The 230686-nt window shown below is 53.1% G+C and carries 205 protein-coding genes, 6 tRNA genes, 2 pseudogenes and 1 riboswitch (1 of these 214 only partly in view); of the genes and pseudogenes, 117 read left to right on the top strand and 96 right to left on the bottom strand.

What is annotated here, in order from left to right; all coding sequences use genetic code 11:
* The 7 genes from FDX22_RS10590 to ybfF form a co-directional block, all read right to left on the bottom strand.
* A protein-coding gene (locus FDX22_RS10590; RefSeq protein ID WP_115259080.1) for a PTS sugar transporter subunit IIA crosses the window boundary here: on the bottom strand, positions 1 to 170 show its 5' end (the start). It extends 253 nt beyond the left edge of the window; only the first 170 of its 423 coding nucleotides appear in the window; the start codon lies at positions 168 to 170; its stop codon lies beyond the left edge, outside the window.
* 156 nt (positions 171 to 326) lie between these two features.
* The gene (locus tag FDX22_RS10585) at positions 327 to 3047 is read right to left on the bottom strand and encodes a sigma 54-interacting transcriptional regulator (RefSeq protein ID WP_146717164.1); all 2721 of its coding nucleotides are present in this window, start codon (positions 3045 to 3047) and stop codon (positions 327 to 329) included.
* 276 nt (positions 3048 to 3323) lie between these two features.
* The gene (gene fur / locus FDX22_RS10580; RefSeq protein WP_117342236.1) at positions 3324 to 3776 is read right to left on the bottom strand and encodes a ferric iron uptake transcriptional regulator; all 453 of its coding nucleotides are present in this window, start codon (positions 3774 to 3776) and stop codon (positions 3324 to 3326) included.
* A complete protein-coding gene (locus FDX22_RS10575; protein WP_117342237.1) occupies positions 3769 to 3855 on the bottom strand; it encodes a ryhB-regulated fur leader peptide in 87 nt (28 codons plus the stop codon). The genes fur and FDX22_RS10575 overlap by 8 nt, the downstream gene beginning before the upstream one ends.
* Positions 3856 to 4065: 210 nt before the next feature.
* Positions 4066 to 4596, bottom strand: coding sequence for a flavodoxin FldA (gene fldA, locus FDX22_RS10570; RefSeq protein ID WP_167456047.1), 531 nt, complete (start codon positions 4594 to 4596; stop codon positions 4066 to 4068).
* Between the two features lie 280 nt (positions 4597 to 4876).
* Positions 4877 to 5164 (bottom strand): LexA regulated protein, encoded by a 288-nt coding sequence (gene ybfE / locus FDX22_RS10565; protein WP_096757867.1) that lies wholly within the window; start codon positions 5162 to 5164, stop codon positions 4877 to 4879.
* A 128-nt stretch (positions 5165 to 5292) separates the two neighbouring features.
* Complete coding sequence (gene ybfF, locus FDX22_RS10560; protein ID WP_146717163.1) at positions 5293 to 6066, bottom strand: esterase; 774 nt, start codon at positions 6064 to 6066, stop codon at positions 5293 to 5295.
* Between the two features lie 195 nt (positions 6067 to 6261).
* On the opposite strand from ybfF, the gene seqA reads away from it, so the two are divergent.
* Positions 6262 to 6804, top strand: a complete 543-nt coding sequence (gene seqA / locus FDX22_RS10555; RefSeq protein ID WP_096757864.1) for a replication initiation negative regulator SeqA — start codon at positions 6262 to 6264, stop codon at positions 6802 to 6804.
* 24 nt (positions 6805 to 6828) lie between these two features.
* Positions 6829 to 8469, top strand: a complete 1641-nt coding sequence (pgm, locus tag FDX22_RS10550; protein WP_146717162.1) for a phosphoglucomutase (alpha-D-glucose-1,6-bisphosphate-dependent) — start codon at positions 6829 to 6831, stop codon at positions 8467 to 8469.
* A 98-nt stretch (positions 8470 to 8567) separates the two neighbouring features.
* Here the strand turns inward: pgm and kdpE are convergent, their stop codons facing one another.
* From kdpE to kdpF, 6 genes are read right to left on the bottom strand one after another with little or no spacing between them, the layout of a single operon-like run.
* A complete protein-coding gene (kdpE, locus tag FDX22_RS10545) occupies positions 8568 to 9245 on the bottom strand; it encodes a two-component system response regulator KdpE (RefSeq protein WP_146717161.1) in 678 nt (225 codons plus the stop codon).
* Positions 9242 to 11926, bottom strand: a complete 2685-nt coding sequence (kdpD, locus tag FDX22_RS10540; protein ID WP_117342240.1) for a two-component system sensor histidine kinase KdpD — start codon at positions 11924 to 11926, stop codon at positions 9242 to 9244. Before kdpD ends, kdpE begins: the two co-directional genes overlap by 4 nt.
* A gap of 10 nt (positions 11927 to 11936) precedes the next feature.
* On the bottom strand, positions 11937 to 12503 hold the full coding sequence (gene kdpC / locus FDX22_RS10535) for a potassium-transporting ATPase subunit KdpC (protein WP_146717160.1): 567 nt from the start codon (positions 12501 to 12503) through the stop codon (positions 11937 to 11939).
* Positions 12504 to 12511: 8 nt separating this feature from the next.
* Entirely contained in the window at positions 12512 to 14560 is a 2049-nt protein-coding gene (kdpB, locus tag FDX22_RS10530; RefSeq protein WP_115259068.1) for a potassium-transporting ATPase subunit KdpB, read from the bottom strand.
* A gap of 20 nt (positions 14561 to 14580) precedes the next feature.
* A complete protein-coding gene (gene kdpA, locus FDX22_RS10525) occupies positions 14581 to 16260 on the bottom strand; it encodes a potassium-transporting ATPase subunit KdpA (protein ID WP_137362424.1) in 1680 nt (559 codons plus the stop codon).
* Complete coding sequence (gene kdpF, locus FDX22_RS10520) at positions 16260 to 16349, bottom strand: K(+)-transporting ATPase subunit F (RefSeq protein WP_008456132.1); 90 nt, start codon at positions 16347 to 16349, stop codon at positions 16260 to 16262. The genes kdpA and kdpF overlap by 1 nt, the downstream gene beginning before the upstream one ends.
* 307 nt (positions 16350 to 16656) lie before the next feature.
* Here kdpF and FDX22_RS10515 point away from each other — a divergent pair, with 307 nt between their 5' ends.
* From FDX22_RS10515 to FDX22_RS10500, 4 genes and pseudogenes are all read left to right on the top strand, one after another.
* Positions 16657 to 16863 carry a YbfA family protein gene (locus FDX22_RS10515; RefSeq protein ID WP_096757857.1) on the top strand — a complete coding sequence of 69 codons (207 nt, stop codon included), beginning with the start codon at positions 16657 to 16659 and terminating at the stop codon, positions 16861 to 16863.
* Between the two features lie 96 nt (positions 16864 to 16959).
* Positions 16960 to 17529 (top strand): DUF1722 domain-containing protein, encoded by a 570-nt coding sequence (locus FDX22_RS10510; RefSeq protein ID WP_146717159.1) that lies wholly within the window; start codon positions 16960 to 16962, stop codon positions 17527 to 17529.
* 18 nt (positions 17530 to 17547) lie between these two features.
* The gene (gene phrB / locus FDX22_RS10505; RefSeq protein ID WP_146717158.1) at positions 17548 to 18966 is read left to right on the top strand and encodes a deoxyribodipyrimidine photo-lyase; all 1419 of its coding nucleotides are present in this window, start codon (positions 17548 to 17550) and stop codon (positions 18964 to 18966) included.
* Positions 18967 to 19127: 161 nt separating this feature from the next.
* Positions 19128 to 20055: pseudogene (locus FDX22_RS10500) on the top strand (Rpn family recombination-promoting nuclease/putative transposase).
* A gap of 52 nt (positions 20056 to 20107) precedes the next feature.
* Here the strand turns inward: FDX22_RS10500 and dtpD are convergent.
* Positions 20108 to 21589, bottom strand: coding sequence for a dipeptide permease DtpD (gene dtpD / locus FDX22_RS10495; protein WP_146717157.1), 1482 nt, complete (start codon positions 21587 to 21589; stop codon positions 20108 to 20110).
* A gap of 288 nt (positions 21590 to 21877) precedes the next feature.
* On the opposite strand from dtpD, the gene ybgI reads away from it, so the two are divergent.
* The 9 genes from ybgI (at position 21878) to FDX22_RS10450 (ending at position 28815) form a co-directional block, all read left to right on the top strand.
* Positions 21878 to 22621, top strand: a complete 744-nt coding sequence (ybgI, locus tag FDX22_RS10490; protein WP_096759449.1) for a radiation resistance protein YbgI — start codon at positions 21878 to 21880, stop codon at positions 22619 to 22621.
* Positions 22622 to 22650: 29 nt separating this feature from the next.
* Positions 22651 to 23307, top strand: a complete 657-nt coding sequence (gene pxpB, locus FDX22_RS10485; protein WP_137362420.1) for a 5-oxoprolinase subunit PxpB — start codon at positions 22651 to 22653, stop codon at positions 23305 to 23307.
* Positions 23301 to 24233, top strand: coding sequence for a 5-oxoprolinase subunit PxpC (gene pxpC, locus FDX22_RS10480; RefSeq protein WP_115259062.1), 933 nt, complete (start codon positions 23301 to 23303; stop codon positions 24231 to 24233). Before pxpB ends, pxpC begins: the two co-directional genes overlap by 7 nt.
* Complete coding sequence (gene pxpA / locus FDX22_RS10475; RefSeq protein ID WP_117342246.1) at positions 24223 to 24957, top strand: 5-oxoprolinase subunit PxpA; 735 nt, start codon at positions 24223 to 24225, stop codon at positions 24955 to 24957. Before pxpC ends, pxpA begins: the two co-directional genes overlap by 11 nt.
* 180 nt (positions 24958 to 25137) lie before the next feature.
* Complete coding sequence (locus tag FDX22_RS10470; protein ID WP_146717156.1) at positions 25138 to 25860, top strand: DUF969 domain-containing protein; 723 nt, start codon at positions 25138 to 25140, stop codon at positions 25858 to 25860.
* Entirely contained in the window at positions 25857 to 26852 is a 996-nt protein-coding gene (locus tag FDX22_RS10465; RefSeq protein ID WP_096757849.1) for a DUF979 domain-containing protein, read from the top strand. Before FDX22_RS10470 ends, FDX22_RS10465 begins: the two co-directional genes overlap by 4 nt.
* Before the next feature lie 9 nt (positions 26853 to 26861).
* The gene (gene pcp, locus FDX22_RS10460) at positions 26862 to 27506 is read left to right on the top strand and encodes a pyroglutamyl-peptidase I (protein WP_135912384.1); all 645 of its coding nucleotides are present in this window, start codon (positions 26862 to 26864) and stop codon (positions 27504 to 27506) included.
* 14 nt (positions 27507 to 27520) lie between these two features.
* Positions 27521 to 28312 carry an endonuclease VIII gene (nei, locus tag FDX22_RS10455; RefSeq protein WP_146717155.1) on the top strand — a complete coding sequence of 264 codons (792 nt, stop codon included), beginning with the start codon at positions 27521 to 27523 and terminating at the stop codon, positions 28310 to 28312.
* 86 nt (positions 28313 to 28398) lie between these two features.
* Positions 28399 to 28815 carry a hypothetical protein gene (locus FDX22_RS10450; protein WP_115259053.1) on the top strand — a complete coding sequence of 139 codons (417 nt, stop codon included), beginning with the start codon at positions 28399 to 28401 and terminating at the stop codon, positions 28813 to 28815.
* Between the two features lie 9 nt (positions 28816 to 28824).
* Here FDX22_RS10450 and FDX22_RS10445 read toward each other — a convergent pair whose 3' ends face one another.
* Positions 28825 to 29874, bottom strand: coding sequence for an AbrB family transcriptional regulator (locus FDX22_RS10445; RefSeq protein ID WP_115259052.1), 1050 nt, complete (start codon positions 29872 to 29874; stop codon positions 28825 to 28827).
* Positions 29875 to 30048: 174 nt separating this feature from the next.
* On the bottom strand, positions 30049 to 31332 hold the full coding sequence (locus FDX22_RS10440) for a citrate synthase (protein WP_115259051.1): 1284 nt from the start codon (positions 31330 to 31332) through the stop codon (positions 30049 to 30051).
* A gap of 694 nt (positions 31333 to 32026) precedes the next feature.
* Here FDX22_RS10440 and sdhC point away from each other — a divergent pair.
* From sdhC to FDX22_RS10395, 9 genes are all read left to right on the top strand, one after another.
* A complete protein-coding gene (gene sdhC / locus FDX22_RS10435) occupies positions 32027 to 32431 on the top strand; it encodes a succinate dehydrogenase cytochrome b556 subunit (RefSeq protein WP_161959010.1) in 405 nt (134 codons plus the stop codon).
* Positions 32425 to 32772, top strand: a complete 348-nt coding sequence (gene sdhD, locus FDX22_RS10430) for a succinate dehydrogenase membrane anchor subunit (RefSeq protein WP_115259050.1) — start codon at positions 32425 to 32427, stop codon at positions 32770 to 32772. The genes sdhC and sdhD overlap by 7 nt, the downstream gene beginning before the upstream one ends.
* Positions 32772 to 34538, top strand: a complete 1767-nt coding sequence (gene sdhA / locus FDX22_RS10425) for a succinate dehydrogenase flavoprotein subunit (RefSeq protein ID WP_115259049.1) — start codon at positions 32772 to 32774, stop codon at positions 34536 to 34538. Before sdhD ends, sdhA begins: the two co-directional genes overlap by 1 nt.
* 15 nt (positions 34539 to 34553) lie before the next feature.
* Entirely contained in the window at positions 34554 to 35270 is a 717-nt protein-coding gene (gene sdhB / locus FDX22_RS10420; RefSeq protein ID WP_115259048.1) for a succinate dehydrogenase iron-sulfur subunit SdhB, read from the top strand.
* A gap of 385 nt (positions 35271 to 35655) precedes the next feature.
* Positions 35656 to 38457, top strand: coding sequence for a 2-oxoglutarate dehydrogenase E1 component (gene sucA / locus FDX22_RS10415; RefSeq protein WP_117342253.1), 2802 nt, complete (start codon positions 35656 to 35658; stop codon positions 38455 to 38457).
* A 14-nt stretch (positions 38458 to 38471) separates the two neighbouring features.
* Positions 38472 to 39695 carry a 2-oxoglutarate dehydrogenase complex dihydrolipoyllysine-residue succinyltransferase gene (gene odhB, locus FDX22_RS10410; RefSeq protein WP_117342254.1) on the top strand — a complete coding sequence of 408 codons (1224 nt, stop codon included), beginning with the start codon at positions 38472 to 38474 and terminating at the stop codon, positions 39693 to 39695.
* 91 nt (positions 39696 to 39786) lie between these two features.
* Positions 39787 to 40953 (top strand): ADP-forming succinate--CoA ligase subunit beta, encoded by a 1167-nt coding sequence (sucC, locus tag FDX22_RS10405; RefSeq protein WP_096757838.1) that lies wholly within the window; start codon positions 39787 to 39789, stop codon positions 40951 to 40953.
* Complete coding sequence (gene sucD, locus FDX22_RS10400; protein WP_115259045.1) at positions 40953 to 41822, top strand: succinate--CoA ligase subunit alpha; 870 nt, start codon at positions 40953 to 40955, stop codon at positions 41820 to 41822. The genes sucC and sucD overlap by 1 nt, the downstream gene beginning before the upstream one ends.
* Positions 41823 to 42048: 226 nt before the next feature.
* Positions 42049 to 42942: a PocR ligand-binding domain-containing protein gene (locus FDX22_RS10395; RefSeq protein WP_146717154.1), complete on the top strand. Its 894-nt coding sequence runs from the start codon at positions 42049 to 42051 to the stop codon at positions 42940 to 42942.
* Here FDX22_RS10395 and cobA read toward each other — a convergent pair.
* On the bottom strand, positions 42921 to 43709 hold the full coding sequence (cobA, locus tag FDX22_RS10390) for a uroporphyrinogen-III C-methyltransferase (protein ID WP_146717153.1): 789 nt from the start codon (positions 43707 to 43709) through the stop codon (positions 42921 to 42923). The two genes, FDX22_RS10395 and cobA, sit on opposite strands and share 22 nt — an antisense overlap.
* Positions 43710 to 44114: 405 nt before the next feature.
* Here cobA and FDX22_RS10385 point away from each other — a divergent pair, with 405 nt between their 5' ends.
* Complete coding sequence (locus FDX22_RS10385; RefSeq protein WP_117342257.1) at positions 44115 to 45017, top strand: LysR substrate-binding domain-containing protein; 903 nt, start codon at positions 44115 to 44117, stop codon at positions 45015 to 45017.
* Between the two features lie 42 nt (positions 45018 to 45059).
* On the opposite strand, the gene cobO is transcribed toward FDX22_RS10385, so the two are convergent.
* From cobO to glmS, 10 genes are all read right to left on the bottom strand, one after another.
* Positions 45060 to 45662: a cob(I)yrinic acid a,c-diamide adenosyltransferase gene (cobO, locus tag FDX22_RS10380; RefSeq protein ID WP_137362413.1), complete on the bottom strand. Its 603-nt coding sequence runs from the start codon at positions 45660 to 45662 to the stop codon at positions 45060 to 45062.
* 9 nt (positions 45663 to 45671) lie between these two features.
* The gene (locus tag FDX22_RS10375) at positions 45672 to 47324 is read right to left on the bottom strand and encodes a class I fumarate hydratase (RefSeq protein WP_146717152.1); all 1653 of its coding nucleotides are present in this window, start codon (positions 47322 to 47324) and stop codon (positions 45672 to 45674) included.
* Between the two features lie 123 nt (positions 47325 to 47447).
* Positions 47448 to 48449 carry a glutaminase A gene (gene glsA, locus FDX22_RS10370; RefSeq protein ID WP_115259039.1) on the bottom strand — a complete coding sequence of 334 codons (1002 nt, stop codon included), beginning with the start codon at positions 48447 to 48449 and terminating at the stop codon, positions 47448 to 47450.
* A gap of 154 nt (positions 48450 to 48603) precedes the next feature.
* Positions 48604 to 49908 (bottom strand): dicarboxylate/amino acid:cation symporter, encoded by a 1305-nt coding sequence (locus FDX22_RS10365; protein ID WP_117342260.1) that lies wholly within the window; start codon positions 49906 to 49908, stop codon positions 48604 to 48606.
* Positions 49909 to 50076: 168 nt separating this feature from the next.
* Positions 50077 to 50394 carry a DUF4387 domain-containing protein gene (locus FDX22_RS10360; protein ID WP_115259037.1) on the bottom strand — a complete coding sequence of 106 codons (318 nt, stop codon included), beginning with the start codon at positions 50392 to 50394 and terminating at the stop codon, positions 50077 to 50079.
* Entirely contained in the window at positions 50391 to 51761 is a 1371-nt protein-coding gene (locus tag FDX22_RS10355; protein WP_096757828.1) for an acyclic terpene utilization AtuA family protein, read from the bottom strand. Before FDX22_RS10355 ends, FDX22_RS10360 begins: the two co-directional genes overlap by 4 nt.
* A 3-nt stretch (positions 51762 to 51764) precedes the next feature.
* Positions 51765 to 53006, bottom strand: coding sequence for a methylaspartate ammonia-lyase (locus FDX22_RS10350; RefSeq protein WP_146717151.1), 1242 nt, complete (start codon positions 53004 to 53006; stop codon positions 51765 to 51767).
* Entirely contained in the window at positions 53006 to 54451 is a 1446-nt protein-coding gene (locus FDX22_RS10345; RefSeq protein ID WP_096757826.1) for a methylaspartate mutase subunit E, read from the bottom strand. The genes FDX22_RS10350 and FDX22_RS10345 overlap by 1 nt, the downstream gene beginning before the upstream one ends.
* Positions 54452 to 54469: 18 nt before the next feature.
* Positions 54470 to 55858: a methylaspartate mutase accessory protein GlmL gene (gene glmL, locus FDX22_RS10340; protein WP_115259035.1), complete on the bottom strand. Its 1389-nt coding sequence runs from the start codon at positions 55856 to 55858 to the stop codon at positions 54470 to 54472.
* A complete protein-coding gene (gene glmS, locus FDX22_RS10335) occupies positions 55858 to 56307 on the bottom strand; it encodes a methylaspartate mutase subunit S (RefSeq protein WP_096757824.1) in 450 nt (149 codons plus the stop codon). Before glmS ends, glmL begins: the two co-directional genes overlap by 1 nt.
* Before the next feature lie 1225 nt (positions 56308 to 57532).
* Here glmS and cydA point away from each other — a divergent pair.
* The 18 genes from cydA to pnuC all read left to right on the top strand — a co-directional run bounded on the left by cydA (position 57533) and on the right by pnuC (position 69347).
* The gene (gene cydA / locus FDX22_RS10330) at positions 57533 to 59101 is read left to right on the top strand and encodes a cytochrome ubiquinol oxidase subunit I (RefSeq protein ID WP_096757823.1); all 1569 of its coding nucleotides are present in this window, start codon (positions 57533 to 57535) and stop codon (positions 59099 to 59101) included.
* Between the two features lie 15 nt (positions 59102 to 59116).
* On the top strand, positions 59117 to 60256 hold the full coding sequence (gene cydB / locus FDX22_RS10325; protein WP_115259034.1) for a cytochrome d ubiquinol oxidase subunit II: 1140 nt from the start codon (positions 59117 to 59119) through the stop codon (positions 60254 to 60256).
* Positions 60257 to 60270: 14 nt separating this feature from the next.
* Complete coding sequence (gene cydX, locus FDX22_RS10320) at positions 60271 to 60384, top strand: cytochrome bd-I oxidase subunit CydX (RefSeq protein ID WP_096757821.1); 114 nt, start codon at positions 60271 to 60273, stop codon at positions 60382 to 60384.
* A complete protein-coding gene (gene ybgE / locus FDX22_RS10315; protein ID WP_096757820.1) occupies positions 60384 to 60677 on the top strand; it encodes a cyd operon protein YbgE in 294 nt (97 codons plus the stop codon). The genes cydX and ybgE overlap by 1 nt, the downstream gene beginning before the upstream one ends.
* A gap of 275 nt (positions 60678 to 60952) precedes the next feature.
* Positions 60953 to 61357, top strand: a complete 405-nt coding sequence (gene ybgC / locus FDX22_RS10310) for a tol-pal system-associated acyl-CoA thioesterase (RefSeq protein ID WP_045441116.1) — start codon at positions 60953 to 60955, stop codon at positions 61355 to 61357.
* Positions 61354 to 62046 carry a Tol-Pal system protein TolQ gene (gene tolQ, locus FDX22_RS10305; protein WP_096757819.1) on the top strand — a complete coding sequence of 231 codons (693 nt, stop codon included), beginning with the start codon at positions 61354 to 61356 and terminating at the stop codon, positions 62044 to 62046. The genes ybgC and tolQ overlap by 4 nt, the downstream gene beginning before the upstream one ends.
* 3 nt (positions 62047 to 62049) lie before the next feature.
* A complete protein-coding gene (tolR, locus tag FDX22_RS10300) occupies positions 62050 to 62478 on the top strand; it encodes a colicin uptake protein TolR (RefSeq protein WP_146717150.1) in 429 nt (142 codons plus the stop codon).
* A gap of 64 nt (positions 62479 to 62542) precedes the next feature.
* Positions 62543 to 63829: a cell envelope integrity protein TolA gene (gene tolA, locus FDX22_RS10295; RefSeq protein WP_146717149.1), complete on the top strand. Its 1287-nt coding sequence runs from the start codon at positions 62543 to 62545 to the stop codon at positions 63827 to 63829.
* 128 nt (positions 63830 to 63957) lie between these two features.
* On the top strand, positions 63958 to 65250 hold the full coding sequence (gene tolB / locus FDX22_RS10290) for a Tol-Pal system beta propeller repeat protein TolB (protein WP_096757817.1): 1293 nt from the start codon (positions 63958 to 63960) through the stop codon (positions 65248 to 65250).
* A 34-nt stretch (positions 65251 to 65284) separates the two neighbouring features.
* The gene (pal, locus tag FDX22_RS10285) at positions 65285 to 65803 is read left to right on the top strand and encodes a peptidoglycan-associated lipoprotein Pal (protein WP_006685431.1); all 519 of its coding nucleotides are present in this window, start codon (positions 65285 to 65287) and stop codon (positions 65801 to 65803) included.
* A 9-nt stretch (positions 65804 to 65812) separates the two neighbouring features.
* Entirely contained in the window at positions 65813 to 66589 is a 777-nt protein-coding gene (gene cpoB / locus FDX22_RS10280) for a cell division protein CpoB (protein ID WP_146717148.1), read from the top strand.
* Positions 66590 to 66754: 165 nt separating this feature from the next.
* Positions 66755 to 66830: transfer RNA gene (locus FDX22_RS10275), tRNA-Lys, on the top strand.
* 35 nt (positions 66831 to 66865) lie between these two features.
* Positions 66866 to 66941, top strand: a tRNA-Val gene (locus tag FDX22_RS10270).
* A gap of 3 nt (positions 66942 to 66944) precedes the next feature.
* Positions 66945 to 67020: transfer RNA gene (locus FDX22_RS10265), tRNA-Lys, on the top strand.
* Between the two features lie 49 nt (positions 67021 to 67069).
* Positions 67070 to 67145, top strand: a tRNA-Lys gene (locus FDX22_RS10260).
* 47 nt (positions 67146 to 67192) lie between these two features.
* A tRNA-Lys gene (locus tag FDX22_RS10255) sits at positions 67193 to 67268 on the top strand.
* 290 nt (positions 67269 to 67558) lie between these two features.
* Complete coding sequence (gene nadA / locus FDX22_RS10250) at positions 67559 to 68602, top strand: quinolinate synthase NadA (protein WP_115259032.1); 1044 nt, start codon at positions 67559 to 67561, stop codon at positions 68600 to 68602.
* 25 nt (positions 68603 to 68627) lie between these two features.
* Complete coding sequence (pnuC, locus tag FDX22_RS10245; RefSeq protein ID WP_117341646.1) at positions 68628 to 69347, top strand: nicotinamide riboside transporter PnuC; 720 nt, start codon at positions 68628 to 68630, stop codon at positions 69345 to 69347.
* On the opposite strand, the gene zitB is transcribed toward pnuC, so the two are convergent.
* Positions 69344 to 70285 carry a CDF family zinc transporter ZitB gene (zitB, locus tag FDX22_RS10240; protein ID WP_115259031.1) on the bottom strand — a complete coding sequence of 314 codons (942 nt, stop codon included), beginning with the start codon at positions 70283 to 70285 and terminating at the stop codon, positions 69344 to 69346. The genes pnuC and zitB overlap by 4 nt on opposite strands.
* A 113-nt stretch (positions 70286 to 70398) precedes the next feature.
* Positions 70399 to 70773: a YbgS-like family protein gene (locus FDX22_RS10235; RefSeq protein WP_096757812.1), complete on the bottom strand. Its 375-nt coding sequence runs from the start codon at positions 70771 to 70773 to the stop codon at positions 70399 to 70401.
* 317 nt (positions 70774 to 71090) lie between these two features.
* Here FDX22_RS10235 and aroG point away from each other — a divergent pair, with 317 nt between their 5' ends.
* Entirely contained in the window at positions 71091 to 72143 is a 1053-nt protein-coding gene (gene aroG / locus FDX22_RS10230; RefSeq protein WP_115259029.1) for a 3-deoxy-7-phosphoheptulonate synthase AroG, read from the top strand.
* 118 nt (positions 72144 to 72261) lie between these two features.
* On the opposite strand, the gene gpmA is transcribed toward aroG, so the two are convergent.
* The 7 genes from gpmA to modE all read right to left on the bottom strand — a co-directional run bounded on the left by gpmA (position 72262) and on the right by modE (position 80786).
* Positions 72262 to 73014 carry a 2,3-diphosphoglycerate-dependent phosphoglycerate mutase gene (gene gpmA, locus FDX22_RS10225; RefSeq protein ID WP_096757810.1) on the bottom strand — a complete coding sequence of 251 codons (753 nt, stop codon included), beginning with the start codon at positions 73012 to 73014 and terminating at the stop codon, positions 72262 to 72264.
* A 222-nt stretch (positions 73015 to 73236) separates the two neighbouring features.
* Positions 73237 to 74277 carry a galactose-1-epimerase gene (gene galM, locus FDX22_RS10220; RefSeq protein ID WP_146717147.1) on the bottom strand — a complete coding sequence of 347 codons (1041 nt, stop codon included), beginning with the start codon at positions 74275 to 74277 and terminating at the stop codon, positions 73237 to 73239.
* Entirely contained in the window at positions 74271 to 75419 is a 1149-nt protein-coding gene (gene galK / locus FDX22_RS10215; protein WP_146717146.1) for a galactokinase, read from the bottom strand. The genes galM and galK overlap by 7 nt, the downstream gene beginning before the upstream one ends.
* 3 nt (positions 75420 to 75422) lie before the next feature.
* Complete coding sequence (galT, locus tag FDX22_RS10210) at positions 75423 to 76469, bottom strand: galactose-1-phosphate uridylyltransferase (RefSeq protein WP_135912373.1); 1047 nt, start codon at positions 76467 to 76469, stop codon at positions 75423 to 75425.
* A 9-nt stretch (positions 76470 to 76478) separates the two neighbouring features.
* Positions 76479 to 77495, bottom strand: a complete 1017-nt coding sequence (gene galE / locus FDX22_RS10205; RefSeq protein ID WP_096757802.1) for a UDP-glucose 4-epimerase GalE — start codon at positions 77493 to 77495, stop codon at positions 76479 to 76481.
* Between the two features lie 962 nt (positions 77496 to 78457).
* The gene (gene modF, locus FDX22_RS10200) at positions 78458 to 79930 is read right to left on the bottom strand and encodes a molybdate ABC transporter ATP-binding protein ModF (RefSeq protein WP_146717145.1); all 1473 of its coding nucleotides are present in this window, start codon (positions 79928 to 79930) and stop codon (positions 78458 to 78460) included.
* 67 nt (positions 79931 to 79997) lie between these two features.
* Positions 79998 to 80786, bottom strand: a complete 789-nt coding sequence (gene modE, locus FDX22_RS10195) for a molybdenum-dependent transcriptional regulator (protein WP_096757798.1) — start codon at positions 80784 to 80786, stop codon at positions 79998 to 80000.
* A gap of 129 nt (positions 80787 to 80915) precedes the next feature.
* Between modE and FDX22_RS10190 the strand changes: the two genes are divergently transcribed.
* From FDX22_RS10190 to modC, 4 genes are all read left to right on the top strand, one after another.
* A complete protein-coding gene (locus FDX22_RS10190; protein ID WP_085047482.1) occupies positions 80916 to 81065 on the top strand; it encodes an AcrZ family multidrug efflux pump-associated protein in 150 nt (49 codons plus the stop codon).
* A gap of 199 nt (positions 81066 to 81264) precedes the next feature.
* The gene (gene modA / locus FDX22_RS10185; RefSeq protein WP_146717144.1) at positions 81265 to 82038 is read left to right on the top strand and encodes a molybdate ABC transporter substrate-binding protein; all 774 of its coding nucleotides are present in this window, start codon (positions 81265 to 81267) and stop codon (positions 82036 to 82038) included.
* Positions 82038 to 82727: a molybdate ABC transporter permease subunit gene (gene modB / locus FDX22_RS10180; RefSeq protein ID WP_117341655.1), complete on the top strand. Its 690-nt coding sequence runs from the start codon at positions 82038 to 82040 to the stop codon at positions 82725 to 82727. The genes modA and modB overlap by 1 nt, the downstream gene beginning before the upstream one ends.
* A 2-nt stretch (positions 82728 to 82729) precedes the next feature.
* The gene (gene modC, locus FDX22_RS10175) at positions 82730 to 83788 is read left to right on the top strand and encodes a molybdenum ABC transporter ATP-binding protein ModC (RefSeq protein ID WP_115259020.1); all 1059 of its coding nucleotides are present in this window, start codon (positions 82730 to 82732) and stop codon (positions 83786 to 83788) included.
* On the opposite strand, the gene FDX22_RS10170 is transcribed toward modC, so the two are convergent.
* On the bottom strand, positions 83789 to 84607 hold the full coding sequence (locus FDX22_RS10170; protein ID WP_115259019.1) for a pyridoxal phosphatase: 819 nt from the start codon (positions 84605 to 84607) through the stop codon (positions 83789 to 83791).
* Between the two features lie 166 nt (positions 84608 to 84773).
* On the opposite strand from FDX22_RS10170, the gene pgl reads away from it, so the two are divergent.
* A complete protein-coding gene (gene pgl, locus FDX22_RS10165) occupies positions 84774 to 85769 on the top strand; it encodes a 6-phosphogluconolactonase (RefSeq protein WP_115259018.1) in 996 nt (331 codons plus the stop codon).
* A gap of 65 nt (positions 85770 to 85834) precedes the next feature.
* Here pgl and FDX22_RS10160 read toward each other — a convergent pair whose 3' ends face one another.
* Complete coding sequence (locus FDX22_RS10160; protein ID WP_115259017.1) at positions 85835 to 86779, bottom strand: LysR family transcriptional regulator; 945 nt, start codon at positions 86777 to 86779, stop codon at positions 85835 to 85837.
* 179 nt (positions 86780 to 86958) lie between these two features.
* On the opposite strand from FDX22_RS10160, the gene FDX22_RS10155 reads away from it, so the two are divergent.
* The 3 genes from FDX22_RS10155 (at position 86959) to FDX22_RS10145 (ending at position 91884) form a co-directional block, all read left to right on the top strand.
* Positions 86959 to 88014, top strand: coding sequence for a 4-oxalomesaconate tautomerase (locus FDX22_RS10155; protein WP_146717143.1), 1056 nt, complete (start codon positions 86959 to 86961; stop codon positions 88012 to 88014).
* A gap of 80 nt (positions 88015 to 88094) precedes the next feature.
* Positions 88095 to 89528: an anion permease gene (locus tag FDX22_RS10150; protein ID WP_117341659.1), complete on the top strand. Its 1434-nt coding sequence runs from the start codon at positions 88095 to 88097 to the stop codon at positions 89526 to 89528.
* A gap of 91 nt (positions 89529 to 89619) precedes the next feature.
* Complete coding sequence (locus FDX22_RS10145; RefSeq protein ID WP_146717142.1) at positions 89620 to 91884, top strand: hydratase; 2265 nt, start codon at positions 89620 to 89622, stop codon at positions 91882 to 91884.
* Between the two features lie 93 nt (positions 91885 to 91977).
* On the opposite strand, the gene FDX22_RS10140 is transcribed toward FDX22_RS10145, so the two are convergent.
* Positions 91978 to 93261, bottom strand: coding sequence for a putative acyl-CoA thioester hydrolase (locus FDX22_RS10140; RefSeq protein WP_115259975.1), 1284 nt, complete (start codon positions 93259 to 93261; stop codon positions 91978 to 91980).
* A 223-nt stretch (positions 93262 to 93484) separates the two neighbouring features.
* Between FDX22_RS10140 and hutI the strand changes: the two genes are divergently transcribed.
* The 5 genes from hutI (at position 93485) to hutH (ending at position 99856) form a co-directional block, all read left to right on the top strand.
* Entirely contained in the window at positions 93485 to 94708 is a 1224-nt protein-coding gene (gene hutI / locus FDX22_RS10135) for an imidazolonepropionase (protein ID WP_146717141.1), read from the top strand.
* Positions 94705 to 95646, top strand: coding sequence for a formimidoylglutamase (hutG, locus tag FDX22_RS10130; protein ID WP_115259012.1), 942 nt, complete (start codon positions 94705 to 94707; stop codon positions 95644 to 95646). Before hutI ends, hutG begins: the two co-directional genes overlap by 4 nt.
* 65 nt (positions 95647 to 95711) lie before the next feature.
* Positions 95712 to 96437 (top strand): histidine utilization repressor, encoded by a 726-nt coding sequence (locus FDX22_RS10125; protein ID WP_096757790.1) that lies wholly within the window; start codon positions 95712 to 95714, stop codon positions 96435 to 96437.
* 211 nt (positions 96438 to 96648) lie between these two features.
* The gene (gene hutU / locus FDX22_RS10120) at positions 96649 to 98334 is read left to right on the top strand and encodes a urocanate hydratase (protein WP_096757789.1); all 1686 of its coding nucleotides are present in this window, start codon (positions 96649 to 96651) and stop codon (positions 98332 to 98334) included.
* Position 98335: 1 nt separating this feature from the next.
* Positions 98336 to 99856, top strand: a complete 1521-nt coding sequence (gene hutH / locus FDX22_RS10115) for a histidine ammonia-lyase (RefSeq protein WP_146717140.1) — start codon at positions 98336 to 98338, stop codon at positions 99854 to 99856.
* A gap of 92 nt (positions 99857 to 99948) precedes the next feature.
* Here hutH and FDX22_RS10110 read toward each other — a convergent pair whose 3' ends face one another.
* Together FDX22_RS10110 and bioA are read right to left on the bottom strand one after the other, a co-directional pair.
* A complete protein-coding gene (locus FDX22_RS10110) occupies positions 99949 to 100425 on the bottom strand; it encodes a kinase inhibitor (protein ID WP_146717139.1) in 477 nt (158 codons plus the stop codon).
* A gap of 57 nt (positions 100426 to 100482) precedes the next feature.
* The gene (gene bioA, locus FDX22_RS10105; RefSeq protein WP_115259009.1) at positions 100483 to 101772 is read right to left on the bottom strand and encodes an adenosylmethionine--8-amino-7-oxononanoate transaminase; all 1290 of its coding nucleotides are present in this window, start codon (positions 101770 to 101772) and stop codon (positions 100483 to 100485) included.
* A gap of 76 nt (positions 101773 to 101848) precedes the next feature.
* Between bioA and bioB the strand changes: the two genes are divergently transcribed.
* From bioB to bioD, 4 genes are read left to right on the top strand one after another with little or no spacing between them, the layout of a single operon-like run.
* Positions 101849 to 102889, top strand: a complete 1041-nt coding sequence (gene bioB / locus FDX22_RS10100; RefSeq protein ID WP_096757785.1) for a biotin synthase BioB — start codon at positions 101849 to 101851, stop codon at positions 102887 to 102889.
* Complete coding sequence (bioF, locus tag FDX22_RS10095) at positions 102886 to 104040, top strand: 8-amino-7-oxononanoate synthase (protein ID WP_146717138.1); 1155 nt, start codon at positions 102886 to 102888, stop codon at positions 104038 to 104040. Before bioB ends, bioF begins: the two co-directional genes overlap by 4 nt.
* Positions 104027 to 104782 carry a malonyl-ACP O-methyltransferase BioC gene (gene bioC / locus FDX22_RS10090; RefSeq protein ID WP_146717137.1) on the top strand — a complete coding sequence of 252 codons (756 nt, stop codon included), beginning with the start codon at positions 104027 to 104029 and terminating at the stop codon, positions 104780 to 104782. Before bioF ends, bioC begins: the two co-directional genes overlap by 14 nt.
* Positions 104775 to 105455 (top strand): dethiobiotin synthase, encoded by a 681-nt coding sequence (gene bioD / locus FDX22_RS10085; RefSeq protein ID WP_146717136.1) that lies wholly within the window; start codon positions 104775 to 104777, stop codon positions 105453 to 105455. The genes bioC and bioD overlap by 8 nt, the downstream gene beginning before the upstream one ends.
* Here the strand turns inward: bioD and FDX22_RS10080 are convergent.
* Positions 105452 to 105676, bottom strand: a complete 225-nt coding sequence (locus FDX22_RS10080; protein WP_146717135.1) for a hypothetical protein — start codon at positions 105674 to 105676, stop codon at positions 105452 to 105454. The genes bioD and FDX22_RS10080 overlap by 4 nt on opposite strands.
* 410 nt (positions 105677 to 106086) lie before the next feature.
* Here FDX22_RS10080 and uvrB point away from each other — a divergent pair, with 410 nt between their 5' ends.
* Positions 106087 to 108108, top strand: coding sequence for an excinuclease ABC subunit UvrB (uvrB, locus tag FDX22_RS10070; RefSeq protein WP_115259005.1), 2022 nt, complete (start codon positions 106087 to 106089; stop codon positions 108106 to 108108).
* A gap of 159 nt (positions 108109 to 108267) precedes the next feature.
* Here the strand turns inward: uvrB and yvcK are convergent, their stop codons facing one another.
* Complete coding sequence (gene yvcK, locus FDX22_RS10065; RefSeq protein WP_146717134.1) at positions 108268 to 109176, bottom strand: uridine diphosphate-N-acetylglucosamine-binding protein YvcK; 909 nt, start codon at positions 109174 to 109176, stop codon at positions 108268 to 108270.
* 480 nt (positions 109177 to 109656) lie between these two features.
* Positions 109657 to 109802: riboswitch (molybdenum cofactor riboswitch) on the top strand.
* On the opposite strand from yvcK, the gene moaA reads away from it, so the two are divergent.
* The 6 genes from moaA (at position 109790) to FDX22_RS10030 (ending at position 113237) form a co-directional block, all read left to right on the top strand.
* Positions 109790 to 110779, top strand: coding sequence for a GTP 3',8-cyclase MoaA (gene moaA / locus FDX22_RS10055; RefSeq protein ID WP_096757779.1), 990 nt, complete (start codon positions 109790 to 109792; stop codon positions 110777 to 110779). (Overlaps the previous riboswitch by 13 nt.)
* Positions 110780 to 110798: 19 nt before the next feature.
* Entirely contained in the window at positions 110799 to 111311 is a 513-nt protein-coding gene (gene moaB / locus FDX22_RS10050) for a molybdenum cofactor biosynthesis protein B (protein WP_096757778.1), read from the top strand.
* A gap of 2 nt (positions 111312 to 111313) precedes the next feature.
* Positions 111314 to 111799, top strand: coding sequence for a cyclic pyranopterin monophosphate synthase MoaC (gene moaC / locus FDX22_RS10045; RefSeq protein ID WP_096757777.1), 486 nt, complete (start codon positions 111314 to 111316; stop codon positions 111797 to 111799).
* A complete protein-coding gene (moaD, locus tag FDX22_RS10040; protein WP_096757776.1) occupies positions 111792 to 112037 on the top strand; it encodes a molybdopterin synthase sulfur carrier subunit in 246 nt (81 codons plus the stop codon). Before moaC ends, moaD begins: the two co-directional genes overlap by 8 nt.
* A 1-nt stretch (position 112038) precedes the next feature.
* Positions 112039 to 112491 (top strand): molybdopterin synthase catalytic subunit MoaE, encoded by a 453-nt coding sequence (gene moaE, locus FDX22_RS10035; RefSeq protein WP_115259002.1) that lies wholly within the window; start codon positions 112039 to 112041, stop codon positions 112489 to 112491.
* A 41-nt stretch (positions 112492 to 112532) separates the two neighbouring features.
* Positions 112533 to 113237: a Bax inhibitor-1/YccA family protein gene (locus tag FDX22_RS10030; protein WP_096757774.1), complete on the top strand. Its 705-nt coding sequence runs from the start codon at positions 112533 to 112535 to the stop codon at positions 113235 to 113237.
* Positions 113238 to 113285: 48 nt separating this feature from the next.
* Here the strand turns inward: FDX22_RS10030 and FDX22_RS10025 are convergent, their stop codons facing one another.
* Genes FDX22_RS10025 through FDX22_RS10015 form a run of 3 tightly spaced genes read right to left on the bottom strand, consistent with a single transcriptional unit; the run spans position 113286 to position 116247 of the window.
* A complete protein-coding gene (locus FDX22_RS10025) occupies positions 113286 to 114248 on the bottom strand; it encodes a YbhN family protein (RefSeq protein ID WP_096757773.1) in 963 nt (320 codons plus the stop codon).
* The gene (gene clsB, locus FDX22_RS10020; RefSeq protein ID WP_096757772.1) at positions 114248 to 115489 is read right to left on the bottom strand and encodes a cardiolipin synthase ClsB; all 1242 of its coding nucleotides are present in this window, start codon (positions 115487 to 115489) and stop codon (positions 114248 to 114250) included. Before clsB ends, FDX22_RS10025 begins: the two co-directional genes overlap by 1 nt.
* Positions 115486 to 116247 (bottom strand): endonuclease/exonuclease/phosphatase family protein, encoded by a 762-nt coding sequence (locus tag FDX22_RS10015; protein WP_146717132.1) that lies wholly within the window; start codon positions 116245 to 116247, stop codon positions 115486 to 115488. Before FDX22_RS10015 ends, clsB begins: the two co-directional genes overlap by 4 nt.
* A 130-nt stretch (positions 116248 to 116377) precedes the next feature.
* Here FDX22_RS10015 and FDX22_RS10010 point away from each other — a divergent pair, with 130 nt between their 5' ends.
* A complete protein-coding gene (locus FDX22_RS10010; protein WP_115258999.1) occupies positions 116378 to 116788 on the top strand; it encodes a YbhQ family protein in 411 nt (136 codons plus the stop codon).
* Here FDX22_RS10010 and FDX22_RS10005 read toward each other — a convergent pair.
* Genes FDX22_RS10005 through cecR form a run of 5 tightly spaced genes read right to left on the bottom strand, consistent with a single transcriptional unit; the run spans position 116750 to position 122391 of the window.
* Positions 116750 to 117856, bottom strand: a complete 1107-nt coding sequence (locus FDX22_RS10005) for an ABC transporter permease (protein WP_096757769.1) — start codon at positions 117854 to 117856, stop codon at positions 116750 to 116752. The two genes, FDX22_RS10010 and FDX22_RS10005, sit on opposite strands and share 39 nt — an antisense overlap.
* A 10-nt stretch (positions 117857 to 117866) precedes the next feature.
* Complete coding sequence (locus FDX22_RS10000) at positions 117867 to 119000, bottom strand: ABC transporter permease (RefSeq protein WP_115258998.1); 1134 nt, start codon at positions 118998 to 119000, stop codon at positions 117867 to 117869.
* Positions 118993 to 120729, bottom strand: a complete 1737-nt coding sequence (locus FDX22_RS09995; protein WP_117341670.1) for an ATP-binding cassette domain-containing protein — start codon at positions 120727 to 120729, stop codon at positions 118993 to 118995. Before FDX22_RS09995 ends, FDX22_RS10000 begins: the two co-directional genes overlap by 8 nt.
* Positions 120722 to 121717: a secretion protein HlyD gene (gene hlyD / locus FDX22_RS09990; RefSeq protein ID WP_096757766.1), complete on the bottom strand. Its 996-nt coding sequence runs from the start codon at positions 121715 to 121717 to the stop codon at positions 120722 to 120724. Before hlyD ends, FDX22_RS09995 begins: the two co-directional genes overlap by 8 nt.
* Positions 121714 to 122391, bottom strand: a complete 678-nt coding sequence (gene cecR / locus FDX22_RS09985) for a transcriptional regulator CecR (protein WP_146717131.1) — start codon at positions 122389 to 122391, stop codon at positions 121714 to 121716. Before cecR ends, hlyD begins: the two co-directional genes overlap by 4 nt.
* Before the next feature lie 229 nt (positions 122392 to 122620).
* Here cecR and rhlE point away from each other — a divergent pair, with 229 nt between their 5' ends.
* The 4 genes from rhlE (at position 122621) to FDX22_RS09965 (ending at position 128479) form a co-directional block, all read left to right on the top strand.
* Entirely contained in the window at positions 122621 to 123967 is a 1347-nt protein-coding gene (gene rhlE / locus FDX22_RS09980) for an ATP-dependent RNA helicase RhlE (RefSeq protein WP_096757764.1), read from the top strand.
* 95 nt (positions 123968 to 124062) lie between these two features.
* Positions 124063 to 126213: an ATP-dependent DNA helicase DinG gene (dinG, locus tag FDX22_RS09975; protein WP_096757763.1), complete on the top strand. Its 2151-nt coding sequence runs from the start codon at positions 124063 to 124065 to the stop codon at positions 126211 to 126213.
* A 29-nt stretch (positions 126214 to 126242) separates the two neighbouring features.
* Positions 126243 to 127211: a DNA-binding protein YbiB gene (gene ybiB / locus FDX22_RS09970; RefSeq protein ID WP_117341672.1), complete on the top strand. Its 969-nt coding sequence runs from the start codon at positions 126243 to 126245 to the stop codon at positions 127209 to 127211.
* Positions 127212 to 127393: 182 nt separating this feature from the next.
* Positions 127394 to 128479 (top strand): malate/lactate/ureidoglycolate dehydrogenase, encoded by a 1086-nt coding sequence (locus FDX22_RS09965; protein WP_146717130.1) that lies wholly within the window; start codon positions 127394 to 127396, stop codon positions 128477 to 128479.
* Between the two features lie 94 nt (positions 128480 to 128573).
* Here FDX22_RS09965 and ybiJ read toward each other — a convergent pair whose 3' ends face one another.
* The 5 genes from ybiJ to mcbA form a co-directional block, all read right to left on the bottom strand.
* Positions 128574 to 128834, bottom strand: a complete 261-nt coding sequence (ybiJ, locus tag FDX22_RS09960) for a DUF1471 family protein YbiJ (protein ID WP_096757760.1) — start codon at positions 128832 to 128834, stop codon at positions 128574 to 128576.
* Between the two features lie 300 nt (positions 128835 to 129134).
* Complete coding sequence (locus FDX22_RS09955) at positions 129135 to 129401, bottom strand: DksA/TraR family C4-type zinc finger protein (RefSeq protein ID WP_115258991.1); 267 nt, start codon at positions 129399 to 129401, stop codon at positions 129135 to 129137.
* 76 nt (positions 129402 to 129477) lie between these two features.
* Positions 129478 to 130155: a PKHD-type hydroxylase YbiX gene (gene ybiX / locus FDX22_RS09950; protein ID WP_146717129.1), complete on the bottom strand. Its 678-nt coding sequence runs from the start codon at positions 130153 to 130155 to the stop codon at positions 129478 to 129480.
* Between the two features lie 43 nt (positions 130156 to 130198).
* On the bottom strand, positions 130199 to 132484 hold the full coding sequence (locus FDX22_RS09945; RefSeq protein WP_146717128.1) for a catecholate siderophore receptor Fiu: 2286 nt from the start codon (positions 132482 to 132484) through the stop codon (positions 130199 to 130201).
* A 288-nt stretch (positions 132485 to 132772) separates the two neighbouring features.
* Positions 132773 to 133033 carry a DUF1471 family periplasmic protein McbA gene (mcbA, locus tag FDX22_RS09940; RefSeq protein ID WP_096757757.1) on the bottom strand — a complete coding sequence of 87 codons (261 nt, stop codon included), beginning with the start codon at positions 133031 to 133033 and terminating at the stop codon, positions 132773 to 132775.
* Positions 133034 to 133244: 211 nt separating this feature from the next.
* Here mcbA and rlmF point away from each other — a divergent pair, with 211 nt between their 5' ends.
* Positions 133245 to 134171, top strand: a complete 927-nt coding sequence (gene rlmF, locus FDX22_RS09935) for a 23S rRNA (adenine(1618)-N(6))-methyltransferase RlmF (RefSeq protein WP_096757756.1) — start codon at positions 133245 to 133247, stop codon at positions 134169 to 134171.
* On the opposite strand, the gene ybiO is transcribed toward rlmF, so the two are convergent.
* From ybiO to rhtA, 6 genes are all read right to left on the bottom strand, one after another.
* A complete protein-coding gene (gene ybiO, locus FDX22_RS09930) occupies positions 134168 to 136402 on the bottom strand; it encodes a mechanosensitive channel protein (protein WP_117341676.1) in 2235 nt (744 codons plus the stop codon). The genes rlmF and ybiO overlap by 4 nt on opposite strands.
* A gap of 118 nt (positions 136403 to 136520) precedes the next feature.
* Positions 136521 to 137243, bottom strand: coding sequence for a glutamine ABC transporter ATP-binding protein GlnQ (glnQ, locus tag FDX22_RS09925; RefSeq protein WP_115258988.1), 723 nt, complete (start codon positions 137241 to 137243; stop codon positions 136521 to 136523).
* Complete coding sequence (gene glnP / locus FDX22_RS09920) at positions 137240 to 137899, bottom strand: glutamine ABC transporter permease GlnP (RefSeq protein WP_096757753.1); 660 nt, start codon at positions 137897 to 137899, stop codon at positions 137240 to 137242. Before glnP ends, glnQ begins: the two co-directional genes overlap by 4 nt.
* Positions 137900 to 138036: 137 nt before the next feature.
* Positions 138037 to 138783 (bottom strand): glutamine ABC transporter substrate-binding protein GlnH, encoded by a 747-nt coding sequence (glnH, locus tag FDX22_RS09915; RefSeq protein WP_096757752.1) that lies wholly within the window; start codon positions 138781 to 138783, stop codon positions 138037 to 138039.
* 365 nt (positions 138784 to 139148) lie between these two features.
* Positions 139149 to 139652, bottom strand: coding sequence for a DNA starvation/stationary phase protection protein Dps (dps, locus tag FDX22_RS09910; protein WP_096757751.1), 504 nt, complete (start codon positions 139650 to 139652; stop codon positions 139149 to 139151).
* Between the two features lie 305 nt (positions 139653 to 139957).
* Positions 139958 to 140845 carry a threonine/homoserine exporter RhtA gene (rhtA, locus tag FDX22_RS09905; protein ID WP_146717127.1) on the bottom strand — a complete coding sequence of 296 codons (888 nt, stop codon included), beginning with the start codon at positions 140843 to 140845 and terminating at the stop codon, positions 139958 to 139960.
* A 343-nt stretch (positions 140846 to 141188) separates the two neighbouring features.
* On the opposite strand from rhtA, the gene ompX reads away from it, so the two are divergent.
* Positions 141189 to 141704, top strand: coding sequence for an outer membrane protein OmpX (ompX, locus tag FDX22_RS09900; protein ID WP_096757749.1), 516 nt, complete (start codon positions 141189 to 141191; stop codon positions 141702 to 141704).
* Between the two features lie 64 nt (positions 141705 to 141768).
* Here ompX and FDX22_RS09895 read toward each other — a convergent pair whose 3' ends face one another.
* Together FDX22_RS09895 and mntS are read right to left on the bottom strand one after the other, a co-directional pair.
* The gene (locus FDX22_RS09895; protein ID WP_137362404.1) at positions 141769 to 143355 is read right to left on the bottom strand and encodes a phosphoethanolamine transferase; all 1587 of its coding nucleotides are present in this window, start codon (positions 143353 to 143355) and stop codon (positions 141769 to 141771) included.
* A 277-nt stretch (positions 143356 to 143632) separates the two neighbouring features.
* Positions 143633 to 143761: a manganase accumulation protein MntS gene (gene mntS, locus FDX22_RS09890; RefSeq protein ID WP_096757748.1), complete on the bottom strand. Its 129-nt coding sequence runs from the start codon at positions 143759 to 143761 to the stop codon at positions 143633 to 143635.
* Positions 143762 to 143947: 186 nt separating this feature from the next.
* On the opposite strand from mntS, the gene mntR reads away from it, so the two are divergent.
* Together mntR and FDX22_RS09880 are read left to right on the top strand one after the other, a co-directional pair.
* Positions 143948 to 144421: a manganese-binding transcriptional regulator MntR gene (gene mntR / locus FDX22_RS09885; RefSeq protein WP_096757747.1), complete on the top strand. Its 474-nt coding sequence runs from the start codon at positions 143948 to 143950 to the stop codon at positions 144419 to 144421.
* The gene (locus FDX22_RS09880; RefSeq protein ID WP_146717126.1) at positions 144418 to 145527 is read left to right on the top strand and encodes an anion transporter; all 1110 of its coding nucleotides are present in this window, start codon (positions 144418 to 144420) and stop codon (positions 145525 to 145527) included. Before mntR ends, FDX22_RS09880 begins: the two co-directional genes overlap by 4 nt.
* Positions 145528 to 145617: 90 nt before the next feature.
* On the opposite strand, the gene ldtB is transcribed toward FDX22_RS09880, so the two are convergent.
* Positions 145618 to 146538 carry a L,D-transpeptidase gene (gene ldtB, locus FDX22_RS09875; RefSeq protein ID WP_115258985.1) on the bottom strand — a complete coding sequence of 307 codons (921 nt, stop codon included), beginning with the start codon at positions 146536 to 146538 and terminating at the stop codon, positions 145618 to 145620.
* A gap of 226 nt (positions 146539 to 146764) precedes the next feature.
* On the opposite strand from ldtB, the gene FDX22_RS09870 reads away from it, so the two are divergent.
* Together FDX22_RS09870 and FDX22_RS09865 are read left to right on the top strand one after the other, a co-directional pair.
* Positions 146765 to 148357, top strand: coding sequence for an ABC-F family ATPase (locus FDX22_RS09870; protein ID WP_115258984.1), 1593 nt, complete (start codon positions 146765 to 146767; stop codon positions 148355 to 148357).
* A gap of 167 nt (positions 148358 to 148524) precedes the next feature.
* Positions 148525 to 149379: a hypothetical protein gene (locus FDX22_RS09865; RefSeq protein WP_255432840.1), complete on the top strand. Its 855-nt coding sequence runs from the start codon at positions 148525 to 148527 to the stop codon at positions 149377 to 149379.
* A gap of 69 nt (positions 149380 to 149448) precedes the next feature.
* On the opposite strand, the gene FDX22_RS09860 is transcribed toward FDX22_RS09865, so the two are convergent.
* Positions 149449 to 150711, bottom strand: a complete 1263-nt coding sequence (locus tag FDX22_RS09860; RefSeq protein ID WP_146717125.1) for a DUF1479 domain-containing protein — start codon at positions 150709 to 150711, stop codon at positions 149449 to 149451.
* A gap of 270 nt (positions 150712 to 150981) precedes the next feature.
* Here FDX22_RS09860 and FDX22_RS09855 point away from each other — a divergent pair, with 270 nt between their 5' ends.
* A complete protein-coding gene (locus tag FDX22_RS09855) occupies positions 150982 to 152913 on the top strand; it encodes a M48 family metalloprotease (RefSeq protein WP_146717124.1) in 1932 nt (643 codons plus the stop codon).
* 39 nt (positions 152914 to 152952) lie between these two features.
* Here the strand turns inward: FDX22_RS09855 and FDX22_RS09850 are convergent, their stop codons facing one another.
* From FDX22_RS09850 to FDX22_RS09840, 3 genes are all read right to left on the bottom strand, one after another.
* Complete coding sequence (locus FDX22_RS09850) at positions 152953 to 153768, bottom strand: Cof-type HAD-IIB family hydrolase (protein ID WP_117341682.1); 816 nt, start codon at positions 153766 to 153768, stop codon at positions 152953 to 152955.
* A gap of 200 nt (positions 153769 to 153968) precedes the next feature.
* Positions 153969 to 156401, bottom strand: coding sequence for a formate C-acetyltransferase/glycerol dehydratase family glycyl radical enzyme (locus FDX22_RS09845; protein ID WP_115258980.1), 2433 nt, complete (start codon positions 156399 to 156401; stop codon positions 153969 to 153971).
* A gap of 5 nt (positions 156402 to 156406) precedes the next feature.
* Positions 156407 to 157306, bottom strand: a complete 900-nt coding sequence (locus FDX22_RS09840) for a glycyl-radical enzyme activating protein (RefSeq protein WP_146717123.1) — start codon at positions 157304 to 157306, stop codon at positions 156407 to 156409.
* A 132-nt stretch (positions 157307 to 157438) separates the two neighbouring features.
* On the opposite strand from FDX22_RS09840, the gene fsa reads away from it, so the two are divergent.
* On the top strand, positions 157439 to 158101 hold the full coding sequence (fsa, locus tag FDX22_RS09835) for a fructose-6-phosphate aldolase (protein ID WP_117341685.1): 663 nt from the start codon (positions 157439 to 157441) through the stop codon (positions 158099 to 158101).
* A gap of 86 nt (positions 158102 to 158187) precedes the next feature.
* Here the strand turns inward: fsa and moeB are convergent, their stop codons facing one another.
* The gene (moeB, locus tag FDX22_RS09830; RefSeq protein ID WP_096757738.1) at positions 158188 to 158937 is read right to left on the bottom strand and encodes a molybdopterin-synthase adenylyltransferase MoeB; all 750 of its coding nucleotides are present in this window, start codon (positions 158935 to 158937) and stop codon (positions 158188 to 158190) included.
* The gene (gene moeA / locus FDX22_RS09825; RefSeq protein ID WP_135912342.1) at positions 158937 to 160172 is read right to left on the bottom strand and encodes a molybdopterin molybdotransferase MoeA; all 1236 of its coding nucleotides are present in this window, start codon (positions 160170 to 160172) and stop codon (positions 158937 to 158939) included. Before moeA ends, moeB begins: the two co-directional genes overlap by 1 nt.
* Before the next feature lie 201 nt (positions 160173 to 160373).
* Here moeA and iaaA point away from each other — a divergent pair, with 201 nt between their 5' ends.
* Genes iaaA through gsiD form a run of 5 tightly spaced genes read left to right on the top strand, consistent with a single transcriptional unit; the run spans position 160374 to position 166641 of the window.
* Positions 160374 to 161339, top strand: coding sequence for a beta-aspartyl-peptidase (gene iaaA, locus FDX22_RS09820; protein WP_146717122.1), 966 nt, complete (start codon positions 160374 to 160376; stop codon positions 161337 to 161339).
* Positions 161326 to 163197, top strand: coding sequence for a glutathione ABC transporter ATP-binding protein GsiA (gene gsiA / locus FDX22_RS09815; RefSeq protein ID WP_146717121.1), 1872 nt, complete (start codon positions 161326 to 161328; stop codon positions 163195 to 163197). The genes iaaA and gsiA overlap by 14 nt, the downstream gene beginning before the upstream one ends.
* Positions 163198 to 163220: 23 nt before the next feature.
* Positions 163221 to 164759 carry a glutathione ABC transporter substrate-binding protein GsiB gene (gsiB, locus tag FDX22_RS09810; RefSeq protein WP_096757733.1) on the top strand — a complete coding sequence of 513 codons (1539 nt, stop codon included), beginning with the start codon at positions 163221 to 163223 and terminating at the stop codon, positions 164757 to 164759.
* Positions 164760 to 164806: 47 nt separating this feature from the next.
* Positions 164807 to 165727 (top strand): glutathione ABC transporter permease GsiC, encoded by a 921-nt coding sequence (gsiC, locus tag FDX22_RS09805; protein ID WP_096757732.1) that lies wholly within the window; start codon positions 164807 to 164809, stop codon positions 165725 to 165727.
* A gap of 2 nt (positions 165728 to 165729) precedes the next feature.
* On the top strand, positions 165730 to 166641 hold the full coding sequence (gsiD, locus tag FDX22_RS09800; protein WP_096757731.1) for a glutathione ABC transporter permease GsiD: 912 nt from the start codon (positions 165730 to 165732) through the stop codon (positions 166639 to 166641).
* Positions 166642 to 166700: 59 nt separating this feature from the next.
* On the opposite strand, the gene rimO is transcribed toward gsiD, so the two are convergent.
* On the bottom strand, positions 166701 to 168008 hold the full coding sequence (gene rimO / locus FDX22_RS09795; protein WP_146717120.1) for a 30S ribosomal protein S12 methylthiotransferase RimO: 1308 nt from the start codon (positions 168006 to 168008) through the stop codon (positions 166701 to 166703).
* A 471-nt stretch (positions 168009 to 168479) separates the two neighbouring features.
* Here rimO and glgP point away from each other — a divergent pair, with 471 nt between their 5' ends.
* Complete coding sequence (gene glgP / locus FDX22_RS09785; protein WP_146717119.1) at positions 168480 to 170930, top strand: glycogen phosphorylase; 2451 nt, start codon at positions 168480 to 168482, stop codon at positions 170928 to 170930.
* A gap of 32 nt (positions 170931 to 170962) precedes the next feature.
* On the opposite strand, the gene FDX22_RS09780 is transcribed toward glgP, so the two are convergent.
* Positions 170963 to 171889 (bottom strand): LysR family transcriptional regulator, encoded by a 927-nt coding sequence (locus FDX22_RS09780; protein WP_115258971.1) that lies wholly within the window; start codon positions 171887 to 171889, stop codon positions 170963 to 170965.
* Positions 171890 to 172096: 207 nt separating this feature from the next.
* On the opposite strand from FDX22_RS09780, the gene bssR reads away from it, so the two are divergent.
* The gene (gene bssR / locus FDX22_RS09775; RefSeq protein WP_096757726.1) at positions 172097 to 172483 is read left to right on the top strand and encodes a biofilm formation regulator BssR; all 387 of its coding nucleotides are present in this window, start codon (positions 172097 to 172099) and stop codon (positions 172481 to 172483) included.
* 102 nt (positions 172484 to 172585) lie between these two features.
* Positions 172586 to 173698: a PQQ-dependent sugar dehydrogenase gene (locus FDX22_RS09770; protein ID WP_146717118.1), complete on the top strand. Its 1113-nt coding sequence runs from the start codon at positions 172586 to 172588 to the stop codon at positions 173696 to 173698.
* Positions 173699 to 173714: 16 nt separating this feature from the next.
* On the opposite strand, the gene FDX22_RS09765 is transcribed toward FDX22_RS09770, so the two are convergent.
* The gene (locus FDX22_RS09765) at positions 173715 to 174341 is read right to left on the bottom strand and encodes a glutathione S-transferase family protein (protein ID WP_146717117.1); all 627 of its coding nucleotides are present in this window, start codon (positions 174339 to 174341) and stop codon (positions 173715 to 173717) included.
* A 318-nt stretch (positions 174342 to 174659) separates the two neighbouring features.
* On the opposite strand from FDX22_RS09765, the gene dacC reads away from it, so the two are divergent.
* Positions 174660 to 175862: a serine-type D-Ala-D-Ala carboxypeptidase gene (gene dacC, locus FDX22_RS09760; RefSeq protein ID WP_115259972.1), complete on the top strand. Its 1203-nt coding sequence runs from the start codon at positions 174660 to 174662 to the stop codon at positions 175860 to 175862.
* A 45-nt stretch (positions 175863 to 175907) separates the two neighbouring features.
* Here the strand turns inward: dacC and deoR are convergent, their stop codons facing one another.
* Entirely contained in the window at positions 175908 to 176666 is a 759-nt protein-coding gene (gene deoR / locus FDX22_RS09755) for a DNA-binding transcriptional repressor DeoR (protein ID WP_115258969.1), read from the bottom strand.
* A 66-nt stretch (positions 176667 to 176732) separates the two neighbouring features.
* Positions 176733 to 177341, bottom strand: coding sequence for an undecaprenyl-diphosphate phosphatase (gene ybjG / locus FDX22_RS09750; RefSeq protein ID WP_146717116.1), 609 nt, complete (start codon positions 177339 to 177341; stop codon positions 176733 to 176735).
* Between the two features lie 297 nt (positions 177342 to 177638).
* On the opposite strand from ybjG, the gene FDX22_RS09745 reads away from it, so the two are divergent.
* Complete coding sequence (locus tag FDX22_RS09745; protein ID WP_096757721.1) at positions 177639 to 178871, top strand: MFS transporter; 1233 nt, start codon at positions 177639 to 177641, stop codon at positions 178869 to 178871.
* A 500-nt stretch (positions 178872 to 179371) separates the two neighbouring features.
* Here FDX22_RS09745 and FDX22_RS09735 read toward each other — a convergent pair whose 3' ends face one another.
* The 3 genes from FDX22_RS09735 to FDX22_RS09725 all read right to left on the bottom strand — a co-directional run bounded on the left by FDX22_RS09735 (position 179372) and on the right by FDX22_RS09725 (position 181773).
* Positions 179372 to 179641, bottom strand: coding sequence for a hypothetical protein (locus FDX22_RS09735; protein WP_370317147.1), 270 nt, complete (start codon positions 179639 to 179641; stop codon positions 179372 to 179374).
* Between the two features lie 108 nt (positions 179642 to 179749).
* Positions 179750 to 180565, bottom strand: a complete 816-nt coding sequence (locus FDX22_RS09730) for a Cof-type HAD-IIB family hydrolase (RefSeq protein ID WP_146717114.1) — start codon at positions 180563 to 180565, stop codon at positions 179750 to 179752.
* Positions 180565 to 181773, bottom strand: coding sequence for an MFS transporter (locus FDX22_RS09725; RefSeq protein WP_146717113.1), 1209 nt, complete (start codon positions 181771 to 181773; stop codon positions 180565 to 180567). Before FDX22_RS09725 ends, FDX22_RS09730 begins: the two co-directional genes overlap by 1 nt.
* An 85-nt stretch (positions 181774 to 181858) precedes the next feature.
* Here FDX22_RS09725 and FDX22_RS09720 point away from each other — a divergent pair, with 85 nt between their 5' ends.
* Positions 181859 to 182401: a TetR/AcrR family transcriptional regulator gene (locus tag FDX22_RS09720; protein WP_115258965.1), complete on the top strand. Its 543-nt coding sequence runs from the start codon at positions 181859 to 181861 to the stop codon at positions 182399 to 182401.
* A 15-nt stretch (positions 182402 to 182416) separates the two neighbouring features.
* Here the strand turns inward: FDX22_RS09720 and FDX22_RS09715 are convergent, their stop codons facing one another.
* Positions 182417 to 183214: an SDR family NAD(P)-dependent oxidoreductase gene (locus tag FDX22_RS09715; protein WP_146717112.1), complete on the bottom strand. Its 798-nt coding sequence runs from the start codon at positions 183212 to 183214 to the stop codon at positions 182417 to 182419.
* A gap of 250 nt (positions 183215 to 183464) precedes the next feature.
* Positions 183465 to 185150, bottom strand: a complete 1686-nt coding sequence (locus FDX22_RS09710; RefSeq protein ID WP_096757714.1) for an aspartate:alanine antiporter — start codon at positions 185148 to 185150, stop codon at positions 183465 to 183467.
* A gap of 267 nt (positions 185151 to 185417) precedes the next feature.
* Between FDX22_RS09710 and FDX22_RS09705 the strand changes: the two genes are divergently transcribed.
* Positions 185418 to 185798, top strand: coding sequence for an inner membrane protein YbjM (locus FDX22_RS09705; protein ID WP_096759440.1), 381 nt, complete (start codon positions 185418 to 185420; stop codon positions 185796 to 185798).
* Between the two features lie 34 nt (positions 185799 to 185832).
* Here the strand turns inward: FDX22_RS09705 and FDX22_RS09700 are convergent, their stop codons facing one another.
* Positions 185833 to 186096 carry a GrxA family glutaredoxin gene (locus tag FDX22_RS09700; RefSeq protein WP_096757713.1) on the bottom strand — a complete coding sequence of 88 codons (264 nt, stop codon included), beginning with the start codon at positions 186094 to 186096 and terminating at the stop codon, positions 185833 to 185835.
* Between the two features lie 172 nt (positions 186097 to 186268).
* On the opposite strand from FDX22_RS09700, the gene FDX22_RS09695 reads away from it, so the two are divergent.
* The 10 genes from FDX22_RS09695 to rlmC all read left to right on the top strand — a co-directional run bounded on the left by FDX22_RS09695 (position 186269) and on the right by rlmC (position 195128).
* Positions 186269 to 186559 carry a DUF1418 family protein gene (locus FDX22_RS09695; protein WP_096757712.1) on the top strand — a complete coding sequence of 97 codons (291 nt, stop codon included), beginning with the start codon at positions 186269 to 186271 and terminating at the stop codon, positions 186557 to 186559.
* Entirely contained in the window at positions 186543 to 187265 is a 723-nt protein-coding gene (gene nfsA / locus FDX22_RS09690; RefSeq protein ID WP_135912336.1) for a nitroreductase NfsA, read from the top strand. Before FDX22_RS09695 ends, nfsA begins: the two co-directional genes overlap by 17 nt.
* A 59-nt stretch (positions 187266 to 187324) precedes the next feature.
* Entirely contained in the window at positions 187325 to 188227 is a 903-nt protein-coding gene (rimK, locus tag FDX22_RS09685) for a 30S ribosomal protein S6--L-glutamate ligase (RefSeq protein WP_117341700.1), read from the top strand.
* A 90-nt stretch (positions 188228 to 188317) separates the two neighbouring features.
* Entirely contained in the window at positions 188318 to 188794 is a 477-nt protein-coding gene (locus FDX22_RS09680) for a YbjN domain-containing protein (protein WP_096757709.1), read from the top strand.
* 431 nt (positions 188795 to 189225) lie between these two features.
* Positions 189226 to 190338 (top strand): spermidine/putrescine ABC transporter substrate-binding protein PotF, encoded by a 1113-nt coding sequence (gene potF, locus FDX22_RS09675; protein ID WP_096757708.1) that lies wholly within the window; start codon positions 189226 to 189228, stop codon positions 190336 to 190338.
* 137 nt (positions 190339 to 190475) lie between these two features.
* A complete protein-coding gene (potG, locus tag FDX22_RS09670) occupies positions 190476 to 191609 on the top strand; it encodes a putrescine ABC transporter ATP-binding subunit PotG (RefSeq protein WP_096757707.1) in 1134 nt (377 codons plus the stop codon).
* 9 nt (positions 191610 to 191618) lie between these two features.
* Positions 191619 to 192572, top strand: a complete 954-nt coding sequence (gene potH / locus FDX22_RS09665; protein ID WP_146717111.1) for a putrescine ABC transporter permease PotH — start codon at positions 191619 to 191621, stop codon at positions 192570 to 192572.
* Positions 192569 to 193414, top strand: a complete 846-nt coding sequence (potI, locus tag FDX22_RS09660; RefSeq protein ID WP_096757705.1) for a putrescine ABC transporter permease PotI — start codon at positions 192569 to 192571, stop codon at positions 193412 to 193414. The genes potH and potI overlap by 4 nt, the downstream gene beginning before the upstream one ends.
* Positions 193415 to 193450: 36 nt before the next feature.
* A complete protein-coding gene (locus FDX22_RS09655) occupies positions 193451 to 193960 on the top strand; it encodes a YbjO family protein (RefSeq protein WP_096757704.1) in 510 nt (169 codons plus the stop codon).
* 40 nt (positions 193961 to 194000) lie between these two features.
* On the top strand, positions 194001 to 195128 hold the full coding sequence (rlmC, locus tag FDX22_RS09650) for a 23S rRNA (uracil(747)-C(5))-methyltransferase RlmC (protein WP_146717110.1): 1128 nt from the start codon (positions 194001 to 194003) through the stop codon (positions 195126 to 195128).
* Between the two features lie 137 nt (positions 195129 to 195265).
* Here rlmC and FDX22_RS09645 read toward each other — a convergent pair.
* From FDX22_RS09645 to FDX22_RS09635, 3 genes are all read right to left on the bottom strand, one after another.
* Positions 195266 to 195353: transfer RNA gene (locus tag FDX22_RS09645), tRNA-Ser, on the bottom strand.
* A gap of 148 nt (positions 195354 to 195501) precedes the next feature.
* Positions 195502 to 196179 (bottom strand): isochorismatase family protein, encoded by a 678-nt coding sequence (locus FDX22_RS09640; protein WP_137362364.1) that lies wholly within the window; start codon positions 196177 to 196179, stop codon positions 195502 to 195504.
* Positions 196180 to 196195: 16 nt separating this feature from the next.
* Positions 196196 to 197056, bottom strand: coding sequence for a pirin family protein (locus FDX22_RS09635; protein ID WP_146717109.1), 861 nt, complete (start codon positions 197054 to 197056; stop codon positions 196196 to 196198).
* Between the two features lie 108 nt (positions 197057 to 197164).
* On the opposite strand from FDX22_RS09635, the gene FDX22_RS09630 reads away from it, so the two are divergent.
* Entirely contained in the window at positions 197165 to 198076 is a 912-nt protein-coding gene (locus FDX22_RS09630) for a LysR family transcriptional regulator (RefSeq protein WP_146717108.1), read from the top strand.
* A 78-nt stretch (positions 198077 to 198154) separates the two neighbouring features.
* Here FDX22_RS09630 and infA read toward each other — a convergent pair whose 3' ends face one another.
* From infA to trxB, 6 genes and pseudogenes are all read right to left on the bottom strand, one after another.
* Positions 198155 to 198373: a translation initiation factor IF-1 gene (infA, locus tag FDX22_RS09625; protein WP_002211347.1), complete on the bottom strand. Its 219-nt coding sequence runs from the start codon at positions 198371 to 198373 to the stop codon at positions 198155 to 198157.
* Positions 198301 to 198658: pseudogene (locus FDX22_RS09620) on the bottom strand (hypothetical protein). Before FDX22_RS09620 ends, infA begins: the two are co-directional and overlap by 73 nt.
* The gene (aat, locus tag FDX22_RS09615) at positions 198659 to 199363 is read right to left on the bottom strand and encodes a leucyl/phenylalanyl-tRNA--protein transferase (RefSeq protein WP_096757699.1); all 705 of its coding nucleotides are present in this window, start codon (positions 199361 to 199363) and stop codon (positions 198659 to 198661) included.
* Between the two features lie 43 nt (positions 199364 to 199406).
* Positions 199407 to 201128 (bottom strand): cysteine/glutathione ABC transporter ATP-binding protein/permease CydC, encoded by a 1722-nt coding sequence (gene cydC, locus FDX22_RS09610; protein ID WP_146717107.1) that lies wholly within the window; start codon positions 201126 to 201128, stop codon positions 199407 to 199409.
* A complete protein-coding gene (cydD, locus tag FDX22_RS09605) occupies positions 201129 to 202895 on the bottom strand; it encodes a cysteine/glutathione ABC transporter permease/ATP-binding protein CydD (protein ID WP_137362367.1) in 1767 nt (588 codons plus the stop codon).
* Positions 202896 to 203009: 114 nt separating this feature from the next.
* The gene (gene trxB, locus FDX22_RS09600) at positions 203010 to 203978 is read right to left on the bottom strand and encodes a thioredoxin-disulfide reductase (protein WP_096757696.1); all 969 of its coding nucleotides are present in this window, start codon (positions 203976 to 203978) and stop codon (positions 203010 to 203012) included.
* A gap of 583 nt (positions 203979 to 204561) precedes the next feature.
* Here trxB and lrp point away from each other — a divergent pair.
* The 10 genes from lrp (at position 204562) to FDX22_RS09550 (ending at position 219891) form a co-directional block, all read left to right on the top strand.
* Positions 204562 to 205056 (top strand): leucine-responsive transcriptional regulator Lrp, encoded by a 495-nt coding sequence (lrp, locus tag FDX22_RS09595; RefSeq protein WP_000228473.1) that lies wholly within the window; start codon positions 204562 to 204564, stop codon positions 205054 to 205056.
* Between the two features lie 134 nt (positions 205057 to 205190).
* Complete coding sequence (gene ftsK / locus FDX22_RS09590) at positions 205191 to 209198, top strand: DNA translocase FtsK (protein WP_146717106.1); 4008 nt, start codon at positions 205191 to 205193, stop codon at positions 209196 to 209198.
* Between the two features lie 111 nt (positions 209199 to 209309).
* Positions 209310 to 209921: an outer membrane lipoprotein chaperone LolA gene (gene lolA, locus FDX22_RS09585; protein WP_096757694.1), complete on the top strand. Its 612-nt coding sequence runs from the start codon at positions 209310 to 209312 to the stop codon at positions 209919 to 209921.
* A gap of 10 nt (positions 209922 to 209931) precedes the next feature.
* Positions 209932 to 211275, top strand: a complete 1344-nt coding sequence (gene rarA / locus FDX22_RS09580; protein WP_096757693.1) for a replication-associated recombination protein RarA — start codon at positions 209932 to 209934, stop codon at positions 211273 to 211275.
* A gap of 92 nt (positions 211276 to 211367) precedes the next feature.
* Complete coding sequence (gene serS / locus FDX22_RS09575; RefSeq protein WP_096757692.1) at positions 211368 to 212660, top strand: serine--tRNA ligase; 1293 nt, start codon at positions 211368 to 211370, stop codon at positions 212658 to 212660.
* Between the two features lie 229 nt (positions 212661 to 212889).
* Positions 212890 to 215334 carry a dimethylsulfoxide reductase subunit A gene (gene dmsA, locus FDX22_RS09570; protein ID WP_117341707.1) on the top strand — a complete coding sequence of 815 codons (2445 nt, stop codon included), beginning with the start codon at positions 212890 to 212892 and terminating at the stop codon, positions 215332 to 215334.
* A gap of 10 nt (positions 215335 to 215344) precedes the next feature.
* Positions 215345 to 215962, top strand: coding sequence for a dimethylsulfoxide reductase iron-sulfur subunit DmsB (dmsB, locus tag FDX22_RS09565; RefSeq protein WP_096757690.1), 618 nt, complete (start codon positions 215345 to 215347; stop codon positions 215960 to 215962).
* Between the two features lies 1 nt (position 215963).
* Positions 215964 to 216827, top strand: a complete 864-nt coding sequence (locus FDX22_RS09560; protein ID WP_115258946.1) for a dimethyl sulfoxide reductase anchor subunit family protein — start codon at positions 215964 to 215966, stop codon at positions 216825 to 216827.
* 280 nt (positions 216828 to 217107) lie between these two features.
* Complete coding sequence (locus FDX22_RS09555; protein ID WP_096757688.1) at positions 217108 to 218256, top strand: MFS transporter; 1149 nt, start codon at positions 217108 to 217110, stop codon at positions 218254 to 218256.
* Between the two features lie 213 nt (positions 218257 to 218469).
* A complete protein-coding gene (locus tag FDX22_RS09550; RefSeq protein WP_096757687.1) occupies positions 218470 to 219891 on the top strand; it encodes an APC family permease in 1422 nt (473 codons plus the stop codon).
* Positions 219892 to 219939: 48 nt separating this feature from the next.
* On the opposite strand, the gene FDX22_RS09545 is transcribed toward FDX22_RS09550, so the two are convergent.
* From FDX22_RS09545 to ycaO, 5 genes are all read right to left on the bottom strand, one after another.
* Positions 219940 to 220731: a hypothetical protein gene (locus tag FDX22_RS09545; protein ID WP_186805290.1), complete on the bottom strand. Its 792-nt coding sequence runs from the start codon at positions 220729 to 220731 to the stop codon at positions 219940 to 219942.
* A gap of 97 nt (positions 220732 to 220828) precedes the next feature.
* Positions 220829 to 221569, bottom strand: a complete 741-nt coding sequence (gene pflA, locus FDX22_RS09540; RefSeq protein ID WP_096757686.1) for a pyruvate formate lyase 1-activating protein — start codon at positions 221567 to 221569, stop codon at positions 220829 to 220831.
* 190 nt (positions 221570 to 221759) lie between these two features.
* Positions 221760 to 224042, bottom strand: a complete 2283-nt coding sequence (pflB, locus tag FDX22_RS09535; RefSeq protein ID WP_096757685.1) for a formate C-acetyltransferase — start codon at positions 224040 to 224042, stop codon at positions 221760 to 221762.
* A gap of 59 nt (positions 224043 to 224101) precedes the next feature.
* The gene (gene focA, locus FDX22_RS09530) at positions 224102 to 224959 is read right to left on the bottom strand and encodes a formate transporter FocA (RefSeq protein ID WP_135322512.1); all 858 of its coding nucleotides are present in this window, start codon (positions 224957 to 224959) and stop codon (positions 224102 to 224104) included.
* Between the two features lie 404 nt (positions 224960 to 225363).
* On the bottom strand, positions 225364 to 227124 hold the full coding sequence (gene ycaO / locus FDX22_RS09525) for a 30S ribosomal protein S12 methylthiotransferase accessory factor YcaO (protein ID WP_115258945.1): 1761 nt from the start codon (positions 227122 to 227124) through the stop codon (positions 225364 to 225366).
* Positions 227125 to 227259: 135 nt separating this feature from the next.
* On the opposite strand from ycaO, the gene FDX22_RS09520 reads away from it, so the two are divergent.
* From FDX22_RS09520 to aroA, 3 genes are all read left to right on the top strand, one after another.
* Entirely contained in the window at positions 227260 to 227952 is a 693-nt protein-coding gene (locus tag FDX22_RS09520) for a DUF421 domain-containing protein (RefSeq protein ID WP_117341710.1), read from the top strand.
* 214 nt (positions 227953 to 228166) lie between these two features.
* The gene (gene serC, locus FDX22_RS09515) at positions 228167 to 229255 is read left to right on the top strand and encodes a 3-phosphoserine/phosphohydroxythreonine transaminase (protein ID WP_137362371.1); all 1089 of its coding nucleotides are present in this window, start codon (positions 228167 to 228169) and stop codon (positions 229253 to 229255) included.
* Between the two features lie 70 nt (positions 229256 to 229325).
* A complete protein-coding gene (aroA, locus tag FDX22_RS09510; RefSeq protein ID WP_146717105.1) occupies positions 229326 to 230609 on the top strand; it encodes a 3-phosphoshikimate 1-carboxyvinyltransferase in 1284 nt (427 codons plus the stop codon).
* Positions 230610 to 230686 lie beyond the last annotated feature (77 nt).

The following is a 230686-nucleotide window of genomic DNA, read 5'->3' as shown; positions in this document are numbered from 1 at the left end:
TGGCTGCCCAACGTGCTCATGAATTTTTGTACGCTGAGTTTGATATCAGGCACATCCTCGGTGTAGGCACACAGCGTGGAAATATCTTCATTTTTACCCACGACCATTTCCAGTGAATCCCTGATTCCATCAGCAAATCTGCCATGACTGGCGAACAAAAACTTACGCATACCGCTCCATGCTCCACAATGAGTGACGACACTACAGGTGTCGCCATAAATGATGAGACTGAATTGAGATAGCAGGAATCATGCCAGCTAATGTCAAAGCGGAAGGAGGTGAGAGGGAGGGGGTTAATCCATCATTATGATTTTAAAGGATTAATTTTATTTTATGATATCGTAAATATAGCCGATTTCGCTGAACGGAATGGTGACACTATAGGTATCTTCTATGACACTAAAGGCATCCTGAATCATGCACAGTGTTTCTTTATCACTTTGACTAAGCGTCTGCTGTGCCGGGTAGTTCTCAAGAGGAATCTGACGAATCAAACGTTCCAGCATGCAGCTGGCATGGACATACAGGTTAATCTTCGTCTCATTGGCTAAGCGTTTTTTGAGTAATCTTTCGAGAGTACTGATACAGATATCAAGGTGCTCAAGGATTTTTCCGGTATCCAGAATCGTCAACTGAGCGATGACCCGTTTGAGCGAAAAGTTATGTACCAATCTGTCGTTGATGGTCTGAATCATATCGGTATCAGCAATGCCCTGGAAAACCGTTTCCAGGCGAACATCACCCCGGCCGCTGATCAGGTCATCCAATGAAATATAGGGAATAAAGGGGATATCCGGATTAGCTGTTCCGACAACAGCAATAATGTCATAGAACTGAGACAGTGACTGGCGGGAGGACTCTGAAAGCAGTAGCTGGTGGTCATAGGCGATAACATCCACCCCTGCTTCTTTCGGAATACTGTCTTCCAGCAATGTCTGTATTCGCTGCGCCGTACCCATTCCGGTATAGCAGCTGGTAATGATTACTGGACGTTTGACCTGCTCTGAATAGATGATTTTACTGTCATTCTTTTGGTAAGAGGTGACGTTCTCAACAATGCTTTCCAGCGGAGCGTTATCTAATAATAACTCACCGACGTGTAGCGCCATTGCCGTGGAGACATTATTAATAATGGCGACAGGGAAATGGATGCTTTTATTGAACTCAGAGTAAATATCCGTTAACGACCCCATATCTACCAGAATGACCAGCCCATTGGACATATCATTATCATTAATGTACTGCAGTATATTACTGGCGATATCTTTGATGGCCGTGTCGATAGGCATATCGAAGGAGGCAAAAAGGGTTTCACCCAACATGCGGTTCACGACATTGGCAATACTGCTGGCCGTTGCATAGCCATGTGCCAGAATGACCGCTTTGGTTCGTGGTGCAACGGTCACCATCTTCATACTTTTCAAATATAGCGTGAAGAAAACGTCATCTTCCTGGGTAATCTTGAGATCAAATCGCTGGGCGATCTGTGTTGATAACATACTCGAAATCAGGTTCTCTTCTGCCAAATGTTGGCTAATATACTGATGTAAATTTTTGAGCGTTTTTTTATGCGCCAGGATGCCGTCATTACCCTGCTTATTTTTAGTGAATAAATACCATGCTAAGCCGTACAGTCGATTACCGTTAAATTGGACCGAATGTTTGCTTTCTATCTGCTGAACAATATCCTGGATAGTATTGAGATGTGAATAAATGGCCGGGTGATCGTTTTGTGCCGTTGGGTTAAATATGATCTTATCGAACAGCGTATCGATTTCACGAGAGACTTCTGGGAGCAGTACATTTTCGCTATTTTGCTGAAACAGGCTGAAGATCTTATCCCAGAATTCACTAATAAAATGGTTCAACGGTACTACAGGGAGAACCAATTGCTGTAGCGTCATCGAAGGGGTAAATACGACAGCGGTTCCTACAACCTGGTGATTAATTTGCACACCATGCGGCATAAAGCTGTCTGGTAGATCGTCTAAGTGTAAAGAGAGGCACTGATCTGCTTGAGACTTTGCAAAACGCGTGGCACTCAGGCAGGTGATGGTATTTTTTAATTCACCGATATTTCCGCTGTAGATGTGTCGTTTTAAGACGTTCAGCACCTGTGGGGACAGTTTGATATTGCGCTTGAGCAGTTTCGACTCATGCAGGAAAAAGGCATAAATAAACTGGATTTTTTCCGCTTCACCGCGCTGTTCCAACGAAGGAATGGCAATATTCAGCGGGATACGACGTATAAACGTTTCCAGAAAATACTCTTTGGGCGAGACGGTTGTGGCGAAAACCAGTCTGACCTGAGCGCTGATTTCTTTTTCGCTTTCCCCCATGCGACGAAAACGCCCGGTATCCATAAAGGTGAATAACTTTTCCTGACCCTCCGGATGTAAGCGGTGGATCTCATCCAGAAATAGCACCCCTCCATCGGCTTTTTGCAGAAGTCCTTCGCTGGTTTTATCTGCCCCTGTAAATGCACCTTTGATATAGCCAAAGAGGTGACTCGAAAGTAATTCAGGGTTGTTGGCATATTGAGCACAATTGAACGCAATAAATGGCGCGGTGGGGGGCAGGATTTTCTTCTCCACAGCTCGCTGCCAGGATAATTGTGCCAGCATGCTCTTACCGCTGCCGGTCGGGCCATACAGCATTACTGACAGACCGTGAGGGGGATAACAGATCGCGGTATTCAATTTTTCTATAACGGGGACTAAACTTCCCTGGGAACCGATCAATCCGGCAAACGTGTCTTGTTGTTTATATTGATGCTTTTTTAGCTCAGCGGCGCCTGAGAAGACGGACTGACTGACACGAAAAAACTGTTCTTCAAAAACGGCTTTGTGCAGAAAATAGACGGGCCGGGTATTCAGTTTTATGACCAGATTATCGTCAATGAGCTGATTCAGATAGTGGCTGATGGTATTACGCTTCACATTGAAGTGTTCTGCCATCGTTTGGGCCGTATGAAAGTCGTCCAGCGAGTCAAAAGAAAAATGACGGGTCTCTTCTGCCAAAAATGCAAAGATCTCTTCTTTTAACACCGTGAGCCTCTTAACTGTTCCATGCGGGTTCTAACGTCTGGTGCGCATATAAAAGTAACAAAAATAAAATGTTGTGGGACATCATGGCTCATTTGGAGTTTTTGAGTCATCACGTTTTCTACGCGTGTTATTTTGATTTAGCCGCGGGGGAGGTTATCACATTTTGCGGATAGTCGGCGGATGGTTGGCGGTGATTGTGACTATTTCGTACTTAAATTTTACTGATACGTTAATCCCCGGCTCAACGTTGAGCGGGGGACTGACGTGATTCAAAACTTATTTTGCAACACCGTCGTGCGCATGCTCATCTTCGCGGCAATCGCCTTCAGCGCAGTGGCCGTAAAGATAGAGGCTATGATTCGTTAAACGAATACCATGTTTAGTGGCAATCTCACGCTGGCGCGCTTCGATAGAGTCATCGCTGAATTCGACCACTTTGCCACAGTCGAGGCAAATCAGGTGATCGTGATGATGCTGTTGAGTCAGTTCGAAGACGGATTTGCCCCCTTCGAAATTATGGCGGGTCACGATACCGGCATCATCAAACTGGTTCAGTACGCGATACACGGTCGCCAGACCAATCTCTTCACCCATATCGATCAGGCGTTTATATAAGTCTTCCGCACTGACGTGATGGTTATCCGGTCCCTGAAGAACTTCCAGAATTTTTAAACGAGGAAGCGTTACTTTCAGGCCAGCCTTCTTTAATGCGGTATTGTTGTCAGTCATGCGGAATCTGTCCTGTAGCTAAACGGTTCACTTCATTAAAAGAAGTGACAGAAAATGCACTTGAGATAATGCGTATCATTATAGAACTGCCACGCCTAAATGAAAACTGCAAGCCTCTGGCAAATATTGTTAATCAAAACGTGGTATCGCCAACAAACACACTGTGCAATACCCGATTGGCATCCAGCCATTGTACAGGGTCAGGCGAGAAAGTTACAAATTTGTAGCAATTATTTTGATTGGTTTTATCTATTGATGCGGCACAGATGAAGATCTGCGCCGCACGAAATTAGGCGTTAATAATCTCGTCGAGATGCAGTTCTGCTGAAATCTGCTTAACCCATTTTTCAACGCGTTCTGCGGTCAGTTCAGGCTGGCGATCTTCATCGATAGCCAGGCCGACAAAGTGGTCGTCGTCAGCCAAACCTTTGGATGCTTCAAAGTGGTAACCCGCCGTTGGCCAGTGACCGACGATGGTTGCGCCGCGCGGTTCGATGATGTCGCGAATCGTGCCTAACGCATCGCAGAAATATTCTGCGTAATCTTCCTGATCGCCACAGCCAAACAAAGCAACCAGTTTACCGTTAAAATCAATGTCTTCGAGGGTCGGGAAGAAGTCGTCCCAGTCACACTGCGCTTCGCCGTAGTACCAGGTCGGGATGCCGAGCAGCAGAATGTCATACCCTTCCAGGTCTTCTTTGCTGCTTTTTGCAATGTCATGTACATCGGCAACGTCTTTACCAAGCTGTTTTTGAATCATTTTTGCGATGTTTTCGGTATTACCGGTGTCGCTGCCGAAAAAGATGCCAGTGATTGCCATGAGTAAAATAACCTCTTGAAACTTATTGAAATGGTGGTGGCGCATTGCCCACGGATAAGGGCAATCATAGCAGAACAGTCAGGCATGCGGAAACAGCAAACACGCTGGACTGCACTCTGTGCTACACGATTTATGATTTATACCCGTCATACTTCAAGCTGCATGTGCGTTGGCTTTCCTCGCTCACCCCAGTCACGTACTTATGTACACTCCTGGAGATTCGCTGCGTCGCCGCCTTGATGCAACTCGAATTATTTAGGGTATAGAGCAGAATTTCAGACTATGCCTGACCACGCAATGTGGCGAGTTGGATCATCAGCATTTCTTCAATGAGTTCACTGCGGCTCATATTACGCGCATCAGCCAGCTCATTCAGCGCGTCAACGGCGTCGGCGTTCAGTTTCAGTTCGACACGCTTAAGCCCACGAACTTTGTCGCGTTTAAGCTGATTACGTTTGTTAATACGTAACTGTTCATCACGCGAAAGCGGATTGGTTTTGGGTCGTCCCGGGCGACGCTCCTGCGCGAACAGATCTAATGTCGTACGGTCCGTTTGTTCTTTGGCCATGATCTTGGTGACTTCGGGGAAACAATCAGCCAGGCGTCTGCCCGGATGGATAGCGCGCCATCATACATCAGCAGGGGAGGCGCGCCAACGCCCACGCACGTAATCGCGCGCGGACGCTGAGTTTTTAATCAGTTAGCCTGTTCTGTCAGATAACGACGGATGGCGCGCAGCACGGCTTCGGGTTTTTCTGCATGCACCCAATGGCCCGCGCCGGCAATAACATGTGCCCGTGCCTGGGGAAATTGCGCCAGCAATGGGGCTCGATACGCTTCAGTAACGTACGGTGAGTTCCCCCCAGGGATGAACAGCGCCGGGTGATCCCAGGCCGGAATGGTTTCCCAGCCGACAATATGCGGATACTGATCCCACAATACCGGGACGTTAAAGCGCCATTCACCGTCTATAAATGATTTCAGCAGAAACTGGATCACGCCTTCTTCTTTAAGATGTTGGCGCATCACGCTAGCCGCCTGCTGGCGCGACGCGGCTTCTGCATCCGTCACCGCATTAATCGCCGCAAATATCTCATCGTGACGGCGGACCTGGTAATCAACCGGGGCAATATCGATAGCCACCAGCTTATCGATACGTTCCGGTGCCAGGGCGGTTAGCGCCATCACGGCTTTGCCCCCCATTGAATGGCCAATAAAGGTGGCTTTTTCTATCTGTTGGGCATCCAACGTATCCAGTAGATCTTGCGCCATCGCCGGGTAGTTCATCTCCGAAGAACGGGGTGAGAGGCCATGATTTCGCATATCAACCTGGATGATATTGTGATCGACAACCAGAGAGCGGGCCAGTATGCCCAGATTGTCCAGGCTGCCAAACAGCCCGTGCACCAGGACGATGGGAGAATTATTGTGCAGGTTTTGTGCAGATTGCGCTCGGATATTCAATTTCATGGCAAAGTTCTTTTTTTCACGCTAGCGGGTTAGGGTATCATGTTGACCATTCTGCCACACGGCTGCAACAACTACGGTTACTCCGAGTTTTTCCGGCCATCGGGCTTGACGCTATCCGCTGTTGGGATTTGCCTTTACACTACGCGTGTACAGTCCCAACAACTTGTATTCAGCTAAACACCGCACTGGATTAAGATGAAAACGATTGAAGTTGATGATGAACTCTATAGCTATATTGCCAGCCATACCAAGCATATCGGCGAGAGCGCATCCGACATTTTACGGCGTATGTTGAAGTTTTCCGCTGCATCACAGCCTGCCACGCCGGTGGTGAAAGACGTCCGCGCCGTGCAACCTGTCGTGGAAGCCAAGCCGGTTAACCCTGTAAAAGACAAAGTGCGCGCCATGCGTGAACTGCTGCTTTCCGATGAATATGCGGAACAGAAAAAAGCAGTGAATCGCTTTATGCTGGTGCTGTCTACACTCTATTCACTGGATCAACACGCGTTTGCCGAGGCAACAGAATCGTTGCATGGTCGCACGCGCGTCTATTTTGCAGCGGATGAACAGACGCTGCTGAAAAATGGTAATCAAACCAAGCCGAAACACGTGCCAGGCACGCCGTATTGGGTGATCACCAACACGAATACCGGCCGTAAATGCAGCATGGTTGAACACATCATGCAGTCAATGCAATTCCCTGCGGAATTGATTGAAAAGGTTTGCGGAACAATTTAATCCTTGCATTAGAAGGACCAGGCAATGGCAATCCACAATCGTGCAGGTCAACCTGCACAACAGAGTGATTTGATTAACGTCGCCCAACTGACGGCACAGTACTATGTACTGAAACCAGAAGCAGGGAATGCAGAGCACGCCGTTAAGTTCGGTACGTCCGGGCATCGCGGCAGTGCAGGTCGTCACAGTTTTAACGAACCGCACATTCTGGCTATCGCTCAAGCGATTGCTGAAGAACGTGCGAAAAACGGAATTACTGGCCCTTGTTATGTGGGCAAGGACACTCACGCGCTGTCTGAACCGGCATTTATCTCTGTACTGGAAGTGCTGGCGGCAAACGGTGTTGATGTCATCGTGCAGGAAAATAACGGCTATACGCCAACGCCCGCCGTGTCTAACGCTATCCTGGTCCACAACAAAAAAGGCGGCCCGTTGGCTGACGGTATTGTGATCACACCGTCCCATAACCCGCCGGAAGATGGCGGGATTAAATACAACCCGCCAAACGGTGGTCCGGCAGATACTAACGTCACTAAAGTGGTGGAAGACAGGGCCAATGCACTACTGGCCGATGACCTTAACGGCGTGAAACGTATTTCACTGGATGCGGCGCTGGCGTCGGGTCACGTGAAAGAACAGGATCTGGTGCAACCGTTCGTTGAAGGATTGGCAGACATCGTCGATATGGCCGCGATCCAGAAAGCGGGCCTGACGCTGGGTGTTGATCCGCTGGGTGGCTCCGGTATCGAATACTGGAAGCGTATTGCTGAGCACTACAAACTGAATCTGACCATCGTTAACGATCAGGTTGATCAGACCTTCCGCTTTATGCATCTCGACAAAGATGGCGCCATCCGTATGGACTGCTCTTCTGAGTGTGCCATGGCGGGTCTGTTGGCGCTGCGTGATAAGTTCGATCTGGCGTTTGCCAACGATCCGGACTACGACCGTCACGGCATTGTTACCCCGGCTGGGTTGATGAACCCGAACCATTATCTGGCGGTGGCAATCAACTACCTGTTCCAGCATCGTCCGCAGTGGGGCAAAGAGGTTGCTGTCGGTAAAACGCTGGTGTCCTCCGCGATGATTGACCGCGTGGTGAATGACCTGGGTCGCAAGCTGGTGGAAGTGCCGGTTGGCTTTAAATGGTTCGTTGACGGTCTGTTTGACGGCAGCTTTGGCTTTGGCGGTGAAGAGAGCGCGGGCGCGTCATTCCTGCGTTTCGACGGTACGCCATGGTCGACGGACAAAGACGGGATCATCATGTGCCTGCTGGCGGCGGAAATTACCGCGGTTACCGGTAAAAATCCGCAGGAACACTATAATGAACTGGCCGCGCGCTTTGGTGCGCCAAGCTACAACCGTTTACAGGCTCCCGCGACGTCTGCGCAGAAAGCAGCGCTGTCTAAACTGTCTCCGGAAATGGTTAGCGCCAGTACGCTTGCCGGTGACCCGATCACTGCACGTCTGACCGCTGCACCAGGTAACGGTGCCTCCATTGGCGGTCTGAAGGTGATGACCGACAACGGCTGGTTTGCCGCACGCCCGTCCGGCACCGAGGACGCCTACAAAATTTACTGTGAAAGCTTCCTCGGCGCTGAGCATCGCCAGCAGATTGAGAAAGAAGCGGTTGAGATTGTCAGCGAAGTGCTGAAAAACGCATAAGGCGTAGACCGGATGACGATGCTCGCGTCGCCATCCGGCATGAATTATAAAAGCCGGATAGCTTATATGCTGATCCGGCTTTTTTATTCAGCATCTGTTCACGGCATAAACCGATAACCAATCCCGGTTTCGGTAATAAAGTGACGTGGACGGGCCGGGTCCAGCTCGAGCTTCTGGCGCAAGTGCCCCATATAGATTCGCAGGTAGTGGCTGTGCTCGACGGCATTGGGTCCCCATACCTGGTTTAACAACTGGCGTTGGGTGAGCACTTTACCCGCGTTGTTCAGCAGGACCGCCAGCAGGCGAAACTCAATCGGCGTCAGATGTAGTTCCTCTTCACCACGGTGTACCAGCCGCGCGGCAATATCCACTTTAATGTTTGAGAATTGAACCACCGGTTCGGGCGTTTGCCCGGTTGCGTGGCGGCGTAAGGCCACGCGTAAACGCGCCTGCAGCTCGCCAATACCAAACGGTTTGCTGAGATAATCATCGGCGCCGGCGTCCAGCGCGGCGATTTTGTCGCTCTCCTCACTGCGGGCAGAAAGCACAATCACCGGGATGGCACTCCATTGTCGCAGGTCGCGAATAAAATCGATGCCGTCACCGTCCGGCAGGCCGAGATCGAGAATGATGAGATCGGGTTTTCGCGTGGCCGCTTCCAGCAGGCCACGTTGCAGCGTTTCTGCTTCGTAAACGCGCAGGCCATCGGCTTCCAGCGCGGTGCGCAGAAAGCGGCGAATGGCCTGTTCATCTTCAACAATCAGTACGTTTGTCACATATCCTCATGAAAATCTTCAAGTTCAGGGGGCGTTTCCTGCGGGAGTGTAACACGGAAGCATGCACCACCCTGCGGTCGATTGTGGGCGGTAATCGTCCCGCCGTGTACGTTCACAATCGCCTGACAAATAGCCAGTCCCAGCCCTACGCCCGGTACAGAGGATTCTTTGTTTCCCCGGGAGAACTTGTCGAAAATAGCGTGTTCCTGGCCCGCTGGAATGCCGGGGCCATTATCCCATACATCCAGAAACAGATGCTCACCTTCTACCTGCGCATCAATGCCGATTTGCGCCTGTGGACCTGCGTACTTAATGGCGTTTTCCAGCAGGTTAATCAGCACCCGTTCAAACAGTGGACCGTCAACGTGAATCAGCGTCAACGGCGCCGGAAGCGACAGATTAATCGGCGCGGCTAAGCCAGGTTCCAGCATTTGCAGGGCGCTACCTACTACTTCTTCCAGCGTTAACCACTCCTTCTTAAGATTAAAGCCGCCAGATTGGATCCGCGCCATATCCAGCAAATTATTGACCAGCCGGGTGGTATTGAGCACGTGCTGGCGAATTTCGCTGGCCTGGCGGGCATGGGGAGAACCTTCGCTGGCGAGGTCCAGTGTTAAAATCTCTGCCTGACCGAACAGCACCGTGAGTGGCGTGCGTAAATCATGGGAGAGGGCCGCCAGCAGGGCATTGCGGATGCTCTCTCGTTCGCTGGCCAATCGCGCCAGTTCTTCGCTGGCGGTCAGCGTCAGGCGTTCGAGCGCACTGGCAACCAGCAGGGTAAAGGTTTCCAGCAGACGCTGCTGCTCCGGGATCATCAACTGACGCAGGTTTCCCGGCTCCACTACCAGCAGCCCGTGCGTTTTGTCAGCGCTTTTCAGCGGCAAGATTTGATACGGCACGCCGGGGAGGGTATCGGTGCCGGCACCTGCCGGTTGTCCTTTATCAAAACTCCATTGGGCAATGGCGTCATCCCACGGCGTCATGCCCTGCTGCTCTGTCAGCGGTGCCAGCTTTCCGTGCTCATCCGGCAATAACACCTGGCTGCGGGCCTGAAAGGTGGAGGCGATAAACTGTTCGCTGGTGGTGGCGATATCTTTCTGGCTACGTCCCACGGCCAGCGCTTTGGACATCTCATACAGATGACGCGTTCGCTGCTCCCGATAACGCGCGACCCGCGCCTGATAGCGCACGCCTGCGGTCAGATTCCCAATAACCAGACCAACCGTTAACATGACCGCAAAAGTGAGCAGATACTGGACGTCTGAGACGGCAAGCGTCCCGCGTGGCGCAATAAAGAACAGATCGAAGCTGGCGACGTTGATCATGGTCGCCACTACCGAGGGCCAACGACCATAAAACAGGGCGATAACCACCACGCCTAACAGATAGAGCATCACCAGATTGGCGGCATCAAAAGTAACCAGCCATTGCATGGCAATCAGCGTGGTGATGGCGCACAGCGCGGCGGCCACCACACAGCCCTGAATTTGTACCCGCCATTTATCCTTAAAGGTGCGGGTATCCATGGTTTGGGCTGCTGCGCGTGGTGGAGGCTCGTCCAACGCGACAATCATCAGATCGAGATCCGGGGCACGATGAGCCAGCTTGTCGGCAAAGGAATCGCTGCGCCACCAGCGGCGCGTGGTTGGCCGTCCCAGCACAATTTTTCCCAGGTTATGCTCCCGGGCGTAGCGAATCACCGCCTTGTCTTCGGCGGGATCGGAAAGGGTGGCGGTTTCCGCACCCAGTTCCTGTGCCAGCCGTAGCGCGCTTAAGATCGCACGGCGCTGTTTTTCCGGGAGCTGATGCAGCGCCGGGGTTTCGACATACACCGCGTGCCACACGCTGCCAAGGCGAGCAGCCAGACGTGCGGCGGCGCGTACCAGCTTTTCACTGCCGGTATTGTGTCCAATACACAGCAAAATAGCGTCGCGGGTGTGCCAGACTTTTTCCTCACCCGGTCGTCCTCGCCAAGCGCGCATTTGATCGTCTACTCGATCGGCGGTACGGCGTAGGGCCAGTTCGCGCAGGGCGATTAAATTACCTTTGCGAAAGAAATGTTCGATTGCCCGTTCCGCCTGACCGGCGATGTAGACCTTGCCTTCGTTGAGGCGCTGGCGTAAGTCGTCAGGCGGCAGATCGACCAGCACCACATCATCGGCGGCATCGAAAAAGGGATCGGGGACGGTTTCACGCACCTGAATACCGGTCACGCCGCTGACCACGTCGTTCAGGCTTTCCAGATGCTGCACGTTAACGGTAGTAAAGACATCAATGCCCGCTTCCAGCAGCTCTTCAATGTCCTGCCAGCGGCGGGGATGGCGCGAGCCTGGCGCATTACTGTGCGCCAGTTCGTCCATTAATATCAGCGCCGGGCGGCGGGCGAGGGCCGCATCAAGATCGAACTCGCTGATGCGTCGCCCGCGGTGAGTCTGACGTTTTAACGGCAGTACGGCGAGACCGTCCAGCAGCGCGGCGGTCTCTTTGCGTCCGTGGGTTTCCACCACACCGATCAACACATCCAGGCCTTGCGCCCGCAGCCGCTGGGCCTCTGCCAGCATGGCCCAGGTTTTACCCACGCCGGCACAGGCACCGAAGAAAATTTTCAGTTTTCCACGATGCGGGGCGGTCGTTTGTTCCAGTAAACGGTCCGGATCGGGGCGTAAGGGTTCGCTATGCATGTCCTTTGTCTCAGTGCTTATCCAGCGCTAAATTAAGTTCCACCAGGTTCACCACCGGTTGACCGATAAAACTGACCAGCGGCTGTTGCGTGTATTGTGCAACCAACTGCGTAACCTCTTCAACGCTGAGGTTGCGCGCATGTGCCACGCGTGGAATCTGCCAGGCAACGGCCTCTGGCGTCAGGTTATTATCCAGCCCGCTGGCGGATGCGGTTACTAACTCCACAGGAACGACAGGGCTGGCCTGCGGGTTGGCGGCACGCAGCGCGGCGATCCGGCTTTGTAGTTGCTTATCCAGCTCCGGGTTGCTGGCGGCCAGATTACTGCCACCCGAACCCATTGGATTATAGGGTATTTCCGCCGTTGCTGACGGGCGTCCCTGAAAATATCCGGCGGCGGTAAAGTGTTGCCCGATGCGTTCAGAACCGCGGATCGTCTGACCTTCGCGGATGAGCGACCCGTTGGCCTGATGGGGAAACCACCACTGCCCCAGTGCGGTGGTCAACAGCGGGTAGACCCCGCCGGTAATAAGCATCAGGAAAAATAATGTTGATAATGCAGGACGTAATCCACTCATCTGAAACCTCACACCAGACCCAGCAGGGTCAGCAGTAAATCAATCACTTTAATGCCGATAAATGGCACGACCAGGCCGCCGAGGCCGTAAATCCACAGATTGCGGCGTAACATGGCGGAGGCGGACAACGGTTTGTAGCTCACCCCTTTCAGTGCCAGTGGGATCAGAAAGACAATCACCAGCGCATTGAAGATAACCGCGCTGAGGATTGCCGAATCCGGCGAATGCAGACGCATCACGTTAAGCGCGTTGAGCTGCGGATAGGTGGCGGCAAACGCCGCCGGAATAATGGCAAAATATTTGGCGACGTCGTTGGCAATACTGAAGGTGGTCAGTGAACCGCGCGTCATCAGCATCTGTTTGCCAATGTGGACCACTTCGATAAGCTTGGTGGGGTTAGAATCAAGGTCCACCATGTTGCCCGCTTCTTTAGCCGCCTGGGTCCCGGAGTTCATGGCGACCGCAACATCTGCCTGCGCCAGTGCGGGGGCGTCGTTCGTACCGTCACCGGTCATTGCCACCAGACGGCCTTCCGCCTGGTACTGACGAATCAGCGCCAGCTTAGCTTCCGGTGTGGCTTCGGCTAAAAAGTCGTCCACCCCGGCCTCCGCTGCAATCGCGGCGGCAGTCAGACGGTTATCGCCGGTAATCATCACCGTTTTGATACCCATTTTGCGTAGCTGGGCAAACCGTTCTTTGATCCCGCCTTTGACGATATCTTTTAGGGCAATGACGCCCAGAACGCGCGAACCTTCGACAACCACCAGCGGCGTCGCGCCAAGACGGGCAACGTTTTCCACTTTCTGTTCGACATCCGCAGGGAAGTGTCCGCCGTTGGCCTCAACGTGACGACGAATGGCGTCGACCGAGCCTTTACGGATCATGCGGTTGTCGATGTTAATGCCGCTCATCCGGCTTTGCGCGGTGAACGGCACAAACGTGGCGTGCAGCGATTGCACATCGCGTATGCGCAGATTAAAGCGCTGTTTTGCCAGAATCACGATGCTGCGACCTTCCGGCGTTTCATCCGCCAGTGATGAAAGCTGTGCCGCGTCGGCCAGCGTTTTTTCGTCGACACCGTGGGCGGGAATAAAATCTGATGCCTGACGGTTACCCAGCGTAATGGTGCCGGTTTTATCCAGCAACAGTACGTCGACGTCACCTGCTGCTTCGACCGCCCGCCCGCTGGTGGCGATCACGTTCGCGCCGAGCATTCGGCTCATACCGGCCACGCCAATCGCCGAGAGTAGCCCACCAATAGTTGTCGGGATCAGGCACACCAGCAGGGCAACCAGCACCGTGACGCTAACTGCACTGCCGCCCCAGGCAGAGAACGGCCACAGGGTGGCGGTTGCCAGTAAAAAGACGATGGTCAGGGCTATCAGCAGGATTGTCAGCGCGATTTCGTTGGGCGTCTTACGCCGCTGGGCGCCTTCAACCATGGCGATCATCCGGTCGAGGAAGGTTTCACCAGGGTTCACGCTGCATTCGATAACCAGCCAGTCGGAAAGAATGCGGGTCCCGCCGGTTACGGAAGCAAAATCACCGCCGGACTCACGGATAACCGGCGCAGATTCCCCGGTAATGGCGCTTTCGTCCACCGATGCGCCGCCTTCAATCACCTCGCCGTCGCAGGGAATAATATCGCCTGCTTCTACCAGCACGATATCGCCTTTGCGTAGTTCCTCTGCGGGAACATGATCCATTTCTGCACCGTATTTCGGTTCACGCAATTTGCGGGCAAACGCCGTCTTCTTAACGCCTTTCAGGCTGTTGGCCTGAGCTTTACTGCGTCCTTCCGCCAGCGCTTCGGCAAAATTGGCGAAAAGGACGGTGACCCACAGCCAGAGGCTTATCGCACCGGTAAACAGAGGATTGCCTGTCATGTGCCCGGTTGCCATTGCAACGGTTAACAAGGTTGTCAGCAGGCTGCCCAGCCAGACGATAAACATCACCGGGTTGCGCCACTGAGTATGTGGGCTTAACTTTTTGACTGCGTCCATCAGCGCGTGTGCGACCAGAGACGGTTCGAACAGTGCCAGTTGTTTGCGACTCATAACAATGTGCTCCGCATCGCTCAACGTAAAGAGAGGTATTCTGCGACCGGGCCAAGCGCCAGTGCAGGAATAAAGGTGAGGGCGCCAACCAGTAACACCGTACCGATCAACAACCCGACAAACAGTGGGCCGTGAGTGGGGAGCGTCCCCTGGCTTGCCGGTTGGCTCTTTTTAGCCACCAGCGAACCGGCAATTGCCATCACCGGAATAATGACCCCGAAGCGGCCGAAGAACATGCACAACGCCAGCAGGCAGTTCCAGAAGGGGCTGTTAGCGCTTAACCCGGCAAAGGCGCTGCCGTTGTTGTTGGCGGCAGATGACACGGCGTACAGTACTTCGCTGAAACCATGCGGGCCGGGGTTGAGCATGGCGCTGCGTCCGGCGTCGCTCATCATGGCTATCGCTGTACCGAGCAGCACCAGCGCAGGCGTCACCAGAATCGCCAGCGCGGTCATTTTCATTTCCCGCACGTCGATTTTCTTACCCAGATATTCCGGCGTGCGCCCGATCATCAGTCCGGCGATAAACACCGCCAGCAGGACGAACAGCAGCATGCCGTACAAACCGGAGCCCACGCCGCCGAACACCACTTCGCCAATCTGCATCAACCACATCGGTACCATCCCGCCCAGTGCGGTGAAGGAGTCGTGCATCGCGATGACCGCCCCACAGGAGGCCGCCGTTGTGACGACCGCGAACAGACTGCTGACCAGTACGCCAAAGCGGCTCTCTTTCCCTTCCATATTGAGACTGCTGTCTGCGCCAAATGCCAGCAGATGCGGGTTTCCTTGAACTTCCGCCCACATCACAATCGCCACGCAGATGACAAAAATCAGCGACATGGCCCACAGTAAGGTGCGTCCCTGACGGCGATCGCCTACGACGTCGCCAAAGGCAAAGCACAGGGCGGCAGGAATGCAAAAGACAGCCAACATCTGTACCATATTGGTCAAGGCGGTTGGGTTTTCAAACGGATGCGATGAGTTAGCATTAAAGAAGCCGCCGCCGTTGGTACCGAGCATTTTAATGGCCTCTTGTGAGGCAACCGGTCCCATTGGTAACAGCTGTTTTACGCCTTCAAGGGTAGTAAATGACTGATAGGGCAGCAGGTTTTGCAGCGCGCCTTGCTGAATAAAGAACAGGGCGATAAGCAGAGAAAGAGGGAGCAGGATCCACAGCGTAATGCGCACCAGATCCACCCACGCATTGCCCAGGGTATTCATACTCTGGCGCGTAAAGGCGCGGATTAGGGCAAAAATCACCGCAATACCGGTCGCCGCAGACAGGAAGTTCTGCACGGTTAAGCCAGCCATCTGACTAAAGTAGCTTAAGGTGGTTTCGCCACTGTAAGACTGCCAGTTGGTATTGGTGACAAAGCTCACGGCGGTATTCAGCGCAAGATGCCATGACAGCCCCGGTAGCTGCTGAGGATTCAGTGGTAACAAGTTTTGCGCCATCAGCAGGGAAAACAGCACCAGCAGACCCAGGATATTGAGCATCAGGATCGCCAGCAGGTACTGTTTCCAGTTCATCTCATGTTGTGAAACGCCTAACCCGCGCCAGAGAATACGCTCAACACCGGTTACGCCCGGAAGGGGGATGTTGGTGATGAGTCGTGCCAGCACGGCACCCAGCGGTCTGGCGATGACAAATAACACCAGTAAGAAACTGGCGATGAGTAAAAATCCTTGTGCCGCCATCAGAACGCCTCCGCCTTAATCAGGGCATACACCAGATAACCGAGTAATAAAAAAACCAGCACAATGCCAGTTATCACGCCTGCACTCACGGTGCACCTCCTGTGACATCAATGTGATAACCAGAGCGTAGGTTTTTGGTTGCAAAGATTTCGCAAAAATTGGCGGGTGGGGTGTAAAAAAAGTATAAAAATGGCAAAGACCGTTATTTAACTAATGATTAGTATTAATTTAACTTTTATGTAACCTAATTACAGTTTCAGGCTAAACGGAGCATCAATAGATAAAAATAAGTGGTCGGATGAGTAGCAAAATTACACACAAGGCGGTATTATTTTCATCAGTTAACCAAATTTATTTTCCGGTGCTATTCACCGAACAGATATAGGGGAGAGGATTATGGACTTGTATAAAGAATATCCAGCGCACATTGTCTTATTACGCCGTACTTTCGCCGTCGTGGCGGGCGTGCTGGCGCTGCCGGTCATGCTGTTCTGGAAAGACCGTGCCCGTTTTTACAGCTACCTGCACCGCGTCTGGTCGAAAACCAGTGATAAACCGGTGTGGATGGATCAGGCTGAAAAAGCGACCTGCGATTTCTATTAAGTCATCGTAATTGCTAAAAAAACCGCCAACAGCAATGTGGCGGTTTTTTTATGCACGGACGTCTACACTTACCCGAATAACGGATAAGGAGTCGTGATGAGCAAGAGAATTCCTGTGGGTATCCGCACCTGTGTTACGGCACCTGCGGTTGGTTGTTCTGCCAGAGAAGTCTGCCCGTTCGACGACAGTACCCTGGTGCGTATTTATGCGTTGCATGAACTGTATAAGCTTCGCCAGCGGGGGCTAACGCGCGGAGCGTTGATTGACTATCACACCCGCTACAAACTGATCCTGCTGGCGCATTCCCAGCCAGAGTATCGTGAACTTGGCCCCTTCGTTGCGGCCATCCACGAATGGCAAAGTCTTGAGGCGTTTTTTAATGAGTACCGCTTACGACTGACGCATTTGCTGTTCAATAATGCAACCCGACGTAATCACACCAATGTCCTGATGCACGTTCAGGGTTATTTCCGCAATCAACTCGATCTGCATCAACGTCAGGAACTGACCTCGATAATCGATAGCTATCGACGTGAAGCGCAGTCACTGCTTGCACCGTTAATGCTCATCAAACACTATATGGCCGAGCACCCGAACACCTGGCTGTCCGGGCAACGTTATTTTGAACTCTGGCCGGCAATTCTGGATTTGCGCGGCAAAAATTAATTTATCTGCGGGAGTTTTATGACCACGCATCTGGTCTGGTTTCGGCGTGATTTGCGCCTGCATGACAATCTTGCTCTTGCGGCGGCGTGTCGGGATCGTTCAGCCCGGGTGCTGGTGCTATATATCTCCACCCCAGAACAATGGGCGGCGCATGATATGTCTGCGCGTCAGGCGGCGTTTATCAGCGTGCAGTTGAATGCGCTACATGCGGCGTTGGCAGAAAAAGGGATCCCGCTGCTGTTTCATGAAGTTGCCGATTTTGCTGCCAGCGTGGAGACAGTAAAACGTGTTTGCGCACAGCATGACGTCAGCCGACTGTTTTATAACTATCAGTATGAAATCAACGAACGGCAGCGTGATGCAAGGGTCGAGAAGCAGTTGCCTGACGTCGTGTGCGAAGGCTTTGACGACAGTGTGATCTTACCCCCGGGCGCGGTTATGACCGGCAATCATGAAATGTATAAAGTCTTTACGCCGTTTAAAAATGCCTGGCTGAAGCGAATTAAAGACGGCATTCCGGAATGTGTTAGCGCGCCAATGGTGCGGGATAGTGGGGCGCTCACCGCGCCGTTAACGCCACTCACGCTGAATTATCCGCAGCAGGATTTTGATGCAGCACTTTTCCCGGCGCAAGAAAAACGGGCTATCGCGCAGTTACGCCAGTTTTGTCAGCAGGCCGCGAGCGACTATGAGCAACAGCGTGATTACCCGGCCATTGAAGGCACCAGTCGCTTGTCTGCGAGTCTGGCCACGGGCGGGTTGTCGCCGCGTCAATGCCTGAACCGTCTGTTAGTCGAACAGCCGAAGGCGCTAGAGGGCGGTGCCGGGAGCGTTTGGCTAAATGAACTAATCTGGCGTGAATTTTACCGACATTTAATGACCAGGTATCCGGCGCTGTGTCGGTATCAACCGTTTATTCGCTGGACTGACCGCGTGCAATGGCAGAACAACGCGGCGCATCTTCAGGCGTGGCAGACGGGAAATACGGGATACCCCATTGTTGATGCCGCGATGCGCCAGCTTAACACTACCGGCTGGATGCATAACCGTTTACGCATGATCACCGCCAGCTTCCTGGTAAAAGATCTGCTGATTGACTGGCGTAAAGGGGAGCAGTACTTCATGTCGCAACTGATCGACGGCGACCTGGCGGCCAATAATGGTGGCTGGCAGTGGGCTGCGTCTACCGGAACCGATGCTGCACCGTATTTCCGCATTTTTAACCCTACAACTCAGGGGGAGAAATTCGACCGCGACGGTGAGTTTATCCGCCGGTGGGTTCCTGAGTTGCACGAGGTACCTGGTAAAGCAATCCACGACCCGTGGACGTGGGCAGAAAAAGCGCAGGTTACCCTCGATTATCCCCGTCCGATTGTAGATCATAAACAGGCCAGGTTAGCGACGCTGGCGGCCTACGAGGCGGCACGCAAGGGGTGAGCGTGGGGTTTATTTCTGCGTACTGCCTTCCGGTAGCATGAATGCGTTGCTGCCGGGCGCATTTAGAATTGGAGCGTGTACGCAAGGCTGTGAATGCCTGGATGCACGCGTCACGCTCGGGCAGTAAAGTCCCGTCATCTTCTTTCAGGTGACGGAACACGATGACAACGCCAGCGACGTCCACACCGCATTATGCGGTATTCAAAACATTTTTACGCCATCCCGAAACAGCGCGCGATTTCCTCGACATTCACCTTCCGGCTTCTCTGCGGACGCTTTGCGATTTATCCACGCTGAAACTGGAGTCAGAGAGCTTTATCGACGCAGATTTACGTTCCCGCTACTCCGATGTGCTCTGGTCTTTACACACACGCGAAGGCGATGGTTATGTTTATGTTGTTATAGAGCATCAGAGTTCAGCCGATCCGCATATGGCTTTTCGTCTGCTGCGTTATGCGATGGCAGCTATGCAGCGCCATCTGGACGCCGGGTACAAGGAATTACCGCTGGTTATTCCGATGTTGTTTTATCATGGCTGTCGAAGCCCGTACCCGTATTCACTATGCTGGCTGGATGCGTTCGCCGATCCCGTGGCGGCAAAGCAACTTTATGCCAGCGCATTTCCGCTGGTGGATATAACGGTTGTGCCAGATGACGACATCATGGCTCACAGGCGAATGGCGTTGCTGGAACTGATGCAAAAGCATATCCGTCAGCGGGATTTGATGGGGGCTGGTAGAGCAACTGAGCACACTGCTACTAACAGGTTGCACTAATGACACGCAGCTACAGGCGATGTTTAATTACATTCTGCAATCCGGCGATGAATCTCGTTTCACTGAATTTATGCAAGAGATGACGCAACGGATCCCCCAACACAAGGAGAGGCTGATGACTATTGCGGAGCGGTTACGGTTAGATGGAGTACAGGAAGGACTGCAACAAGGGCTGCAATAAGGACTACAGCAAGGTAAGCAAGAAGCCGCGTTGCGTATTGCGCTAACCATGCTGGCACAAGGAATAGATCGCGAAATGGTATTACTGATTACCGGTTTGGCTGAAGAGGATTTGGCAGCGAATAATGCGTAACCGTCTGATAAAAAACAGGCCCGACTCATATGACATCATCGGGCCTGTTAACTCAGGACTCTAGCGCCAGCGCGCGTTTTTTAAATTTAAGTGACTGGTACAGCCAAATCAGCAGCACCAGCGCCACGCAGGCCAACGCACCCCAGGTAATTTCGCTAAAGACGTCAATATACGCGTTGATGGAATAGTTGATGGCCCCGGAGGCATCAAACGCGCCTTGTGACGTCTGGTCGGCAATCACCCCCGCCAGATAGTTGGCAATAGCGCCGGACAGCAGCATATAGATTCCGGTTAACACGCCTGTGACGCCAGGGATCTCAATGCGCGTAATCTGCGACATGGCGACCGGGTCGATAAACAGTTCGGCAAATCCCATTACCGCCAGCCCCAACACCATCAGCGGCATCGAGGAGTGGCCGTAAGCGGCGGACCAGCGGGCGCTTAAGGTCAGAATACAGAATCCGGCGCTCATCAACCCCAGGCCGAGGGCAAATTTTCCCCAGATGCGCACGGTACGATTACCACTGACGCTTTCTTTGACTACCCAGGCCAGCACGATGCCGCACAGCATCACGGCAAAGGCGTTAACCGACTGGAACATGGCGGTAGGAATGGAATATCCCAGAATATCGCGATTCACAAAGCGGTCGATATACAGGCTGATGGAGCTGCCGCCTTGCTGTGCAAAGGCCCAGAATAACAGACTGAAGAACGTTAGCGTGACGATAAGCCCCAGTTCTTTGCGCTGCTTTTGCGTTTGTGCCTGACGGTAAATTTTAGCCAGAACGGCCAGACCAATGACGGTGGCGACGATTAGCGCATATACGGACCACTCTTTCCAGAACAGAACGGTAATTAGCAGCGGTGCGGCGACCAGCAGCACTAACAGCCAGGCCCAGTTTGGCAGAACAAACGTTCTGGCACACAGGACCGTTTTGTTGACGCCGGTTGTATGGGTGAAATGCCGGTTGCCGCACAAGAAAATCACCAGTCCTGCCAGCATACCAATTGCGGCCAGCGCGAAGCCCATCGCCCAGCTGTATTCTTCCTGCACATAGCCACAGGCAATGGGGGCGATAATCGAACCGATATTTCCGGCGGCGTAGAGCAGTGAGAACCCGCCGTCGCGGCGCGGATCGTCGTTGTGATACAGCTCACCCAGCAGGCAGCTAATGTTGGATTTAAACAGACCGTAGCCGCAGACAATGATCGCCAAAGATAAATATAGGAACGCTGGCGCCATTTCACTGGCACCCAGTACCAGATGTCCAACCGCCATTAACAATGCGCCAATCATCACCGCCATACGGTTACCAAGGACCTTATCCGCCAGGTATCCGCCAAGAATAGGCGTGACATACACCAGCGAACAGTAAGCGCTGAACAACGCGTACGCATGAGTATCGTTGTACTTGAGTTGGTTGGTGAGATACAGGATCAGCAGGGCGCGCATGCCGTAAAAACTGAAGTATTCCCAAATTTGCAGCGCGACGACGTAATAAATTGCGCGTGGCTGAGATGCGTGTTTATTCATTCTATTCTCGAAGTAAATGCCTCACGCCAGGATGAACGTACTGCGTGAGCGTGTTTCCTTGAAGTTATAACTTTGATACAGATCTGATTATTTTTGCAATATGCTGTCTGATTGCATAAATATACATGAATAAAATCACGTAGTGGTAAGCAATTTACGTTCAAACGGCGAGTGAGTGCTTCTTGATGTGTCAGTGAAATGGTTATCGACGAATGGAGGCGGGGACGCTATTTTACATAAGCAGTATTACTGATTGGACAGGCAGAAATTATGACAACGAGGGCGATGATGAAAAACACCGAGCTGGAACAACTGATCAACGACAAACTGAACAGTGCCGCGATTAGCGACTATGCGCCGAATGGTTTGCAGGTTGAGGGCAAAGAGACGGTGCATAAAATCGTGACCGGCGTGACCGCAAGCCAGGCATTGCTGGATGAGGCTGTGCGCCTGGGCGCTGATGCGGTCATCGTTCATCACGGTTACTTCTGGAAAGGCGAATCTCCGGTAATTCGTGGCATGAAGCGCCATCGTCTGAAAACGCTGCTGGAAAATGACATCAACCTGTATGGCTGGCACCTGCCGTTGGATGCTCACCCGGAGCTGGGTAACAACGCACAGCTGGCGGCGCTGTTGGGCATTACCGTGATGGGTGAAATTGAGCCGTTGGTACCGTGGGGTGAACTTGCCATGCCGGTGCCGGGGCTAGAATTTGCCTCGTGGATTGAGGCGCGTTTAGGGCGTAAACCATTGTGGTGTGGCGATAGCGGGCCGGAAAAAATTCAGCGCGTTGCCTGGTGCACCGGGGGAGGGCAGAGCTTCATTGATAGCGCGGCCCGTTTTGGTGTTGATGCATTTATTACCGGCGAAGTCTCAGAACAAACTATTCACTCAGCCCGTGAGCAGGGGCTGCATTTCTATGCCGCCGGACACCATGCCACCGAACGCGGCGGTATCCGGGCGTTAAGTGAATGGCTGAATGAAAATACCGAGCTGGATGTATCGTTTATCGATATTCCTAACCCCGCCTAATGAATCAGGTTGTAAAAAGAGGGACGAAAGTGCAGCGAGCGCGTTGTTATCTGTTAGGTGAAACTGCGGTGGTTCTGGAACTGGAACCCCCCATTACGCTGGCGACCCAGAAACGCATTTGGGGTTTGGCTCAGCGCCTGGTTGATGCCCCGAATGTGCTTGAAGTGATCCCGGGTATGAACAATATCACGGTGACGCTGCGTAATCCGCAAACCCTGGCGCTGGATGCCATTGAACGTCTGCAACGCTGGTGGGAGGAGAGTGAAGCACTGGAGCCGGAGTCGCGTTTTATTGAAATTCCGGTGACCTACGGCGGAAAGCAGGGACCGGATCTGGCCGATGTCGCACAACACAGTGGATTAAGCGAAAAGCAGGTCGTTGAATTGCATGCTTCTGTTGACTATGTGGTCTGGTTTTTAGGCTTTCAGCCAGGGTTCCCCTATCTCGGGAGCTTACCGGAACAACTGCATACTCCACGACGTGCGGAACCGCGTCTGATTGTTCCAGCAGGTTCGGTCGGTATCGGCGGCTCACAAACCGGTATCTATCCGCTCGCCACACCGGGGGGATGGCAGCTGATAGGGCATACCGCCATTAAGTTGTTTGATCCCCGCCGGGATGAACCCATCCTGTTACGACCAGGAGATACCGTGCGCTTTGTACCGCAGAAGGAGGGAGTATGTTAACTATCATTCGTGCCGGTATGTACACCTCCGTCCAGGACGGCGGTCGTCACGGTTTTCGCCAGTCAGGAATCAGCCACTGTGGGGCGCTGGATAAGCCCGCATTGAACGTTGCCAACCTGCTGGTGGGCAACGATGCAAATGCCGCTGCGCTGGAGATAACGCTCGGCCAGTTGGTTGTGGAGTTTGACGCAGATAGCTGGTTTGCCTTGACCGGCGCGGGGTGTGATGCACATTTAGACGGTAACCCGGTGTGGAGCGGATGGCGACTGCCGGTGAAGGCTGGACAACGCCTGACGCTAAAACGTCCGCAACATGGCATGCGCAGTTATTTGGCAATAGCGGGTGGCATTGATGTTCCCGAGGTCATGGGTTCGTGCAGCACCGACCTCAAAGTCGGCATCGGTGGTCTGGAAGGGCGTCTGTTACGCGATGGCGACAGGCTGGCGGTGGGCGTTTCCACGCGACGGTTCAGCGGACCGCAGGGGGTAAAACAGCTCATGTGGGGGAACCGCATTCGTGCGTTACCCGGACCTGAGTATCATGAGTTTGATGAAGCTTCGCAGGCGTCATTCTGGCGTTCGCCATGGCAACTCAGCCCGCAGAGTAACCGCATGGGGTATCGCCTGCAGGGACAACCGCTAACGCGCACTACCGATCGAGAACTGTTGTCGCACGGTCTGCTTCCCGGCGTGGTGCAGGTGCCGCATAACGGCCAGCCTATTGTGCTGATGAACGACGCCCAGACCACGGGGGGCTATCCACGCATCGCCTGTATCATTGAGGCGGATATGTACCATCTGGCACAAATTCCCCTCGGCCAGCCAATTCATTTTGTTCAGTGCTCGCTGGAGGAAGCGCTAAAGGCGCGTCACGACCAGCAGCGTTATCTGGAACAATTAACATGGCGACTTAACGATGAAAATTGATCTGAATGCAGACCTCGGTGAAGGCTGCGCAAATGACGCCGCGCTGCTGCAACTGGTGTCTTCTGCCAACATTGCCTGCGGATTTCACGCCGGCGATGCGCAAACCATGCTGGCAAGCGTGCGTGAAGCGTTAAAAAATGACGTAGCAGTGGGGGCGCATCCCAGTTTTCCGGATCGGGAAAACTTCGGCCGTAGCGCCATGACCCTGCCCGTCGACACGGTTTACGCCCAGACGCTGTATCAAATCGGTGCGCTGGCGGCGATAACCCGGGCGGAAGGTGGCGTGATGCGCCACGTCAAACCGCACGGCATGTTGTACAACCAGGCCGCCAGGGATCCACAGTTAGCCGATGCCATCGCCAGGGCGGTACATGCCTGCGATCCGTCGCTGGTGCTGGTGGGGCTGGCGGGTAGCGAACTGATTCGGGCCGGCGAGCATTATGGTCTGCAGACGCGTCAGGAGGTGTTTGCCGATCGCGGCTATCAGGCGGATGGCAGTCTGGTTCCGCGTAGTCAGCCGGGGGCGCTGATTGAAGACGAAGAGCAGGCGTTGGCGCAAACCTTACAAATGGTGCGGTCCGGGAGAGTAAAAAGCCAAACCGGAGAATGGGCCAACGTCACGGCACAGACGGTCTGTATTCATGGTGATGGTGAGCACGCACTCGCTTTTGCCCGCCGTTTGCGCAGCGCGTTTAATGCATGCAATATTGAAATTAGCGCATAAGATTTACCATACAAAACAATAATATATTACACAACAACATAAACTCTAAGTAATTCGAGTTGCAGGAAGATGACCAGTGAGTGAGTTCCCAGGCGCTTACAGAAGTAAGTGACTGGGGTGAACGAAGGCAGTCAACGCACCTGCAGCTTGAAGTATGACGAGTTTTAACAGGAATGAATTATGGAAGAGGTAATTTCTCTTTGGCCATTGACGGGGATCGCCGTCATCGTGGTCGGATTTCTTTTACGTTTTAACCCGGTATTGGTGGTTATCATTGCCGGGATCGTCACCGGGTTGGCGGCGCGTATGCCGATCGCCACTATCCTCGAAAAACTGGGTGAAGGTTTTCTCAACACCCGCAACCTGCCGTTTATCTTATTGATTCCACTGGCGGTCATCGGCCTGCTGGAGCGCCATGGCCTGAAAGAACGCGCCCAGGCGTGGATCGCGAAAATCCGTAGCGCCACCAGCGGCCGTTTGCTGATTGTCTATCTGTTTATTCGTGAAGCGACCGCCGCGCTGGGACTAACCAGTCTGGGGGGGCATCCGCAAATGGTGCGTCCGCTGCTGGCGCCGATGGCAGAAGGGGCCGCTGAGAAAAATCACGGTGAACTGCCAGGCTCTGTACGCTATCGCCTGCGTGCGATGTCAGCGGCGACCGATAACGTTGGGCTGTTTTTCGGCGAAGATATCTTTGTTGCCTTTGGGGCAATCATCTTCATGCACAACTTTATGCTGGAGTCCGGCGGGATCCAGACCGAGCCGTTGCACATTGCCCTGTGGGGGATCCCAACGGCGATTTGTGCCTTCCTGATCCACGGTGCGCGCTTGTGGCGGCTGGATAGCTATCTGCAACGAGAAGTCGCGAAAGCGAATGCCGCAGCGAAAGGAGAGGCGAAATGAATTTTCAGCAAAGCTATCTCTACTGGCTGGCGGGTGCGGTCTTGTTGATTGTGGCCGTGATGTCCTGGCAGGACAAAGCGAACCCCCGGCGTTTAACCACCGGTCTGTTCTGGGGCGTGTATGGTCTACTGTTTTTGCTGGGTGACTGGACCTATTCACTGTTTGGCGATAAACGTACGGTGCATATCGCGGTGGGTATCGCGGTGGTCGTACTGGCGCTGATCGCCGGTTTTGGCGGCGTGAAGCTCGGCAGCTACCATCAACGTACGCAACAACAGCGTGAAGAAAGCGCCAGTCGACTGGGCAACCGGCTGTTTTTCCCGGCGCTGGCGATCCCGGTGGTCACTGTTGTCGGCGTGCTGATGTTCAATCATATTCCGGGTTTACAGAATGCGCTGTTTGGGCCGGGGAATCACGCCACGCTGGTGACGCTATTTTCAATGACCGCCGGTTCGCTGATTGGTCTGGCAATGGCGGTTAAAATGACCCATGAGCGGGCACATCAGCCGATTCAGGAAGCGCGTCGTCTGCTGGACTCCATCGGCTGGGCGTTCATTCTGCCGCAAATTCTTGCCACGCTCGGACTGCTGTTTACGGCGGCGGGCGTCGGCAGCGGCATTTCGTATCTGACGCAGGAATATCTGGCGGTGGACAGCCGCTTTATTGCGGTGGCGGTGTATACCATCGGTATGGCGTTGCTGACCATGATTATGGGTAACGCTTTCGCCGCCTTCCCGATTGTTACCGCCGGGATTGGGATTCCAATTCTCGTCTTGCAGCACGGTGGCAATCCGGCGGTGATGGCGGCAATTGGTATGTTCTCCGGGTATTGCGGAACGCTGATGACGCCGATGGCGGCAAACTTTAACATCGTGCCAGCGGCGCTGCTGGAGCTGCCGGATAAAAACGCGGTGATTAAAGCGCAGGTGCCGACCGGCATCCTGCTGTTGCTGGTGAATGTGTTCCTGATGTATTTCCTGATGTTCCTGTAAGGAGGAAGGATGAAAACGGTATTAATCACCGGATTTGAACCCTTTGGCGGCGAGACAGTTAACCCTTCCTGGGAAGTGGTCTCGGGGCTCGACAATGCTATTATCGCTGGATGCCGCGTCGTGGCGCGCCAACTGCCGTGCGTATTTGGCGAATCTCTGGCAGTGCTCAATAGTGCGATTGATACGCTGTCACCGTCGCTGGTGCTGGCGGTCGGTCAGGCCGGAGGTCGTACAGACATCACCGTTGAACGCGTTGCCATCAACGTGGACGATGCGCGTATTGCGGATAACCGTGGCCAGCAACCGGTAGATGAACCGATTGTGGCCGATGGCCCGGCGGCGTGGTTCAGCACACTGCCGATCAAAGCCATGGTGGCGGCCATGCGCAGCGCTGGTATTCCGGCATCGGTTTCGCAAACCGCAGGTACCTTCGTCTGTAACCACGTGATGTATGGGCTGCTGCACAAACTGCGAGATACGCCGACGGTGAAGGGGGGATTCATTCATATCCCTTATCTTCCACAGCAGGCCGCAGCCCATCCCGGTGCGCCAAGTATGGCGAGTGATACGGTGCGTCGCGCGCTGGAAATTGCCATCGTCACGGCGTTACAGGTGGAGCGCGATATCGCCGTGACGGGCGGTGCAACACATTAACAAAGGACAGTATTATGCCTGAAGGCCCGGAGATCCGCCGCGCGGCGGATACCCTGGAGGCGGCAGTCAAAGGCAAACCGTTGGCGGATGTCTGGTTTGCCTTTGAGCAGTTAAAACCGTATCAATCTCAACTGATTGGGCAGCGTATTACCCAGCTCGAAACGCGGGGTAAAGCCTTACTCACCCATTTTTCCAATGGTCTGACGTTATATAGCCATAATCAACTGTACGGCGTCTGGCGGGTAGTGGACACGGGGAATATCCCGGAGACTACCCGCGTGTTGCGCGTCAGGTTGCAAACCGCCGATAAAACTATCCTGCTCTATAGCGCGTCGGATATCGAAATACTGACGCCAGAACAGCTCACTACCCACCCCTTCCTGCAGCGGGTAGGGCCGGACGTGCTGGATCTGCACTTAACACCCGCTGAAGTCAAAACGCGTCTGCTGTCACCGCGTTTTCGCAATCGGCAGTTTTCCGGCCTGCTGCTGGATCAGGCGTTTCTCGCGGGATTGGGTAACTACCTGCGGGTAGAGATCCTCTGGCAGGTTGGGCTGACGGGGCAACATAAAGCGTCGCAGCTGAGCGAACAACAGTTGGACGCGCTGGCGCAGGCGCTGCTCGATATTCCGCGTTTATCCTATAACACTCGTGGACTGGCTGATGAGAATAAGCATCACGGGGCGCTGTTTCGCTTTAAAGTCTTTCACCGCGACGGTGAAGCCTGCGAGCGATGCGGCGGGATTATTGAAAAAACGATGCTGTCGTCAAGACCATTTTACTGGTGTCCGGGTTGTCAGAAATAACATAACATGACGCGGTCCCGGTGATGCAGAGGGATATGTCGAATAAGGTCACCTGAATCTCTCAAGGTGATGAGCAGGAGTGGAATATGGATGTTAATCGTTATTTTTGTACCGCCTTACTTATCGCAACAGCCGGTTTCTTTGCCGCGTCGGCCAGTGCTGCTGAATCGGTAGCCCCTCAATGTGAGTCCGGGCCGCGGGATATGGAATATATTTATGAACACGGAGCCCAGACTCGTTGTTTTTATCCTGCCATGACGCTGGAAGAAACGTATCAGGCACTGAGAAAAGCACGGTCGGACCGTCAAAACCTGACACCCACGTTGACCCCAGGTAAGGATCGTAAAATAGAAAATCTTGGGGATACGGATCTCGTGGAATATGTCTGGAAAGGCAAAAACAATCTGCATATTACGCAGAATTTTCCGGGTGGTATGACCGAGTTTATGTTTACCGTGGATAAATCCGGAACGACCGTGACGGAGATTGGGCACCCGGATTAACGCCCCGCGTTAAGACGGCGGTTTTCTCAGCGCATGTGCCGAGATAAAGCGGGCGATGGCCGGCCCGGTGAGCAAAATGCTGAACAGCCGCAGGGTTTGCATCGCCATGATCAGCGCCATATCGGCGTGGCTCCCTGCGGCAATCACTGCGACGGAGTCCACGCCACCAGGACTGGTCGCCAGATAAGCGGTGAGAAAATCTATTTGCATGTAATGCGCCAGTCCCCAGGCCATAGCGGCGCAAATCGCCATCAGTGAAAAAATGGACAACAGGATCTGTGGCAACGGGCGCAGCGCCATAAAAAAAATCTGCTTGTCAAAACCGAGACCAATTTGCCAACCGATGGCCATATAGGCTATCGCCAGCAGCCATTCCGGCAGTTCAATCACCATCACGCCGCCTGCGTTCAGCAGCGCGCCAGCCAGCATCGGCAGCAGCATCACGCCTGAAGGTATACGCAGTAAGCGTCCGGCAGTACCAGCCACCACGGCCAGCAACAGGGTGCTGAACAAATTGCTGCTCAGCGGCGGAAACCAGACCATTTGCTCGCTGACCGCTTGCGCCCGATCGCCCATTACCAGTCGGGTGACCAGTGCCGCAGCGCCAACCACCAATAGCACGCGCAGATACTGCATAAACGCCACCAGACGGATATCGGCGCCATATTCCTGGGCCATCGCAACCATTGCCGCCGCACCGCCGGGTGAAGATCCCCACGCGCCGGTATTGCCCGGCAGCTTACTGTAGCGAACCAACAGCCAGCCTATTGCGGTGCTGGAGATAAGGGTCGCCAGCAGGATGGCAATCACCACCGGCCAGTGTGCCGCCAGCGTTGTAAAAATGGAGCCGGTGAGGTTTTGCGCAATCATGCAGCCGAGAATGGCCTGTGCAGCAAGAAAGGTACAGCGAGGCGGGTGCAGGGCAATGCCACGCAAACTGAACAATATGCCAACGATCATTGAACCGAGCAGTAGCGGTCCCGGGAGATGGATAAACAGAAAGAGCAGGGAAAGAAGTAATGACAGCACAAACAATGCGGCCCACTGCAAAACAGGCATCCCATGCTCCTGAGTATAATTAAGTAACACTCAGTAAATCATAGAGAAAGCTGGATGAAAACAACGGGAGTCAAGAAAAAGAAAGAATGTGCCGGGCATAGCAAGATGCGGATTATCCGGCCTACGGAAATAAAAACGTAGGCCGGATAAGCGATAGCGCCATCCGGCAGAGAATTAGCGCTTAATATCAGCCTTAAAGTCGCGCTTGTCGTAGCCGGTGTACAGCTGACGAGGACGGGCGATTTTCATGCCGTCGGTGTGCATTTCGTTCCAGTGAGCAATCCAGCCAACGGTACGCGCCATGGCAAAGATCACGGTGAACATGGAAGACGGAATGCCCATCGCTTTCAGAATGATACCGGAGTAGAAGTCGACGTTCGGGTACAGTTTCTTCTCGATGAAGTACGGGTCGTTCAGCGCGATGTGCTCAAGCTCCATCGCCACTTCCAGCAGATCATCTTTAGTGCCCAGTTCTTTTAGCACTTCATGGCAGGTTTCACGCATCACGGTGGCGCGCGGGTCATAGTTTTTGTAAACACGGTGACCAAAGCCCATCAGGCGGAAAGAGTCATTTTTGTCTTTCGCGCGGCGCACAAATTCTGGAATGTGTTTAACCGAGCTGATTTCTTCCAGCATCTTCAGTGCAGCTTCGTTTGCGCCGCCGTGTGCCGGTCCCCACAGGGAAGCAATACCGGCAGCGATACAGGCAAACGGGTTAGCGCCGGAAGAGCCCGCGGTACGTACGGTAGAGGTTGAGGCGTTCTGTTCGTGGTCGGCGTGCAGGATCAGAATACGGTCCATTGCGCGTTCCAGGATCGGATTCACTTCATATTTTTCGCACGGCGTGGAGAACATCATGTTCAGGAAGTTACCGGCGTAAGACAGGTCATTGCGCGGGTAAACAAACGGCTGGCCGATGGAGTATTTGTAGCACATTGCGGCCATGGTCGGCATTTTGGACAGCAGACGGAAGGCGGCAATTTCACGATGGCGCGGATTATTCACGTCCAGAGAATCGTGGTAGAACGCAGCCAGCGCCCCGGTGACACCGCACATCACGGCCATCGGGTGGGAGTCGCGGCGGAAACCGTGGAACAGACGGGTGATCTGCTCGTGGATCATGGTATGGCGAGTGACCGTGGTTTTGAACTCGTCGTACTCTTCCTGCGTCGGTTTTTCACCGTACAGCAGGATATAACACACTTCCAGATAGTTAGATTCGGTTGCCAACTGGTCAATCGGGAAGCCGCGATGCAGCAAAATACCTTCGTCACCGTCGATGAACGTAATTTTGGATTCGCAGGATGCGGTAGAGGTGAAACCTGGGTCAAAAGTAAACATGCCTTTTGAGCCAAGGCTACGAATATCAATAACGTCCTGACCGAGCGTGCCTTTTAGCACATCCAGTTCAATAGCAGTATCACCGTTTAGAGTGAGTTTTGCTTTAGTATCAGCCATTTACGGTCTCCTTAGCGCCTTATTGCTTAAGACTACTCAGGTGAGATCTGTTTCAACTCATCAATTAACCGTTACCACTTTGTTATTCGGCTCGCCGCTCTGCGAAGAGGAGAAAACCAGGGTACAGAGCAATGGGCGCTTGCAGGTAAATCAGTTAACTCATGGTGAATTAGCAACAAATCAACAACTTAGCAATCCGAATTATTAAACCTGTCTACACTAATAACTGTCCTGAATTCATTGGTCAACCTTTCCACACTGTTACATAACTTACTCATCGGTGAAAGAGTGACCCCATAACTTTTACGCATTATATGCTTTTTCTGGTGTCGTTTGTAACAAGTTTGTTTAATGATTGTCAAATCAGATGATTAAAAATTAAAATAATGTTGTTATCGTGACCTATGTCACTGTTCGGGATAAAACCCGACAAACTATATGTAGGTTAATTGTAATGATTTTGTGAACGTCCTATACTGCCGCCAGGTCTCCGGAATACCCTGCAATCCCGAGCCAACCAGCGTTGTAACGTGTCGTTTTAGCAACTGGAAGCAGTGTTTTATATGACGCGTAGTTATAGTAAGGACGCTGTCTGACCCGCACGCAGACCGGAGGAAGGAAATCCCGTCGTCTTTCAGGCAACAGGAGTCTTCATCTTCTGTACCCGAAGTCTAAAGGGAATAATAAGAACAGCATGTGGGCGTTATTCATGATAAGAAATGTGAAAAAACAAAGACCTGTCAATCTGGATCTGCAAACGATTCGGTTCCCAATCACGGCGATAGCGTCCATTCTCCATCGCGTATCTGGAGTGATCACCTTCGTGGCGGTCGGGATACTGTTGTGGTTATTGGGTACCAGCCTTTCCTCCCCTGAAGGTTTCCTCGCGGCGTCTTCCATTATGAATAACTTCTTTGTGGAGTTAATTCTGTGGGGAATTCTGATAGCGCTGGCCTACCACGCCGTCATGGGCATTCGCCATCTGTTGATGGATTTTGGCTACATCGAAGAAACCCTCGAAGCAGGGACGCGTTCTGCCAAAATTTCTTTTGTTATCATTGTCGTGCTTTCACTTCTCGCAGGAGTCCTCGTATGGTAAGCAACGCCTCCGCATTAGGACGCAACGGCGTACATGACTTCATTCTGGTCCGTGCTACCGCTATCGTTCTGACGTTATACATCATCTATATGGTCGGCTTCTTCGCCACCAGTGGCACGCTGACCTGGGAAATCTGGACCGGTTTCTTCTCATCGGCATTCACCAAAGTCTTCACCCTGCTGGCACTGTTTTCTATCTTGATTCATGCCTGGATTGGCATGTGGCAGGTGTTGACCGACTACGTTAAACCACTGGCCGTGCGCCTGATTCTGCAACTGGCGATTGTCGTTGCACTGGTGGTTTACGTCATTTATGGATTCGTTGTGGTGTGGGGTGTGTAATGAAACTGCCAGTCAGAGAATTTGATGCTGTTGTGATTGGTGCCGGTGGCGCAGGTATGCGCGCGGCGCTGCAAATTTCCCAGAGCGGCCAGACCTGTGCGCTGCTCTCCAAAGTGTTCCCAACCCGTTCCCATACCGTTTCCGCGCAGGGTGGCATCACCGTTGCGCTCGGTAATACCCATGAAGATAACTGGGAATGGCACATGTACGACACCGTTAAAGGGTCGGATTACATTGGTGACCAGGACGCGATTGAATATATGTGTAAGACCGGCCCGGAAGCGATTCTGGAACTGGACCATATGGGCCTGCCGTTCTCGCGTCTTGACGATGGCACTATCTATCAACGTCCGTTTGGTGGCCAGTCGAAAAACTTCGGCGGCGAGCAGGCGGCACGTACTGCGGCGGCTGCTGACCGTACCGGTCATGCGCTGTTGCACACGCTGTATCAGCAGAACCTGAAAAACCATACCACCATTTTCTCTGAGTGGTACGCGCTGGATCTGGTGAAAAATGCCGATGGCGCAGTGGTCGGTTGTACCGCGCTGTGTATCGAAACCGGTGAAGTGGTTTACTTCAAAGCCCGCGCCACCGTGCTAGCGACCGGCGGCGCAGGCCGTATTTACCAGTCCACCACCAACGCGCATATCAATACCGGTGACGGCGTTGGCATGGCAATCCGTGCCGGTGTACCGGTGCAGGATATGGAAATGTGGCAGTTCCACCCAACCGGTATCGCCGGGGCAGGGGTTCTGGTCACTGAAGGTTGCCGTGGTGAAGGCGGTTACCTGCTGAACAAACACGGTGAGCGCTTTATGGAGCGTTATGCCCCGAATGCGAAAGACCTGGCGGGTCGTGACGTGGTGGCGCGTTCTATCATGATCGAAATCCGTGAAGGTCGTGGCTGTGACGGTCCATGGGGCCCACACGCCAAGCTGAAACTCGACCATCTGGGTAAAGAGGTTCTTGAGTCCCGTCTGCCGGGCATCCTTGAACTCTCCCGTACCTTTGCTCACGTTGACCCGGTGAAAGAACCTATTCCGGTTATCCCAACCTGCCACTACATGATGGGCGGCGTGCCGACCAAAGTGACCGGCCAGGCGCTGACCGTGAACGAGCAGGGCGAAGACGTAGTGATTCCTGGGCTGTTTGCGGTGGGCGAAATCGCCTGCGTATCGGTTCACGGCGCCAACCGTCTGGGCGGCAACTCGCTGCTGGATCTGGTGGTGTTCGGTCGTGCGGTGGGTCTGCATCTGCAGGAATCTATCGCCGAGCAGGGTGACCTTCGCGATGCAACAGAAGACGAGATTGATGCTTCTCTGGAACGACTGAACCGCTGGAACGGCAACCGTGACGGCGAAGATCCTGTGGTCATCCGTAAAGCGCTGCAGGAATGTATGCAGCATAACTTCTCGGTATTCCGTGAAGGTGACGCGATGGCGAAGGGTCTTGAAGAGCTGAAGGTGATTCGTGAGCGCCTGAAAAATGCCCGTCTGGATGATACCTCCAGCGAGTTCAACACCCAGCGCGTTGAGTGTCTGGAGTTGGATAACCTGATGGAAACTGCTTACGCCACGGCGGTGTCTGCAAACTTCCGTACCGAAAGCCGTGGCGCGCATAGCCGCTTCGACTTCCCGGAACGTGACGATGAAAACTGGCTGTGCCATTCCCTGTACCTGCCAGAATCGGAATCCATGACACGACGTCAGGTCAACATGGAACCGAAACTGCGCCCGGCATTCCCGCCGAAGATTCGTACTTATTAATGCGGAGACAGGACAATGAAACTCGAGTTTTCAGTTTATCGTTATAACCCGGACGTAGACGATGCTCCGCATATGCAGGATTACACCCTGGAAGCGGAAGAAGGTCGCGACATGATGCTGCTGGATGCGTTGATGCAGCTGAAGGAAAAAGACCCGTCACTGTCGTTCCGTCGCTCTTGCCGTGAAGGCGTTTGTGGCTCCGACGGCCTGAACATGAACGGCAAAAATGGTCTGGCCTGTATCACACCTATTTCTGCGCTGAATCAGCCGGGCAAGAAAATTGTCATCCGCCCGTTGCCGGGTTTACCGGTGGTGCGCGATTTGGTGGTAGACATGGGGCAATTCTACGCACAGTATGAGAAGATTAAACCTTACTTGTTGAATAATGGGAAAAATCCACCGGCTCGTGAGCATTTACAAATGCCTGAGCAGCGTGAGAAGCTCGATGGGCTGTATGAATGTATTTTATGTGCATGCTGCTCAACGTCCTGCCCGTCATTCTGGTGGAATCCGGACAAGTTTGTTGGCCCGGCGGGTCTGCTGGCTGCGTATCGCTTCCTGATTGATAGTCGCGATACCGAGACCGACAGTCGCCTGGAAGGTTTAAGTGACGCTTTCAGCGTATTCCGCTGCCATAGCATCATGAACTGCGTCAGTGTATGTCCTAAGGGGCTGAACCCGACGCGCGCTATCGGCCATATTAAGTCGATGCTGCTGAAGCGTAGTGCATAAGTCGTTGTTGCCGGATGGCGACGTAAACGTCTTATCAGGCCTACAGGTACAATCCCGTAGGCCTGATAAGTGAAGCGCCATCAGGCAAATCGTTAATGCAGGAAACCTCTAAAAACTGCCTCTTATCTCTGACAGTTTTTAAAGGTTCCTTCGCGAGCCAAACAAAAAGAGCTCGCAAGTGAACCCCGGCACGCATACGCGTATGCGTGGTAGTATCCACGGCGAAATACTCGTCATAGTTCAGGTTGCATGTGCGTTGGCTGCACTTGCTCACCCCGGTCACTTACTGGCTGTAAGCTCCCAGGGATTCGCAAGCTTGCCGCCTTCCTGAAACGTGAACTATTTAGAGTATTAAATAAGCAGAAAAGATGCTTAAGGGATCACGATGCAGAACAGCGCTTTGAAAGCCTGGTTGGACTCTTCTTACCTCTCTGGTTCGAACCAGAGTTGGATAGAACAGCTCTATGAAGACTTCTTAACCGACCCTGACTCGGTAGATGCTAACTGGCGTTCGACGTTCCAGCAGTTACCTGGTACCGGAGTCAAACCGGATCAACTCCATTCAAAAACGCGTGATTATTTCCGTCGTCAGGCGTTGGCTACCCCACGTTACTCTTCTTCTATTTCCGACCCTGATGCCAATGTGAAGCAGGTTAAAGTCCTGCAGCTCATCAACGCATACCGTTTCCGCGGCCATCAGCATGCGAATCTCGATCCGCTGGGACTGTGGCAGCAAGAAAACGTGGCCGATCTGGATCCGTCTTTCCACGATCTGACCGAAGCCGATCTTCAGGAAAGCTTTAACGTCGGTTCTTTTGCCGGTGGCAAAGATACGATGAAGCTGGGCGAGTTACTGGAAGCACTGAAGCAAACTTACTGCGGCCCGATTGGCGCCGAGTACATGCACATCACCAGCACCGAAGAGAAACGCTGGCTTCAACAGCGTATCGAATCCGGTCGCGCGGCGTTCAGTGGCGAAGAGAAAAAACGTTTCCTCAGTGAACTGACTGCAGCAGAAGGTCTGGAGCGCTACCTGGGGGCCAAGTTCCCGGGTGCTAAACGCTTCTCGCTGGAAGGTGGTGATGCGTTAATTCCGATGCTCAAAGAGATGATTCGCCATGCCGGCAACAGCGGCACGCGTGAAGTGGTTCTGGGCATGGCGCACCGTGGTCGTTTGAACGTGCTGGTGAACGTGCTGGGTAAACGTCCACAAGAACTGTTCGACGAATTTGCGGGCAAACATAAAGAACACCTCGGTACCGGTGACGTGAAGTACCACATGGGCTTCTCATCGGATATCGAAACCGAAGGCGGTCTGGTTCACCTGGCGCTGGCGTTTAACCCGTCGCACCTGGAAATCGTCAGCCCGGTGGTTATCGGTTCCGTTCGTGCGCGTCTGGACAGACTGGATGAGCCGAGCAGCAATAAAGTTCTGCCGATCACCATTCATGGTGACGCAGCGGTAACCGGGCAGGGCGTGGTTCAGGAAACCCTGAACATGTCGAAAGCGCGCGGCTACGAAGTCGGCGGCACCGTTCGTATCGTTATCAACAACCAGGTCGGATTCACCACCTCTAACCCACTGGATGCGCGTTCCACGCCGTATTGCACCGACATTGGTAAGATGGTGATGGCGCCGATTTTCCACGTCAATGCGGATGACCCGGAAGCGGTCGCTTTCGTGACGCGTCTGGCGCTGGATTTCCGTAATACCTTTAAACGCGATGTGTTCATTGATCTGGTGTGCTACCGCCGTCACGGCCATAACGAAGCCGACGAGCCGAGCGCAACCCAGCCGCTGATGTATCAGAAAATCAAAAAACACCCGACGCCGCGCAAAATCTACGCTGACAAACTGGAAACCGATAAAGTTGTTACGCTGGAAGACGCGACCGAAATGGTCAACCTGTATCGTGATGCGTTAGATGCGGGTGAATGCGTGGTGAAAGAGTGGCGTCCAATGAACATGCACTCCTTCACCTGGTCACCGTACCTCAACCACGATTGGGATGAGAACTACCCGAGCAAGGTTGAAATGAAGCGTTTGCAGGAACTGGCAAAACGCATCAGTACCGTACCTGAAGCGGTTGAAATGCAGTCGCGCGTCGCCAAGATTTACGGTGACCGTCAGTCAATGGCTGCCGGCGAGAAGCTGTTCGACTGGGGTGGCGCTGAGAATCTGGCCTACGCCACGCTGGTAGACGAAGGCATTCCGGTTCGTCTGTCGGGCGAAGACTCCGGTCGCGGGACCTTCTTCCACCGCCATGCGGTGATCCACAACCAGGCGAACGGTTCAACCTACACCCCATTGCAGCACGTGCATAACGGTCAGGGCACGTTCCGCGTATGGGACTCCGTTCTGTCTGAAGAAGCAGTGCTGGCATTTGAATACGGCTACGCCACGGCTGAGCCGCGCACGCTGACCATCTGGGAAGCACAGTTTGGCGACTTCGCCAACGGCGCACAGGTGGTTATCGACCAGTTCATCTCCTCTGGCGAGCAGAAATGGGGCCGCATGTGTGGTCTGGTGATGCTGCTGCCGCACGGCTATGAAGGTCAGGGTCCGGAGCACTCCTCCGCGCGTCTGGAACGTTATCTGCAACTCTGCGCCGAGCAGAACATGCAGGTTTGCGTCCCGTCTACCCCGGCTCAGGTGTACCACATGCTGCGTCGTCAGGCGCTGCGCGGTATGCGCCGTCCACTGGTGGTGATGTCACCGAAGTCATTGCTGCGTCATCCGCTGGCGGTGTCCACGCTGGACGAACTGGCTAACGGTGCGTTCCTGCCAGCCATTGGCGAGATTGATGAACTGGATCCGAAAGGCGTGAAGCGCGTTGTAATGTGTTCTGGTAAGGTTTATTACGACCTGCTGGAGCAACGCCGCAAGAATGGTCAGAAAGATGTTGCCATTGTGCGCATCGAACAGCTTTATCCGTTCCCGCATAAAGCGATGCAGGACGTGTTGAAACAGTACGCTCACGTACATGATTTTGTCTGGTGCCAGGAAGAGCCGCTCAACCAAGGCGCATGGTACTGCAGCCAGCATCATTTCCGTGAAGTGATTCCATTTGGGTCTGCTCTGCGTTACGCAGGTCGCCCGGCCTCTGCCTCACCGGCAGTAGGATATATGTCCGTTCACCAGAAGCAGCAACAAGATCTGGTAAATGACGCGCTGAACGTCGATTAAATAAAGGATAAATAATGAGTAGCGTAGATATTCTTGTTCCCGACCTGCCTGAATCTGTGGCTGACGCAACCGTAGCGACCTGGCATAAAAAACCGGGCGATAGCGTTAAGCGCGATGAAGTGCTGGTAGAAATCGAAACTGACAAAGTGGTACTGGAAGTACCGGCATCAGCGGACGGTATTCTTGATGCGGTTCTGGAAGATGAAGGGACAACCGTCACGTCTCGCCAGATCCTCGGTCGCCTGCGTGAAGGTAACAGCGCCGGGAAAGAGACCAGCGCCAAGTCTGAAGAAAAAGATTCTACTCCGGCGCAGCGCCAGCAGGCCTCGCTTTCCGAGCAGAATAACGATGCCCTGAGCCCGGCGATTCGTCGCCTGCTGGGTGAGCATAACCTCGAAGCCAGCGCCATTAATGGTACCGGCGTCGGTGGCCGCATCACTCGTGAAGATGTTGAAAAACATCTGGCTAAAGCTCCGGCAGCGAAAGCGGAAGCCAAAGCGCCGGCAGCCGCACCTGCCGCTCAACCTGCACTGGGTGCGCGTGGTGAGAAACGTGTTCCGATGACCCGTCTGCGTAAACGCGTGGCCGAGCGTCTGCTGGAAGCGAAAAACTCCACCGCGATGCTGACGACCTTCAACGAAGTCAACATGAAGCCAATCATGGATCTGCGTAAGCAGTACGGTGATGCGTTTGAAAAACGTCACGGTATCCGTCTGGGCTTTATGTCGTTCTACGTGAAAGCCGTGGTTGAAGCGCTGAAACGCTTCCCGGAAGTCAACGCCTCTATCGATGGCGATGACGTGGTGTATCACAACTACTTTGATGTCAGCATGGCGGTCTCTACGCCGCGCGGCCTGGTGACTCCGGTTCTGCGCAATGTTGACCTGCTGGGTATGGCTGACATCGAGAAAAATATCAAAGAACTGGCAGTGAAAGGTCGCGACGGCAAGTTGACGGTCGAGGATCTGACGGGCGGGAACTTCACTATCACTAACGGTGGTGTGTTCGGTTCCTTGATGTCGACGCCGATCATCAACCCGCCGCAGAGCGCCATCCTGGGTATGCATGCCATCAAAGACAGGCCGATGGCGGTAGACGGCAAGGTTGAAATCCTGCCGATGATGTATCTGGCGCTGTCTTATGACCACCGTCTGATCGATGGTCGTGAGTCAGTGGGCTTCCTGGTGACCATTAAAGAGTTGCTGGAAGATCCAACGCGTCTGCTGTTAGACGTGTAACTATAAAGAGTATCACCTGCCCCGTAGGTCTGCGGCCTTATCAGGCCTACGGGTTATAAGATAACGATTACCTGAAGGATGGACAGAACACATGAACTTACATGAATATCAGGCAAAACAACTTTTTGCCCGCTATGGCTTACCGGCACCGGTGGGTTATGCCTGTACTACTCCGCGTGAAGCCGAAGAAGCTGCCTCTAAAATCGGCGCAGGTCCATGGGTAGTAAAATGTCAGGTTCACGCTGGTGGCCGCGGTAAAGCGGGCGGTGTGAAGGTCGTTAACAGCAAAGAAGACATTCGCGCTTTTGCTGAACACTGGCTGGGTAAACGTCTGGTCACTTACCAGACGGACGCCAATGGCCAACCGGTAAATCAGATTCTGGTTGAAGCTGCGACCGATATTGGTAAAGAACTTTACCTCGGCGCTGTGGTTGACCGTAGCTCCCGTCGCGTGGTCTTTATGGCCTCTACCGAAGGCGGCGTGGAAATCGAAAAAGTCGCGGAAGAAACCCCGCACCTGATCCACAAAGTCGCACTGGATCCGCTGGCGGGCCCAATGCCGTATCAGGGACGTGAGCTGGCATTCAAACTGGGTCTGGAAGGTAAGCAGGTTCAGCAGTTCACCAAAATCTTTATGGGTCTGGCGACCATCTTCCTTGAGCGTGACCTGGCGCTGATCGAAATCAACCCGTTGGTTGTCACCAAGCAAGGCGACCTGATTTGCCTCGACGGCAAACTGGGCGCTGACGGCAACGCACTGTTCCGCCAGGCTGACCTGCGCGAAATGCGCGACCAGTCTCAGGAAGATCCGCGTGAAGCGCAGGCAGCACAGTGGGAGCTGAACTACGTTGCGCTGGATGGCAACATCGGTTGCATGGTTAACGGCGCGGGCCTGGCGATGGGCACCATGGACATCGTTAAGCTGCACGGCGGCGAACCGGCTAACTTCCTCGACGTTGGCGGCGGCGCGACCAAAGAGCGCGTGACCGAAGCGTTCAAAATCATCCTTTCTGACGACAATGTTAAAGCCGTTCTGGTTAACATCTTCGGCGGTATCGTACGTTGCGACCTGATCGCTGACGGTATCATCGGCGCGGTAGCGGAAGTGGGCGTTAACGTACCTGTTGTTGTCCGTCTGGAAGGCAACAATGCCGAACTCGGCGCGAAAAAATTGGCTGACAGCGGCCTGAATATTATTGCAGCGAAAAGTCTGACGGATGCAGCTCAGCAGGTTGTTGCCGCAGTGGAGGGGAAATAATGTCCGTTTTAATTAATAAAGATACCAAGGTAATCTGCCAGGGCTTCACCGGCAGCCAGGGGACATTCCACTCAGAACAAGCGATTGCTTACGGTACACAAATGGTCGGTGGCGTTACGCCGGGCAAAGGCGGCACCACCCATCTGGGTCTGCCGGTGTTCAACACCGTACGTGAAGCGGTAGAAGCGACCGGCGCGACTGCGTCAGTTATCTACGTACCGGCACCGTTCTGCAAAGACTCCATTCTGGAAGCTGTCAACGCGGGCATCAAACTGATCATCACCATCACCGAAGGTATTCCGACGCTGGATATGCTGACCGTGAAAGTGGCGCTGGATGAAGCAGGCGTGCGTATGATTGGCCCGAACTGCCCAGGCGTTATCACCCCGGGCGAATGCAAAATCGGTATCATGCCGGGTCACATTCACAAACCGGGCAAAGTGGGCATCGTTTCCCGTTCCGGTACGCTGACCTATGAAGCGGTTAAGCAGACCACTGACTACGGTTTCGGCCAGTCCACCTGTGTGGGCATCGGTGGGGATCCAATCCCTGGTTCTAACTTTATCGACATTCTGAAGCTGTTCCAGGAAGATCCGCAAACCGAAGCGATTGTCATGATCGGTGAGATCGGCGGCAGCGCGGAAGAGGAAGCCGCAGCCTACATTAAAGATCATGTGACCAAACCGGTTGTCGGCTACATCGCTGGCGTGACCGCGCCGAAAGGCAAACGTATGGGCCATGCGGGCGCGATTATCTCTGGTGGTAAAGGGACAGCGGATGAGAAGTTCGCTGCACTGGAAGCCGCTGGTGTGAAAACCGTACGCAGCCTGGCCGATATCGGCGAAGCGCTGAAGACCGTGATTAAGTAATAAGTAAAAAAACAGCCCTGACTATCAATATGGTCAAGGGCTGTTCCCGTTTCGACATGGTTGGCCATCTGATGATGGCCTTTTTTATTTTCTGCAATCCACTATCTTGAAATTTGATCACAATCATCTTCACAAATGAGATTATTTTTTGCGGTCAGCATCATTCTTTCTTTAGACTAAATTCTGCATATTACCGGTTTTAATATCAACATTGCCGGAGGATGGCGTGCCGCTGAAAATTAAGGATGACGACTTACAGTGTTTTTTCTCCATCGCCGATGTTTTTGCCAGAGCGACAGGATTAGCGACGGTAGTGATTGATGTTACAGGCAAGGTGATATCGGATTGCCATAATTTTAACGCATTCTGTACACTCATGCGTACCAATGAACAGTACCGAGCGAGTTGTCAAAAGTGTGATAAGTATTGCGCTTTTGAAGGGTTAAAACAGCTAAAACCAAGAATACTCTGCTGTTATGCAGGATTAAGCCTCTTCTCAATGCCACTCATTAATGAAGGGAATCTTTGCGGTTTTATTATCTGTGGCCAAGTACGAGCCAAATATCAGGAATATAAAACGATAGTTATAGATGAGCAATCACAATGGATGAACGACCCTGAAATAAAGGCTGCATGGGAACGCGTGATTGTTGTGGATAATAATATATTGACCGCGTCGGCAAACTTACTGAACTTTATTGTTAATAATTATGAACGAAAGAATACGGTAGATGAAATGGTTAATAACCCTAAAGTAAGCGCCCCGCAGATTTATTTTACTGAGCTTTCCCGGCATGAAAAGAAACTCATGGACGCGCTACGTTATATTGATGAGAATTTATATAGTGAGCTATCTCTTGAATCCGTGGCAGCGCATGTATGTTTGAGTGCTAACTATTTTAGCCGCTTCTTTAAGAAACGTCAGGGAGTGAATTTTAAAACATGGGTGAATCAGAAGAAAATGCAAAAAGCGGGCGAATTATTGCATGATCCTGTGCATTCAATAGACAGCATTGCCCGGAAACTTCAGTACGCGCAAACCAGTTACTTTTGCCGTGTTTTCCGGGCGGCGCATCAAACGTCACCCCAGTCTTTTCGTCACGCGAGACTTTCGCAGTAGAAGCTTTCCGGTAGCGCGAGGGCTGCAGGAATAAAAGACAGTCTGTCGCTTAGGGTCACAACCTCACCGATAACGATCAGCGCGGGTGGCACGATGTTCGCTTCCTGCGCTTTGTTCAGTAATGACCCCAATGTACAAGTCAGTCGGCGCTGATTCTCCCGCGTAGCGGACATGATAATAGCGGCGGGGGTGTCGGCAGATTTCCCCCCCATGAGCAACTCTTCACAAATAAACGCCAGATTGGCGATCCCCATCACGATAACCAGCGTACCGTTGAGTTTGGCCAGCTGACGCCAGTCCTGCTGCTGATTTCCTTCACGCGTATGACCGGTGACCACGTGAAATCCTGAAGCATAATCGCGATGCGTGACTGGAATACCGGCGCAGGTCAGGCCGCCAATAGTGGAACTGATGCCGGGTACGACTTCAAAAGGTATGCCGATTTCCACGAGGTCCTCAACTTCTTCAGCCCCCCGGCCAAACACGTAAGGATCGCCGCCTTTTAAGCGCACGATATGGTGATGGGTTTCAGCATACTGGACCAGCAGCGCGTTGATTTCATCCTGTGGCACACAATGAAAGCCCGGATTTTTGCCGACATTGATGAGCTTGCAATCAGGTACCGCCCATTCCAAAATTTTAGGATTGACCAGCCTGTCGTAAATAATGACATCGGCTTGCTTAATGCACATCATTGCTTTGAGGGTGAGTAACGATATATCACCGGGACCGGCGCCAACGAGCCAGACCTTTCCGAAAGTTTTCACATTGTGTCCTTTATCACGTCTAACATTAGAATGGCAGAAACTACATCAAGGAATGATTAAAAGCAGTCGTTTGCCGGGTGGTTATAACACTAAATTATCCTAAAATATCGCAGCAATAATATTGATTAAACTCGCATAGTTTTTTCTGCAATAAACAAGATCATTTGAAAAATTATTAAGAACTTATAAGCACTATTTGCCCATATTTAACCTTATTTAAATTGTGTTTACTGCCCGGCTTGCGTATTATTGGTTAATATTTATCCGCCTCAGTGTGAGTAAATCATGGATTGGATCAATGACATCAATGGACAAAATAAAATATAACTTTCGATGCTTGTCTGGGTGTAATGAAATTTATTTTATAAATTAAACTTATTTTGTACGCTGCATATGGAAGAGGTTATGAGAGGAAAAATACCGAAGACGGAGTTGCTGGTAACTTTTGAAGTAGTTGCGCGTCACGAAAGTTATACCCGGGCAGCAGAAGAGCTTGCGTTGACACAAAGTGCTGTTTTTCGCCAGGTGAATGCGCTGGAGGACTTTCTAAATACAGCGCTATTTAATCATGCCAAAAAGCGAATTTTCTTAAATGCGGCAGGGAAGCATTATTTAACTATCGTCAAGGAAACGCTTAACAAACTGGAACGTGACACCACCACCATAATGACCTGGCAACCGACCGTGCAGGTTATTGAGTTGGCGGTTAATCCTACGTTTAGTACGCACTGGCTGATTCCTAACTTACGTGAGTTCAATAAACTTAACCCTGATATTATCGTTAATATTCACTCTTTGGCGAATATCGGCGATTTTCTCAATCGCGAATACGACGCGGCAATCATGCGGGAAGATTTTTACTCGCCATGGTCTGGGGTCGAGTACCTTTTCGAAGAGGAAATTTTACCCGTATGCAGCAGATGCCTGCTGAACGAAGCCGATCGCAAGCTGGCGGTAACCGATCTGCTGAATGAGTTTCCTCTGTTGCACCAAAGTACGCGTATCAAAGGCTGGCAGGAATGGTTTGCGTTGTCTGATGTCAGCAGTCCGTTAGTCAATAAAGGTCCGCGCTTTGATTTGCTCTCGATGCTGATCGCGGCGGTACGCTCGAATTTGGGCGTCGCGTTGTTACCCCGATTTGCTATTCAGCACGATCTGGACTGCGGTGATATGGTGATTCCCTGCGATGTCCCGATGCGTACCGGCAACCGGTTCATTATGACGTGGCGTGAAGAGAAGGCGGAATCTCCGCATTTACAGACTTTCCGTAACTGGTTACTCGGTAAATCTGTGGTGTCAGTGACGTGATGACAACGCCGGCCTACAATATTGTAGGCCAGCGTGTTTTTCCTACCAGTCAATCCCAACTTGTGCCTGAATACCGCTATCAAACGCGTGCTTGACCGGACGCATCTCACTGACCGTATCGGCAAGTTCCAGTAAAAGCGTGTGGCATCCGCGGCCCGTGACAATTACGCTCTGTTCGGCTGGACGATTCTCGATGGCAGCGATCACTTCCTGAGTATCCAGATAGTGATACGCCAACATATACGTCAGTTCATCCAGTACGACCAGATCGTAGTGCGCATCGGCGAGCATGCGCTTACTTTCCTGCCAGACCACCGTTGCTGCCGCAATGTCCGCTTCCTTGTTCTGGGTTTCCCAGGTGAAGCCGGTGCCCATAATATGGAATTCAACGCCGAGCGGTTGTAACGTGTTGTATTCGCCATTATCCCACTGGCCTTTAATAAACTGCGCGACGCCAACGGTTTTTCCATGGCCGACCGCGCGCGTCGCGGTACCAAAGGCGGCAGTGGATTTTCCTTTACCGTTGCCGGTGAAGACAATCAAAATCCCTTTCTTTTCCGTTGCCGCCGCCACGCGGGTATCAACCTGATCTTTCAGTTTCTGCTGACGCTGGCGGTGCCTGTCGTCATTGGCTCGCACTTCCATTGTTGCTCCTTAATGTCCTGCAGGGCAGGTTGTGCAGCGATGCTGCTGCTCAAACTGACTAAAGAAGTTGTTGCCTTTGTCATCCACTAATACAAAGGCGGGCATATTTTTCACTTCCATCATCCACACCGCTTCCATACCCAGTTCAGGATATTCAAGACAATGCAGGCTCTTCACATACTGCTGGGCCAGCAGGGCCGCTGCGCCGCCGATGCTGCCAAGGTTAAATCCACCATGCTTCTGACAAGCATCGGTCACCTGCTTGCTGCGATTGCCTTTTGACAACATGATCAAACTGCCGCCTGCTGCCTGGAAAGCATCGACATAACCGTCCATGCGCCCGCCGGTAGTGGGGCCCATTGAACCGCAGGCCAGATTGTTAGGCGTTTTGGCGGGACCGGCGTAATACACAATGTGATTTTTCATGTATTCCGGCATCGGTTCGCCGTTATCCAGACGTTCTTTGATCTTGGCATGGGCGATATCGCGGGCAACGACAATTGGGCCGCTGAGTGACAGTCGGGTGCCAATCGGCAGCGCGGACAGATCCTGCATGATCTCGCGCAGCGGACGATCCAGATTCAGTTGTACGGTCTGACCGCTGTTTTCTACGCGCTGAGAATCGGGAATAAATTTTCCCGGATTATGTTCAAGTTTCTCCAGCCAGATACCGTGCTTATTAATTTTGGCTTTAATATTGCGGTCTGCAGAGCAGGAGAGGGCCATGGCGATAGGGCAGGAGCCACCGTGGCGTGGCAGGCGAATGACGCGAATGTCGTGCGCGAAGTATTTACCGCCAAACTGTGCGCCAATACCAAACTCGCGGCTGGCATTGAGCAACGCCGTCTCCAGTGCGGTATCGCGGAACGCCTGACCCAGTTCGTTGCCACTGGTTGGCAGGTTATCGTAATATTTTGTTGAAGCCAGCTTAGCCACTTTCAGCGATTGATCGGCAGAGAGCCCGCCCACGACGAACGCAATGTGATACGGCGGACAGGCAGCGGTGCCCAGTGATTTCATTTTCTCGATCAGGAAGGCGGTGAGTTTTTCTGGCTGCAGAATGGACTTGGTTTCTTGATACAGCGCCGCTTTGTTGGCCGAGCCGCCGCCTTTATTGACGAACAGGAAGCGGTATTCGTTACCCGGAGTTGCACTGATGTCGATTTGCGCAGGCAGGTTCGTTTGGGTGTTTACCTCGGTGTACATATCCAACGGGGCATTTTGCGAATAGCGCAGGTTATTTTCCGTGAAGGTGGTATACACGCCTTTGCTTAATGCTTCCGCGTCATCGCCGCCGGTCCAGACCTGCTGTCCTTTGCTGGCAACAATCGTTGCGGTGCCGGTATCCTGGCAGTTGGGCAGTACGCCTTTGGCGGAAACTTCCGCATTGCGCAGCAGTTGAAGTGCGACATATTTATCGTTACTGCTGGCCTGCGGGTCGTGCAAAATGCTGGCTACTTGCTTCAAATGTCCGGCGCGCAGGAAAAAGGACGCTTCATAAAATGCCTGCTGTGCCAACAAGGTTAACGCCTCAGGCGCCACCCTGATCACTTCCTCTCCGTCTAACTCAGTTACCGTAACGTATTGGTTAGTGAGTAATTCATATTCTGTATTATCTTTACTCTGAACAAAGAGTTCCTGCCAGACAAATGGTTTAGACATTTTTACTTCTCACCTTTAGGTTTTTAGGTAACGTCGGTTCCGGCCAACAAAAAAGTAAACTTTGCTGGCCGGAGAAGTTTTAGCGAGGAGGCCGGATACGCATTAGCGCTATCCGGCACGGGCTTATTTCGCTAAAAAGACGTTGGCTTTTGTCGCTTCGGCGACATATTCGATAGTTTTCTGGGCACGAACGCTGTTACCGGCTTCATCCAGCGGCGGAGAATAAACAGCTATCGCATATTCACCCGGGACAACAGCAACCATTCCGCCGCCAACGCCGCTTTTCGCCGGCAGGCCGACGGTATACAGCCACTTGCCACTGCCGTCGTACAACCCGGCAATCGCCATTTCAGCCAATACTTGCGGCACATATTTTTCGTTCAACAACTGCTTGCCGTTAAACGGAGACTTTCCTTTGTTGGCGAGGACAGCACCCATTTTGGCCAGTTGCTCAACGGTGATATCGACTGAGCATTGACGGGTATAAATTTCAACGGCTTCGTCGGTGTCGCCATAGAAGCTGTTGTAGGATTCCATCAGCTTCGCCAGCGCCTGGTTGTGCTGGTTGGTATCCATTTCAGATTTGAACACCGGTTCGTTCACGGTCAGTTTGGCATCTGCCCAGACGTTCAGGTTATCGAGGATTTTGTTCCAACGATCGGTTTTGTCTTTGGCTTCAATCAGGCTAACGGTGCTCATTGCGCCGGCGTTAACCAGCGGGTTTTCCGGTGCGCCTTTGGTCAGTTCAACGGCTAAGCCTGAGTTGAATGGCATGCCGGTGGCATTGGCGCCGAGTTTATCCAGAACCACCTGTGGGCCATGCTGCTCCATAGCCAATGCCATGGTGAAGACTTTGCTCAGGGATTCCATCGGGAAGGGTTTGTTGACATCGCCAACCTGGTAGATTTTGCCGTCAACGGTGGCAATGGTGATGGCAAAATTTTTCGGGCTATAGGTCGCCAGAGCAGGGATATAGTCGGCGACTTTTCCGTCATTGTTACTTTTAAATTTCTGGTGTGCCTGTTCGATCAGTTTGGCGTAATCCGGCGTGGTTTGCGCGAACGTTGTTGCGCTAAACAAGACGCTGAAAGAAAAGAGACTTACGCCGAGAAGTGTTTTATTCATTGTGTTTTCCTGGTGGTGTTGTGAAAAAAGATCCGTAGACCGGAAAAACCTTATCGACCTGGTAAGACGCTTCGCGTCGCCATCAGGTGTGGCTCTCTTGTCGGATAGCGGCGTAAACGCCTTACCCGGTCTACAGATCGCAGTTATCAAATGATTAAGACAAAGCAACTTCCGTTTCAGTAACCGGACGATCCTGTTCCGGGGTTTTCACTGGTGCAGTTCCGCGACAACCCTGGCCGAAGTGTTCACCTTCCCAACGACCCACGATGGCAGCACCCATGGCATTACTCATTACGTTAGTGGCAGAACGACCCATATCGAGGAACGGATCGACGCCCATCAGCAGGATCAGACCGGCTTCCGGAATGTTGAATTGGTTCAGCGTAGCGGCGATAACTACCATGGATGCACGCGGTACACCCGCCATCCCTTTAGAGGTCAGCATCAGGATCAACAGCATGGTGATTTGCTCACCCATGCTCAGTTCGATGTTGCACGCCTGGGCAATAAAGACGGTGGCAAAGGAGCAGTAGGCCATGGAGCCGACCAGGTTAAACGAGTAACCGATAGGCAGTACGAAGCTGGCAATTTTGGAAGAGACGCCAAACTTCTCCAGTTTATCCAGCGTGCCTGGGAAGGCCGCTTCAGAACTGGAGGTGGTAAAGGCCAGCAGAGCCGGTTCGAGAATGGATTTGGTCAGACGGCTGATGCAAGGACCAATCAGTATTGTTGACAGACCAATCAGGATGGCCCACAGCATACCCAGCGTCAGGTAGAACTCACCCATGAAGATCCCGGCGCTCACCATCACACCCAGACCACGTTCGGCAATCAGACCGGAAATCGCAGCAAAAACGGTCAGTGGTGCGAACAGCATGACGTAGCCAGTCAGCTTCAGCATCACGTGTACCAGCGAGTCCAGTACCTTCACGATAGGATCGGCTTTTTCGCCAATGGCGGCCAGACTGCAACCGAGGAAAATTGAGAACACAACGATCTGCAGGATTTCGTTACGTGCCATCGCGTCAACGATACTGGTCGGTACCGCGTGCGAGATAAATACTTTCAGCGTGAACGGTTCTGACTTAACGGCTGCGACAGCACCGACGTCATGCGGAACAAAGTTGATGCCCGCACCTGGCTGGAAGATGTTAACGATAACCAGACCCAGCGCAATTGACACCAGAGAGGCGCAAATAAACAGGAAAAAGGTTTTAGAAAATATACGCCCCAGCGTTTTGGCATCGCCCATTTTGGCAATACCAACAACCAGTGTGGAGATAACCAATGGCGCGATAATCATTTTCACCATACGTAAGAATATAGTGGTGAAAATAGAAATATCCGCTGCATAAGATTTTGCTGTTTCAGCCGCGGCCATATTATTTATGGCCACCCCGGCAATCATGCCGAGTATCAGGCCTAATATGATCATCTTCGTTAAACTAATTTTCTTCATGTGTACTCCATCGGATAAAGGCTGGTAATGAAAATTGTGTAGGGTGGCGGGCACCTGAGCTGGAACAGTAGCTCAGGCGCACGCCTGTTGTGACCAACCGCATGAATACTTCGAAGCACTGTGATACTACTGAATTCTGTGCTCCAATGGTTGTTATTTTGTTTTTTATTACAAATCGAACTCAATACTTAATAATGGAGCATGTTGCTGCGCGCCATAAACATCATTGTCACCGACGTTGCCGGAAATAATATCGCGAGGCATGACGATCTTTACCGCATTTGCCGGGTCAAACCAGACAATGTTATGAATAAAGTCAGGCTCGACATTATATAATCCAGCAATCAGTTGCGGTGTTAATTGCTCGGACGCTTTCACTCGTTGATAGTCTTCCTTGGTTTTAAATAAAATATCTAAAACCAGTTCGTACGGTCCGGCATTTTTGGAACGGATGACCTGCGCCAGTGAACAAATTGAGTGTTTCATGCCTGAACTCCTTCTGGCGTGACCTGTTCAATGTGGAAATCAAAACGCAGTGCATCGCTTGCTTCAATCAGGTGATAGATTGAGAACTCATACACCGGACCACTCTGAATATCAGATGGCGAGAACGGGAAAGCGAGGTTGCCCGCAGTCGCAATGCGATTTTCATAGCCGTAGTGCAGCAGGGTAGAGCGCACCAGCGAGCAGACGCTGTTGGCGATATCCTGCGTCGGTGCGACCACGTCCAGTAAAATCCCCAGTTCGTGACCGGCGGTTTTAATCGGCTCATGATTGCCCATCACACCGTTCTTCCCGTACAGGTGGAACGTCATGCGGATACTGTCATCATTCAGTGAAAGGTTACGTGCTACGCTTGCCTGTACCTCTTCAAGAATGGTGTCAATTCCGGCAATCATAATCGGGTCGCGTGTCCCGGCGATGGTCAGGCAGCGGAAGCCAACCTGACGTGCACCTTCCAGTTTCAGCGCATACGGCGTCTCTTCATGACGTGAGCCGCTGACATACACTTCGCCGTCGTTTACCTGCGTGAAGGTACACGCCTTCAGGTTCAGCACGCCGCCCGGTCCCGGCAGGAAGTACGGATCGGACTTCTCATACAGAGTGTGCGCTGCGGCGGAAGTTTCAGTGAACTTACGCTTTGGATTGAACGCTTTCAGCGTAAAGCCGTTGTCGTCAATGATCCCCATCGCACAATCTGAGCCGGAGCCCGGGGTGGCGGCAATAGCAGCACACTCAAGGATCTTACCGCAGTGAAGCGCCAGACCTTCATCAAAGCCCTGCATAATCGGCAGTGCGGCGAAGCAGGCCGGATCGTAGGCTCGTCCGCCCAGTACCACCTGCGCACCGGCTTCCAGCGCACGCTGGAAAGGCTCGACGCCCATCTGTGCGACGATGTAGGTGCTCTCTTCAATCGCCTCGTGAGTCAGTTCAGGGACAAAATCCAGAGCGGTGATTTTGCCGTTATCCAGCGCCTGATGAACGACCTCTTTGTCAACATCAGACGGGATCAGCGCCATAGAGAAGGACAGTTTTTCTTCCTGCGCAATCTCATGGATAATCTGGCGACACCACTCCAGATGCGGAGCAGCACCTGAACCACCGGCTGTGCCGATGACCACCGGGATGTTGTTCTTAACGCCTGCTACGATCATATAGCGCAGATCGCGTTTTACGCCGGCCCTGTCGGTAAACGGTTTACCTGCCCCGAGGTAGTGGGGGCCAGGATCGGAGGAACCCGCGTCAACAGCAATAAGATCCGGTGACTCTTCCATGGCTTTACGAAAACTTTCTTCCGGGAAGCCATAACCCAGGATAGCCGTAGGCGATAAGATCTTAAATGTGCGTGCCATCTCTTAATCCTTAGTCTGCAACAGCGCGATGGTGCGGTTCATTTCGTTAAACACGATGTTGAGACCTTCATCGAAACCCATACCCGGTTTGATCAGCATGCGCATTGGACGCGCGGCCAGCGCGACGTGTACGCAGGTACGTGCACTGATCTCGGTTTCGTTACAGGTGCCGCCCTGATAGGCTTCCATTCCGTGTTTGTTGCAATACAGCACTGCATCAACGATGTTGTGAACACCACCCAGATCCGGGGTCTTGATTTGCACCATGTGGCAACTGCCCGCATCGGTGAAGTCGACGATATCCTGATAGGTGTTACACCATTCATCGGCCACGATTTTCACGCCGGAGCCCAGACGAGCCAGCTCGTGGGTGATCTCAGTCAGCATGCGGATCTGATCCGGTTTGTTACCGGCATCAACCGGACCTTCGATGTACAGCGGCAGGCCCTGTGCTTCAACTTCCAGGCTGGCGATGTATTCGGCGCAACGAACCGGATCCATATCGAAAATCAGACCGATGGTGCCGTACACATCAATGTGCAGCGTAGGCTGATACGCTTCGTTGGTGCGCAGGGTTAAGATGCGGTTGGATAACCAGCGCACATACTCACGCAGTTTTTCACCTTTAAAGCCCAGCTTCTGCTCGACGTTGTTGATCAACGCGTGCGGCAGAACGTCCACACCTTTGAGGATCATTTTGTCTACGGCGATATAACGGTCATCGCCGCTCTGGCCGAATAAAGGAATCGCTTCCGGAACGCATGGCAGCTGCCATTCGTCACAAACGACTTCTGCTTTCAGACGACCGGTCGCCAGCGCAGCGGCATCCAGCAGCGCCTGAGACAGGCCGTAGCGAACGGCGGTATGCAGCAGACGACCGTCAATGCTCAGTTCGTCGAAGAAACGGGCGTTTGGCAGGAACGCATCGACATCGCGACCTTCCAGCAGCGGTTTGATGTGATCGTTGAGGAACGGAATGAAGTTCTCTGCCAGGAACAGCGGGTCACGACCGCCCGCACCGGAATACTGTACAGCTGCACAATCACCGACCGCTACCGCGCCGTTTTCCAGAATCAGCTGAACCGAAACGCATTCACCCGCCTGGCGAACAGAAGTAAATCCAGGCGTTACCGGCGTGCCGGTATAGATGAACCCATCGTGACCTGCGCCGTCTTTAATGGCCTGCTGGTCGTCAAAATAAAATGAGGAGTAGCCAGCTGTGAAAAGGGCCTGTTTAATTTTCATTATGGTCTTCCTATTAATTTACTGTGGGATACGGCGTTGATGTCATCAATGACCATCTGGAAAGAAGGCTTGCGGCCTTCAAAGTGGGCGCGCTCTGCGACGTAGTCGTGGTGCAGGGCGAGAATATCTTTCGGCAACGGTACGGAGCCGGCTTCAAGAATACGGATTGCGCCTGAGTTATCGCGAACCGGCAGGATTTTGCCAGCATTACAGGCTGCAGGTGCGAAAGGCACGTCCAGTACGCCTGCTTCAAAGGCCAGCACGGTACCGCGTGCAATGTCGCCATTACCCAGTTCGAAGACTTTCTTCAGCACTGCGTGGACTTCGCTCTTAATCAGTTCTACTTCCTGCTCCACGGCTGCGCACTGCGGGAATTTCTGGTCGCTAACCATGTTCAGCATCTGACGTGACGCTTTGAGGCCTTGGGCGTTTGCTGCCGCAGTCGGGATACCAAATGCTTCATGCGGGCTCTTGGTGATCACTTTCGTTGCGCCAGACATGCCAGCCACTGCCGCACCCCAGGCGATAACGGAGAAAGCTTTCGCTTCGTCTTCCGGGAATCCGCCCATCCACTGGTGGAATACGGTGCTCAGCTCATAGTCGTCGAAGCCGTAGTTATGGAAGTATTCGTGTGACAGTTCACGCAGCGCTTGAATCGCAGCAATGTCCTGCGTCAGGCTACCGACCTGGCCGTAGCCCACGGTAATGGACTTCACGCCTTGCTCCAGCGCCAGCAGACCTTCGATGATCGCGACGGAGTGAGACATGAATGGCGGAATCAGGGTGCCGGTCAGCGGACCAAAGGGTTCACGGTTAATGCGAATCCCGTTTTCTTCGTACAGTCCCATCAGACGGTCGCAGTACTGCCAGTCACGGATGGATTTTTCCAGGGTGACGCGCTTGGCGTAAGGGATGTTGTAAGAGATACCGCCACCTTCGTAGCTGGTAAAACCACTGGCCATGGCAATTTCTGCCAGCAAGCGCGCATCTGGCGTACCGTGGCGAACCTGGATAGGTTTCTCCAGGGATTCCGTCATCCGGCGGCAGGCAGCAACCCCGTGGTTGACGACCGGTAAACCATTCAGCTTGGACGTACCCGCTTCGATAGATTTCTGGATCCCGACGGCGGCTTCTTCATAACGGTTCAGACGGGTATAAGCATCGATGGTGCTGGGCAGCAGGTCGCACTCTTGCTGCAATGTTTTGAGCAGCGCAATGTGCTCATCCATTAATGCAACGCCTGCACGCGGCTGGCTCAGGGTTTTACCTTCCTGATCGGCCTTCAACAGCGCGAGGGAGAAGCGCTTCTGGTCTGGAATTGTTTGTTGGTACTTCACGCCATCTTCGAAGTTCTCAACGTCTTTGCCGGTTTCCCAGGTTTGTAACACCTGCAGCCTTTCGGTCATAAATTCGTCATGGGTCAGTTTTTTATTTCGAAGTTCCATTCGTAGCTGCCTTAAGTTTTATAGGGTTAAACACTGAATGCTGGTGCGAGCAGCGGCTTGCGGGTACAGCCTGGCGACGTTTGCCAGTAGAGGGAGCAGGCCATGTGAATCGCGGTAATACTCAAACTGATTCGGTAACAGAATTCTTTTACCCTGGTCGTCCAACTCCCGATATTTGAGCCAGTTATGAATATCAAACTGGCTGGCGCGCGAGAGCCATCCCCCTGAACCGACAACTTTGCGTACGGTGGTGAGATCGCGACCCATCTGTAAATCCACGTTACCTACGCAGGTGCAAACCTGCTTTTTAGTGCCCGCGTGGCGCTCAGTGGCATAGCCCACGCACAAACCTGCCAGCAGGGTGTCGAAATATTTCTCTTCCTCGCTGAGTGGCAGGTAATCCGGTTGCCCAACCAGATGGCGCAGATAGCGGTAAAACGCCTCTTCGCGCTGTGGCTGTTGGGCAAAGATAACTTTCACCATTTCCTGCGTGCTTTCTCCGACGACAACGGCGGAAACTCGCATCCCCAGATCGCCTTCAACAGTACGTTTGACGAAGGGTTCTGGGACGCCGTGCAGAACGGTGTCAGGGGAGAGGGTATTCGCGCTGGCTGAATAGACATCCGTGGTGGCGCCGCCCATGTCGATCAGCATGAATTCCTTCCATGCGCTGTCGTAGTCGCTAATCGCTTTTACCAGTTCATACACCGTCCACGGCGTGGGCATCGGCTCTTCGCCGGTTTCACCGACAATAACGTCCAGTCCTTTGCCTTTGACGATACGGGACAAAAACACATCGCAAATGGCCTGACGAGCAGCAAACGGATTAGGGTGGTCGAGATCGGGCAGGATGTTATCTACCGTAGTCAGATCTTTATGTCCCAGGAGAGTTTGCACATCGTCCTGAATGTCGCGGTTACCAGCGTAGATAATGGCGCAATCAAGCTTTGACTCGGCCAGTGCACGCGCATTAGCCAGACCGTAGCTTTCTTCACCGCCATCCGTGCCGCCGGTAAACAACAGGATGTCTGGTGGTGATGATTCCAGCTCCTGAATGTCATGGCGGTTAAGTTTGTACGAATAATATTGCGCGATTTTTGCGCCAGCCGAATGGGCGGTTACTTTGGCCGATTCCAGCGTAATGGAAGGCACCAGCCCCATTGCTGCAACGGCGAGTCCACCTTTGGCTGACGAGGAGTATTTCAACTGCACTTCACCGCTTTTCAGTAACGGGCGAGCATCGGCAACATTTAGCACCTGATTCAGGCTGGCAAAAAAACCGTCTGCCAGATGATGTGTGGTGGTTGGGGTCAGGACATGGTTTACCAGCGTTAATTCTTCACCTTCATGTGCGAAGAGGGCTGCCTTGGTCCATGTCGAGCCGATATCGACAGAAACTGTTTGCATCAGATAGCCTCTTCCAGGCAACGCTGCTCGAGGCCATTGTGTTGGTGAATGTCATTGGTGATAAGCGCACAAACATCTTCCAGGTCGTGGCTTGGTGCAAAGACGCGGTTAAAGCCCATTTCTTTAAACTTCACTTCGACGTCTGCAAAGTCATGTTTACCCACAACCAGGTTGCCGCCGACATAGAGCAGAATATCGCCGAGGCCACGTTCGATGCAGCGCTCACGCAAGCCGAGGCAGTCGATATCACCGTGGCCATAGATAGATGACACCACGATGGCATCCGCGCCTGTTTCAATCGCGGCATCAATATATTCATCCTGACTCACCATCACCCCGAGGTTGATTACGTGAAAATCGTGGGAGGTAAAAACGCGATCCAGAACTTTATTGCCTACTGCATGGCAGTCAGCACCGATAACGCCAATAACAAGTGTAGATTTCTTCATGGGGAATCCTCTGTAGGGCTGATGGTCAATAAGTAAAAATTATTTTTTAATATTTAGAACATGGATTGTGACAACCTCTTAATAGAGTCGGAGTTTCTGTGGAAGCTGAAAAGGAAGCAATTGATCTATTTTCAAAATATCCTGATTAAAATGATTGTTATAATTGCATTTAGGTAAATCTGTGATGATTCAATGAGTTGTGTTGTTGTTTTTGTCGCATTGTCATTTTGTTAGTAATTTCACTAATAAATGACTTGCCATCTTTGTGATCAAAATCTTATTTTGTTATGCGAGGTTTTAATGTGTGATTTTTAATAATATAAAAAGGTAGGTTCACTAAATAACTTGTGAACGACATAACGTTTTTTTATTTATATATCTTATATGGCAGAAATATTTTTTGTTAAATTTAAGATAAAAATGATAATAGATTGTTCGGAACATATTTAATCTTTGCCGCATAAGCATAGAGAAGGAATGACCTATAACTTATAATGATGATTCGGGCGATGATGTTTGGGTTTCGGCGCGCGGCGGTGATCCCGCTTCGTAGAGTCACTGAATGCAGCCGCATTTCACTTCTGATTGAGATAGTTACATCTCGGTGTTAATTATAAGTGAAAATAAAATGAATTATTTGTATAAAATAACAATGTTATGGCTTGCTAAAAAAAAACTGTGAGCTACCCAGCAAGAGTGACTCTTTATCTACCTCCTGACCGTTGCCATCTTGATGGCTTAAAAGATCGTGTGGATTTTAATTAATAATCTATCATTTATGGTAACTATGATTACTTATTGTAAAACAAGAAATTAACATGAAATTCACTAGTCATGTTATCGGTAAACATCATTAACATTAAATCTGTAAATTGATTTAAATCAATGTTTAAAACTTGGTAAACCTCATCAAATGAGGTTAAATTGCTGCAGATCAAATTGGTCTGAAAGTGGTAAATTAGCTATAAATTGATCACTATCGAAAAATGCAAATTTGTCTCGATAAAAACCTGTTTATTGTAAGGATTTTACGGCGTAATATAATTGCGGGATCAATTTGAGTGTTTTATTAACATGTTTGTAACTTTTCATCATTGTCCTTTCTTCAAATGAGAAGAAAGAGCGACGGTGGAAGGACGCAAATAAATTTGTATTGGGGCATGCGTGTGACCCTTTCTAACGGGGTTCACTCTCGGAGTCTTCATGCGATGAGCAAGGAGTCATGATGTTAGATATAGTCGAACTGTCGCGCTTACAGTTTGCCTTGACCGCGATGTACCACTTCCTTTTTGTGCCACTAACGCTGGGTATGGCGTTTTTGTTGGCCATCATGGAAACGGTCTACGTCCTTTCCGGCAAACAGATTTATAAAGATATGACCAAGTTCTGGGGCAAGTTGTTTGGTATCAACTTCGCTCTGGGTGTGGCTACCGGTCTGACCATGGAGTTCCAGTTCGGGACTAACTGGTCTTACTATTCCCACTATGTCGGGGATATTTTCGGTGCGCCGCTGGCGATCGAAGGTTTGATGGCCTTCTTCCTCGAATCCACCTTTGTAGGTCTGTTCTTCTTCGGCTGGGACCGTCTGAGTAAAGTCCAGCATATGTGCGTCACCTGGTTGGTGGCATTGGGTTCAAACCTGTCTGCGCTGTGGATCCTCGTGGCGAACGGCTGGATGCAAAACCCAATTGCAGCGGATTTCAACTTCGAAACCATGCGCATGGAGATGCTGAGCTTCTCTGAACTGGTGCTTAACCCGGTTGCACAGGTGAAATTTGTTCACACTGTAGCGTCTGGTTATGTCTGCGGCGCGATGTTCGTTCTGGGTATCAGCTCTTACTATATGCTGCGCGGTCGTGACTTCGCATTTGCTAAGCGTTCTTTTGCCATCGCTGCCAGCTTCGGTATGGCTGCCATTCTGTCTGTTATCGTTCTGGGTGATGAGTCCGGTTACGAAATGGGCGACGTGCAGAAAACCAAACTTGCCGCGATTGAAGCAGAGTGGGAAACCCAGCCTGCACCGGCATCCTTTACGCTGTTCGGTATTCCGGACCAGGATGCGCAGGAAAACCATTTTGCGATTCAAATCCCTTACGCGCTGGGCATCATTGCCACCCGCTCTGTTGATACGCCGGTCATTGGTCTGAAAGACCTGATGGTGCAGCACGAAGAGCGTATCCGTAACGGGATGAAAGCGTATCAGCTGCTGGAAGAACTGCGTGCGGGTTCCACCGATCAGGCCGTTCGTGACCAGTTCAACAGCATGAAGAAAGACCTGGGATATGGTCTGCTGCTGAAACGCTATACCGACAAAGTGACCGACGCGACCGAAGCACAAATTCAGCAGGCAACGAAAGATTCTATTCCTCGTGTCGCTCCGCTGTACTTTGCGTTCCGTATCATGGTGGCGTGCGGCATTCTGATGCTGGCTATCATTGCGGTTTCCTTCTGGACCGTCATTCGTAACCGTATCGGTGAGAAAAAATGGCTGCTGCGCACGGCGCTGTATGCGCTTCCGCTGCCATGGATTGCGATTGAGTCCGGTTGGTTTGTTGCAGAGTACGGGCGTCAGCCGTGGGCGATAGGTGAAGTGCTACCGACAGCCGTGGCGAACTCGTCACTGACTGCGGGCGACCTGATCTTCTCGATGCTGTTGATTTGCGGCCTGTATACCCTGTTCCTGGTGGCTGAACTGTACCTGATGTTCAAGTTCGCACGCCTTGGCCCGAGCAGCCTGAAAACCGGTCGTTATCACTACGAGCAGTCCACTGTGACTTCTCAGCCGGCACGCTAAGACAGGAGTCGTCAAATGATCGATTATGAAGTATTGCGTTTTATCTGGTGGCTGCTGGTTGGCATTCTGCTGATTGGTTTTGCAGTCACTGATGGTTTCGACATGGGGGTGGGCATGCTCACCCGTTTCCTCGGTCGTAATGATACCGAGCGTCGAATTATGATTAACTCCATCGCCCCACACTGGGACGGTAACCAGGTTTGGCTCATCACCGCGGGCGGCGCATTATTTGCTGCCTGGCCGATGGTGTATGCCGCTGCGTTCTCCGGCTTCTATGTGGCGATGATTCTGGTACTGGCGTCCTTGTTCTTCCGTCCGGTCGGTTTTGATTACCGCTCTAAGATTGAAGACATGCGCTGGCGCAACATGTGGGACTGGGGCATCTTCATTGGTAGCTTCGTACCGCCGCTGGTCATTGGTGTGGCGTTCGGTAACCTGCTGCAAGGGGTTCCGTTCCATATGGATGAGTACATGCGTTTGTACTACACCGGTAACTTCTTCCAGTTACTGAATCCGTTTGGTCTGCTGGCCGGTGTAGTAAGCGTGGGCATGATCATCACTCAGGGCGCGACCTATCTGCAGATGCGTACTGTAGGTGAACTGCACCTGCGTGCACGTGCTACTTCACAGGTCGCCGCGCTGGTTACTCTGGTGTGCTTCGCGCTGGCCGGTGTCTGGGTGATGTACGGTATTGACGGTTATGTTGTGACCTCTGCACTGGATCACCATGCTGCCTCTAACCCGATGACCAAAGAAGTCGCGCGAGTTGCGGGCGCATGGATGGTGAACTTTAACAATGCACCTATCCTGTGGCTGGTTCCGGCTCTGGGTGTAGCCCTGCCGCTGCTGACCATCCTGACGTCTCGTATGGAGAAAGGGGCCTGGGCGTTCGTCTTCTCTTCACTGACGTTGGCCTGCATCATCCTGACTGCGGGTATCGCAATGTTCCCATTTGTGATGCCATCCAGCACCATGATGAATGCCAGCCTGACCATGTGGGATGCTACCTCCAGCCAGAGAACATTGAACCTGATGACCTGGGTTGCGGCGGTGTTTGTACCGATCATTCTGCTCTACACCAGCTGGTGTTACTGGAAAATGTTCGGTCGTATCACCAAAGAAGATATTGAAAACAACACCCACTCTCTGTACTAAGTAAGGAGCTTAAAATGTGGTATTTCGCATGGATTTTGGGAACGCTTCTTGCCTGTGCATTTGGGATAATCACAGCGCTGGCGCTTGAGCATGTCGAAGCAGGCAAAGCAGGGCCAGAAGAAAGCTAATGACCAACGTTATCGCGATGTTATATAACGCGATGGATAAGCGCCCCTTGCGGGCGCTTTCTTTAGTCATGGCGTTAGTGTTGGCAGGATGTATTTTTTGGGATCCCTCACGCTTCGCAGCAAAAACCAGCGAGCTTGAAATCTGGCATGGCCTTCTGCTGATGTGGGCGGTCTGCGCCGGCATTATCCATGGCGTCGGGTTTCGTCCTCGCGCGGTGCACTGGCAGGGCATCTTCTGCCCGCTGATAGCCGACATCGTGCTGGTGGTTGGTCTGATTTTCTTCTTCTTTTGAATAAGAAACATCCTTAAATATTTATGGGCTTGCATAAGCCCATAATTTTTTACTCTCCGTTTACTTTCCCCCATTCCAAAGCATCATTCCCGCGCGTATAGTAGCACCGGTTAAAAGCTCTAACTTTTGTTGCATTACCGGGATGTAAAGTGAATACAACGCGATATACAAACGACATTCTTGAAGCATCGCGGCGGCAAGAACGCGAGTCACCTGGCGCTTACAAAAGTAAGTAACCGGTGTGAGTGGGCTAAGCCAACAAAGAGGCAGTAAGAATGAATAAGTATATTTTTCGATGGCCGGTTCGTGTCTATTATGAAGACACCGACGCCGGTGGGGTGGTTTACCACGCCAGTTACGTCGCTTTTTATGAACGAGCACGCACAGAGATGCTGCGTCATCATCACTTTAGTCAGCAAGTGCTGCTGGCCGAACGTGTAGCCTTTGTGGTGCGCAAGATGACCCTGGAATATTTTGCGCCAGCCAGGCTCGACGACATGCTCGAAGTCCAAACCGAAATTACGTCAATGCGTGGCACCTCATTGGTTTTCACGCAACGCATTGTCAACGCAGAGAACACCGTGCTGAATGAAGCCGAAGTTCTGATTGTTTGCGTTGATCCACTCAAGATGAAGCCTCGTGCGCTTCCCAAGTCTATTGTCGCGGAGTTTAAGCAGTGACTGACATGAATATCCTTGATTTGTTCCTGAAGGCAAGCCTTCTGGTTAAACTTATCATGTTGATTTTGATTGGTTTCTCAATCGCATCCTGGGCCATTATTATCCAGCGGACCCGTATACTGAATGCGGCTTCACGTGAAGCAGAAGCGTTTGAAGACAAGTTTTGGTCCGGCATCGAATTATCGCGCCTGTATCAGGAAAGTCAGGGGCGTCGTGATAACCTGACGGGTTCTGAACAAATTTTCTACAGCGGATTCAAAGAATTTGCGCGATTGCATCGGGCTAATAGCCATGCACCGGAAGCGGTGGTTGAGGGGGCATCCCGTGCGATGCGTATCTCCATGAACCGTGAGCTGGAAACACTGGAAACGCATATTCCGTTCCTCGGCACCGTCGGTTCCATCAGTCCGTATATCGGTCTGTTCGGTACCGTTTGGGGGATCATGCATGCGTTTATCGCCCTCGGAGCGGTAAAACAGGCAACCCTGCAAATGGTTGCTCCGGGTATCGCAGAAGCACTGATTGCCACCGCAATCGGTCTGTTTGCGGCAATCCCGGCGGTAATGGCGTACAACCGACTGAATCAGCGTGTGAATAAGCTGGAACTGAATTACGACAACTTCATGGAAGAGTTCACCGCGATTCTGCACCGCCAGGCGTTTACCGTTAGCGAGAGCAACAAGGGGTAAACCATGGCCAGAACGCGTGGACGAGGTCGTCGCGAACTTAAGTCCGAAATCAATATTGTACCGCTGCTCGATGTACTGCTGGTGCTGCTGCTGATCTTTATGGCAACGGCGCCGATCATTACCCAGAGCGTGGAAGTCGATCTGCCGGATGCGACCGAATCGCAGGCCGTCAGCAGTAACGATGAACCACCGGTCATTATTGAAGTTTCCGGTGTTGGGCAGTACAGCGTGGTGGTTGAGAAAGACAGAATGGATCAACTGCCGCCGGAGCAGGTTATCGCGGAAGCGAAAAGCCGCCTGTTGTCCAATCCAAAAACGGTCTTCTTAATCGGTGGTGCGAAAGACGTGCCTTATGATGAAATAATTAAAGCGCTGAACCTGTTACACAGCGCAGGCGTGAAATCGGTTGGCTTGATGACGCAGCCAATCTGATGTCTGCGTATTCCTGGCTTGAAAGATAGCGCGTAACAGGCGAACAGTTTTTTGGGAACCCAGAGTGTCAAAGGCAACCGAACAAAACGACAAGCTCAAACGGGCGATAATTATTTCAGCGGTGCTGCATGTCATTTTATTTGCGGTACTGATCTGGAGTTCGTTCGATGAGCACATTGATGCTTCAGGCGGCGGTGGCGGTTCGTCTATTGACGCCGTCATGGTCGACCCTGGTGCCGTTGTTCAACAGTACGACAGGCAACAGCAGCAGCAGGCAAGTGCGAAACGCGCAGAAGAACAGCGTGAAAAGCAGGCGCAGCAGCAGGCCGAGGAACTTCGTGAGAAGCAGGCGGCCGAGCAGGAACGACTGAAGCAGCTAGAGAAAGAACGTTTAGCCGCGCAGGAAAAAGTGCGCGAACAGACGGAACAGCAAAAACAGGCTGAAGCTGCGGCCGCGAAAGCGCAGGAGCAACAGAAGCAGGCTGAAGAAGCGGCGGCGAAAGCTGCTGCAGACGCCAAAGCCAAGGCGGACGCTCAGGCGAAACAAGCTGCAGATTCTGCGAAGAAAGCCGCTGCTGACGCGGCGAAAAAAGCAGAGGCTGACGCCGCAGCAAAAGCCGCCGCTGATGCGAAGAAAGTTGCCGAGGCGCAAGCCGCCAAGGTTGCTGCAGATGCAGCGAAAAAAGCCCAGGCAGAGGCCGCTAAGCAAGCTGCTGCCGAGAAGGCCGCCGCAGAGAAGGCCGCTGCAGCTGCAGAGAAAGCCGCAGCCGCGAAAGCTGCCGCCGCTGAAAAGGCCGCTGCTGATAAGAAAGCAGCAGCCGAAAAAGCGGCAGCAGACAAGAAAGCCGCCGCTGCAGAAAAGGCCGCCGCAGACAAGAAAGCTGCTGCTGATAAAGCTGCTGCTGATAAAGCTGCAGCTGCTAAAAAAGCTGCAGCGGAGAAAGCCGCGGCAGCCTCTGGCGTTGACGAGCTGTTCGGTGACTTAAGCTCCGGTAAGAATGCACCGAAATCGGGTGGTGGAGCGAAAGGTAGCGGACAACCGTCGAAAGACAGTGGTACAAGTGGTGCGAATGGTGGCGCAACAGGTGCTGATATCAGCGCTTACGCGAAGCAAATTCAGGTCGCGATTCAGAGCCGTCTGTTTGATGCGGGCCTCTACCAGGGTAAACAATGCGTATTGCACATTAACCTGGCACCAGATGGACGATTAAAGAGTGTGACATCTGAAGGTGGAGATCCTGCACTATGCCAGGCCGCGTTAGCGGCGGCGAGATCGGCAAGCATTCCTAAACCGCCTAACCAGGCTGTTTACGAAAAGATAAAAGACGCCAAACTGGATTTTAAACTGTAACCGTTTTTCCGTATTTTCGGACGAAAACAGTCTAAGGTTGAGACAGAGTTCTGGTAGTTTTGTGTATTTGAGTTTGTTAACATTCTGCTAAATTATCGTGGGCTTTTGGTCCAGATAAGGGAGATATGATGAAGCAGGCATTACGAGTAGCATTTGGTTTTCTGATGCTGTGGGCAGCGGTGCTGCATGCAGAAGTACGTATCGAGATCACCCAAGGGGTGGACTCGGCGCGCCCGATTGGTGTTGTCCCGTTCCAGTGGGCAGGGCCGGGTGCTGCACCTGAAGATATCGGTGGTATCGTGGGCGCTGACCTGCGTAACAGCGGTAAATTCAACCCATTAGACCGGTCTCGTCTGCCTCAGCAGCCGGGCACTGCGGCTGAAGTTCAGCCTGCGGCATGGTCTGCGCTGGGTATTGATGCCGTAGTAGTCGGTAAGGTTACGCCGAATCCGGACGGTTCCTACAGCGTGGCTTATCAGCTGGTGGATACCGGCGGTGCGCCGGGTACCGTACTGGCACAGAACACCTACAAAGTGAACAAGCAGTGGCTGCGTTACGCGGGCCATACTGCCAGTGACGAAGTGTTTGAAAAACTGACCGGTATTAAGGGCGCATTCCGTACCCGTATCGCGTACGTTGTTCAGACTAACGGTGGCCAGTTCCCGTATGAATTACGCGTGTCTGACTACGATGGCTACAACCAGTTTGTGGTTCACCGCTCTCCGCAGCCGTTGATGTCTCCGGCATGGTCTCCGGACGGGTCTAAACTGGCCTACGTAACCTTTGAAAGCGGTCGTTCTGCACTGGTTATCCAGACGCTGTCTAACGGCGCAGTGCGTCAGGTTGCGTCGTTCCCGCGTCACAACGGTGCGCCAGCATTCTCTCCGGATGGCAGCAAACTGGCATTTGCCCTGTCTAAAACCGGTAGTCTGAATCTGTATGTGATGGACATTGGCTCTGGCCAAATCCGTCAGGTCACTGATGGTCGCAGCAACAACACGGAACCAACCTGGTTCCCGGACAGCCAAAACCTGGCCTTCACGTCTGACCAGGCCGGTCGTCCGCAGGTATACAAAGTTAACGTCAACGGCGGTGCTCCGCAGCGCATAACCTGGGAAGGTTCGCAAAACCAGGATGCGGATGTCAGCAGCGACGGTAAATTTATGGTAATGGTAAGCTCAAACAGTGGGCAGCAACACATTGCCAAACAAGATCTGGTAGCGGGTGGCGTACAAGTTCTGTCGTCAACGTTCCTGGATGAAACGCCAAGTCTGGCACCTAACGGCACTATGGTAATCTACAGCTCTTCTCAGGGGATGGGATCCGTGCTGAATTTGGTTTCTACAGATGGGCGTTTCAAGGCGCGTCTTCCGGCAACCGATGGTCAGGTTAAATTCCCTGCCTGGTCGCCGTATCTGTGATAATAAATAATTGATTAATAAAGGAATCATTGAAATGCAACTGAACAAAGTGCTGAAAGGGCTGATGATTGCTCTGCCTGTTATGGCTATTGCGGCATGTTCTTCTAACAAGAACGCCAGCAATGACGGCAGCGAAGGCATGCTGGGTGCCGGCACTGGTATGGATGCAAACGGCAGCGGCAACATGTCCTCCGAAGAGCAAGCGCGTCTGCAGATGCAACAGCTGCAGCAGAACAACATCGTTTACTTTGATCTGGACAAGTACGATATCCGTTCTGACTTCGCTGCAATGCTGGATGCGCACGCTAACTTCCTGCGTAGCAACCCGTCTTACAAAGTCACCGTAGAAGGTCATGCGGACGAACGTGGTACTCCTGAGTACAACATTTCCCTGGGTGAGCGTCGTGCGAACGCCGTTAAGATGTACCTGCAGGGTAAAGGCGTTTCTGCTGACCAGATCTCCATCGTTTCTTACGGTAAAGAAAAACCTGCAGTACTGGGTCATGACGAAGCGGCTTACTCCAAAAACCGTCGTGCCGTACTGGTTTACTAAGAGAATTGCATGAGCAGTAACTTCAGACATCACCTGTTGAGTCTGTCGTTACTGGTTGGCATAGCGGCCCCTTGGGCCGCTTTTGCACAGGCGCCAATCAGTAGTGTCGGCTCAGGCTCGGTCGAAGACCGTGTCACTCAACTCGAGCGTATTTCTAACGCTCACAGTCAGCTTTTAACCCAACTCCAGCAACAACTCTCCGATAACCAGTCCGATATTGATTCCCTGCGCGGTCAAATTCAGGAAAGTCAGTATCAGCTGAATCAGGTTGTTGAGCGCCAGAAGCAGATTTTGACGCAGATGGACAGTCTTAGCAGTGGTGGTACGCCAGCGGCGGGCGACCAGAGCGGGGCTGCGGCCCCTGCGTCGGGTGCAGGCGCAGCAGCGACGTCAGGCGTTCCAGCAAGCTCTGGCGATGCGAATACCGATTACAATGCGGCAATTGCGCTGGTGCAGGATAAATCCCGCCAGGATGACGCGATTGAAGCATTTCAGAACTTCATCAAAAATTACCCTGATTCCACCTACCTGCCGAACGCGAATTACTGGCTGGGACAGTTGAATTACAACAAGGGTAAAAAAGATGATGCGGCGTTCTATTTTGCATCGGTAGTTAAAAACTTCCCGAAATCACCGAAGGCTGCAGACGCGATGTACAAAGTTGGCGTCATCATGCAGGACAAAGGTGATAAAGAAAAAGCCAAAGCGGTTTATCAACAGGTTATCACTAAATACCCTGGTACTGATGGCGCGAAACAAGCGCAAAAACGCCTCGGCGCGATGTAATGCGCACCATGCGACCAGAAATCGTGTTATTTCTGGTCGCGTCGTGTGATTCCTAAGCAGTTGAGTTATTTACATCGAAATTTTTGTTGCGCTAAAATCTGAAATCAGTAATATATGCCGCCGTTGCCAAGGGATATCAAACAGCCCGAAAGCGGCAAAAAAAGTGGGGCGTTAGCTCAGTTGGTAGAGCAGTTGACTTTTAATCAATTGGTCGCAGGTTCGAATCCTGCACGCCCCACCACTAACTTAGCAGTAAGCAGTATCCAGCGTAGTATCGGGTGATTAGCTCAGCTGGGAGAGCACCTCCCTTACAAGGAGGGGGTCGGCGGTTCGATCCCGTCATCACCCACCACTCGGGGCGTTAGCTCAGTTGGTAGAGCAGTTGACTTTTAATCAATTGGTCGCAGGTTCGAATCCTGCACGCCCCACCAATTATTTTTGGTGGTTCCGAGTAAAAAATATTTCAGGCAACACCCGATTGGGGCGTTAGCTCAGTTGGTAGAGCAGTTGACTTTTAATCAATTGGTCGCAGGTTCGAATCCTGCACGCCCCACCAATATCGCGGTGGGTTCCTGAAAAGAGTAAAGCAGTAAACCCCATATGGGGGCGTTAGCTCAGTTGGTAGAGCAGTTGACTTTTAATCAATTGGTCGCAGGTTCGAATCCTGCACGCCCCACCAGTGTAAAAAGGCGCCCTAAAGGCGCCTTTTTGCTATCTGCGATTTATAAGATTCGAACCTACTTTCCTGATGGTGCCGCGCTTATCAGATCTACGAAGCTACAAATCGACACCGTACCTGTAGGCCGGATAAGACGCCAGTCGCCATCCGGCATTGTCCAACGCAATTATTGTGACTTTTTTACGCCAATCCGCTATCTTGTTTAGCATATAAAACAAATCTAACCGATTATGGCGTACGTCACGCTTTTACTCGGTTATTTCGTTAAGCCAGTAAAACGAGAAAGCATGATGAGCGTGATGTTTGACCCTGAAGCCGCAATTTATCCGTTTCCGCCTAAGCCGCTGCCGCTGAGCGAAGATGAAAAACAATTTTATCGCGAGAAAATCAAACGCCTGCTAAAAGAGCGCGATGCTGTAATGGTGGCGCACTATTATACAGACCCAGAGATCCAACAGCTGGCTGAGGAAACCGGTGGATGCATTTCTGACTCGCTGGAGATGGCGCGGTTTGGATCAAAGCATTCGGCCTCTACGCTGCTGGTGGCTGGGGTCCGATTTATGGGCGAAACGGCTAAAATCCTCAGCCCGGAAAAGACCATTCTGATGCCAACGCTGCAGGCGGAATGTTCCTTAGACCTGGGCTGTCCAATCGACGCATTCAGTGCATTTTGCGATGCGCATCCGGACCGTACCGTCGTGGTGTATGCCAACACGTCGGCGGCAGTGAAAGCGCGTGCGGACTGGGTGGTGACATCCAGCATTGCGGTTGAACTTATTGAGCATCTGGATAGTTTAGGTGAAAAAATCATCTGGGCTCCGGATAAGCATCTGGGCAACTACGTGCAAAAACAGACCGGGGCCGATGTTCTTTGTTGGCAAGGGGCCTGTATCGTCCATGACGAATTCAAAACACAGGCATTAACGCGCATGAAAGGGTTATATCCCGACGCAGCCGTGCTGGTACACCCTGAATCGCCTCAATCAATAGTCGATATGGCCGATGCCGTGGGGTCGACGAGTCAGCTCATCAACGCGGCAAAAACGTTACCGCATAAGCAGCTTATCGTGGCGACTGACCGGGGTATTTTTTACAAAATGCAGCAGGCTGTGCCGGACAAAGAGTTGCTTGAAGCCCCGACTGCCGGCGAAGGGGCAACCTGTCGCAGCTGTGCGCATTGCCCGTGGATGGCGATGAACGGCCTCAAAGCGATTGCAGAGGGCCTTGAGCAAGGTGGGGCAGCCCATGAGATACAGGTTGATGACGCGCTGCGAGAAGGGGCACTATTGCCGTTAAACCGCATGCTGGAATTTGCGGCTACACTACGAGCTTAAATAAATTATTGCTCTGGGGGAAAAGATGGATTTTTTTAGCACGCAGAATATTTTGGTTCATATCCCGATTGGCGCGGGGGGATACGACCTGTCATGGATTGAAGCAGTGGGGACCGTTGCCGGTTTACTGTGCATTGGTTTGGCAAGCCTTGAGAAAATCAGCAACTACGTCTTTGGTCTGATAAACGTCACGCTGTTTGCGATCATCTTCTTTCAGATCCAACTCTACGCCAGCCTGTTATTACAGGTGTTCTTTTTTGCCGCCAATATCTACGGCTGGTATGCCTGGTCCCGGCAAACCAGCCAACATGAGGCTGAGCTGAAAATTCGCTGGCTGCCGCTGCCGAAAGCGCTAGGTTGGCTGGCGGCTTGCGTGGTGGCGATTGGTCTGATGACGGTATTTATCGATCCGGTCTTCGCGTTTCTGACCCGTATGGCCGTGAACATTATGCAAGGGCTGGGATTACAGGTTGCCGCACCTGAGTTGCAACCCGATGCATTCCCGTTCTGGGATTCCTGCATGATGGTGCTGTCGATTGCGGCGATGATCCTGATGACGCGGAAATACGTCGAAAACTGGCTGCTGTGGGTGATCATTAACGTCATCAGCGTGGTGATCTTCGCCCTACAAGGCGTGTATGCGATGTCGCTGGAATACATGATCCTCACCGTTATTGCGCTTAACGGCAGCAGGATGTGGATGAACAGCGCGCGCGAACGTGGCTCACGCGCGCTCTCCCATTAGTGATGGTGATGTGAATGGCCGGACAGTCCCTGATACAGGTGGCAGTCCGGTCCGTTGCATGGCTGATATTCCATCTGGATCGTTGCGTGTTCAATCTGATAATGATGCGTCAGGAAATGTTGAATGCGTTCCAGCAATGCGTCGTGATCGTGCGGGGGAACCACCTGCACATGTAGCGTCATCACCGGTTTCTCACCCACCATCCAGACGTGCACATGGTGCACGTTGCGAACTTCAGGAATATCCCGGCTGAGGTGGCGCTGTAGCGCGGGAATATCCAGTGACAGCGGTGCGCCTTCGAGTAATTCGTTCACGCTATCTTTCAATAACCGCCAGGCGCTACGCAGTACCAGCACGGAAACCAGAATCGACAGGATCGGATCCGCTGGCGTCCAGCCAGTCCAGATGATGATCAACGCCGCGATGATCGCGCCAACCGACCCCAGTAAATCGCCCATTACGTGCAAGGCCGCGGCGCGAACATTGAGGTTCTTCTCCTCGCTCCCGCGATGCAGCACCCAAAAGGCAAGAACGTTAGCCAGTAAACCTGCCACGGCAATCACCATCATCATGCCGCCAGCTACCGGTCGTGGGGTATAGAAGCGCTCTATCGCCTCCCAGACGATTAAAATGGTGATCACCACTAGTGCGATAGCGTTCACAAACGCGGCCAGCGTCGTGAGCCTCAGCCAGCCGAACGTGTGTCGGATGGTCGGCGGTCGGCGAGCAAACCTGACAGCCAGCAGTGCAAAAAGCAGAGCGGCTGCATCTGTCAGCATATGGCCGGCGTCCGCCAGCAGCGCCAGCGAGCCTGACAGGATCCCGCCGACCACCTCCACGAACATAAATCCCGCCGTAATGCAGAAGGCGAACAGCAGTCGACGGGCGTTATTATCTTTGGGCAGGTCAGGGGAAGTGGGGGTATGTGAGTGCGCCATAATGTCATCCCTTTGTTATTCTCATCATTACTGTATGACATCATACCGGGTTTGGGCTGACAAAATTAAAAAGGAGAGCTTTTGCTCTCCCGTTATTAGCCATATTTTTAGCTTTACTGGGTGGTGCCGTCGGTTTTGGTGTCTACGTCATTGTTGATACCGTTTCCGGTCTCTACCTTCTTGTTGATATCCGGACAACGACCGTCTTTGCACATTGAGTTTTTGTGCATCTCGTCTTTGGTCATCCCTTCATGATTCATTGATGAACCGTTCGGATGCAGCATGGTGCCGCCCGAATTAACGTTGTTGTTGTCGACATTATTCGGTGCCACGTTCTCGCGTGCGTCTGGCGCGATTTGACCGGCATCCGCCGAAGAATTCGCCTGACCGTTATTTGACTGCGTGTTTGCGTCTGCAGCCAACGCCGCGCCGCTGGCGAGGCTAAGAGTGGCAGTAAGAAAGAGTGAGGCCAGCTTTGTCATTTGCATAATATGCTCCTGTTATGGTCGATATGTCGGATAACCTCTTCCAACAGTGCATGTGCCAGTTAAATCCTCAGAAGGTAGTTAACTATTTCAGTATGAAAATTAAAACCAGCATAGAATATTGAAATTAATAAAAAAATAAGCTGTTGCAGTTATAAATTGTAGTTTGGATCTCGTTTATCGCTACTTTATTGCGTTTTTTTGGCTTATTCCAGGATTAATCCGTCCAAAGTGTAAAACCCCGTTTACACTTTAGAACTGAAGATATAGATTGGAGGGATTGCATTCATTTATATAAGTATGGCAACGCTGGAATAATCATGAATTATCAGAACGACGATTTACGCATTAAAGAGATCAACGAGTTACTCCCCCCGGTCGCACTGCTGGAAAAATTCCCTGCTACTGAAAATGCCGCAAATACGGTTGCTCACGCCCGCAAAGCGATTCATAAAATTCTGAAAGGCAGCGACGATCGCTTACTGGTTGTGATCGGGCCGTGCTCGATTCATGATCCGGCAGCCGCCAAAGACTATGCCGCTCGCCTGCTGGCGCTGCGTGATGAGCTTAAAGACGAGCTTGAAATTGTCATGCGCGTCTATTTTGAAAAGCCGCGTACCACCGTAGGCTGGAAGGGGCTGATCAACGATCCGCATATGGATAACAGCTTCCAGATCAACGATGGCCTGCGCATAGCGCGTAAGTTGCTGCTGGATATTAACGACAGCGGCTTGCCAGCAGCGGGTGAATTCCTTGATATGATCACCCCACAGTACCTGGCCGATCTGATGAGCTGGGGGGCTATTGGCGCACGCACGACGGAGTCCCAGGTTCACCGTGAGCTGGCGTCCGGTCTTTCCTGCCCGGTTGGCTTTAAAAACGGGACTGACGGTACGATCAAAGTGGCCATTGATGCCATCAACGCCGCTGGCGCGCCGCACTGTTTCCTGTCGGTGACCAAATGGGGTCATTCAGCCATTGTGAATACCAGTGGTAATGGTGACTGCCATATCATTCTGCGCGGTGGTAAAGAGCCGAACTACAGTGCTCAGCACGTTGCAGACGTGAAGGAAGGGCTGGTTAAAGCAGGTCTGTCCCCGCAGGTGATGATTGACTTTAGCCATGCAAACTCCAGCAAGCAGTTTAAAAAGCAGATGGATGTCGCGAAAGACGTTTGCGGACAGGTTGCTGGCGGTGAGAAAGCGATTATTGGCGTGATGATTGAAAGTCATCTGGTGGAAGGTAATCAGAATCCGGATAGCGGCGAGCCGCTGACCTACGGTAAGAGCATTACTGATGCCTGCATTGGCTGGGAAGATACTGATGCGGTGTTACGCCAGTTGGCAAACGCGGTCAAAACGCGTCGCGGCTAACCGAGTCTCGTAGGCCTGATAAGCGTAGCGCCATCAGGCTTTTCTGCGCAGACTGCCGGGTAGCAGCGAAATAAAAAAAGCGCGGATAATCCGCGCTTTTTTATATTCAGCGAAGAAATTACTTCGCTTTACCCTGGTTGGCAACGGCGGCCGCTTTTGCCGCGATCTCGTCAGCATTACCCAGATAGTAACGTTTGATCGGCTTGAAGTTTTCGTCGAACTCATACACCAGCGGTACGCCGGTCGGAATGTTCAGTTCCAGAATTTCATCTTCGCCCATGTTATCCAGGTATTTCACCAGCGCACGCAGGGAGTTACCGTGAGCGGCGATAATCACGCGCTCACCGCTTTTCATGCGCGGCAGAATGGTTTCGTTCCAGTAAGGGATAACACGCTCGATGGTCAGCGCCAGGCTTTCGGTAACCGGCAGCTCTTTGTCAGTGAGTTGAGCATAACGCGGATCGTGCCCCGGATAGCGTTCGTCATCTTTGGTCAGTTCCGGCGGTGTTACCGCGAAGCCACGACGCCATTGTTTAACCTGCTCGTCACCGTATTTTTCAGCGGTTTCGGCTTTGTTCAGACCCTGCAGAGCGCCGTAATGACGTTCGTTCAGCTTCCAGGATTTTTCAACCGGAAGCCACGCTTGATCCAGTTCATCCAGTACGTTCCACAGGGTGTGGATGGCACGTTTTAGCACAGAAGTGTAAGCAAAATCGAAGCTGTAGCCTTCCTCTCGCAGCAGTTTGCCCGCCGCTTTTGCTTCGCCTACGCCTTTCTCGGACAGATCAACATCGTACCAACCGGTAAAGCGGTTTTCGTTGTTCCACTGACTTTCACCGTGACGTACCAGAACCAGCTTAGTTACAGCCATACACTCACTCCTATAAACCATATTGAATGATAATAGTTCTCATTATATTGCCGTAATGCGTCAGCGGCAATGCTTACGCATAACCATAGCGAAAATAGCTGCACAGTGTAAGGTTCTTGTGAACTCAAGGTTGCGATTTTGGCTTTTGGTGGTGAGGCTTTGAGCAGGTTGGGGGAGGGCAATAAACGACGAGCCCGATACTGGACTCGTCATGGTTAGTCGTCAGGCCGGAATAAACCGGTATTCCGTCACGCTGGCGTACTCTTCGCCCGGGCGCAGGAAGCAGTCCGGTTGCGGCCATTCCGGATGGTTCGGGCTGTCCGGCAGAAACTCGCTTTCCAGCGCCAGACCTTGCCAGTCGGCGTACGCCTCTGGGCCACGGGACGGCGTGCCGCCGAGGAAATTCCCGGAGTAGAACTGCAAAGCCGGGGCCGAGGTGTAGACCTCCATCTGCAATTTTTCATCCTGCGACCACAGCAGCGCGACCGGCTTACGGACATCACCTTGTGCCTGTAGCAGGAAAGCGTGATCGTAACCTTTTACGTGGCGCTGATCGTCATCGGTCAGAAATTCGCTGGCGATAACTTTTGGCGTACGGAAGTCAAAAGAAGTGCCCGCCACTGGCTTTAGACCCTCGTGTGGGATACCCATCGCATCAACCGGCAGATACGTGTCGGCGAGGATCTGCAGCTTATGCTGGCGGACATCGGTTTTATCACCGTCGAGGTTGAAATAAACGTGGTTGGTCAGATTCACCGGGCAGGGCTTATCGACCGTCGCGCGATAGGTGATTGAAATGCGATTGTCGTCGGTCAGGCGATACTGCGCTGTCGCGCAAAGGTGGCCTGGGAAACCCTGGTCGCCATCGTCAGAGGTCAGTGCGAACAGCACCTGACGATCATTCTGATTCACTATCTGCCAGCGACGTTTATCGAAACCGTCCGGCCCGCCGTGCAGCTGATTTTCACCCTGGCTTGGCAGTAATTCAATGGTTTCACCAGCGAAGGTATAACGGCTGTTGGCGATACGGTTCGCGTAGCGGCCAATCGATGCCCCCAGAAACGCAGCCTGATCAGGATATTGCTCCGGGCTGGCGCAGCCGAGCAATGCTTCACGCACGCTACCATCGCTCAGAGGAATGCGGGCCGACAACAGCGTTGCGCCCCAGTCCATCAGGTTGACCACCATCCCTGCGTCATTACGCAGGGTCAGCAGACGAAACGGCTGGCCATCGGGGGCCATGACGGGAATTTCGTTTAGCACTGTCCGGCTCCTTGTGAAGGTTTACACACATAGAAGGTTTCTTTGATACCGGTTTTCGCTTCGTACTGCGCAGCGACAGCCTGCTGTACTGCAGGAACCAACGCTTCAGGGATCAGCGCCACAATGCAGCCGCCGAAGCCGCCGCCGGTCATGCGCACGCCGCCCTGGGAGTCGATGGTCGCTTTGACGATCTCCACCAAGGTATCAATTTGCGGCACGGTAATTTCAAAGTCATCGCGCATGGAGGCGTGAGATTCCGCCATCAACTGGCCCATGCGCAGCAGGTCACCTTTTGCCAGGGCATCAGCGGCTTCCACGGTACGGGCATTTTCGGTGATCACGTGGCGGACGCGTTTGGCGACGATCGGGTCCAACTCATGGGCGACGGCGTTGAATGCCTCAAGGCTGACATCACGCAGCGCGGGCTGCTGGAAGAAGCGCGCGCCGGTTTCGCACTGCTCGCGACGGGTGTTGTACTCACTGCCGACCAGCGTACGCTTAAAGTTACTGTTAATGATCACCACGGCGACGCCCTCAGGCATGGAGACCGCTTTGGTACCCAGCGTACGGCAGTCGATCAGCAGCGCATGATCTTTCTTGCCCAGCGCGGAAATCAGCTGATCCATGATGCCGCAGTTGCAGCCGACGAACTGGTTTTCGGCTTCCTGACCGTTCAGGGCAATCTGCGCGCCGTCGAGCGGCAGGTGATAAAGCTGCTGGAACACGGTGCCGACCGCTACTTCCAGCGACGCTGAGGAGCTTAAGCCAGCGCCCTGCGGTACATTGCCGCTGATCACCAGATCGGCACCGCCAAAGGCGCTATTACGCTTTTGCAGGTGTTTTACCACGCCGCGGACATAGTTCGACCACTGCTGGCTGTCATGGGCGATAATCGGCGCGTCGAGAGAAAACTCATCAACCTGATTCTCGTAGTCAGCGGCAATCACGCGCACGATGCGATCGTCACGCGTCGCGCAGCTGATCACGGTTTGGTAGTCGATGGCGCAAGGCAGAACGAAGCCGTCGTTATAGTCGGTATGTTCGCCAATCAGGTTGACGCGACCGGGCGCCTGAATCGTATGGGTGGCAGGGTAGCCAAATGTTTCAGCAAACAGAGATTGTGTTTTTTCTTTCAGACTCATTTTTTAAACTCCGGATTCGCGAAAATGGATGTCACTGACCGCACGCAAACGCTCGGCGGCTTGTTCTGCCGTCAGGTCGCGCTGGGTTTCCGCCAGCATTTCATAACCGACCATAAATTTACGCACGGTCGCGGAACGCAGCAGGGGCGGATAAAAATGCGCGTGCAGCTGCCAGTGTTGATTCTCTTCGCCATTAAACGGTGCGCCGTGCCAGCCCATGGAATAAGGGAAAGAACACTGGAACAGATTGTCGTAACGGCTGGTCAGTTTCTTCAGCGCCAGCGCCAGGTCGGCACGCTGCGCGTCGGTCAAATCGGTAATACGCAGCACATGTGCTTTAGGCAGTAGCAGCGTTTCAAACGGCCATGCCGCCCAGTAAGGCACGACCGCCAGCCAGTGCTCGGTTTCCACCACCGTGCGGCTGCCGTCTGCCTGTTCACGCTGGACGTAATCGACCAGCATCGGTTTGCCTTGCTCAGCGAAATAGTCTTTTTGCAGGCGGTCTTCACGCTCTGCTTCATTGGGCAGGAAGCTATTGGCCCAAATCTGACCGTGCGGATGTGGGTTCGAACACCCCATCGCTGCGCCTTTATTTTCAAACACTTGTACCCAGGGATAGGTTTTCCCCAGATCGGCCGTTTGTGTCTGCCACGTTTTCACAATCTCCGTCAGCGCAGGCACGCTGAGTTCCGGCAGCGTTTTGCTGTGATCGGGTGAGAAGCAAATGACACGGCTGGTTCCACGTGCACTCTGACAGCGCATCAACGGATCGTGACTGTCCGGTGCGTCCGGGGTGTCGGACATCAGCGCGGCAAAATCATTGGTAAAGACGTAGGTGCCGGTGTAATCCGGGTTTTTATCACCGGTTACGCGCGTGTTACCTGCACACAGGAAGCAGTCCGGGTCATGTGCAGGGAGAACCTGCTTAGACGGTGTCTCCTGCGCCCCTTGCCAGGGGCGTTTGGCGCGATGTGGTGAGACGAGGATCCACTGCCCGGTAAGCGGGTTAAAGCGGCGGTGTGGATGATCGACAGGATTGAATTGCGTCATGACGTGTCCTTAATCCGAATATCCTTGCGGATGGCGTGACTGCCAGTGCCAGGTGTCTTGTGCCATTTCGTCCAGCGTGCGGGTTACGCGCCAGTTTAATTCGCGATCGGCTTTGCTGGCATCTGCCCAATAGGCGGGAAGATCGCCGTCACGACGCGGTGCAAAATGGTAGTTAATCGGTTTACCACAGGCTTTGCTGAAGGCGTTGACCACGTCCAGTACGCTGCTGCCGACGCCCGCGCCGAGGTTATAAATATGCACACCTTGTTTACCCGCTAGTTTTTCCATAGCGACAACGTGCCCGTCGGCGAGATCCATCACGTGGATGTAATCGCGAACGCCGGTACCATCTTCGGTAGGGTAGTCGTTGCCAAATACCGCAAGCGACTCGCGGCGGCCAACGGCAACTTGAGCAATGTAAGGCATCAGGTTGTTGGGAATGCCCTGCGGATCTTCGCCCATATCGCCTGACGGATGTGCGCCAACCGGGTTGAAGTAGCGCAGCAGCGCGATGCTCCACTCTGGCTGGGCTTTTTGCAGATCGGTCAGGATCTGCTCGACCATCAGTTTGCTTTTGCCGTACGGGCTTTGCGGGGTTCCGGTTGGGAAGCTTTCAACGTAAGGAATTTGCGGCTGATCGCCATAGACTGTGGCTGAGGAGCTGAAGATGAAGTTCTTGACGTTGGCGGCGCGCATCGCGTTTACCAGACGCAGGGTACCGTTGACGTTGTTGTCGTAGTATTCCAGCGGTTTGGCAACAGACTCACCTACGGCCTTCAGACCGGCAAAGTGAATGACCGTATCAATGGCGTGATCGTGGAGAATTTCGGTGATCAGCGCTTCGTTGCGGATATCCCCTTCAATGAAGGTCGGATGCTTCGTGCCTAAACGCTCGATAACGGGCAGTACGCTGCGCTTACTGTTGCAGAGGTTATCAAGGATCACTACGTCGTGACCGTTTTTCAGTAACTGCACGCACGTGTGGCTTCCGATGTAACCGCTACCACCTGTAACCAATACTCTCATAATTCGCTCCGTTAAGCCTATGGTATGGAATGATCCTAGCATAACAAAGATGCGAAAAGTGTGACATGGAATAAATTAGTGGAATCGTTTACACTTCAGTGTTTTCACCGTTTACCACCATTTTTTTAATTGTAAATCATAGGGTTTGTTCACGACTGCGCCATTTATCCGAAAAAGCAGGTAAAAAAATGGGCGTCCAATGCGTACAGCACGTCAGTTAACAGCATATGTCGCGACGAATGAGTACGCGCTGGTATGGAACAATAAATATGCCATCTCGGGGAAATCGTTCCGTTCACTTCATGTTCATTGCTTCTCTGATGCCACAATCCCCTGTGAACGGGTAAAGGGCGTCTTCCGCCACGCCCTTTACAATCCCGGCTCCCGGCAAGGAAAATTGCCACTTTGTGGTTCCCTCCGTTTATTCCTTCAGGCTACCGGGCCGGGCGCGAGGAAACGTCCCTGTAAAGCGCGCCCTGAACCCGCATCCCTGCGGGTTCTCCCGGCCTTACGGAAGAACGTCAGTAATTTTCAGCCGGACCAGTCCGCACCTGACCACCTGAGTTTTTATTTGAACATGTTTAAACAGCGAAATGGATTTGGCTGAAAGTCAGCGTGTTGAAGCGACACCTTGGTCCGGCTGAAAATCGATGAGGTGTTGACGGCTGACAGGGACCGCCCGCAGGGAAGCGGGCGGAGGGGACGGCCTGCAGGGATGTAGGCTCGGCACCGACCCGATAGGCAGACGGCAAAAGCCGAATGAATCGCGTAGCGACGATTTTCCGTGCCGGGAGCCTGGGTTGCAAGGGAGGTGGCGGTGAGCCTCCCTTGCGCGTTCACAGGTATATCAGTATCAGGGGCGAGATGAACATGAAGTGAACGGAATCCTGCTCCAGACTAATACGTTCTCCGTACTTATTTAGCTGACTTTCATGACGTGCAAACGCACTTTTCAGCGAAAATTATTCCAGGGACGTTTGTCGATAGCCATAGATCTCGCCGTCAGGCACAAACTCCAGTCGATGCGTAATACAGGCTGGCGCATCCTCGGCGTGGTGAGAAACGAACAGCAACTGGGTATCACCTTCGCCGATCAGCACATCAACAAAACGGCGGATCAACTGGCGATTCAGCGGATCCAGCCCCTGCAAGGGTTCATCGAGGATTAACAGAGTAGGGTGCTTAACCAGCGCGCGAACAATCAGCGCCAGTCGCTGCTGACCCCAGGAAAGGCTGTGAAACGGCGCGTCGGCAGTACGCTTATCGATGCCCAGAATGTCTAACCACTGCTGTACCAGCTTACGCTGCCGGTCAGAAACCGCCTGGTAGATACCGATCGAATCAAAATAACCAGAGAGGATCACGTTGCGTACCGTGGTACTGACGCGGTACTCGAGGTGCAGGCTGCTGCTGACATAGCCAATGTGTTTTTTAATATCCCAGATGGTTTCACCGCTGCCGCGACGACGACCAAACAGCGTCAGTGCGTTGCTGTAACCCTGTGGGTGATCGCCGGTGATTAAGCTGAGCAGGGTGGATTTCCCCGCGCCATTTGGGCCGACAATTTGCCAGTGTTCGCCTGGATTCACCTGCCAGCTCAAGTGATGCAGAATAGGGCGATCGTTATACGAGACCACGCCATCGTTGAGCACAATACGCGGCTCGTGATCGGCCAACGTACGGCGAACAGAGGGTTCATCGGGTTCGGGTAATGTAATCCCGGCCAGTTGTTCGCTATGCGCAAGCTGGGCTATCAATGCCTGTTGCAGTAAACCGGCTTTCTCGCCGGTTTCAGTCAGGGTGCAATCCGCGAGGACGCCAGCAAACTGCACGAATTCTGGAATCTCATCAAAGCGGTTGAGGACCAGCACCAGCGTAATACCTGCCTGATGCAACGTGGCGAGCAAATCCGCTAACTGATGACGTGACGCAACGTCCAGCCCGTCAAACGGTTCATCCAGGATCAGCAATTCCGGTTCCGACATCAGCGCCTGACAAAGCAGGGTTTTACGTGTTTCGCCGGTAGAGAGGTATTTGAAACGCCTGTCGAGCAGATGCGCAATGCCAAACTGCTGCGCCAGCGCTTTGCAGCGCGCTGGATTTTTGATTTCATCGAGAATGATTTCTGCCGTCGTGCGTCCGGTGTCGTCTTCGCCGGGGCTGAGGAGATCGGTGTTATTACGCTGCCATTCGTCGCTGACCAGTTGTTGCAACTGCTCAAAGGAGAGTCGGGTGATACGCGTGAACTGACAGCGGCGCTCGCCTTTTAACGGCGGCAATTCCCCCGCCAGCGCACGCGCTAACGCGGATTTCCCACTGCCGTTAGAACCGACAAACGCCCAGCTATCCCCCGCGTTCAACGTCAACGTATTCAACTGGAGCGTTTTTGTGTCGCTCAGACGAAACGTGCCTTGCGAAATTTGCAACGATGACATTTTATATCCCATGTTTTGCAGCAATGAACAACAGGGATACGTGTTCTGCGAGCCGATGTCAATCGACTCAACACAACGTGGCAATAATCACTCTGTCGGCGTTGAAATACGCGGTGACGTTAGCGCCTTCTTGCAGCGTCGCGGCGTCTTCCGACGGAACCGTGGCGCACAGCGTCTGGCCATCGGGCAGCGCCATTAACACTTCGCACTGTTCGGCGCCGCGCTCAATATGGCTGATGGTCCCCTGTAGTTGGTTATCAGCCGCCTGGGCGATAGCGTCGTCCTGGGTGATCCCCACCCATGGCGCCTTCAGCAGGACCAGCACTTCTTTACCCTCATCCAGCCCTAAACGTTCGCCACTTTGCGCCGTCAACGCGACTTTCAGCCGCGTTTCGCCATCGGCCAGCAGGACATCAACATGCTGCTGAACCTGAGAGTGGTCGCGTGCGGTAATGGTGCCAAACCACTGGTTACGGGCGCTGGTTTGCAGTGAAAAACGGGAGATGGCTGCCAGCAAACTGTTCAGCGGCAGGGCGTCGTCGTCGCTCAGGACATCAAACGCTTTCTGCTGAATTTGTGCCAGCAAATCGTAAAGTTGGATTAGGCGCTGGCCATAGCGGGTTAATACCGCGCCGCCGCCGCCTTTGCCGCCGGTGGCGCGCTCTACCAGCGTTTGCTCACTGAGCTGGTTCATCTCATTGATGGCATCCCAGGCGCTTTTGTAACTGATACCCGCATCCTTCGCGCCCTGACTAATAGAGCCGGAAAGCGCAATGTGCTTAAGCAGCGAAATGCGGCGGGGATCGGCAAACAGCTTTTGCTGAAGTTTCAGGGTAAGAAGGATTTCGGCCTGCATATCAAGCTCCTGGCAAAAGGGATATTGTGACGGAAAACCGCGCGCGCGCAAAGTCGACCGCACAAAAGGGGAGTGCAATTCTGCGTTATGGGGTTAAAATACAGCTAAGGACTATATCTGGAGTTGATCATGTTAGAGTTATTGAAAAGTCTGGTATTCGCCGTAATCATGGTTCCTGTGGTGATGGCCATCATTCTGGGGCTGATTTACGGACTGGGTGAAGTGTTCAACATTTTCTCCGGTATCGGTCAGAAAGATCAGTCCAAACAGAACCATTGATTCCCCAAACGCCCGCTCAGTCGGGCGTTTATCTTTTTCGCCTTCCAGCTCGTTTTCGGTGCCTGTAGTTTCTCAAGATCCTGCTTTTCCTGCCGATAATTTCTTTATATAACCTTTGATGGGTACGAATAACCACTGGGAAAATCCTGAATTAATCGTTATATTGCTTCGTACATAACGAAGCTCAAAGGAGTTACAGATGGCACGTACATGGTTACGCTTGTTTGCAGGGGCAACACTCTCTCTTTCTGTTGCCGGGCATGCATTGGCGGATGAAGGCAAAATTACGGTGTTCGCCGCGGCGTCGCTGACAAATGCGATGCAGGACATTGCAGCCCAGTATAAAAAAGAGAAGAACGTGGACGTCGTCTCCTCTTTTGCCTCGTCTTCTACGCTGGCGCGCCAAATTGAAGCCGGTGCACCCGCCGATCTGTTTATTTCTGCCGACCAGAAATGGATGGATTATGCGGTAGACAAAAAGTCTATCGACACCGCATCACGTAAAACGCTGCTCGGTAACAGCCTGGTGGTCGTGGCGCCAAAAGCGAGCGAGCAGAAAGCGTTTGCCATCGACAGTAAAACCAACTGGACCAACCTGTTGAACGGCGGGCGTCTGGCGGTCGGTGACCCGGAACATGTTCCGGCGGGCATTTATGCCAAAGAAGCGCTGCAAAAACTGGGCGCATGGGATACTCTGGCGCCGAAACTGGCCCCAGCTGAAGACGTACGCGGCGCACTGGTGCTGGTCGAACGTAACGAAGCGCCGCTGGGGATTGTTTACGGTTCCGATGCCGTCGCCAGCAAAGGCGTCAAAGTAGTCGCCACGTTCCCGGAAGATTCACACAAAAAAGTCGAATACCCTATCGCGATTGTTGATGGGCATTCTAACGCCACGGTCAGCGCGTTCTATGATTACCTGAAAGGACCGCAGGCTGCTGAAATCTTTAAACGTTATGGATTTACGACCAAGTAATGATACTCAGCGATCCTGAATGGCAGGCCGTTATACTGAGCCTGAAAGTTTCTTCCCTGGCCGTGCTGTTCAGCCTGCCGTTTGGGATCTTCTTTGCCTGGCTGCTGGTGCGCTGCACGTTTCCAGGTAAAGCTCTGCTCGACAGCGTGCTGCACTTGCCACTGGTACTGCCACCGGTGGTGGTCGGTTATCTGCTGTTAGTGGCCATGGGGCGACGCGGATTTATCGGCGAGCGGCTGTATGACTGGTTTGGTATTACGTTTGCCTTCAGCTGGCGCGGCGCGGTGCTGGCGGCGGCGGTGATGTCTTTCCCGCTGATGGTGCGGGCCATCCGTCTGGCGCTTGAAGGTGTGGACGTCAAGCTGGAACAGGCCGCCCGTACGCTGGGGGCCGGTCGCTGGCGCGTATTCCTGACCATCACCTTGCCGCTGATGCTACCGGGCATTATTGTCGGCACGGTGCTGGCATTTGCCCGCTCGCTCGGCGAGTTCGGCGCGACGATCACCTTCGTTTCCAATATTCCTGGCGAAACCCGCACTATCCCTTCGGCGATGTACACCCTGATCCAGACTCCTGGCGGTGAAAGCGCGGCGGCGAGACTTTGCATGATTTCTATTGTGCTGGCGTTAATTTCGCTACTGATTTCTGAGTGGCTGGCGCGCATCAGCCGCGAACGGACGGGGCGATAATCATGCTGGAACTGAATTTCACCCAGACGTTAGGCTCGCACTGTCTGACGCTCAACGAAACGTTACCCGCCACTGGCATTACCGCGATTTTTGGCGTGTCCGGGGCGGGCAAAACCTCGCTGATTAACGCCATTAGCGGACTGACGAAGCCGCAGTCCGGGCGCATTGTGCTCAATGGTCGGGTGTTGAACGATGTAGAAAATGGCATCTGCTTAACCCCTGAAAAACGCCGGGTTGGCTACGTTTTTCAGGATGCGCGCCTGTTCCCGCATTATAAAGTGCGCGGTAACCTGCGCTACGGCATGGCGAAAAGCATGGCCGGGCAGTTTGATAAGCTGGTGACGTTGTTAGGGATTGAACCGCTACTTGAGCGCCTGCCTGGTAGCCTTTCCGGCGGTGAAAAACAGCGCGTGGCCATTGGTCGGGCGCTGCTGACCGCGCCTGAGTTGCTGCTGCTTGACGAGCCGCTGGCGTCACTGGATATTCCGCGTAAGCGTGAACTGCTACCCTACCTGCAACGCCTGGCGCGCGAAATCAACATCCCGATGCTGTATGTCAGCCATTCGCTGGATGAGATTTTACATCTGGCCGATAAAGTGATGGTGCTGGAGAACGGCCAGGTAAAAGCGTTTGGCTCGCTGGAGGATGTCTGGGGCAGCAGCGTGATGCACCCCTGGCTACCGAAAGAACAGCAAAGCAGCATCCTCAAAGTCAGCGTGCTGGAACATCATCCGCATTATTCAATGACCGCGCTGGCGCTGGGCGATCAGCATCTGTGGGTTAATAAACTGGAGCAGCCGCTGCAAACCGCGCTGCGTATTCGTATTCAGGCCTCGGATGTATCACTGGTATTACAACCGCCGCAGCAGACCAGTATTCGCAACGTGTTGCGCGCCAAGGTCGCGCAGTGCTATGACGACAATGGGCAGGTGGAAGTGCAGCTTGAGGTCGGCGGTAAAACGCTGTGGGCGAGGATCAGCCCGTGGGCCAGGGATGAACTGGGCATCAAACCTGGCCTGTGGCTGTACGCGCAAATTAAGAGTGTGTCGATAACCGCCTGATTACAGCAGGTGAGAATAAATAAATTTGGCGATGCTGTCGGTGGTGTTGTCACCAATCACGATATTGGCGCGGGCTTTGACCGCGTCGTCTGCATTGCCCATCGCCACGCCGGTGCCTGCGGCTTCCAGCATACTGATATCGTTAAAGTTGTCGCCAAAGGCGATGACATTCTCCATTGACCCGCCCTGCGCTTCAATCCACTGGGTCAGGCGTTTTCCTTTGCTGTTGCCTTTGCGGGCCACGTCGACCTGATCGTGCCATGACCATTCGCACTCCAGCCCCAGCTGTTGCTCAACGTGCTTGCCAAACTGCTGCAGCTTAGGAATATCTTCGTCGGTAAGGGCAAATTTCCAGACGGCGTTAACGTCCTGTGCGGCCTGCGCCAGTGAGGGGACCTGGGTAAAGGTGGGACGCTGCTCCGGCGGCAGGGTTTGCGCCCAGTTTGCGGTACGTACCACATGCCCGGTCGGGCGCTCATACAGCATGGCATCGTCTACATACATCAGACCGTGGATCTGATGTGCCTCCAGCAGATCGATCAGTTGCAGCGCCTGATCAACGGGAAGGGGATCGGATTGCAGAACCTTTTTTGCCTGATAATCATACAAGTAAGTGCCATTACAGCAAATTGCAGGTGTATCCAGCGCCAGTGCCTGATAAAAAGGATGAATAGCAACGTGATGGCGACCTGTGACAATGATAAGTTGGTAGCCGGCTTCTCTGGCGCGCGAGAGCGCTTCGAGAGAAGAGGGCAGTAAGGTTTTTTTCGGGGTCAGCAACGTACCGTCTAAATCCAGGGCAATCACGCGAGTGGTCATCAGTTATTCCAGATTAAGGTTGAGAATTGTGTCTTTGGGCATGGTACACCGAGTCGGCAACCGGACAAAATTCTGAGTCTTAATTAAGCATTCACCGTTAAAAGCGTCTACCTTAGGCGTGTGTCAGGCAATTGCAGCCACTTGCCAAAAAGTAAAAGGAGCATTCATGAAGCAAACCGTTTATACCGCCAGCCCTGAAAGTCAGCAGATCCACGTCTGGAGCCTGAACCACGACGGTTCACTGACGCTGACGCAGGTGGTTGATGTACCGGGTCAGGTGCAGCCGATGGTCGTCAGCCCGGATAAGCGCTATCTGTATGTTGGCGTGCGTCCTGAGTTTCGCGTGCTGGCCTACCGTATTGCGCCGGATGACGGTGCGCTGACCTTTGCCGCAGAATCTGCGCTGCCGGGTAGCCCGACGCATATTTCGACCGATCATCAAGGTCGTTTTGTGTTTGTCGGATCGTACAACGCAGGCAGCGTGAGCGTGACGCGCCTGGAGGATGGCCTACCGGTTGAGCTGGTGGACGTAGTGGAAGGTATGGACGGGTGCCACTCGGCCAATATCTCTCCGGATAACCGCACGCTGTGGGTTCCCGCACTGAAGCAGGATCGTATCTGTCTATTTGGCCTCAGTGATGATGGCAAGCTGATCGCACAGGATCCGGCGGAGGTGACGACCGTAGAGGGCGCGGGACCGCGTCATATGGCGTTCCATCCGAATCATCAGTACGCCTATTGCGTCAATGAGCTGAACAGTTCGGTTGATGTCTGGGAACTGAACGATCCGCACGGCAAAATTGAGTGCGTACAAACGCTGGATATGATGCCAGCTGATTTCTCCGACACCCGCTGGGCGGCAGATATTCATATCACGCCTGATGGTCGTCATCTGTATGCCTGTGACCGTACCGCCAGCCTGATTACGGTGTTTAGCGTGTCAGAAGACGGCAGCGTGCTGACCAAAGAGGGCTTCCAGCCTACCGAAACCCAGCCGCGTGGTTTTAATATCGACAGCCGCGGAAAATACCTGATTGCCGCCGGGCAGAAATCGCACCACATTGCGGTGTATGACATTGCGGGTGAGCAGGGACTGCTGACCGAGAAAGGTCGCTATGCGGTTGGACAAGGCCCGATGTGGGTCGTGATCAACGCATACTAAGACTTTATGCCAAATGGCCTACGATAAGCACACGCTTCGTAGGCCTGATAAGGCATTAGCCGCCATCAGGCACTCTGTTTCCCCTGGAGATCGGAAATCGGTCGCCACAAGTTGTCCTTCTCTTCGGCCCACAGATTTAACAGCAGAGAAAAAAAGCGTTCAGCGGGAGGAGAGAGCACCGCATCTTTACGCCGAATAACGCCTAACGTGCGCCTAATCACGGGCTCAACCAGCGGGATGCCGATCAGCGTTGGATGCGACGTGTGCGGCATGGCCAACCCTGGCAACGCGGAAACCCCCAGCCCAGCCTCCACCAGGCCAAGCGAGGTGGATAAATGGCGAACCTCGTAAAACCAATCCAGCTTCCACGGTTTATCTGCCAGGTGTTGCTCAATCAGCAATCGGTTACCGCTCGACGAACGCACGCCTATTAATTTGCAATTCACCAGTTCTTGCCATTCGACCAGCTGTTTATGGGCGAGCGGATGATCGCGTCGACATGCCAGAACAAAGGGTTCGTTAACCAGCGGGGTGAATTCAATGGAAGAATTTGTGATGTTGTTCATGTTTATGCCAAAATCAGCCTCGTTGCAAAGTACGGATTCCATACAATTATTCGTACCTTGTTCAATAATTCGTACCTTAATATTGGGATATAGCTCATTAAATTTGCCGATCGCCAACGGTAAAAAATAGAAAACGGCGGTAGGGATACAGGATAACGTCACCATCCCGTGATAGTGTGTATTCATTTTGCTGATATTAAAGATTGTTTCATCTAGGGTTCTAATTAATTCACGGGCTTCTGGTAATAACAACTGGCCTGCTTTTGTTAATGTGACTTTGCGGGTTGTTCTCTCAAATAGTTGAGTGTGTAAATACTCTTCCATTTTCTTTATTCTACGTGTTAATGCAGGTTGCGTAATATTAAGTAACTTAGCCGCATTGTTAAAAGAATTGGACTCTGCCAGCGTGACAAATGCTTTCATGCTCGATAATTCATGTTTCATTCCGACTCCAGACAAGGTTAAGGGACGTTCTGTCCTGATAGAGCGACCAGTTTACCTGCCATTGTTAATCTTGAATTAATAAAAAAAAGTCACTAATCACGACAACAAAGTCATTAGCCAGCGTATTTCACGCATGTAATCCTGTCTTTAATATGAATAATATAGTTGAGGGCATTGGCGTGAAAAAAATACCTTGCGTTATGATGCGTGGAGGAACCTCCAGAGGCGCATTTTTATTAGCAGAACATCTACCACAAGAGAAAACGCAGCGTGATGATGTATTGATTAAAATTATGGGTTCCGGGAATGCGCTGGAAATCGACGGTATTGGTGGGGGTAATCCGCTAACCAGTAAAGTGGCGATTATCAGCCGTTCAACCGACCCACAGGCAGATATTGATTATTTATTTGCTCAGGTTTTGGTGCATGAACAACGTGTCGATACCACGCCAAACTGCGGCAATATGCTTTCCGCCGTCGGGGGATTCGCCATCGAAAATGGGCTGATTGCCGCCACAGCGCCGACGACGCGCGTACGGATTCGCAATATAAACACCAATACATTTATTGAAGCCGATGTGCAGACGCCGCAAGGTGTTGTTGAATATGAAGGCCCGGTAAAAATAGACGGCGTACCGGGTACGTCAGCGCCTGTGGCACTCACGTTCCTGAATGCTGCGGGATCCAAAACAGGACGTATTTTCCCAACGGGGAACCATCGTGATTATTTTGATACTGTTCCGGTGACCTGTATAGATATGGCGACACCGGTGGTGATTATTCCCGCTGAATATCTGGGCAAAACCGGTTATGAATCACCGGAAGAACTGGATGCTGACTCAGAATTATTAGCACGCATGGAATCTATTCGCTGTCAGGCAGGGCTGGCTATGGGGTTAGGGGATGTTTCCAATATGGTCATTCCTAAACCTTTCCTTATTTCAGCGCCGCAGCAGAGTGGTGCAATTACTGTGCGCTATTTTATGCCTCACGCTTGCCATAAAGCGCTGGCGATCACTGGCGCTATTGCCATTGCCAGCAGTTGCGTGATTGCTGGGACGGTAACTCAGCAGGTAGCACCGGGGGTAGGGTATGGAAATATCAGCATTGAACACCCCGGTGGCTCACTGGATATTTATTTGAGTAATGAAAGTGATGATGCTACGGCTATTCGTGCCTCGGTGATTCGCACCGCCCGGAAAATATTTTCTGGTGAGGTTTACCTTCCCGCATAACGTTAATTAAAACGGTTATGCATCGCGGATACTGGATTTATTTCGCGAGATTGCCTGTACGTATAAATCAGGAATACCACATGAATGTGAAATCATTATGGAAGCTAATCGTTATATTGGCGATCCCCTGTATTATTGGCATTATTCCTGCACCAGCAGGATTAACGGAACTTGCCTGGGTTCTTTTCGGTATTTATCTTGCCGCTATTGTCGGGTTGGTGATCAAACCTTTTCCTGAGCCGGTAGTGTTGTTGATTGCCGTCGCGGCATCAATGGTCGTGGTCGGTAATTTAGGTCACGGCGTACTAAAAACCAGCAGCGTTCTCAGCGGTTATGCGTCAGGCACCACGTGGCTGGTTTTCTCTGCATTTACGCTAAGTGCTGCGTTTGTGACTACCGGTCTGGGCAAGCGCATTGCCTATATTTTAATCGGCAAAATCGGGAATACCACACTGGGGCTAGGCTACGTCACTGTTTTTCTGGACCTGGTTTTGGCGCCAGCAACACCATCTAACACCGCGCGAGCGGGAGGGATTGTGCTGCCAATCATCAATAGCGTGGCGGTGGCATTGGGGTCTGAACCAGACAGAAGCCCACGCCGTGTTGGCCACTACCTGATGATGACGGTCTATATGGTCACCAAAACCACCAGCTATATGTTTTTTACCGCCATGGCAGGCAACATCCTGGCATTGAAAATGATTAACGATATCTGTCACCTGCAGTTAAGTTGGGGCGGATGGGCGCTGGCGGCGAGTTTACCTGGTATTGTGATGTTGCTCCTGACTCCGTTAGTTATCTACTTTATGTATCCGCCTGAAATTACCAAAGTGGATAACAAAACCATCGCCAAAGCCGGGCTCCAGGAACTGGGGCCGATGAAAGGGCGAGAAAAAATGCTGTTGGGCATTTTTGTTCTTGCACTATTAGGGTGGATCTTCAGTAAAAGCCTCGGCGTTGATGAATCAACGGTGGCCATTGTAGTGATGGGCGCGATGCTCCTCTTGGGCGTAGTGACCTGGGATGATGTGGTAAAAAATAAAGGGGGCTGGAATACCTTAATTTGGTACGGCGGAATTATTGGCCTGAGTTCTTTATTATCGAAAGTGAAGTTTTTTGACTGGTTAGCTGAACTGTTCAAAAATAACCTCTCTTTTGACAATCATAGCAATGTAGCCTTCTTCGTTATTTTGTTCCTGAGTATTATTGTCCGCTATTTCTTCGCTTCCGGTAGCGCTTATATTGTGGCGATGATGCCCGTCTTTGCCATGTTAGCGAATGTCTCTGGTGCACCACTGATGTTAACGGCTCTGGCATTACTGTTCTCTAACTCATATGGCGGAATGGTAACCCATTATGGCGGCGCGGCGGGTCCGGTTATTTTCGGTGTGGGCTATAACGACATTAAATCGTGGTGGCTGGTTGGCGGCATGCTGACATTCTTAACTTTTATTGTGCATATCACCCTGGGCGTATGGTGGTGGAGCATGTTGATTGACTGGAATATGTTGTAAATAACATGTCAATATTCAGTCTATTAAGTTTATTGATTAACAATGCCTTTGTGCACGGTATTTGTGCGGGCGTTGTACCATGGAGTATGTGATGATTAAATTATATGAGAAAGGCGTCTTTCTCTCCGAAAACAATGAACTGTTAACCGAGGAACATTGTTCCGGGCATATCGAAAAAGATCACGCGAAAAAAGGGACTATCGCTTGGTCGATTCTGTCGGCACACAATACGTCGGGAGATATGAACAAGCTTAAAATTAAGTTTGACTCATTAGCGTCACACGATATTACCTTTGTCGGCATTATTCAGACAGCGAAAGCTTCAGGCATGGAGCGTTTCCCGTTGCCTTACGTGTTGACCAACTGCCATAACGCATTATGTGCGATAGGCGGGACCATTAACGGTGACGATCATCTGTTCGGGCTGTCCGCGGCGCAACGCTATGGGGGCATTTTTGTGCCTCCACATATTGCGGTGATCCATCAATATATGCGTGAGATGATGGCCGGCGGCGGAAAAATGATCCTCGGCTCAGACAGCCATACGCGCTATGGTGCACTGGGCACAATGGCAGTCGGTGAAGGCGGCGGCGAACTGGTCAAGCAGCTGTTAAACGATACCTGGGATGTTGATTATCCTGACGTTGTTGCGGTCTATCTGACCGGAAAACCGGCACCTGGCGTGGGGCCGCAGGATGTTGCGCTAGCTATTATCGGCGCGGTGTTTAAAAACGGCTACGTCAAAAATAAAGTGATGGAGTTTGTCGGTCCGGGTATTAAGTCTCTCTCCACAGATTTTCGCAACAGCGTTGATGTGATGACGACAGAAACCACCTGTCTGAGCTCCGTCTGGCAAACGGATGACGAAACCCGCAGTTGGCTGGCGCTACATGGCCGTGAGCAAGACTATCGCCCGCTGAACCCGCAGCCGATGGCGTATTACGATGGCTGTATTTATGTTGATCTGAGCGCCATCAAGCCGATGATCGCGCTGCCTTTCCACCCCAGCAATGTCTATGAAATTGACACCCTCAATGAGAATCTCACCGATATTCTTCGCGGGATCGAAATTGAATCTGCGCGTATCGCGCAAGGGAAAGCCAGCCTCTCACTGCTCGACAAAGTTGAGAATGGGCGTTTAAAAGTACAGCAGGGGATCATTGCTGGGTGCTCGGGCGGCAACTACGAAAACGTGATTGCCGCCGCCAGTGCGCTACGCGGTCAATCCTGTGGTAGCGACACCTTCTCGCTGGCGGTCTACCCCTCATCACAGCCGGTGTTTATGGACTTAGCGAAGAAAGGCGTGGTGGCGGATTTGATGGGCGCGGGCGCCATTATCCGAACTGCGTTCTGTGGCCCTTGCTTCGGCGCGGGTGACACACCAGTCAATAACGGGCTGAGCATTCGCCATACCACACGTAATTTCCCTAACCGCGAAGGCTCGAAGCCGGGCAACGGGCAAATGTCAGCCGTGGCGCTGATGGACGCGCGTTCCATTGCCGCAACGGCGGTAAACGGCGGATTCCTGACCCCGGCAACCGACCTGGACTGTTGGGACGAAATTCCGGCCTATGCATTTGACCCTGCGCCTTATAAAAGTCGTGTGTATCAGGGCTTTGTGAAAGGTGCCACGCAGCAGGCGTTAATCTATGGTCCCAATATTAAAGACTGGCCGGAGCTTGGCGCACTGACTGACAATATTTTGTTGAAGGTCGCCTCGAAAATTCTTGATGAAGTGACGACGACCGACGAGCTGATCCCATCCGGGGAGACGTCGTCCTATCGCTCAAATCCTTTAGGGTTGGCGGAATTTACGCTTTCACGGCGGGATCCCGGTTATGTGGGGAGGAGTAAAGCTACTGCTGAGCTGGAAAAACAGCGACGGGCTGGTGGTGTAAACAGCGCATTGTCACCCATCTTCGACCGTATTCGTCAGATTGCCGGTCAGGAAGATGTTGTGCCACTGGAAACGGGGATTGGCAGCATGATTTATGCCGTCAAACCGGGAGATGGTTCCGCGCGTGAGCAGGCGGCAAGCTGCCAGCGCGTGATTGGTGGGCTGGCGAATATCACCGAGGAATATGCCACCAAGCGTTACCGTTCCAACGTCATCAACTGGGGAATGCTGCCGCTGCAAATGATCGGGAAGCCGTCTTTCGAGGTGGGTGATTATATTTACATTCCCGGTATTCGTCGCGCACTGGACGCATGCAGTCGCGAGATTACCGCATACGTACTGTATGAGAATGGGTCGGTCAGTGAAATTAGCCTGTATATGGAAAGTCTGACGGCGGAAGAGCGTGAAATCATCAAGGCAGGAAGTTTGATTAACGCGAATAAAGCGCGTTTGATGTAAGGCTTACTGTAGACCGGATGGCGGTTTTCGTCGCCATCCGGCACATTGCCCGGTGGCGCATGCGCATACCGGGCCTACATAAGAGAATGACGTTTACTGCTTCGGCTCGGCAACCACTTTGCTACCCACACCGCGGTTGTTGTATTCCCACATGCGGTTAAAGTTGGTGTCGTTCAGGTTACGCTGGATTTCACCTTTGTCGTCTTCCGCACCGGTGTTGCCGGTAAACGGATGCTTACCGATTACGCTGTCACCCCATGGCTTCGCCATGTTAAAGCCTTCGTTGATCACGCTGTCGCGGATCACCACCTGACCGTTGGTATTAGCATCGACATCCAGTGAGCGGCCTAACTGCGCCACGCCATCACCGGCAGCCGTAAAGCGGCTGTTGACGGCAAGGAAGCCGTAATAAATGTTCGACAGCGTGGCAGGTGCGAACACGTAGGCTTCCTGCTGGGTGCGAGAATTGACGACGCGGAAATCGGTGTTTTCGAATACCACCGCGCCGCGACCAGAAACAATATCCACATCGCCTTCAATGTAGCTGTTTGTCACCAGCGTACGCGGTTGACGATCGTTTTCCAGACGGTTTTGTACACCGCTGTTGGTTACGAAGAAGGTGTTCTGACGACCCAGAATGTTGACGTTGTTGATCTGTACTTTATCGCCATCGGTACGCAGAGCAACGGCCGGGTGGTTACCTGCATCCACGCTGTCGCCGAGGTTGTTTTCGATGGTCAGGTTCTGTAACTGCAGACCGTTGTTTTGTGACCAGACGACCGCAGAACACAGTACGCCAATGTTGGTACCGCGCTTGCTCTGGCAATTATCAAACATATACCACGCAGGTTTACCCGGCATATATTTACCGCCTGGGTTGACCGTACGACGCCAGTCAGCGGTGCTCATCTCTCCGTCAATTGCTTGGCCAATTTTCACATCAAGCGGTTTTTCGCCCATGCCGTACAGCGTCAGGCTGCCCGTTGCTGCCGGGATATAAACCGTGCCCTGATATTCACCCGGCATGATCGCAATATATTGACGCTTGTTGGTGCGTTTAATGATTGCTGCATCCACCGCCGCCTGAATGGTGGTGTGGGTGACGCCCTGAGTCCCTGCCGGGCCGACAACAAAATCAGGCTGTGCGGGCAGAGAAATCGCAGAAGGGGACCACGGCGCGGTGTTTGGCGTCAGTGCAGAAAAATAATGAGCCGCGACAAAATTGCTGGCTTCATTTGCCGACAGAATCGGGCGCGAGGAGGTGCCTGGCGCGGTCTGGTCGGAAGGAATTTGATCGGGCGAGGTTGCGCTACAGGCGGTCAGCGTCACGCCAAAAGCCATTACCAGCGCCAGACGGGAAACTGATGAAATGTTCACAGGTTGCTCCGGGCTTTGAAATTTATCCATTGAAGCCTGCTTTTTTATACTAAGTTGAGCGAAACGGAAAGGCGAAAAGGTAAAAAGTTGTTTTTTATAGCAGCAATGTCGGATGCAGAACGTCCTGATATCACAATTAAATAACAATTATCGCCCTTCAGGTTGACAACATCCGCAGGATCTCAATAAATGTCTATACAACCTATGACAAGTGGTGAGTGGAATGCAGCAATTTTTCCCTGATGATGCCATCTGGCGTAACGTCCGCCTGGCGACCATGGATCCTGAACGTAATACCCCGTATGGGCTGGTGGACGGTCACGCGCTGATTATTCGACAGGGCAAGATTCGCGCCATCGTGCCTGAATCCTCGTTATACCGTACACATGACAATACCTTTGATATGCAGGGTCGGCTGGTTACGCCAGGTTTGATTGATTGCCACACGCATCTGGTTTTTGGCGGAAATCGTGCAGGCGAGTGGGAGCAGCGGCTGAATGGTGTGTCTTACCAGCAAATCAGCGCCCAGGGTGGGGGCATAAACGCCACCGTGTCGGCGACCCGCCGCGCATCTGACGATCAGCTCCTTGCCGTGGCGCGCGCGCGCATGGAACGGCTGATAAAAGAAGGCGTCACGTTGCTGGAAGTGAAATCAGGCTATGGTCTGGATTTGGCGACAGAAGAGAAAATTTTGCGCGTGGTCTCTGCGCTGGCGGCGGAAAATACCCTTGAAATCAGCCCCACGCTGCTGGCCGCGCACGCGACACCGGCAGAATACCGTGACGATCCTGACGGCTATATTACGCTGGTGTGCGAGACCATTTTGCCGCAGCTGTGGGAACAGGGACTGTTTGAGACTGCCGACCTGTTTTGTGAAAGCGTTGGGTTTAGCCTGGCGCAAAGTGAACGGGTATTTCAGGCCGCTCAGGCGTTGGGCATTCCGGTTAAGGGCCACGTTGAACAGCTGTCGTTGCTCGGTGGCGCGCAGTTGGTGAGTCGCTATCACGGATTATCGGCCGATCATATTGAATATCTTGATGAAGCGGGCGTGGCGGCGATGAGCCACAGCGGCACGGTAGGGGTCCTGCTACCCGGGGCCTTTTATTTTCTTAAAGAGAAACAGCGCCCGCCGGTGGAGTGGCTACGTCAATATAACGTGCCAATGGCGGTGGCGACGGATTTCAACCCTGGTACCAGTCCGTTTATCAGTTTGCACTGGGCGATGAACATGGCCTGCGTGCAGTTTGGCTTAACGCCGGAAGAAGCGTGGGCGGGCGTCACGCGTCATGCGGCGCAAGCCCTTGGTCGTCAGGCGACCCATGGGCAATTGAAGGCCGGGTTCGTGGCGGACTTTGTGGTATGGGACGCCCACCTTCCGGTTGAGATCCTGTATGAACCTGGCCGCAACCCGCTGTATCAACGCGTATTCCGAGGACAACCATCATGAGTCACTGGCATCCCGCATCTCCCGCGCTTTGGCAAGGTCGCGATGATCGCGCTGAGTCACCCAACGCGCTGCGGCTGTTTCAGACCATCACGCTCAGTGCAGCGTTTAGCCCGGAAAACTATCGTGAACAGATAGCGCTGTTGGGATTCGCCTGCGATGAAGGCGTAAAGCGTAATCAGGGACGCACGGGGGCGGCTGGCGCACCTGATGCACTGCGTAAAGCGCTGGCGAATTTAGCCAGCCACCAAGGCCATGACCGGCTAGTGGATCTGGGCAACATTGTGGCGCAAGCCCCCGATCTCGAAGGGGCGCAGCAGGCGTTACGCCATGCGGTACAGCGTTGTCAGCAGGCTGAGATGCGCACTTTCGTGCTGGGGGGCGGGCACGAAACCGCCTTTGCCCACGGTGCAGGTGTGCTGGATGCGTTCCCACGCTTAACCGTGGGCATCGTCAATCTCGATGCCCACCTCGACTTACGCCATGCCGATCGGGCCACCTCCGGAACGCCGTTTCGCCAGTTGGCGCAGCTTTGCGACGTGCAGCAGCGCGAATTTCATTACGCCTGCTTTGGTGTTAACCGGGCGGCTAACACCCAGGCGCTGTGGGATGAAGCGCAGCGGCTTGGGGTTACAGTGGTGGAGGATCTGCACTGCCAAAACGCGCAGGCACAGATGGCGCAGTTTATCTCCAGCGTAGACGTCATCTATCTGACCATCGACCTCGACGTTCTACCGGTCTGGGAAATGCCCGCTGTGTCCGCACCCGCCGCGCTGGGCGTGCCGTTGTCGACGCTGCTGAGGCTGATTGAGCCCCTGTGCCGCTGCGGTAAGCTGCAGGCGGTAGACATGGTTGAATTTAATCCCCGTTTTGACGATGATGGCAACGCGGCGCGCGTTGCGGCGCGTCTTGGCTGGCAAATCGCACACTGGTGGCATTGACGTGTCGAATAGCGTTACGCCGCCATTTTTCCACTCTCATTTTTCAGCGTAAGGAAGGCTAACGCATGCTCCCATCCCACTCCCGTTCTGCCCCGGCACCTTTTTACGAAAAGGTAAAACAGGAGATCAGTGAAAAGATTGCCAGCGGTATCTGGCAACCTCACGATCGCATCCCGTCGGAAGCGGAGTTGGTCGCGCAGTATGGTTTTAGCCGTATGACTATTAATCGGGCGCTGCGTGAGCTTACTGACGAGGGGCTGCTGGTGCGTTTGCAGGGCGTCGGTACGTTTGTCGCCGAGCCGAAAGGTCAGTCCGCGTTGTTTGAAATTCGCAGCATTGCCGATGAAATTATCGCCCGCCAGCATCAGCATCGGTGTGAGGTGCTGAAGCTGGAAAGCACACGCGCGAACGCGCAGCAGGCCACGGCGTTGAACGTTAAAGAAGGTACCTTTATTTATCACTCGATCATGGTGCACTTTGAAAACTCCCTACCTGTACAAATTGAAGATCGCTGCGTCAATGCGGAGATTGTGCCGGAGTACCTGACACAGGATTACAGTCAGACCACGCCGCACGCCTATCTGTCGCTGATCGCCCCGTTGACCGAAGGCGAGCATATTGTCGAAGCGGTTCGCGCCAGCGCGGAAGAGTGCGCGCTGCTGAACATTAAAGAACACGATCCCTGCCTGCTGATCCGTCGCAAGACCTGGTCCGCGTCATCCATTGTCTCTCATGCTCGTTTGCTTTTTCCGGGTTCCCGCTATCGTCTGCAAGGGCGCTTCATGTCCTGAAAATCGTGATTGCTGCCGCAGTATGACGAAAATGTAGATTACTTGTTAACTATAATCTTGCGTTTGATTGTATAGACAAGTATATACTTTTAACCAATGTGACCGTTCATCGTAGGCCTGATTAGACGCGTTAGCGTCGCCATCAGGCGCTGTGCCGGATGGCGGCGTATACGCCTGATCCGGCCTACATTCAGTCTGAGGAGTTTCCGTTATGTCTCACAGCAAGTATCGTCAGCAGGATATTCGTGCCCCACGCGGCACCACCTTAACGGCCAAAAGCTGGCTGACCGAAGCGCCGCTGCGCATGTTAATGAACAATCTCGATCCTGATGTGGCGGAAAATCCCCATGAGCTGGTGGTGTACGGCGGGATCGGTCGCGCCGCGCGTGACTGGGAATGCTATGACGCCATCGTCAAGGCGCTGACCAAACTGGAGGCCGATGAAACGCTGCTGGTCCAGTCGGGTAAACCAGTCGGCGTCTTCAAAACCCACGACAATGCGCCACGCGTGCTGATTGCCAACTCCAACCTGGTCCCGCACTGGGCGACCTGGGAACACTTCAACGAACTGGATGCGAAAGGGTTGGCGATGTACGGCCAGATGACCGCCGGGAGCTGGATTTACATCGGCAGTCAGGGCATTGTGCAGGGGACGTATGAAACCTTCGTTGAAGCCGGACGTCAACATTATCAGGGTAGCCTGAGTGGACGCTGGGTACTGACCGCTGGTCTTGGCGGTATGGGCGGGGCGCAGCCGTTAGCCGCGACGCTGGCGGGCGCGTGTTCGCTGAACATTGAATGTCAGCAAAGCCGTATCGATTTCCGTTTGCGTACCCGCTATGTGGATGAGCAGGCCACAACGCTGGATGACGCGCTGGCGCGTATCGACAAATACACCCGTGAGGGTAAAGCCGTTTCTATTGCGCTATGCGCGAATGCGGCCGACGTTGTTCCGGAACTGGTGAAGCGTGGTGTGCGTCCGGATATGGTCACCGATCAGACCAGCGCTCATGACCCGCTACACGGTTATCTGCCGTCCGGCTGGAGCTGGGAAGAGTACCAGGCAAAAGCGGTATCCGATCCGCAGGGTACGGTGCAGGCGGCGAAACGTTCCATGGCCACACACGTACAGGCAATGCTGGACTTTAGCAAAATGGGTGTGCCGACGTTTGATTACGGTAATAACATTCGCCAGATGGCCAAAGAGATGGGCGTGGAAAATGCCTTTGATTTCCCTGGCTTTGTACCCGCCTATATTCGTCCACTGTTCTGTCGCGGCATTGGTCCCTTCCGCTGGGTGGCGCTTTCCGGCGATCCGCAGGATATTTATAAGACCGATGCCAAAGTAAAAGAAATTGTTGCCGACGATAAACACCTGCACCACTGGCTGGATATGGCACGTGAGCGGATTAACTTCCAGGGCTTGCCAGCCCGTATCTGCTGGGTGGGTCTGGAGTGGCGGCAAAAACTGGGGCTGGCGTTTAACGAAATGGTGCGCAGCGGTGAAGTCTCCGCGCCTATCGTCATTGGACGTGACCATCTGGACTCTGGCTCTGTTGCCAGCCCAAACCGTGAAACCGAAGCCATGCGCGACGGTTCTGACGCCGTGTCCGACTGGCCTTTGCTTAACGCGCTGCTCAATACCGCCAGCGGGGCAACCTGGGTGTCGCTGCACCACGGCGGCGGGGTCGGCATGGGCTTCTCGCAACATGCGGGGATGGTGATTGTGTGTGACGGCACCGATGAAGCCGCCGCGCGTATTGCCCGGGTTCTGCATAACGATCCGGCTACGGGCGTCATGCGTCACGCAGACGCCGGGTATGACATCGCGGTGGAATGTGCCGTTGAACAAGGATTGAATTTACCGATGATTGCCGGGACGCAGGGGAAAGACTGAAATGACTAAGCTTACGTTAACACCAGGTCACCTGAGTTTTACGCAGCTACGGGAGATCTGGCAGCAGCCGGTACAACTGAGTCTGGACCCCAGCGCGGTTGATGCCATCAACGCCAGCGTGGCCTGCGTGAATAATATTGTTGCCGAAGGGCGAACGGCCTACGGCATCAATACGGGATTTGGCCTGCTGGCCCAGACCCGTATCGCCACGGAAGATCTGCAAAATCTTCAGCGCTCACTGGTGCTTTCACATGCTGCTGGCGTTGGCAACGCGCTGGATGATGCCATGGTGCGCCTGATCATGGTGCTGAAAATCAACAGCCTGGCGCGCGGTTTCTCCGGTATTCGCCTGAGCGTGATTGAAGCGTTAATTGCGCTGGTGAACGCCGAAGTTTACCCGCTGATCCCAGCGAAAGGTTCTGTCGGCGCATCGGGCGATCTGGCCCCGCTGGCGCACATGTCGCTGACTTTGCTAGGTGAGGGGAAAGCACGCTGGCAGGGGGAATGGCTCCCGGCGACGCAGGCATTGAAAAAAGCCGGACTGGAGCCGATTACGCTGGAGGCAAAAGAGGGGCTGGCGCTGCTGAACGGGACTCAGGCGTCCACCGCCTTTGCCCTGCGTGGGTTGATTGAAACCCAGGAGCTGTTTGCTTCCGCGACGGTGTGCGGCGCGCTGACGACCGAAGCGGTGCTGGGCTCACGTCGTCCGTTTGACCCTCGCATTCATGCCGCGCGCGGACAGCGCGGGCAGATTGACGCCGCTATGTTGTATCGTCATGTGCTGACCGACGCCAGTGCGCTGTCGCAATCCCATCATAACTGTGAAAAAGTGCAGGATCCGTATTCCCTGCGCTGTCAGCCGCAGGTGATGGGCGCGTGCCTGACGCAAATGCGCCAGGTGATGGACGTACTGTTAGTTGAAGCCAACGCTGTGTCGGACAACCCGCTGGTGTTTGCCGAAGAAGGGGATGTGATTTCCGGCGGTAACTTCCATGCCGAGCCGGTGGCGATGGCGGCGGATAATCTGGCGCTGGCGATCGCGGAAATTGGTGCGCTATCAGAGCGGCGTATTGCGCTGATGATGGATAAACACATGTCGCAGTTGCCGCCATTCCTGGTCAAAAATGGTGGGGTTAACTCTGGCTTTATGATTGCGCAGGTCACTGCCGCCGCGCTGGCCAGTGAAAACAAAGCGCTGGCACACCCGCACAGCGTAGACAGCCTGCCCACGTCGGCCAACCAGGAAGATCATGTTTCCATGGCACCTGCGGCTGGTCGCCGACTGTGGGAGATGGCGGCAAATACGCGCGGTGTGATAGCCGTGGAGTGGCTGGCGGCCTGTCAGGGGATCGATTTACGTGAAGGACTGACCTCAAGCCCGCTGCTGGAACAGGCGCGTCAGGCCTTGCGCGAACAGGTTTCACATTATACCCAGGACCGTTTTTTCGCTCCGGATATCGAGTGTGCGACCGAGCTGTTAGCGCAAGGAACGCTGTTGAAATTGTTGCCTGAATTTCTGTAGCAAATTGCCTGATGGCGACGCTGATGCGTCTTATCAGGCCTACGGTCTGCCTGGTAGGCCGGATGAGGCGAAGCCGACATCCGGCACTACGCTTAACTGAACATCGCGGTAATTGACGCGCTGGCGAGCGAATGGAAATGGACGTTAAATCCGACCATCGCGCCGCTGGCGCCCTCATCGACATCAAGACGCTCCACATCCAGCGCGTGAACCGTAAAGATATAGCGATGCGTTTCCCCTTTTGGCGGTGCCGCGCCGCCGTAGCCAGCTTTACCAAAGTCCGTGCGCGTTTGCAGCACGCCCTCCGGCAACGCAACCAATCCGGAGCCGAACCCTTGCGGCAGAACCCGGGTATCTGCAGGCAGGTTAACCACCACCCAGTGCCACCAGCCGGAGCCGGTTGGTGCATCAGGATCGTAACAGGTCACGACAAAACTTTTGGTCCCGGCGGGCACATCGTCCCACGCTAGATGCGGGGAAATATTGTCCCCGTCATACCCCATGCCGTTTAAAACGTGGCGATGCGGGAGTTTGTCCCCGTCGCGCAGATCGTTACTGATAAGTTTCATGCCGACTCCTCTCGTTAGCCAAAAAGTGTAGCCAGAAAACGCACAGTTTACCGCCGATTAATCGCTAAAAAATGTTGCATTGTGCACGGCGTCGTTCACCGCTTGGGTCAGACGACGCAGTTGTTCGGGCTGGATAATATACGGTGGCATCAGGTAGATAAGCTTGCCAAACGGTCTGACCCATACGCCCTGATCGACAAAGAACTTCTGCAACGCCGCCATCTTCACCGGGTGGGTGGTTTCTATCACGCCGATGGCACCGAGAACGCGCACGTCGGCGACATACGCCGAATCCGCCGCCGGTGCCAGTTCGCGGCGCAGTTGCGCTTCGATTGCAGCCACCTGTGAGCGCCACTCGCCCGACTCCAGCAGAGACAAACTGGCGGAGGCGACGGCACAGGCCAGTGGATTGCCCATAAACGTCGGACCGTGCATAAAGCAGCCCGCTTCGCCGTTACTGATGGTTTCCGCCACCTGGCGAGTGGTCAGGGTGGCAGAAAGGGTCATCGTCCCGCCGGTTAACGCTTTGCCGAGACATAAAATATCCGGCGTAATGTCGGCGTGTTCACAGGCAAATAGCTTACCGGTGCGGCCAAAGCCGGTGGCGATTTCGTCGGCAATCAGCAGAATACCTTCGCGATCGCACATCTTACGGATGCGCTTTAACCACTCGGGATGGTACATGCGCATGCCGCCTGCACCCTGAACGACAGGCTCCAGGATCACTGCCGCAATCTCGTGGCGATGGGCCGCCATCAGACGGGCAAAGGGCACCATATCCAGCTCATCCCACTCGCCGCCCATCCGGCTTTGCGGGGCTGGGGCGAACAGGTTTTCCGGCAGATACCCTTTCCACAGACTGTGCATTGAGTTGTCAGGATCGCAGACCGACATCGCCCCGAAGGTGTCACCGTGATACCCGTTACGGAACGTCAGGAAACGCTGGCGAGATTCGCCTTTTGCCTGCCAGTACTGCAGCGCCATTTTCATCGCTACTTCCACGGCAACGGAGCCTGAGTCCGCGAGGAAAACGCATTCCAGTGGTTCTGGCGTCATGGCAACCAGCTGGCGGCACAGTGCAATGGCCGGGGCATGGGTAATACCGCCAAACATCACGTGTGACATGGCGTCGATTTGCGTTTTCATCGCGGCGTTCAGCTGCGGGTGATTGTAACCGTGGATCGCCGCCCACCAGGACGACATCCCGTCAATCAGTCTCTCGCCGCTGGCTAAAATCAGTTCACAACCTTCAGCGCGCGCTACCGGATACACCGGCAGCGGGGAGGTCATCGAGGTGTAAGGGTGCCAGATATGGCGTTGGTCAAAGGCAAGATCGTCCGTTGTCATAATCGACTTGTAAACCAAATTAAAAAGATTTAGGTTTACGATTCTACACGAAACTCAAAATGAAACGAACACCAATATGGCTCATTCTTCTCGCTGGACAATGTCGCAAGTTACCGAATTATTTGAAAAACCACTGCTGGATCTGCTGTTTGAAGCGCAACAGATCCACCGTCAGCACTTTGACCCGCAGCAGGTACAGGTCAGTACGTTGTTGTCGATAAAAACCGGCGCTTGTCCGGAAGACTGCAAATATTGCCCACAAAGTTCCCGCTATAAAACCGGTCTGGAAACCGAGCGTTTAATGGAAGTTGAGCAGGTACTGGACTCTGCGCGTAAGGCCAAACAAGCCGGTTCAACGCGTTTCTGCATGGGCGCTGCGTGGAAGAATCCACACGAGCGCGATATGCCTTACTTGGAACAAATGGTGCAGGGCGTGAAAGAACTGGGGCTGGAAGCCTGTATGACGCTGGGTACGCTGGACGAAACGCAGGCGCAGCGTCTGGCCAGCGCGGGTCTCGACTACTACAACCACAACCTCGACACCTCGCCGGAGTTTTACGGCAATATCATCACTACCCGTTCATATCAGGAACGCCTGGATACGCTGGATAAAGTGCGTGAAGCCGGGATTAAAGTCTGCTCTGGCGGCATTGTCGGCTTAGGCGAAACGGTCACTGACCGCGCCGGGTTGCTGCTGCAGCTGGCAAACCTGCCCACTCCGCCGGAAAGCGTCCCCATCAATATGCTGGTGAAGGTGAAGGGCACGCCGCTGGCGGATAATGACGATGTGGATGCGTTTGATTTTATCCGCACCATCGCCGTGGCGCGCATCATGATGCCGACCTCGTATGTCCGTCTGTCTGCAGGACGCGAACAAATGAACGAACAGACCCAGGCCATGTGCTTTATGGCCGGGGCTAACTCGATTTTCTACGGCTGTAAACTGCTGACCACGCCGAACCCGAACGAAGATAAAGACCTGCTGCTGTTCCGCAAGCTAGGCCTGAATCCCCAGCAAACGGCGGTGCTGGCGGGCGATAACGAACAGCAGCAGCGTCTGGAACAGGCTCTGCGCACCCCAGACACTGACGATTACTACAACGCGGCAACTGTATGACCTGGCAGCAAAAAATTGACGATGCGCTTGCGGCGCGTCGTTCTGCCGATGCTCTGCGCCGTCGTCATGCGGTGACGCAGGGCGTCGGGCGTTGGTTGCAGGCAGATGGTCGTCAATATCTGAATTTTTCCAGTAACGATTACCTTGGGCTAAGCCACCATCCGCAGATCGTCTGTGCGTGGCAGCAAGGGGCCGACCGATTTGGCGTCGGCAGCGGCGGATCAGGGCATGTCAGCGGTTATTCCATAGCGCATCAGGCGCTGGAAGACGAACTGGCACAATGGCTGGGCTATTCACGCGCGCTGCTGTTTACCTCCGGGTTTGCCGCCAATCAGGCGGTGATTGCCGCGCTGATGGGTAAACAGGATCGCATTGTTGCAGACCGACTCAGCCACGCTTCGCTGCTGGAGGCCGCCAGTCTGAGCCCGGCCATGCTGCGCCGCTTTACCCATAACGACACTCAGCATTTAGCTCGTCTGCTGGCGGCTCCCTGTCCGGGGCAACAACTGGTGGTCACCGAAGGTGTATTCAGCATGGACGGCGACAGCGCGCCGCTGGCGCAAATCCACGCCGAGGCGCAGCGCCATGAGGCGTGGCTGCTGGTGGATGATGCCCACGGTATTGGCGTCACCGGTGAGGAAGGACGCGGCTCGTGCTGGCAGCAGCAGGTCAAGCCCGAGCTGCTGGTGGTGACCTTCGGCAAAGGCTTTGGCGTCAGCGGGGCGGCCATTCTCTGCTCTGACAGCGTGGCCGATTATCTGCTGCAGTTTGCTCGCCATCTGATTTACAGCACCAGTATGCCCCCGGCACAGGCTCAGGCGTTGCGCGCCGCGCTGGCGGTGATCCGCAGTCGCGAAGGCGACGAGCGCCGGGAAAAGCTGGCGATGCTTATCCAGCGTTTTCGTGCCGGTATGACGAACCCTGATTTGCTGCTGGCACAGTCAGACAGCGCCATTCAGCCACTGATCGTCGGCGATAACCAAAAAGCGTTGCAGCTGGCGCAGACGTTACGCGATCGGGGTTGCTGGGTGACGGCAATCCGGCCACCTACCGTGCCGGCTGGTACTGCCAGACTGCGACTGACGCTGACTCAGGCGCATGAAGCTCAGGATATCGACCGCTTGCTGGAGGTGCTGCATGACGCAGGTTGATAAGCAGGCCATTGCCGCCGCGTTCGGACGCGCTGCCTCCCACTACGAACAACACGCTGAATTACAGCGTCAAAGCGCCGATGCGTTACTGGCGCGGCTGGCGGGGCGGCAGTATGCCCGCGTGCTGGATGCCGGCTGCGGGCCAGGTCGCATGAGTCGCTACTGGCGAGAGCAGGGGAGCGAGGTCAGCGCCCTGGATTTGTCTGCGCCTATGCTGGCGCAAGCCCAGCGGCACGATGCGGCGCACCATTATCTGCTGGCCGATATTGAGGCCATTCCGCAGGATACCGCGACGTTTGACCTGGCCTGGAGCAATCTGGCCGTGCAATGGTGCGGTGATTTACGCCACGCATTAGGCGAACTCTACCGCGTCGTGCGCCCCGGCGGGACGGTGGCCTTCAGCACCCTGGCGCATGGCTCGATGCCGGAACTGCGTCAGGCGTGGCAGGCGGTGGATAACCGGGCGCACGCCAACCGTTTTTTACCCGTCGAACAGCTGGAAAACGCGCTGCACGGCTGGGAGGTTGAGTATCAGATGCAGGCCGTCACGCTGTGGTTTGACGATGCGCTGAGCGCCATGCGTTCGCTCAAAGGCATTGGCGCGACGCATTTGCATGAAGGTCGCGAACAGCGCGTGCTGACCCGCTCACAGCTGCAACAGTTACAGTTAGCCTGGCCCCAGCAGCAGGGGAAATACCCGCTGACGTACCATCTTTTTTGGGGAGTGATTCAACGTGACTAAAACGTATTTTGTCACCGGGACGGACACCGAGGTCGGTAAAACCATCGCCAGCTGTGCATTGTTACAGGCGGCAGGACAGTTGGGCTACCGGACCGTGGGCTACAAGCCGGTCGCCTCGGGCAGTGAAATGACGGCAGACGGCCTGCGTAACAGCGATGCCCTGGCGTTGCAGCGGAACAGTACGTTGGCAGTGGACTATGCGGCCATCAATCCGTATACCTTCGCCGAACCCACGTCACCGCATATTATCAGCGCCGATGAAGGGCGACCGATTCAGGCCCCGGTGATGTCTGCCGGTTTACGCGCCCTGGAGAAACAGGCTGACTGGGTGCTGGTAGAAGGGGCCGGGGGATGGTTGACCCCGCTTTCGCCGACGCTGAGCTTTGCCGACTGGGTGCAAACGGAACAATTGCCGGTGATTCTGGTGGTGGGCGTGAAGCTCGGCTGTATCAACCATGCCCTCCTGACCGCGCAGGCGATACGCCAGACCGGGCTGACGCTGGTCGGCTGGGTTGCCAATGACGTAACCCCGCCAGGGAAGCGTCACGCTGAATACATGGCGACGCTGAGGCGCACACTTGCGGCACCGCTGCTGGGCGAGATCCCGTGGCTGTCAGCGACGCCGGAGCAGGCAGAGACCGGACACTATATCGATTTGAGCACGCTGCCTTAGGCGCCATTCTGGTGCGGATAGGCTGCTGTGGCCTGCCGTGTTAACGCCCTGGGCAGGCAAAAAAATGATGAAAATGCGAGCAGGATCTCGACTGCTCCAGCCCGCTTCGTTAGCTGATAAATATCAAAATTTAGCGATAATTTTTTTTTATTCGACCAAAAAAGGACATCGATACGTTTCTGCCAGGCGGCAGTCAGCACGGGCTGGAGACAGTTATCCACTATTCCTGTGGATAACCTTGTGCATTAGAGTTAGAAAACACTATGTAAGCGAGAGAAGACGCGGCCTGCGACTAAATTGCTGCGAAAGACGGCTTGAGAAAATAGTTATTCAAATACAGATTGTTAGATAAAAGCAATGGCTGTCGCGGAAGTGTCATCCGTTGCCATAAAACTTTCATCTCCTGGCTTGACAAATGTTAAAAAAGTCATAGGTCTGGGGATAACACATTTTTGCTGGTGTTTTATCTTGCCTGCGGTGAAATTTTAGCCCGCCGTGATGGGGGTTAAGGGGGCGTAACAGAAATATTGTGGTGTGTTACTGTTTTTTCATCCAGTATATTTTACTGGCAAAATCTACTGCTGCGAGTAAAATTAGACACCTGCCCGCCCATTGCTTCAGGTAGCTGCTCATGAGTAAACCGTTCAAACTGAATTCCGCTTTTAAACCCTCTGGCGATCAGCCTGAGGCGATTCGTCGCCTGGAAGAAGGGCTGGAGGATGGTCTGGCGCATCAGACGCTGCTGGGCGTAACGGGTTCGGGGAAAACGTTCACCATCGCCAACGTCATTGCGGACCTCCAGCGGCCAACCATGGTGCTGGCACCCAACAAGACGCTGGCGGCCCAGCTTTATGGCGAGATGAAAGAATTCTTCCCGGATAACGCGGTAGAGTATTTTGTCTCCTACTACGACTATTACCAGCCGGAAGCGTACGTACCGAGTTCTGATACGTTCATCGAGAAAGATGCGTCGGTCAACGAACACATCGAGCAAATGCGACTGTCGGCGACCAAGGCGCTGCTGGAGCGTCGGGATGTCATTGTGGTGGCCTCGGTTTCCGCGATCTATGGTCTGGGCGACCCGGACCTGTATTTGAAAATGATGCTGCACCTGACTGTCGGGATGATCATCGACCAGCGCGCCATTTTGCGGCGGCTGGCGGAGCTGCAATATACCCGCAACGATCAGGCATTTCAGCGCGGGACGTTCCGTGTGCGCGGTGAAGTGATAGACATCTTCCCGGCAGAATCTGACGACATTGCGCTGCGCGTGGAGCTGTTTGATGAAGAAGTGGAGCGTTTGTCACTGTTTGACCCGCTGACCGGGCAGGTTGAATCCAGCATTCCACGCTTTACCGTCTACCCTAAAACGCACTACGTTACGCCACGCGAACGCATTGTGCAGGCGATGGAAGACATTAAGGTCGAGCTTGCCGAGCGGCGTAAAAACCTGCTGGCGAACAACAAGTTGCTGGAAGAACAGCGCTTAAGCCAGCGTACGCAGTTCGATCTGGAGATGATGAACGAGCTGGGCTACTGCTCGGGCATTGAAAACTATTCCCGCTATCTCTCCGGGCGCGGGCCTGGCGAGCCGCCGCCGACGCTGTTTGACTACCTGCCAGCCGATGGCCTGCTGGTGGTCGATGAATCCCACGTGACTATTCCGCAAATCGGCGGTATGTATCGCGGCGACCGGGCGCGAAAAGAGACGCTGGTCGAGTACGGTTTTCGTCTGCCGTCAGCACTGGATAACCGCCCGTTGAAGTTTGAAGAGTTTGAGGCGCTGGCCCCGCAAACCATCTATGTTTCCGCCACGCCGGGCAACTATGAGCTGGAGAAATCCGGCGATGACGTCGTTGATCAGGTAGTACGACCGACCGGCCTGCTGGATCCAGTGATTGAAGTGCGCCCGGTGGCAACACAGGTCGATGACCTGCTGTCTGAAATTCGTATCCGCGCGGCGATCAACGAACGTGTACTGGTGACGACGCTAACCAAGCGGATGGCGGAAGACCTCACGGAATACCTCGAAGAGCACGGCGAGCGGGTGCGCTATCTGCACTCGGACATCGACACCGTGGAACGTATGGAAATCATTCGTGACCTGCGTCTGGGCGAGTTTGACGTGCTGGTGGGTATCAACCTGTTACGAGAAGGTCTGGACATGCCTGAGGTCTCTCTGGTGGCGATTCTGGACGCCGACAAAGAAGGGTTCCTGCGTTCTGAGCGATCGCTGATCCAGACTATCGGGCGTGCGGCACGTAACATCAACGGTAAAGCGATCCTCTACGGCGATAAAATTACGGCCTCAATGGCAAAGGCGATCGGCGAAACCGAACGGCGTCGTGAGAAGCAGCATCAGTACAACGAAGAGCACGGTATTACGCCGCAGGGGCTGAACAAGAAGGTGGTCGACATTCTGGCGCTGGGGCAAAATATTGCCAAGACCAAAGCCAAGGGCCGAGGCAAGTCGCGTTCCGGCGCGAAGTCCGAGGTGGTTGAATTGGATATGACGCCGAAGGCGCTGCAGCAGAAAATCCATGAACTGGAAGGGCAGATGATGAAGCACGCGCAGAACCTGGAGTTTGAAGAAGCTGCTCAAATCCGCGATCAGCTGCACCAGCTGCGCGAGCTGTTTATCGCGGCATCGTAAGTGGGTGCCGGATGCGGGATAAATCCCTTATCCGGCCTACGGGATAGAGCGCGTTGGTAGGCCTGATAAGCGCAGCACATCAGGCAGTGTTTGGTGCCGGATGGCGGAACAGAACGCTTCGGTAGGCCTGATAAGCGTAGCGCCATCAGGCAATTCCACCTAGCCTAACGCTTGCACCGCTTTTTCCAGCGCGTCGTGCAACAGCTGACGGTCGTGGCGATACGGAATATCGCTGGCTTCCAGCACGTCCTGAATCACGATGCGGTCACTCACGGCTGAAGCATCGACTTTTGGCCCGACAACCACCGCATCAATCACTTTTTTCCCGACATATTGTTCGATGATAGTCAGCTTATCGTTAAGCGTCAGACTGGCGGCAGGGAGGCTTAATTCACGCCCCAGATTGCCGATGTAGACCATCGGAGCCGGTGTGCGACGTAAGGCCTGCGCCAGTTCGTCGAGCAGCAGGATCGGCATCAGGCTGGTGTAAAAACTGCCCGGCCCAATCAGAATCAAATCGGCTTCAGCGATAGCCTCTACCGCTTCGCGCGTGGTCGGCACCTTTGGCGACAGCATCAGTTCCTGAGGCGGGATAGTGAGCTGATCGATATTCACCTCGCCATAAATCTCATGTCCCTGATCGTCGATAGCCATTAAATCGACCGGCAGCTCGGACATCGGAATTAAATGCGCGTCAACTTTCAACATGCTGCGAATTAAATTGATCGCTTCCAGAGGCCGTACGCTGAGGTGATCTAATGCCTTTAACATCAGATTTCCGAGGTTATGCCCGGAAAGTTCGCCATTACCGCCAAAACGATACTCAAACATCGCGGATGCGACGCTGGGCTGGGTAATTAACTGGTTCAGACAGTTACGCATATCTCCCCAGGCAATACCTCCCTCGGAGCGGCGAATTCGACCGGTAGATCCGCCGTTATCGGTGGTGGTGACAATGCCCGTCAGGCGTGAACCTAAAGGAGAAAGTGAAGAGAGGACGCGTCCCAATCCATGCCCTCCGCCGAGAGCGACAACGCGATCCAGATCCGCCAACGTGCGAGTGCGCATAGTTATTCCTGATATTAATTGATCGCCGTTACAGTAGCGTAAATTACGGGTTTTCAGCAATTATCTGGCGGTGTTGTGTGAAAATAAATTTAGGCGATCTGTACCCTAAATAATTTGAGTTGCAGGACAAAACGGTTAACCGTTTTGAACAGCGCTTGCGCTGGCCCCGAAGGGGTGAGGCCGAAGGGCGAATCACGCGGCAAGGGAATGAATCCCCAGAAGCTTACTGAAGTAAGTGACTGGGGAGAACGAGCGCAGCCAACGCACATGCAACGTGAAGTATGACGGGTATACCCCTTTTTGACGACATCCACCTGATAGCAAGATGATGTATATCAATGCAAAACTGTGATTTTTGCTTATTCTGTAGCGAAATTGCACGATCATGTCGCTATGTATAGGATTATATAGCGAAAGTGTACATGGCAAAACTGTTATTTACACGCTAGTATCGGCATAACCAACATGTACTCGACGTATGACGAGTATAAACACTCTAGCCTCTGCACCTGGGTCAAATGATACGGTGCTTTGGCCGTGACAAGGCTTACATCAGATTGTCACCAGGGCGCAGGAAGAAATGACTCCGCCTCCCGTATTTGGAAAGGTGTACATGGGCTCTCAACTTACCGATGCTTTCGCACGTAAGTTTTACTACTTACGTTTGTCGATTACCGATGTGTGTAACTTTCGTTGCACCTACTGCCTGCCGGATGGCTACAAGCCCGGTGGGGTCACCAATAACGGTTTTTTGACCGTTGATGAAATTCGCCGCGTCACGCGTGCGTTCGCCAATCTGGGAACGGAAAAAGTGCGTCTGACCGGGGGCGAGCCGTCATTGCGTCGTGACTTTACCGACATCATCGCCGCCGTGCGAGAAAATGACGCCATCCGCCAGATAGCGGTGACCACCAACGGTTATCGTCTGGCACGGGATGCCGCCACCTGGCGTGAGGCGGGGCTCACGGCGCTGAACGTCAGCGTCGACAGCCTTGACGCCCGTCAGTTTCATGCCATTACCGGGCAGGATAAATTTCAACAGGTGATGGCGGGCATTGATGCCGCCTTTGATGCCGGTTTTGAGAAAGTCAAAGTGAACACCGTGCTGATGCGCGATGTAAACCACCATCAACTGGACACCTTTCTCGCCTGGATCCAGCCACGTCCGATTCAATTACGCTTTATTGAGCTGATGGAAACCGGCGAAGGCAGTTCTCTCTTCCGTAAACACCATATCTCCGGCCAGGTACTGCGCGATGAACTGCTGCGTCGCGGCTGGATCCATCAGCTACGCCAGCGCAGCGACGGTCCGGCGCAGGTTTTCTGTCATCCCGATTATGCGGGTGAAATCGGTCTGATCATGCCGTATGAGAAAGACTTCTGCGCCACCTGCAACCGTCTGCGCGTCTCTTCTGTCGGCAAACTGCATCTGTGCTTATTCGGTGAAGGCGGGGTCAGCCTGCGTGATTTGCTGGAAGATGACGCTCAGCAGTCTGCGCTGGAAGAACGTATCTCAAGCGCGTTGCTGGAGAAAAAGCAGACCCACTTCCTGCATCAGAACAATACCGGTATTACGCAAAACTTATCTTACATTGGCGGCTGATCGCTAAAAGGAGTTTTTCATGAGTCAGGTAAGCGCTGAATTTATCCCGACACGCATTGCTATTCTTACTGTTTCCAGCCGTCGTGGCGAAGAGGACGATACCTCCGGCCATTATCTGCGCGACAGTGCGCTGGAGGCGGGTCATCAGATTGTAGACAAGGCGATTGTTAAAGAGAACCGCTATGCCATCCGCGCCCAGGTTTCCGCCTGGATTGCCAGTGACGATGTGCAAGTGGTGCTGATTACTGGCGGTACCGGTTTGACCGAAGGCGACCAGGCACCAGAAGCGCTGCTGCCGCTGTTCGACCGTGAAGTCGAAGGGTTTGGCGAAGTGTTCCGCATGCTCTCCTTTGAAGAGATTGGCACCGCGACGTTGCAATCACGCGCGATTGCCGGTGTGGCCAATAAAACGCTGATTTTTGCCATGCCGGGGTCGACCAAAGCGTGTCGCACTGCCTGGGAAAATATCATTGCGCCGCAGCTCGATGCCCGTACGCGTCCGTGTAACTTCCACCCCCATTTGAAGAAATAAGTATGTCGCAACTGACTCATATTAACGCCGCTGGCGAAGCGCACATGGTGGATGTTTCCGCCAAAGCCGAAACCGTACGTGAAGCGCGCGCCGAAGCCTTCGTCACTATGCGTAGCGAAACCCTGGCGATGATTATCGACGGCAGCCACCATAAAGGCGATGTTTTCGCGACCGCACGTATTGCCGGTATCCAGGCCGCCAAGCGTACCTGGGATCTTATCCCGCTATGTCACCCGCTGATGCTCAGCAAGGTTGAAGTTAATCTGCGCGCCGAGCCGGAACACAACCGTGTGCGCATTGAATCGCTGTGCCGACTGACCGGGAAAACCGGCGTCGAAATGGAAGCGTTAACCGCAGCATCGGTGGCGGCGCTGACCATCTACGACATGTGCAAAGCGGTTCAAAAGGATATGGTGATTGGTCCGGTACGCCTGCTGGCGAAAAGCGGCGGCAAGTCGGGTGATTTTAAGGTGGATGCAGATGATTAAGGTGCTTTTCTTTGCCCAGGTGCGAGAACTGGTGAACGCAGATACGTTAGAGGTCGCGGCAGATTTTCCCACGGTGGAAGCCTTGCGCCAGCATCTGGCTGCGCAAAGCGATCGTTGGGCGCTGGCTTTAGAAGATGGCAAGCTGCTGGCGGCCGTCAACCAGACGCTGGTGAGCTTCGACCATCCCCTCAACGCAGGTGATGAAGTGGCCTTCTTCCCACCGGTAACCGGAGGCTGAGATGGCTGAAACGCGAATTGTTGTTGGGCCTGCGCCGTTTAGCGTTGGGGAAGAATATCCCTGGCTGGCAGAGCGCGATGAAGACGGCGCGGTGGTCACGTTTACCGGTAAAGTGCGTAATCACAATCTCGGGGACAGCGTGCAGGCATTGACGCTGGAACATTACCCGGGCATGACCGAAAAAGCGCTGGCGGAAATCGTCGATGAGGCGCGTGAACGCTGGCCGCTGGGCCGCGTGACGGTTATCCACCGTATTGGTGAGCTGTGGCCGGGAGATGAGATAGTCTTCGTTGGCGTGACCAGCGCGCATCGCAGCAGTGCCTTTGACGCCGGACAGTTTATTATGGATTATCTTAAGACCCGCGCGCCGTTCTGGAAACGCGAGGCCACGCCGGAAGGCGACCGTTGGGTTGATGCCCGCGACAGCGATAAGCAAGCAGCAAAACGCTGGTAGAGTACAATTGGTTTAGGTACATACTAATTCAGGAGATTGTCATGGACCGATTCCCACGAACCGATTCTATTGTGCAGGCCCGTTCCGGTCTGCAAACCTATATGGCGCAAGTCTACGGCTGGATGACCTGCGGGTTGTTACTGACGGCGTTTATTGCCTGGTATGCGGCGAACACGCCGGCGGTGATGACGTTTGTCTTTTCCAGCAAAATCACTTTCTTTGGGCTGATCATCGCCCAACTGGCGCTGGTATTTGTCCTTTCCGGCATGGTGCAAAGGCTCAGCGCCGGTATGGCCACCACACTGTTTATGCTCTATTCGGCATTAACCGGGCTGACGCTGTCGAGCATCTTTATCGTCTATACCTACTCGTCTATCGCCAGCACGTTTGTGGTCACTGGTGGGATGTTCGGTATCATGAGCCTGTACGGGTACACCACCAAGCGCGATCTCAGTGGTTTTGGCAACATGCTGTTTATGGCGTTGATCGGCATCGTGCTGGCCTCGCTGGTTAACTTCTGGCTGAAGAGTGAAGCGCTGATGTGGGCGGTGACCTACATTGGGGTGATTGTGTTTGTCGGCCTGACCGCCTATGACACGCAGAAGCTGAAAAACATCGGCGAGCAAATCGATCTGCGCGACAGTTCCAACCTGCGTAAATACGCGATCCTTGGGGCGTTAACGCTGTATCTGGACTTTATCAACCTGTTCCTGATGCTGCTGCGTATTTTCGGCAATCGTCGTTAATTTCTGCTGCCGGATGGCGCTGCGCTAATCCGGCAATAACCTTCACGGTTATTTCGCCATTGCCTTCTCGTTTTTTGCCCGCAGTTTTTTCGCCCGGCTCTCCAGCAGCAAGTAACACATCAACGCCAGCAGCAGCGGGATAAAATAATACAGTACGCGATACGCGAGCAGGGCGGCGATGATCGTGCCTTGCGAGGTATTTTCGCCCGCCAGCAGTGCCATGAATACCGCTTCCAGCACGCCGATACCCGCCGGAATATGTACGATAACCCCGGCGATACTGCTGACCAGCAGCACGCCCAGCACGAAGAAATAATGGATATCCTGGCCTAATAACAGCCAGATAATCGCTCCCATCACCATCCAGTTTGCCCCGGAGATGGCCATCTGCGCCAGCGCGAATTTCCACGATGGCAGCACCAGTTTTTGCCCTTTAATCGTGATATGCCGATGTTTAGCGAAGGCGCAACACCACAGATAAATGACAATAATCAGCAGCAGTACGATACCCAGAATGCGCAGTGTGGCCTCGTCGATATACCAGTGTGCGGGCAGTTGAACGACGCCGAAGGTAAAAATAAACCCGCCGAGCAGAATATAGCCCAGCCAGTTGGTGGTAATGCTGAGTGAGAAAATGCGCGTGATCGTGCTGCCCGGTAATCCGAGGCGGGAATAGAGTCGATAGCGCATGCCAATGCCGCCCACCCAGGTGCTTAACGTCAGGTTGAAGGCGTAGCAGATAAACGACACCAGCATCACCTGACGTTTTGCCAGCTTGTGTCCGCAATAATAGCGTCCGAGCAGGTCATAACAGCCGTACAGCAGATAGCTGACGATGACCAGACCAATGGCGCTGAGCAGGGCGAGGCGGTTGTAATCCCGGATAACCGACCAGACCTCTTCCCAGTTGACCTTGCTGGCATACACCACCAGCAGTACGATCACCGCGATAAAAAATAGCCAGGTGAGGATCTTTTTTGCTAACCGCCAGCGGGGAGATGCTTTCGCCATCAGGGTTTCCCTCCTGCATCTTCAGCCTGAATGCGGTCCTGCGTTTCCAGAGTCGGCTGCGCGGGAGGCGCGACTTCGGTAAGGTGCGGCGTGTGCGCCGGTAGCCAGCCGACCAGCGCCGGAAAGTGGCGTAAAAAGTGGAACGCCAGCACGCTCTTGGTCAGGTTCCACCAGGTGCGTCTGGGCAGCATCGATTCATCTACCTGCTGGCAATCCTCGGTAATAATGGGATGCAGATTGTCCCGCAGGACCTGGTTAAATGCGCGATCATGGATAATGATGTTGGCCTCCAGATTCAGCGACAGGCTGAGCGGGTCGAGGTTGCTGGAGCCTACCGTCGCCCAGTGATCGTCCATTAGCGCGACTTTGCCGTGCAGGGGTCTGCGACGGTATTCATACACCTGGACGCCGCCTTTCACCAGATAGTTGTACAGCAGGCGAGCGCCGACTTTCACAATCGGCATATCCGGTTCACCCTGCACTATCAGTTTGACCCGCACGCCGCGTCGCGCCGCTTTGCGCAGCGCATGCAGCAGGCGATAGCCGGGAAAGAAATAGGCGTTGGCAATGATCACTTCGCGTTTGGCCTGGGTGAGCATTTTCAAATAATGGCGTTCAATATCATCACGATGTTCTTCGTTATCGCGCCAGACAAACAGCGCCTGCGCCTCGCCGGGCTGGCGATTTTCGATTGCCCGATGATGACGTCGCCACCAGCGGCGCACGGCGCTTTGCCCCGGCAGGTTTTCCAGCACGAAGGTCAGGATGTCTGCCACGATGGGACCTTCAATACGCACGGCGTAGTCCTGCTTGGCCTCCGGGCCGTAATCGGACATATGCTCGGCGGAATAGTTAATCCCGCCGACGAAAGCGACACGGTCGTCAATCACCACAATTTTGCGGTGCATGCGGCGAAAAAGGTTGGTCCGCATGCCGAACAACCGCGGGCGTGGGTCGTAATAGCGGAAAACCACGCCCGCGGTGGTGAGTTCGCTGACAAACTCCTCGCTGAGATCCGGTGACCCGTAGCCGTCGAGCAGCACTTCGGCTTTGACACCACGCTGTGCCGCACCGAGCAGTGCCGCATGCAATTGTTTCCCGACCGCATCTTCAAACCAGATAAAAGTCTCAAGGATGATTTTTTGCTGCGCCTGTTCAATGGCCTTAAACACGGCGGGGTAGTACTGGTCGCCGTTTTCCAGCAGCTGAATTTGATTGCCTTCACGCCAGCCATATTTCATAAATGAATCTCCGCGCTCAGGGGGGCATGGTCGGACAAATGTCGCCAGTGACGTAGCGCCAGCGCCGTCGGAATACTGGTATTGGCGTTTTTCACATAGATCCTGTCGAGGCGCAGCAACGGCAAACGTACCGGAAAGGTACGCGCCGGGCGTCCGTGGGCGCGGGTAAAAATCTCGTCAAGACCGGCCTGCGTTTTCAAAGGATGATTGGCCTTTTGCCGCCAGTCGTTGAAATCCCCGGCTACCACCACGGGTTCCGTTTCAGGCAGGGCATTGACCCAATCCGCCAGCATGGTCAACTGCGCCTGGCGGTGGGCTTCACGCAAACCAAGATGTACACACATCACATGGATGGGGTGAGGGAGCATCGGCGGCACGATGCGGCAGTAAAGCACACCGCGCTTTTCACTGCTGCCGACGGATACATCACGATTCTCATAATGTTCAATGGGATAGCGCGACAGCACCGCGTTACCGTGATGCCCCTGCGGATACACGGCATTGCGTCCGTAGGCGAAGTCGCTCCACATGGTATCTGCGAGAAATTCATAGTGCGTGGTATCTGGCCAGTTCTCCACGTGCAGAGGGTGAACCTCGTGCGCACCCATCACTTCCTGCAGGCACACAATGTCCGCACCGACCGTTCTGACGGCATCGCGTAGCTCAGGCAAAATAAATCGCTTATTAAAGGCGGTAAAACCTTTGTGAGTATTAATTGTGAGCACATTGAATGAAAATTGAACTATTTGTCCGCTCATGATTCTCCTGTCGGCGTCATTTTTCCTTTAAATAGTGTAGTCGGCGTCACAAAAGGATGCGGTGTTACGGAATTTTCCGTAAAGTCCGGTACTCTGAACAATTAGTTAAAGATCCTTCAGGAGAAAAGCCATGAGGTGGCAACAACGTGTTCGTGTCGCAACAGGTCTTAGTTGCTGGCAGATTGTGTTGCATTTACTGGTAGTGGCATTGCTGGTAATGGGCTGGATGAGCGGCACGCTGGTGCGCGTCGGCCTGGGATTATGCGTCGTTTATGGCGTCACGGTTTTATTAATGCTGGCGCTACAGCGTCATCATGAACAGCGCTGGCGTGATGTCGCCGACGTACTGGAAGAGCTGACCACCACGTGGTATTTCGGTGCGGCGATGATCGTGCTGTGGCTGCTGTCCCGCGTGCTGCAAAACAACGTCTTACTGGCGTTAGCGGGACTGGCGATCCTTGCCGGACCCGCAGTGATTTCGCTGCTGGCGAAAGACAAAAAACTACATCACTTTGCGTCTAAACATCGCATACGCCGCTGATCCGGTCGTGGCCGCTATCACCAACAGTGGCCACAAACTTCCCCAGACAATCTTCAGGCTCGCATCCTTCAGGTAAATCTGTTTCGTGATGTCCGTAAAGTGACGGATTGGGTTTATCCACGTCAGATTCTGCAGCCAGACCGGCATGTTTTCGACCGGAGAAACGTATCCTGACAGTAAAATTGCCGGCATCATAAAGACGAACACGCCGATAAACGCCTGCTGCTGGGTTGAACACAGCGATGAAATCAGCAGACCAAAGCCCACCAACGACAACCCGTAAATTACCATCGTGAAGTAGAACAAGCCCAGCGAACCGGCAAACGGAATGTGATAGGCCCAGATGCCAATAGCCAGCACGATAGTGGCCTGAAAGGTAGCCACGATCAGCGCAGGCACCGCTTTGCCAATGAAAATTTGCCAGGTGGTGAGCGGAGAGACCAGCAGCTGATCCAGCGTGCCCTGCTCACGTTCGCGGGCTACCGACAGCGAGGTGACGATCATCACACCGATGGTGGTGATCATGGCGATCAGCGACGGAACGACGAACCATTTGTAATCCAGATTCGGGTTATACCAGTTACGCACCACCAGTTCGCTGTTGTTCGGCTTCGCTTTGCCGTCCATCAACTCTTGCTGGTATTCCTTAACGATCTGTTGCAGATAATTCGCTGCGATCTGCGCGCTGTTTGAGTTGCGCCCGTCAAGGATCAGCTGCATAGGTGCTTGTTGGAAGGTATCCAGATTACGCGAAAAGTCGGCCGGGAAGCGCACCAGCAACAGGGCTTTTTGCGTGTCGATGGTCGGTTGGATCTCCTGCGGGCTTTTCAGCAGCAGGATATGGGTAAAGGCGCTGGCGCGGGCAAAGCGCTGTGTTAATTCCACTGAATGCTTGCCGTTGTCTTCGTTATAGATGGCGATAGTGGCGTTGGTCACTTCTAACGTGGCTGCAAACGGAAACAGGATCACCTGAATCAGCACCGGTAAAATCAGGATCGCCCGCGTCTGCGGCTCGCGTAACAGCGACTGCAGCTCTTTGCGAATTAATGTCCATAAACGATGAAACATGGCCGTCCCCTCAATCCAGCCGACGTTTGGTTTTAAGCCACGTCAGACCAATAAACATCACCGCCGAAGCGATTAAAAACAGCACGTTGATGATCAACACTACCGGAATATTTCCCGCCAGAAACAGGCTTTGCAGGGTGCTGACGAAATAACGTGCGGGAATGATATACGTCACCGCGCGAATAATGGCGGGCATGCTGTCTATCTGGAAGATAAAGCCCGACAGCATAATAGATGGCAGGAAAGCGGCGTTGAGCGCCACCTGCGCGGCATTAAACTGGTTGCGGGTGATGGTGGAGATCAGTAATCCCATGCCAAGCGTACTGAGCAGAAACAGGCTGGTGATAAAAAACAGGATCAGCAGAGAACCGCGATAGGGCACGCCAAGAATAAACACCGACACCAGCATACACAGCAGCATCGCCAGCATGCCGAGAAAATAATAGGGGATCAGTTTACACAGCAGCAATTCGACGCGGGTGACTTCGGTCGACAGCAGCGCTTCCATGGTACCGCGCTCCCATTCACGTGCGACCACTAATGAGGTCAGGATCGCGCCGATGACCGTCATAATAATGGTCACAGCTCCTGGAATAATAAAATGCTGGCTGATCGCCGCCGGGTTGAACCAGTAGCGGGTCTGCACGTCGATCAGCGGTTCGAACGATTCGCCGCGGTCTTCTGCCCGCTGCTTTTGCCAAATCTGCCAGATGCCTTCCACATAGCCTTGCACAAAGTTGGCGGTGTTCGGTTCGCTGCCATCGGTGATCACCTGAATGGGCGCAATATCGTTTGGCCGCGCCATCTGCTGGGCAAAATCCACCGGGATCACCACCAGTCCGCGAATACGCCCGGCCTGCATTTTCTCAACTAACTCCTGGCGGTTGTCGCTGATGGTGGCGTCAATATACGGCGAGCCGGTCATGGTATGGGTAAAATCCAGCGCCTCTTCGCTCTGTTGCTCGAGCAAAATCCCCACCCGCAGCTTGCTGGAATCGAGGTTAATCCCGTAGCCGAAGATAAACAGCAACAGTAATGGGATCACCACGGCAATCAGCCAGCTACTGGGATCGCGCACGATCTGCCGCGTTTCTTTAATGCACAGCGCGCGCACGCGTCGCCATGAAAGCGCGTGATTACTCATGTGCGTGCTCCTTATCCCAGTCATTGATAAGCGTGATAAACGCCTGCTCCATAGTCGGGTCCGGCGTGTCGTTATCGGCCGCCTGCGCTTTCAGGTCGTCCGGCGTGCCGCTGGCGATTAGCTTACCGCGGTACACCAGCCCGATACGGTCGCAATATTCCGCCTCGTCCATAAAGTGGGTCGTGACCATTACCGTCACACCTTTTTCTACCATGCTGTTGATATGCAGCCAGAACTCGCGACGGGTGAGGGGATCAACCCCGGAGGTCGGTTCATCGAGGAACAGAATGTCGGGTTCATGCATCAGCGAACAGGCCAGCGCCAGACGCTGCTTAAAGCCTAGCGGCAGTTCGTCGGTGGCATGAGAGGCTATGCTCTTCAGGCCGAACGCCTCGCTCATACGATCGATTTTTTCTTTCTGTGCGCGTCCGCGCAGGCCGTAGACGCCGGAGAAAAAGCGCAGATTCTGCTCCACCGTCAGGTTACCGTACAGGGAGAATTTCTGCGCCATATAACCCAGATGCTGGCGTGCTTTTCCGGAACTGACCTTCAGGTCCATGTCCAGCACCAGCGCTTTACCTGAGGTGGGAACCAGCAGGCCGCACATCATTTTAAACGTGGTCGATTTACCCGCCCCGTTGGGGCCTAACAGGCCAAAAATCTCACCGCGTTGGACGGCAAAATCCACATGGTCGGTGGCGGCAAAATCACCGAATTTTTTGGTCAGCGCTTTGGCTTCAATCACCGTTTCACCGGCGGTACCTTCTACGGTGTGCAGGATAGCGCCCAGCGGCGATTCAGAGGTTCCCGCGCCGCCGAGTAAATCGATAAACGCATCTTCAAAGCGCGGCGCTGTACTGGTGATGGTGATTTCCGGCATGCCTTCAGCTTTGCGAATATCGTCCGCCGTGGCTGCTTTTTTCAGGATCAGGCGCACGGATTTCCCCTGAATCATGCCGTCGCTGACCTGCGGTAACTTGAGCGCGCGTTGTAGCAGTTTGCGGTTATTTTCCTGCGGGCTGCTCATTAAAAAACTGCGCCCGGCCATGGTTTGCGTCAGCTGAGTCGGATCGCCTTGATAGAGCAATTCACCTTCGTTCATCAGCAGCACATCGCGGCACTGCTCGGCCTCGTCCAGATACGAGGTGCTCCAGAGGATCAACATGCCATCCCCGGCCAGTTCATGCACCATTTGCCACAATTCGCGGCGGGATATTGGGTCTACGCCCACGCCGGGCTCATCCAGCAGCAGCACTTTGGGTTCGCCGACCAGCGTACAGGCAAGACCCAATTTCTGCTTCATGCCGCCGGAGAGTTTCCCCGCCAGACGTCCGGTAAACGGCCCCAGCGAGGTAAACTCCAGCAGACGGGCAAAGGTTTTCTCCCGCGCTTCACCGGTAACGCTGCGTAAATCGGCATAGAGATTGAGGTTCTCCATGACGGTCAAATCTTCATACAGGCCGAATTTCTGTGGCATATAGCCCAGCACCGCATGCAGGGCGCTGTCGTTGATGATGGGGTCAAAGCCAATCACCGTCGCGCTGCCGCCATCCGGCTTCAACAGGCCCGCCAGCATCCGCATCAGCGTGGTTTTCCCTGCGCCGTCGGGACCTACCAGACCGGTGACATAACCTGCGTGAATCGTGCAGTCGAGCGGGGCGACCGCCGGTTTTTCCATCCCGGCAAAGCGCTTAACCAGCCCGTTGAGGGTAATGACTGCGTCATTCATGCCGCGCCTCGTCACCGAACTTCACCGTCACCGGCATTCCCTGACGCAGCGCGTCGTCGGCATCGGTCACGACAATACGCAGGCGGTAGACCAGGTCGGTACGCAGGTCCGGGGTCTCTACCGTTTTCGGCGTAAATTCTGCTGTTGGCGACACAAAGCCGATTTTGCCGTGGTACGGTTTGTCCGGGCGGCCATCGGTATAAAGCAGAATTTCACGTCCTGGCTGCGCCTGGCTCAGATTGCGTTCGTCCACATAGGCGCGGACCCACACCGGCCGGGTAAGCGACAGCGTCAGCACCGTGCCGCCCGCGTTCAGCATACTGCCGGGCTCGACCGCACGGGTAAGCAGTGTGCCGTCAGACGGGGAAGTCAGCGTGGTGTCATGCAAATCGAGTTCAGCCTGCGCCAGCTGCGCCTGAGCCTGTTCGAGCGTCGCTTTCGCCTGGGCGATATCCTGCGGACGATTACCGCTGCGGTATTGACTGAGTTTATCCTGCGCGGATTTCAGCGTTGCCAGCGCCTGGTCGCGTGAAGAACGGGCGTTTTCCAGATCGTTGGCTGAGATAGTGCGGCTTTTCCATAATCCGAGCTGGCGATTATAAAAGTTCTGCGCGTAGTCATACGCTGCCTGGGCCTGCTTCACGGCCGCCGCGGTTTGTGCGATTTCTTCTTCACGATACCCGGCCAGCATCAGGTCGTACTGCGCCTGCGCGGCGGCAACGTTAGCCTTCGCCTGCATCAGCGCGTTTTCGTAGGGGGCGTGGTCCAGTTCGCCCAGTACCTGACCGGCAGTAATCGCATCACCTTCGTCAACCGCCAGCGAGGCCAGCCTGCCGCCTACGCGAAAACTTAAATTGACGCTGCGGATATCGACGTTGCCGTACAGGGTCAGGCCGTTATCTTGTTGGCTTTGATACCACCACGTTCCACCAGCAATCACGGCAACGAGGGCCGCGATAACCAGCCCGAGAACGACAGGTTTTTTCATGACTCCAGACTCCTTTGCGTTAAACCTTGCAGAATAAGATCGATGTGACAGGTGATCGTGTGTTCAATTAGCGCGGTTTTATCCGCATCAAATTGTGACCAACCCGTGCGCAACAGAATAGTTTCTTTACCCAAACGGAAGGCCAGCACTTCACCCAATATGGCGTGGGTATGCAGGATCATTTGGGTGTCATTGGCATCGCGACCCGTATAAGCGGCAATTAAGCGGGTCAGGTGGCTATGCAGCGGGTTGATCACCTGGTCATGCACCAACTGATAGGCTGCAGTGGGGGAGAGCTGTTCGCGCGAAATAAATTTGCTCAGGTTCACCGTGTCATCCTGGGTTAACAGCGTGATCATGTTTTTGCAGGCACGCAGGATCAGTTCGCGCATGGCGGACCGGTCCGGCTTGGGTTGGGTAAACAGACGCTCGGCTTCTTCAGCATGAGGGCGAAACTGTGAACCGATAAAATCCGCGATCCACTGGGCGCAGGCGAGATATAAATCCTCTTTTGAACCAAAATAGTAGGTAATCGCGGCGATGTTTTGTCCGGCTTGAGCGGCAATATCGCGCGTAGTGGCATGCAGTCCGTACTCACCAAATTGTGCGAGCGCGGCGGCAATCAGCTGGTTCTTTGCCTGTTCACCTTTAGTTGTCATGGTGGATGTATTCATGGCATGCCTAAATTATTAATCAATCGATTGATTAAGATTATGACTGATTTCTGCACTTGTCTAGTCTGGTGGTTTATTTTGTTTTTCGCGGCTGGCGGGATAATTTATGCGGTACATCACAAAAACTGCTACACTCCGCCCCTTCATGACATTGTGGTTTTTGTCATCTCTTTTGCGAGTATCGTCCTGAAAACGACACCGGTAACGGTCAGGGCGGTTCGGAGTAGTTATGTCTTTTGATTCCCTTGGTTTAGATCCTGAAATCTTGCGCGCCGTTGCCGAGCAGGGTTACCGTGAACCTACCCCTATTCAGCAGCAGGCAATCCCCGCCGTGCTGGAAGGCCGTGATCTGATGGCCAGCGCCCAGACCGGCACGGGGAAAACGGCAGGTTTTACCCTGCCGCTGTTACAACACCTCATTACCCATCAGCCGCATGGCAAAAGCCGTCGTCCGGTGCGTGCGCTGATCCTGACGCCAACCCGCGAGCTGGCGGCACAAATTGGCGAAAACGTCCGCGATTACAGCAAGTATCTGAACGTCCGCTCGCTGGTGGTTTTCGGCGGCGTAAGCATTAACCCGCAGATGATGAAACTGCGTAGTGGCGTAGATGTGCTGGTGGCAACGCCGGGCCGTTTGCTCGATCTGGAACATCAAAACGCGGTGAAACTGGATCAGGTTGAGATCCTGGTACTGGATGAAGCGGACCGTATGCTGGATATGGGCTTTATCCATGATATTCGTCGCGTACTGGCTAAACTGCCCGCTAAACGTCAAAACCTGCTGTTCTCCGCAACGTTTTCTGACGACATTAAGTCGCTGGCAGAAAAACTGCTGCATAACCCGCTGGAAATTGAAGTTGCGCGTCGTAATACCGCGTCTGAGCAGGTCAGCCAGCTCGTTCACTTTGTGGATAAAAAACGTAAACGTGAATTGCTGTCACAGATGATTGGCCAGGGTAACTGGCAGCAGGTGCTGGTCTTTACCCGTACCAAACATGGTGCCAACCACCTGGCAGAACAGCTGAATAAAGACGGTATTCGCAGCGCGGCGATCCACGGTAATAAATCTCAGGGTGCGCGTACGCGTGCGCTGGCCGATTTTAAATCCGGCGATATTCGCGTGCTGGTGGCGACCGACATCGCGGCTCGCGGGCTCGACATTGAAGAGCTGCCGCACGTGGTGAACTATGAGCTGCCAAACGTCCCGGAAGACTATGTTCACCGCATCGGACGTACCGGTCGTGCTGCGGCTACCGGTGAAGCGCTGTCTCTGGTGTGTGTTGATGAGCACAAGCTGCTGCATGACATCGAAAAACTGCTGAAAAAAGAGATCCCGCGTATTGCGGTTGATGGCTATGCGCCGGACCCGTCGATTAAAGCCGAGCCAATCCAGAACGGACGCCAGCAGCGTGGCGGCGGCGGTGGTCGTGGGCAAGGTGGAGCAGGCCGTGGTCAGCAGCCGCGTCGCCAGGACGGTGGTGCGCCAAAAGCGAAACCGCGTAACAGTGAAGGCAAACCGGCAGGCGACAAACCGCGTCCACCGCGTCGTCCTCGCAGACCGTCTTCTGCACAGTAATTGCGAGCCCGGCCGAATAGCCGGGCTTTTTTTTTGCGACGCGTATCAGAAAGTGCCACAATAGTGGCTGTTTATACAGTATTTCAGGTTTTCTCATGGCATTAACCGCAGCGTTGAAAGCGCAAATTGCCGCCTGGTATAAGGCGCTTCAGGAACAGATCCCCGACTTTATCCCCCGTGCACCGCAGCGGCAGATGATTGCTGATGTCGCGAAAACGCTGGCTGGGGAAGATGGGCGACATCTGGCTATCGAAGCGCCGACCGGCGTCGGGAAAACGCTGTCCTATTTAATTCCGGGGATTGCCATTGCCCGTGAAGAACAAAAGACGCTGGTGGTCAGTACCGCCAACGTCGCGTTGCAGGATCAGATCTACAGTAAAGACCTGCCGCTGCTGCGCAAAATTATCCCTGATCTGCGATTTACCGCCGCGTTTGGGCGAGGGCGCTATGTCTGCCCGCGTAATTTAGCGGCCTTGGCCAGTACCGAACCCAATCAGCAGGATTTGCTGGCGTTTCTCGACGATGATCTGACGCCCAACAACCAGGAAGAACAAAAACGTTGCGCCAGGCTCAAAGGCGACCTCGACACTTATAAATGGGATGGGTTGCGCGATCACACCGATATCGCCATTGATGACGGGCTCTGGCAGCGCCTGAGCACCGATAAAGCCAGCTGCCTGAACCGTAACTGTCATTACTACCGTGAATGCCCATTTTTTGTTGCCCGCCGTGAGATCCAGGAAGCCGAAGTGGTGGTGGCAAACCACGCGTTAGTGATGGCGGCCATGGAGAGCGAAGCGGTGTTACCGGAACCGAAAAATTTGCTGCTGGTGCTTGATGAAGGCCACCATCTGCCGGACGTCGCGCGCGATGCGCTGGAAATGAGCGCCGAGATTACCGCGCCCTGGTATCGGCTGCAGCTGGATTTATTCAGCAAACTCGTGGCGACCTGCCTGGAGCAGTTTCGCCCGAAAACCACGCCGCCGCTGGCTAATCCAGAGCGCCTGAACGCCCACTGTGAAGAGCTGTATGAGCTGATCGCCTCACTAAACAACATCCTCAATCTGTACCTGCCCGCCACGCAGGAAGCTGAACACCGCTTTGCAATGGGTGAGCTGCCTGCGGAAGTGATGGAGATTTGTCAGCGTCTGGCGAAGCTCACCGAGATGCTACGCGGTCTGGCGGAACTGTTCCTCAACGATCTCAGCGAAAAAACCGGCAGCCACGATATCGTTCGTCTGCATCGGGTTATTTTGCAGATGAACCGGGCGCTGGGTATGTTTGAAGCGCAAAGTAAACTGTGGCGGCTGGCTTCGCTGGCGCAGTCATCAGGCGCGCCGGTGACCAAATGGGTGACGCGTGACGTGCGTGACGGACAGATGCATGTCTGGTTTCACTGCGTGGGGATCCGTGTCAGCGATCAGCTTGAACGCCTGTTGTGGCGCAGCGTGCCGCATATTATCGTCACCTCTGCCACCTTACGCTCGCTCAACAGTTTCTCGCGCCTGCAGGAGATGAGCGGCCTGAAAGAAAAAGCAGGGGACCGTTTTGTTGCGCTGGACTCGCCGTTTAATCATGTCGAGCAAGGCAAAATTGTCATTCCGCAGATGCGTTACGAACCGTTGATGGAGAACGAAGAGCAGCATATTGCCGAAATGGCGGCTTATTTCCGCGAACAGGTGGAAAGTAAAAAACATCAGGGCATGCTGGTGCTCTTTGCCAGCGGTCGGGCAATGCAGCGTTTTCTTGAGCACGTAACCGATCTGCGTCTGCTGTTGCTGGTGCAGGGCGATCAGCCGCGCTACCGACTGGTGGAACTGCACCGCAAGCGGGTACAAAACGGTGAGCGTAGCGTGCTGGTTGGGCTGCAGTCTTTTGCCGAAGGCCTCGATTTGAAAGGCGACCTGTTGACTCAGGTTCATATTCACAAAATTGCGTTTCCGCCCATCGACAGCCCGGTGGTGGTGACTGAGGGCGAATGGCTGAAAAGCCTGAATCGCTATCCCTTTGAGGTGCAGAGTTTACCTGCGGCATCGTTCAATTTGATTCAGCAGGTTGGGCGACTCATTCGTAGTCACGGTTGCTGGGGCGAAGTGGTGATTTACGATAAGCGTTTATTGACCAAAAACTATGGTCAGCGTTTACTGAATGCGTTACCCATATTTCCGATAGAGCAACCTGGTGTGCCAGACGTTATAGTAAAACCAAAAGAAAAAGCGAAACCCACACGCCGCCGTCGGCGTTAACGATGTGAGCAACAGGCAAGGAGTTATCGATGGATTACCGCAAAATCATCAAAGAGATTGGGCGAGGTAAAAATCACGCGCGTGACCTGGACCAGGATACCGCTCGTGGACTGTATACCCACATGTTAAACGGCGACGTGCCTGACCTTGAGATGGGCGGCGTACTGATTGCGCTGCGTATTAAAGGGGAAGGTGAGGCAGAAATGCTGGGCTTTTATGAGGCGATGCAAAACCATACCCTTCGCCTGACGCCGCCCGTTGCCAAACCGATGCCTATCGTCATTCCCAGCTACAACGGTGCGCGCAAGCAGGCTAACCTGACGCCGCTGCTGGCTATTTTGCTGCATAAGCTGGGTTTCCCGGTCGTGGTGCACGGGGTGAGCGAAGATCCAACCCGCGTGCTGACGGAAACCATTTTTGACCTGATGGGGATTGCACCTACCCTGCATGCCGGACAGGCTCAGGCGAAACTTGAGGGACATGAGCCGGTGTTTATCCCAGTGAGTGCGCTGTGCCCGCCGCTGGAGAAACAGCTGGCGATGCGCTGGCGGATGGGCGTACGCAACAGTGCGCATACGCTCGCGAAATTAGCCACGCCGTTTGCTGAAGATGCCGCACTGCGTCTTGCCAGCGTTTCGCACCCGGAGTACGTGTCGCGGGTAGCGAAATTCTTTGGTGATATCGGCGGGCGCGGCCTGCTAATGCACGGCACGGAAGGGGAGGTGTACGCCAACCCACAGCGTTGCCCGCAGATCAGCCTGATAGACCATTCTGGTGTACGAGTGCTGCAGGACCGCCAGAGCGAGATGCCTGACGAGCCAGTGCCGCTGCCGGTGGCAAAAGATCCGGAAACCACCGCGCGCTGGATAGAGCGTTGTCTGGCCGGAAGTGAGCCGGTACCGGCCTCGTTGAGGATTCAGATGGCCTGCTGCCTGGTGGCAACCGGCGAAGTCGCTACGCTGGCTGAAGGATTTACCCGCGTCGACCAGTGCTTCTGATGTACTCATCTCCCCGGCGGGCCTGATTTACAGGTCCGCCCGTTCCCGCCTTTTCTGCTATTCCTGCTATTTCTGCAATGTGAAATTTCTGCACGTTTATTGACCTCCTGAGCGTCGTGGCGCAGCATAGTTTGTTGAAAAATAAGAAACACAACAAACACGCAACATAACAGGAGATAACCATGAACAGTGGACACCGCTTTCATGCGCCTACGCTGCACGCCTTTATTCAGGCCGTTTTTCGTCAGATGGGCAGTGAAGAGCAGGAAGCGCGCTTAGTTGCCGATCATCTGATCGCCGCGAACCTTGCCGGCCACGATTCTCACGGCATTGGCATGATCCCAAGCTATGTTCGTTCCTTTTCGCAGGGACATTTGCAGCTAAACCGCCACGCGAAAGTGGTGAAAGACGCGGGGGCGGTGGTAACGCTTGACGGCGACAGTGCGTTTGGTCAGGTTGCGGCACATGAAGCTATCACGCTGGGAATCGAGAAAGCCCGTCAGTTCGGTATTGCCGCGGTGGCACTACACAATTCCCATCACATCGGACGCATTGGCTATTGGGCAGAGCAATGTGCAGCCGCAGGCTTTGTCTCCGTTCACTTTGTGAATGTGGTCGGAATCCCGATGGTTGCGCCTTTTCAGGGGCGTGACAGCCGGTTTGGCACTAACCCTTTCTGCGCCGTGTTTCCGCGTAAGAATGATTTCCCCCTGCTGCTGGACTATGCGACCAGCGCCATTGCTTTTGGCAAAACGCGCGTTGCGTGGCATAAGGGTGAGCCAGTGGCGCCAGGATGTCTGATTGATGCTGACGGCGTTCCGACTACCGATCCCGCCGTGATGCAGGTGTCTCCGCTGGGCTCGCTGCTTACCTTCGCTCAGCATAAAGGCTATGCGCTGGCGGCAATGTGCGAAATTCTGGGCGGTGCGCTTTCCGGGGGGAAAACTACGCACGAAGACAGTTTGCAGGACAGCGCTGACGCCATCATTAACTGCATGACGACGATCATTCTAAACCCGGAATTATTTGGCGCGCCGGATTGTGACCATCAGGTCGCCGCATTTGCGAAATGGGTCAAAGCGTCGCCGCATGGCGAGGACGCCCCGGTTCTGCTACCGGGTGAGTGGGAAGTGAGTACGCGTGAGGCGCGACTGGCGCAGGGCATCCCGCTGGATGTAGGAAGCTGGCAGGCAATTTGTGAGGCGGCGCAGTTCGTGGGGATGCCGGAGACGGTGTTGCAAGAATTCCGTCATCGGTTGGAACAGTAAGCAAAAAAAAGCCCGTCCAGTGGACGGGCAAACAAAGGGTAACAAACAGGGTCAATGAGGGTTGGAGCATTGGGTCTTGCAGGTAATTCGTCGGTTATTTGTAAATAACCGCAGTGCCGCTCATTTTGTCTTTGCCGACAGCGGACGTAATGCTGTAGCCACTTGCACCTGCAGCGGCAGCTTTTTCAGCCAGTTTGGCTTCCAGGCCATCCAGCGTGCTGGCGCCATCAGCAGATACCACGCCCACTTTATTCATGCTCTGTGCCTGAGTGGAAGTAACAGGCTCGGCAGCGAAAGCGCCAAATGACAGGGTAGACAGGGCGATGGCAGCAACAGCATATTTGATATTTTTCATGATTAATCTCTCGCAGGTTATTCTGTTAGTCAGTGTTTTGTTCGGTAGACGTTGTTTTGTCGATGTGAGAAGTATCACGTTTTTTTAGGTGAGAGAAAATCGAATAGAATTGACGACATCAATCAAAAAAATTGAATGACAAATAACTTATTGAATATTAATAAATTCGGAAGGCGGATTTACAGTTCTTGTCATTGCGATTTACAGAGCCAGCGACAACGGCACATTTTGCTACACTCATCGCGAAAAACCGTGCTCGTAAAGGAAATCGTATGCGCTGAAACTTTTGGTAAAGAAGGGTCAACGTAGCTGGCTGTCTTTCGATCCTCTGCGATTATATCCTGAGTATGCGGTGTTATGTGAATCTTTATCCTGCTGGCAGGCGATGCATAAACGTACCCCAGGTACCGCCTCGCGCCGGGCCTGAGGGATAGGATTGCCACATTCTTCGCATTCATACAGACTTTCACCCGTGGGTAACTCACCACGGGCGCGGGCGACAGCATCTTCAATAGTATTGTTGATCTGTTCGTTCACTGCGTCGTCATTTGCCCATCCGGATGCCATAGCCCCTCCGTACATTCAGTTTGTATAATAATTATAGTGAATGATATGGATGGAAAACGAATGCACAAGCGCACCGTCAGATTTCAGACCATTCGCGTAGCAGATTATGGTAGAGATTGAGCAGCGATGGGATCTCGGCGCTTTCACCGTGGCGTGCCTTCAGGGACTGGATGTTCTTATCCAGTTCAAAGAGCATGGCGCGTTTTTTATCGTCGCGGATCATCGACTGGATCCACATAAACGACGCTATACGAACGCCGCGCGTCACCGGCGTAACGCAATGCAGGCTGCTGGAAGGGTAGAGCACCAGGTCGCCAGCCGGGAGTTTGACCGCATGCTGACCGTAAGTGTCATTGACCCGCAACTCTCCACCCTCATAGCTGTCGGGGTCACTTAAGAATAATGTGGCGGAAAGGTCGGTACGCATCCAGCCGCTTTCCGGGTGGCTACGCACTGCGCCATCAACGTGAAAGCCGTAGGTCTCTGCGTTCTGATAACGATTGAACAACGGCGCGGAGATTGTTTTTGGCAATGCTGCAGCAAAGAACAGCGCGCTGCTGTTCACGGCGGCCAGCACCTCTTTATGTAACGCAACATAGCGCTCGCTCTGCGTATCAACCTGCTGGTTATTTTTGACCTGAGCGCCCTGAGCGCCAGTGGTAGCACGGCCATCTATCCACTCGGCTGAATCCAACTGTTCGCGAAACCAAGCAACGTCCTGCGGCGATAAGACGCCAGGAATGTGGTACATCATCAGTGTTTCTCCTGAAAGTGGGGCTTACGCCCCACGTGATACATCAGAAATGCATATTGGCGGTGAGCAGGAAGGTTCTCGGCTCACCCGGATGGTAACGGTATCCGCTCTTGTTGATCGAGGAGACATAATCGGTGTCAAACAGGTTATAGACGTTAAGCTGGAAATCGAGGTTGCGGTTTACGCGATATCCCAGTTTGGCATCCGCGACCCAGTAGCTTTCAGTAAAGGATGGCGTGCCCACCGCGCCGTCCGCGCCGCGATGCATACTGCCCACGTAGCGTGCGCCTGCGCCAACGGAGATATCATCCGTGGCCTGATACTGACTCCACAGGGTGAATGCATGTTCCGGTGTATACGGCAGGGAGGATGAACCATCCTGAGCGACGTCTTTACCGTTATGGACCGTGGCGCGCTGCTGGGTGTATCCGCCAATCACCTGCCATGCCGGGGTAATGTTGCCGGCTACCGACAGTTCGTACCCTTCAACGCGTTTCTCCCCATACTGGGACCAGGTACCGTCATCGTTCTGCTCGACCTCGTTCTCAATGTCGGTGCGGAAAATCGCAGCGGTTAACAGCAGGCGCTTATCCAGTACTTCCCATTTGGTGCCAATTTCGCTGGTCTTTGCTTTTTGCGGTTTAAAATCAGTACGGTTGGCGCTGTTGCCGGTACCGCTCTGGGCGAGGGCAAAATTGCTGCCACCCGGCGGTTGCTGAGAGACCGCATAGTTAATGTAAATGTTGCCGTTATCTGTCAGATGATAAAGCGCGCCCGCTTTCCAGTTCACCAGATTACCAGACTTAGCGGTATCGACGGTGGTGACCGGCGATCCTTTGGCTACGCCTGCCGGGCAGGCGACAGCACCGCGCCCGGATGCACCGCATGCAGTGGCGCTGTCATACTCGGTGCGATAGTTATCGAGACGAATGCCGCCGTTCAGCTCAAACTCACGGGTAATTTGCAAGGTGTCGAATGCATAAATGCCGAAGGTGTCGGTCTGGCCGTTGGCGTTGGCACCGTTACGGTTTAATCCACCCACGCTGACATTGCTGTTGGGATGGTAAATATTCACCGGCGGTGGCGTGATCGGCACTACGCCGTAGTTGGTCTGCGTTTCACGCGTAAACTCTACGCCGGTGCTGATGTCATGGCCAATGGCGCCGGTATAAAATTTTGAGGTCAGGTTGGTCTGGTTGGTGAGGATTTTGTTGCTGACATCTTTGGTATTGGCCAGACGCGACCAGGTCCACGTGTCTACGCTGCTGGTTGGCTGCGTGATATTTGACGCGCCGCCCATCACCGCCGTCATCAGGTAATCTTGTTTGACTCGTGACCAGCGCGTGGTATTGCGCACGGTGGTGCTGTCGCTCAGATCATGCTCAAAGCGCATCGTCGCGGTATCGGTCGTCGAGTCGTCGTAATCTGAATCGGTGCCATAGAAATTATGCGTATCCACTTTCCCTGAATGATTCAGGGCAGAAGTCCCCGCAGAAGGTGCAGAGTACCCCGGCAGGCCGATGGTGGGAACACCGCCGTCCGGCGTGTTGTGCTGGGTGACGTGCAAGTAGTTCAGATACAGACGATTTTCGGTGCCTAAACCAAAGGCGATGGACGGGGCCACGCCGTAACGTTCATTTTTAACGTTATCGCGTCCGGCATCGTGCGTCTTTTCGCCCATCAGGTTTAATCGTGCGGCGGTGGTCTCGCCAATGGCCTGATTGATGTCCAGCGTACCGCGGCGGAACCAGGCGCTGCCGACGCTGGCAGAGGCATCAATGCCGGAGTCAGTGCGCGGTTGCTTGCTGATCATGTTGATGGAGCCGGTCGGCGCGCTGCGGCCATAATCGGTACCGGAAGGACCTTTAATCACTTCAACTTGTTCGGTATTGAAGGTATCGCGCGTCACGCTGCCAATATCGCGAACGCCGTCGATGTAAATGCTGTTCGAGGTATCGGCCCCACGCATATAAATCGCGTCACCGGTGGTGGAGTTGCCGTTTTCACCGGCGAAAAATGCGCCTACGCCCGGCACGTTCTTTAGCGCATCGGTCAGATTTGTTGCCCCTTGATCCTTAATGACCTGCTCAGAAATCACCGTCATGGTGCGCGTCGTATCAGCAACAGGACGGGAGAATTTCGGATCGGCAGAGTGGGTGGGGGCGTACAGCGACGGTTTGGCGGCTTCTACGACCAGCGTATCTTCTTGTTTCTTATCCTGATCGCCTGCGGCGACTGCCTGAGCGACCGGAGACAGGCCGATGCACAGACCGGCAAAAAAGGTGAGTGAATGGAAACTACTGGACGGCAGGTTGCGATTTTTATCCATGTTAATGAGTAGCTTATTATTTTTTGAGTAGAAGGTTTCACTCGTGCGAAGGGACATCTCTTTGGATGTTACGCCTGCAGGTCTCGCCGTAATGAAATACGTAATTGATAATGATTTTGATAAGCATTATTAATCAGTGCGACTTTTTAGCATTCATTAATTCAAAAATAAATACATTTATTTACATTGGATTCAAAATTCCAACATGATGGTTACAAATTGTGCAGGGAGTACGGAGAGCAAAAAAGAAAACTGCATTCAGGACGAATGCAGTTAGGCTGAGGGAGATTACTTGTAGATAGTTGCGGTACCGTACATCTGATTTTTACCGCCAGCAGCATTAACCACAAAGCCTTTTGCGCCTTGCTCTTTCGCTTTTTCCGCCAGCTTGTCTTCAAGATCGGTCAGGCTTGACGCGCCGGTAGCCGACACGGTTCCGGAAGCCTGTAGCGGGCCGGTGGCAGGACTGGTGTTAGGCGGTGCAGCAAAAGACGCAAATGTCATGCCGGTGAGTACGGTAGCGGCAAGGAGTGTGAGGCATTTCTTCATAATGATATCCTCTGAGAAACAACGGGTAGTGCCTGATAAGTTTAGGACGTCATGGCCGGACGTTTACCGCAAAAAATTGATGGACAACTGAGTGTTTTTTGAACGATTTGTTTTGTGGAAATCCAGCACAAATTATCGATTTTCCGTGCCATGCGTGTTTACCGCGTGGCGTTATGCGGGTATCTTACGCCGCTGTTAATAGGAGAATGTTATGCCCCCCCAGAAACCGGGATTACACCCACGCAACCGCCACAATGGCCGTTACGATCTTGCCACGTTATGCCAGGTTACGCCCGAATTGACGCAATTCCTCACCATTACGCCAGGCGGCGAGCAGAGCGTTGATTTTGCTAACCCATTGGCTGTGAAGGCGCTGAATAAAGCCCTGCTGGCGCATTACTATGCGGTGGCTAATTGGGATATTCCGCAAGGTTACCTGTGCCCACCGGTACCGGGTCGGGCGGATTACATTCATCATCTGGCCGATCTATTGGGCGAAACGACGGGAACTATCCCGGCGAATGCGAGCGTGCTGGACGTCGGCGTTGGGGCAAACTGTATTTATCCGCTGATTGGCGTGCACGAATATGGCTGGCGGTTTACCGGCAGTGAGACCAGCCAGGAAGCATTGAGCAGCGCACTGGCGATCGTTAACGGCAATCCGGGGTTAACCCGTGCTATTCGTCTGCGCCGTCAGAAAGATTTGTCGTCTATCTTCAACGGAATTATTCATAAGAATGAACAGTTCGAAGCGACACTGTGCAATCCGCCGTTCCATGATTCAGCGGCTTCTGCCCGCGCCGGAAGTGAGCGTAAACGTCGTAACCTGGGACAGGACAAAGACGATGCGCTGAACTTTGGTGGGAAACAGGAGGAGCTCTGGTGTGAAGGTGGCGAAGTGGCGTTTATCAAAAAAATGATCGCCGAAAGCCAGGCCTTTGGTCGCCAGGTGATGTGGTTCACCACGCTGGTTTCACGCGGTGAAAATCTGCCACCGCTGTACCACGCCCTGACGGATGTGGGTGCGGTGAAAGTGGTCAAAAAAGAAATGGCCCAGGGGCAAAAGCACAGCCGCTTTATTGCCTGGACCTTTATGGATAACGATCAGCGTCGCCGTTTTATGGCGCGTCAGCGCTAAATCGTCGGTTCTGTCGGCGGCAGCGGATCGGCTGCTGCCGTGGGGCCATTCACCGGTGCGGGCAAAACCTGGTAGGTCTGTACCGGCGCGCGCACGTTGGCCAAATCAAAGTATTTTTTCACCTGACTGTCGAGCGCAAAGCGTACCGCCCACTGCTTCAGCGGTAAGGTGGTGAACGACACCCGCAGCGTAAACGCCGTATTGGTTAACCCGACAATGCCCGCGAATGACGGCTCGCCAATAATGAATCCGCGAATATCTTCTCGTTCCATCACCGCCGTAACGGCATCCTTCAACGCCTGATTGGCTTTATCGGCATCCTCATGGCGGTCCACGTCGTAATTGGCGACGACCGATCCAATACCCCGTACAAAGTTGGCGAAGGTGGTTATCGATGACCACGGGATAATATGGTACGCCCCGGTGTCCTGGCGCACACCGACTGAGCGAATCGACATGCGTTCAACCGTGCCGGTTAGCGGACCGATGGTGACCAAATCACCGGTGTTCATGCCATTTTCAAACTGGATAAAGATCCCGGTAATAATATCTTTTACCAGCGTCTGCGAGCCGAAGGAGATAGCCAGCCCCAGCGCGCCCGCGCCTGCCAGTAACGGGGCAATATTGACCCCAATTTCCGACAACACGATCATGATAGTGATGGTGCTGATAATCACCGCCAGCGCGTTGCGAAACAGTGTCAACAGTGTACGGGTACGTGCGCTGGGCAGGGGCCGGCCGTGGATATCCGAGGTCAGGCGGTTTTCAATCAGGCTGGCGAGCAGGGTCCAGCCGATAGCGGAGAAGAATAAAATCAGCGCGATACGGATCAGAATATCCACCGTTTTTTCTCCCGCGCCGTAATGCAGCCAGTTCCAGAAGTCGAACAGCCCCCAGGCGTTGAGCAGCAACATGATGGCGACACAGACCGTCAGGATCCGCGCGATGCTTAACGCCGTCGACAGCCAACCATTCAGGCGTTTTTGCAATTCCGGATAACTGCGCTGGGTGTGTGGTGAAAGCGTAATGGTTTTGGCGATCCAGCGGGAAAACATGCCAGAAATAAAGGCGGCGATGCCGATAATCACCAGGCTGCGCAGCGTTGCTCCCATCATAAACTTCAGGCTGTTGCCCGGATCAAACAGCGAGAAGAAAAACAGCACGATGAAATAGGCGCTGGCCAGCCAGTGCCAAACCAGCGCAAAGGCGCGGATAAACAGGCTGAAAAAAGCCAGCGACCTTTCTGCCAGACTTTGCAAATGCTCGGTGATCTCTTTCTTGTTCCTGAAGATCAGATACAGCGCCCACAGCGTAATGCACAGCATGATGATGACGTTAGCCATGGCGCCAACCTGTACATTGACCTGATTCGAGACGATGGGCACCACCACGATCAGCCCGTAGCCAATCAGGCTGCTGAGTGAGCTCAGGCGACGATTCCAGTAGCGTGCGCTTGCAGTCTGAATGTTGAACGGACGCAACTCGGCCACTGTCGGGCAAAATATCAGGCGTAAAATGGCCTTAAAGAACTCAATCAACGCGAAGGCATTAAGAAACAAACTTTGCTGGAAAGCGATGGTGCGGCTGCCGGCGTTCATGCGATCGCTTAAGATCTGCCCAACAAACAGCGTCAGGGCCAGCAGCAATAAATCGATGATGAATGCGCCAATAATCATGGCGGGAAGCTGTAACCAGTTGCTGCGGTCACGATTTTTTTGCCGCGCCCATTGCCCCATTTTGCGATACAGCGGCAGCGCACATAAGCGTACCAACCAGTAAAATCCGAACACGGATACCGCCAGCATAAAAAAGTGAGTCAGGGCATTGGTGAACGATTGCGGATTAAAAGTTTTGTGCGGAGCGTCGGTGATATTGCGATAAAGCTGGGCGAATCGGCTGGAGAGAGCTTCACCGTAGTGGCGACTGACATCGGTCACGTTCTCGAGTACCGTTTTTTCTTCCGTCAGCGTGGGAGGGACGATAGTGGGGACCGGTTCAGGAGGCGGCGTTGCCGCTACTTTACGCAGTTGACCTATCAACTCCTGGCGTGAGGCATTATTCTCCAGCACGTCTGCCAGGGCACCGTAGGCGGCTTTTTTTTGCTCAACGTCAGGTTCAGCAGCGGGCTCCGCTGGCGGGCTGGCGGAGGCGGTGGACGTTACGCCGGGTATCGTGACCGCCTGAACGGGGACGCTCAGTAGAAAAAAACAGATGAATAAGATCCACCGCATGACTCCTCCCATGAGAAACAAACACAAAAGGATAAGTATAGATGCCCGGACGGGAGGGTCATGAAATCAGAACATTCTGGGGGAGAACCTCCCTTCGGGGAGAAGGGAGGTGTCAGCATCAGGAAACGTGCTGTAAAAATTCCTGCAGACGCTGGCTGGGCGGATTTTCAATCAAGGTTTGCGGATTACCGTCTTCGGCAATACGGCCCTTATCAATGAAGATCAGGCGTGAGGCCACTTTTTCGGCAAAGCCGATTTCGTGGGTCACAATCACCATCGTCATACCTTCTTCCGCCAGATCCTGCATGACTTTCAGCACTTCGTGACGCAGTTCCGGGTCAAGGGCTGAGGTCGGCTCATCAAACAGCATCATTTTTGGCTTCACCGCCAGCGCACGGGCGATCGCCACACGCTGTTGCTGGCCGCCTGAAAGCTCAGAAGGGTAGTGATGCGCACGCTCGGCGAGGCCCACTTTAGCCAGTAACTCTTTGGCCTGTTTCTCAGCCTGATCTTTCTTCGCCCCGCGCACGCGCAGCGGCCCAAACATGACATTCTCCAGCGCGGTCAGGTGTGGGAACAGATAGAACTGCTGGAATACCATCCCGGCTTCCTGGCGAATTAACCGCTCGTCGACCTTCGGATCGTTGACCTTCAGACCATCGACAATCAGTTCGCCGGAGGTTATCTCTTCCAGCTTGTTAATGCAGCGCAGCAGGGTCGACTTACCGGAGCCGGAAGGCCCGATAATCACCACGACTTCGCCCTGACCAATATTCAGATCGATGTTATGCAGCACCTGGGTAGGACCAAAATGCTTAGAGACGTTTTTAAATTCAATCACAGGATTTTCATCCTTCTTTCCAGACGACGCAGAACGAAGCTCAGCACCAGCGTAATAATCAGATAGAACACCGCAACGGCGCTCCAGATTTCCAGTGCGCGGAAGTTACCGGCAATGATTTCCTGACCCTGACGGGTCAGTTCAGCGACGCCAATGACAATAAACAGTGAGGTATCTTTAATGCTGATGATCCACTGGTTACCCAGCGGTGGCAGCATACGACGCAGCGCGAGCGGTAAAATGACGTGACGAATAGTCTCTGTGCGTGAGAGACCCAGCGCCAGCCCGGCTTCGCTGAAACCTTTATGAATTGAGAGCACTGCGCCACGGGTGATTTCCGCGATGTAGGCACCGGAGTTAATCATGATGGTGACGACGGCGGCGCTGAAAGGATCAATGCGTAAGTCGTTAAACGCCATCGGCAGGGCGAAGTAAATAAACATCACCTGCACAACAATGGGGGTGCCGCGGATGACTTCGATAAATACCAGCGCAACGTGGTTGGCTATCCAACCGCCGAAGGTACGTGCAAAACCTGCTGCCAGCCCGATTACCAGGCCGCCAGCCAGACCGAGGACCGAAATCCACAGGGTCATTTTGGCGCCTTCAATCAAGAGCGGAATGGCGGGCCAAATGGCACTCCAGTCAAACTGCATATGTCGTTCCTGTTACCGTGGTGTAAATATTCAAATGCCTGTTTTGCCGGATGCGCCAGGCTTATCCGGCCTACAGGTCTCAAATCTGCTGGTGTAGGCCCGGTAAGCTTCGCGCTACCGGGCAACATCGCGAGTTATTATTTAGGTTCAGTACCGAACCATTTTTTGTAGATTTCGTTGTATGTGCCGTTCTCTTTCAGCGTTTTCAGCGCGCCGTTCACTTTCTCACGCAGTTCGTCGCTGCCTTTCGGGAAGGCAATACCGTACTGTTGGGCTTCCAGAGAATCGCCTACGGCTTTGAACTGGCCGTTGCCCGCAGTTTTGATGAAGTAAAGAATGTTTGGTGTGTCGTGCAGGACGGCATCTGCGCGGTTAGTGCCCAGTTCCATATACGCGTTATCGATGTTCGGGAACTGACGCAGATCTTTGGTTTTGATGTTTGCTTTCGCGTAATCGACAGAACCGGTTCCGCCTTTAACCGCAACCACTTTGCCATCCAGATCTTTCACGCTTTTCACGTCGTTATTGTTAGCTTTAACCATCACTAACAGGCCGCTTTTGTAGTAGCCGTCAGAGAAGTCGATCGCTTTTTTACGTTCTTCGGTGATGGTGATACCTGCCAGCGCCAAATCGATATTTTTGGTTTGCAGCGCAGGGATGATGCCGCTGAAATCCATCGGTTTCAGTTCATAATCCAGCTTCAGCTCTTTGGCCACGGCAGCCCACAGATCCACATCAAAACCGACGTATTTGTCACCCTGCTTGAATTCAAACGGAACAAAAGCGGTGTCAGTTGCGACAACGAGTTTCTTATCCGCGGCATGAGAAGACACCGCAAAAGCCAGGGTAAGTGCAGCCAGTGAAACTTTTAATACAGACTTCATAGGATTTCCTTTTATATCCACGGGGCGATCCCCTGCGAGAACATATGTCTTAATGAAATAATCGTGCCAATTTTGCAACTTATTGTTTTAACAAGAAGGTGTTACGTTTTGCTGCACAATAAGTAGGGCAAAGTGGGCAGCCTGCACCGTTTCGGGGCACTCATTTGGTGCGTGAAGGGGGCGGCACAAACGATATGACTATTTAGCGTAAAAATTGTTGATAAAACAATCTTTCGTTAACGATTGTGTGAGGTGATTATTACAAATATTTTACTTTACAGTGATAATCGATCAATGTTATGCACTAAAAAAGTGCAAAACCCCCGCCGGAGCGAGGGTTATATAGGAATTTCTTATCATGACCGTTATTCGATGTTGGCTTCGATAAACCACAAGAATTTGTCGAGATCGCGTGACGCAGCGGTGAAAATATCGGCGGTATCTTCATCTTTGGCTTCGCTAATAGCTTTACGCACGCTGTTAGCGACCACGGCATAGCGTTCAGCCAGCTCTTTTAAGTGGTCCTGCACGCTGTGAATATCCAGCGGGTAACTTTTCAGCGACGTTTTGCTGTTAATAACCTGCGTTGTCCCCAGCGCTACGCCACCTAACTGCACGGCGCGCTCGGCCATGGTGTCGAGGTGGTCGGTTAACGCGGTACGAAAGCCATCCAGCATTTCATGTACGGCAATAAAATTAGCGCCGCGCATGTTCCAGTGCGCTTGTTTGGTGATGAGTGACAGGTCGATGAACTGGATCACCTGCTGATTCAACAGCTCCACGGTCGCTTTCTTATCACTGTCGGATACATCGTTACGGGTATAAAGAAGGGGGGATGCTTTTGTTTTTACCAGTTTTGCGGTACTCATAATCTCATATCCTCTTGATATCTATGTCCCAGGTCATTCAACGAGAGTAAGTATAGACCTAAAATTAGTTTTAATTTTCTGGTCTTACCTATCACTTTAATAGTGAACAGGATGGGGAAATATAAATATTCAATTGGATCATATGCATAAGTGCAATTGTAATCTGTTGTCAGCTATTTTTTCTGGATGTTTATATTCGTAGGAAATAGGAGTTGAGAAACAATGGCGGTATAAGAATAATAATCACTGAGATAAACAAAAGGCTATTCTGCATGATTATGCAAACCATGCAGAATAACGGCAGGTTAATTCACGTCAAGTTGCTTAATTTGTGGCTCTTTACGGATGGTGAGCGTAGAGCCCATTGACGCGGCAATAATGGCTCCCAGCGCCAGCATTTGTACCATCGTCAGCGTTTCTCCGAGGAAGATCATGCCGGAAACAGCCGCCAGCGCAGGCTCCATGCTCATCAGCGTGCCAAAAGTGCGCGTAGGCAGGCGCGTTAAGGCGATCATTTCCAGCGAATAGGGCAGCGCCGTAGAGAGGATGGCGACCGCTAAGCCCAATGGCAGAATCGACCAGTGCCACAGTGCATCTCCGGCCTGAATCGCGCCCAGCGGCACGAAAATGATCGCTGCAATCAGCGACCCTACCGCCACGGTTGCCGGGCCATGCTCTTCACCAGCACGCTGGCCGGTAAGAATATAGACTGCCCAGCAGGCACCTGCGCCCAGCGCCAACGAGGCACCGGTTAAGTCAACGTGCGACACGTCCTGACCCAACGGCAGCAGGAACCAGAGCCCGAGTACGGCCAGTGCGACCCAAATGAAATCCACTGGGCGTCGGGAAGAGAACAGCGCGACTGCCAGCGGTCCGGTGAACTCCAGCGCCACGGCAATACCGAGCGGGACGGTCTGAATCGACAGGTAGAAGAGATAGTTCATCCCACCCAGCGACAGACCATAAAACAGCAGAGGAAGACGCTGCTCTTTGGCAAAGCGTAACCGCCAGGGTTTAAAGAATGCGATGAGGATTAGCGTTCCCAGTGCCAGACGTAGCGCGGTTACGCCTGGTGCGCCGACAACAGGGAATAGCGACTTCGCCAGTGATGCTCCGCTTTGTATAGAGGACATTGCAATCAGCAGAACCAAAATAGGTAACCAGACTGGCGTTTTACGTGACGACCCCAGCATCCTTTCTCCTGTCAATTTAAGTAAAAGAGCGAGTGTACTGGAAATACACGCAGGTGGTTGAGTATTCGTTGAAAAAAAAACTGCACAGATCCGTACAATGGCCTGAAAGTGATGGATTAATAATCTGCGTGATTAGGAATTTTCCGGATGAATGTGCCGTATTGTGCGCGCAATAATGGCATTATTCGTTATAAAAGTGATGTTAATTGAAAGAGATAGCGGGTGTTTGAAATGTTCTGTTACATGAAAACCCCCGTTAGACATCGCTAATCGCAAAGAGTTTCCCATCAATTTTTGGTATATTTAAAACTTAAGATTTACTTGAAGCACATTTGAGGTGGTTATGAAAAAAATTGCATGTCTTTCAGCACTGGCCGCTGTTCTGGCTTTCTCCGCAGGTTCCGCTGTTGCGTCTACTTCTACCGTGACCGGTGGTTATGCTCAGAGCGATGCTCAGGGCGCTGCGAACAAAATGAACGGTTTTAACCTGAAGTATCGCTACGAGCAGGACAACAACCCGCTGGGCGTAATCGGTTCTTTCACTTACACTGAAAAAGATCGTACCGATGCTTCTGGCGACTACAACAAAACCCAATACTACGGCATCACTGCAGGTCCTGCTTACCGTCTGAACGACTGGGCAAGCATCTACGGCGTTGTTGGTGTTGGCTACGGTAAATTCCAGAACGCAGCATCTCCTGCTGACAACCACAGCACCAGCGACTACGGTTTCTCTTACGGTGCGGGCCTGCAGTTCAACCCGATCGAAAACGTTGCTCTGGACTTCTCTTACGAGCAGAGCCGTATTCGTAGCGTTGACGTTGGCACCTGGATTGCTGGCGTGGGTTACCGCTTCTAATCACTTCGGTGATATGAAAAATCCGCCTCGAGGGGCGGATTTTTTTTGTCTGTGATTTGCACGGTTAGCGTGATTTGGTCTCGAAGATATCGGTACCAAGATGGTTGTAGTCCACCTTCTGTAATTTAAAGTTGGTGATATACACCGGTCCGGCTTTTTTCTCCGAGATAAAGCGGTAGCGGTTGGTAATTTCTTTCGCGCTGATCCCGGTCCACTGTGAGAAAAAGCTCAGGAAGTCATTCGCGGAACGACGGGCTTTAATCACTCGGTGTGCTTTATCGTCGCTGGATATCACCATAAACGGCACCTGGAAATTCTGCTGGAACTGATCGTCGTGTGCCAAATACTGCACTTCTTTACCGCGTTCTTTAAAGGCGAGCCCATGATCGGAGAAGTAAACCATCGAGAAGCTGTCGCCGCTGTTACGCAGCTGATCGTAGAGCTGGCGCAGCAGGTCGTCGGTCTGCTTCATGGTGTACAGATAACACGATGTCTCTCTCGACTGAACGAAGGTCTCGTATTTTCCCTGGGTACGATCGCAGGCCTGCGGATGCGAACCCATCAAGTGCAGCACGATGAGCTGGGGTTGAGTTCGCTCCGTTTCTAACACCTGAGCAGTCATCTTCAACAGCGCTTCATCGCGGGTGTTCTTATCGGCTTCGAAGTCACCGTTTTTCAGGAAATGAACTTCGTCAGCGCGTTTGGCGATACTGGCGATTGCCGTATCGTATTCACCGATCTGTCCCTGGTTAGAGAACCACCATGTCTGGAATCCGGCGCGGTTGGCGAGGGTGACAAAGTTATCCTGGAACTGCGGCTTATCATCGACCACCCGATTCAGCGTTAAGCCAAGTGATTTCTGCGTTGATCCGCTGGCCGCGATGTAATCTGCAAAAATATAGCCGTTAACGCTGCTGGCAAACGGTGTGTTGTCCCAGTGGCCGCCAAACGCGCCTAGCGCATCACGACGGGCGCTTTCACCAATCACCACGACATAGGTGTGGTACTTAGGTTTCACCGCCGTCACAGTCCAGGTGTCTTTAACGCTCGCCAGCTTCGCCATGCGGTCTTGTTCATCAAGAACCTCGTAATTATTGACGATAACGTCCTTGGCAAAGCGAAACACCGGATAGCCGGTATCTTTTAATTTGAAGACGCCGCCCCAGGCGAGGTTTTGCACCGGCGTCACAAAAAACGCCACGATGCTGACCAGCAAACACAGACTGTCGAATTTATTCCAGCGGCGTTTCGTCGCGACTTTTTTACGCCGTACGGCGAGCACGCCGAGGGCAAAGATAAACACGCCAACCAGGTAGTTGTACCAGGGGAAGATGGTCAGGATTTCGGTGGACTCTTCCATGTTGGTCGAGTGCAGCGCCAGCAGGGTATTGAAGTTGGGCGAGCCGTAAGCCTGACCAAATGGAAAATACATTGCTGCAATCAGTGAACAAATGCCGATCAGCGTTTTTTGCGTGCGCGGTGCATATTGCCACAACAGCAGCAGTATGCAGGTAAAGGCGACGCTATAAAGCAGGCTAAGCGGGTAGCCCAGTGCGAGGTTGATCAGCAGAGACTGTAAGAAATAAAAGCCAGTCCACGGGCTTAGCACCCGGCTACGAGCAATAAGCGAATCTTTGAGGGTTAAATTCATATGCCACTGTTGCAAAAACGCCATGTGCTTACCCTGGCGCAAAGGGTCATTGCCTGCCTGAGAGAGCGAGAAGAGGGATGAGGTCCGCATCTGCGAGCCGCAATATACGCAGGGCTGCGAAAAGATAGAGTGTGTACGGGAGAAGGTCAACTACTACAAAGAAAATGTTTTGCGAAGGGGATGGCAAAACGGACAAAAAGAAGGGTTATTGGGAGAAAAACTGACCACCGTATCGAGGAGACGGCAGGAAAAAGAAGCGGCGTACCGCGACGCCGCATTATTTTCCGGAAGGTTTATCCTGCTCCGGTTTGCCGTTGATCATGTCGCACAGCATCGCGATCAGCATTAACCGTACTTTAAAGGGAGAGTGACTAAACACGCGCATACACCTCTTGAATTCATTCATATGAACCTCCTGACTTCACATTCCCATCAGTCCTTGAGGGATGTCTTTATTATATACAGATATAGCACAGGCTATATTATATAGCTATTGCTAAAACGTTAAATTTTTGTGCCCAAGCAACTCTGGTTTACAATGGCCGCTCTCTAATCAGATGCTGTTAACGCGTCACAGGAACGAGGAAGCAGAATGAGTCGTCGCGCAGGTATGCCAACAACAAAAAAAGTGACGCAATTGGTGAATGTTGAGGAACATGTTGAAGGGTTTCGTCAGGTCAGGGAGGCACACCGACGTGAACTGATCGATGATTACGTGGAGCTGATTTCCGATCTCATTATTGAGGTGGGAGAAGCGCGTCAGGTGGATATGGCCGCCAGGCTTGGCGTTTCCCAGCCCACCGTCGCTAAGATGCTCAAGCGTCTTGCTTCTGTGGGGTTGATTGAAATGATCCCATGGCGCGGGGTGTTCTTAACCGCAGAAGGCGAGAAGTTGGCGCAGGAGAGTCGCGAGCGTCATCAGATCGTCGAAAATTTCTTGCTAATGTTAGGCATCAGCCCGGAAATCGCCCGCCGCGATGCGGAAGGGATGGAACACCACGTGAGCAAGGAAACGCTGGAGGCGTTTAGCCGGTTTACCCAACAGCAAGGCACCGACTCTGAATGAGTTTTCCTTTATTACGCGCATTGCAGCGCGATCGTTTTTTCCAGCTACTCATTATTATCGGGTGTGTACTGAGTCTGTTCGCGCCGTTTGCGCCCCGGAACTGGCCGGGGGCCATTGACTGGCACACGATTATTACGCTCGCAGGGCTGATGCTTCTGACCAAAGGTGTGGAGCTAAGCGGTTATTTTGATGTGCTAGGCCGCAAGATGACCCGCCGCTTTAAAACAGAACGTCAGCTGGCGATATTTATGGTGCTGGCGGCGGCGTTACTGTCGACGTTTCTGACCAACGATGTTGCCCTGTTTATTGTGGTTCCGCTCACCATCACCCTGAAAAAACTGTGCGCGATCCCGGTGAATCGTCTGATTATTTTTGAGGCACTGGCGGTCAACGCTGGATCGCTGCTGACGCCGATCGGTAATCCGCAGAACATCCTGATGTGGGGGCGATCCGGGCTGTCATTTACCGCGTTTACCTGGCAAATGGCGCCGCTCGCCGGTGCGATGATGCTAACGCTGGTGGCGCTGTGCTGGTTTAGTTTTCCGCGTAAAGCGTTGCACTATCATACCGGCACGTCTGCACCTGACTGGCAACCCCGACTGGTGTGGAGTTGCCTGGCATTGTATCTGGTCTTTTTAACGACGCTGGAACTCAAGCTTGAGCTTTGGGGGCTAGGGATTGTCGCTGCAGGCTTTATGGTGCTGGCTCGCCGTGTGATCTTAAGTGTGGACTGGACGCTGCTGCTGGTGTTTATGGCGATGTTTATCGATGTGCATCTGTTGACACAGTTACCTGTACTCGGGGGCATTTCGGGCCACGTTGGTACGCTTTCGCAACCCGGTCTATGGTTGACGGCAATCGGCCTGTCGCAATTTATCAGTAATGTGCCCAGCACTATTTTGCTGCTGAACTACGTCCCGCCAACGGTATTGCTGGCTTGGGCGGTCAATATTGGTGGTTTTGGACTGTTACCGGGATCGCTGGCGAACCTTATTGCCTTACGCATGGCAAACGATCGACGTATCTGGTGGCGTTTTCATTGGTATTCGGTGCCGATGCTGATCTGGGCGGCGCTGGTGGGATATGGTTTGCTGCAGATGATGTGAGGATTATGCCCGATGGCGCTAGCGCTTATCGGGCCTACTTAATCTGTAGGCCGGATAAGGCGACAGCCGCCATCCGGCATTTTTTGATGCTTAGTTCAGACGAACCGGCATACCAGAACGGTTCTGGACTGCCTGCTCAACGACGGCTTGGTCGACATCCGGCTGAGCGGTGATGCTCTTAATGCTCTTGGTCAACGTAATCGGTACGATTTCCCCGCCTTCGAACTGTTCTTCGGTAGTAGACAGTGGGTTATGCACCTCAATATAGCGACTGCCGTCTGGCTCGGTCGTCGCTTTTACCGGTTCATCGATAAACTGGACGCGCGTGCCGACTGGAACGTTTTCAAACAGGAACTTGATATCTTCATTACGCAGACGCACGCAGCCGTGGCTGACGCGTAAGCCAACACCGAAGTTCGCGTTGGTCCCGTGGATGGCATACAGGCGACCGATATACAGTGCGTACAGACCCATCGGGTTATCCGGACCGGCCGGAACAACGGCTGGCAGCGGTTCGCCCGCAGCGCGGTATTCTGCGTGCATCTTGGCAGTTGGCGTCCATGTCGGACCGGCTTTCTTACGTTCAACTTTGGTGGTCCAGTTAACCGGCGTGTCTTTACCTAACTGGCCGATACCAATCGGTAAAACGATCACGGTGTTGGTGCCTTTCGGGTAGTAGTACAGACGCATTTCAGCGCTGTTGATAACAATACCTTCATGCACGGTATCCGGCAGGATCAGCTGCTGAGGAATGTTCAGCACGGTGCCGCCCTTCGGCAGGAAGGTATCCACGCCCGGGTTGGCTTCCAGCATGTTGGACAGACCCATCTGGTATTCAGCCGCATAGTACTCCAGCGGTTGGGTGTTGCCTTCAGGAATGGTGATGACCTGGTTCTGGCCAATCAAACGGCTACCATCGGTAGGCAGCGGGTACGTGACGGCTGAGGCAGTGTTACAAAAACCAACTACTGCGAGCGCCGCCGCGAAAAGCGTTGTCAATTTCATATTCATTTTTGCGAGATTCTGAAGCCAAGCAGGCTAGTGGGTTGAGATTTATGTAGTGTTGGGCACGCATTATATGTGCATTCGGAGCAACAAGGAATTCGGATGTGTACTAAATCACATTTTTTTCCCTTTGCTTTCACTTTAACCCTCACGCACGAGAGTGCGCGATCTTATTCCAGACTTATGGCATAATAAGCGGTTCGTCACATATTTCTTCTTTCAGGATACGCCAGTGTTAGTTTCCAGCAACGTCACCATGCAGTTCGGCAGTAAGCCGCTGTTTGAAAATATTTCCGTCAAATTTGGCGGCGGCAACCGTTACGGCCTGATTGGCGCCAACGGTAGCGGTAAATCCACTTTTATGAAAATTCTCGGCGGCGACCTCGAACCGACGCTGGGTAACGTTTCCCTCGATCCGAACGAACGCATTGGTAAGCTGCGTCAGGATCAGTTCGCTTTTGAAGAGTTCACCGTTCTGGACACCGTTATTATGGGTCACGCTGAACTGTGGGAAGTGAAACAGGAACGTGACCGTATCTATGCGCTGCCGGAAATGAGCGAAGAAGACGGCTACAAAGTTGCCGATCTTGAAGTTAAATACGGCGAGATGGACGGCTATTCGGCGGAGTCCCGCGCCGGTGAACTGCTGCTGGGCGTCGGTATTCCGGTAGAACAACATTACGGTCCGATGAGCGAAGTGGCACCAGGCTGGAAGCTGCGTGTGCTGCTGGCGCAGGCGCTGTTCTCTAACCCGGACATACTGCTGCTTGATGAACCGACCAACAACCTGGACATTGATACCATTCGTTGGCTGGAGCAGACGCTGAACGAGCGTGACAGCACCATGATCATCATTTCGCACGACCGTCACTTCCTGAACATGGTCTGTACGCATATGGCGGATCTGGACTACGGCGAGCTGCGTGTTTATCCGGGTAACTATGATGAATACATGACGGCAGCAACCCAGGCACGTGAGCGTCTGTTGGCCGATAACGCCAAGAAAAAAGCGCAAATTGCCGATCTGCAATCCTTCGTCAGCCGCTTTAGCGCCAACGCCTCGAAATCTCGTCAGGCGACTTCTCGTGCGCGTCAGATTGATAAAATCAAGCTCGACGAAGTGAAAGCATCCAGCCGTCAGAACCCGTTTATCCGTTTCGAACAGGATAAGAAACTGTTCCGTAACGCGCTGGAAGTCGAAGCACTGACCAAAGGTTTTGATAACGGCCCGCTGTTTAAAAACTTCAATCTGCTGTTGGAAGTGGGCGAGAAGGTTGCCATCATCGGGGCTAACGGCGTGGGTAAATCGACCATGCTGAAAGTGCTGGTCGGCGACATGGAGCCGGATAATGGCACCGTTAAGTGGTCTGAGAATGCGCAAATCGGCTACTACGCGCAGGATCACGAATATGAGTTCGAAAACGATATGACCGTTTTCGAATGGATGAGCCAGTGGAAACAAGAAGGCGATGACGAGCAGGTTGTTCGCAGCTTCCTTGGCCGTCTGCTGTTCAGCCAGGACGATATCAAAAAGCCTGCTAAAGTGCTGTCCGGTGGTGAAAAAGGGCGCATGCTGTTCGGTAAGCTGATGATGCAGAAACCGAATATTCTGGTGATGGATGAACCTACCAACCACCTGGATATGGAATCTATCGAATCGCTGAACATGGCGCTGGAAATGTATCAGGGCACGCTGATCTTTGTTTCTCACGACCGCGAATTCGTCAGCTCGCTGGCCACCCGCGTGATTGAGATTACGCCGGAACGCGTGATCGACTTCACCGGTAACTACGAAGACTATCTGCGTAGCAAAGGCGTCGAATAATTTTTCCGTCGTCTTTCGTGTTACAGGTGTGTTGGCTGCACCTGTTCACCCCGGTCACTTACTTATAATTCCACCCCCGCACTTTTCTGAAAAAAAGTTCTGCTGATTAATCTTAGCCACAATTGTGGCTAAGATACTTTCCATAACTACCTACACAAGGAAAGGATATGAGTCAGATGGAACCGCTTTCTTTAGCCAATCTTAAATTAAAATTACTGAGTTTAAACAACAACAACGAGCATCCTTTCATTTTATGTGAAGATGGCGATGATATCGTTGCATCCTGGAATATCGTAGATGCTGAGTGGAAAGATTATTTCAGTCAATACGGATTTCAAAAACAATATGAGCTAAGACTGTTTTTCAATGAAAGTAAAAATCAGATTAGCTATCGGGAAAAAACTACCGATGTTGAGTGGGATGCAGATTTGGGTGGGTTCAGATTGAGCAAATCTGTCCAAATCGGGAAACGTCTTGAGTTTTCTGCTGGGGGATCCTGGGGTAAAAAAGAAGACGGTAGCTTCGGTAAAATTGACAGCTATAAATTTGCATCAACGGAAATTACGGACCCTATTTTTGATATGGCTCGTGATGCGGGATGGCAGGTTCGTGGTCTGTTAGCAGACAAGAAAAAAAGAAAATTTGTTATTGCGGGAGCGGTGATTGCCGCACTGATTATTTTTATTGGCTTGGGTACTTTCCTCTTTTCTTCGATGGGTGAATTGAAGGATGCTGCGCGATCAGAGATAGACTTGCTCCGTGATGGACAATATGTTCAGGCTTATCAGGCAAGCTCTTCTTCTCTGCAAAGACAAATGGACAATGAGGATTTTAAGCTTGTAACCGAGTCTATTCATTTTGATGATATTAGTGAATACAGTTTTGATAGTTTCAACGTAGCAAATGATGTTGGTTCTTTGTCTGGAAGCGTTGTTTTTAAAAATGGAGAATCCGGCGAGATTAACGTTACTATGCTCAAAGAAAATGATAAATGGAAACTGGTTGCAGTATCAGTAGAATAAAAAAATATCCGGTTTTTATCACGTAATGAAGAAAACCGGACTGTTTTAAAGGCGTTGAAAGGGGAAGGATTATTCCATCCCCAGCGCGCGCTTACCGTGGATATTCAAATCCCCCAGGGTAAAGCGTCCTTCCCAGTTTGTTTCATAGTCTTCACGCGGGAAATCCCCCGGCGAGGCACCTTTCTCCAGCGCGGCCTTCACCTTGTGGGCATAGGCGAGATTTTTTTCGCATATTGGTGCGGCGGGAATATACATCACGTTGCCCCAGCCTTGTTGGTTCTCCACCGGCGCAACGGCGTGGATTACATCACAATGCCACCATACGGAATCGCCGGCTTCCAGTTGCGGAATGCTGGTTAACGCCTCGATGAGTAAGGGATGCCATTGCGCTGAAACCGGCAGCACTCTTCCTGGTGCGACGCCGCACAGCTCATCTTCCGGAACATCATCCAGCAGTGGGCGTAACAGCACATAAGCCATCGCTTCAGGAATGGGAACCACATGTAGCAACCCCTGGCCCGGTAACATATCGGAAAGCGCCGTCCAGCCCTGGAAGGTGCGAAACACCGAACATTTGGTGGTGTTATCGACCGTATACTCTTCGACGTCAGTGCGATGCGCCGCCTGCCACGGATCGTAATCGGCCAGATTGCCGTTAAAAACAGAAGCAAAAACGCGCTGATATGCCGGAAGCAACCAGCGCTCCAGTGCGCCGGAATCTGTATGTGCGCCGAGCCCTTTGGAGGTGGTTCCCGGCGGGCGGCGACGAATACGGTCAGGATAGATCACGCTGACGTCCGGGTTAAACCACTGCTTACCTTCGCTTTCAAAAGTCCACAGGCGATTAAGAAACGACTGTGCGTTAGCCATCTCTTCACTCTGGCGGGCCTGCATTTGTGCCTGTGACCAGTAGATCGGAAAGATTTCAGGACGCGATGCACTCAGGGTGCCGAAAAAATTGTCCCCCGGTCCTTTGTAGACCTCGTCAAAGCGGTTGCGGTCGAGATAATCGAGCATTGAGCGATCCCAACCCAGCGCCTGCTCGCGGGGGAAATGGCCCTTAATGACCGCACATCCACGACGTTTAATCTGTTCTCGCTGCGCAGCGGTGACGGTGCCCGCCTGAATATCGGCGTATGGCAGTACCGGCCAGACCGCGTCACTCTGTGCTTTAAGCGCGTTGATCTCCGCCACGCGGGTGGCGATGGTCTCGCTAAGCTGGCTGAAGATCTGCTGGACGTCGCCAAGCTGCGCCCGCAGTTCCCGCTTCATCTGACGGATTGCCGCTTTGTGATCGGCAGGCAACGTGTCGCTGGTAAAAGTAAGAGCCATAACCACCTCGCATGAACTTTCATTCGAAACTAATTTAACTTGCAAGTGATAATATAAGTTAAAATTAAGTTAATGCAAGTTTAAAAATCAGTAAGGCGCGCGGATGGGTAAGTGAGCGTTGGGCTGACCTATCGATAAAATGGGGGCTGGTGGATAAAAACGTTAACCGGCAACAAGTGGGACTATCTATACTTCTTTGCTCTGGGAGATTTTGCCCGCTAAAGGCCAGCACTAAGAGGGCGGTGCAGGTTGATAAAAGGATATTTTTCAATGGAAAGAAAAGGCACTCTTCATCTCTTCACCGTTCCAGTCTGCATTCTTAGTTATGCGCTATGGCAGTACTGGCGGGTAGCCGATGTTCTCGAAGGCGATGCTGAGGGGCTGCTCCGACAGACGCTAGCGATGTTGGCGATAGCTCTTGGCGGTGCGGCTTTGCTTGTTGTGGGGGCGGCAGTGGGGCTATGTACAACCAGCGCCCGCGCTTCGCGCCATTCCCAAAGCATCTTGATTCGCACATTTACGCGTTGCCGTCGCCTGTTGCCTTTTATGATGGCCGCTGAAATTATGACCTGCGGACTGGCGGTGATTTGTCTGGCGTTATCGGAAGTTACCTGGCTGATGTCGCATTTTGGCGGGGCGGGTGGGTTCAAACTGGCGGCGGTAATCCTGGTCGCAGTCGGTGCGATCCTCTGGATGCTATTAAAAAGTCTGACTTCCATCAGACGCTGTTTCGCTCTCTTTCAACCTGACGATACTGAGATTTACGGGGTGAATGTCACCGTCGCGAATAACCCGGCGCTCTGGCAATGGATACGTGACGTCACCCGGCGTGCAGAGTTGACGGTGCCTGACAATATCGTGGTCGGATTTTTTGACGGCTTCTTTGTCACCGCCAATACCGTACAAATTGAAGAGGGCAAACGACTTACGGGGAATACGCTCTACTTGCCGCTAACCTATATGGCATTGCTGGATGACGCGGAAGCGGCAGCGGTGATTGGCCATGAGCTGGGACATTTTACCGGCGAGGATACGCAATACAGCCTGCGTTTTGTTCCTCTGTATGCCGGGATGCAAAACAGTCTTGAACAGATGGCGAACAGCTCACAGGGGTTTTCATGGCTTGACCGCATCGTACTGCGCCCGTCGCTGGATGTGGGGCTATGGTTTTTGCAGACCTTCCATGAAGTGGTCAGTGACTGGGCCAGGATCCGTGAATATGCGGCGGATAATATGGGTGCAAAAGTCTCATCTCCAGCGGCGTTCGCGTCGGCGTTACTGCGGATATCGGTGCTGGATGTGCCGGTTTCCCGATTTCTGGGGGAGCTTTTGCATGGGCGTGTGACCAGCACCAACTGGCTTGTCGATCTGCTTGTCGCGTTACAGAAAATCGGACCGTTTGCGCTGCAGAACAGTCTCGATAATGAAATAGCGCATCCAATGGATAGCCATCCGACGACGCGTGAACGTATTGCGGCACTGACAGTACCGCTCGATAGTGAACTTCTGGCGCGGGCTTTACGCCCGGTTACCGCAGGTGATAACGCTTTTTTCGGTGGTCTATTCGCCGATGCGGATGTGTTGAGCCTATCGCTTTCACGCACCCTGTCGACAAAAATCACCGCGCAACGTAAGGTCTATCGCCAGACACTTGAAGCCGAAGCCGGGCTGGCAACAGGCTCGGTGGCGCTGTGGATGAGTGCGAAAGTGGCATGGTATATGATAATTGCGGGCCTGGTAATGCTGTTGGGCGGTGGGGCTTTGCTGCTGTTCAAAACGGTCAGCCCTTGGTGCGGGTTGATTCCTTTCGGCGGAATTGCCTTTGGGCTGTTGGGCATTATCACCTTACGACGAACGCGACAGCCGCTGCTGGTGCTGACGCAGGACGCGATCGCCAGCCCGTGGTTGCCTCAGCCGCTACCGCTAAAAAATATTGCCGACTATAACCTGACGATTATTTCCAGTTCGATGACGATTGAATTCTTCATGGACGATGATTATCAACCGAATCTCACCACCAAACGGTTTATGCAGGTTATTCGCTTTAACCCGCGAAAACATGCGGTTGCAATCGTGGTGGCCGGCGATGTGTTACGCCAGCAGGAACATGGAAAGGTTAAGCTGGATGCGCAAGCGCTGCTGACGCTTATCGGGCAATACATTGTTTCTGCCCACGCTCGCGCTGAGCTGGAGGATTTCTGATGGGGATGTAAAACCCGGAGTACGGACTCCGGGTTTATGTCAGCCGTTAAACGGTGAGGTGTTGTCGAGTACGGCCTGAATCACGTTCAGTGCGCCCTGATGATTGTTGTCATCGGTCTGGTAGCGGGCAATTGCTTTAATGCTGTCGGCGGCATTAGCCATGGCAAAGGAATAGTGTGCCATTTTCAGCATTTCCGCATCGTTGCCGCTATCACCAATGGCAACTACATTCTGCGGTGACAGGTTCCAGCGTTTAAGCAGGCGGCTGATACCGTTGGCTTTATGTAAACCTGGGATTATCAGATCGATAAAGCCAAACCCGCTGGTCACCGGCTTCATGATACCGTCGAGGGCTGTATGCAAATGGTCAATAACCAACGGGATTTGCCCATCAGGTAAATTCAGTGAGAACTTGAACAGCACATCATCGATGTCCTGAAAGTCCTTAACCGGTTTCAGGCGATGGTAGTGTTTTGACATCAGCGCCACAAACGCCTCCGGGGCATTTTCGCTGATGTAGGCGCTTTGCAGTCCGCAGGCGACAAAATTCAGCTGCTTATCCTTCAATAACTCGCCGATGACAATACGGGATTCGTGGCGGGTAAGCTCACCATGAAAAAGTTGTTTGCCGTGTTCATACACCAGCGCGCCGTTCTCTGCGACAAAAGAGATTTCGTCTTTGAGTTCAGGGAAAAAGGAGATCAACTGGTAATACTGGTTGCCGCTGGCCACGACAAATTCAATATCTCGTTTTTTCAATTGCTGATACTGCGCCATAAATCGCTGGCGATCGTACTGCTTGGCATCGTCGAGAAAAGTGCCGTCCATGTCGGTGACGATAACGTTGATGGTCATATATGCTCCTGGCTTTCACTGCAACCAGAAACATTCTAATAACAATGTGACCTGTAGCACAAATTTAATTTCGAATGAAAGTTTCCCCGTCGTCTATTACAGCACAGTTGTAGGCCGGATAAGCGTCAGCGCTATCCGGCATTGAGGCGGTATCGCTGCCGGATAGCGACGCGAAAACGTCTTATCCGGCCTACGGGAAATTACAGCATATGCTCTGTTCGGGCGATGATATCGTCCTGCGCATCCGGAGACAGGGCAGTGAAGAAGGCGGAGTAGCCAGCTACACGCACCACCAGGTCACGGTACTGATCTGGGTGTTTTTTCGCTTCCAGCAGCGTTTCACGAGAGACGATGTTGTACTGAATATGCCAGCCTTTGTGCTCTTCAAAGAAGGTACGCAGCAGGATCATTAACTTTTGCTTATCGGATTCATTTTCCAGTGTAGCCGGATTCAGCTTCTGGTTTAACAGCACCCCGCCGAGGATCGCGCCGGTCGGCAACTTGCCCACTGAGCCAATCACCGCCGTTGGACCGAGATGGTCGGTACCGGAGGCCGGGCTGGCGCCTTCTGCCAGTGGGGTATGCGCTTTACGGCCATCCGGCGTTGCCATTGTTGCCGCGCCAAACGGTACGTTTGCCGAGATGGAGGAAGTTCCGGCGTAATAGTTACCACCGATCGGACCGCGACCGTAACGCGGATTATGATATTGCTTCAGTTCGTCGATATAGGTCTGGTAAGCGCGGGCCAGCAGGGTGTCGACGCTGTCATCATCGTTACCGTACTTCGGTGCGCCGTTGATCAGACGCTGGCGTAATTGTTCATGCGTGAGGCCTGCAAAGTCATCTGCCAGGGCTGCCGCCAGCTGCTGCTGACCGATAACACCCTGATCGAAGACCAGCTTTTTCACGGCAGCCAGACTGTTGCCAAGGTTAGCAATCCCGACCTGCAAACCGGATACCCAGTCATATTTTGCGCCGCCCTGTTTAATGCTCTTCGCCCGCTCAATGCAATCATCCACCAGCGCAGAGCACAGGATGTCGTGGACGTTTTCTTCCAGCATGGTATCAACCACATACTCAATCTCGATGGATTTACGCGTGTAGTAGCGGATCTGAGTATCCCAGGCGGTCATCACCTCGTCGAAGTTGTGGAAGTTACCCGCAGAGAGCGCCTTTTCCTGCGGCAGGAACACCTTACCGCTGGTGGCATCGCGACCACCTTCCAGCGCGGCCAGCATCACACGGGCAAAGTTAATAAAGCTCATGCCGGTGCAGCGGTAACCCCATTTCCCGCCCACGGCGGTTTCGATGCAGCCAATGGCTGCGTAGTCGTAGGCATCCTGCGGCTCAATACCCAGCTTAATGAATTCCGGGATAACAATTTCATCGTTGTTAAACGCCGGCATGCCAAAGCCGCAGCGAATGACCTGCACGCAGGCATCAAGGAAATCGTTACTCATCCCGGCATGATAACGCACGCTGAGGTTCGGCTGGGTTGAACGCAGACGACCGCAGGACTCCAGAATGGCATAGGAGAGCGGATTGACCGCGTCCATTGGCTGGCCGTTAACCAGATTCTGACCACCGATAGTGACGTTTTGATACAGCGGGCTGCCCGCGGATGCCTTCGAGTGGGAGCCGGAGCGGATTTTGTTCACTTCCAGCAGCTTCAACCAGCAGCTGTGCAGCAGCTCAATGGCGTGCTCGCGGTCCAGCGTCTGGTTCAGCTCCACGTCGCGACGATAGAACGGGTAGAGATACTGGTCCATGCGGCCAAACGACACCGAGTGCCCGTTCGATTCGATTTGCAGGATAAGCTGGATGAAATAGCACAGTTGCAGTGCCTGCCAGAAGGTTTTTGGCGGTTCGTGGGCGATGACATCGCAGTTTTCTGCCATTGCCAGCAGCTCATCGCGACGACTTTCACGGGTTTCAGTTGCTGCCATTTTACGTGCCAGGCTGGCGAAACGTTCGATATGCAGGCTGACGGCATCCAGTACGATATCAATGGCTTTCAGGAACTGATCGCCATGGAGATCGTCCAGGCAGGTCAGGTTAATGCGCGAACGACGCTCGTCGACTTTATGACGCAGACCATCAAGGCCTTTTTCCAGCAGTAGCGGGAAGTTCACCGCCAGGTGCGCATCGCCGGAAGTCATGTTGCCTTCGGCTTTGATGATGCCGGTTTCCAGCAGGCCTTTTTGTTCGTCGGTAAACATGCCGTAGCAGCGATCCTGTACGGTCTGACCACGCCACCACGGGCAGATTTCATGCAGTACGCGCTTGTTCTCTTCGCTGACCGCAAAGCCGGCTCCTGGTCGGTCGGCCAAATCGTCGATCTCTTTTTCAATCCACGATACGGTGTATTCCGGGAATATTGGTGCGGCGCGGACTTCGCTTGCCTGATTACCGATAATCAACTCGTCATGTTTGATCCAGATAGTCCGTTCCGCCAGATGATGCGCCAGCGCCAGCGCGCGGCGTACCGGGATCGGTTTGTCCAGATGCTGTTGATACATCTCGGTATAGTGCTGGGCGCGCTCGGTACACACCGGCGGCTTCACAATGTGGATCAGGGCTGTTTTGTGTGCGTTAATGCGGTCGCTGAGTGTATCCAGTTTCAGTGTGGTCATGGCGGTTATCCTCGTAGGGTCGCGGTTAAACCTTTATGGCTGGCATACTGCTGGGCAAATTCGAGCAGTGCAGGCGCATCCAGCGGTTTGTCCGGGGCGTTGTAGGGTTGGCTGAGTAAGTGGTATTTGTTGATGCCCAAGGTGTGATAGGGCAAAAAATGAATCTCACCGACGTGAAGTTCATCGGCGGCAAAATCGGTAATGGCTTTAATGGCTTCTTCGTTGGCATTGAAGCCCTGAATCAGCGGCACGCGAATAATCATTTTTTTTCCGGCAGCGGCCAGTTTTTTCAGATTCTCCAGCACGCGAGCGGCGTTGCCGTCAGTCCACTGCTTAAACGGCACATCGGCGATGTGTTTTAAATCGGCAAGAAACAGATCGATGTACGCTAATGAAGGTTCAATGTACTTCCACGGTACGTGCAGGCAGGTTTCGACCGCAGTATGAATACCCGCCTCATGGCTGGCTTTGAACAACGCCGCAGCCAGCTCCGGCTGCATAAATGGCTCACCGCCGGAGAGCGTTACCCCACCACCGCTGCGATCGTAGAAGGGTTTATCGCGCAGCACGGTGGACATTATCTCCTCTACGCTTTTTACTTCACCACAGACGGTAAGCGCCTGGGTCGGGCAGCAGTGGGTCAGTGCGGTGAGCGACTTATCGGTCAATTTTTCACGATGAATAAGCAGGCCGTTGAGGGCGCGCTGAATGACGTCAGGCGCAGCCTGAACACACAGGTCACAGCCCTCCAGACACAGACGCGCGTCATACAGCAGATCCTGCGTACGGGCACGACTCTCCGGGTTCTGGCACCAGCGACAACCCAGAGAGCATCCCTTAAGGAAGACTACCGTGCGGATACCGGGACCATCGTGGGTGGAATAGCGCTGGATATTGAAAATCATAAGTGGCCTCTCTTCTTTCGTATAAAGATTAAATTACTTTCGAATGAAAGTTATATTGACGTGAGTCAACTAACCGCGCGGTTTCGTCGTGCTACCGTTGATTCATGCTAACGATCAGTTTGAGGAACGGTTATGGAACTCTATTTAGATACGTCTGATGTGGATGCGGTGAAAACCCTGGCGCGTATTTTTCCGCTGGCAGGTGTCACCACAAACCCGAGTATTGTGGCGGCAGGTAGAAAGGCGCTGGAGGTGTTACTCCCGGAACTGCATGACGCGATTGGCGGGCAGGGGCGTTTGTTTGCTCAGGTGATGGCAACGACCGCTGAGGGCATGGTCAGCGACGCGCATAAACTGCGGGCAATGATTCCCGATATCGTGGTGAAGGTACCGGTGACCGCAGAAGGGCTGGCGGCGATTAAGCTGCTGAAGAAAGAGGGGATCCCAACGCTGGGCACCGCGGTTTACAGTGCAGCACAGGGGCTGTTAGCTGCGCTGGCAGGGGCCGAATACATTGCGCCGTATGTTAACCGCGTGGATGCGCAGGGCGGGGATGGTATTCAGACGGTGGTTGATTTACAGAACTTACTGAAAATGCACGCGCCGCACGCCAAAGTACTGGCTGCCAGTTTTAAAACCCCGCGTCAGGCGCTGGACTGCCTGTTAGCTGGCTGTGAAGCCATTACGCTACCGCTGGATGTGGCGCAGCAGCTAATTAGCTCCCCGGCCGTGGATGCTGCCATGGCGAAATTTGCGCACGACTGGCAGAGCGCATTTGGACGTACGTCGATCTGATTCTGTTGCCGGGTGGCGCTAACGCTTACCCGGCCTACGTTCGAGCCGTTGTAGGTCGGGTAAGGCGAAGCTGCCACCCGACTTTTTTACCGACTACAAACCTCACACCCCGGGTTGCGCATCAGCTTCATCTCCCGGAACTGGCAGGTCATCGCATCGTACATCACGATTTTACCGCTTGCCGGTTTACCGAAGTTTGCCAGTAACTTGATGGCTTCCATCGCTTGCAGCGACCCGATCACGCCAATCAGCGGTGACATCACGCCGGCCTCCACGCAGGTTAAGGCGTTTTCACCGAACAGGCGGCTCAAACAGCGGTAGCAGGCTTCACCCTCCTGATACGTAAAGACGGTGATTTGTCCTTCCATACGAATGGCCGCACCGGACACCAGTGGCACTTTTGCCGTAAAGCAGGCGGCGTTCAGCTGATTGCGCACGGCGACGTTATCGGTGCAATCCAGCACCAGGTCATGCTCTACAACCAACGCATGCATCGCAGCATCGTCAAGCAGCGCATTCACCGGTGTGAGGGTGATATGTGGATTAATCCGCGCCAGCGCATCGCGTGCCGATTCCACTTTTGGCTGCCCGACGGTCGCGTCGCTATGCAACGTCTGTCGCTGAAGATTGGAAACCGACACGGTATCAAAGTCGAGCAGGGTTAAATGCCCGATGCCTGCGCCCGCCAGATACTGAGTTGCGGCGCAGCCAAGTCCTCCGAGTCCTACGACCAGCACCCGCGCTTCTTTTAACGCTTCCTGACCGTCAAAGTCGAAGCCGCGCAGGATGATTTGCCGGTTATAACGCAGCATCTCCTGGTCGCTGAGTTCTGCCATTACAGGCCTCCAAACAGCGCGTTAAATGGCTCGACGTCTACCCATTCTCCGGCTTCAACGTTGCCGCGATCGCGTTCCAGAACGATAAAGCAGTTGCCAAGGCTAAAAGAGCTGAAAATATGCGAGCCCTGATGACCCGTGGTGGTGACCTCCAGTTCGCCGTCAGCCGTACGCTGCAATACGCCGCGCTGGAAATCCAGACGGCCAGGCGTTTTCTTCAGGCGTGATGCGGTCCGTACGCGCTGGCGTGGGGGTAATCCGCTGGCGGTATTTCCGCTCAGTTTTGCCAGCAGCGGTTGCACCAGCTGATAGAAGGTGAGGGCTGCAGAGACTGGATTACCTGGCAGGCCACAAAACCAGCTGTTGCTCAGTTTACCGAACGCGAACGGTTTACCCGGCTTAATCGCCAGTTTCCAGAAGGCAATTTCGCCGAGTTCTTCGAGAATGGTTTTGGTGTAGTCCGCTTCCCCGACCGATACACCGCCGGAGCTTATCACCACATCGGCCTGACTGTCGGCTTCGATAAACGCCGCGCGCAGGGCGTGAGGATCGTCGCGGATAATACCTAAGTTGATGACCTCACAGCCCAGCTGTTGCAGCATCAGGTGTACGGCCAGGCGGTTGGTGTCATAAATCTGGCCGTCACCCAGCGGTTGGCCTGGCAGCTGTAGCTCATCACCGGTAGAAAATAGCGCCACGCGCACTTTACGCACAACCTGCACATCGGCAATACCGAGCGAGGCCAGCACCGGGAGCTCAGCGGTTGTCAGACGCGTCCCTGCGGCAAACACCACCGCGCCGTGAGCAATATCTTCACCGCACAGACGAATATTTTGTCCGGCGCGAACTTCTGCGGTAAAACGAATACCGTCATCAGTTTGTTCTGTTTGTTCCTGCATCACCACGGCTTCGCAGCCGGCGGGCACCGGTGCGCCGGTCATAATGCGGATGCAGGTTCCCGCAGGCCATTCCCCATGAAAAGGCTGACCGGCAAAGGCTTTACCTGCGACAGCAAGCGGCAGACCGGATTGCAAATCCGCTAAACGCACCGCGTAACCGTCCATTGCCGAGTTATCGAATCCCGGCACATCAATCGGTGAGACGACGTCGGTTGCCAGCACGCGACCAAAGCATTCCACCAGCGGCAGTGTTTCAACGGCGGTGAGTGGGGTAATCGACGACAGCATTTGTGAAAGTGCCGTTTCGAGCGGCATCAGTCCGGCGGTAAATTCCATGAGAAGACTCCTGCGAGGCAAAATCGAATGCGATCATTATGTCAGAAAACAGACGCAGACAGTATGCCACCTCAGTCTTAGGTGCAGGCCTTTATCTTTACATGACGTCTGCATCTTTCTATATTCGAAAATCGAATCAATAACTCACCGAAATTCTGCTATTTATAACCACGTTTCCTGCCACCTAAATGGACGATAAAAATGGGCAAAGCAGTCATTGCAATTCACGGCGGCGCTGGCGCAATCACCCGCGCGCAGCTGAGTCAGGAACAGGAATTGCGTTATATACAGGCATTGTCAGATATCGTTGAAGTAGGGCAACGAATGCTGGAGGCGGGCCAAACCGCGCTGGATGTGGTGACTGAAGCCGTACGCTTACTGGAAGAGTGTCCTCTGTTTAATGCCGGAATTGGCGCTGTATTTACCCGTGATGAAACCCATGAGCTGGATGCCTGCGTGATGGACGGAAATACGCTGCAGGCAGGCGCCGTCGCTGGCGTCAGCCACCTGCGTAACCCGATCCTCGCGGCCCGTCTGGTGCTGGAAAAAAGCCCGCACGTTATGATGATAGGCGAAGGGGCAGAGAATTTTGCCCATGCGCAGGGCATGGATCACGTGAGTGCGGATATTTTCTCGACGCCAGAGCGGTATGCTCAGCTACTGGCCGCACGTACAGCGGGGGAAACGGTGCTCGATCACGGCGGTACGCCGCTGGATGAGGGCAGCAAAATGGGCACCGTTGGCGCGGTGGCGCTGGATAAGTACGGTAATCTGGCGGCGGCGACCTCGACCGGTGGCATGACCAACAAACTGCCGGGGCGCGTCGGGGATAGCCCGTTAGTGGGTGCCGGTTGTTATGCCAATAATGCCAGCGTGGCGGTCTCGTGTACCGGAACCGGGGAAGTGTTTATACGCGCGCTGGCAGCATATGACATTGCCGCGCTGATGGATTATGGCGGGCTGAGCTTGTCAGAGGCCTGCGAACGCGTAGTCATGGAAAAATTACCGGCGCTCGGCGGTAGCGGCGGGCTTATTGCCGTCGATCATGAAGGTAACGTGGCCTTACCGTTTAACAGTGAAGGCATGTACCGTGCCTGGGGATACGCTGGCGATACGCCAACCACCGGTATTTACCGGGAGAAAGGAGATACCGTTGCCACACAGTGATGAGCTTGACGCCAACGATGTACTGGCGGTTAGCAATCTGAACATTGCGTTTGCGCAGGAGCAGAAGCGGGTCAGTGCGGTACGCAATTTGTCATTTCGCCTCAAGCGAGGGGAAACGCTGGCGATTGTTGGCGAGTCCGGTTCAGGAAAGTCGGTCACCGCGCTGTCACTGATGCGCCTGATTGAACAGGCGGGCGGAGAGGTGAGCTGCGATGAGATGTTGCTTCGGCGACGCAACCGGCAGGTGATTGAACTGGGCGAACAGAGCGCGTCGCAGATGCGCCATGTGCGTGGGGCGGATATCGCGATGATCTTCCAGGAGCCGATGACGTCGCTCAATCCGGTGTTCACCGTCGGCGAGCAAATAGCCGAGTCGATTCGTTTGCATCAGGGGGCTAGCCGTGAGGCGGCGATGGAAGAGGCCAAACGGATGCTCGACCAGGTGCGGATACCGGAGTCGAGGGCCATTTTATCGCGCTTTCCGCATCAGCTTTCTGGCGGTATGCGCCAGCGGGTCATGATTGCGATGGCGCTGTCGTGCCGTCCGGCGGTATTGATTGCCGATGAGCCGACCACCGCGCTGGATGTCACCATTCAGGCGCAGATCCTGCAGCTGATTAAAGTATTACAGCAGGACATGGCCATGGGGGTGATTTTTATCACCCACGATATGGGCGTGGTTGCCGATATTGCCGACCGCGTCCTGGTGATGTATCAGGGTGAAGCTGTAGAAACGGGCAGCGTGGAACAGATTTTTCACGCCCCGCAACATCCCTATACCAAAGCGCTGCTGGCTGCCGTGCCGCAGCTCGGGGCCATGAGCGGACATGAACTGCCGCGCCGTTTCCCGTTGATTTCGCTGCAGGACCCCGACCACCGTGAACCGCAGACTGAACAGGACACGGTGGTGGCGGGCGAGCCGATCCTGCAGGTGCGTAATCTGGTGACGCGTTTCCCGCTGCGCAGCGGCATTCTCAATCGCGTGACCCGCGAGGTGCACGCGGTGGAAAACGTCAGTTTTGATCTGTGGCCAGGCGAAACGCTCTCGCTGGTCGGGGAGTCCGGCTGTGGTAAATCTACTACCGGACGGGCGTTGTTGCGACTCGTGGAGTCTCAGCACGGGGAGATTACCTTTAACGGTCAGCGGATAGACACGCTGGCCAGCAGCAAGCTTCAGCCGCTCCGTCGGGGTATTCAGTTTATTTTCCAGGATCCCTATGCGTCGCTCGACCCGCGTCAGACGGTAGGTTATTCCATTCTCGAGCCGCTGCGGGTGCACGGGCTACTGCAAGGGGACGCCGCGGCAAAACGGGTCGCCTGGCTGCTGGAGCGGGTGGGGCTACTCCCTGAACACGCCTGGCGCTATCCGCACGAGTTTTCCGGTGGCCAACGTCAGCGTATCTGTATTGCCCGGGCGCTGGCGCTCAATCCAAAAGTGATCATTGCCGATGAATCAGTTTCGGCGCTGGATGTCTCGATTCGTGGGCAGATTATTAATTTGTTGCTCGATCTCCAGCGGGAAATGGGCATCGCCTACCTGTTTATTTCTCACGATATGGCGGTGGTCGAACGTATCAGCCACCGTGTGGCGGTGATGTATCTGGGGCAGATTGTCGAGATTGGTCCCCGTCGGGCGGTGTTTGAAAATCCGCAGCATCCGTATACCCGCAAATTAATGGCGGCGGTTCCGGTTGCCGATCCCTCTCATCAGCGGCAGCAGCGGGTGCTGCTGTCGGATGATATCCCCAGCAATATCCGCAAGCGCGGAGAAGAGATTTCCCCGGTGTCACTCCAGTTAGTGGGGCCAGGGCATTATGTTGCGCGTCCGCAGGTGGAAAATGCGCTTTCGCGTCTATAACAGGCAGGGTTCAGGAGAATAACATGAGACAAATTGTTGCTCGTAAATGGCTGGTTGCGCTGGGGGTTGCCTCTGCACTGGCTGCGTCCCCTGCCTGGTCGGCTAAAGACGTGGTGGTGGCGGTAGGATCTAATTTTACTACGCTCGACCCCTATGACGCGAATGACACGCTGTCGCAGGCGGTGGCGAAGTCGTTTTATCAGGGGCTTTTCGGTCTTGATAAAGAGATGAAGCTGAAAAATGTGCTGGCAGAAAGCTATACCGTTTCCGATGACGGCTTAACCTATACCGTCAAACTGCGGCAGGGGGTGAAGTTTCAGGATGGCACCGATTTCAATGCAGAGGCGGTGAAAGCTAACCTTGAGCGAGCCAGCAATCCGGAAAATCATCTTAAACGCTATAACCTGTATAAAAATATCGCTAACACCGAGGCCGTTGATGCGACGACGGTGAAGATCACGCTGAAACAGCCGTTCTCGGCGTTTATTAATATCCTGGCGCACCCGGCAACGGCAATGATATCGCCGGCGGCGCTGAAGAAATACGGTAAAGATATCGGCTTCCATCCGGTGGGTACCGGGCCTTATCAGCTTGAAACCTGGAATCAGACCGATTTTGTGAAGGTGAAAAAGTTCGCTGGTTACTGGCAGCAGGGCCTGCCGAAGCTTGATACGATTACCTGGCGTCCGGTGACCGACAATAACACCCGTGCGGCGATGTTGCAGACCGGCGAGGCACAATTTGCCTTCCCGATCCCTTACGAGCAGGCCGCATTACTGGCGAAGAACAAAAACCTGGAACTGGTTGCCAGTCCGTCGATCATGCAGCGTTATATCAGCATGAACGTGACGCAAAAACCGTTTGATAATCCGAAGGTGCGTGAGGCGCTGAACTATGCCATTAACCGCCAGGCGTTGGTAAAAGTGGCATTTGCCGGTTACGCCACACCGGCGACCGGCGTGCTGCCGCCCGCGATAGCCTACGCGCAAAGCTATACGCCGTGGCCTTACGATCCGGCGAAAGCCCGTGAGTTGCTGAAAGAGGCGGGTTATCCCAACGGCTTTACCACCACGCTGTGGTCATCGCATAATCACAGCACCGCGCAGAAAGTACTGCAATTTACCCAGCAGCAGTTAGCGCAGGTCGGCGTGAAGGCGCAGGTGACGGCGATGGATGCCGGACAGCGGGCGGCAGAAGTTGAAGGTAAGGCGCAGAAAGAGAGCGGGGTACGGATGTTCTACACCGGCTGGTCGGCGTCGACGGGCGAAGCTGACTGGGCATTATCACCGCTGTTTGCTTCGCAAAACTGGCCGCCAACGTTGTTTAATACGGCGTTTTACAGTAACAAGCAGGTGGACAGCGATTTAGCCGCGGCGCTGCAAACGAACGATCCGAGCGAAAAAGCGCGATTGTACAAAGATGCACAGGATATCATCTGGAAAGAGTCGCCGTGGATCCCGCTGGTGGTGGAGAAACTGATCTCTGCGCACAGTACCAAGTTGACCGGATTCTGGATTATGCCGGACACCGGATTTAGTTTTGATGATGCGGATTTGCAATAAGCTATTCATTCGGCCCCTGAACAGCGGGGGCCGCCGAAGGGAGTCTGATGCTTAATTATGTTTTCAAGCGCCTGCTGGGGTTGATTCCAACGCTACTTATCGTCGCGGTGCTGGTGTTTTTATTTGTTCATTTGCTGCCTGGCGATCCGGCCCGGTTGATTGCCGGACCGGAGGCCGACGCTGAGGTGATTGAGCTGGTGCGCCAGCAGTTGGGTCTGGACCAGCCTCTGCATATTCAGTTCTGGCATTACATGACGAACGTGTTGCAAGGTGACTTTGGCACCTCGATGGTGTCGCGTCGTCCGGTTGCTGAAGAGATTGCCAGCCGCTTTATGCCCTCATTCTGGTTGACGATTGCCAGCATGACGTGGGCGGTCTTGTTTGGCATGACGGCAGGGATCATCGCCGCCGTATGGCGCAATCGCTGGCCGGACAGGTTGAGTATGACCCTGGCGGTCACCGGGATCTCCTTCCCGGCGTTTGCCCTCGGCATGCTGTTAATGCAGATTTTTTCCGTGGAGCTTGGCTGGTTACCCACCGTGGGCGCGGATTCCTGGCAGCATTATATCCTGCCCTCTATCACGCTGGGCGCGGCGGTGGCAGCGGTATTGGCGCGTTTTACCCGCGCCTCGTTTGTCGATGTGCTCAGCGAAGATTACATGCGCACCGCGCGGGCAAAAGGGGTGAGTGAAACCTGGGTGGTGTTAAAACACGGTTTGCGTAACGCGATGATCCCGGTTGTCACGATGATGGGGCTGCAGTTTGGCTTTTTGCTTGGTGGCTCCATTGTGGTTGAGAAAGTCTTTAACTGGCCAGGGCTCGGACGATTGTTGGTGGACTCGGTTGAAATGCGAGACTACCCGGTGATTCAGGCCGAGGTGCTGTTATTTTCTCTGGAGTTTATTCTTATTAACTTAGTGGTGGATGTGCTCTATGCCGCCATTAATCCGGCTATCAGGTACAAGTAAGGATGCGATTTTTTAACTGGCGCCGACAGGCGATTTTAAATGCAATGCCGCTCGTTAAGCCTGAACAGATCCGCACGCCGTGGCACGAGTTCTGGCGGCGTTTTCGTCGCCAGCGTGTGGCGATGATCGCCGGGTTATTCGTGCTGGCCTTGATTCTGGTGGCGATATTTGCCCGTTGGTTGACGCCGTTTGATGCCGAGAATTACTTCGACTATGACCGCCTCAATGATGGACCGTCGATGTTGCACTGGTTTGGCGTCGATTCGCTGGGGCGGGATATTTTTAGCCGTGTGCTGGTTGGCGCGCAAATTTCGCTGGCGGCAGGGGTGTTTGCCGTATTTATTGGTGCGGCCATAGGTACGGTGTTGGGTCTGCTGGCAGGTTATTACGAAGGCTGGTGGGATCGGCTGATTATGCGTATCTGCGATGTGCTATTCGCTTTTCCGGGTATTCTGCTGGCGATAGCGGTGGTGGCGGTGCTCGGCAGCGGCATTGCTAACGTGATAATTGCCGTCGCTATCTTCTCCATTCCAGCCTTTGCGCGACTGGTGCGTGGGAATACATTGGTGCTCAAACAGCAGACGTTTATTGAGTCGGCGCGCAGCATTGGCGCCAGCGATACGACCATTATCTTCAACCATATTTTGCCGGGGACGGTCTCGTCGATCGTGGTCTTTTTTACCATGCGCATCGGGACGTCGATCATCTCCGCCGCGAGTTTGTCGTTCCTGGGATTGGGTGCTCAGCCACCGACGCCGGAGTGGGGCGCGATGCTCAACGAAGCGCGGGCGGATATGGTGATTGCTCCACACGTGGCGATATTCCCGGCGGTGGCAATATTCCTGACGGTGCTGGCGTTTAACTTATTGGGTGATGGCCTGCGCGACGCGCTGGACCCGAAGATTAAAGGATAAACAGTAGGCCGGAGGACGGCGTAAATGCCTTATCCGGCCTACTGTTGGGTGACGATGAGTTAAACGCGGCTGCCCCACAGATCGTATTCGTCTGCGTTTTCGACTTTCACGCGGATGATATCGCCAGGCTTCACGTTGGTTTCGCCATTCATATACACCGCGCCGTCGATTTCCGGGGCGTCTGCCATGCTGCGACCAATCGCGCCTTCTTCATCAACTTCATCGACGATGACCAGAATTTCTCGGCCGACTTTCTCCTGCAAGCGTTCAGCAGAGATCTGCTGCTGCAATTGCATAAAGCGGTTCCAGCGTTCTTCTTTCACCTCTTCCGGGATTTGATCCGGCAGCGCATTGGCCCCCGCACCTTCTACCGGGCTGTATTTAAAGCAGCCGACGCGATCCAGACGTGCTTCTTTCAGGAAATCGAGCAGTATCTGGAAGTCTTCTTCGGTTTCACCCGGGAAGCCGACGATAAACGTTGAACGCAGGGTCAGTTCAGGGCAGATTTCACGCCACTGCTTAATACGCGCTAACTGGCGGTCTACCGAACCTGGGCGCTTCATCAGCTTAAGAATACGCGGGCTGGCATGCTGCAGCGGGATGTCCAGATACGGCAGGATTTTGCCTTCCGCCATCAGCGGGATGACATCATCGACGTGCGGGTACGGATAGACGTAGTGCAGACGAGTCCAGATACCCAGTTTTGACAGCTGCTCGCACAGATCAACCATGCTGGTTTTCACTGGCTCACCGTTATGGAAGCCGGTGCGGTGCTTCACATCCACGCCGTAAGCGGAGGTATCCTGGGAGATAACCAGAATCTCTTTGACGCCCGCATCAACCAGACGCTTGGCTTCGCTGAGTACCTCGCCGATGGGACGGCTGACCAAATCGCCGCGCATGGACGGAATGATGCAGAACGTGCAGCGGTGATTGCACCCTTCAGAGATCTTCAGATAGGCGTAATGACGCGGCGTCAGCTTGACGCCCTGCTCAGGAACCAGGCTCTGGAACGGGTTATGTTTTGGTTTTGGCACGTAATGGTGAACGTGTTCCAGAACCTGCTCGTAACTGTGCGGTCCGGTGATTTCCAGCACCTTCGGGTGAACTTCACGGATCTGATCGACTTTCGCGCCCAGACAGCCGGTGACAATCACCTTGCCGTTCTCGTTCAGCGCTTCGCCAATCACTTCCAGTGATTCTTGTACCGCGCTGTCGATAAAGCCGCAGGTGTTAACGATAACCATATCCGCGTCGTCGTAATTCGGCACCACGTCATAACCTTCGGTACGAAGTTCAGTCAGGATGCGCTCAGAATCAACGAGGTTTTTCGGACAACCTAGTGAAATAAAACCAATTTTTGCCATTTTCTTATACTGTACATTGCTCGTAATCGGGGGATTATACAGATGCCATCGCGTGACATCTATCTCTGATGTTCATAAGTCGGACGCTCAAAATGGGGAGTACCGGTAATTGGCTTATCGGCAGGAGCAAGGTATTTAGAGAGTCTAATTCCGGCTTTAAGTGTCACTTCTTGGCTATAGAGAAGAAGTCTTCTAAATTTAATATGTCGAGCGTTATTCATGAGGTTAAATTTGAAAGATATTGCTTTGCAGTCAAAACTTAAAATGGCGAGAACCCTTTATGCTAATGGTGTGAGCTTATATTATATTTCGCTCGCCACCGGTTTAAGCTGGCGATTATTAATGAATGAACTTCATTCTATTACTCGTCATGAAGTGAGTCCGCAAAAGAATCAACGCTCATAAATTTATTTGTGCTTTATTTTTATTTTATTTTTCTGCCCCTGTCCGATTCTGCGAGGTCACGCTGATATGTATATTTCCCCACTTCCTACAGCCGCCGAAATTGATGTTGATAAACTCAGGGATGATATTGCCAATAAACTCTTATTTACCATTGGTAAAGATCCGGCCATTGCCACTAAACGTGAATGGTTAAACGCTACGCTATATGCCGTGCGCGATCGAATGGTCGAACGCTGGCATCGTTCAAACCGGGCGCAATTCTCTCAGGATGCCCGTCAGGTTTATTACCTGTCGATGGAGTTTCTGATTGGGCGTACATTGTCGAATGCGCTGCTGTCTCTGGGGATTTATGACGAAGTGAACAGCGCGCTCGAGGCCATGGGGCTGGATCTGGAAGAGCTGATTGACGAAGAAAACGATCCAGGGCTTGGCAATGGTGGTCTCGGACGTCTGGCGGCCTGTTTCCTTGACTCGCTGGCCACGTTGGGTTTACCGGGATGCGGTTACGGTATCCGCTACAACTACGGTATGTTCAAACAAAATATCGTTAATGGGGTGCAGAAGGAGTCGCTGGACTACTGGCTAGAATACGGAAACCCGTGGGAATTTAAGCGTCATAATACCCACTATAAAGTGCGCTTTGGCGGTCGTGTTCAGCAGGAAGGCAGCAAAGTCCGCTGGATTGAGACCGAGGATATTCTGGCCGTAGCGCATGACCAGATTGTCCCAGGTTATAACACCGACAGCACCAATACATTGCGCTTGTGGAATGTGCAGGTTAATAGTGAAGTTAATTCAGGCAAAGTAAATCTGAATGATGATTTTACCGTTGAAGTGGAAAATAAATACCATTTTGAAAAGATCTCGCGGGTGCTGTACCCAGATGACTCCACCGACGCCGGGCGCGAGCTGCGCCTACGCCAGGCTTATTTTTTGGCCTCAGCGACCATTCAGGACATATTGAGCCGGCATTATCAACTGCACAAAACTTATCATAATCTGGCTGATAAAATCGCGATTCACCTTAATGATACCCACCCGGTTCTGGCGATCCCGGAATTGATGCGTCTGTTAATCGATAATCATCAATTTGCATGGGATGATGCGTTTGACGTGACTTGTCAGATTTTCTCCTATACCAACCACACTTTGATGAGTGAAGCGCTGGAAACATGGCCGGTAGAGATGCTGAGCCGGATCCTGCCGCGCCATTTGCAAATTATTTTTGAAATTAACGATCGCTTCCTGAAATCCGTGGCGGATAAATATCATGATGACAGTGAGCTGCTTAAACGGGTCTCGTTAATTGATGAATCGCATGGCCGGGTGGTGCGGATGGCCTGGCTGGCCGTCGTGGTCAGTCATAAAGTGAACGGCGTGTCGGCATTACATTCAAAATTGATGACGGAATCACTGTTTGCTGATTTTGCGCGTATCTTCCCGATGCGGTTTACTAATGTCACGAATGGCGTGACGGCCCGTCGCTGGCTGGCATTGGCGAACCCGCCGCTGGCAAACGTACTGGATGAGAATATCGGTCAGAACTGGCGCACTAACCTGATGCAGCTTGCTGATCTGAAACAGTATATTGATTATCCAAGCGTGAACGACGCGGTGCATCGCGCGAAACACAAAAATAAACAGCGGCTGGCGCACCATATTGCCACCCAGTACGGGGTGGTGGTGGATCCTGCGGCCCTGTTTGATGTACAGGTGAAGCGTATCCACGAGTACAAGCGTCAATTATTGAACGTACTCCACGTGATTACACGCTACAACCGTATTAAAGCTGCACCGGATGAAAACTGGGTTCCTCGTGTGAATATCTTTGCCGGTAAGGCTGCTTCGTCGTACCACATGGCGAAACAGATTATTCGCTTAATAAATGACGTGGCACAGCGGGTGAATAACGATCCACAAATCGGCGGCAAGCTGAAGGTGGTGTTTATCCCGGATTACAGCGTCAGCCTGGCGCAGCTAATTATTCCGGCGGCTGACCTTTCCGAGCAAATTTCACTGGCAGGGACCGAGGCTTCCGGTACCAGCAATATGAAGTTTGGCTTAAATGGTGCGTTGACCATTGGCACGCTGGACGGGGCGAATATTGAAATGCAGGAATATGTCGGCGAAGATAACATCTTTATCTTTGGTAATACGGCGCAGGAAGTCGACGCCTTACGACGTGACGGCTATAACCCAAGAACGATTTTTGAGAATGATGCCGAACTGCATCAGGCACTGACGCAAATTGGCACCGGCCTGTTTAGTCCACAGGAGCCTGGGCGGTATCGCAACATCCTCGATTCATTGATCAACTTTGGTGACCATTATCAGGTGTTAGCGGATTATCGCCGCTATGTTGATTGCCAGGACTCTGTGGATGAGTTGTATCGTACTCCCCGTGAGTGGACGACGAAAACGCTGCATAATATTGCCAATATGGGGTACTTCTCGTCGGACAGAACGGTACAGGAATACGCCAATAATATTTGGCGTATTACCCGGATCCATGTCTAACCCTTAATCACAACGGGTGTTCTCCCTGGTTTTCAGAACAGGGAGGATGCTTGTAAATCGGCGAGAATTGGCGCCAGGAGCTTATGGGTATTGGTTTCTTTGCGCGATGAGGCAAAAATACTGAATTGCGGTAACGGGAACGGCGTATTGATTTTTTTCAGGCCATAAAGTGGCGCATGCGTGGCGAAGACTTTTTCCGGGATCACCCCTAAACATTGGGTATTCGCGACAATCGTGAGGATCGCGGTAAAAGAAGAGGTTAGCAGGCAGCGATCCCCGGTTCTGAATTTTTTATCCACGATGCTGCGGTGATAAATTATTTTCTCGTTTTTAGTGTTGTAGCCCACCAGATTGGCACTTCTGAACATTTCCTCACTGATCGAATGACCATACAACGTATTATTTTGTGACGCTGCCAGTACCAGCCGCATATCACATATTTTGTGACAGGAAATACTGCCTGATTCCACGGAAAAGGTAGAAAAAACAACATCAGCCTGCCGCATCGTGAGCAGCTCGATAATACTCTGCTCATTTAAATCAGCGGTAAGATGCAGGAGACTGATATCCGCGTTATTGCTGATTATTTTTTCCGTAACGTCGGGAATAACGATCGGTGAAATAAACGATTCCGTATACAGCGTGAGCCTTTTTCTGGATGCCGGGGAAGTATGTGGCATTAGCAGCGACAGTTTATCAATAATCGGGATTGCATTGTCGTAAAGCTCGTCGGAATAGACGGTTGGTAATAACGCATTGCCGCTGCGAACAAAAAGATTATCTCCCATCAGTTCGCGCAGTTTTTTTAACGACTGACTGACAGCCGAGGGAGAAATATTCAGCATATCGGCGACGCGGGTAATGCTCCCTACGCTATAAATTAAACAGAAAATGGTGAGCAGATTCAGGTCTATCTTTGATAGCGTGCGTATCTTCTCGGCATCATTTGCTTTTGACATAGACCCCTCATCATCCGTGTCGCGACAGTAACCCCATCAGGTATAGCAAAAAATTATCGCTACGTCAGAAACAGACGGTTTCTCTGTGCGTTGTAACATTGTAAATAATGTTAATCAATTATGGTTTATTGACGTGGAGCATCAATTTGTTCAAAAAACGACCATACTATTAAGTTGCACCATGGTTGGAAAGAGGAGGAACAAAGTATGGTCGTTGACAGACTGAGAACCGATCTTCTCAACAAGTTGATAAACGCCCGTATCGATCTCGCCGCTTATCTGTTGTTGAGGAAAGCGAAAGGCTATATGTCAGTGAGTGAGAGCGATCGTCTGCGTGATAATTTTTTTGCACTGAATCGCGAACTGCATGATGACCAATCACAGCTCCACGGTATGCATCTTGACCAGGAAGAGTGGAATGCCCTGCGCCGTGCTGAAGGCGCGTTAGCCGCCGCGGCTGTTTGTCTGATGAGCGGACATCACGATTGTCCGACCTTTATCGCCGTTAACGCAGAGAAACTGGAAAACTGCCTGACAACGCTGACGCTGAGTATCCAGTGTTTGCAAATGTACTCAACGCTGGAACATGTCTGAATCCGGGGGAGGGCGCTCCCCCTTTTCGTTAAGATTGTGTAAAAGTTGCGGGAAATTGCCCCTTGCTGGCTACGCTTTATGCAGAGCCATTAAGGAGGTGTTATGCGGCGACTCTTGCTCTGTGCGGCCCCACTGTTACTGTTTGCCCCTCACGCCAGTGCTGAACCGTCTGCGCTGAAGGTTGAGGTGCTGCAAACCAAACTTGATCACCCCTGGTCCTTGGCCTTTTTACCTGACAACCGCGGCATATTACTCACGCTGCGGGGTGGACAGTTGCGACTATGGCAGGCGGGGGAAGGACTTTCCGATCCGCTAACCGGGGTACCAAAGGTTTGGGCGCACGGTCAGGGGGGGTTACTCGATGTGGTGCTCGCCCCGGATTTTGAACGTTCCCGGCGGATTTGGCTCAGCTTTGCTGAAGCCGACCATGAGGGTAAGGCCGGTACGGCAGTCGGTTATGGACGACTGAGCGACGATCTCAAACATCTGCAGGCGTTCCAGACGGTTTTTCGCCAGATGCCAAAACTTTCAACCGGTAACCATTTTGGTGGCCGCATGGTGTTTGACGGTAAAGGCCACCTGTTTATTGGTCTGGGTGAAAATAACCAGCGCGCTACCGCTCAGGATCTGGACAAGCTGCAGGGTAAGGTGGTGCGACTGACCGATGAGGGCAGCATTCCGCCGGATAATCCATTTGTGAACCAGGCCGGTGCTCGACCTGAGATTTGGTCCTATGGCATCCGTAATCCACAGGGGATGGCGATGAATCCCTGGAATGACACGCTGTGGCTCAACGAACATGGCCCGCGCGGTGGCGACGAAATTAATATCCCCGAGAAAGGCAAAAACTACGGCTGGCCGTTAGCGACCTGGGGGATGAACTACAGCGGTTTAAAAATACCTGAGGCTAAAGGTGGAATTGTTGAGGGTACGGAACAGCCTGTTTTCTACTGGGAAAAGTCGCCGGCGGTCAGCGGGATGGCTTTTTACAATAGCGATACCTTTGCGCAGTGGCGGCAGAAGGTGTTTATTGGCGCGTTAAAAGACCAGGATGTGATCGTTTTAAGCGTTAACGGGAATCAGGTTACTGAGGACGAGCGTATTTTACGCGAAAGAGGACAGCGGATCCGCGATGTGCGTGTCGGACCAGACGGTTATTTGTATGTGTTAACCGACGAGTCCGACGGGCAACTACTGAAGGTGAGCCCCCGGTAGCCGCAGCGCTACAGCATCAGCTGACCGGGATCATCACCGCTTTTTGGAACGCTGGACGTTCGGTAAGCTGCTGGTACCAACGCTCAAGGTGAGGACGTTCGGTCCAGCTCAGGCCAACGTTAAACAGGTTGTAGATAAACGGGGCGATGGCGATATCGCCGGTACCAAACTCGTCCCCGGAGAACCACGGTTGGTCGGCCAGCGCGTTGTCGAGCATGGCAAACAGGTTGTCGCAAACCTTCGCGCCTGCGTCAATGGCCGCCTGGTCGTGTTGTTCTGCCGGTGTTCTGACCAGACCAAATAAGATGACCCGATGAGCAGGGCTTAGCGTCTGGTTAGCCCAGTCCATCCATTTTTCGCCTTCTGCACGTTTTGCCGGGGCATCGATCCACAGCCGTTTTTGCCCGTATTGGGCGGCCAGATAGCGGACGATGGTATTGGATTCCCACAGTAAAACGTCGGTTTCATCATCGCGTAGCAGGGGGACCAGACCGTTTGGATTCATCGCCAGGTAGTCAGCATCTCGGTTGATACCGTGCTGCCCGCCCGCCAGTATTTGGTTATACGGCAGTTCCAGTTCTTCGAGCGTCCACAACACTTTTTTCACGTTGGTCGAGTTATTGCGACCCCACAGTGTAATCATAGTAACCCCGCGTAATCATTGAGCAGCTTGATGGCTGCATTCGGTATTAAACCCGTTACATGGTGGGGTAAACCTAATATTTACGCAACAACACGTAAAAAAATCGTGATGAAAGCGGCGCAGCGCAGTGTTATTGCATAAACTTTAAAAACTTTACCAACTTACGGTTTCTTTAAGCTCGTTAGTGCGTTATTACTCACCGCACTTATTTTACACGTCATCCATCAGGCCGCTTCTGCGCGGGTTTGGCCGATGCAGTTTGTGTAAACATGGTGTGTTATGACGTGGTTTTTTGGAATGGATACTCGGGTGGCATTTATGACGCAATACTTCTCTTCCCTTCGCAGTTTCGCCGCAGGTTCAGCGCTGTTATTCCTTTTGGCACCGACCGCACAGGCGGTAGAGCAACCCACCGCGCCGCCGAGCGTGGATGCGCGCGCGTGGATCTTAATGGATTACGCCAGCGGCAAGGTGCTGGCGGAGGGCAATGCTGATGAGAAATTGGATCCAGCCAGTCTGACCAAGATCATGACCAGCTATGTGGTTGGGCAGGCGTTGAAGGCCGGGAAAATTAACCTGAACGACATGGTTACCGTAGGAAAAGATGCCTGGGCGACGGGCAACCCGGCTCTGCGTGGGTCTTCAGTGATGTTCCTGAAACCCGGCGATCAGGTAGCGGTCTCCGATCTGAACAAAGGCATTATTATTCAGTCGGGTAATGATGCATGTATCGCGCTGGCAGATTACGTGGCTGGCAGCCAGGAATCCTTTATTGGTTTGATGAACGGCTATGCGCAAAAGCTGGGACTGACGAATACCACCTTCCAGACGGTGCATGGTTTGGATGCGCCGGGGCAGTTCAGTACCGCGCGCGACATGGCCTTGCTCGGTAAAGCACTCATCCACGATGTGCCGGAAGAGTACGCCATTCATAAAGAAAAAGAGTTTACCTTTAATAAAATTCGCCAACCGAACCGCAACCGCCTGCTGTGGAGCACCAACCTGAACGTGGACGGGATGAAAACGGGCACCACGACGGGCGCGGGTTATAACCTGGTGGCTTCCGCCACCCAGGGCGATATGCGCCTGATCTCGGTAGTGCTGGGAGCGAAAACCGACCGTATTCGATTCAATGAGTCAGAGAAGCTGCTGACGTGGGGCTTCCGCTTCTTTGAAACGGTCACGCCGATTAAACCGGATGCCACCTTTGTGACCCAGCGCGTCTGGTTCGGCGATAAGAGTGAAGTTAACCTGGGCGCAGGCGAAGCCGGTTCGGTGACTATTCCGCGCGGTCAGCTTAAAAATCTGAAAGCCAGCTTTACACTGACCGAACCGCAATTAACCGCGCCACTGAAGAAAGGCCAGGTTGTCGGGACGATCGACTTCCAGCTGAACGGGAAATCCATTGAACAGCGTCCGCTGATGGTGATGGAGGCCGTTGAAGAGGGCGGTTTCTTTAGCCGGATGTGGGACTTTGTGATGATGAAATTCCACCAGTGGTTTGGTGGCTGGTTCTCTTAATCACCGTTATTGCCGGACAGCGTTTGTGCGTCCGGCAATGTCATTTCAGTACACCAGCTTAATGTGCTGCGCTTTTGCGTAATCAACAAACTCATCGTCAGGACGGGTATCGCTAATGATGCTATCAAAGCGTTTCAGATTACCCATCCGAGCGGGACGCACCTTACCAAACTTGCTGTGATCCACCACCAGTACATGATACTGCGCCATCGACATCGCCCAATGCTTCACCGGTAGTTCTTCCAGGTTAAAACAGGTTGCACCTTTGTCAATGTGTACGCCAGCCGCAGAATAAAACGCGATATCCGGGCACAGGTTATTCAGCGTTTCCTGGAAATCGAGTGGTTTGAAAATAGCGTTGCTGGCGTGGAATTCACCGCCACACAGGATGACGCGACACAGCGGTTTTTCCTGGAGTACCAGAAAGGTATTCAGCGAGTAGCAAATCGCGGTGAAAGGCAGATCGTTATCAATAGCTTCAATGATCCACGGCGTGGTGGTGCCGCAGTCAAAAAAGATCGTCTGATGCGCTTGAACGAGGCTCGCAGCTTGTTGGGCCGCGCGACGTTTCTCATCCACCAGCCGGGACTTTTGGTCGCTGATTAAGTAATGGCTGGCGCTACGGGGTTCCAGAACAATATATCCCCCCAGCAACACGACCGGGGCATCGTTATTATTCAGGTCGCGACGGATGGTCATCTCAGATACGCCAAGTAGCGTCGCGGCTTCTTTAAGGTGTAATTTATCGCTGCGTTTCAGCGCCTGCAGCAATTGACCAATACGCTCGTCGCGTCGTGTTTCCATAGTTCCCCTGGTGAGTAGAATAAGCGTTTCATATCGCGCGCTTAATACTACTCTTTTTACCGTGGATTAGTCACGCACCCAGCCTTTACGGATCGGCAGGGCGAAGCAGGTGCGATAGCAGGCTTGCAACGCGGAATACAGCGAGGTGCCGAACCGTTGCCAGATCATCTGGGCGCTCAGGCAGCCGATTAACGCTGCCAGGAACCCACCCAGCATATCCAGCGGCCAGTGTACGCCGAGGTACACCCGTGACCAGGCGATCGCCACGGCAATCGCCATAAACAAGGCGCCAGACCACAGGCGATGCCAGAATATAAAGGCCAGTGCAAAGGTGAAAATAACGGTGCCGTGATCGCTTGGGAAAGAGTCATCAGGTGCATGGTGCAAGAAGTTGTAGCCGATGTGGTTAACAAACGGGCGATCGTGCGGGAACAGATGTCCTATCAGCCATGAAATGACCAGGCTTACAATTATTGCCAGCGCCATTTTGATCACCAGTTTGCGCTGAGTCGTCACGTGGTCACGCGGGCCCCAAAGCCACAGGATTACAGCTAACAGCGGCACGATGCTGATCAGATCTTTAGCAATAAAGACGGCAAACGCGATCGCCCATTGCGCAGAGTCCGGCGTGGCGTTGATCAGGTAAAATAGCGAGTTGTTCAGATTTTCCAGCATAACATCCAGATTCACGACAGCAGTTAAAAGAGTCCCATCAGGCAGAGCATAAGTTCGCTTTAGCGGGATAAAAAGCGGTGTTGTCTTATTTGTCAGCTAAATGACTATTTTTAAGATAATTAATGACGTCTATAGAGCATGATAACGGGTTCAACTTAAATTAACCTTAAAGCAAAAGAGCATTGTGAAACTGAGTGTAAAAATGTGCGCATTTTGCGGCCAAATCACATAATTCACTATCACCAGTCCGGCGCATTTATTACACTTTGCGCGTTTTTTCATTGGTTAAGAGACTGCATGCACAACCGTTTATCTTCAGGCGCCCGACTGGGGCGTCAGGCATTACTTTTCCCTCTCTGTCTGGTGCTTTACGAATTCTCTACGTATATCGGCAACGATATGATCCAGCCCGGTATGCTGGCGGTGGTGGAGCAATATCAGGCCGGATTAGACTGGGTTCCCACCTCCATGACCGCTTACCTGGCAGGCGGCATGTTTTTGCAGTGGTTATTAGGACCGCTGTCGGATCGTATTGGTCGTCGGCCGGTGATGTTAACCGGTGTGGTGTGGTTCATTGTTACCTGCCTTGCGACGCTGTTTGCGCAGAACATTGAACAATTCACTTTCCTGCGCTTTTTGCAGGGCATTAGCCTGTGCTTTATTGGCGCGGTGGGCTATGCCGCGATTCAGGAATCCTTTGAAGAGGCGGTATGCATTAAAATTACCGCCCTGATGGCGAACGTGGCGCTGATTGCCCCGTTGCTGGGCCCGCTGGTCGGCGCGGCCTGGGTGCACGTGCTGCCGTGGGAAGGGATGTTTGTGCTGTTTGCGGTACTGGCCGCCATCGCCTTTGTTGGCCTGCAGCGCGCGATGCCTGAAACCGCGACCCGACTCGGTGAAACGCTGTCGATTAAAGAGCTGGGCAAAGACTACAAGCTGGTGCTGAAGAACGTGCGTTTTGTCGCTGGTGCCCTGGCGTTGGGCTTTGTCAGTCTGCCGTTGCTGGCGTGGATCGCTCAATCCCCGATTATCATTATTAGCGGTGAACAGCTGAGCAGCTATGAATATGGTCTGCTACAGGTGCCGATTTTTGGTGCGCTGATCGCCGGTAACCTCGTGCTGGCGCGCCTGACCGCACGACGCACGGTACGGTCGCTGATTATTATGGGCGGCTGGCCGATCGCCGTGGGGCTGATTATTGCCGCGGCGGCCACGGTGGTTTCTTCCCATGCCTATTTGTGGATGACGGCAGGGCTGAGTGTTTATGCGTTTGGGATTGGCGTGGCGAATGCCGGGCTGGTACGCCTGACGCTGTTTGCCAGCGACATGAGTAAAGGGACAGTTTCCGCCGCGATGGGCATGCTGCAGATGCTGATTTTTACCGTTGGTATTGAGCTGAGCAAACATGCTTATTTACTCGGCGGTAACGGCCTGTTTAGCCTGTTTAATCTGGCCAGCGGGATACTGTGGCTGGCGCTGATGTTTATTTTCCTGAAAGATAAGCGGGTAGGGGATTCACGGGAAGGATAAAGCCCGGCTATCCGTAATACCGTTCAGTTAACGTCTCGGTATCAGAAAGCATCAACATATGTTGGCGGCGGGGGGAGGGATGAATATGCTCTCTCTGAGAAAGGGTTCCGTTCACCTCATGTTCATCGTTTCTCTGAAGCACTGATTCCTGTGAACGTGTAAAGGGCGTTCTTCGCCACGCCCTTTACAATCCCGGCTCCCGGCAGGAAAATTGTTGCTTCGCAATTCCCTCCGCTTATTCCTCCAGGCTATCGGGCCGGGCGCGAGGTAGCGTCCTTGCAAAACGCGCCCTGAGCCAGCATCCATGCTGGTTCTCCCGGCCTTACGGAAACACGTCGGCAATTTTCAGCCGGACCAGCCCACACCTGACTACCTGCGCTTTTACTTGAATATCTCTGAACAGCAAAACGGATATAGCTGAAAGCCAGAGAGCTGAAGCGACACCCTGGTCCGGCTGAAAATCGATGAGGCGTTGACGGCTGCCCGGGCTTTACGCGAACTTAGTGGTGATCGTCAATCTGATGCTCAATAACCATCCCTTCGCCTACGCTGGCGACATGCCGTGCATAAGGATGTGCACGATAAACGGGTGCAGGAGCAACATAAACCGTTTGTGGCGCAGTGGCCACGCTGACCGCCTGGGGAACGCTCACGGAAGAAGGAACCACGACAACTTTATAACCGCTTGGTACATCAACGGTGACGCTTTGCGCCAGTGCAGTTCCCGCAAACCCCAGCAATATTGCCGCTATTAGTACACTTTTCTTCATCATCAGATCACCTGAAAATATTCACTGGAGATATTTATCCAGCGGGTTAATGTGACGCGGATTATGAAGAGATCATGCCATTCTTTTGTTGCCGTCTGTGCTGAGATGTTATTGCGTAAACGGTGTGTCGTTTTTTAGCACCAGGTCGATAATATCCAGTACGCCTTCTTCGTTATTCGACCCCGCACGATATTTTGCCGCACGGGCCACGGTATCGTTGGCATTAGCCATCGCAAAACTGAATCCCGCCTGACGCAGCATCTCAATATCATTACCGCCATCACCAAACGCCACGACTTCCTCATCGCGAATATTCCAGCGCTGTTGCAGCAGACGCAGACCGTTTGCTTTATGTACGCCAGGGATAATTAAATCGATGCTGCCGTAGCCGGTATGCACTGGAACCATAATGTCGCCAATCGCGTCATGCAGTGCAGACTGAACCTGTGGGATCTGTTTTTCAGAGATATTTAGCCCAAATTTGAATAATACATCGTTGATATTGTTGAAATTATCAACAAATTCGAGGCGGTGGTAGTACATGGCGGCGACGGATTTTAGCTCGTCGCTGTAGTGCTTCAGGGTGTAGGCGCTGTTTTTTCCGCAGGCAATAATGTCAATGTCGGTGCGCGTTAGCAGATGATCCACTATGGTCTGAAAATCGTCTTTAGCCAGCTCGCCGTTAAACACATCTTCCCCTTCGCTAACGACCCAGCCGCCGTTTTCCGCCACAAAAGAGATTTCCTCGGCCAGCTCGGGGAAAAAAGAGATCAGTTGGTAGTACTGGTTACCGCTGGCGACCACAAAGCGGATCCCCTGAGCTTGCATCTGACGGTACTGCGCCATAAACCGTTCACGGTTGTAGGTCTTTTGGTCACTTAAAAAGGTGCCGTCCATGTCGACTGCAATTAACTTAATAGCCATTAGCTGTTCTCCGTCACAGGGGTATTTTTAACGTCTGGTTTGGCGACAGCCTTCGCGACGATGGCCGCAACCAGCACCAGCGCCAGCACCACCAGCATGGCGCTGCGCAGGCCATAGTGTTCACCCAGATAGCCCAGCAGCGGCGGCCCGACCAGGAAGGCCAGATAGCCGGTGGTTGCTACAACGCTCACGCGGGTTGGTGCATCGGGGCCGGTATCGCTGGCGGCTGAAATAGTCAACGGGAAGCCCAGCGACGCACCGAGTCCCCACAGGATAACGGACACACCTGCGACCCACGAACTGTCGACAAAGATAATCAGGCTAATACCCAGCGCGCCCATTAACGCACTGGCGCGTACGACCGCGACGCGGCTGTAGCGATCGATAAACCAGCCGCCGGTAAACCGTCCGACGGTCATGCCCAGCGTAAACCCGGCATAAATCAGGGAGCCTGAGGTCGGGCTAAATCCGTGTCCGTCTACCATCAGGAGCGGAAGCCAGTCATTAGCGGAACCCTCGGCAAATGCCATCGCCAGTACCACGATGCCGATGAGCAGCAGCTGGATATCGCGGTAAAAGGGCAGCCCTTTTTCGGCTGAGTGAGAACCGTCAGCGGCATTTTTACCGGTGCCGTCAGGAATCGCTTTGATGGCGATAAATATTGGCGCAATAGCCACCAGTGCCGCCAGCAGAATATGCGCATTGGCGGGAACGCTAAAGGCGGTGAGCACCATCCCGACGCCTGCGCCTGCCAGGGTGCCGAGGCTATAAAAACCATGCATCATCGGCAGCACGGTTTTGTTCATCTCACGCTCAACCGCTGCACCTTCGACGTTAATGGCAACCTCTGCGGCACCAAAGCTGGCACCAAAAACCCCCAGCCCAAACGCAAATAGCCAGGCGGAATGTAGCCATAGCGCCACGCTAAGGATCGCCATACCAACAACCGCACATGACATGGTGGTGCGGATCACTTTCCGCGTGCCAAATCGTTTCACTAGCCAGGCCGAACAAAGAATGCCACTCATCGAACCAATAGAGAGTCCAAATAATACTGCCCCCATTTCAGCGGTAGAAACGGAGAGGATATCTCTGATGGCTGGGGTACGCGTTGCCCAGGAAGCCATTAATAATCCTGGTAAAAAGAAAAACATAAACAGCGCCCAGGTTCGGCGTCTTAAGGCTTTGCGTGATGAGATGCCAGTCATGAATTCGAGCCAAAGAAATGAGGAAAGGAGACAACATTAGCAAGGTTGTGTACATTTGTACACAAATGCAAGAAGAGGAAATGCGGTGCGACGCGCGAACGATCCACAACGGCGGGAAAAAATAGTTCAGGCTACGCTGGACGCAGTAATAACTTATGGTATTCATGCAGTTACGCATCGTAAGATTGCAACGATTGCGCAGGTGCCGTTGGGTTCAATGACCTATTATTTTTCGGGAATCGATGAGCTTCTGATGGAGGCATTCGGTCATTTTACCGAAACTATGTCGCGGCAATATCAGGCATTTTTTATGGACGTGATGGATGCGCCACAGGCCTGTCATGCCATTACCGAGATGATTTACAGTTCGCAGGTCACCACACCGGATAACATGGAGATTATGTACCAGTTGTACGCGTTCGCCAGCCGTAAACCGGCGTTGAAAACGGTGATGCAAAACTGGATGCAACGCAGTCAACAAACCTTAGAGCAGTGGTTTGACCCCGCCACGGCCCGTGCGCTGGATGCCTTTATTGAAGGCATGACGCTGCATTTTGTGACCGATAAAAAACCGCTGCAGCGAGACGATATCCTGGTGATGGTTGAGCGCATCGCCGGGCTGTCGTAGTACTGACACAGCTTATCAACTGACGGTTGCGCCCCCGGTGACATTTATTACCGTCGCGGTCATCGCACTGGCGTGGTTTGATGCCAGAAACGTTGTGACCTCGGCGATTTGTGCCAGCGTTGGCAGACGCTTAAGCATCGTACTTTGTGCGGCTCCACCAAGCCATTGCTCGACGGTTAACCCCATTGACTGCGCTTTTGCGGCGAATATTTCTCCGGTATAAGACCCTGCTTGCACTGCATCAACAATGGCATGCGATCGCACGCCAAGGACGCGAATATTCTGTGGGCCAAGCTCACTGGCGAGCGCTTTAATAAATGCCTCGATTCCCGCGCAGCCAACGATGTGGCCCAGATGTCCCTGTATCGCCATGGACGCCGCCGGGGCAACAACGGTGATAATTGTTCCTGCTCGCTCACCGCCCATATGTGGCGAGACAGCTTTAGAGATCGTGAATTGTGCGGTGAGAAAAGGGATGATGCCGCGCATAAACTCCGCCAGGGATAATGCGTCAATTTGTTTACCCTGATCGTGCATAAAGCCGGTGGCGTTGACCACCACGTCAATCCCCCCGGTGTTCTGAACAAGGTGCATAACCTGCTCAGCTGTCGACTGCTCGTCGAGCACATCGATGATAAAGGTGTCGGCCGAGCCACCCGACGCGCGAATGCGGCTCGCTGCCTGATCGAGATTTTGCTGGCTACGTGCACCCAGGAACACATGTGCCCCTTCGCGTGCCATCACCTGCGCAACCGCACACCCTATTGCACCGCTGCCCCCGAAAATCACCGCGACTTTGCCTGCAAGTAACATTGCGCACCCCATCACCAAAAGCACCGTGTAAAAGTATGTGCCATAACCGGCATGATGCAAATTGGTCGAAGGGCCAGGAAGGGCGGCAAATTTCAGGCAACAAAAAACCCATCAACCTTGAACCAAAACGGCGGGGTTGATGGGCTCCACAAATTGGGGACATCAAAGAAAAGCAGTGGCAATAGTTATGACTGACACCTTGAAGAAAAGTTCTGCTTATCTGCAAAAAAATTTCATAAAAGGGTAAATTTTAACCGAGGCCAGGCCAGACGATGACGATCAGTGTCCCCGCCAACGTCAGTAAGACGTTGGCAATAGCATAGGTGCCTGCATAACCTAAAGCAGGGATGTTGCTGCGCGCGGTGTCGCTGATGATTTCCATCGCCGGTGCACAGGTTCGTGCGCCCATCATGGCGCCAAACAGCAGGGCGCGGTTCATGCGCAATACGTAAGCGCCGAACAGGAAACAGATAACCACCGGCACCAGGCTGACAATCAGGCCCGCTATTAGCATTTGTCCGCCGACTGCACCGAGGCCGTTGCCAATACCGCTGCCCGCGCTCAAGCCAACGCCCGCCATAAAGACCATCAGGCCAAACTCTTTCACCATGTTCAGCGCACCCTGTGGGATGTAGCCAAACGTCGGGTGGTTGGCGCGCAGGAAGCCAAGCATAATACCGGCAAACAGCAGGCCAGCTGCGTTTCCGATGCCAAAGCTGAAATTACTGAACTGGAAGGTGATCATCCCAATCATCAGGCCGATGATAAAGAAGGCGCAGAAGGCCAGCAAGTCGGTGACTTGGCTGTGAATTGAAATAAAGCCGATACGGTCTGCAATGGTTTTTACGCGGCGGGCATCGCCGCTGACCTGCAACACATCACCTTTATTGAGCACGACGTTGTCATCAATCGGCATTTCAATCTGGCTACGGATCACGCGGTTAAGGAAGCAGCCGTGATCGGTCAGTTTTAACTGCGCCAGACGACGACCGACGGCATTGTGGTTTTTCACCACAATCTCTTCGGTGACGATGCGCATATCGAGCAGGTCGCGATCGAACACTTCTTTGCCGTTACGGAAACTGGGGTCGAGGCGGGCATGTGCATCCGGGTAGCCCACTAAGGCAATTTCATCGCCCATCTGCAGTACGGCGTCGCCGTCCGGGTTAGCCAGAATGCCGTTGCGACGGATACGCTCGATATAACAACCGGTCTGGCGATAGATACCCAGCTCACGCAGATTTTTACCATCAGCCCAGGCAACCAGTTCCGGACCGACACGATAGGCGCGGATCACAGGCAGATAGACCTTACGGTTGGCGTCGGTGTCGAGGCCACGTTCACGGGCGATTTGTTGGGCGCTGGTTTGCAAATCCTGATGCTGCAGTTTTGGCAGGTAGCGTGCGCCGACAATCAGGCTGACCAGTCCGATCAGATAGGTCAGTGCGTAACCGAGGCTCAGGTTATCAAGAGCCGTTGACAGCTGTGTTCCTGTCATCCCTGAATGGCGCAATGTGTCACCCGCGCCGACCAGCACCGGCGTGGAGGTCATTGAACCTGCCAGCATGCCAGCTGTCAGGCCGATGTCCCAGCCAAATAGCCTACCCAGTCCCAGGGCGATCAGCATTGCGCTGCCGACCATGACCAGAGCAAGCATTAGGTAATTTTTCCCATCGCGAAAAAAAATCGAAAAAAAGTTGGGACCAGCTTCGACGCCGACGCAAAAAATAAACAGCATAAAGCCGAGATTTAAAGCATCAGTGTTAATACTAAAGTGCTGCTGGCCTAATAATAGGGAGACTACTAAAACGCCAATGGAATTACCGAGTTGGACTGTACCCAGGCGTAATTTCCCCAGACACAGCCCCAGCGCCAGGACCACAAATAATAACAGGATGTAATTCCCATTTAACAAATCTGCGACGTTTATATTCACGGAGACTAACTTCTTGTTTACTAGTAAGCTATTGAAAGAAATGGCAATTTACGCTAATGTTTTTGCCAGAAATTAAGGGGCGACAGCATCGTACACAGCCCCAAATAAAGCAGCATGACGATATATGCGGCTAGTTTAATCTCATTACGTTTCAACGGCTATAAGAATCGTGTGAGTGCGTTTTTGGCATGGAATGCCGAACGACTTTATCTGACTGGACGCCTTTGGGCGAAAAGAGTGTTCGATAGAGAGTGTCAGGAGGAACGATTGAAACATAGGCAAGGTTGGGCGGGTGCGATCTGCTGCTTTGTGCTTTTTATTGTGGTGTGTCTTTCATTGACGCTGAACGTGAAAGGAGCATTTAAGGCGGCTGGGCATCCTGAGGTTGGGTTGTTGTTTTTTATATTGCCAGGAGCAGCGGCCAGCTTTTTTTCCCATCGTCGTGAGGTGCTTAGACCTCTTCTCGGTGCAATGCTGGCGGCACCGTGTTGTTTGTTATTGATGCGATTTGTGTTTATGCCTACGCGTTCGCTGTGGCAAGAGCTTGCATGGTTGTTTAGTGCGGTGTTTTGGTGCGCGCTTGGCGCATTGTGTTTTCTGTTTATCAGTAGCCTATTTAATCAGCACCAGCAGCGGAAAAAACACTGATTACGCCCTCCAGTGGAGGGCGTAGAGACGGCAATCAGGCGAACAGATTCACATTCTCTTTTGCCCATGCTTCGAAATCCGTGCAGCCGCCGATGTGTTTCTGATCGACAAAAATCTGCGGTACGGTCTCTACCGGCTTACCAACCGTCTTTTCCAGATCGGCTTTTGAGATCCCTTCAGCATGAATATCAATGTAGCGGAAGTTAAAATCTTCATGCTCATTGCTTAATTTTTCTGCCAATTCTTTTGCGCGCACGCAATACGGGCACCCTGGGCGACCAAAAATAACAGCAAACATCTCACTCTCCTCGAACTTATCAGGCCAGATGGCGAATGACTGTATGATGCCGCGATTTATGTCGGATGGAAAGTAGGTTCGGCCTGTTGCTTTGATACATCTACGCTATATCTGTTAAACATGAGAACTCGGAACGTTTTATACTACGAGCCACTTCGCCGGGAGGCCACGTATGCGCACTGTGGGTGTGTTACCTAAAAGCATATTGATTCTGGAAACGATCGGTATGGTGTCGTTAGCGCTGGCGCTATTGTCGCTTAACGATTACCTCACCTTACCCGCGCCGCTTAACAGTCCATTGGCCTGTGTGGTGATGATTTTTCTGGGGGTTTTGTTGATGCTTCCCGCCGCTGTGTTTTTAATGTGGCGCATTGCGCAACTGTTGGCGCCGCAGCTGATGTCGCGAACATCCAGCGTATCTTCCCGTTCAGCCAGAGAAAAAAGAGATGACTCCAACCATTGATTTACTTCGCAGCCACCGTTCTATTCGCCATTTCACCGAGGCGTTGATTTCGGATGCGCAGCGTGAGGCGATTATAGCTGCCGCGCAAGGCACCTCGAGCTCCAGTTTTTTACAGTGCAGCACGATTATTCGGGTGACGGATAAGGCCCTGCGAGAGTCGCTGGTGACGCTGTCGGGTGGGCAGCCGCACGTGGCGAAGGCTGCCGAATTCTGGGTGTTCTGCGCCGATTTTAACCGTCATTTACAGATTTGCCCTGACGCACAGCTGGGACTGGCAGAACAACTGCTGCTGGGCGTGGTTGACACGGCGATGATGGCGCAAAATGCGCTGACGGCTGCAGAGTCGCTGGGGCTTGGCGGTGTATATATTGGCGGACTGCGCAACAATATCGCATCGGTAACTGAGTTACTGAAACTGCCGCAGCATGTTCTGCCGCTGTTTGGTCTGTGTCTCGGTTGGCCTGCAGATAATCCCGATATCAAGCCACGGCTGCCTGCGGCCATTGTGGTGCATGAAAATCAATACCAGCCGCTCGATAAGGACGCCCTGGCTCACTATGATGAACAGCTTGCGCAGTATTATCTGACCCGTGGCAGCAACACGCGTCGTGATACCTGGAGCGATCATATTCGCCGCACCATCATCAAAGAAAATCGCCCCTTTATTCTGGAATATTTGCACAAACAGGGATGGGCTACGCGCTAAAGATTTTAACCCGGTGTATGATACGCCGGCTTTCAGCAGGTCTTTCAGAGAGGTGCAGGGTGAAAATTGCCATTTTGTCCCGGGACGGAACGCTCTATTCTTGTAAGCGCCTGCGTGAAGCGGCGATGCAGCGCGGTCACCTGGTTGAAATTATCGATCCCCTTTCCTGTTATATGAACATTAGTCCGGCGGCGTCTTCGATTCATTACAAGGGCCGCCAGCTCCCTCATTTTGATGCGGTCATCCCACGAATCGGCTCGGCGATTACCTTTTACGGTACGGCGGCGTTGCGCCAGTTCGAGATGTTAGGGAGTTATCCGTTGAATGAGTCAGTGGCGATCACCCGTGCGCGCGATAAGCTGCGCTCATTGCAACTGCTGGCACGTCAGGGAATCGATCTCCCGATTACCGGAATCGCGCACTCACCGGACGATACCAGCGACATGATTGATATGGTCGGCGGCGCACCGTTGGTGGTGAAACTGGTAGAAGGCACGCAGGGTATCGGTGTGGTGCTGGCCGAAACGCGTCAGGCCGCGGAGAGCGTCGTGGATGCATTTCGAGGACTGAACGCACATATCCTTGTGCAGGAATATATTAAAGAGGCCAAAGGGCGGGATATTCGCTGTTTTGTCGTAGGGGACGAGGTAGTGGCTGCTATTGAGCGTCGGGCTAAAGAGGGCGATTTTCGTTCTAATCTCCATCGCGGTGGCGTGGCCAGTATTGCCAATATTACGACGCGTGAAAGGGACATCGCGATAAAAGCCGCCCGAACCATGGGCCTGGATGTGGCTGGCGTTGATATTTTGCGCGCAGACCGCGGGCCGCTGGTCATGGAAGTTAACGCTTCTCCGGGGCTTGAAGGCGTGGAGAAAACCACGGGGGTTGATATTGCCGGACGGATGATCAAGTGGATCGAACGTCATGCAACTCCGGAATTTTGTCTTAAAATCGGCGGCTGAACGCAATATCGATGGCGATCGTGGTATGACGCGGTCTTTTTGCGTAAGCTGTGCCGGTAATTTTTTCATCGAAAGAGGTCGCACATTATTATGACATCACTGGTCGTTCCCACTCTGGATACGTTGCGTCAATGGCTCGACGACCTGGGCATGAGTTTTTTTGAATGCGATACCTGTCAGGCGCTGCATTTACCTCATATGCAAAACTTTGACGGCATCTTTGATGCGAAAATTGATTTGGTGGATAACGTCATACTGTTCTCTGCGATGGCGGAAGTCAGGCCATCGGCGTTGCTGCCGTTGGCTGCCGATCTGTCATCCATTAATGCCAGTTCGCTGACGGTGAAAGCCTTTCTGGACATGCAGGATGATAATCTGCCAAAGCTGGTGGTTTGCCAGTCTTTATACGTTGTGCCGGGCGTCACGTTTGAGCAGTTCGAATGTTTTGTTCGCCAGAGCGAAGAGCAGATATCCATGGTGATCCTTGAAGCCGGGGCGCATCAACTGTTATTTAACGCTGAAGAAGATGTGCAAAACAGCGGTACTGAGACCCATTTCCTCCATTAATATTTCCTGAGCAATGATGCCAAAAGCGCAGCCGCTGCCAGAGCGGTTGCGTATTACCCTATTTTTATTCTGCATTTAACCTTTTATTAAAGAATTATTCACCTAACTTCCACGCCTTCTGCCTTATGTCATAGATAAATCCTGCATAAAAAATTGATAAAAGACGTTTTTTTAACTGGGCTATATCCTCGAATCCTGGCTAAAGTTATTCTGGCGAGGCTTATAAACGTCATCCTTCAATGAACCCTTTATGGGCTGCATGCGACCGCAATGCATGTTGAATGATTCCGCGATTATCAGCGAGCCATAGCGGCACAGGGGAAGCCTCTTTTCTTATTTGTGCTGAATGAAAGAATATGCACGTTTCTTGCATATCATAGAGTGTGAATTTTTTGTTCGTTTGTTAACGAACTTTCAGAAGGAAAGAGATTATGACCGCCTTAAATAAAAAATGGTTATCAGGCCTGGTTGCGGGTGCTCTGATATCCCTCTCTGCCGGCACGCTCGCTGCTGAACAAAAAACGCTGCATATTTATAACTGGTCTGATTATATCGCCCCCGACACGGTGGCTAATTTTGAAAAAGAGACCGGCATTAAAGTGGTTTATGATGTGTTCGACTCCAATGAAGTACTGGAAGGTAAGCTCATGGCGGGTAGCACTGGCTTTGACCTTGTCGTTCCTTCCGCCAGCTTCCTTGAGCGTCAGCTTACTGCGGGTGTTTTCCAACCGCTGGACAAAAGTAAACTGCCAGACTGGAAAAACCTCGATCCCGAATTGCTGAAGCTGGTGGCGAAACACGATCCAGACAACAAGTTTGCGATGCCGTATATGTGGGCAACCACCGGTATTGGCTACAACGTGGATAAAGTGAAGGCGGTGCTGGGCGCGGATGCGCCGGTCGACAGTTGGGATCTGATCCTGAAGCCGGAAAATTTGGAAAAACTCAAAAGCTGCGGCGTCTCGTTCCTTGATGCCCCCGAAGAAGTGTTTGCCACCGTGCTGAATTACTTGGGTAAAGACCCCAACAGTACCAAAGCGGACGATTACACCGGACCGGCAACAGATCTGCTGTTGAAGCTGCGTCCTAATATTCGTTATTTCCACTCTTCTCAATACATTAACGATCTGGCAAACGGTGATAGCTGCGTGGCAATTGGTTGGGCAGGGGACGTATGGCAGGCCGCTAATCGCGCGAAAGAAGCGAAAAATGGCGTCAATATTTCCTTCTCAATTCCAAAAGAAGGGGCGATGGCGTTCTTCGATGTTTTCGCCATGCCTGCGGATGCTAAAAATAAAGACGAAGCGTATCAGTTCCTCAACTATCTGCTGCGTCCGGATGTGATTGCCCATATTTCCGACCACGTGTTCTACGCCAACGCGAACAAAGAGGCGACGGCGTTGGTCAGCCCTGAAGTTCGTGACAATCCGGGGATTTACCCGCCGGCCGATGTGCGAGCCAAGTTGTTCACTCTGAAAGTACAGGATCCGAAGATCGATCGTGTCCGTACTCGTGCCTGGACCAAGGTGAAAAGCGGGAAATAACCCGCGTCAGGGAGATGACCCGGCGGCGCGTAAGTCCGCCGGGACACCCGAACCCTGAACACTCATAACCCGGCAATACGCACCATGCTGGTGCGTTATTTGCACTGTTTCTTTGTTTTATGCCGGAGAGCACTCACGTGAATGATGCGACCCCCCGCCCACAGGCGAAGACCCGCAAAGCGCTAACCCCGCTGCTTGAAATTCGTAATCTGACCAAGTCTTTCGATGGCCAGCACGCCGTCGATGACGTCAGCCTGACTATCTACAAAGGCGAAATATTTGCCCTGCTGGGTGCCTCCGGCTGCGGCAAATCAACCCTGCTGCGCATGCTGGCGGGCTTTGAACTGCCGACCACCGGGCAAATTATGCTCGATGGTGTCGATTTAGCACACGTCCCGCCGTATCTGCGCCCGATTAATATGATGTTTCAGTCCTACGCGCTGTTCCCACATATGACGGTGGAGCAGAACATTGCCTTTGGCCTGAAGCAGGACAAGTTGCCGAAAGCTGAAATTACCAGCCGGGTCAACGAGATGCTGGGCCTGGTGCATATGCAGGAATTTGCCAAACGCAAACCGCATCAGCTTTCCGGCGGTCAGCGACAGCGTGTGGCGCTGGCGCGCAGCCTGGCAAAACGTCCTAAACTGCTGCTGCTGGACGAACCGATGGGGGCGCTGGATAAAAAGCTACGTGACCGCATGCAACTGGAAGTGGTCGATATCCTCGAACGTGTGGGTGCGACCTGTGTGATGGTAACGCACGATCAGGAAGAAGCCATGACGATGGCGGGGCGTATTGCGATCATGAATCGCGGCAAGTTCGTGCAAATCGGCGAACCTGAAGAGATTTACGAGCACCCGACCACCCGCTATAGCGCGGAATTTATTGGCTCGGTAAACGTGTTCGAGGGGCTACTGAAAGCGCGTCAGGAAGACGGCCTGATCATTGACTCTCCGGGGCTGGTCCATCCGCTGAAAGTCGATGCTGATGCCTCCATCGTTGATAACGTCCCGGTGTACGTCGCGCTGCGTCCGGAAAAAATTATGCTCTGTGAGACTCCACCGGCAGATGGCTATAACTTTGCGGTGGGGGAAGTGGTGCACATTGCCTATCTCGGTGATTTGTCGGTGTACCACGTGCGTTTAAAAAGCGGCCAGATGTTGAGTGCCCAGCTACAAAACGAACATCGCTACCGTAAGGGGCTACCGACCTGGGGCGATGAGGTGCGTTTGTGTTGGGATGCGGACAGTTGCGTAGTGTTGACGGTTTAAGGAGTGAAAATGCGTACACTTGAACCTCCGGCGCGCGTGGACAACGCGAGCCGTTTCACGCTGTTTATGTCGCGGATGCAGATGAGGCATGGGCGCAAGGTGGTGATTGCGCTGCCGTATATCTGGCTGATTCTGCTGTTTTTGCTGCCATTTTTAATCGTTTTTAAGATCTCTTTTTCTGAGATGGCGCGGGCGATACCCCCGTATTCTGACCTCATCTCATGGGCAGACGACCAGCTCTCCATCACGCTCAATGTTGGCAACTTCCTGCAACTGACGGCTGACCCGTTGTATGTTGATGCTTACCTGCAGTCGTTGCAGGTGGCGGGGATTTCGACGATCTGCTGTTTGCTACTGGGATATCCACTGGCATGGGCTGTGGCACACAGCAAACCGTCAACGCGGAATATTCTGCTGTTGCTGGTGATCCTGCCTTCCTGGACCTCGTTTTTGATTCGCGTGTATGCCTGGATGGGGATCCTGAAAAATAACGGGATCCTGAATAATTTTCTGATGTGGCTGGGAATTATCGATCAGCCGCTGACGATCCTGCACACCAATCTGGCGGTCTATATCGGGATTGTTTATGCATATTTGCCGTTTATGGTACTGCCGATCTACACCGCGTTGACACGTATCGACTATTCGCTGGTGGAAGCGGCGCTGGATCTTGGGGCCCGACCGCTGAAAACGTTCTTTAGCGTGATCGTGCCGTTGACCAAAGGCGGGATCATCGCAGGCTCAATGCTGGTGTTTATCCCGGCGGTCGGGGAGTTTGTGATCCCTGAACTGCTGGGCGGGCCGGACAGCATTATGATTGGCCGTGTGTTGTGGCAGGAGTTTTTCAATAACCGTGACTGGCCGGTGGCGTCGGCTGTGGCCATTATTATGCTGCTGTTATTGATTGTGCCGATCATGTGGTTCCATAAATATCAGCAAAAAAGTGTGGGGGAACACGGATGAATAATTTACCCGTCGTTCGCTCACCGTGGCGTATTTTTATCCTGGTCATAGGGTTCACTTTCCTGTACGCGCCGATGCTGATGCTGGTTATCTATTCGTTTAACAGCTCCAAACTGGTGACGGTCTGGGCAGGGTGGTCAACGCGCTGGTACGGTGAATTGCTCCACGATACTGCAATGATAAGCGCTGTCGGGATGAGTTTGACCATTGCTGCTTGTGCGGCGACGATGGCGTCGATCCTCGGCACGATTGCTGCGGTGGTGCTGGTGCGCTTTGGTCGTTTCCGGGGTTCGAATGGCTTTGCCTTTATGATAACAGCGCCGCTGGTTATGCCGGATGTCATCACCGGCCTGTCGCTGTTGTTGCTGTTTGTTGCCATGGCGCATGCTATTGGCTGGCCGGCAGATCGCGGGATGTTAACCATCTGGCTGGCGCACGTCACTTTCTGTACGGCGTATGTGGCGGTCGTTATCTCCTCGCGTTTGCGCGAACTGGATCACTCCATCGAAGAAGCGGCGATGGATCTTGGCGCCACGCCGCTGAAGGTCTTCTTTGTCATCACGCTGCCGATGATTATGCCGGCGGTGATTTCCGGCTGGCTGTTGGCTTTCACCCTGTCGCTTGACGATCTGGTGATCGCCAGCTTTGTTTCCGGTCCTGGGGCGACGACGTTGCCGATGCTGGTGTTCTCCAGCGTACGTATGGGGGTTAATCCAGAAATTAACGCGCTGGCGACGCTGATTCTTGGCGTGGTAGGAATTATCGGATTTATCGCGTGGTACCTGATGGCCCGGACAGAAAAGCAGCGGTTGCGCGATATCCAGCGTGCAAGACGCGGCTGAAAAAACTAAAATCTGCCAACCTCTACTCGGTGCAGCATGTGGCGCTGCACCGTTTTCACGGAAGACGACGCGTTGGGATTTTTTAAGAAATCATCCACATCACATGCTCGCTTAAACGTTCCTGCTTTAGTGCAGGTGGCGGCGCTCGCTATTATTATGATCCGCGGCCTCGATCTGTTGATGATTTTCAATACGTTGGGTGTGAGCGGGACAATGGCATTTATCCAGCGTAGCGTGCAGACCTGGAATTTAACGCTGGTGTTTTTAAGCAGTCTGATACTGGTGTTTATCGAAATTTACTGTGCCTTTTCATTGGTCAAAGGACGTAACTGGGCGCGCTGGATTTATCTGTTTACCCAGGTGGTGGCCTCCGGTTATTTGTGGGCGGCATCGTTAGGTTATGGTTATCCCGAGCTGTTCAGTATTGCGGGTGAATCGAAGCGTGAAATTTTTCGCACGCTGGTGATGCAGAAATTACCGGATATGCTGGTGCTGTTGTTGCTGTTTGTTCCGGCATCCAGTCGACGGTTCTTCCGTCTGCAATAATGTGTATAATCTTCGCCCCGGTTAATTTGAAGGTTTTCTTATGCAGTGCGCTCTTTATGACGCCGATCGCTGTCGTTCCTGTCAGTGGATAACACAGCCCGTTGGCGATCAACTCCGTGCAAAAATGGCCGATCTCCAGACTCTTCTTGCCGACTATTCGGTCGGGGAGTGGTGCGCGCCCGTCGTTGGCCCGGAGAGCGCTTTTCGTAATAAAGCCAAAATGGTGGTGAGCGGTAGCGTGGAAAAACCGCTGTTGGGCATGCTGCATCGTGACGGTACACCTGAAGATTTGTGCGACTGTCCGCTTTATCCTGCCTCATTTGCGCCGGTATTTGCCGCACTAAAACCCTTTATCGCCCGTGCCGGGTTGACGCCTTACAACGTAGCGCGTAAGCGGGGCGAACTGAAATATGTGCTGTTAACGGAAAGCCAGTTTGACGGCGGTATGATGCTGCGTTTTGTCTTACGCTCAGAGGCCAAGCTGAGCCAACTGCGCGCGGCGTTGCCGTGGCTGCAGGCGCAGTTACCGCAGTTAAAGGTGATAACGGTCAATATCCAACCAGTGCATATGGCGATTATGGAAGGGGAGACAGAAATCTTCCTGACGGAGCAGCAGGCGCTGGCTGAACGTTTTAATGATGTACCGCTGTGGATCCGCCCGCAGAGTTTCTTTCAAACCAACCCGGTAGTGGCTGAGCGTTTGTATGCCACGGCTCGCGATTGGGTGCGTCAGCTTTCGGTCAACCATATGTGGGATCTGTTTTGCGGTGTTGGCGGTTTTGGCCTGCATTGCGCTACGTCGCAGATGAAACTGACGGGTATCGAGATCGCACCAGAGGCGATCGCCTGTGCGAAACAATCTGCGCAGACGTTGGGGTTACAGAATCTGCACTTTCAAGCGCTCGATTCGACCCAATTCGCGACGGCACAGGAAGACGTTCCGGATCTGGTGCTGGTGAACCCTCCGCGTCGGGGCATTGGTAAACCCCTGTGTGATTATCTTTCCCACATGGCACCGCCGTTTATCATCTACTCCAGCTGTAATGCGCAAAGCATGGCGAAGGATATTGGCGAGCTGCCAGGCTATCGCATAGAACGGGTTCAACTTTTCGATATGTTCCCGCACACCGCGCACTATGAAGTATTGACGCTGCTCAGCCGACAATAGTTTCTTTTCTTCGCAGGGAATGCCTGATGACGCTTCGCTTGTCAGGTCTAAGGATGGATGCGGGTTGTTGGCCGCATTCGGTAAATGCAATAGACGAAAAAAAAGCCCGTACTTGCGTACGAGCTCTTTCTCAAATGTGGCGGTGAGAGAGGGGTTCGAACCCTCGATACGTTGCCGTATACACACTTTCCAGGCGTGCTCCTTCAGCCACTCGGACACCTCACCGTATTGTATTGCTGCCTGACCGCTTGGGGGGCAACGGGGCGCTACTATAGGGAGTTGCGCTAAAACGGTCAAGCAGAATTTACGTCTTCACTCTCGTTTGGTTACGCAATAGACATATTCTGCGCCCGGACAGGCGCAGAGAACATGATTAGCGCTGAGAGTCCAGTTTTTCACCGCTGGTGACAACTTCCTGAGCCTTGCTGTAGCTTTCGATCAGCAGCTGATAGGCCGGGAAGATTTTGGTATACACTTCCGCCCATTCAGCGGCATCTTCCCGGTTCCAGGTCCGCTGTATTTCAGACGCAACGGCTGCGGTATCCATTGGCACCACGCCTGCCTGTACCACTCGCGCCAACGTGATTTCCTGCGCCATCTTGCTGTAAGTGCCGGAAGCGTCAATGACGGCAAACACTTTATACCCTTCCGCTACCGCGCTGATGGCCGGGAAAGCCATGCAAACGCTGGTAATGGTACCGGCGATAATCAGCGTTTTACGACCCGTTGCTTTGACGGCTTTAACAAAGTCTTCGTTATCCCAGGCGTTGATCTCGCCTTTGCGCGCCACGTACTGAGCATGGGGCGCATTGGCGTGGATTTCCGGAATCAACGGGCCGTTGGGTCCCTGTGGAACGGAGGCGGTGGTGATCACCGGCATCTTCGCCAGGGTGGCTATTTTTGCCAGCGCAGCGGCACGGGCACGCAGTTCGGGCATTGGCATATCACCGACGGTCTGAAAAAGACCGCTCTGGTGATCGATAAGCAGCATCACGGCATCATCTACGTCGATAACCGGGCGTGAACCATTAAAATTTGCAGGACTGGACATCGTATTCTCCTTCGCTTTAGATTTGGCCAAAACGGCCGGAGTTGAAATCGCGTACGGCTTCGGCGATCTCTTGTTTTGTGTTCATCACAAACGGACCGTAACCGACAATGGGTTCATTTAACGGTTCGCCTGACAGCAGCAGCACGCTGGCGTCGCTACTGGCCTCGATATGTAGGGTTTTACCCTGCTGGCTTAATACCACCAGCTGCGCCTCACCCGCGGAGGTGGCACCGTTGATGGTGATCGTGCCTTTCAGCACCACCAGCGCAGTGCTCCATCCTTCCGGTTGGGACAGCGTGACCGGGCGATTACTTTGCAGGCGTATGTCCCACACATTTAACGGTGAGAAGGTATGCGCGGGGCCTTTCGTATCCTGATAGCTGCCCGCAATCACGCGCACGGTACCTGCGTTATCTGGCAGGTCGACGGTGGGAATAACGTCGCTGCTGATGCCCTGATAACCCGGCACGGTCATTTTGTCTTTGGCTGGCAGGTTGACCCACAGCTGGACCATTTCCAGCTCGCCGCCCTTACGGGTAAATTCCGGCGAATGAAATTCTTCGTGTAAAATCCCGGCCCCTGCTGTCATCCACTGCACATCGCCTGGACCGATAATGCCGCCGCGCCCGGTTGAGTCGCGATGTTCAACTTCACCGCTGTAAACAATGGTCACTGTTTCAAAACCACGGTGCGGGTGCTCACCGACGCCGCGCTTTTCATTACCCGGTGTAAAGGTATGCGGACCCGCGTAATCCAGCAGCAGGAACGGACTGAGCTGCTCAGCATGAGACTGGTAAGAGAACATCGAGCGAACTGGAAATCCATCGCCAACCCAGTGTGGGCGAGGTGCGGTATAGACGCCTGTTACGTGTTTCATATGTATCTCCTCAGTGGCGTTATCTTGATGTGAATAAGCTTATATCCATGACAGCGAGCTGAGTAGTGGCTAAAATAGTCCTCACCGTCTCATTAATAGGACAATAAGATGACGAAGCTGGATCTCAATGATTTCGCATGGTTTGTGCATGTTGTCGAAGAGGGAGGATTCGCAGCAGCAGGCCGTGCGCTTGATGAGCCCAAATCCAAACTCAGTCGGCGTATTGCGCAACTGGAGGAGAGACTGGGGGTGCGTTTGATTCAGCGAACAACCCGACAGTTTAATGTCACGGAGGTCGGACAGACCTTTTACGAACACTGTAAGGCGATGTTGGTGGAGGCGCAGGCGGCGCAGGATGCCATTGCGGCGTTGCAGGTTGAGCCACGTGGCATTGTTAAACTGACGTGCCCGGTGACGCTGTTGCATGTCCATATCGGCCCCATGCTGGCCCGGTTCATGGCGCGTTATCCGGATGTTGCAGTACAGCTTGAAGCCACGAATCGCCGCGTCGACGTCGTCGGAGAAGGTCTGGATGTGGCGATTCGCGTCCGACCTCGTCCTCTTGAAGACAGTGATTTGGTCATGCGGGTGCTTGCTGACAGGGGGCACCGGCTGTATGCCAGTCCGCGATTGGTTGAGCAGATGGGGACATTACACGCCCCAGCAGAGCTGACCCGTTGGCCCGGGCTGAGTCTGGCGGCGGGGAAACATGTTCATCGTTGGGAGTTGTTTGGCCCACAGAGTGCCCGCGCGGAAGTACATTTTATGCCGCGTATGATCACCACAGATATGCTGGCGCTGCGCGAGGCCGCGGTTGCCGGGGTAGGCGTGGTGCAACTCCCGCAGTTAATGGTCAAGGATCAATTAGCCGCAGGGGAGCTGGTGGCATTGCTGGATGGCTGGGAACCGAGGCGGGAGATTATTCACGCGGTCTTTCCATCGCGTAGGGGGTTATTGCCCTCGGTGCGCGCATTAGTGGATTTCCTGACGGAAGAATATGCACGCATGATTGAGGACTAAAGCCTCAAATTTGGCCCACAAAAAAGGCCGGATATACCGACCTTTTATTATCTGGACGCCAGTCTGGCGTGAAAAAAATCAGCGACTACGGAAGACAATGCGGCCTTTGCTCAGGTCGTACGGGGTCAGTTCAACAGTCACTTTGTCTCCCGTCAGGATGCGGATATAGTTTTTACGCATTTTACCGGAGATGTGTGCAGTAACCACGTGACCGTTTTCTAACTCTACGCGGAACATGGTATTAGGTAACGTATCGAGAACGGTACCCTGCATTTCAATATTGTCTTCTTTGGCCATCTAATCCTCTGGGGTATCACTACCGTAATTTGAACCGGCAAGATAATGCCGAAGTTCTTTTAATAAGTAAAGATTTGCGCGATTAAAATACAGCAAATCAAGTTTGGCGCATTACTCTATCCACACACGGCAAAGCCGCACTTAAAGCGCAACGTGTAAGGGAACGATGAGATAAACGATAGGCGTTGCCTGACGCGAACTGTTCCTTAACGGCGGCGGGGTAATGGGCTAAACCAACTCTGCGACGCAATTATAACACCCCGACAAAAAATGTGCCGAAAACATTCACTCCTGAGGTAAAAATAACGTCCGCGGTACCCAAAAATGGCTGGGTAACCGCTGCTGGCGCAGTCTGCTCAAGTGTTCAAGGTACTCCCGACGCGGCGTTTCGACGGCGCCCAGCGACGCTGTATGTCCATTTAACACCTGACAGTCAATTAACTTCCCACCCTGCTGGCTAAATTCAGCGCAAAAAACAAGCAACGCGGTTTTCGAGGCATTTTCCTGACGACTGAACATTGATTCACCGCAGAAGAGCGTGCCTTGCGAAACGCCGTACATACCGCCGACTAATTCATTGTGCCGCCACACTTCAATGGAATGCGCGTGCCCCAATTCATGCAGGCGGTGGTAAGCGTCAACAATATCACGCGTTATCCAGGTCCCTTCTTCGCGGTCATTGGCACAACCTTCAATCACCTGACCAAAGGCGTAATTTAACGTGACACGATAAGGTGAGTGTTTATGAAAACGCTTCATGCTACGGCTAAGATGAAATGTCTCAGGCCACAAAATGGCGCGCGGATCGGGCGACCACCAAAGGATTGGGTCGCCAGGAGAAAACCACGGAAAAATACCGCGCTGGTACGCCATAAGCAGACGGGCAGGGCTGAGATCGCCACCCAGCGCTAACAAACCGTTAGGTTCGCGTAACGCGCCTTCCGGTGACGGGAAGGCGATAGAATTGCGGGACAGTTGCACCAGGCGCATGACAGCGAAACTCCACTACGCGAGTCGATCGTTCAATAATAGCTTACAGACGTTGCTTAAACTGGTAATAACGCCCCTGCCTGGCTAACAGATCTGCGTGATTACCTTGCTCAATAATGTGTCCGTTGTCCATCACTATTATTTGATTAAAACGCGATAGCCCGCGCAGGCGATGCGTCACCATCAATACCGTTTTATCTCGCATGACATCACTAATCAATTCAAGCATTTGACTTTCGGTGGTAGCGTCCAGTCCTTCGGTAGGTTCATCCAGCAGCATCAGCGGGGCATCGTGGAGTACCGCGCGAGCGATTGCCAGACGGCGGAGTTCGCCGCCGGAAAGCTGACGACCCCCTTCACCTAACCAGGCGTTGAGACCATCATCTTCCAGCAGTTTTTCCAGACCAACGCGGCACAGTATTTCGGATAATGCGTCATCACTGGCCTGCGGCGCGGCCAGCAGCAGGTTGTCGCGTAATGTGGCGCTAAACAGGTGCACACGTTGCGGCACGACGCTGATGCTTTGACGCAGCGTTGACTCACTCAGAGTTGAAATCGGACGGTCGTTAAACAAAATTTCACCGTGTTGCGGGTTCCAGGCGCGGGTCAGCAGTTGTAGCAGGGTGGACTTTCCACAGCCGGTGCGGCCGAGAATCGCAACATGCTCGCCGGGTTTTGCTTGCAGGGAGAGGGTATCCAGCGCATTTTGCGCCTGGCCCGGGTAGCTGAAACAAACGTCGCGCAGCGTGAGGGTAATCGGCTCAGAAACTGTCGATCCTGCGTCGGGGAAAGTGACTTCCGGTTTTTGTTCCGTCAGTTCTGTAATGCGCAGGGCAGAGGCGATCACTTGACCGAGGTGCTGAAATGCACCCGTTACCGGGGCCAGGGCTTCAAATGCGGCCAGTGCGCAGAACACAAACAGCGCAATCAGCGCACCTGGCTGGGTATTGCCTCCCACGCCGCCCGAGGCCATCCAGAGCATCACGATGACGGCCAGTGCGCCAATCAGCAGCATTAGGGCCTGAGACAGCGCCGTTAATTCGGACTGGCGACGCTGAGCTTCGTGCCACTGTAACTCTGTGGCTTCCATTTGTGCTCGATAGCGAACACTTGCGCCAAAAATGGTCAGCTCGGCCTGGCCCTGCAGCCAGGATGTCAGCTGTTGGCGATATTGCCCGCGCAGGTGCGTCAGGTTTTGCCCGGTGCGTTTTCCGGCCTGATAAAACAGCGGAGGCAAAATAAACAAGGTCAGCAGCATGATGCCACCGAGGGTGATGGCCAGCGTGAGATCGAGCACGCTCAGACCCAGCGTCACCACCATAATCACGACAAATGCCCCAACCAGCGGAGAGATGACGCGCAGATAAAGGTGATCAAGCGTATCGACATCCGCAACGATGCGGTTAAGCAGTTCACCCTGGCCATAACGGGCCAGACCCGCCGGAGAGAGTGGCAGCAGCTTACTAAATGTATAAATACGCAGGTGCTGCAACACGCGGAATGTCGCGTCGTGACTGACCAGTCGCTCGAAATAACGACCTGCGGTACGGGTGATCGCCGCACCGCGCACGCCGGCAGCGGGGAGCATATAGTTAAAACTGTAAATCCCGGTGACGCCAACCACCGCGGAAGCGGAGAGGAACCAACCGGAAAGTGTCAGCAAGCCGATACTGGCTATTAGCGTGATGATCGCCAGAATAATTCCCAGCGTTAACATCCATTTATGACGTTTATACAGCGTCAGATAAGGTAGCAAAGCGCGCATTTAGATGTCCTCCTGACGGTGAGCCAGCAGTGTTGCAAAAGCCCCGTTGGCTGCGCTCAGTTGAGCATAAGTGCCTTGCTCGACGATCTGTCCGTCCTGCATGACCCAAATGGCATCCCACTCGGTAAGGTCTTCAAGCTGGTGCGTGACCATCAGCGTGGTCTGGCGGCGTGATGCTGCATTCAGCGCCTGCATGACGCGCTGCTCGCTGTGCGCATCGAGGCTAGCGGCGGGTTCGTCCAGTAGCATTAGCTGACACGGATTGAGCAAGGCGCGGGCGACGGCAACGCGCTGCGCTTGCCCGACGGAAAGTCGGGCGGCCTGATCGCCGACCGGGGTATCCACGCCCTGAGGCAGTAGAGGTAAAAACTCACTTACCCAGGCGCTGTCGAGCGCGGCCTGAAGCTGTTGCTCGCTGGCATCTGGACGTGCCAGCAGCACATTATCGCGCAACGTTGGGGCAGGAAGCTGTGGGTTCTGTCCTACCCACGACAGCTGTTTTCGCCAGGAGTCAGGGGCCAGGGAGCGAAGCTCAAAACCATTAATTCTCAGCGAACCCTGATACGAGAGAAAACCAGAAAGGGCATTCAGCAGCGAGCTCTTACCGGAGCCGCTACGTCCCACCAGTACCGCGCGCTGACCGGCTGGCAGCGAGAAGTTAAGTGGACCAGCAAGCACTTTACCTTCCGGGGAGGTGATAACCAGATCTTCTGCGGTAATCGAAACCGGCTCTTTTACGGCCAGCTCAATGTCGCCACGTTCAGGATGCGCCAGCGGCGTTTCCATGAACGTTTTCAGGCTGTCTGCGGCACCGACGGCCTGGGCTTTGGCATGATAAAACGTGCCCAGATCGCGCAAGGGCTGGAAAAACTCAGGCGCAAGAATCAGTGCCAGGAATCCAGAGGCTAAGGTAACACCAACGCCATAGTGGCCGAAGTTGAGTTCACCGAGGTACGAGAAGCCAAAGTAAACCGCCACCAGCGCGATGGACAGCGAGGTGAAAAATTCCAGTACGCCGGAGGAGAGGAACGCGAGGCGCAGAACTTCCATGGTGCGCTGGCGAAAATCTTGTGATGCCGCACGAATGCTTTCTGTTTCCGCTTCGCCGCGACCAAATATTCTTAACGTTTCCATACCACGCAAGCGGTCGAGGAAATGACCGCTGAGTCGGGCTAGCGCCTGAAAGTTACGTCGGTTAGCATCAGCAGCGCCCATACCGACCATTGCCATAAACATGGGGATTAGCGGTGCAGTGCCAAGCAGGATAAGGGCGGCTATCCAGTTAGACGGGAAAATGGCCGCGACAATCAAAATGGGGACGCAGACGGCAAGCGCCATTTGCGGCAGATAACGCGCGTAGTAATCATGCATATCGTCAATCTGCTCGAGCACCAACGTGGCCCAACTTCCGGCTGGTTTACCCTGGATCCACGCGGGGCCTGCCTGTTGCAGACGGTCCAGAACCTGACGGCGAATTTCAAAACGAATGTGCTGTCCCGCGTGAAAACCGACCCGCTCACGTAGCCAGACCACCCATGCACGCAGGATGAAAATCAGCACTAATACGATGAAAGGGAGCAGAAGGGCTTCGCGGGGAATATTATCCATGATCATGTGATCAAGAATGCGTGCCAGGAGCCAGGCCTGAGCGACAATTAACAGGCCGCTGACGAAGCCTAACAGGCGTGAAATATTCAGCCAACGCTGGGAAATGACACTTTGCTGTTTTAACCAGCGTGTTAGCTCTTTTTGACGGGTTTTATTCATTGCTCGCTTAGCAGGTGAGTTATAGGAATTTTTAGGCAGGACAATGTTACAACGGGGCAAAAATAAAGGCGACTGATAGTCGCCTTTTTTACTTTTGTTACTGATTTGTAAAACTTATTTGCAGGCGTCAGCCAGACCGTCGAGATAACGCTCTGCATCAAGGGCTGCCATACAACCCGTACCTGCAGAGGTAATCGCCTGGCGATAAATATGGTCCATCACGTCACCGGCCGCGAACACGCCTGGAATGCTGGTTTGCGTCGCATTACCGTGAATGCCGGACTGAACCTTGATGTAGCCGTTTTCCAGCTCAAGCTGGCCTTCAAAAATCGCGGTGTTCGGGCTGTGACCAATGGCGACAAACAGTCCTGCAACGTCCAGAGACTCGACGTTATCGGTGTTTTGGGTATCACGCAGACGCAGTCCAGTGACGCCCATCTGATCGCCGGTCACTTCTTCCAGCGTACGGTGCGTGTGCAGCACGATGTTGCCGTTTTCGACTTTATCCATCAGGCGCTTGATAAGGATTTTTTCTGCACGGAAGCTGTCGCGACGGTGAATCAAATGCACTTCAGAGGCGATATTCGCCAGATACAACGCTTCTTCTACAGCCGTGTTGCCACCGCCGATAACCGCTACCTTCTGGTTGCGATAGAAGAAACCGTCACAGGTCGCACAGGCAGAAACACCGCGACCTTTAAACGCTTCTTCAGACGGTAAGCCAAGGTAGCGAGCGGAAGCGCCGGTGGCGATAATCAACGCATCGCAGGTGTACTCGCCGCTGTCGCCGGTCAGACGGAACGGACGGTTCTGCAGATCAACCTTGCTGATGTGATCAAAAATGATTTCCGTCTCAAATTTTGTCGCATGCTCATGCATACGTTCCATCAGCAGTGGGCCCGTAAGATCGTGCGGGTCGCCAGGCCAGTTTTCGACTTCCGTCGTCGTGGTCAACTGACCCCCTTTTTCCATACCGGTAATCAGTACCGGTTGCAGGTTTGCGCGTGCAGCATAGACCGCAGCGGTATACCCGGCAGGGCCTGAACCCAGAATAAGAAGTTTACTGTGTTTGGTCGTGCCCATGAGATCCCCATAGTTGTTGGCAGGCAATGACTGGATTGTAGGGAATTTGCAGGCGTAAAAAAAGAGTATGGCAATTTTGTTAACAATTTGTGCAATAGCGGGAGCCGATGATCGGCCAGACAGGCGGCAAGGACGTCAACCAACGCACAGGTAACATGAAGTATGACGGGACATAACGATTTCTACTTAAAATCGGCCAGTTATAAGGCGATAAAATGACGATTTTCCATCACTCCCAATGAATAACTGGCATGTTGTACTAAAAATCGATGTTTTGCTTTGACAATCCCCTGCTGTTTTGCGAAAACATTCAAGGAAGAAAAAAACTGTGTCGTGTGTGTGCTGCATAATCATGCATCCAGATACCATGTTTACCGAGTTAGCGAAATCTACGCATGGTGTGGACAGATGCCATTCGTGATGTCGATAGCCGCCGACAGGCAACGGTCTTCTCACCATAAACCCAGACATTTCACACCGTAAATCCCTCTGGGTTTCGGGTATTGTGATGGGTAGCGACTCTGAACAGTGATGTTAGAAGGGTCAGGCAGGAGTAGGGAAGGAATACAGAGAGACAATAATAATGGTAGATAGTAAGAAGCGCCCTGGCAAAGATCTCGACCGTATCGATCGTAACATTCTTAATGAGCTGCAAAAGGATGGGCGTATTTCTAACGTCGAGCTTTCTAAACGAGTGGGACTTTCACCAACGCCCTGCCTTGAGCGTGTGCGTCGGTTAGAAAGACAGGGATTTATTCAGGGCTATACGGCGCTGTTAAACCCGCATTATCTGGATGCATCACTTCTGGTTTTTGTTGAGATTACTCTGAATCGTGGCGCACCGGATGTCTTTGAGCAGTTCAACACTGCAGTGCAAAAACTTGAAGAAATTCAAGAGTGTCATTTGGTTTCCGGTGATTTCGACTACCTGCTGAAAACACGCGTACCGGATATGTCAGCATACCGCAAGCTATTGGGGGAAACCCTGCTGCGTCTGCCTGGCGTGAATGACACACGTACTTACGTGGTAATGGAAGAAGTTAAACAGAGCAATCGTCTGGTAATTAAGACGCGCTAACACGGAACAGGTGCAAAATCGACGTAGTTTGATTACACTCCTGTTAATCCATACAGCAACAGTGCCGGGGCAACCCGGTGCTGTTGTCCGTTTTAGCATCGGGCAGGAAAAGCCTGAAACCTGGAGAGCCGTTTTTGAGCCAGGAATACACTGAAGACAAAGACGTCACATTGACGAAGTTAAGCAGCGGGCGCCGACTTCTGGAAGCGCTACTGATCCTTATTGCCCTTTTTGCCGTCTGGTTGATGGCTGCCTTACTCAGCTTTAACCCTTCGGATCCCAGCTGGTCGCAAACCGCGTGGCACGAGCCTATCCACAATCTTGGGGGAATACCCGGAGCATGGTTGGCGGACACGCTGTTCTTTATTTTTGGCATCATGGCCTACACCCTACCTGTGATCATTGTTGGGGGCTGTTGGTTTACCTGGCGACATCAGGCCAGTGACGAGTACGTTGACTATTTCGCCGTATCGCTGCGCATCATTGGCGTTCTGGCGCTCATTCTTACCTCTTGCGGACTGGCGGCAATCAATGCCGATGATATCTGGTATTTCGCGTCTGGCGGCGTGATTGGCAGTCTGCTCAGTACCACGCTACAACCTCTGCTGCATAGCAGCGGGGGAACACTCACACTATTGTGTATCTGGGCGGCAGGTCTGACGTTGTTTACCGGTTGGTCATGGGTGAGCATTGCGGAAAAACTGGGCGGCTGGTTACTCAATATCCTGACCTTTGCCAGTAACCGCACTCGTCGTGACGATACATGGGTCGATGACGAAGAATATGAAGACGATGAAGAGTCCGTCGACATCGCCGAAGGAAAACCGCATGAATCACGCCGGGCGCGTATTCTTCGTGGGGCATTAGCACGTCGTAAGCGGCTGGCCGAGAAGTTCACCAATCCGCTTGGTCGTCATACCGATGCTGCGCTGTTCTCCGGTAAACGGATGGATGACGAAGATGAAATTGAATACAGCGCCCGTGGTGTTGCCGCCGATCCGAATGATGTTCTGTTCTCGGGTAATCGCGCGACGCTGCCTGAATATGATGAGTTCGACCCGCTGCTAAGTGGTCACTCGGTGACTGAGCCTGTGACAGCCGCAGCAGCAGCCACGGCGACCGCGCAGGCCTGGAGTGCGCCAGCCGATCCTTTAATGCAAGCTCCGCTGGTTTCCGGTGGCGTTCCTGTTCAGCCTGCACCGACTGCTGCATGGCAACCTGCGCCAGCGCCACAGGTGGCTGAGCCGGTTGTGACTCCTGCCTACGAAGGTTATCCGCAGCCTGCACAATATACTCAACCGACGGCACAGCCTTATGAGCCGTGGCAGCAGCCCGCACCGGTTGAGCCTCAGCCGCAATATGCTGTGCCGCCCGTTGTCGAACCTCAATACCAACAGCAGGTAGCTCCGCAGCCGCAAATGCAGCCGCAGTGGCAGCCGCCTGTTCCAGAACAAAGCTGGCAGCAACAGCCGGTACAGCAGCCGGTTCCTTCACCGGATCCTGTTTATCACCCGCAGCCGGCTTACCAGCAGGAATCCACATTCCAGCAGCCTGCGTCTCAGCAGCCGCCTGCTTTCGTGCAGGAGCCTGTTGTTGAGCAACCGCCGGTTGTCGAGCCTGAACCGGTTGTGGAAGAGACGAAACCGGCGCGTCCGCCACTCTATTACTTTGAAGAGGTGGAAGAAAAGCGCGCGCGTGAGCGTGAACAGCTCGCGGCCTGGTATCAGCCCATTCCTGAACCACTGCAGGAACCTGAGCGAATTAAACCGTCAATGCCATCAATGCCAACTGCCGCATCTATACCGCCGGTTGAATCCGTCGCGGCCGTCGCGCCGCTGGCTGCCGGAGTGAAAAACGCCGCAATGGGCGCTGGGGCCGCTGCTGTTGCTGCACCTGTGTTTAGTCTGGCGGGTAGCGGTGCGCCGCGTCCACAGGTGAAAGAAGGCATTGGTCCGCAGTTGCCGCGTCCAAATCGCGTCCGTGTGCCAACGCGTCGTGAGCTGGCTTCATATGGTATCAAACTACCGTCGCAACGAATGGCCGAAGAGAAAGCGCGAGAAGAGCAGCTTGATACGGATTATACCGACGATGAAATTGAAGCGATGCAACAGGATGAGCTGGCGCGTCAGTTCGCCCAGTCGCAGCAGCATCGTTATGGTGAAGAGTATCAGGACAATACGCATCAGATTGAGGACGAAGAGTCTGCAGCAGAAGCGGAGTTGGCCCGTCAGTTTGCTTCTTCCCAGCAGCAGCGCTATTCCGGCGAACAGCCTGCGGGCGCTAATCCGTTCTCGTTAGATGACTTTGCTTTCTCGCCGATGAAAGCACTGGTGGATGATGGCCCGCATGAGCCGCTGTTTACCCCAAGCGTTATGCCTGAACCGGAGCCTGTGCCGCAGCAGCATTATCAGCAACCGCCACAACCTGTTGCACCGCAGCAGCATTATCAGCAGGCGCCACAGCCTGTTGCGCCGCAGCAGCATTATCAGCAGCCGCCACAGCCTGTTGCACCGCAGCAGCATTATCAGCAGGCGCCACAACCTGTTGCGCCGCAGCAGCATTATCAGCAACCGTCACAGCCTGTTACACCGCAGCCGCAGGATAGCCTGATCCATCCATTATTGATGCGCAATGGCGACAGTCGTCCTGTTCAGCGTCCAACCACGCTGCTGCCATCGCTGGATCTGCTCACCCCGCCACCGAGTGAAGTTGAACCGGTGGACACCTTCGCGCTGGAGCAAATGGCGCGACTGGTGGAAGCGCGCTTAGCAGATTTCCGTATTAAGGCTGATGTGGTGAACTATTCACCGGGCCCGGTGATAACCCGTTTTGAACTGAATTTGGCTCCGGGTGTTAAGGCTGCACGGATTTCTAACCTCTCCCGAGACCTGGCGCGTTCACTGTCGACCGCTGCGGTTCGTGTGGTGGAGGTTATTCCAGGTAAACCGTATGTTGGGTTGGAATTACCGAACAAAAAACGTCAGACCGTCTACCTGCGCGAAGTGCTGGATAACGCGAAATTCCGTGATAATCCTTCTCCGCTGACCGTAGTGCTCGGTAAAGATATTGCCGGCGAACCGGTTACGGCTGATTTGGCGAAGATGCCGCATCTGCTGGTGGCGGGTACCACGGGTTCCGGTAAGTCTGTTGGGGTCAATGCTATGATCCTCAGCATGCTGTATAAGGCACAGCCGGAAGATGTGCGATTCATTATGATCGACCCAAAAATGCTCGAGTTGTCGGTTTATGAGGGCATTCCGCATCTGTTGACGGAAGTGGTTACAGATATGAAGGATGCTGCCAACGCGTTGCGCTGGAGCGTCAATGAAATGGAACGCCGCTACAAACTGATGTCAGCGCTGGGCGTGCGTAATCTGGCGGGTTACAACGAGAAGATCGCAGAAGCGGATCGTATGGGGCGTCCGATCCCGGACCCGTACTGGAAACCGGGCGATAGCATGGATGTTACCCATCCGGTGCTGAAAAAAGAGCCTTATATCGTTGTCCTGGTCGATGAATTTGCTGACCTGATGATGACCGTCGGTAAAAAAGTGGAAGAACTGATCGCTCGTTTGGCGCAAAAAGCGCGTGCGGCGGGGATCCACCTGGTGCTGGCGACCCAGCGTCCGTCGGTTGATGTGATTACCGGGCTTATCAAAGCCAACATCCCGACCCGTATTGCCTTTACCGTGTCGAGTAAAATTGATTCGCGTACCATCCTTGATCAGTCAGGTGCTGAATCACTGTTAGGGATGGGGGATATGCTTTATTCCGCACCAAACTCGACAATTCCGGTGCGTGTTCACGGTGCTTTTGTGCGTGATGAAGAAGTTCATGCCGTTGTTCAAGACTGGAAAGCGCGCGGCCGTCCGCAATACGTTGAGGGCATCACTTCTGATAGCGAAAGCGAAGGCGGCGGCGGTGGTTTTGACAATGGGGAAGAACTGGATCCGCTGTTTGATCAGGCGGTGAATTTTGTTACCCAAAAACGCAAAGCCTCCATCTCCGGCGTCCAGCGTCAGTTCCGCATCGGTTACAACCGCGCGGCACGTATCATCGAGCAGATGGAAGCGCAGGGGATTGTCAGTGAGCAAGGGCATAATGGTAATCGTGAAGTGCTGGCGCCGCCGCCCTTCGATTGATTGCAAAGTTAAGTAATTCAGTATTTTCTACTTTCCTCATGCTGATTTTTGGCCTGGAATGGATAGCAGAGGGATCTCCCCGTCGGGAGTGACGAATTTTGAGGAATAACGATGAAAAAGATCGCAATCACCTGTGCATTACTGTCGAGCTTTGTGGTGAGCAGCGTCTGGGCTGACGCCGCCAGTGACCTGAAAAGTCGTCTGGATAAAGTCAGTAGCTTCCATGCCAGCTTTACTCAGAAGGTGACCGATGGTAGCGGCGCAGCGGTACAGGAAGGTCAGGGCGACCTGTGGGTTAAACGTCCGAACCTGTTTAACTGGCATATGACACAGCCTGATGAAAGCATTCTGGTCTCCGACGGTAAAACGCTGTGGTTCTTTAATCCGTTTGTCGAACAGGCCACGGCAACCTGGCTGAAAGATGCCACGGGTAATACGCCGTTTATGCTGATTGCGCGCAACCAGTCCAGCGACTGGCAGCAGTACAACATCAAGCAAAACGGTGATGACTTCGTGTTGACTCCGAAAACCAGCAGCGGCAATCTGAAGCAGTTCACCATCAATGTGGGACGCGACGGCACTATCCATCAGTTTAGCGCCGTCGAGCAGGACGATCAGCGCAGTAGCTATCAGCTGAAATCTCAGCAGAATGGCGCAATCGAACCATCCAAATTCACCTTTACCCCTCCGCAGGGTGTCACGGTAGACGATCAACGTAAGTAGAGGCGTGTGAGTGGGTAATCTGTCGCTCGATTTTTCTGATAATACCTTTCAGCCGCTGGCCGCGCGTATGCGGCCAGAAAATTTAGCGCAGTATATCGGCCAGCAGCATTTGCTGGCTGCAGGTAAGCCCTTGCCACGCGCCATCGAGGCCGGGCACCTGCACTCCATGATCTTATGGGGTCCTCCTGGCACGGGTAAAACGACTCTTGCTGAAGTGATCGCCCGCTACGCGAACGCAGACGTTGAACGCATTTCGGCCGTCACCTCGGGTGTGAAAGAAATTCGTGAAGCGATTGAACGTGCGCGTCAGAATCGTAACGCCGGTCGGCGCACTATATTGTTTGTGGATGAAGTCCACCGCTTTAATAAAAGTCAGCAGGACGCCTTTCTCCCGCATATTGAAGATGGCACCATTACGTTTATAGGCGCCACGACTGAAAACCCCTCGTTTGAACTGAACTCGGCATTACTGTCGCGTGCGCGCGTCTATCTGCTTAAATCGCTCACTACCGACGATATCGAGCAGGTACTGGATCAGGCGATGGCGGACAAAGCGCGAGGCTACGGCGGCCAGGATATTGTTCTGCCGAATGAAACCCGTCGGGCCATTGCCGAGCTGGTGAATGGCGATGCGCGTCGGGCACTAAATACGCTGGAAATGATGGCCGATATGGCGGAAGTCGACGCCAGCGGAAAACGCGTTTTACAACCCACATTGCTGACAGAGATTGCCGGAGAGCGTAGCGCACGCTTTGATAATAAAGGCGATCGTTTTTACGATCTTATCTCGGCATTACATAAATCAGTACGCGGAAGCGCGCCGGATGCGGCCCTCTACTGGTACGCACGCATCATTACGGCTGGGGGCGATCCGCTGTATGTTGCACGCCGCTGTCTGGCGATCGCTTCTGAAGACGTGGGTAATGCCGATCCCCGAGCCATGCAGGTGGCGATTTCGGCATGGGATTGTTTCACTCGCGTTGGACCTGCGGAAGGTGAGCGGGCGATTGCCCAGGCGATTGTTTATTTGGCCTGCGCGCCGAAGAGTAACGCGGTGTATACCGCCTATAAAGCGGCGTTGGCAGATGCACGCGATCGTCCGGATTACGACGTACCCGTGCATCTGCGTAATGCGCCGACGAAGTTAATGAAAGAAATGGGCTACGGCCAGGAATATCGCTACGCGCACGACGAGCCGAATGCGTATGCTGCCGGCGAAGAGTACTTCCCGCAGGAACTGGCACAAACACGCTATTATCGCCCGACAAACAGAGGTCTTGAGGGTAAGATTGGCGAAAAGCTCGCCTGGCTTGCCGGACAGGATCAAAATAGCCCTATAAAACGCTACCGTTAGCGCGATCGTTGCGGTAATGTTGGCAATGTATCCCTGTGACTGCAGGCTGTGGTCACTTTCTCCCATTTTAATTCGATAAGCACAGGATAAGCATGCTCGATCCCAATCTGCTGCGTAATGAGCCAGACGCAGTCGCTGAAAAACTGGCAAGCCGGGGCTTTAAGCTGGACGTAGATAAGCTGCGCGCTCTTGAAGAGCGTCGTAAAGTTCTGCAGGTACAAACTGAAAATCTGCAGGCAGAGCGTAACTCTCGATCGAAATCCATTGGCCAGGCAAAAGCGCGCGGGGAAGATATCGAGTCTTTACGTCTGGAAGTGAACAAACTGGGCGAAGAGCTGGATGCCGCGAAAGCTGAACTTGATACCTTGCAGGCTGAGATTCGCGATATTGCGCTAACCATTCCTAACCTGCCAGCGGACGAAGTCCCGGTCGGTAAAGATGAAAATGACAACATCGAAGTCAGCCGCTGGGGCACGCCGCGTGAGTTTGATTTTGACGTTCGCGATCACGTTACGCTGGGCGAAATGCACGCGGGGCTCGATTTTGCCGCCGCTGTTAAGCTGACCGGCTCGCGTTTCGTGGTCATGAAAGGGCAGATTGCGCGTATGCACCGTGCGCTGTCCCAGTTCATGCTGGATCTGCATACTGAACAGCATGGCTACAGTGAAAACTACGTTCCGTATCTGGTTAACCATGACACGCTGTACGGTACGGGTCAGTTGCCGAAATTTGCCGGCGATCTGTTCCATACCCGTCCGCTGGACGAAGAAGCCGACAGCAGCAACTATGCGCTGATCCCAACGGCAGAAGTTCCGCTGACCAACCTGGTGCGCGATGAGATCATTGACGAAGATGCGCTGCCAATCAAAATGACTGCGCATACCCCATGCTTCCGTTCAGAAGCGGGATCTTATGGTCGTGACACCCGTGGTCTGATCCGTATGCACCAGTTCGATAAAGTTGAGATGGTGCAGATCGTTCGTCCTGAAGATTCGATGGACGCGCTGGAAGAAATGACCGGTCATGCCGAGAAAGTCCTTCAGTTGCTGGGTCTGCCGTACCGTAAGATCATTCTGTGTACTGGTGACATGGGCTTCGGCGCATGCAAAACCTACGATCTGGAAGTGTGGATCCCGGCGCAAAATACCTACCGTGAAATCTCTTCCTGCTCCAACGTGTGGGATTTCCAGGCGCGTCGCATGCAGGCACGTTGCCGCAGCAAGTCCGACAAGAAGACCCGTTTGGTGCATACGCTGAACGGCTCTGGTCTGGCGGTTGGTCGTACGCTGGTTGCCGTAATGGAAAACTACCAGCAGGCCGATGGCCGCATTCAGGTTCCGGAAGTACTTCGTCCGTATATGAATGGCCTGGAATACATCGGATAAGTTAGCTTTCCCTGCTAAAAAAGCGCCTGCGGGCGCTTTTTTTATGCCTGCTTGACGTTGAACAATAACCCTTACCCCATTAGTGGTAATACTACCTTCGAATGAAAGTCAGTATTTATCTCTGTCTTTACGCAAATTCACTATTTATCAGTCTGTATAACGATAATATCGATATATAAGTATCTATACAGCGTTTGTTTATTTATTGTGAGCAGCAGAGTGAGCCACTATGAAAACTAAGATCCCCGATGCCGTGCTGGCAGCTGAGGTGAGTCGTCGCGGTTTGGTCAAAACGACGGCGATAGGCGGGCTGGCGATGGCCAGCAGCGCGTTTACCCTGCCATTTACCCGTATTGCCAATGCTGCAGAAGCCATTAATCCGGCGCAGATCAATGAGAAAGTGATCTGGAGCGCCTGTACGGTGAACTGCGGTAGCCGCTGTCCGCTGCGTATGCACGTGGTGGACGGTGAAATCAAATATGTTGAAACCGACAACACCGGCGATGACAATTATGACGGCCTGCACCAGGTTAGAGCCTGCCTGCGCGGCCGCTCTATGCGCCGTCGTGTCTATAATCCGGATCGGCTGAAATACCCAATGAAGCGCGTGGGTAAGCGCGGTGAAGGTAAGTTTGAGCGCATCAGTTGGGATGAGGCCTATGACATCATCGCCACCAACATGCAGCGCCTGATCAAAGACTACGGCAACGAGTCTATCTACCTGAACTACGGCACCGGTACGCTGGGCGGAACCATGACACGCTCATGGCCACCGGGTAAAACGCTGGTCGCTCGTCTGATGAACTGCTGTGGTGGTTATCTGAACCACTACGGGGATTACTCTTCTGCACAAATCGCGGCTGGTTTGAACTATACCTACGGCGGCTGGGCGGACGGTAACAGTCCGTCTGATATCGAAAACAGTAAACTGGTTGTTCTGTTTGGTAATAACCCTGGTGAAACCCGCATGAGCGGTGGCGGGGTGACGTATTACCTTGAACAGGCACGGCAGAAATCCAATGCGCGAATGATTATTATCGATCCGCGCTACACGGACACCGGTGCGGGTCGTGAAGATGAATGGATCCCGATTCGTCCGGGCACCGATGCGGCACTGGTCAATGGCCTGGCGTACGTGTTGATTACCGAAAATATGGTTGATCAACCGTTCCTCGATAAATACTGCGTGGGGTATGACGAGAAAACTCTCCCGGCGAGCGCACCAAAGAATGGCCACTATAAGGCTTACATTTTAGGTCAGGGTAAAGACGGTATCGCGAAGACCCCGGAATGGGCCGCGCAGATAACCGGTATTCCTGCGGAACGCATCGTTAAGCTGGCACGTGAAATTGGCAGCGCCAAACCTGCCTACATCAGTCAGGGTTGGGGACCACAGCGTCACGCCAACGGTGAAATTGCCACCCGTGCTATTTCTATGCTGGCTATCCTGACCGGTAACGTCGGTATTAATGGTGGCAACAGCGGTGCGCGTGAAGGCTCTTATGATCTGCCGTTTGAACGTATGCCGACGCTGGAAAACCCGGTTGAAACCAGTATCTCGATGTTTATGTGGACGGACGCCATTGAGCGCGGCCCGGAAATGACGGCACTGCGTGACGGTGTTCGCGGTAAAGATAAGCTTGATGTGCCCATTAAGATGATCTGGAACTATGCTGGTAACTGTCTGATTAACCAGCACTCTGATATCAACCGCACGCATGAAATCCTGCAGGATGATAAGAAGTGCGAGATGATTGTCGTCATTGATTGCCACATGACGTCCTCGGCGAAATACGCGGATATTTTGCTGCCGGACTGCACAGCGTCTGAACAAATGGACTTCGCGCTGGATGCCTCCTGCGGGAATATGTCGTATGTGATTTTCACCGATCAGGCCATCAAACCGCGCTTTGAATGCAAGACCATCTATCAAATGACCAGTGAACTGGCGAAACGCCTTGGCGTTGAGCAGCAGTTTACGGAAGGCCGTACTCAGGAAGAGTGGATGCGTCATTTGTATGAACAGTCGCGCAAAGCGATACCTGAACTGCCTACGTTTGAAGAGTTCCGCAAGCAGGGAATCTTTAAACAGCGCGATCCAGAAGGACATCATGTGGCGTACAAAGCGTTCCGTGAGGATCCTCAAGCCAACCCGCTCACAACGCCATCGGGCAAAATTGAAATTTATTCTCAGGCGCTGGCAGACATTGCGGCTACCTGGGAATTGCCTGAAGACGATGTGATCGATCCATTGCCAGTTTACGCCCCGGGCTTTGAAAGTTTAAGCGATCCGCTGGCGGATAAATTCCCGCTGCAGTTGACGGGCTTCCACTACAAATCTCGCGTTCACTCGACCTATGGCAACGTGGATGTACTGAAAGCGTCCTGCCGCCAGGAAATGTGGATCAACCCGTTGGACGCGCAACGACGCGGTATTAGCAACGGCGACAAGGTACGCATCTTTAACGAGCGTGGCGAGGTGCATATCGAGGCGAAAGTGACGCCGCGTATGATGCCGGGCGTGGTAGCGCTAGGTGAGGGAGCCTGGTATGACCCGGATATGAAACGTGTGGATCAGGGCGGCTGCATCAACGTGCTGACGACCCAGCGTCCTTCTCCGCTCGCGAAGGGGAACCCGTCACATACGAACCTTGTTCAGGTTGAAAAGGTGTAAGGAGTAACCGATGACAACCCAGTATGGATTTTTTATTGATTCCAGCCGTTGCACCGGTTGCAAAACCTGCGAACTGGCCTGCAAAGACTACAAAGATTTAACCCCGGATGTCAGCTTCCGTCGTATTTACGAATACGCCGGTGGCGACTGGCAAGAAGACAACGGCGTTTGGCACCAGAACGTCTTTGCCTATTACCTGTCCATTGCGTGTAACCATTGTGAAGACCCGGCGTGTACCAAGGTATGTCCGAGTGGCGCGATGCACAAGCGTGAAGACGGTTTTGTGGTCGTCGATGAGGATGTGTGCATTGGCTGTCGTTATTGCCATATGGCCTGTCCTTACGGCGCGCCACAGTACAATGCGGCCAAAGGGCATATGACCAAGTGTGATGGCTGCCACGACCGTGTGGCCGAGGGCAAAAAGCCGATTTGCGTCGAATCTTGTCCATTGCGCGCGCTGGATTTTGGTCCGATTGATGAACTGCGCAAAAAACACGGTGAGCTGGCGGCGGTTGCGCCACTACCGGGCGCACATTTCACCAAACCTAGCATTGTAATCAAACCTAATGCCAATAGCCGCCCGACCGGGGATACCACGGGTTATCTGGCTAATCCGAAGGAGGTGTAAGATGGGAAGTGGATGGCATGAGTGGCCGCTGATGATCTTCACGGTCTTCGGGCAGTGCGTGGTTGGCGGTTTTATTGTTCTGGCGCTGGCATTGATGAAAGGGGGCTTACGTCCCGACGCACAGCAGCGCGTCGTTGCCTGTATGTTGGGCCTGTGGGTGTTAATGGGCATCGGCTTTATTGCCTCCATGCTGCACCTGGGATCGCCGATGCGTGCTTTTAACTCCCTTAACCGTATCGGAGCCTCTGCACTGAGTAACGAAATTGCCAGCGGTTCGCTGTTCTTCGCGGTGGGCGGTATCGGCTGGCTGATGGCGACATTGAAAAAAATGCCGTCTGCGTTACGTACTCTGTGGCTAATCGTCACTATGGTACTGGGCGTGGTTTTCGTTTGGATGATGGTGCGGGTGTATAACACCATTGATACGATCCCAACCTGGTACAGCCTCTGGACGCCGCTGGGCTTCTTCCTGACGCTGTTTTTGGGGGGGCCGCTGTTAGGTTATCTGCTGCTGCGCGTGGCTGGAGTAGACGGCTGGGCAATGCGCCTGCTGCCGGCGATTTCCATATTTGCGCTGGTGGTGAGTGCTATCATGGCGGTAATGCAGGGCACTGAACTGGCGACTATTCACAGTTCTGTTCAGCAGGCATCTGCATTGGTACCGGACTACGGCTCGCTGATGGCGTGGCGTATTGCGGCACTGGCTTTGGCGCTGTGCTGCTGGGTTGTGCCGCAGGTTAAAGGCTACCAACCGGCCGTACCGTTACTGTCAGTGGCGTTTATTTTGCTGCTTGTCGGTGAACTGATCGGGCGCGGTGTGTTCTACGGTCTGCATATGACCGTGGGCATGGCGGTTGCCAGCTGATCTAAAGAATGCCGAATGGCGCAGCTAACGGCGCCATTCGGCAAATAAAAAATGCGATACATCCATGAAATATTTCGACTGAACGAAACGCGATAATTTTGTTTTAGATCAATTAAAACAAACAGATGTGTTTTCCTCTTTTTTATCCATTCATATTAAGAATCAGTAATACGAATCGATCGTCATGAAAGCGCCTCAGACCCCTGATTGCGCCGATTGACAATGTTTTTGGCAGTGGCATGATGCGCATGAAATTTGAACTTCCTCACGGTTTTTATTCATGTCTACCTATACCCGACCCGTTATGCTATTGCTGTGCGGGCTACTGCTGCTGACCCTGGCGATCGCCGTGTTAAACACGCTCGTCCCGCTTTGGCTCGCCCATGAAAATCTCCCGACCTGGCAGGTGGGTGTGGTCAGTTCGTCTTATTTCACCGGTAATCTGGTGGGGACGTTGCTGACCGGGTATTTAATCAGACATCTTGGCTTCAACCGCAGCTATTACATTGCCTCGTTTATCTTCGCCGTGGGGTGTATTGGGCTGGGTGTGATGGTGGGATTCTGGAGCTGGATGACCTGGCGTTTTATCGCCGGTGTCGGCTGTGCCATGATTTGGGTGGTGGTGGAAAGCGCGCTGATGTGCAGCGGGACCTCTCGTAACCGCGGACGCTTACTGGCTGCCTATATGATGGTCTATTACGTGGGAACGTTTTTAGGGCAGCTGTTAGTCAGTAAAGTCTCGACAGATCTCATGAGCGTTTTGCCGTGGGTTACTGGCACGATTCTGGCAGGCGTATTACCACTGCTCTTTACCCGCATTATGAATCAGCAAAGCGAGGAACAACATTCGACGCCGATAGCATCGATGTTGAGACTTCGTCAGGCGCGACTGGGCGTGAATGGCTGCATTATCTCCGGTATTGTGCTGGGCTCGTTGTATGGCTTGATGCCGCTGTACCTTAATCATCAGGGGGCCAGTAACGCCAGCATTGGTTTCTGGATGGCGGTGATGGTCAGCGCTGGTATTCTGGGACAATGGCCGATTGGTCGTCTGGCGGATAAATTAGGTCGCCTGCTGGTTTTACGCGTTCAGGTCTTTGTGGTGATCCTCGGTAGCATTGCGATGCTGAATCAGGCGGCAATGGCCCCTGCGTTGTTCATGTTAGGTGCGGCCGGTTTTACGCTCTATCCAGTGGCAATGGCCTGGGCCTGCGAAAAAGTGGAACATCATCAACTGGTTGCCATGAACCAGGCATTGTTATTAAGCTATACCGTGGGGAGCCTGCTGGGGCCGTCATTTACCGCGATGCTGATGCAGAACTTCTCAGATAGCCTGTTGTTTATCATGATCGCCAGCGTGTCGTTTATTTATTTACTGATGCTGCTGCGTAAAACAGGACACAAGCCCAATTCCGTGGCACATATCTGAAGCTATTTAACGATTACGGTGGGTTTCCATTCATACAAATTATGTATGTTTGGTGAGAATCCACCGTATTTAATTCCCCCTCATCTTTGCTGAAAAATAAACTGTGCAGAAGGTTATAGTTTTACATTCTGCCATTTCCGCCCGTTCATTTTACCGCGCATAATCCCTCGCCTCATTTATTGATATTTAAAATAACCCCACGAAGGATCGCGTATGGCCGGTGCACAGGAAAAACAGTTGCGATGGTACAACATCGCCTTGATGTCGTTTATTACCGTTTGGGGGTTTGGCAACGTTGTAAACAACTATGCTAATCAGGGATTAGTCGTTGTCTCCTCCTGGATTTTTATTTTTGCGCTCTATTTTATCCCTTACGCACTGATCGTCGGGCAGCTTGGCTCCACGTTTAAAGAGGGGAAAGGTGGCGTCAGTACCTGGATTAAACACACCATGGGGCCGGGGCTGGCTTACCTTGCCGCATGGACTTACTGGGTAGTGCATATTCCTTACCTGGCGCAGAAACCGCAGGCTATCCTGATTGCCCTGGGCTGGGCGCTGAAGGGGGATGGGTCACTCATTAAAGAATACACCGTCGTGGCGTTACAGGGGCTGACGCTGGCGCTGTTTGTCTTCTTCATGTGGGTTGCATCCCGTGGGATGAAGTCACTGAAAATTGTGGGTTCCGTGGCGGGAATTGCGATGTTTGTGATGTCGATTCTGTATGTCGTGATGGCGGTAACCGCGCCGGCAATTACGGATGTTGAGATTGCTACCACCAACATCACTTGGGAATCGTTCATTCCGCATATTGATTTTACCTATATCACGACGATTTCGATGCTGGTCTTCGCGGTGGGTGGCGCGGAAAAAATTTCACCTTACGTTAACCAGACTCGCAATCCAGGCAAAGAATTCCCGAAAGGGATGTTGATTCTGGCGATTATGGTGGCGGTATGTGCAATTCTCGGCTCGCTGGCAATGGGGATGATGTTTGACTCCCGGCATATTCCCGATGATTTAATGACCAATGGTCAATATTATGCTTTCCAGAAACTGGGCGAGTATTACGGGATGGGTAACACGCTGATGGTCATTTATGCGGTTGCCAACACGCTGGGGCAGATTGCTGCGTTGGTGTTTTCTATCGATGCGCCGCTTAAAGTCCTGCTGGGTGATGCGGACAGTCGATATATTCCTGCGCGTTTGTGCCGTACGAATGCGTCCGGCACACCGGTGAACGGTTATATATTGACGTTAGTATTAGTCGCGATTCTGATTATGTTGCCGACGCTGGGTATTGGTGACATGAATAATTTGTATAAATGGTTGCTGAATCTCAACTCAGTTGTTATGCCATTGCGTTATTTATGGGTGTTCGTGGCATTTATTGCCGTTATTCGGCTGGCGCAGAAATATAAGTCAGAATATGTCTTTATTCGCAACAAAACGCTGGCATTAACCGTCGGAGGATGGTGTTTTGCCTTCACTGCATTTGCTTGCGTTACCGGGATTTTTCCAAAAATGGAAGCCTTTACCCCGGAGTGGACTTTCCAGCTGACGCTGAACATTGTGACACCGTTTGTACTGGTCGGATTGGGCTTAATTTTCCCGCTGCTGGCGAGAAGAAAGAGTTAAACGAGCGATAATAAGAAGGAGATAGCCAGGCTATCTCCTTCTGGCGGCTCAGGACAGCGGGGCAAGTTCGTCGGGAATGGTATATTGGTGACCGTCATAGCGCAGTAACCAGTTGGCTTTACCCGGTTTATCTTTCGCTGCGCATTGCTCATTGGCATCAACATAGCTCGTGGATGCCACGCTTTTCTCGGTTACCCGAATATCAACATACCCATTCTGCGAACCGGTATCCAGCGCCAGGCTGCGTTTACTGTCGCTGAAGGTTCCCTCGCAGTTGCCATCCCATTCTCCGCTGCTATTTTCCAGCACGATACCGTTTAGTATTGGCCGGAGCTGATTATTGTCGATGACATACAGCGAAAGTGCCGTTTCACTAAATGGATTGACCCGAGAACTGCCGGTGCGGGAGATACGCAAGCCGAATGCGGTCTGTTCAGGCGTAACTTTCCAGCGAGCGGTATCAAGTGCCAGGCCGGTGATGCGAATGGCATCGTCGCTCATTCTCTCTGGCAGGCGTAATCGTTGTTTTACGTCGAGTGTGGTGGAATCGAGCACCAGAAGCTCCATATCGCCGACGTTATCGTAATCGCTATACTGCTGTGTCATTAATGGTACAGCGGCCAGCGTCAGCTCAGGGTGCGCTGGCCAGATGCGGCAAATCGCGCTTTGGGGTGAATCACTGTGGGTGGTAATGACCCGGTTATCTTGAGTGATGGTGCCTTGCGACGTTGTCCTGGCATCCGGCCAGGCGTGCTGGATGATGGCATTAATATCGCAGTTGCTGGCGGCATTTGCGGCCTGGGCAGACAACAGTAACACTCCTGAGATGAATAACCGCATGACGTCCTTTCCTGTGTTGTGACCCGTTTGCCGAAGAGGTAAGTGCAGATAACAAAACGGCCACCATGTTAGGCAGCCGTTTTACAAGGATGTAAACTCAATACATCACTTTATGACCATACTGTTCCAGGATACCTTTCACGCGATCCATGGTTTCTTTCTTCGGTGGCTTAACGCCATCCAGCTTATATTCTTCGCCCATCGCCACCCATTTGTGTTTACCCAACTCATGGTAAGGCAGTAATTCGATTTTTTCGACGTTGCCCATATCACGGGTAAACTCGCCCAGACGGTGTGCTGAGTCGTCATCGTCAGACCAGCCTGGTACGACGACGTAGCGGATCCACACCTTGATGTCTTTGTTAGACAGATAGCGTGCGAACTCCAGTGTACGATGGTTAGACACACCGACCAGGTTCTGGTGAATTTCGTCGTTCATCTGTTTGAGGTCGAGCATCACCAGATCGGTGACTTCCAGCAGTTCATCAATCACCGGATCGTAGCGGCGGACAAAACCGTTGGTGTCGAGGCAGGTATGAATACCTTCTTTTCTACAGGCGCGGAACCAGTCACGAACGAATTCGGCCTGCAGAATAGCCTCACCACCGGATGCCGTTACGCCGCCACCGGAGGCGTTCATAAAGTGGCGATAGGTTACCACTTCTTTCATCAATTCTTCGACGGTGACTTCTTTACCACCGTGCGTGTCCCACGTATCACGGTTATGGCAATACAGGCAGCGCATCAGGCAGCCCTGGAAGAAGGTAATAAAGCGGATGCCCGGGCCGTCTACGGTGCCACAGGATTCAAAGGAGTGAATGCGACCAATAACTGACATTGCGGTGTATCTCCAGATGTGGCCCATCCGGGGCCAGAGTGAGTGCACAGTTATTAACTGTGTCGAGTCTGTTTTGGCAGTCATCCATAAGTATAGATAGCTGACGAAAGAGACTTAGTTGCTAAAAAGGCCCCACTTACGTGGAGCCTTTATTGTACGACATTTAACGCGTGATTTCAGTCAAAACCAATTACATGGTCTGAGTGAAAGTACGAGTAATAACATCCTGCTGCTGTTCTTTAGTCAGGGAGTTAAAACGTACTGCATAACCCGATACACGGATGGTCAACTGAGGATATTTCTCAGGATGTTCCATCGCGTCCAGCAGCATTTCACGGTTCATGACGTTCACGTTCAGGTGCTGACCACCTTCGATGGACGCTTCGTGATGGAAGTAACCGTCCATCAGGCCTGCCAGGTTGGTCTTACGAACTTCGTCGTCTTTACCCAGTGCGTTCGGAACGATAGAGAAGGTGTAAGAGATACCATCTTTAGCGTAAGCAAACGGCAGTTTAGCAACGGAGGTCAGAGAGGCAACAGCACCTTTCTGGTCACGGCCGTGCATTGGGTTAGCACCCGGTCCGAATGGTGCGCCAGCACGACGACCATCTGGGGTGTTACCGGTTTTCTTACCATACACAACGTTAGAGGTGATGGTCAGAACAGACTGAGTCGGGATAGCGTTACGGTAAGTAGTCAGTTTCTGAATTTTCTTCATGAAACGTTCTACCAGGTCAACCGCCATGTCATCAACGCGAGAGTCGTTGTTACCAAACTGCGGGTATTCGCCTTCGATTTCGAAGTCGATAGCCAGACCGTCTTCGTCACGAATCGGTTTAACTTTCGCATATTTGATTGCAGACAGGGAGTCAGCAGCAACGGACAGACCTGCGATACCACACGCCATGGTGCGAACAACGTCACGGTCGTGCAGCGCCATCAGAGCGGCTTCGTAGCTGTACTTGTCGTGCATGTAGTGGATGACGTTCAGTGCGGTGACGTACTGTTTAGCCAGCCAATCCATAAAGTGATCCATACGTTCCATCACTTCGTCGAAGTTCAGAACGTCACTTTTGATTGGTTCAGATTTCGGACCAACCTGGATTTTCAGTTTTTCATCAACGCCGCCGTTGATTGCGTACAGCATGGTTTTCGCCAGGTTTGCACGCGCACCGAAGAACTGCATTTGTTTACCAACAACCATCGGGCTTACGCAGCAAGCGATAGCGTAATCGTCGTTGTTGAAGTCCGGACGCATCAGGTCATCGTTCTCATACTGCAGAGAAGAGGTATCGATAGACACTTTAGCGGCGAATTTCTTGAAGTTCAGAGGCAGTTTTTCAGACCACAGAACGGTGATGTTCGGCTCCGGAGAAGGACCCATGGTGTACAGGGTGTTCAGGAAGCGGAAGCTGTTTTTGGTAACCAGAGTACGGCCGTCAACGCCCATACCGCCGATTGATTCAGTTGCCCAAATCGGGTCACCGGAGAACAGTTCATCATATTCAGGCGTACGCAGGAAACGAACCATACGCAGTTTCATGACCAGGTGGTCAATCATTTCCTGAGCGTCTTGCTCGGTGATTTTGCCTGCTTTGATATCACGTTCGATGTATGCATCCAGGAAGGTGGATACACGACCGAAGGACATTGCTGCACCGTTCTGAGACTTAACAGCGGCCAGGTAGCCGAAGTAGGTCCACTGGATAGCTTCCTGAGCGTTGGTAGCCGGACCAGAGATATCGCAGCCATATTTAGCCGCCATTTCTTTGATCTGACCCAGTGCGCGGTGCTGTTCAGCAATTTCTTCACGCAGACGGATAGTTGCTTCCAGGTTTACGCCATTTTCCAGATCGGACTGCAGAGAGACGAACTGAGCGTACTTGTCTTTCATCAGGTAGTCGATACCGTACAGCGCAATGCGACGGTAGTCACCGATGATACGGCCACGGCCATACGCATCTGGCAGACCAGTCAGAATACCGGATTTACGGCAGTTCAGAATGTCTTTGGTATAAACATCGAATACGCCCTGGTTGTGGGTTTTGCGGTATTCGGTGAAGATTTTTTTCAGCATCGGGTCCAGTTCGCGATTGTACGCTTTGCAGGAACCTTCAACCATTTTGATGCCGCCAAACGGAATGATCGCACGTTTCAGTGGAGCTTCAGTCTGCAGACCAACGATTTTCTCAAGCTGCTTGTTGATGTAGCCAGCATCGTGAGAAGTGATGGTAGAAGCAACGGAGGTGTCAAAGTCAACAGGCGCGTGAGTACGGTTTTCCTGTTTAACGCCTTCCATCACGCTGTCCCACAGCTTGGTGGTCGCGTCAGTTGCGCCAGCCAGGAAGGACTCGTCACCCTCATACGGAGTGTAGTTTTTCTGAATGAAGTCACGGACGTTTACTTCATTCTGCCAATCACCTTTGGTAAAACCTTCCCAGGCTGTGGCTAACTTTTCATTAAGCTCGGACATGTAACACCTACCTTCTTAAGTGGATTTTTTATTTACTACGTGTAATGGGCATCAACAAATTAGTGATGATCGTTACCACGTAGGTAAATGACCCAGTATGTCAACCCGACTAACAAACCGCCGCCGATAATGTTACCGATCGTAACCGGAATCAGGTTATCGGTGATGAAATTCATCACGGTCAGGTGTGAAAAATTCTCCGGAGAAGAACCGACAGCGGTCCAGAATTCCGGTGTGGCGAAATCGCGTATTACGATACCCATAGGGATCATAAACATGTTTGCGATACTGTGCTCAAAACCGCTGGCAACAAACATTGCGACCGGCAATACCATGATAAACGCTTTGTCCATCAGGCTACGGCCTGAGTAGCTCATCCATACGGCCAGGCACACCATCAGGTTTGCCAGAATACCGAGGCTGACGGCTTCAACAAAGGTGTGATGCACTTTGTGATCGGCGGTTTGCAGGACATTTAGCCCCCATGCGCCGTTAGCGGTCATATATTCGCCGGAAAGCCACATCAGTAGCACAAAGAGCAAGCAACCTACCAGGTTGCCAACATAAACGTTGAGCCAGTTTTTTGCCAGTTGGCCCCAGGTAATACGTCCACTGGCCTTAGCGACGACAATCAGTACGGTTGAAGTAAAGAGGTCAGCGCCGCAGACAACACAAAGAATCAGTCCCAGGGAAAAACAGATACCACCGATCAACTTGGCCATACCGAAAGGCATTGTTCCAGTACCGGTCGTGGCGGTGATATAGAAAACAAAGGCAATTGAAATGAACACACCGGCAGTAATTGCCAGATAGAACGTCTTAAGCGGATGTTTCGTTGCTTTATAGACGCCTGCTTCTTCGGCAACTTTGGCCATAGCAGCAGGAAGTATAAGATCAAAAGGGTTGTCAGCTTTCACACTAACTCTCTCTTTATTAAGTCGGCGACGAGATACTAACAAAGCATTATAGATGAGAATTTGATATAGATCATATCTCGCCTGGCTTATAGGCCCGCAAGACGCATGGTTTTTATGCGATTACGGAGTAACTTTTTGATTATTATAGTAAAAATAAATTTTAAAAATTATAAAGTGAGTTGAATTTTTTCCTTTCGCCTCCCGTTGAGCGGTTAATTAAAATGGAGTAATTGAGATAAAATGCAACACTATCAAGCTATTTTTTTTAATATCAACTACTAATTTTTAACCTTGTTTTTACATTTATTTTTGATTAAGCAAAAATAAAAAAACGGGGCACAAAATGCGCCCCGTAATATAGCGTAGTCAATTGTTGAAGCCTACTCAGAGCAGGCTAATTGCCATTATTTTGACCAGTATGCTGCTTTTGCGCGCTGCAGTTTTTCATAGGCTTTCAGCAGAGACTGATGCGCCGGGAAAGCCTGCAGATCGCTGTCGACGGACTGGAGGCCATAAAAAGGCGCTTCTCCGCTTAATGCCGCACTCGCCGCTTCAACCGCATCGGCACCGTACATACGGACAAAAGCGTTCAGATACTGCAGCGGCTGGCGATCGTCTTCCTGCGACAACAGCAGCAGCGTTTGCAGGCAACGGTAGTAGTTGGCGCGTTCGGCGCTAAAGACCGATGCGTTAAACTCCATTGTCCATTCGGTCCAAATCAGTGCCTGCTCCAGGTCACCGCCGGCCAGTGCCAGCATCACTTTCAGCTCACCAATACGCAGCGTAGACCAGCCGTTGTCTGAACCTGTTGCCAGACCCAGCAGCTCACGTACGCGGGTAAAGTCGTCAAAACCTTCTTCATCCAGTTGTTCGAGCAGGCTGAGATAGTCTTCTTTATCCCACTCGCTGCCCGGCAGAGAAAGAATGGTTTCACGCAGATGTGTGCCCATACCGTTGTTCGCTAACCACAGATCTTCAGCCGGATAGATATCAGACATCCCCGGAACGATGATGCGGCAGGCGTACACGCCCAGATGCTCGTAATCAGCGATATACACTTCTTTATCTTCGGTTTTGAAGATAGCCATCAGGGTGGCGAACTCTTCTTCCGTAGTGCCGGAGAAATTCCAGTCAACGAACGGATAATCGGCATCTTGCTTGAACAAATCCCAAGAGATCAGGCCGCTGGAATCGATGAAGTGGGTTTCGAGGTTGGTATGCTCAGCCACTTCTTCATCATCAAAGGTCGGGGGCATAAAGACATCAAGATCTTTCAGACCGCGGCCCTGCAACAGTTCAGTGACGGTTCGCTCCAGTGCCACGCCGAAGTCCGGGTGGGCGCCAAATGACGCAAAGCAGGTCCCGTTAGCTGGGTTAAACAGTACTACGCAGATAACCGGGTATTTGCCGCCCAGCGAGCCGTCATAGGCGAAAATTGGGAACCCTTCGGCTTCCAGTTTGGCGATGGACTCGACCACAGCCGGGTAACGCGCCAGCACGTCGGCTGGGATTTCCGGCAGACTGATGCTTTCTGCGATAATGCGGTTCTTCACATAACGTTCAAAGACTTCAGACAGCCCCTGAACGCGTGCTTCATTTGGGGTGTTACCGGCAGACATTCCGTTGGAAACGTACAGGTTGCCAATGATATTCATCGGAATGTACACGGTTTGGTTATCAGACTGGCGGGTAAACGGCAGACCGCAAACGCCGCGTTCTTCATTGCCTGACTGCAGGTCGATCAGCATGCTGCCGGTCAGTTCATTTTCCGGATCGTAGAACGCGCGCAGACGGGCATCCAACAGACCTTCTGGAACGTCATCCTCTTCGGTTAACGGGAACCATTTTTCGTTCGGATAATGCACGAATGGACCGTTAGCGACAGTTTCACCCAGCCAGAAATCGGCAAAAAAGTAGTTGGTGGACAGACGCTCAAAATATTCGCCCAGCGCGGAAGCCAGCGCCGCTTTTTTCGTCGCGCCTTTACCGTTGGTGAAACACAGTGCGCACTCTTTATCGCGAATATGCACAGACCAAACGTTAGGAACGGGGTTTAACCATGAGGCTTCTTCAATCTGGAAACCAAGGTCGAGTAATTTTTGCTGGAAGCGGGCGATGGAATCTTCCAGCGCGGCATCTTTGCCGGGAATAAATGTTTGCGTCATGAAAATCACTTTTGTCGTACGGAAAGCGCGCAATGATACGGGTTTTATATGAATGGCGCTATCGCCGCCACTGCGGTGACGCAAATAAAAGCGTTGACTATGCTTTCACACGATAACCCACGTTAAGAGTACAAAATGAAAGCATTCGATTTACACCGTATGGCGCTGGATAAAGTGCCCATGGAGTTTCTGGGTGAGGTGGCGCTGCGCAGCTTGTATACCTTTATATTGGTTTTTCTGTTTTTAAAGCTCACGGGGCGGCGTGGTGTACGCCAGATGTCGCTTTTTGAAGTGTTGATTATCCTGACGCTGGGGTCGGCAGCGGGGGATGTGGCGTTTTATGACGATGTTCCGCTGCTACCGGTGCTGGTGGTATTCATTACCCTGGCGCTGCTGTATCGCTTAGTGATGTGGCTGATGGCACACAGTGAAAAGCTGGAGGATCTGCTGGAGGGTAAACCGCTGGTGATCATCGAAGACGGCGAACTGTCATGGTCGAAGCTCAATAACGCCAATATGACGGAATTCGAGTTTTTTATGGAATTGCGGCTGAACGGTGTGGAGCAATTAGGGCAGGTGAAGCTCGCTATTCTGGAGACAAACGGGCAAATCAGCGTCTATTTCTTTGCCGATGAAGACGTCAAACCCGGTCTCAGCATTCTGCCTAAACACTGTACGCAACGCTTTAAGGTGGTACCGGCGGCAGGGGATTATGCCTGCGTACGCTGTAGTGAAGTTATTCACATGCGCGCTGGGGATCATCAATTATGTCCGCGCTGTGCAAATCCAGAATGGACGAAGGCCAGTCGGGCAAAACGGGTCACCTGACAGCGAAAATATCGGTTTTGAGCCGTCAATCCGATAGATTCTGTTGTGTGACGAATGACACATTTTTCCCCTGACCCGTATTACCCATTGCGGCGCGTGTCGCTGAATGATAAAACCGATATCCACAGGAAAAACATATACCCAATGTCTGTCACAGGAATTATTGCCAACGACAGGATGTTGACCGGATAACAACACAACGTGGTGAGGGGAAATGACTCAGGTCTTCAATTTTAGTTCAGGTCCGGCAATGCTACCGGCGGACGTACTTAAACTGGCTCAACAGGATCTCCGCGACTGGAATGGTCTTGGCACGTCGGTGATGGAAATTAGCCACCGTGGTAAAGAGTTTATCCAGGTCGCAGAGGAAGCAGAGCAGGATTTTCGCGATCTCCTCAGCATTCCCTCCAACTACAAAGTGTTGTTCTGCCATGGCGGTGGTCGCGGTCAGTTCGCCGGGATCCCGCTCAATATTTTAGGCGATAAGACCACGGCAGATTACGTCGATGCCGGTTATTGGGCAGCCAGCGCCATTAAAGAAGCGAAGAAATACTGCACACCAAACGTGATTGATGCCAAAGTCACCGTTGACGGCCTGCGGGCGGTCACGCCAATGAGTGAATGGCAGCTTTCTGACAATGCGGCTTATCTGCACTATTGCCCGAACGAAACCATTGATGGTATTGCAATCGATGAGACGCCGAATTTTGCCAGTAACGTTGTGGTGACCGCTGACCTGTCTTCCACCATCTTGTCTGGACCGCTTGATGTTAGCCGCTATGGCGTAATCTACGCTGGCGCGCAGAAAAACATCGGCCCAGCGGGTCTGACGATCGTCATCGTACGTGAAGATTTACTCGGCAAAGCGCACGTGTCCTGCCCGTCGATCCTCGATTACACCGTCCTGAACGACAATGACTCGATGTTTAACACGCCGCCGACATTTGCCTGGTACCTCTCTGGTCTGGTCTTTAAGTGGCTGAAAGCACAAGGCGGCGTCAGCGCAATGGACAAAATTAACCAGCAAAAAGCGGAACTGTTGTACGGCGTCATTGATAACAGTGACTTCTATCGTAACGATGTTGCGAAGTCTAACCGCTCGCGCATGAACGTTCCTTTCCAGTTGGCTGACAGCTTACTGGATAAACTGTTCCTGGAAGAGTCTTTTGCTGCTGGTCTGCATGCGCTGAAAGGGCATCGTGTGGTCGGTGGGATGCGCGCGTCTATCTACAATGCAATGCCGCTTGAAGGTGTGAAAGCGTTGACCGATTTCATGATCGATTTCGAGCGTCGCCGCGGCTAATCTGCTGTTATTTTTCATCCCCACAGCCAGCCTGTGGGGTTTTTATATCTGTTTTTGAGAGTTAAGTTTCATGGAATCCCTGACGTTACAACCCATTGCGCGGGTAGATGGCACCATCAATCTGCCTGGTTCTAAAAGTGTTTCTAACCGCGCTTTGCTGCTGGCTGCATTAGCAAATGGCACCACTGTCCTGACCAACCTGCTGGACAGTGATGATGTCCGCCATATGCTTAACGCGCTGAATGCGTTAGGGATTAGTTATACCCTTTCTGCCGATCGTACCCGCTGCGAAATCATCGGTAACGGCGGCGCGTTACAGGCCGAAGGTGCAGTCGAACTGTTTCTTGGCAACGCCGGCACCGCGATGCGTCCGCTGGCGGCTGCGCTGTGTCTGGGGCACAACGATATTGTGCTGACGGGTGAACCGCGTATGAAAGAGCGCCCGATTGGCCATCTGGTCGATGCGCTACGCCAGGGGGGCGCAAACATTGATTACCTTGAGCAGGAAAACTATCCGCCTTTACGACTGCGCGGTGGTTTTATCGGTGGCCAGGTTGACGTGGACGGCAGCGTGTCCAGCCAGTTCCTCACCGCGTTGCTGATGACCGCGCCGCTGGCGCCGCAGGATACGACGATCGCAATTAAAGGCGAGCTGGTATCAAAACCTTACATCGATATTACGCTAAACCTGATGAAAACCTTTGGCGTTGAGATTGAGAACCAGAACTACCAACATTTTGTTGTCAAAGGTGGACAGCAGTACCAGTCCCCTGGCGCATACCTGGTGGAAGGGGATGCGTCGTCGGCCTCGTATTTCCTTGCAGCCGGAGCGATTAAAGGCGGTACGGTGAAAGTCACCGGGATTGGCCGCAACAGCATGCAGGGCGATATTCGCTTTGCCGATGTGCTGGAAAAAATGGGCGCGACCGTGACGTGGGGAGATGACTTCATTGCCTGTACGCACGGGGAATTACACGCCATTGATATGGATATGAACCACATTCCGGATGCGGCGATGACGATTGCTACCGCGGCGCTGTTTGCGAAAGGCACCACGATTCTTCGCAACATCTACAACTGGCGAGTCAAGGAGACAGACCGTTTATTTGCGATGGCGACGGAGCTGCGTAAAGTGGGCGCTGAAGTGGAAGAGGGGCATGATTTTATCCGTATCACGCCACCTGCTACGTTAACATTTGCTGATATTGCGACCTATAACGATCACCGCATGGCGATGTGTTTCTCGCTGGTGGCGCTGTCTGACACGCCAGTCACTATTCTTGACCCTAAATGCACGGCCAAAACCTTCCCGGATTATTTCGAACAGTTGGCACGTATTAGTACACCTGCCTGATTTGATGGCCGCACTACCACGTGCGGCACATTCTGACATCCTCTATTGCCCATTTATTCTACACTCAGCTTCAATGA

This window comes from Citrobacter sp. TBCS-14 (genome assembly GCF_005280805.1).
GTDB classification, from domain to species: domain Bacteria; phylum Pseudomonadota; class Gammaproteobacteria; order Enterobacterales; family Enterobacteriaceae; genus Citrobacter; species Citrobacter gillenii.
This window is presented reverse-complemented; position numbering and strand designations above follow the sequence as displayed.

Bases quoted from the DNA above. Each gene is read 5' to 3' on its own strand.
- mntR (WP_096757747.1), top strand. From the start codon at position 143,948: ATGAGTCGTCGCGCAGGTATGCCAACAACAAAAAAAGTGACGCAATTG.
- FDX22_RS10030 (WP_096757774.1), top strand. From the start codon at position 112,533: ATGGACCGATTCCCACGAACCGATTCTATTGTGCAGGCCCGTTCCGGT.
- FDX22_RS10125 (WP_096757790.1), top strand. From the start codon at position 95,712: ATGCTCCCATCCCACTCCCGTTCTGCCCCGGCACCTTTTTACGAAAAG.
- pflB (WP_096757685.1), bottom strand. From the start codon at position 224,042: ATGTCCGAGCTTAATGAAAAGTTAGCCACAGCCTGGGAAGGTTTTACC.
- FDX22_RS09640 (WP_137362364.1), bottom strand. From the start codon at position 196,179: ATGTCCAGTCCTGCAAATTTTAATGGTTCACGCCCGGTTATCGACGTA.
- FDX22_RS10445 (WP_115259052.1), bottom strand. From the start codon at position 29,874: ATGCCTGTTTTGCAGTGGGCCGCATTGTTTGTGCTGTCATTACTTCTT.
- cpoB (WP_146717148.1), top strand. From the start codon at position 65,813: ATGAGCAGTAACTTCAGACATCACCTGTTGAGTCTGTCGTTACTGGTT.
- ldtB (WP_115258985.1), bottom strand. From the start codon at position 146,538: ATGAATATGAAATTGACAACGCTTTTCGCGGCGGCGCTCGCAGTAGTT.
- pal (WP_006685431.1), top strand. From the start codon at position 65,285: ATGCAACTGAACAAAGTGCTGAAAGGGCTGATGATTGCTCTGCCTGTT.
- sdhB (WP_115259048.1), top strand. From the start codon at position 34,554: ATGAAACTCGAGTTTTCAGTTTATCGTTATAACCCGGACGTAGACGAT.
- fldA (WP_167456047.1), bottom strand. From the start codon at position 4,596: ATGGCAATCACTGGCATCTTTTTCGGCAGCGACACCGGTAATACCGAA.
- kdpC (WP_146717160.1), bottom strand. From the start codon at position 12,503: ATGAGTGGATTACGTCCTGCATTATCAACATTATTTTTCCTGATGCTT.
- galK (WP_146717146.1), bottom strand. From the start codon at position 75,419: ATGAGTCTGAAAGAAAAAACACAATCTCTGTTTGCTGAAACATTTGGC.
- ybiJ (WP_096757760.1), bottom strand. From the start codon at position 128,834: ATGAAAAATATCAAATATGCTGTTGCTGCCATCGCCCTGTCTACCCTG.
- FDX22_RS10465 (WP_096757849.1), top strand. From the start codon at position 25,857: ATGAATTTTCAGCAAAGCTATCTCTACTGGCTGGCGGGTGCGGTCTTG.
- FDX22_RS10010 (WP_115258999.1), top strand. From the start codon at position 116,378: ATGAGGTGGCAACAACGTGTTCGTGTCGCAACAGGTCTTAGTTGCTGG.
- potH (WP_146717111.1), top strand. From the start codon at position 191,619: ATGCGTACACTTGAACCTCCGGCGCGCGTGGACAACGCGAGCCGTTTC.
- glmL (WP_115259035.1), bottom strand. From the start codon at position 55,858: ATGCAAACAGTTTCTGTCGATATCGGCTCGACATGGACCAAGGCAGCC.
- cydD (WP_137362367.1), bottom strand. From the start codon at position 202,895: ATGAATAAAACCCGTCAAAAAGAGCTAACACGCTGGTTAAAACAGCAA.
- FDX22_RS09860 (WP_146717125.1), bottom strand. From the start codon at position 150,711: ATGGCTCTTACTTTTACCAGCGACACGTTGCCTGCCGATCACAAAGCG.
- mntS (WP_096757748.1), bottom strand. From the start codon at position 143,761: ATGAATGAATTCAAGAGGTGTATGCGCGTGTTTAGTCACTCTCCCTTT.
- gpmA (WP_096757810.1), bottom strand. From the start codon at position 73,014: ATGGCTGTAACTAAGCTGGTTCTGGTACGTCACGGTGAAAGTCAGTGG.
- modE (WP_096757798.1), bottom strand. From the start codon at position 80,786: ATGCAGGCCGAAATCCTTCTTACCCTGAAACTTCAGCAAAAGCTGTTT.
- odhB (WP_117342254.1), top strand. From the start codon at position 38,472: ATGAGTAGCGTAGATATTCTTGTTCCCGACCTGCCTGAATCTGTGGCT.
- ycaO (WP_115258945.1), bottom strand. From the start codon at position 227,124: ATGACGCAAACATTTATTCCCGGCAAAGATGCCGCGCTGGAAGATTCC.
- sucD (WP_115259045.1), top strand. From the start codon at position 40,953: ATGTCCGTTTTAATTAATAAAGATACCAAGGTAATCTGCCAGGGCTTC.
- serC (WP_137362371.1), top strand. From the start codon at position 228,167: ATGACTCAGGTCTTCAATTTTAGTTCAGGTCCGGCAATGCTACCGGCG.
- cobO (WP_137362413.1), bottom strand. From the start codon at position 45,662: ATGGAAGTGCGAGCCAATGACGACAGGCACCGCCAGCGTCAGCAGAAA.
- ybfF (WP_146717163.1), bottom strand. From the start codon at position 6,066: ATGAAATTGAATATCCGAGCGCAATCTGCACAAAACCTGCACAATAAT.
- moeB (WP_096757738.1), bottom strand. From the start codon at position 158,937: ATGGCAGAACTCAGCGACCAGGAGATGCTGCGTTATAACCGGCAAATC.
- FDX22_RS09945 (WP_146717128.1), bottom strand. From the start codon at position 132,484: ATGGATAAAAATCGCAACCTGCCGTCCAGTAGTTTCCATTCACTCACC.
- FDX22_RS09850 (WP_117341682.1), bottom strand. From the start codon at position 153,768: ATGACCATCAACGTTATCGTCACCGACATGGACGGCACTTTTCTCGAC.
- bioB (WP_096757785.1), top strand. From the start codon at position 101,849: ATGGCTCATTCTTCTCGCTGGACAATGTCGCAAGTTACCGAATTATTT.
- sdhD (WP_115259050.1), top strand. From the start codon at position 32,425: ATGGTAAGCAACGCCTCCGCATTAGGACGCAACGGCGTACATGACTTC.
- rimO (WP_146717120.1), bottom strand. From the start codon at position 168,008: ATGGCAAAAATTGGTTTTATTTCACTAGGTTGTCCGAAAAACCTCGTT.
- rhlE (WP_096757764.1), top strand. From the start codon at position 122,621: ATGTCTTTTGATTCCCTTGGTTTAGATCCTGAAATCTTGCGCGCCGTT.
- tolB (WP_096757817.1), top strand. From the start codon at position 63,958: ATGAAGCAGGCATTACGAGTAGCATTTGGTTTTCTGATGCTGTGGGCA.
- FDX22_RS09700 (WP_096757713.1), bottom strand. From the start codon at position 186,096: ATGTTTGCTGTTATTTTTGGTCGCCCAGGGTGCCCGTATTGCGTGCGC.
- ybgI (WP_096759449.1), top strand. From the start codon at position 21,878: ATGAAAAACACCGAGCTGGAACAACTGATCAACGACAAACTGAACAGT.
- ybgC (WP_045441116.1), top strand. From the start codon at position 60,953: ATGAATAAGTATATTTTTCGATGGCCGGTTCGTGTCTATTATGAAGAC.
- FDX22_RS09855 (WP_146717124.1), top strand. From the start codon at position 150,982: ATGGAAAGAAAAGGCACTCTTCATCTCTTCACCGTTCCAGTCTGCATT.
- nei (WP_146717155.1), top strand. From the start codon at position 27,521: ATGCCTGAAGGCCCGGAGATCCGCCGCGCGGCGGATACCCTGGAGGCG.
- FDX22_RS10145 (WP_146717142.1), top strand. From the start codon at position 89,620: ATGATTAAATTATATGAGAAAGGCGTCTTTCTCTCCGAAAACAATGAA.
- serS (WP_096757692.1), top strand. From the start codon at position 211,368: ATGCTCGATCCCAATCTGCTGCGTAATGAGCCAGACGCAGTCGCTGAA.
- rhtA (WP_146717127.1), bottom strand. From the start codon at position 140,845: ATGCTGGGGTCGTCACGTAAAACGCCAGTCTGGTTACCTATTTTGGTT.
- glmS (WP_096757824.1), bottom strand. From the start codon at position 56,307: ATGAAGAAATCTACACTTGTTATTGGCGTTATCGGTGCTGACTGCCAT.
- glgP (WP_146717119.1), top strand. From the start codon at position 168,480: ATGTATATTTCCCCACTTCCTACAGCCGCCGAAATTGATGTTGATAAA.
- hutG (WP_115259012.1), top strand. From the start codon at position 94,705: ATGAGTCACTGGCATCCCGCATCTCCCGCGCTTTGGCAAGGTCGCGAT.
- aat (WP_096757699.1), bottom strand. From the start codon at position 199,363: ATGCGCCTGGTGCAACTGTCCCGCAATTCTATCGCCTTCCCGTCACCG.
- cydC (WP_146717107.1), bottom strand. From the start codon at position 201,128: ATGCGCGCTTTGCTACCTTATCTGACGCTGTATAAACGTCATAAATGG.
- FDX22_RS09725 (WP_146717113.1), bottom strand. From the start codon at position 181,773: ATGACTGGCATCTCATCACGCAAAGCCTTAAGACGCCGAACCTGGGCG.
- moaB (WP_096757778.1), top strand. From the start codon at position 110,799: ATGAGTCAGGTAAGCGCTGAATTTATCCCGACACGCATTGCTATTCTT.
- zitB (WP_115259031.1), bottom strand. From the start codon at position 70,285: ATGGCGCACTCACATACCCCCACTTCCCCTGACCTGCCCAAAGATAAT.
- FDX22_RS10235 (WP_096757812.1), bottom strand. From the start codon at position 70,773: ATGCAAATGACAAAGCTGGCCTCACTCTTTCTTACTGCCACTCTTAGC.
- yvcK (WP_146717134.1), bottom strand. From the start codon at position 109,176: ATGCGCACTCGCACGTTGGCGGATCTGGATCGCGTTGTCGCTCTCGGC.
- aroG (WP_115259029.1), top strand. From the start codon at position 71,091: ATGAATTATCAGAACGACGATTTACGCATTAAAGAGATCAACGAGTTA.
- bssR (WP_096757726.1), top strand. From the start codon at position 172,097: ATGGTCGTTGACAGACTGAGAACCGATCTTCTCAACAAGTTGATAAAC.
- cydB (WP_115259034.1), top strand. From the start codon at position 59,117: ATGATCGATTATGAAGTATTGCGTTTTATCTGGTGGCTGCTGGTTGGC.
- bioC (WP_146717137.1), top strand. From the start codon at position 104,027: ATGACGCAGGTTGATAAGCAGGCCATTGCCGCCGCGTTCGGACGCGCT.
- FDX22_RS10440 (WP_115259051.1), bottom strand. From the start codon at position 31,332: ATGGCTGATACTAAAGCAAAACTCACTCTAAACGGTGATACTGCTATT.
- FDX22_RS10385 (WP_117342257.1), top strand. From the start codon at position 44,115: ATGAGAGGAAAAATACCGAAGACGGAGTTGCTGGTAACTTTTGAAGTA.
- modA (WP_146717144.1), top strand. From the start codon at position 81,265: ATGGCACGTACATGGTTACGCTTGTTTGCAGGGGCAACACTCTCTCTT.
- FDX22_RS10365 (WP_117342260.1), bottom strand. From the start codon at position 49,908: ATGAAGAAAATTAGTTTAACGAAGATGATCATATTAGGCCTGATACTC.
- FDX22_RS10470 (WP_146717156.1), top strand. From the start codon at position 25,138: ATGGAAGAGGTAATTTCTCTTTGGCCATTGACGGGGATCGCCGTCATC.
- FDX22_RS09520 (WP_117341710.1), top strand. From the start codon at position 227,260: ATGAAAGCATTCGATTTACACCGTATGGCGCTGGATAAAGTGCCCATG.
- aroA (WP_146717105.1), top strand. From the start codon at position 229,326: ATGGAATCCCTGACGTTACAACCCATTGCGCGGGTAGATGGCACCATC.
- modF (WP_146717145.1), bottom strand. From the start codon at position 79,930: ATGTCATCGTTGCAAATTTCGCAAGGCACGTTTCGTCTGAGCGACACA.
- FDX22_RS10110 (WP_146717139.1), bottom strand. From the start codon at position 100,425: ATGAAACTTATCAGTAACGATCTGCGCGACGGGGACAAACTCCCGCAT.
- FDX22_RS10350 (WP_146717151.1), bottom strand. From the start codon at position 53,006: ATGAAAATTAAACAGGCCCTTTTCACAGCTGGCTACTCCTCATTTTAT.
- FDX22_RS09735 (WP_370317147.1), bottom strand. From the start codon at position 179,641: ATGAAGAAAAGTGTACTAATAGCGGCAATATTGCTGGGGTTTGCGGGA.
- deoR (WP_115258969.1), bottom strand. From the start codon at position 176,666: ATGGAAACACGACGCGACGAGCGTATTGGTCAATTGCTGCAGGCGCTG.
- lrp (WP_000228473.1), top strand. From the start codon at position 204,562: ATGGTAGATAGTAAGAAGCGCCCTGGCAAAGATCTCGACCGTATCGAT.
- gsiC (WP_096757732.1), top strand. From the start codon at position 164,807: ATGCTTAATTATGTTTTCAAGCGCCTGCTGGGGTTGATTCCAACGCTA.
- dtpD (WP_146717157.1), bottom strand. From the start codon at position 21,589: ATGAATAAACACGCATCTCAGCCACGCGCAATTTATTACGTCGTCGCG.
- pgl (WP_115259018.1), top strand. From the start codon at position 84,774: ATGAAGCAAACCGTTTATACCGCCAGCCCTGAAAGTCAGCAGATCCAC.
- FDX22_RS09715 (WP_146717112.1), bottom strand. From the start codon at position 183,214: ATGTTACTTGCAGGCAAAGTCGCGGTGATTTTCGGGGGCAGCGGTGCA.
- sucA (WP_117342253.1), top strand. From the start codon at position 35,656: ATGCAGAACAGCGCTTTGAAAGCCTGGTTGGACTCTTCTTACCTCTCT.
- FDX22_RS10190 (WP_085047482.1), top strand. From the start codon at position 80,916: ATGTTAGAGTTATTGAAAAGTCTGGTATTCGCCGTAATCATGGTTCCT.
- bioF (WP_146717138.1), top strand. From the start codon at position 102,886: ATGACCTGGCAGCAAAAAATTGACGATGCGCTTGCGGCGCGTCGTTCT.
- FDX22_RS10375 (WP_146717152.1), bottom strand. From the start codon at position 47,324: ATGTCTAAACCATTTGTCTGGCAGGAACTCTTTGTTCAGAGTAAAGAT.
- FDX22_RS10510 (WP_146717159.1), top strand. From the start codon at position 16,960: ATGAGCAAGAGAATTCCTGTGGGTATCCGCACCTGTGTTACGGCACCT.
- gsiD (WP_096757731.1), top strand. From the start codon at position 165,730: ATGCGATTTTTTAACTGGCGCCGACAGGCGATTTTAAATGCAATGCCG.
- modC (WP_115259020.1), top strand. From the start codon at position 82,730: ATGCTGGAACTGAATTTCACCCAGACGTTAGGCTCGCACTGTCTGACG.
- cydA (WP_096757823.1), top strand. From the start codon at position 57,533: ATGTTAGATATAGTCGAACTGTCGCGCTTACAGTTTGCCTTGACCGCG.
- FDX22_RS09770 (WP_146717118.1), top strand. From the start codon at position 172,586: ATGCGGCGACTCTTGCTCTGTGCGGCCCCACTGTTACTGTTTGCCCCT.
- galT (WP_135912373.1), bottom strand. From the start codon at position 76,469: ATGACGCAATTCAATCCTGTCGATCATCCACACCGCCGCTTTAACCCG.
- FDX22_RS09550 (WP_096757687.1), top strand. From the start codon at position 218,470: ATGGCCGGTGCACAGGAAAAACAGTTGCGATGGTACAACATCGCCTTG.
- ompX (WP_096757749.1), top strand. From the start codon at position 141,189: ATGAAAAAAATTGCATGTCTTTCAGCACTGGCCGCTGTTCTGGCTTTC.
- FDX22_RS09635 (WP_146717109.1), bottom strand. From the start codon at position 197,056: ATGAAACACGTAACAGGCGTCTATACCGCACCTCGCCCACACTGGGTT.
- glnP (WP_096757753.1), bottom strand. From the start codon at position 137,899: ATGCAGTTTGACTGGAGTGCCATTTGGCCCGCCATTCCGCTCTTGATT.
- potI (WP_096757705.1), top strand. From the start codon at position 192,569: ATGAATAATTTACCCGTCGTTCGCTCACCGTGGCGTATTTTTATCCTG.
- kdpB (WP_115259068.1), bottom strand. From the start codon at position 14,560: ATGAGTCGCAAACAACTGGCACTGTTCGAACCGTCTCTGGTCGCACAC.
- FDX22_RS10450 (WP_115259053.1), top strand. From the start codon at position 28,399: ATGGATGTTAATCGTTATTTTTGTACCGCCTTACTTATCGCAACAGCC.
- moaD (WP_096757776.1), top strand. From the start codon at position 111,792: ATGATTAAGGTGCTTTTCTTTGCCCAGGTGCGAGAACTGGTGAACGCA.
- potF (WP_096757708.1), top strand. From the start codon at position 189,226: ATGACCGCCTTAAATAAAAAATGGTTATCAGGCCTGGTTGCGGGTGCT.
- modB (WP_117341655.1), top strand. From the start codon at position 82,038: ATGATACTCAGCGATCCTGAATGGCAGGCCGTTATACTGAGCCTGAAA.
- FDX22_RS10015 (WP_146717132.1), bottom strand. From the start codon at position 116,247: ATGAGCGGACAAATAGTTCAATTTTCATTCAATGTGCTCACAATTAAT.
- pcp (WP_135912384.1), top strand. From the start codon at position 26,862: ATGAAAACGGTATTAATCACCGGATTTGAACCCTTTGGCGGCGAGACA.
- FDX22_RS10170 (WP_115259019.1), bottom strand. From the start codon at position 84,607: ATGACCACTCGCGTGATTGCCCTGGATTTAGACGGTACGTTGCTGACC.
- rlmC (WP_146717110.1), top strand. From the start codon at position 194,001: ATGCAGTGCGCTCTTTATGACGCCGATCGCTGTCGTTCCTGTCAGTGG.
- clsB (WP_096757772.1), bottom strand. From the start codon at position 115,489: ATGAAATATGGCTGGCGTGAAGGCAATCAAATTCAGCTGCTGGAAAAC.
- FDX22_RS09655 (WP_096757704.1), top strand. From the start codon at position 193,451: ATGTGGCGCTGCACCGTTTTCACGGAAGACGACGCGTTGGGATTTTTT.
- phrB (WP_146717158.1), top strand. From the start codon at position 17,548: ATGACCACGCATCTGGTCTGGTTTCGGCGTGATTTGCGCCTGCATGAC.
- FDX22_RS09995 (WP_117341670.1), bottom strand. From the start codon at position 120,729: ATGAATGACGCAGTCATTACCCTCAACGGGCTGGTTAAGCGCTTTGCC.
- kdpA (WP_137362424.1), bottom strand. From the start codon at position 16,260: ATGGCGGCACAAGGATTTTTACTCATCGCCAGTTTCTTACTGGTGTTA.
- nadA (WP_115259032.1), top strand. From the start codon at position 67,559: ATGAGCGTGATGTTTGACCCTGAAGCCGCAATTTATCCGTTTCCGCCT.
- hutU (WP_096757789.1), top strand. From the start codon at position 96,649: ATGTCTCACAGCAAGTATCGTCAGCAGGATATTCGTGCCCCACGCGGC.
- FDX22_RS10515 (WP_096757857.1), top strand. From the start codon at position 16,657: ATGGACTTGTATAAAGAATATCCAGCGCACATTGTCTTATTACGCCGT.
- hutI (WP_146717141.1), top strand. From the start codon at position 93,485: ATGCAGCAATTTTTCCCTGATGATGCCATCTGGCGTAACGTCCGCCTG.
- ybiO (WP_117341676.1), bottom strand. From the start codon at position 136,402: ATGCGGTGGATCTTATTCATCTGTTTTTTTCTACTGAGCGTCCCCGTT.
- mcbA (WP_096757757.1), bottom strand. From the start codon at position 133,033: ATGAAGAAATGCCTCACACTCCTTGCCGCTACCGTACTCACCGGCATG.
- moeA (WP_135912342.1), bottom strand. From the start codon at position 160,172: ATGGAATTTACCGCCGGACTGATGCCGCTCGAAACGGCACTTTCACAA.
- seqA (WP_096757864.1), top strand. From the start codon at position 6,262: ATGAAAACGATTGAAGTTGATGATGAACTCTATAGCTATATTGCCAGC.
- ybjG (WP_146717116.1), bottom strand. From the start codon at position 177,341: ATGCTGGAAAATCTGAACAACTCGCTATTTTACCTGATCAACGCCACG.
- pxpA (WP_117342246.1), top strand. From the start codon at position 24,223: ATGAAAATTGATCTGAATGCAGACCTCGGTGAAGGCTGCGCAAATGAC.
- fur (WP_117342236.1), bottom strand. From the start codon at position 3,776: ATGACTGACAACAATACCGCATTAAAGAAGGCTGGCCTGAAAGTAACG.
- pflA (WP_096757686.1), bottom strand. From the start codon at position 221,569: ATGTCAGTTATTGGTCGCATTCACTCCTTTGAATCCTGTGGCACCGTA.
- FDX22_RS10345 (WP_096757826.1), bottom strand. From the start codon at position 54,451: ATGGAACTTCGAAATAAAAAACTGACCCATGACGAATTTATGACCGAA.
- kdpD (WP_117342240.1), bottom strand. From the start codon at position 11,926: ATGCATAGCGAACCCTTACGCCCCGATCCGGACCGTTTACTGGAACAA.
- pgm (WP_146717162.1), top strand. From the start codon at position 6,829: ATGGCAATCCACAATCGTGCAGGTCAACCTGCACAACAGAGTGATTTG.
- glnH (WP_096757752.1), bottom strand. From the start codon at position 138,783: ATGAAGTCTGTATTAAAAGTTTCACTGGCTGCACTTACCCTGGCTTTT.
- FDX22_RS09880 (WP_146717126.1), top strand. From the start codon at position 144,418: ATGAGTTTTCCTTTATTACGCGCATTGCAGCGCGATCGTTTTTTCCAG.
- FDX22_RS09955 (WP_115258991.1), bottom strand. From the start codon at position 129,401: ATGGCATCCGGATGGGCAAATGACGACGCAGTGAACGAACAGATCAAC.
- dacC (WP_115259972.1), top strand. From the start codon at position 174,660: ATGACGCAATACTTCTCTTCCCTTCGCAGTTTCGCCGCAGGTTCAGCG.
- gsiB (WP_096757733.1), top strand. From the start codon at position 163,221: ATGAGACAAATTGTTGCTCGTAAATGGCTGGTTGCGCTGGGGGTTGCC.
- hutH (WP_146717140.1), top strand. From the start codon at position 98,336: ATGACTAAGCTTACGTTAACACCAGGTCACCTGAGTTTTACGCAGCTA.
- dmsA (WP_117341707.1), top strand. From the start codon at position 212,890: ATGAAAACTAAGATCCCCGATGCCGTGCTGGCAGCTGAGGTGAGTCGT.
- FDX22_RS09730 (WP_146717114.1), bottom strand. From the start codon at position 180,565: ATGGCTATTAAGTTAATTGCAGTCGACATGGACGGCACCTTTTTAAGT.
- dps (WP_096757751.1), bottom strand. From the start codon at position 139,652: ATGAGTACCGCAAAACTGGTAAAAACAAAAGCATCCCCCCTTCTTTAT.
- lolA (WP_096757694.1), top strand. From the start codon at position 209,310: ATGAAAAAGATCGCAATCACCTGTGCATTACTGTCGAGCTTTGTGGTG.
- moaE (WP_115259002.1), top strand. From the start codon at position 112,039: ATGGCTGAAACGCGAATTGTTGTTGGGCCTGCGCCGTTTAGCGTTGGG.
- FDX22_RS10355 (WP_096757828.1), bottom strand. From the start codon at position 51,761: ATGGCACGCACATTTAAGATCTTATCGCCTACGGCTATCCTGGGTTAT.
- FDX22_RS09555 (WP_096757688.1), top strand. From the start codon at position 217,108: ATGTCTACCTATACCCGACCCGTTATGCTATTGCTGTGCGGGCTACTG.
- uvrB (WP_115259005.1), top strand. From the start codon at position 106,087: ATGAGTAAACCGTTCAAACTGAATTCCGCTTTTAAACCCTCTGGCGAT.
- sdhC (WP_161959010.1), top strand. From the start codon at position 32,027: ATGTGGGCGTTATTCATGATAAGAAATGTGAAAAAACAAAGACCTGTC.
- pxpC (WP_115259062.1), top strand. From the start codon at position 23,301: ATGTTAACTATCATTCGTGCCGGTATGTACACCTCCGTCCAGGACGGC.
- FDX22_RS09695 (WP_096757712.1), top strand. From the start codon at position 186,269: ATGCGCACTGTGGGTGTGTTACCTAAAAGCATATTGATTCTGGAAACG.
- FDX22_RS09865 (WP_255432840.1), top strand. From the start codon at position 148,525: ATGAGTCAGATGGAACCGCTTTCTTTAGCCAATCTTAAATTAAAATTA.
- FDX22_RS09895 (WP_137362404.1), bottom strand. From the start codon at position 143,355: ATGAATTTAACCCTCAAAGATTCGCTTATTGCTCGTAGCCGGGTGCTA.
- pnuC (WP_117341646.1), top strand. From the start codon at position 68,628: ATGGATTTTTTTAGCACGCAGAATATTTTGGTTCATATCCCGATTGGC.
- galE (WP_096757802.1), bottom strand. From the start codon at position 77,495: ATGAGAGTATTGGTTACAGGTGGTAGCGGTTACATCGGAAGCCACACG.
- FDX22_RS09630 (WP_146717108.1), top strand. From the start codon at position 197,165: ATGACGAAGCTGGATCTCAATGATTTCGCATGGTTTGTGCATGTTGTC.
- FDX22_RS10160 (WP_115259017.1), bottom strand. From the start codon at position 86,779: ATGAAACATGAATTATCGAGCATGAAAGCATTTGTCACGCTGGCAGAG.
- trxB (WP_096757696.1), bottom strand. From the start codon at position 203,978: ATGGGCACGACCAAACACAGTAAACTTCTTATTCTGGGTTCAGGCCCT.
- FDX22_RS09765 (WP_146717117.1), bottom strand. From the start codon at position 174,341: ATGATTACACTGTGGGGTCGCAATAACTCGACCAACGTGAAAAAAGTG.
- glsA (WP_115259039.1), bottom strand. From the start codon at position 48,449: ATGAATAAAACACTTCTCGGCGTAAGTCTCTTTTCTTTCAGCGTCTTG.
- FDX22_RS09745 (WP_096757721.1), top strand. From the start codon at position 177,639: ATGCACAACCGTTTATCTTCAGGCGCCCGACTGGGGCGTCAGGCATTA.
- FDX22_RS09680 (WP_096757709.1), top strand. From the start codon at position 188,318: ATGACATCACTGGTCGTTCCCACTCTGGATACGTTGCGTCAATGGCTC.
- nfsA (WP_135912336.1), top strand. From the start codon at position 186,543: ATGACTCCAACCATTGATTTACTTCGCAGCCACCGTTCTATTCGCCAT.
- FDX22_RS09840 (WP_146717123.1), bottom strand. From the start codon at position 157,306: ATGATTTTCAATATCCAGCGCTATTCCACCCACGATGGTCCCGGTATC.
- FDX22_RS10005 (WP_096757769.1), bottom strand. From the start codon at position 117,856: ATGTTTCATCGTTTATGGACATTAATTCGCAAAGAGCTGCAGTCGCTG.
- moaA (WP_096757779.1), top strand. From the start codon at position 109,790: ATGGGCTCTCAACTTACCGATGCTTTCGCACGTAAGTTTTACTACTTA.
- FDX22_RS09780 (WP_115258971.1), bottom strand. From the start codon at position 171,889: ATGTCAAAAGCAAATGATGCCGAGAAGATACGCACGCTATCAAAGATA.
- FDX22_RS10575 (WP_117342237.1), bottom strand. From the start codon at position 3,855: ATGATACGCATTATCTCAAGTGCATTTTCTGTCACTTCTTTTAATGAA.
- FDX22_RS10150 (WP_117341659.1), top strand. From the start codon at position 88,095: ATGAATGTGAAATCATTATGGAAGCTAATCGTTATATTGGCGATCCCC.
- ybfE (WP_096757867.1), bottom strand. From the start codon at position 5,164: ATGGCCAAAGAACAAACGGACCGTACGACATTAGATCTGTTCGCGCAG.
- ybiX (WP_146717129.1), bottom strand. From the start codon at position 130,155: ATGATGTACCACATTCCTGGCGTCTTATCGCCGCAGGACGTTGCTTGG.
- cecR (WP_146717131.1), bottom strand. From the start codon at position 122,391: ATGAATACATCCACCATGACAACTAAAGGTGAACAGGCAAAGAACCAG.
- dmsB (WP_096757690.1), top strand. From the start codon at position 215,345: ATGACAACCCAGTATGGATTTTTTATTGATTCCAGCCGTTGCACCGGT.
- sdhA (WP_115259049.1), top strand. From the start codon at position 32,772: ATGAAACTGCCAGTCAGAGAATTTGATGCTGTTGTGATTGGTGCCGGT.
- sucC (WP_096757838.1), top strand. From the start codon at position 39,787: ATGAACTTACATGAATATCAGGCAAAACAACTTTTTGCCCGCTATGGC.
- FDX22_RS10360 (WP_115259037.1), bottom strand. From the start codon at position 50,394: ATGAAACACTCAATTTGTTCACTGGCGCAGGTCATCCGTTCCAAAAAT.
- ybgE (WP_096757820.1), top strand. From the start codon at position 60,384: ATGACCAACGTTATCGCGATGTTATATAACGCGATGGATAAGCGCCCC.
- rlmF (WP_096757756.1), top strand. From the start codon at position 133,245: ATGCCCCCCCAGAAACCGGGATTACACCCACGCAACCGCCACAATGGC.
- FDX22_RS09965 (WP_146717130.1), top strand. From the start codon at position 127,394: ATGAACAGTGGACACCGCTTTCATGCGCCTACGCTGCACGCCTTTATT.
- FDX22_RS09560 (WP_115258946.1), top strand. From the start codon at position 215,964: ATGGGAAGTGGATGGCATGAGTGGCCGCTGATGATCTTCACGGTCTTC.
- tolR (WP_146717150.1), top strand. From the start codon at position 62,050: ATGGCCAGAACGCGTGGACGAGGTCGTCGCGAACTTAAGTCCGAAATC.
- ybiB (WP_117341672.1), top strand. From the start codon at position 126,243: ATGGATTACCGCAAAATCATCAAAGAGATTGGGCGAGGTAAAAATCAC.
- iaaA (WP_146717122.1), top strand. From the start codon at position 160,374: ATGGGCAAAGCAGTCATTGCAATTCACGGCGGCGCTGGCGCAATCACC.
- dinG (WP_096757763.1), top strand. From the start codon at position 124,063: ATGGCATTAACCGCAGCGTTGAAAGCGCAAATTGCCGCCTGGTATAAG.
- bioA (WP_115259009.1), bottom strand. From the start codon at position 101,772: ATGACAACGGACGATCTTGCCTTTGACCAACGCCATATCTGGCACCCT.
- cydX (WP_096757821.1), top strand. From the start codon at position 60,271: ATGTGGTATTTCGCATGGATTTTGGGAACGCTTCTTGCCTGTGCATTT.
- FDX22_RS09545 (WP_186805290.1), bottom strand. From the start codon at position 220,731: ATGCGGTTATTCATCTCAGGAGTGTTACTGTTGTCTGCCCAGGCCGCA.
- fsa (WP_117341685.1), top strand. From the start codon at position 157,439: ATGGAACTCTATTTAGATACGTCTGATGTGGATGCGGTGAAAACCCTG.
- hlyD (WP_096757766.1), bottom strand. From the start codon at position 121,717: ATGAAAAAACCTGTCGTTCTCGGGCTGGTTATCGCGGCCCTCGTTGCC.
- FDX22_RS10000 (WP_115258998.1), bottom strand. From the start codon at position 119,000: ATGAGTAATCACGCGCTTTCATGGCGACGCGTGCGCGCGCTGTGCATT.
- infA (WP_002211347.1), bottom strand. From the start codon at position 198,373: ATGGCCAAAGAAGACAATATTGAAATGCAGGGTACCGTTCTCGATACG.
- FDX22_RS10025 (WP_096757773.1), bottom strand. From the start codon at position 114,248: ATGGCGAAAGCATCTCCCCGCTGGCGGTTAGCAAAAAAGATCCTCACC.
- moaC (WP_096757777.1), top strand. From the start codon at position 111,314: ATGTCGCAACTGACTCATATTAACGCCGCTGGCGAAGCGCACATGGTG.
- FDX22_RS09845 (WP_115258980.1), bottom strand. From the start codon at position 156,401: ATGACCACACTGAAACTGGATACACTCAGCGACCGCATTAACGCACAC.